The sequence below is a fragment of the Planotetraspora mira genome (assembly GCF_016863275.1).
Classification (GTDB): domain Bacteria; phylum Actinomycetota; class Actinomycetes; order Streptosporangiales; family Streptosporangiaceae; genus Planotetraspora; species Planotetraspora mira.
Window position 1 is genome coordinate 1 of sequence record NZ_BOOO01000020.1, and the last position, 222,014, is coordinate 222,014.

Annotated in this window: 232 protein-coding genes, 2 tRNA genes, 4 pseudogenes and 1 riboswitch (1 of these 239 running past the window's edge); of the genes and pseudogenes, 96 read left to right on the forward strand and 142 right to left on the reverse strand. The window is 68.4% G+C overall.

Translation table 11 applies throughout. The features are described from left to right. Together Pmi06nite_RS19545 and Pmi06nite_RS19550 are read right to left on the reverse strand one after the other, a co-directional pair. The coding region (locus tag Pmi06nite_RS19545) for a hypothetical protein (protein ID WP_203954499.1) at positions 1–181 on the reverse strand (181 nt) is incomplete at its 3' end. Between the two features lie 247 nt (positions 182–428). Continuing rightward, positions 429–995: a GNAT family N-acetyltransferase gene (locus Pmi06nite_RS19550; RefSeq protein WP_203954500.1), complete on the reverse strand. Its 567-nt coding sequence runs from the start codon at positions 993–995 to the stop codon at positions 429–431. Between the two features lie 721 nt (positions 996–1,716). Between Pmi06nite_RS19550 and Pmi06nite_RS19555 the strand changes: the two genes are divergently transcribed. After that, on the forward strand, positions 1,717–2,118 hold the full coding sequence (locus tag Pmi06nite_RS19555) for a MerR family transcriptional regulator (RefSeq protein WP_308442511.1): 402 nt from the start codon (positions 1,717–1,719) through the stop codon (positions 2,116–2,118). Positions 2,119–2,122: 4 nt separating this feature from the next. Continuing rightward, positions 2,123–3,004, forward strand: a complete 882-nt coding sequence (locus Pmi06nite_RS19560; protein ID WP_203954501.1) for a TIGR03619 family F420-dependent LLM class oxidoreductase — start codon at positions 2,123–2,125, stop codon at positions 3,002–3,004. A gap of 528 nt (positions 3,005–3,532) precedes the next feature. Here the strand turns inward: Pmi06nite_RS19560 and Pmi06nite_RS19565 are convergent. The 11 genes and pseudogenes from Pmi06nite_RS19565 to Pmi06nite_RS19610 form a co-directional block, all read right to left on the reverse strand. Next, positions 3,533–3,850, reverse strand: coding sequence for an Ada metal-binding domain-containing protein (locus tag Pmi06nite_RS19565; RefSeq protein ID WP_308442512.1), 318 nt, complete (start codon positions 3,848–3,850; stop codon positions 3,533–3,535). A 12-nt stretch (positions 3,851–3,862) separates the two neighbouring features. Beyond that, positions 3,863–4,621: a 2OG-Fe(II) oxygenase gene (locus tag Pmi06nite_RS19570; RefSeq protein WP_203954502.1), complete on the reverse strand. Its 759-nt coding sequence runs from the start codon at positions 4,619–4,621 to the stop codon at positions 3,863–3,865. 205 nt (positions 4,622–4,826) lie between these two features. Continuing rightward, positions 4,827–5,573: a DNA-3-methyladenine glycosylase family protein gene (locus tag Pmi06nite_RS19575; protein ID WP_203954503.1), complete on the reverse strand. Its 747-nt coding sequence runs from the start codon at positions 5,571–5,573 to the stop codon at positions 4,827–4,829. Positions 5,574–5,648: 75 nt separating this feature from the next. Next, the gene (locus tag Pmi06nite_RS19580; protein WP_203954504.1) at positions 5,649–6,044 is read right to left on the reverse strand and encodes a RidA family protein; all 396 of its coding nucleotides are present in this window, start codon (positions 6,042–6,044) and stop codon (positions 5,649–5,651) included. Between the two features lie 31 nt (positions 6,045–6,075). Beyond that, positions 6,076–6,474: a putative quinol monooxygenase gene (locus Pmi06nite_RS43000; RefSeq protein WP_373317313.1), complete on the reverse strand. Its 399-nt coding sequence runs from the start codon at positions 6,472–6,474 to the stop codon at positions 6,076–6,078. Beyond that, a complete protein-coding gene (locus Pmi06nite_RS19590) occupies positions 6,462–7,199 on the reverse strand; it encodes a haloacid dehalogenase type II (RefSeq protein ID WP_203954506.1) in 738 nt (245 codons plus the stop codon). The genes Pmi06nite_RS43000 and Pmi06nite_RS19590 overlap by 13 nt, the downstream gene beginning before the upstream one ends. Before the next feature lie 53 nt (positions 7,200–7,252). After that, positions 7,253–7,882, reverse strand: coding sequence for a protoglobin domain-containing protein (locus Pmi06nite_RS19595; protein ID WP_203954507.1), 630 nt, complete (start codon positions 7,880–7,882; stop codon positions 7,253–7,255). A 346-nt stretch (positions 7,883–8,228) separates the two neighbouring features. Beyond that, entirely contained in the window at positions 8,229–8,327 is a 99-nt protein-coding gene (locus Pmi06nite_RS42860; protein WP_203954508.1) for an SDR family oxidoreductase, read from the reverse strand. Further along, positions 8,320–8,589 (reverse strand): SDR family oxidoreductase, encoded by a 270-nt coding sequence (locus Pmi06nite_RS42865; RefSeq protein WP_308442519.1) that lies wholly within the window; start codon positions 8,587–8,589, stop codon positions 8,320–8,322. Before Pmi06nite_RS42865 ends, Pmi06nite_RS42860 begins: the two co-directional genes overlap by 8 nt. 169 nt (positions 8,590–8,758) lie before the next feature. Next, positions 8,759–8,830, reverse strand: a pseudogene (locus Pmi06nite_RS43005) (hypothetical protein); the annotation flags it as partial. Positions 8,831–8,883: 53 nt separating this feature from the next. Beyond that, positions 8,884–9,654, reverse strand: a complete 771-nt coding sequence (locus Pmi06nite_RS19610) for an SDR family NAD(P)-dependent oxidoreductase (RefSeq protein ID WP_203954510.1) — start codon at positions 9,652–9,654, stop codon at positions 8,884–8,886. Positions 9,655–9,845: 191 nt separating this feature from the next. On the opposite strand from Pmi06nite_RS19610, the gene Pmi06nite_RS19615 reads away from it, so the two are divergent. Further along, complete coding sequence (locus Pmi06nite_RS19615) at positions 9,846–10,487, forward strand: TetR/AcrR family transcriptional regulator (RefSeq protein WP_203954511.1); 642 nt, start codon at positions 9,846–9,848, stop codon at positions 10,485–10,487. A gap of 762 nt (positions 10,488–11,249) precedes the next feature. On the opposite strand, the gene Pmi06nite_RS19620 is transcribed toward Pmi06nite_RS19615, so the two are convergent. Next, positions 11,250–12,206: a hypothetical protein gene (locus tag Pmi06nite_RS19620; RefSeq protein ID WP_203954512.1), complete on the reverse strand. Its 957-nt coding sequence runs from the start codon at positions 12,204–12,206 to the stop codon at positions 11,250–11,252. A gap of 442 nt (positions 12,207–12,648) precedes the next feature. Here Pmi06nite_RS19620 and Pmi06nite_RS19625 point away from each other — a divergent pair, with 442 nt between their 5' ends. Together Pmi06nite_RS19625 and Pmi06nite_RS19630 are read left to right on the forward strand one after the other, a co-directional pair. Next, positions 12,649–13,569 carry a tyrosine-type recombinase/integrase gene (locus Pmi06nite_RS19625; protein ID WP_239114038.1) on the forward strand — a complete coding sequence of 307 codons (921 nt, stop codon included), beginning with the start codon at positions 12,649–12,651 and terminating at the stop codon, positions 13,567–13,569. 2,071 nt (positions 13,570–15,640) lie between these two features. Beyond that, entirely contained in the window at positions 15,641–16,264 is a 624-nt protein-coding gene (locus tag Pmi06nite_RS19630; RefSeq protein ID WP_203954514.1) for a hypothetical protein, read from the forward strand. Between the two features lie 716 nt (positions 16,265–16,980). On the opposite strand, the gene Pmi06nite_RS19635 is transcribed toward Pmi06nite_RS19630, so the two are convergent. Next, positions 16,981–17,481, reverse strand: a complete 501-nt coding sequence (locus tag Pmi06nite_RS19635; RefSeq protein ID WP_203954515.1) for a protein-tyrosine phosphatase family protein — start codon at positions 17,479–17,481, stop codon at positions 16,981–16,983. 1,200 nt (positions 17,482–18,681) lie between these two features. On the opposite strand from Pmi06nite_RS19635, the gene Pmi06nite_RS19640 reads away from it, so the two are divergent. Next, entirely contained in the window at positions 18,682–19,194 is a 513-nt protein-coding gene (locus Pmi06nite_RS19640) for a YcxB family protein (RefSeq protein ID WP_203954516.1), read from the forward strand. 54 nt (positions 19,195–19,248) lie between these two features. Here the strand turns inward: Pmi06nite_RS19640 and Pmi06nite_RS19645 are convergent, their stop codons facing one another. Next, positions 19,249–19,692 (reverse strand): hypothetical protein, encoded by a 444-nt coding sequence (locus tag Pmi06nite_RS19645; protein WP_203954517.1) that lies wholly within the window; start codon positions 19,690–19,692, stop codon positions 19,249–19,251. 412 nt (positions 19,693–20,104) lie between these two features. Between Pmi06nite_RS19645 and Pmi06nite_RS41980 the strand changes: the two are divergent. Beyond that, positions 20,105–20,293: pseudogene (locus Pmi06nite_RS41980) on the forward strand (tyrosine-type recombinase/integrase); the annotation flags it as partial. A 121-nt stretch (positions 20,294–20,414) separates the two neighbouring features. On the opposite strand, the gene Pmi06nite_RS19650 reads toward Pmi06nite_RS41980, so the two are convergent. Continuing rightward, a tRNA-Tyr gene (locus Pmi06nite_RS19650) sits at positions 20,415–20,496 on the reverse strand. Between the two features lie 138 nt (positions 20,497–20,634). Between Pmi06nite_RS19650 and Pmi06nite_RS19655 the strand changes: the two genes are divergently transcribed. Beyond that, positions 20,635–21,114, forward strand: coding sequence for a GNAT family N-acetyltransferase (locus Pmi06nite_RS19655; protein WP_239114039.1), 480 nt, complete (start codon positions 20,635–20,637; stop codon positions 21,112–21,114). A 53-nt stretch (positions 21,115–21,167) separates the two neighbouring features. After that, entirely contained in the window at positions 21,168–21,656 is a 489-nt protein-coding gene (locus tag Pmi06nite_RS19660) for a YajQ family cyclic di-GMP-binding protein (protein ID WP_203954518.1), read from the forward strand. A gap of 26 nt (positions 21,657–21,682) precedes the next feature. Here Pmi06nite_RS19660 and Pmi06nite_RS19665 read toward each other — a convergent pair whose 3' ends face one another. The 4 genes from Pmi06nite_RS19665 to Pmi06nite_RS19680 form a co-directional block, all read right to left on the reverse strand. Then, positions 21,683–21,913 (reverse strand): tyrosine-type recombinase/integrase, encoded by a 231-nt coding sequence (locus Pmi06nite_RS19665; protein ID WP_203954768.1) that lies wholly within the window; start codon positions 21,911–21,913, stop codon positions 21,683–21,685. Positions 21,914–21,950: 37 nt separating this feature from the next. Next, the gene (locus tag Pmi06nite_RS19670) at positions 21,951–22,796 is read right to left on the reverse strand and encodes a helix-turn-helix transcriptional regulator (RefSeq protein WP_203954519.1); all 846 of its coding nucleotides are present in this window, start codon (positions 22,794–22,796) and stop codon (positions 21,951–21,953) included. Between the two features lie 401 nt (positions 22,797–23,197). Continuing rightward, a complete protein-coding gene (locus tag Pmi06nite_RS19675) occupies positions 23,198–24,400 on the reverse strand; it encodes a CU044_5270 family protein (RefSeq protein ID WP_203954520.1) in 1,203 nt (400 codons plus the stop codon). Positions 24,401–24,402: 2 nt separating this feature from the next. Continuing rightward, positions 24,403–24,960, reverse strand: a complete 558-nt coding sequence (locus Pmi06nite_RS19680) for an RNA polymerase sigma factor (protein ID WP_239114040.1) — start codon at positions 24,958–24,960, stop codon at positions 24,403–24,405. A 287-nt stretch (positions 24,961–25,247) separates the two neighbouring features. Here Pmi06nite_RS19680 and Pmi06nite_RS19685 point away from each other — a divergent pair, with 287 nt between their 5' ends. From Pmi06nite_RS19685 to Pmi06nite_RS19700, 4 genes are all read left to right on the forward strand, one after another. After that, positions 25,248–26,081 carry a helix-turn-helix domain-containing protein gene (locus tag Pmi06nite_RS19685; RefSeq protein ID WP_203954522.1) on the forward strand — a complete coding sequence of 278 codons (834 nt, stop codon included), beginning with the start codon at positions 25,248–25,250 and terminating at the stop codon, positions 26,079–26,081. Positions 26,082–26,371: 290 nt separating this feature from the next. After that, positions 26,372–27,220: a transporter substrate-binding domain-containing protein gene (locus tag Pmi06nite_RS19690; RefSeq protein ID WP_203954523.1), complete on the forward strand. Its 849-nt coding sequence runs from the start codon at positions 26,372–26,374 to the stop codon at positions 27,218–27,220. A 4-nt stretch (positions 27,221–27,224) separates the two neighbouring features. Next, on the forward strand, positions 27,225–28,049 hold the full coding sequence (locus Pmi06nite_RS19695; RefSeq protein WP_203954524.1) for an amino acid ABC transporter permease: 825 nt from the start codon (positions 27,225–27,227) through the stop codon (positions 28,047–28,049). Next, complete coding sequence (locus Pmi06nite_RS19700; protein WP_203954525.1) at positions 28,046–28,786, forward strand: amino acid ABC transporter ATP-binding protein; 741 nt, start codon at positions 28,046–28,048, stop codon at positions 28,784–28,786. Before Pmi06nite_RS19695 ends, Pmi06nite_RS19700 begins: the two co-directional genes overlap by 4 nt. Here the strand turns inward: Pmi06nite_RS19700 and Pmi06nite_RS19705 are convergent. Next, positions 28,783–30,156 (reverse strand): FUSC family protein, encoded by a 1,374-nt coding sequence (locus tag Pmi06nite_RS19705; protein WP_203954526.1) that lies wholly within the window; start codon positions 30,154–30,156, stop codon positions 28,783–28,785. The two genes, Pmi06nite_RS19700 and Pmi06nite_RS19705, sit on opposite strands and share 4 nt — an antisense overlap. 61 nt (positions 30,157–30,217) lie before the next feature. Here Pmi06nite_RS19705 and Pmi06nite_RS19710 point away from each other — a divergent pair, with 61 nt between their 5' ends. Together Pmi06nite_RS19710 and Pmi06nite_RS19715 are read left to right on the forward strand one after the other, a co-directional pair. Further along, positions 30,218–30,649: a MarR family winged helix-turn-helix transcriptional regulator gene (locus tag Pmi06nite_RS19710; RefSeq protein ID WP_203954527.1), complete on the forward strand. Its 432-nt coding sequence runs from the start codon at positions 30,218–30,220 to the stop codon at positions 30,647–30,649. Between the two features lie 60 nt (positions 30,650–30,709). After that, the gene (locus tag Pmi06nite_RS19715; protein WP_203954528.1) at positions 30,710–31,285 is read left to right on the forward strand and encodes a pyridoxamine 5'-phosphate oxidase family protein; all 576 of its coding nucleotides are present in this window, start codon (positions 30,710–30,712) and stop codon (positions 31,283–31,285) included. Between the two features lie 5 nt (positions 31,286–31,290). On the opposite strand, the gene htpX is transcribed toward Pmi06nite_RS19715, so the two are convergent. From htpX to Pmi06nite_RS19780, 13 genes are all read right to left on the reverse strand, one after another. Beyond that, complete coding sequence (gene htpX / locus Pmi06nite_RS19720) at positions 31,291–32,139, reverse strand: zinc metalloprotease HtpX (protein WP_203954529.1); 849 nt, start codon at positions 32,137–32,139, stop codon at positions 31,291–31,293. Between the two features lie 85 nt (positions 32,140–32,224). Beyond that, on the reverse strand, positions 32,225–33,709 hold the full coding sequence (locus Pmi06nite_RS19725; RefSeq protein WP_203954530.1) for an NADH-quinone oxidoreductase subunit N: 1,485 nt from the start codon (positions 33,707–33,709) through the stop codon (positions 32,225–32,227). Continuing rightward, on the reverse strand, positions 33,706–35,358 hold the full coding sequence (locus Pmi06nite_RS19730; protein ID WP_203954531.1) for a complex I subunit 4 family protein: 1,653 nt from the start codon (positions 35,356–35,358) through the stop codon (positions 33,706–33,708). Before Pmi06nite_RS19730 ends, Pmi06nite_RS19725 begins: the two co-directional genes overlap by 4 nt. Beyond that, entirely contained in the window at positions 35,355–37,265 is a 1,911-nt protein-coding gene (locus Pmi06nite_RS19735) for an NADH-quinone oxidoreductase subunit 5 family protein (RefSeq protein WP_203954532.1), read from the reverse strand. The genes Pmi06nite_RS19730 and Pmi06nite_RS19735 overlap by 4 nt, the downstream gene beginning before the upstream one ends. Next, positions 37,262–37,645, reverse strand: coding sequence for an NADH-quinone oxidoreductase subunit NuoK (gene nuoK / locus Pmi06nite_RS19740; RefSeq protein WP_203954533.1), 384 nt, complete (start codon positions 37,643–37,645; stop codon positions 37,262–37,264). Before nuoK (Pmi06nite_RS19740) ends, Pmi06nite_RS19735 begins: the two co-directional genes overlap by 4 nt. Positions 37,646–37,678: 33 nt before the next feature. Further along, positions 37,679–38,218: an NADH-quinone oxidoreductase subunit J family protein gene (locus tag Pmi06nite_RS19745; RefSeq protein ID WP_203954534.1), complete on the reverse strand. Its 540-nt coding sequence runs from the start codon at positions 38,216–38,218 to the stop codon at positions 37,679–37,681. Then, positions 38,215–39,081 (reverse strand): NuoI/complex I 23 kDa subunit family protein, encoded by an 867-nt coding sequence (locus Pmi06nite_RS19750; RefSeq protein WP_203954535.1) that lies wholly within the window; start codon positions 39,079–39,081, stop codon positions 38,215–38,217. The genes Pmi06nite_RS19745 and Pmi06nite_RS19750 overlap by 4 nt, the downstream gene beginning before the upstream one ends. 213 nt (positions 39,082–39,294) lie before the next feature. After that, entirely contained in the window at positions 39,295–40,293 is a 999-nt protein-coding gene (locus Pmi06nite_RS19755) for a hypothetical protein (protein WP_203954536.1), read from the reverse strand. After that, on the reverse strand, positions 40,290–41,243 hold the full coding sequence (gene nuoH, locus Pmi06nite_RS19760; protein ID WP_203954537.1) for an NADH-quinone oxidoreductase subunit NuoH: 954 nt from the start codon (positions 41,241–41,243) through the stop codon (positions 40,290–40,292). The genes Pmi06nite_RS19755 and nuoH (Pmi06nite_RS19760) overlap by 4 nt, the downstream gene beginning before the upstream one ends. Next, positions 41,236–41,817: an NADH-quinone oxidoreductase subunit C gene (locus Pmi06nite_RS19765; protein ID WP_203954538.1), complete on the reverse strand. Its 582-nt coding sequence runs from the start codon at positions 41,815–41,817 to the stop codon at positions 41,236–41,238. The genes nuoH (Pmi06nite_RS19760) and Pmi06nite_RS19765 overlap by 8 nt, the downstream gene beginning before the upstream one ends. Next, the gene (locus Pmi06nite_RS19770; protein WP_203954539.1) at positions 41,814–42,332 is read right to left on the reverse strand and encodes an NADH-quinone oxidoreductase subunit B; all 519 of its coding nucleotides are present in this window, start codon (positions 42,330–42,332) and stop codon (positions 41,814–41,816) included. Before Pmi06nite_RS19770 ends, Pmi06nite_RS19765 begins: the two co-directional genes overlap by 4 nt. A gap of 25 nt (positions 42,333–42,357) precedes the next feature. Further along, a complete protein-coding gene (locus tag Pmi06nite_RS19775; RefSeq protein WP_203954540.1) occupies positions 42,358–42,729 on the reverse strand; it encodes an NADH-quinone oxidoreductase subunit A in 372 nt (123 codons plus the stop codon). Between the two features lie 27 nt (positions 42,730–42,756). Next, positions 42,757–44,100, reverse strand: a complete 1,344-nt coding sequence (locus Pmi06nite_RS19780) for a glutamate-1-semialdehyde 2,1-aminomutase (RefSeq protein WP_275409583.1) — start codon at positions 44,098–44,100, stop codon at positions 42,757–42,759. Positions 44,101–44,603: 503 nt separating this feature from the next. On the opposite strand from Pmi06nite_RS19780, the gene Pmi06nite_RS43010 reads away from it, so the two are divergent. The 3 genes from Pmi06nite_RS43010 (at position 44,604) to Pmi06nite_RS19790 (ending at position 47,791) form a co-directional block, all read left to right on the forward strand. Next, the gene (locus Pmi06nite_RS43010) at positions 44,604–44,693 is read left to right on the forward strand and encodes a putative leader peptide (RefSeq protein WP_373317314.1); all 90 of its coding nucleotides are present in this window, start codon (positions 44,604–44,606) and stop codon (positions 44,691–44,693) included. Between the two features lie 196 nt (positions 44,694–44,889). Further along, positions 44,890–46,734, forward strand: coding sequence for a 2-oxoacid:acceptor oxidoreductase subunit alpha (locus Pmi06nite_RS19785; RefSeq protein ID WP_203954542.1), 1,845 nt, complete (start codon positions 44,890–44,892; stop codon positions 46,732–46,734). Next, entirely contained in the window at positions 46,727–47,791 is a 1,065-nt protein-coding gene (locus tag Pmi06nite_RS19790) for a 2-oxoacid:ferredoxin oxidoreductase subunit beta (protein WP_239114041.1), read from the forward strand. Before Pmi06nite_RS19785 ends, Pmi06nite_RS19790 begins: the two co-directional genes overlap by 8 nt. 45 nt (positions 47,792–47,836) lie before the next feature. On the opposite strand, the gene Pmi06nite_RS19795 is transcribed toward Pmi06nite_RS19790, so the two are convergent. Further along, positions 47,837–48,724 (reverse strand): Gfo/Idh/MocA family protein, encoded by an 888-nt coding sequence (locus tag Pmi06nite_RS19795; protein WP_203954543.1) that lies wholly within the window; start codon positions 48,722–48,724, stop codon positions 47,837–47,839. Positions 48,725–49,065: 341 nt separating this feature from the next. On the opposite strand from Pmi06nite_RS19795, the gene Pmi06nite_RS19800 reads away from it, so the two are divergent. Further along, positions 49,066–49,977: a glycosyltransferase family 2 protein gene (locus tag Pmi06nite_RS19800; RefSeq protein ID WP_239114042.1), complete on the forward strand. Its 912-nt coding sequence runs from the start codon at positions 49,066–49,068 to the stop codon at positions 49,975–49,977. Here Pmi06nite_RS19800 and Pmi06nite_RS19805 read toward each other — a convergent pair. Beyond that, positions 49,948–51,138 carry an acyltransferase family protein gene (locus tag Pmi06nite_RS19805; RefSeq protein ID WP_308442514.1) on the reverse strand — a complete coding sequence of 397 codons (1,191 nt, stop codon included), beginning with the start codon at positions 51,136–51,138 and terminating at the stop codon, positions 49,948–49,950. The two genes, Pmi06nite_RS19800 and Pmi06nite_RS19805, sit on opposite strands and share 30 nt — an antisense overlap. An 83-nt stretch (positions 51,139–51,221) precedes the next feature. Between Pmi06nite_RS19805 and Pmi06nite_RS19810 the strand changes: the two genes are divergently transcribed. The 6 genes from Pmi06nite_RS19810 to Pmi06nite_RS19835 are packed head-to-tail and all read left to right on the forward strand — an operon-like array spanning position 51,222 to position 56,996. Next, a complete protein-coding gene (locus Pmi06nite_RS19810; protein WP_239114043.1) occupies positions 51,222–52,526 on the forward strand; it encodes a nucleotide sugar dehydrogenase in 1,305 nt (434 codons plus the stop codon). Next, on the forward strand, positions 52,510–53,694 hold the full coding sequence (locus Pmi06nite_RS19815; protein ID WP_239114044.1) for a glycosyltransferase family 4 protein: 1,185 nt from the start codon (positions 52,510–52,512) through the stop codon (positions 53,692–53,694). Before Pmi06nite_RS19810 ends, Pmi06nite_RS19815 begins: the two co-directional genes overlap by 17 nt. Then, positions 53,691–54,527 carry a glycosyltransferase gene (locus Pmi06nite_RS19820; protein ID WP_203954546.1) on the forward strand — a complete coding sequence of 279 codons (837 nt, stop codon included), beginning with the start codon at positions 53,691–53,693 and terminating at the stop codon, positions 54,525–54,527. The genes Pmi06nite_RS19815 and Pmi06nite_RS19820 overlap by 4 nt, the downstream gene beginning before the upstream one ends. Positions 54,528–54,541: 14 nt before the next feature. Then, positions 54,542–55,090 carry a dTDP-4-dehydrorhamnose 3,5-epimerase family protein gene (locus Pmi06nite_RS19825; RefSeq protein ID WP_203954547.1) on the forward strand — a complete coding sequence of 183 codons (549 nt, stop codon included), beginning with the start codon at positions 54,542–54,544 and terminating at the stop codon, positions 55,088–55,090. Continuing rightward, positions 55,087–56,001, forward strand: a complete 915-nt coding sequence (locus tag Pmi06nite_RS19830) for a hypothetical protein (RefSeq protein ID WP_203954548.1) — start codon at positions 55,087–55,089, stop codon at positions 55,999–56,001. Before Pmi06nite_RS19825 ends, Pmi06nite_RS19830 begins: the two co-directional genes overlap by 4 nt. Next, a complete protein-coding gene (locus tag Pmi06nite_RS19835) occupies positions 55,989–56,996 on the forward strand; it encodes a hypothetical protein (protein ID WP_203954549.1) in 1,008 nt (335 codons plus the stop codon). The genes Pmi06nite_RS19830 and Pmi06nite_RS19835 overlap by 13 nt, the downstream gene beginning before the upstream one ends. A gap of 74 nt (positions 56,997–57,070) precedes the next feature. Here Pmi06nite_RS19835 and Pmi06nite_RS19840 read toward each other — a convergent pair whose 3' ends face one another. Beyond that, complete coding sequence (locus tag Pmi06nite_RS19840) at positions 57,071–58,426, reverse strand: O-antigen ligase family protein (protein WP_203954550.1); 1,356 nt, start codon at positions 58,424–58,426, stop codon at positions 57,071–57,073. Positions 58,427–58,431: 5 nt separating this feature from the next. Beyond that, on the reverse strand, positions 58,432–59,172 hold the full coding sequence (locus Pmi06nite_RS19845) for a GumC domain-containing protein (RefSeq protein WP_203954551.1): 741 nt from the start codon (positions 59,170–59,172) through the stop codon (positions 58,432–58,434). A gap of 191 nt (positions 59,173–59,363) precedes the next feature. Here Pmi06nite_RS19845 and Pmi06nite_RS19850 point away from each other — a divergent pair, with 191 nt between their 5' ends. Then, positions 59,364–60,236, forward strand: a complete 873-nt coding sequence (locus Pmi06nite_RS19850; protein ID WP_203954552.1) for a DUF6492 family protein — start codon at positions 59,364–59,366, stop codon at positions 60,234–60,236. Positions 60,237–60,254: 18 nt separating this feature from the next. Here the strand turns inward: Pmi06nite_RS19850 and Pmi06nite_RS19855 are convergent, their stop codons facing one another. From Pmi06nite_RS19855 to Pmi06nite_RS19895, 9 genes are all read right to left on the reverse strand, one after another. Then, a complete protein-coding gene (locus Pmi06nite_RS19855; protein WP_203954553.1) occupies positions 60,255–61,148 on the reverse strand; it encodes a hypothetical protein in 894 nt (297 codons plus the stop codon). A 300-nt stretch (positions 61,149–61,448) separates the two neighbouring features. Beyond that, positions 61,449–62,339, reverse strand: a complete 891-nt coding sequence (locus tag Pmi06nite_RS19860) for a glycosyltransferase family 2 protein (protein WP_203954554.1) — start codon at positions 62,337–62,339, stop codon at positions 61,449–61,451. A gap of 27 nt (positions 62,340–62,366) precedes the next feature. Then, positions 62,367–63,899 (reverse strand): oligosaccharide flippase family protein, encoded by a 1,533-nt coding sequence (locus Pmi06nite_RS19865; protein WP_203954555.1) that lies wholly within the window; start codon positions 63,897–63,899, stop codon positions 62,367–62,369. A gap of 14 nt (positions 63,900–63,913) precedes the next feature. Then, positions 63,914–64,918 carry a hypothetical protein gene (locus tag Pmi06nite_RS19870; RefSeq protein ID WP_203954556.1) on the reverse strand — a complete coding sequence of 335 codons (1,005 nt, stop codon included), beginning with the start codon at positions 64,916–64,918 and terminating at the stop codon, positions 63,914–63,916. 5 nt (positions 64,919–64,923) lie between these two features. Continuing rightward, positions 64,924–66,180, reverse strand: a complete 1,257-nt coding sequence (locus tag Pmi06nite_RS19875) for a DUF4910 domain-containing protein (RefSeq protein ID WP_203954557.1) — start codon at positions 66,178–66,180, stop codon at positions 64,924–64,926. Beyond that, positions 66,177–67,196 carry an NAD-dependent epimerase/dehydratase family protein gene (locus Pmi06nite_RS19880; RefSeq protein ID WP_203954558.1) on the reverse strand — a complete coding sequence of 340 codons (1,020 nt, stop codon included), beginning with the start codon at positions 67,194–67,196 and terminating at the stop codon, positions 66,177–66,179. The genes Pmi06nite_RS19875 and Pmi06nite_RS19880 overlap by 4 nt, the downstream gene beginning before the upstream one ends. Continuing rightward, on the reverse strand, positions 67,197–67,847 hold the full coding sequence (locus Pmi06nite_RS19885; protein ID WP_203954559.1) for a PIG-L deacetylase family protein: 651 nt from the start codon (positions 67,845–67,847) through the stop codon (positions 67,197–67,199). Beyond that, entirely contained in the window at positions 67,844–68,668 is an 825-nt protein-coding gene (locus Pmi06nite_RS19890; protein WP_373317316.1) for a sugar phosphate nucleotidyltransferase, read from the reverse strand. The genes Pmi06nite_RS19885 and Pmi06nite_RS19890 overlap by 4 nt, the downstream gene beginning before the upstream one ends. Continuing rightward, positions 68,617–69,834, reverse strand: coding sequence for a class I SAM-dependent methyltransferase (locus Pmi06nite_RS19895; protein ID WP_203954561.1), 1,218 nt, complete (start codon positions 69,832–69,834; stop codon positions 68,617–68,619). Before Pmi06nite_RS19895 ends, Pmi06nite_RS19890 begins: the two co-directional genes overlap by 52 nt. Before the next feature lie 178 nt (positions 69,835–70,012). Here Pmi06nite_RS19895 and rfbC point away from each other — a divergent pair, with 178 nt between their 5' ends. Continuing rightward, positions 70,013–70,603, forward strand: a complete 591-nt coding sequence (rfbC, locus tag Pmi06nite_RS19900) for a dTDP-4-dehydrorhamnose 3,5-epimerase (protein WP_203954562.1) — start codon at positions 70,013–70,015, stop codon at positions 70,601–70,603. Positions 70,604–70,679: 76 nt separating this feature from the next. Here the strand turns inward: rfbC and rfbD are convergent, their stop codons facing one another. Beyond that, entirely contained in the window at positions 70,680–71,522 is an 843-nt protein-coding gene (rfbD, locus tag Pmi06nite_RS19905) for a dTDP-4-dehydrorhamnose reductase (protein ID WP_203954563.1), read from the reverse strand. A 41-nt stretch (positions 71,523–71,563) separates the two neighbouring features. Then, positions 71,564–72,535, reverse strand: a complete 972-nt coding sequence (gene rfbB, locus Pmi06nite_RS19910; RefSeq protein WP_203954564.1) for a dTDP-glucose 4,6-dehydratase — start codon at positions 72,533–72,535, stop codon at positions 71,564–71,566. A gap of 268 nt (positions 72,536–72,803) precedes the next feature. Here rfbB and Pmi06nite_RS19915 point away from each other — a divergent pair, with 268 nt between their 5' ends. Together Pmi06nite_RS19915 and Pmi06nite_RS19920 are read left to right on the forward strand one after the other, a co-directional pair. After that, a complete protein-coding gene (locus Pmi06nite_RS19915) occupies positions 72,804–74,375 on the forward strand; it encodes a DUF4082 domain-containing protein (protein ID WP_203954565.1) in 1,572 nt (523 codons plus the stop codon). Positions 74,376–74,471: 96 nt separating this feature from the next. Further along, entirely contained in the window at positions 74,472–75,371 is a 900-nt protein-coding gene (locus tag Pmi06nite_RS19920) for a phytanoyl-CoA dioxygenase family protein (protein WP_203954566.1), read from the forward strand. Between the two features lie 13 nt (positions 75,372–75,384). On the opposite strand, the gene Pmi06nite_RS19925 is transcribed toward Pmi06nite_RS19920, so the two are convergent. Both Pmi06nite_RS19925 and Pmi06nite_RS19930 read right to left on the reverse strand, forming a co-directional pair. Next, on the reverse strand, positions 75,385–76,449 hold the full coding sequence (locus Pmi06nite_RS19925; RefSeq protein WP_203954567.1) for a glucose-1-phosphate thymidylyltransferase: 1,065 nt from the start codon (positions 76,447–76,449) through the stop codon (positions 75,385–75,387). 1 nt (position 76,450) lies between these two features. Then, entirely contained in the window at positions 76,451–77,878 is a 1,428-nt protein-coding gene (locus tag Pmi06nite_RS19930; RefSeq protein ID WP_203954568.1) for a sugar transferase, read from the reverse strand. Positions 77,879–78,287: 409 nt separating this feature from the next. Here Pmi06nite_RS19930 and Pmi06nite_RS19935 point away from each other — a divergent pair, with 409 nt between their 5' ends. Continuing rightward, positions 78,288–79,052, forward strand: a complete 765-nt coding sequence (locus tag Pmi06nite_RS19935) for a crotonase/enoyl-CoA hydratase family protein (protein ID WP_203954569.1) — start codon at positions 78,288–78,290, stop codon at positions 79,050–79,052. A 33-nt stretch (positions 79,053–79,085) separates the two neighbouring features. Here Pmi06nite_RS19935 and Pmi06nite_RS19940 read toward each other — a convergent pair whose 3' ends face one another. Genes Pmi06nite_RS19940 through Pmi06nite_RS19950 form a run of 3 tightly spaced genes read right to left on the reverse strand, consistent with a single transcriptional unit; the run spans position 79,086 to position 81,044 of the window. Continuing rightward, on the reverse strand, positions 79,086–79,448 hold the full coding sequence (locus tag Pmi06nite_RS19940; protein WP_203954570.1) for a hypothetical protein: 363 nt from the start codon (positions 79,446–79,448) through the stop codon (positions 79,086–79,088). Positions 79,449–79,491: 43 nt separating this feature from the next. Continuing rightward, positions 79,492–80,106 carry a GntR family transcriptional regulator gene (locus Pmi06nite_RS19945; protein WP_203954571.1) on the reverse strand — a complete coding sequence of 205 codons (615 nt, stop codon included), beginning with the start codon at positions 80,104–80,106 and terminating at the stop codon, positions 79,492–79,494. Continuing rightward, entirely contained in the window at positions 80,103–81,044 is a 942-nt protein-coding gene (locus Pmi06nite_RS19950) for a DMT family transporter (RefSeq protein ID WP_203954572.1), read from the reverse strand. Before Pmi06nite_RS19950 ends, Pmi06nite_RS19945 begins: the two co-directional genes overlap by 4 nt. Positions 81,045–81,419: 375 nt before the next feature. Here Pmi06nite_RS19950 and Pmi06nite_RS19955 point away from each other — a divergent pair, with 375 nt between their 5' ends. Together Pmi06nite_RS19955 and Pmi06nite_RS19960 are read left to right on the forward strand one after the other, a co-directional pair. Continuing rightward, positions 81,420–83,474: a sensor histidine kinase gene (locus tag Pmi06nite_RS19955; RefSeq protein WP_203954573.1), complete on the forward strand. Its 2,055-nt coding sequence runs from the start codon at positions 81,420–81,422 to the stop codon at positions 83,472–83,474. Continuing rightward, complete coding sequence (locus tag Pmi06nite_RS19960; protein ID WP_203954574.1) at positions 83,471–83,824, forward strand: DUF742 domain-containing protein; 354 nt, start codon at positions 83,471–83,473, stop codon at positions 83,822–83,824. The genes Pmi06nite_RS19955 and Pmi06nite_RS19960 overlap by 4 nt, the downstream gene beginning before the upstream one ends. Positions 83,825–83,864: 40 nt before the next feature. Here the strand turns inward: Pmi06nite_RS19960 and Pmi06nite_RS19965 are convergent, their stop codons facing one another. Continuing rightward, on the reverse strand, positions 83,865–84,269 hold the full coding sequence (locus tag Pmi06nite_RS19965) for a hypothetical protein (RefSeq protein WP_203954575.1): 405 nt from the start codon (positions 84,267–84,269) through the stop codon (positions 83,865–83,867). Positions 84,270–84,345: 76 nt separating this feature from the next. Continuing rightward, a complete protein-coding gene (locus Pmi06nite_RS19970) occupies positions 84,346–84,720 on the reverse strand; it encodes a hypothetical protein (protein WP_239114046.1) in 375 nt (124 codons plus the stop codon). A 256-nt stretch (positions 84,721–84,976) separates the two neighbouring features. On the opposite strand from Pmi06nite_RS19970, the gene Pmi06nite_RS19975 reads away from it, so the two are divergent. From Pmi06nite_RS19975 to Pmi06nite_RS19985, 3 genes are all read left to right on the forward strand, one after another. Beyond that, positions 84,977–85,963, forward strand: coding sequence for a zinc-binding dehydrogenase (locus tag Pmi06nite_RS19975; protein ID WP_308442515.1), 987 nt, complete (start codon positions 84,977–84,979; stop codon positions 85,961–85,963). Between the two features lie 22 nt (positions 85,964–85,985). After that, entirely contained in the window at positions 85,986–86,747 is a 762-nt protein-coding gene (locus tag Pmi06nite_RS19980; protein WP_203954577.1) for a class I SAM-dependent methyltransferase, read from the forward strand. An 89-nt stretch (positions 86,748–86,836) separates the two neighbouring features. Next, positions 86,837–87,211: a hypothetical protein gene (locus tag Pmi06nite_RS19985; protein WP_203954578.1), complete on the forward strand. Its 375-nt coding sequence runs from the start codon at positions 86,837–86,839 to the stop codon at positions 87,209–87,211. A gap of 20 nt (positions 87,212–87,231) precedes the next feature. On the opposite strand, the gene Pmi06nite_RS19990 is transcribed toward Pmi06nite_RS19985, so the two are convergent. Then, the gene (locus Pmi06nite_RS19990; RefSeq protein WP_203954579.1) at positions 87,232–88,413 is read right to left on the reverse strand and encodes an FAD-dependent oxidoreductase; all 1,182 of its coding nucleotides are present in this window, start codon (positions 88,411–88,413) and stop codon (positions 87,232–87,234) included. A gap of 54 nt (positions 88,414–88,467) precedes the next feature. On the opposite strand from Pmi06nite_RS19990, the gene Pmi06nite_RS19995 reads away from it, so the two are divergent. Beyond that, the gene (locus tag Pmi06nite_RS19995) at positions 88,468–89,037 is read left to right on the forward strand and encodes a PadR family transcriptional regulator (protein ID WP_239114047.1); all 570 of its coding nucleotides are present in this window, start codon (positions 88,468–88,470) and stop codon (positions 89,035–89,037) included. Between the two features lie 9 nt (positions 89,038–89,046). On the opposite strand, the gene Pmi06nite_RS20000 is transcribed toward Pmi06nite_RS19995, so the two are convergent. From Pmi06nite_RS20000 to Pmi06nite_RS20040, 9 genes are all read right to left on the reverse strand, one after another. After that, a complete protein-coding gene (locus Pmi06nite_RS20000) occupies positions 89,047–89,646 on the reverse strand; it encodes a dihydrofolate reductase family protein (protein ID WP_239114048.1) in 600 nt (199 codons plus the stop codon). 28 nt (positions 89,647–89,674) lie between these two features. Then, entirely contained in the window at positions 89,675–90,424 is a 750-nt protein-coding gene (locus Pmi06nite_RS20005) for an SDR family NAD(P)-dependent oxidoreductase (protein ID WP_203954580.1), read from the reverse strand. A gap of 99 nt (positions 90,425–90,523) precedes the next feature. After that, the gene (locus Pmi06nite_RS20010; RefSeq protein WP_203954581.1) at positions 90,524–91,003 is read right to left on the reverse strand and encodes an SRPBCC family protein; all 480 of its coding nucleotides are present in this window, start codon (positions 91,001–91,003) and stop codon (positions 90,524–90,526) included. After that, positions 90,996–91,379, reverse strand: a complete 384-nt coding sequence (locus Pmi06nite_RS20015) for an ArsR/SmtB family transcription factor (protein ID WP_203954582.1) — start codon at positions 91,377–91,379, stop codon at positions 90,996–90,998. Before Pmi06nite_RS20015 ends, Pmi06nite_RS20010 begins: the two co-directional genes overlap by 8 nt. A gap of 209 nt (positions 91,380–91,588) precedes the next feature. After that, positions 91,589–92,005, reverse strand: a complete 417-nt coding sequence (locus Pmi06nite_RS20020) for a PIN domain-containing protein (RefSeq protein ID WP_203954583.1) — start codon at positions 92,003–92,005, stop codon at positions 91,589–91,591. After that, positions 91,981–92,292, reverse strand: coding sequence for a hypothetical protein (locus tag Pmi06nite_RS20025; protein WP_203954584.1), 312 nt, complete (start codon positions 92,290–92,292; stop codon positions 91,981–91,983). The genes Pmi06nite_RS20020 and Pmi06nite_RS20025 overlap by 25 nt, the downstream gene beginning before the upstream one ends. A 108-nt stretch (positions 92,293–92,400) precedes the next feature. Then, positions 92,401–93,864: an MFS transporter gene (locus Pmi06nite_RS20030; RefSeq protein ID WP_203954585.1), complete on the reverse strand. Its 1,464-nt coding sequence runs from the start codon at positions 93,862–93,864 to the stop codon at positions 92,401–92,403. A 75-nt stretch (positions 93,865–93,939) separates the two neighbouring features. Beyond that, complete coding sequence (locus Pmi06nite_RS20035; protein ID WP_203954586.1) at positions 93,940–94,428, reverse strand: MarR family winged helix-turn-helix transcriptional regulator; 489 nt, start codon at positions 94,426–94,428, stop codon at positions 93,940–93,942. 91 nt (positions 94,429–94,519) lie between these two features. Further along, entirely contained in the window at positions 94,520–96,028 is a 1,509-nt protein-coding gene (locus Pmi06nite_RS20040; RefSeq protein ID WP_203954587.1) for an alpha/beta hydrolase family protein, read from the reverse strand. Positions 96,029–96,106: 78 nt separating this feature from the next. Here Pmi06nite_RS20040 and Pmi06nite_RS20045 point away from each other — a divergent pair, with 78 nt between their 5' ends. Further along, positions 96,107–96,670, forward strand: coding sequence for an ArsR/SmtB family transcription factor (locus Pmi06nite_RS20045; protein WP_203954588.1), 564 nt, complete (start codon positions 96,107–96,109; stop codon positions 96,668–96,670). Positions 96,671–96,749: 79 nt separating this feature from the next. Here Pmi06nite_RS20045 and Pmi06nite_RS20050 read toward each other — a convergent pair whose 3' ends face one another. Next, positions 96,750–97,886 carry a TIGR03364 family FAD-dependent oxidoreductase gene (locus tag Pmi06nite_RS20050; RefSeq protein WP_203954589.1) on the reverse strand — a complete coding sequence of 379 codons (1,137 nt, stop codon included), beginning with the start codon at positions 97,884–97,886 and terminating at the stop codon, positions 96,750–96,752. A 154-nt stretch (positions 97,887–98,040) separates the two neighbouring features. Between Pmi06nite_RS20050 and Pmi06nite_RS20055 the strand changes: the two genes are divergently transcribed. After that, positions 98,041–98,823, forward strand: a complete 783-nt coding sequence (locus tag Pmi06nite_RS20055) for a GntR family transcriptional regulator (RefSeq protein WP_203954590.1) — start codon at positions 98,041–98,043, stop codon at positions 98,821–98,823. Positions 98,824–98,830: 7 nt separating this feature from the next. Further along, on the forward strand, positions 98,831–99,505 hold the full coding sequence (locus Pmi06nite_RS20060; protein WP_203954591.1) for a phosphonatase-like hydrolase: 675 nt from the start codon (positions 98,831–98,833) through the stop codon (positions 99,503–99,505). A 36-nt stretch (positions 99,506–99,541) separates the two neighbouring features. Here Pmi06nite_RS20060 and Pmi06nite_RS20065 read toward each other — a convergent pair whose 3' ends face one another. Continuing rightward, entirely contained in the window at positions 99,542–99,991 is a 450-nt protein-coding gene (locus tag Pmi06nite_RS20065) for a MarR family winged helix-turn-helix transcriptional regulator (protein ID WP_239114049.1), read from the reverse strand. Between the two features lie 76 nt (positions 99,992–100,067). Here Pmi06nite_RS20065 and Pmi06nite_RS20070 point away from each other — a divergent pair, with 76 nt between their 5' ends. Then, a complete protein-coding gene (locus tag Pmi06nite_RS20070) occupies positions 100,068–100,721 on the forward strand; it encodes a maleylpyruvate isomerase family mycothiol-dependent enzyme (protein WP_203954592.1) in 654 nt (217 codons plus the stop codon). Here the strand turns inward: Pmi06nite_RS20070 and Pmi06nite_RS20075 are convergent. After that, complete coding sequence (locus Pmi06nite_RS20075) at positions 100,711–101,325, reverse strand: TetR/AcrR family transcriptional regulator (RefSeq protein WP_203954593.1); 615 nt, start codon at positions 101,323–101,325, stop codon at positions 100,711–100,713. The genes Pmi06nite_RS20070 and Pmi06nite_RS20075 overlap by 11 nt on opposite strands. A gap of 201 nt (positions 101,326–101,526) precedes the next feature. On the opposite strand from Pmi06nite_RS20075, the gene Pmi06nite_RS20080 reads away from it, so the two are divergent. From Pmi06nite_RS20080 to Pmi06nite_RS20095, 4 genes are all read left to right on the forward strand, one after another. After that, positions 101,527–102,360, forward strand: coding sequence for an SDR family NAD(P)-dependent oxidoreductase (locus Pmi06nite_RS20080; protein ID WP_203954594.1), 834 nt, complete (start codon positions 101,527–101,529; stop codon positions 102,358–102,360). Positions 102,361–102,379: 19 nt separating this feature from the next. After that, positions 102,380–102,799, forward strand: a complete 420-nt coding sequence (locus tag Pmi06nite_RS20085; protein ID WP_203954595.1) for an ester cyclase — start codon at positions 102,380–102,382, stop codon at positions 102,797–102,799. 227 nt (positions 102,800–103,026) lie between these two features. Further along, positions 103,027–103,095: transfer RNA gene (locus tag Pmi06nite_RS20090), tRNA-Glu, on the forward strand. Between the two features lie 473 nt (positions 103,096–103,568). Then, positions 103,569–105,152, forward strand: coding sequence for a TROVE domain-containing protein (locus Pmi06nite_RS20095; protein WP_203954596.1), 1,584 nt, complete (start codon positions 103,569–103,571; stop codon positions 105,150–105,152). Positions 105,153–105,232: 80 nt separating this feature from the next. On the opposite strand, the gene Pmi06nite_RS20100 is transcribed toward Pmi06nite_RS20095, so the two are convergent. Further along, positions 105,233–105,943: an MBL fold metallo-hydrolase gene (locus tag Pmi06nite_RS20100; RefSeq protein WP_308442520.1), complete on the reverse strand. Its 711-nt coding sequence runs from the start codon at positions 105,941–105,943 to the stop codon at positions 105,233–105,235. Between the two features lie 202 nt (positions 105,944–106,145). Here Pmi06nite_RS20100 and Pmi06nite_RS20105 point away from each other — a divergent pair, with 202 nt between their 5' ends. The 3 genes from Pmi06nite_RS20105 (at position 106,146) to Pmi06nite_RS20115 (ending at position 107,567) form a co-directional block, all read left to right on the forward strand. Further along, positions 106,146–106,649, forward strand: coding sequence for a DinB family protein (locus Pmi06nite_RS20105; protein ID WP_203954598.1), 504 nt, complete (start codon positions 106,146–106,148; stop codon positions 106,647–106,649). A 61-nt stretch (positions 106,650–106,710) separates the two neighbouring features. Continuing rightward, positions 106,711–107,073 carry a metalloregulator ArsR/SmtB family transcription factor gene (locus Pmi06nite_RS20110; protein ID WP_203954599.1) on the forward strand — a complete coding sequence of 121 codons (363 nt, stop codon included), beginning with the start codon at positions 106,711–106,713 and terminating at the stop codon, positions 107,071–107,073. Further along, positions 107,070–107,567: an SRPBCC family protein gene (locus tag Pmi06nite_RS20115; RefSeq protein ID WP_203954600.1), complete on the forward strand. Its 498-nt coding sequence runs from the start codon at positions 107,070–107,072 to the stop codon at positions 107,565–107,567. Before Pmi06nite_RS20110 ends, Pmi06nite_RS20115 begins: the two co-directional genes overlap by 4 nt. On the opposite strand, the gene Pmi06nite_RS20120 is transcribed toward Pmi06nite_RS20115, so the two are convergent. Together Pmi06nite_RS20120 and Pmi06nite_RS20125 are read right to left on the reverse strand one after the other, a co-directional pair. After that, positions 107,540–108,355: an alpha/beta fold hydrolase gene (locus Pmi06nite_RS20120; protein ID WP_203954601.1), complete on the reverse strand. Its 816-nt coding sequence runs from the start codon at positions 108,353–108,355 to the stop codon at positions 107,540–107,542. The genes Pmi06nite_RS20115 and Pmi06nite_RS20120 overlap by 28 nt on opposite strands. A gap of 72 nt (positions 108,356–108,427) precedes the next feature. Further along, positions 108,428–110,791 (reverse strand): AAA family ATPase, encoded by a 2,364-nt coding sequence (locus Pmi06nite_RS20125; protein WP_203954602.1) that lies wholly within the window; start codon positions 110,789–110,791, stop codon positions 108,428–108,430. A gap of 264 nt (positions 110,792–111,055) precedes the next feature. Between Pmi06nite_RS20125 and Pmi06nite_RS20130 the strand changes: the two genes are divergently transcribed. Next, positions 111,056–111,910: a TIGR03619 family F420-dependent LLM class oxidoreductase gene (locus Pmi06nite_RS20130; RefSeq protein ID WP_203954603.1), complete on the forward strand. Its 855-nt coding sequence runs from the start codon at positions 111,056–111,058 to the stop codon at positions 111,908–111,910. A 64-nt stretch (positions 111,911–111,974) separates the two neighbouring features. Further along, positions 111,975–112,817 (forward strand): class I SAM-dependent methyltransferase, encoded by an 843-nt coding sequence (locus Pmi06nite_RS20135; RefSeq protein ID WP_203954604.1) that lies wholly within the window; start codon positions 111,975–111,977, stop codon positions 112,815–112,817. Positions 112,818–112,855: 38 nt separating this feature from the next. On the opposite strand, the gene Pmi06nite_RS20140 is transcribed toward Pmi06nite_RS20135, so the two are convergent. Then, positions 112,856–113,785, reverse strand: a complete 930-nt coding sequence (locus Pmi06nite_RS20140; RefSeq protein ID WP_203954605.1) for an NADP-dependent oxidoreductase — start codon at positions 113,783–113,785, stop codon at positions 112,856–112,858. A gap of 103 nt (positions 113,786–113,888) precedes the next feature. On the opposite strand from Pmi06nite_RS20140, the gene Pmi06nite_RS20145 reads away from it, so the two are divergent. Then, entirely contained in the window at positions 113,889–114,452 is a 564-nt protein-coding gene (locus Pmi06nite_RS20145; RefSeq protein WP_203954606.1) for a TetR/AcrR family transcriptional regulator, read from the forward strand. A gap of 221 nt (positions 114,453–114,673) precedes the next feature. Next, positions 114,674–115,393 (forward strand): hypothetical protein, encoded by a 720-nt coding sequence (locus Pmi06nite_RS20150; RefSeq protein WP_203954607.1) that lies wholly within the window; start codon positions 114,674–114,676, stop codon positions 115,391–115,393. Between the two features lie 58 nt (positions 115,394–115,451). Here Pmi06nite_RS20150 and Pmi06nite_RS20155 read toward each other — a convergent pair whose 3' ends face one another. Together Pmi06nite_RS20155 and Pmi06nite_RS20160 are read right to left on the reverse strand one after the other, a co-directional pair. Then, positions 115,452–116,123, reverse strand: coding sequence for a response regulator (locus Pmi06nite_RS20155; protein WP_203954608.1), 672 nt, complete (start codon positions 116,121–116,123; stop codon positions 115,452–115,454). Beyond that, entirely contained in the window at positions 116,120–117,595 is a 1,476-nt protein-coding gene (locus Pmi06nite_RS20160; protein WP_239114050.1) for a sensor histidine kinase, read from the reverse strand. The genes Pmi06nite_RS20155 and Pmi06nite_RS20160 overlap by 4 nt, the downstream gene beginning before the upstream one ends. Positions 117,596–117,864: 269 nt before the next feature. On the opposite strand from Pmi06nite_RS20160, the gene Pmi06nite_RS20165 reads away from it, so the two are divergent. The 6 genes from Pmi06nite_RS20165 (at position 117,865) to Pmi06nite_RS20190 (ending at position 124,390) form a co-directional block, all read left to right on the forward strand. Continuing rightward, a complete protein-coding gene (locus Pmi06nite_RS20165; RefSeq protein ID WP_203954609.1) occupies positions 117,865–118,752 on the forward strand; it encodes an ABC transporter ATP-binding protein in 888 nt (295 codons plus the stop codon). Beyond that, positions 118,749–119,804, forward strand: a complete 1,056-nt coding sequence (locus Pmi06nite_RS20170; protein ID WP_203954610.1) for an ABC-2 membrane transporter-related protein — start codon at positions 118,749–118,751, stop codon at positions 119,802–119,804. Before Pmi06nite_RS20165 ends, Pmi06nite_RS20170 begins: the two co-directional genes overlap by 4 nt. Then, on the forward strand, positions 119,801–121,222 hold the full coding sequence (locus Pmi06nite_RS20175; protein ID WP_203954611.1) for a S41 family peptidase: 1,422 nt from the start codon (positions 119,801–119,803) through the stop codon (positions 121,220–121,222). The genes Pmi06nite_RS20170 and Pmi06nite_RS20175 overlap by 4 nt, the downstream gene beginning before the upstream one ends. Positions 121,223–121,234: 12 nt before the next feature. After that, the gene (locus tag Pmi06nite_RS20180) at positions 121,235–122,383 is read left to right on the forward strand and encodes an alpha/beta hydrolase family protein (RefSeq protein ID WP_203954612.1); all 1,149 of its coding nucleotides are present in this window, start codon (positions 121,235–121,237) and stop codon (positions 122,381–122,383) included. Positions 122,384–123,332: 949 nt separating this feature from the next. After that, a complete protein-coding gene (locus tag Pmi06nite_RS43225) occupies positions 123,333–123,938 on the forward strand; it encodes a helix-turn-helix domain-containing protein (protein WP_505881814.1) in 606 nt (201 codons plus the stop codon). Further along, entirely contained in the window at positions 123,938–124,390 is a 453-nt protein-coding gene (locus Pmi06nite_RS20190; RefSeq protein WP_203954614.1) for a HEPN domain-containing protein, read from the forward strand. Before Pmi06nite_RS43225 ends, Pmi06nite_RS20190 begins: the two co-directional genes overlap by 1 nt. Before the next feature lie 72 nt (positions 124,391–124,462). Here Pmi06nite_RS20190 and Pmi06nite_RS20195 read toward each other — a convergent pair whose 3' ends face one another. Further along, positions 124,463–124,981 carry a type II toxin-antitoxin system RelE family toxin gene (locus Pmi06nite_RS20195; protein ID WP_203954615.1) on the reverse strand — a complete coding sequence of 173 codons (519 nt, stop codon included), beginning with the start codon at positions 124,979–124,981 and terminating at the stop codon, positions 124,463–124,465. Between the two features lie 2 nt (positions 124,982–124,983). After that, positions 124,984–125,295 carry a type II toxin-antitoxin system Phd/YefM family antitoxin gene (locus Pmi06nite_RS20200; RefSeq protein ID WP_203954616.1) on the reverse strand — a complete coding sequence of 104 codons (312 nt, stop codon included), beginning with the start codon at positions 125,293–125,295 and terminating at the stop codon, positions 124,984–124,986. Positions 125,296–125,691: 396 nt separating this feature from the next. Here Pmi06nite_RS20200 and lgt point away from each other — a divergent pair, with 396 nt between their 5' ends. Beyond that, positions 125,692–126,588, forward strand: coding sequence for a prolipoprotein diacylglyceryl transferase (gene lgt / locus Pmi06nite_RS20205; protein WP_203954617.1), 897 nt, complete (start codon positions 125,692–125,694; stop codon positions 126,586–126,588). Between the two features lie 400 nt (positions 126,589–126,988). Further along, a riboswitch (cyclic di-AMP (ydaO/yuaA leader) is annotated at positions 126,989–127,147 on the forward strand. A gap of 251 nt (positions 127,148–127,398) precedes the next feature. Beyond that, positions 127,399–127,788, forward strand: a complete 390-nt coding sequence (locus tag Pmi06nite_RS20210) for a C40 family peptidase (protein ID WP_239114051.1) — start codon at positions 127,399–127,401, stop codon at positions 127,786–127,788. Positions 127,789–127,953: 165 nt separating this feature from the next. On the opposite strand, the gene kilB is transcribed toward Pmi06nite_RS20210, so the two are convergent. Next, complete coding sequence (gene kilB / locus Pmi06nite_RS20215) at positions 127,954–128,415, reverse strand: plasmid transfer protein KilB (protein WP_203954618.1); 462 nt, start codon at positions 128,413–128,415, stop codon at positions 127,954–127,956. Positions 128,416–128,795: 380 nt separating this feature from the next. Next, the gene (locus Pmi06nite_RS20220) at positions 128,796–129,632 is read right to left on the reverse strand and encodes a helix-turn-helix transcriptional regulator (RefSeq protein WP_203954619.1); all 837 of its coding nucleotides are present in this window, start codon (positions 129,630–129,632) and stop codon (positions 128,796–128,798) included. Between the two features lie 113 nt (positions 129,633–129,745). On the opposite strand from Pmi06nite_RS20220, the gene Pmi06nite_RS20225 reads away from it, so the two are divergent. Both Pmi06nite_RS20225 and Pmi06nite_RS20230 read left to right on the forward strand, forming a co-directional pair. Continuing rightward, on the forward strand, positions 129,746–130,339 hold the full coding sequence (locus tag Pmi06nite_RS20225) for an NADPH-dependent FMN reductase (RefSeq protein ID WP_203954620.1): 594 nt from the start codon (positions 129,746–129,748) through the stop codon (positions 130,337–130,339). Beyond that, the gene (locus Pmi06nite_RS20230; RefSeq protein ID WP_308442516.1) at positions 130,336–131,319 is read left to right on the forward strand and encodes an aldo/keto reductase; all 984 of its coding nucleotides are present in this window, start codon (positions 130,336–130,338) and stop codon (positions 131,317–131,319) included. Before Pmi06nite_RS20225 ends, Pmi06nite_RS20230 begins: the two co-directional genes overlap by 4 nt. 230 nt (positions 131,320–131,549) lie before the next feature. Here Pmi06nite_RS20230 and Pmi06nite_RS20235 read toward each other — a convergent pair whose 3' ends face one another. Continuing rightward, positions 131,550–132,551, reverse strand: coding sequence for a helix-turn-helix transcriptional regulator (locus Pmi06nite_RS20235; protein ID WP_203954621.1), 1,002 nt, complete (start codon positions 132,549–132,551; stop codon positions 131,550–131,552). A 93-nt stretch (positions 132,552–132,644) separates the two neighbouring features. On the opposite strand from Pmi06nite_RS20235, the gene Pmi06nite_RS20240 reads away from it, so the two are divergent. Further along, positions 132,645–133,043 (forward strand): VOC family protein, encoded by a 399-nt coding sequence (locus Pmi06nite_RS20240; RefSeq protein ID WP_203954622.1) that lies wholly within the window; start codon positions 132,645–132,647, stop codon positions 133,041–133,043. Positions 133,044–133,268: 225 nt separating this feature from the next. Here Pmi06nite_RS20240 and Pmi06nite_RS20245 read toward each other — a convergent pair whose 3' ends face one another. From Pmi06nite_RS20245 to Pmi06nite_RS20255, 3 genes are all read right to left on the reverse strand, one after another. Continuing rightward, entirely contained in the window at positions 133,269–133,685 is a 417-nt protein-coding gene (locus Pmi06nite_RS20245; RefSeq protein ID WP_203954623.1) for a type II toxin-antitoxin system VapC family toxin, read from the reverse strand. Next, positions 133,682–133,888 carry a hypothetical protein gene (locus Pmi06nite_RS20250; RefSeq protein ID WP_203954624.1) on the reverse strand — a complete coding sequence of 69 codons (207 nt, stop codon included), beginning with the start codon at positions 133,886–133,888 and terminating at the stop codon, positions 133,682–133,684. The genes Pmi06nite_RS20245 and Pmi06nite_RS20250 overlap by 4 nt, the downstream gene beginning before the upstream one ends. A gap of 771 nt (positions 133,889–134,659) precedes the next feature. Next, positions 134,660–135,469, reverse strand: coding sequence for a helix-turn-helix transcriptional regulator (locus Pmi06nite_RS20255; protein WP_203954625.1), 810 nt, complete (start codon positions 135,467–135,469; stop codon positions 134,660–134,662). A gap of 77 nt (positions 135,470–135,546) precedes the next feature. Between Pmi06nite_RS20255 and Pmi06nite_RS20260 the strand changes: the two genes are divergently transcribed. Further along, positions 135,547–136,281 carry a dienelactone hydrolase family protein gene (locus Pmi06nite_RS20260; RefSeq protein WP_203954626.1) on the forward strand — a complete coding sequence of 245 codons (735 nt, stop codon included), beginning with the start codon at positions 135,547–135,549 and terminating at the stop codon, positions 136,279–136,281. A gap of 140 nt (positions 136,282–136,421) precedes the next feature. Here Pmi06nite_RS20260 and Pmi06nite_RS20265 read toward each other — a convergent pair. Further along, positions 136,422–136,520, reverse strand: a pseudogene (locus tag Pmi06nite_RS20265) (peptide-methionine (S)-S-oxide reductase MsrA); the annotation flags it as partial. An 85-nt stretch (positions 136,521–136,605) separates the two neighbouring features. Here Pmi06nite_RS20265 and Pmi06nite_RS20270 point away from each other — a divergent pair. Together Pmi06nite_RS20270 and Pmi06nite_RS20275 are read left to right on the forward strand one after the other, a co-directional pair. Beyond that, positions 136,606–136,782 (forward strand): hypothetical protein, encoded by a 177-nt coding sequence (locus Pmi06nite_RS20270; RefSeq protein WP_203954627.1) that lies wholly within the window; start codon positions 136,606–136,608, stop codon positions 136,780–136,782. Next, a complete protein-coding gene (locus Pmi06nite_RS20275) occupies positions 136,779–137,213 on the forward strand; it encodes a type II toxin-antitoxin system VapC family toxin (protein WP_203954628.1) in 435 nt (144 codons plus the stop codon). The genes Pmi06nite_RS20270 and Pmi06nite_RS20275 overlap by 4 nt, the downstream gene beginning before the upstream one ends. 82 nt (positions 137,214–137,295) lie before the next feature. Here the strand turns inward: Pmi06nite_RS20275 and msrA are convergent, their stop codons facing one another. Beyond that, entirely contained in the window at positions 137,296–137,958 is a 663-nt protein-coding gene (gene msrA / locus Pmi06nite_RS20280; RefSeq protein ID WP_203954629.1) for a peptide-methionine (S)-S-oxide reductase MsrA, read from the reverse strand. Between the two features lie 132 nt (positions 137,959–138,090). Here msrA and rarD point away from each other — a divergent pair, with 132 nt between their 5' ends. Together rarD and Pmi06nite_RS20290 are read left to right on the forward strand one after the other, a co-directional pair. Beyond that, the gene (gene rarD / locus Pmi06nite_RS20285; protein WP_203954630.1) at positions 138,091–139,002 is read left to right on the forward strand and encodes an EamA family transporter RarD; all 912 of its coding nucleotides are present in this window, start codon (positions 138,091–138,093) and stop codon (positions 139,000–139,002) included. Between the two features lie 81 nt (positions 139,003–139,083). Next, on the forward strand, positions 139,084–139,920 hold the full coding sequence (locus tag Pmi06nite_RS20290) for an LLM class flavin-dependent oxidoreductase (RefSeq protein WP_203954631.1): 837 nt from the start codon (positions 139,084–139,086) through the stop codon (positions 139,918–139,920). 23 nt (positions 139,921–139,943) lie between these two features. Here Pmi06nite_RS20290 and Pmi06nite_RS20295 read toward each other — a convergent pair whose 3' ends face one another. From Pmi06nite_RS20295 to Pmi06nite_RS20375, 17 genes are all read right to left on the reverse strand, one after another. After that, positions 139,944–140,939 carry a polyprenyl synthetase family protein gene (locus Pmi06nite_RS20295; protein WP_203954632.1) on the reverse strand — a complete coding sequence of 332 codons (996 nt, stop codon included), beginning with the start codon at positions 140,937–140,939 and terminating at the stop codon, positions 139,944–139,946. Positions 140,940–140,951: 12 nt separating this feature from the next. Beyond that, positions 140,952–142,505, reverse strand: coding sequence for an NADH-quinone oxidoreductase subunit NuoN (gene nuoN / locus Pmi06nite_RS20300; RefSeq protein ID WP_203954633.1), 1,554 nt, complete (start codon positions 142,503–142,505; stop codon positions 140,952–140,954). Next, the gene (locus tag Pmi06nite_RS20305) at positions 142,502–144,007 is read right to left on the reverse strand and encodes an NADH-quinone oxidoreductase subunit M (RefSeq protein WP_203954634.1); all 1,506 of its coding nucleotides are present in this window, start codon (positions 144,005–144,007) and stop codon (positions 142,502–142,504) included. Before Pmi06nite_RS20305 ends, nuoN begins: the two co-directional genes overlap by 4 nt. Further along, a complete protein-coding gene (gene nuoL / locus Pmi06nite_RS20310; protein ID WP_203954779.1) occupies positions 144,007–145,848 on the reverse strand; it encodes an NADH-quinone oxidoreductase subunit L in 1,842 nt (613 codons plus the stop codon). The genes Pmi06nite_RS20305 and nuoL overlap by 1 nt, the downstream gene beginning before the upstream one ends. Positions 145,849–145,914: 66 nt before the next feature. Further along, positions 145,915–146,211: an NADH-quinone oxidoreductase subunit NuoK gene (gene nuoK / locus Pmi06nite_RS20315; RefSeq protein ID WP_203954635.1), complete on the reverse strand. Its 297-nt coding sequence runs from the start codon at positions 146,209–146,211 to the stop codon at positions 145,915–145,917. Then, positions 146,208–147,014, reverse strand: a complete 807-nt coding sequence (locus tag Pmi06nite_RS20320; protein WP_203954636.1) for an NADH-quinone oxidoreductase subunit J — start codon at positions 147,012–147,014, stop codon at positions 146,208–146,210. Before Pmi06nite_RS20320 ends, nuoK (Pmi06nite_RS20315) begins: the two co-directional genes overlap by 4 nt. Then, the gene (gene nuoI, locus Pmi06nite_RS20325; RefSeq protein WP_203954637.1) at positions 147,007–147,522 is read right to left on the reverse strand and encodes an NADH-quinone oxidoreductase subunit NuoI; all 516 of its coding nucleotides are present in this window, start codon (positions 147,520–147,522) and stop codon (positions 147,007–147,009) included. Before nuoI ends, Pmi06nite_RS20320 begins: the two co-directional genes overlap by 8 nt. Continuing rightward, the gene (nuoH, locus tag Pmi06nite_RS20330) at positions 147,509–148,867 is read right to left on the reverse strand and encodes an NADH-quinone oxidoreductase subunit NuoH (protein WP_203954638.1); all 1,359 of its coding nucleotides are present in this window, start codon (positions 148,865–148,867) and stop codon (positions 147,509–147,511) included. Before nuoH (Pmi06nite_RS20330) ends, nuoI begins: the two co-directional genes overlap by 14 nt. Beyond that, on the reverse strand, positions 148,864–151,284 hold the full coding sequence (locus Pmi06nite_RS20335; protein ID WP_203954639.1) for an NADH-quinone oxidoreductase subunit G: 2,421 nt from the start codon (positions 151,282–151,284) through the stop codon (positions 148,864–148,866). Before Pmi06nite_RS20335 ends, nuoH (Pmi06nite_RS20330) begins: the two co-directional genes overlap by 4 nt. Beyond that, positions 151,281–152,567 carry an NADH-quinone oxidoreductase subunit NuoF gene (nuoF, locus tag Pmi06nite_RS20340; RefSeq protein ID WP_203954640.1) on the reverse strand — a complete coding sequence of 429 codons (1,287 nt, stop codon included), beginning with the start codon at positions 152,565–152,567 and terminating at the stop codon, positions 151,281–151,283. Before nuoF ends, Pmi06nite_RS20335 begins: the two co-directional genes overlap by 4 nt. Further along, a complete protein-coding gene (gene nuoE / locus Pmi06nite_RS20345) occupies positions 152,564–153,244 on the reverse strand; it encodes an NADH-quinone oxidoreductase subunit NuoE (RefSeq protein WP_203954641.1) in 681 nt (226 codons plus the stop codon). The genes nuoF and nuoE overlap by 4 nt, the downstream gene beginning before the upstream one ends. Further along, positions 153,241–154,560 (reverse strand): NADH-quinone oxidoreductase subunit D, encoded by a 1,320-nt coding sequence (locus Pmi06nite_RS20350; protein WP_203954642.1) that lies wholly within the window; start codon positions 154,558–154,560, stop codon positions 153,241–153,243. The genes nuoE and Pmi06nite_RS20350 overlap by 4 nt, the downstream gene beginning before the upstream one ends. Positions 154,561–154,615: 55 nt before the next feature. Then, positions 154,616–155,302: an NADH-quinone oxidoreductase subunit C gene (locus Pmi06nite_RS20355; RefSeq protein WP_203954643.1), complete on the reverse strand. Its 687-nt coding sequence runs from the start codon at positions 155,300–155,302 to the stop codon at positions 154,616–154,618. Further along, positions 155,299–155,850, reverse strand: a complete 552-nt coding sequence (locus tag Pmi06nite_RS20360; protein ID WP_203954644.1) for a NuoB/complex I 20 kDa subunit family protein — start codon at positions 155,848–155,850, stop codon at positions 155,299–155,301. The genes Pmi06nite_RS20355 and Pmi06nite_RS20360 overlap by 4 nt, the downstream gene beginning before the upstream one ends. Positions 155,851–155,852: 2 nt before the next feature. Continuing rightward, entirely contained in the window at positions 155,853–156,212 is a 360-nt protein-coding gene (locus Pmi06nite_RS20365) for an NADH-quinone oxidoreductase subunit A (protein WP_111699579.1), read from the reverse strand. Positions 156,213–156,357: 145 nt separating this feature from the next. Further along, positions 156,358–157,629, reverse strand: a complete 1,272-nt coding sequence (locus Pmi06nite_RS20370; RefSeq protein ID WP_203954645.1) for a geranylgeranyl reductase family protein — start codon at positions 157,627–157,629, stop codon at positions 156,358–156,360. A gap of 129 nt (positions 157,630–157,758) precedes the next feature. Further along, the gene (locus Pmi06nite_RS20375) at positions 157,759–158,496 is read right to left on the reverse strand and encodes a demethylmenaquinone methyltransferase (protein WP_203954646.1); all 738 of its coding nucleotides are present in this window, start codon (positions 158,494–158,496) and stop codon (positions 157,759–157,761) included. Positions 158,497–158,597: 101 nt separating this feature from the next. Between Pmi06nite_RS20375 and Pmi06nite_RS20380 the strand changes: the two genes are divergently transcribed. Continuing rightward, complete coding sequence (locus Pmi06nite_RS20380; protein WP_203954647.1) at positions 158,598–159,830, forward strand: NHL repeat-containing protein; 1,233 nt, start codon at positions 158,598–158,600, stop codon at positions 159,828–159,830. Here Pmi06nite_RS20380 and Pmi06nite_RS20385 read toward each other — a convergent pair. Next, positions 159,827–160,036 (reverse strand): DUF4229 domain-containing protein, encoded by a 210-nt coding sequence (locus Pmi06nite_RS20385; RefSeq protein WP_203954648.1) that lies wholly within the window; start codon positions 160,034–160,036, stop codon positions 159,827–159,829. The genes Pmi06nite_RS20380 and Pmi06nite_RS20385 overlap by 4 nt on opposite strands. A 242-nt stretch (positions 160,037–160,278) precedes the next feature. Here Pmi06nite_RS20385 and Pmi06nite_RS20390 point away from each other — a divergent pair, with 242 nt between their 5' ends. Further along, a complete protein-coding gene (locus tag Pmi06nite_RS20390) occupies positions 160,279–160,518 on the forward strand; it encodes a BldC family transcriptional regulator (RefSeq protein ID WP_203881816.1) in 240 nt (79 codons plus the stop codon). Between the two features lie 96 nt (positions 160,519–160,614). On the opposite strand, the gene Pmi06nite_RS20395 is transcribed toward Pmi06nite_RS20390, so the two are convergent. Beyond that, a complete protein-coding gene (locus tag Pmi06nite_RS20395) occupies positions 160,615–160,851 on the reverse strand; it encodes a hypothetical protein (protein ID WP_203954649.1) in 237 nt (78 codons plus the stop codon). A gap of 10 nt (positions 160,852–160,861) precedes the next feature. After that, complete coding sequence (locus Pmi06nite_RS20400; RefSeq protein ID WP_203954650.1) at positions 160,862–161,794, reverse strand: hypothetical protein; 933 nt, start codon at positions 161,792–161,794, stop codon at positions 160,862–160,864. A gap of 148 nt (positions 161,795–161,942) precedes the next feature. Here Pmi06nite_RS20400 and Pmi06nite_RS20405 point away from each other — a divergent pair, with 148 nt between their 5' ends. Beyond that, positions 161,943–162,272: a PLDc N-terminal domain-containing protein gene (locus Pmi06nite_RS20405; protein ID WP_203954651.1), complete on the forward strand. Its 330-nt coding sequence runs from the start codon at positions 161,943–161,945 to the stop codon at positions 162,270–162,272. Between the two features lie 564 nt (positions 162,273–162,836). Here the strand turns inward: Pmi06nite_RS20405 and ccsB are convergent. The 6 genes from ccsB to Pmi06nite_RS20435 form a co-directional block, all read right to left on the reverse strand. Further along, positions 162,837–163,799, reverse strand: coding sequence for a c-type cytochrome biogenesis protein CcsB (gene ccsB, locus Pmi06nite_RS20410; RefSeq protein ID WP_203954652.1), 963 nt, complete (start codon positions 163,797–163,799; stop codon positions 162,837–162,839). 2 nt (positions 163,800–163,801) lie between these two features. Further along, positions 163,802–165,466, reverse strand: a complete 1,665-nt coding sequence (gene resB, locus Pmi06nite_RS20415; protein ID WP_203954653.1) for a cytochrome c biogenesis protein ResB — start codon at positions 165,464–165,466, stop codon at positions 163,802–163,804. Beyond that, positions 165,466–166,197, reverse strand: a complete 732-nt coding sequence (locus tag Pmi06nite_RS20420) for a cytochrome c biogenesis CcdA family protein (RefSeq protein ID WP_203954654.1) — start codon at positions 166,195–166,197, stop codon at positions 165,466–165,468. The genes resB and Pmi06nite_RS20420 overlap by 1 nt, the downstream gene beginning before the upstream one ends. Beyond that, a complete protein-coding gene (locus Pmi06nite_RS20425; RefSeq protein ID WP_203954655.1) occupies positions 166,190–166,753 on the reverse strand; it encodes a TlpA family protein disulfide reductase in 564 nt (187 codons plus the stop codon). The genes Pmi06nite_RS20420 and Pmi06nite_RS20425 overlap by 8 nt, the downstream gene beginning before the upstream one ends. A gap of 75 nt (positions 166,754–166,828) precedes the next feature. Beyond that, on the reverse strand, positions 166,829–167,467 hold the full coding sequence (locus Pmi06nite_RS20430) for a histidine phosphatase family protein (RefSeq protein WP_203954656.1): 639 nt from the start codon (positions 167,465–167,467) through the stop codon (positions 166,829–166,831). Positions 167,468–167,479: 12 nt separating this feature from the next. Beyond that, positions 167,480–168,388 (reverse strand): LysR family transcriptional regulator, encoded by a 909-nt coding sequence (locus Pmi06nite_RS20435; RefSeq protein ID WP_203954657.1) that lies wholly within the window; start codon positions 168,386–168,388, stop codon positions 167,480–167,482. A 74-nt stretch (positions 168,389–168,462) separates the two neighbouring features. On the opposite strand from Pmi06nite_RS20435, the gene Pmi06nite_RS42605 reads away from it, so the two are divergent. The 3 genes from Pmi06nite_RS42605 (at position 168,463) to Pmi06nite_RS20445 (ending at position 170,277) form a co-directional block, all read left to right on the forward strand. Further along, a complete protein-coding gene (locus Pmi06nite_RS42605) occupies positions 168,463–168,588 on the forward strand; it encodes a hypothetical protein (RefSeq protein ID WP_275409584.1) in 126 nt (41 codons plus the stop codon). Between the two features lie 24 nt (positions 168,589–168,612). Next, positions 168,613–169,584 (forward strand): EamA family transporter, encoded by a 972-nt coding sequence (locus Pmi06nite_RS20440; RefSeq protein WP_203954658.1) that lies wholly within the window; start codon positions 168,613–168,615, stop codon positions 169,582–169,584. A 105-nt stretch (positions 169,585–169,689) separates the two neighbouring features. Next, complete coding sequence (locus Pmi06nite_RS20445) at positions 169,690–170,277, forward strand: Uma2 family endonuclease (protein ID WP_239114052.1); 588 nt, start codon at positions 169,690–169,692, stop codon at positions 170,275–170,277. A gap of 3 nt (positions 170,278–170,280) precedes the next feature. Here Pmi06nite_RS20445 and hemL read toward each other — a convergent pair whose 3' ends face one another. The 7 genes from hemL to Pmi06nite_RS20480 all read right to left on the reverse strand — a co-directional run bounded on the left by hemL (position 170,281) and on the right by Pmi06nite_RS20480 (position 178,032). Then, positions 170,281–171,567 carry a glutamate-1-semialdehyde 2,1-aminomutase gene (hemL, locus tag Pmi06nite_RS20450; protein WP_203954660.1) on the reverse strand — a complete coding sequence of 429 codons (1,287 nt, stop codon included), beginning with the start codon at positions 171,565–171,567 and terminating at the stop codon, positions 170,281–170,283. Between the two features lie 42 nt (positions 171,568–171,609). Continuing rightward, positions 171,610–172,254: a bifunctional DNA primase/polymerase gene (locus tag Pmi06nite_RS20455; protein ID WP_203954661.1), complete on the reverse strand. Its 645-nt coding sequence runs from the start codon at positions 172,252–172,254 to the stop codon at positions 171,610–171,612. An 83-nt stretch (positions 172,255–172,337) separates the two neighbouring features. Beyond that, on the reverse strand, positions 172,338–173,360 hold the full coding sequence (hemB, locus tag Pmi06nite_RS20460) for a porphobilinogen synthase (protein ID WP_239114053.1): 1,023 nt from the start codon (positions 173,358–173,360) through the stop codon (positions 172,338–172,340). Between the two features lie 94 nt (positions 173,361–173,454). Next, positions 173,455–175,044, reverse strand: coding sequence for a bifunctional uroporphyrinogen-III C-methyltransferase/uroporphyrinogen-III synthase (locus Pmi06nite_RS20465; protein WP_203954663.1), 1,590 nt, complete (start codon positions 175,042–175,044; stop codon positions 173,455–173,457). Next, on the reverse strand, positions 175,041–175,952 hold the full coding sequence (gene hemC, locus Pmi06nite_RS20470; protein WP_275409585.1) for a hydroxymethylbilane synthase: 912 nt from the start codon (positions 175,950–175,952) through the stop codon (positions 175,041–175,043). The genes Pmi06nite_RS20465 and hemC overlap by 4 nt, the downstream gene beginning before the upstream one ends. Next, a complete protein-coding gene (locus Pmi06nite_RS20475; protein ID WP_203954664.1) occupies positions 175,949–177,307 on the reverse strand; it encodes a glutamyl-tRNA reductase in 1,359 nt (452 codons plus the stop codon). Before Pmi06nite_RS20475 ends, hemC begins: the two co-directional genes overlap by 4 nt. Further along, on the reverse strand, positions 177,304–178,032 hold the full coding sequence (locus tag Pmi06nite_RS20480) for a redox-sensing transcriptional repressor Rex (protein ID WP_203954665.1): 729 nt from the start codon (positions 178,030–178,032) through the stop codon (positions 177,304–177,306). The genes Pmi06nite_RS20475 and Pmi06nite_RS20480 overlap by 4 nt, the downstream gene beginning before the upstream one ends. Before the next feature lie 180 nt (positions 178,033–178,212). Between Pmi06nite_RS20480 and Pmi06nite_RS20485 the strand changes: the two genes are divergently transcribed. Beyond that, positions 178,213–178,461, forward strand: a complete 249-nt coding sequence (locus tag Pmi06nite_RS20485) for a glutaredoxin family protein (RefSeq protein WP_203954666.1) — start codon at positions 178,213–178,215, stop codon at positions 178,459–178,461. A 383-nt stretch (positions 178,462–178,844) separates the two neighbouring features. Here the strand turns inward: Pmi06nite_RS20485 and Pmi06nite_RS20490 are convergent, their stop codons facing one another. Next, entirely contained in the window at positions 178,845–180,290 is a 1,446-nt protein-coding gene (locus tag Pmi06nite_RS20490; RefSeq protein ID WP_203954667.1) for a putative quinol monooxygenase, read from the reverse strand. A 201-nt stretch (positions 180,291–180,491) separates the two neighbouring features. On the opposite strand from Pmi06nite_RS20490, the gene Pmi06nite_RS20495 reads away from it, so the two are divergent. From Pmi06nite_RS20495 to Pmi06nite_RS20505, 3 genes are all read left to right on the forward strand, one after another. Next, positions 180,492–181,175 (forward strand): sigma-70 family RNA polymerase sigma factor, encoded by a 684-nt coding sequence (locus tag Pmi06nite_RS20495; protein WP_239114054.1) that lies wholly within the window; start codon positions 180,492–180,494, stop codon positions 181,173–181,175. Positions 181,176–181,259: 84 nt separating this feature from the next. Continuing rightward, positions 181,260–181,943: a DUF5667 domain-containing protein gene (locus tag Pmi06nite_RS20500; RefSeq protein WP_203954668.1), complete on the forward strand. Its 684-nt coding sequence runs from the start codon at positions 181,260–181,262 to the stop codon at positions 181,941–181,943. 65 nt (positions 181,944–182,008) lie between these two features. Then, positions 182,009–182,875, forward strand: coding sequence for an HAD family hydrolase (locus Pmi06nite_RS20505; protein WP_203954669.1), 867 nt, complete (start codon positions 182,009–182,011; stop codon positions 182,873–182,875). Positions 182,876–182,886: 11 nt separating this feature from the next. On the opposite strand, the gene Pmi06nite_RS20510 is transcribed toward Pmi06nite_RS20505, so the two are convergent. The 9 genes from Pmi06nite_RS20510 to Pmi06nite_RS20550 all read right to left on the reverse strand — a co-directional run bounded on the left by Pmi06nite_RS20510 (position 182,887) and on the right by Pmi06nite_RS20550 (position 191,138). Beyond that, positions 182,887–183,843, reverse strand: coding sequence for a lysophospholipid acyltransferase family protein (locus Pmi06nite_RS20510; protein WP_373317317.1), 957 nt, complete (start codon positions 183,841–183,843; stop codon positions 182,887–182,889). After that, on the reverse strand, positions 183,840–184,811 hold the full coding sequence (locus tag Pmi06nite_RS20515) for an NAD-dependent epimerase/dehydratase family protein (RefSeq protein ID WP_373317318.1): 972 nt from the start codon (positions 184,809–184,811) through the stop codon (positions 183,840–183,842). Before Pmi06nite_RS20515 ends, Pmi06nite_RS20510 begins: the two co-directional genes overlap by 4 nt. Positions 184,812–184,932: 121 nt before the next feature. Then, entirely contained in the window at positions 184,933–185,031 is a 99-nt protein-coding gene (locus Pmi06nite_RS20520; RefSeq protein ID WP_018654693.1) for a 30S ribosomal protein bS22, read from the reverse strand. A 159-nt stretch (positions 185,032–185,190) separates the two neighbouring features. Further along, a complete protein-coding gene (locus tag Pmi06nite_RS20525) occupies positions 185,191–185,394 on the reverse strand; it encodes a helix-turn-helix domain-containing protein (protein ID WP_030456159.1) in 204 nt (67 codons plus the stop codon). Positions 185,395–185,703: 309 nt separating this feature from the next. Then, positions 185,704–186,504 (reverse strand): phosphatase, encoded by an 801-nt coding sequence (locus Pmi06nite_RS20530; RefSeq protein ID WP_203954671.1) that lies wholly within the window; start codon positions 186,502–186,504, stop codon positions 185,704–185,706. 62 nt (positions 186,505–186,566) lie between these two features. Beyond that, positions 186,567–187,730 carry an acetoin utilization protein AcuC gene (locus tag Pmi06nite_RS20535; RefSeq protein WP_203954672.1) on the reverse strand — a complete coding sequence of 388 codons (1,164 nt, stop codon included), beginning with the start codon at positions 187,728–187,730 and terminating at the stop codon, positions 186,567–186,569. 44 nt (positions 187,731–187,774) lie between these two features. Beyond that, complete coding sequence (locus tag Pmi06nite_RS20540) at positions 187,775–188,959, reverse strand: ABC transporter permease (protein WP_203954673.1); 1,185 nt, start codon at positions 188,957–188,959, stop codon at positions 187,775–187,777. Then, on the reverse strand, positions 188,956–189,735 hold the full coding sequence (locus Pmi06nite_RS20545) for an ABC transporter ATP-binding protein (protein WP_203954674.1): 780 nt from the start codon (positions 189,733–189,735) through the stop codon (positions 188,956–188,958). The genes Pmi06nite_RS20540 and Pmi06nite_RS20545 overlap by 4 nt, the downstream gene beginning before the upstream one ends. A 14-nt stretch (positions 189,736–189,749) precedes the next feature. Then, entirely contained in the window at positions 189,750–191,138 is a 1,389-nt protein-coding gene (locus Pmi06nite_RS20550) for an efflux RND transporter periplasmic adaptor subunit (RefSeq protein WP_203954675.1), read from the reverse strand. Positions 191,139–191,569: 431 nt separating this feature from the next. On the opposite strand from Pmi06nite_RS20550, the gene Pmi06nite_RS20555 reads away from it, so the two are divergent. Both Pmi06nite_RS20555 and proC read left to right on the forward strand, forming a co-directional pair. Then, positions 191,570–192,772 (forward strand): MFS transporter, encoded by a 1,203-nt coding sequence (locus Pmi06nite_RS20555; protein WP_239114055.1) that lies wholly within the window; start codon positions 191,570–191,572, stop codon positions 192,770–192,772. A 45-nt stretch (positions 192,773–192,817) separates the two neighbouring features. Then, positions 192,818–193,612: a pyrroline-5-carboxylate reductase gene (gene proC, locus Pmi06nite_RS20560; RefSeq protein WP_203954677.1), complete on the forward strand. Its 795-nt coding sequence runs from the start codon at positions 192,818–192,820 to the stop codon at positions 193,610–193,612. 238 nt (positions 193,613–193,850) lie between these two features. Here the strand turns inward: proC and Pmi06nite_RS20565 are convergent, their stop codons facing one another. Both Pmi06nite_RS20565 and Pmi06nite_RS20570 read right to left on the reverse strand, forming a co-directional pair. After that, positions 193,851–194,585 carry an ABC transporter permease gene (locus Pmi06nite_RS20565; RefSeq protein ID WP_203954678.1) on the reverse strand — a complete coding sequence of 245 codons (735 nt, stop codon included), beginning with the start codon at positions 194,583–194,585 and terminating at the stop codon, positions 193,851–193,853. Next, positions 194,582–195,310 carry an ABC transporter ATP-binding protein gene (locus Pmi06nite_RS20570; RefSeq protein WP_239114056.1) on the reverse strand — a complete coding sequence of 243 codons (729 nt, stop codon included), beginning with the start codon at positions 195,308–195,310 and terminating at the stop codon, positions 194,582–194,584. Before Pmi06nite_RS20570 ends, Pmi06nite_RS20565 begins: the two co-directional genes overlap by 4 nt. A gap of 95 nt (positions 195,311–195,405) precedes the next feature. On the opposite strand from Pmi06nite_RS20570, the gene Pmi06nite_RS20575 reads away from it, so the two are divergent. The 7 genes and pseudogenes from Pmi06nite_RS20575 (at position 195,406) to Pmi06nite_RS20605 (ending at position 204,174) form a co-directional block, all read left to right on the forward strand. Further along, a complete protein-coding gene (locus Pmi06nite_RS20575; RefSeq protein ID WP_203954679.1) occupies positions 195,406–195,840 on the forward strand; it encodes a hypothetical protein in 435 nt (144 codons plus the stop codon). Positions 195,841–196,043: 203 nt separating this feature from the next. Beyond that, a complete protein-coding gene (dnaK, locus tag Pmi06nite_RS20580; RefSeq protein WP_203954680.1) occupies positions 196,044–197,909 on the forward strand; it encodes a molecular chaperone DnaK in 1,866 nt (621 codons plus the stop codon). Next, entirely contained in the window at positions 197,906–198,565 is a 660-nt protein-coding gene (gene grpE / locus Pmi06nite_RS20585) for a nucleotide exchange factor GrpE (protein WP_203954681.1), read from the forward strand. The genes dnaK and grpE overlap by 4 nt, the downstream gene beginning before the upstream one ends. 80 nt (positions 198,566–198,645) lie before the next feature. Further along, entirely contained in the window at positions 198,646–199,833 is a 1,188-nt protein-coding gene (dnaJ, locus tag Pmi06nite_RS20590) for a molecular chaperone DnaJ (RefSeq protein ID WP_203954682.1), read from the forward strand. A gap of 4 nt (positions 199,834–199,837) precedes the next feature. After that, positions 199,838–200,125: pseudogene (locus Pmi06nite_RS20595) on the forward strand (heat shock protein transcriptional repressor HspR); the annotation flags it as partial. An 88-nt stretch (positions 200,126–200,213) separates the two neighbouring features. Further along, complete coding sequence (clpB, locus tag Pmi06nite_RS20600) at positions 200,214–202,799, forward strand: ATP-dependent chaperone ClpB (RefSeq protein ID WP_203954684.1); 2,586 nt, start codon at positions 200,214–200,216, stop codon at positions 202,797–202,799. Positions 202,800–202,896: 97 nt separating this feature from the next. After that, positions 202,897–204,174: a hypothetical protein gene (locus Pmi06nite_RS20605; RefSeq protein WP_203954685.1), complete on the forward strand. Its 1,278-nt coding sequence runs from the start codon at positions 202,897–202,899 to the stop codon at positions 204,172–204,174. A gap of 112 nt (positions 204,175–204,286) precedes the next feature. Here the strand turns inward: Pmi06nite_RS20605 and Pmi06nite_RS20610 are convergent, their stop codons facing one another. Further along, positions 204,287–204,823, reverse strand: coding sequence for a YfgM family protein (locus Pmi06nite_RS20610; protein WP_203954686.1), 537 nt, complete (start codon positions 204,821–204,823; stop codon positions 204,287–204,289). A gap of 162 nt (positions 204,824–204,985) precedes the next feature. Here Pmi06nite_RS20610 and Pmi06nite_RS20615 point away from each other — a divergent pair, with 162 nt between their 5' ends. Beyond that, the gene (locus Pmi06nite_RS20615) at positions 204,986–205,444 is read left to right on the forward strand and encodes a hypothetical protein (RefSeq protein WP_203954687.1); all 459 of its coding nucleotides are present in this window, start codon (positions 204,986–204,988) and stop codon (positions 205,442–205,444) included. On the opposite strand, the gene Pmi06nite_RS20620 is transcribed toward Pmi06nite_RS20615, so the two are convergent. Continuing rightward, complete coding sequence (locus Pmi06nite_RS20620; RefSeq protein WP_203954688.1) at positions 205,405–205,968, reverse strand: TetR/AcrR family transcriptional regulator; 564 nt, start codon at positions 205,966–205,968, stop codon at positions 205,405–205,407. The two genes, Pmi06nite_RS20615 and Pmi06nite_RS20620, sit on opposite strands and share 40 nt — an antisense overlap. A 198-nt stretch (positions 205,969–206,166) precedes the next feature. After that, positions 206,167–207,237, reverse strand: a complete 1,071-nt coding sequence (locus tag Pmi06nite_RS20625; RefSeq protein WP_239114057.1) for a CapA family protein — start codon at positions 207,235–207,237, stop codon at positions 206,167–206,169. Between the two features lie 113 nt (positions 207,238–207,350). On the opposite strand from Pmi06nite_RS20625, the gene Pmi06nite_RS20630 reads away from it, so the two are divergent. Together Pmi06nite_RS20630 and Pmi06nite_RS20635 are read left to right on the forward strand one after the other, a co-directional pair. Beyond that, on the forward strand, positions 207,351–207,782 hold the full coding sequence (locus Pmi06nite_RS20630) for a Fur family transcriptional regulator (RefSeq protein ID WP_203954690.1): 432 nt from the start codon (positions 207,351–207,353) through the stop codon (positions 207,780–207,782). 59 nt (positions 207,783–207,841) lie between these two features. Then, entirely contained in the window at positions 207,842–209,290 is a 1,449-nt protein-coding gene (locus Pmi06nite_RS20635; protein ID WP_203954691.1) for a catalase, read from the forward strand. Between the two features lie 114 nt (positions 209,291–209,404). Here the strand turns inward: Pmi06nite_RS20635 and Pmi06nite_RS20640 are convergent, their stop codons facing one another. Both Pmi06nite_RS20640 and Pmi06nite_RS20645 read right to left on the reverse strand, forming a co-directional pair. Continuing rightward, complete coding sequence (locus tag Pmi06nite_RS20640) at positions 209,405–209,611, reverse strand: DUF397 domain-containing protein (protein WP_203954692.1); 207 nt, start codon at positions 209,609–209,611, stop codon at positions 209,405–209,407. 60 nt (positions 209,612–209,671) lie between these two features. Then, complete coding sequence (locus Pmi06nite_RS20645; protein WP_239114058.1) at positions 209,672–210,550, reverse strand: helix-turn-helix domain-containing protein; 879 nt, start codon at positions 210,548–210,550, stop codon at positions 209,672–209,674. Between the two features lie 452 nt (positions 210,551–211,002). Between Pmi06nite_RS20645 and Pmi06nite_RS20650 the strand changes: the two genes are divergently transcribed. From Pmi06nite_RS20650 to Pmi06nite_RS20665, 4 genes are all read left to right on the forward strand, one after another. After that, positions 211,003–211,209, forward strand: coding sequence for a hypothetical protein (locus Pmi06nite_RS20650; RefSeq protein WP_203954694.1), 207 nt, complete (start codon positions 211,003–211,005; stop codon positions 211,207–211,209). A gap of 162 nt (positions 211,210–211,371) precedes the next feature. Beyond that, entirely contained in the window at positions 211,372–213,534 is a 2,163-nt protein-coding gene (locus Pmi06nite_RS20655) for a molybdopterin-dependent oxidoreductase (protein ID WP_203954695.1), read from the forward strand. Between the two features lie 118 nt (positions 213,535–213,652). Then, positions 213,653–214,204 carry an HD domain-containing protein gene (locus tag Pmi06nite_RS20660; RefSeq protein ID WP_203954784.1) on the forward strand — a complete coding sequence of 184 codons (552 nt, stop codon included), beginning with the start codon at positions 213,653–213,655 and terminating at the stop codon, positions 214,202–214,204. 243 nt (positions 214,205–214,447) lie between these two features. Beyond that, positions 214,448–215,266, forward strand: a complete 819-nt coding sequence (locus Pmi06nite_RS20665; RefSeq protein WP_239114059.1) for a Rieske (2Fe-2S) protein — start codon at positions 214,448–214,450, stop codon at positions 215,264–215,266. 25 nt (positions 215,267–215,291) lie between these two features. Here the strand turns inward: Pmi06nite_RS20665 and Pmi06nite_RS20670 are convergent, their stop codons facing one another. From Pmi06nite_RS20670 to Pmi06nite_RS20685, 4 genes are all read right to left on the reverse strand, one after another. Then, positions 215,292–215,537, reverse strand: a complete 246-nt coding sequence (locus Pmi06nite_RS20670; protein WP_239094757.1) for a DUF8836 family protein — start codon at positions 215,535–215,537, stop codon at positions 215,292–215,294. Positions 215,538–215,543: 6 nt separating this feature from the next. Further along, complete coding sequence (locus Pmi06nite_RS20675) at positions 215,544–216,290, reverse strand: sulfite exporter TauE/SafE family protein (protein WP_203954697.1); 747 nt, start codon at positions 216,288–216,290, stop codon at positions 215,544–215,546. Between the two features lie 80 nt (positions 216,291–216,370). Beyond that, entirely contained in the window at positions 216,371–217,315 is a 945-nt protein-coding gene (locus Pmi06nite_RS20680) for an SPFH domain-containing protein (protein ID WP_203954698.1), read from the reverse strand. Between the two features lie 90 nt (positions 217,316–217,405). Continuing rightward, entirely contained in the window at positions 217,406–218,194 is a 789-nt protein-coding gene (locus Pmi06nite_RS20685; RefSeq protein ID WP_203954699.1) for an ABC transporter ATP-binding protein, read from the reverse strand. Between the two features lie 63 nt (positions 218,195–218,257). Here Pmi06nite_RS20685 and Pmi06nite_RS20690 point away from each other — a divergent pair, with 63 nt between their 5' ends. Further along, entirely contained in the window at positions 218,258–218,989 is a 732-nt protein-coding gene (locus tag Pmi06nite_RS20690) for an Rv1486c family protein (RefSeq protein WP_239114060.1), read from the forward strand. 4 nt (positions 218,990–218,993) lie between these two features. On the opposite strand, the gene Pmi06nite_RS20695 is transcribed toward Pmi06nite_RS20690, so the two are convergent. Next, on the reverse strand, positions 218,994–219,611 hold the full coding sequence (locus Pmi06nite_RS20695) for a response regulator (RefSeq protein WP_203954700.1): 618 nt from the start codon (positions 219,609–219,611) through the stop codon (positions 218,994–218,996). Beyond that, positions 219,608–220,744: a GAF domain-containing sensor histidine kinase gene (locus Pmi06nite_RS20700; RefSeq protein WP_203954701.1), complete on the reverse strand. Its 1,137-nt coding sequence runs from the start codon at positions 220,742–220,744 to the stop codon at positions 219,608–219,610. The genes Pmi06nite_RS20695 and Pmi06nite_RS20700 overlap by 4 nt, the downstream gene beginning before the upstream one ends. A gap of 123 nt (positions 220,745–220,867) precedes the next feature. On the opposite strand from Pmi06nite_RS20700, the gene Pmi06nite_RS20705 reads away from it, so the two are divergent. After that, entirely contained in the window at positions 220,868–221,551 is a 684-nt protein-coding gene (locus tag Pmi06nite_RS20705) for an SDR family NAD(P)-dependent oxidoreductase (RefSeq protein ID WP_203954702.1), read from the forward strand. Beyond that, on the forward strand, positions 221,548–222,014 hold the beginning of the coding sequence (locus tag Pmi06nite_RS20710; protein ID WP_203954703.1) for an S-adenosylmethionine:tRNA ribosyltransferase-isomerase. The gene runs 541 nt beyond the window's last position; only the first 467 of its 1,008 coding nucleotides appear in the window; it begins with the start codon at positions 221,548–221,550; its stop codon lies beyond the right edge, outside the window. Before Pmi06nite_RS20705 ends, Pmi06nite_RS20710 begins: the two co-directional genes overlap by 4 nt.

The window sequence follows — 222,014 nt, forward strand, 5'->3', positions numbered from 1 at the left end:
TTTCCTCCACTGACGCGCATGGCATCAACGGCACCGTCGTCTCGCTCGGCCGAACCGCAGGCTCACTCAAGTCATTCACCTTCCAGGTCGCCCGGCGATGCTTGCACCCTTCGGCGAAACTCGCATATAGATCAGCCTGCTGCAAACCGCTCGCCGCCGTTACACGCAGTTGTTCACGCACCCGACCCCCGACGAGCATTTCTGCTGGTCAGGGGCCATATTTCCTGCTGGTGGCAGGTGCAAGGTTCGAACTTGCGGTCGGCTGAGCCGACGGTTTTACAGGTGACCGAGGTTGTCCGCTGCTTGGTACCCACGAGCTGCGTATACGACTATGGAATGGGCCTCGACGGGAAAGATCATCCCGCGCATATCCCGCGACGACCCCTGCGGCGCCTTCTGTTAGTAAGTGCACTGACGGCCAGTAGATCTCACATGTCACTGTTCATGCGGACGTGTAGGTGCCCCTTGTGCGGGAAAGCCGGCGGTTGGGCAGGGAGCACGGAGCGAAGGACATATCGGCACTTCTCTGCCACACGGCACGAACCATGGTTATCGACAGCATGCAGCAGATCGAGGCGGGCCAGAGGCATTATGCGCTGCGCGCCGAGCGCCCAACGCGATACAACCTCAAGGGCCCGGCTGGCGATGCCTTGCCCTCGGACTTCGGCCGATGTCCAGTAACCGACTGTTGCCGCAGCCTCGTTCGGGTCGGTCGCCTTGACCACGATGTGCCCAACCGGACGACCAGGATCGCGCTCCTCGCCTCCGCACTCCAGGACGGCGAAGCTGAGCCGGACGCCGGCGGCCCACCCTTCGCTCTGATCATCGATCCATCGACGCGCCTCTGTATCGCTGACAAGTGAGGTGGTCAGCCAGCGGCGCAGAAGCGGATCGCGGTGAGCCGCCACAAGGGCTACCGCATCCTCTGCTCGCCAGGGACGCAGGCGCAACGCAGGTGCGGACGCAGTCGGCTCCACAGACAGGATTGCCGTCATAAACGCTCATTCTCCGACGCTTGGCCGGCCCTCGGAACTTTCCATGGCCCTCGCATCCTTGGGCAGGACGGGGTCGAACCCACGCTGTCAGCTAGGGAAGTGTATGGATCACGCCTCGTAGCGCCGCTGAGCGGGCTTCGGTCAATTCAAGGCAACGGGCTTAACGGGCTCGCCGGGGTAGCCATGGAATCCTGCAAACGCAATCTTGGATTACTTTCGCTCGATCACAGTGGTCCCGATCGTAAATGGACTGCCGTTTGGAGAACACCCTAGGTCCACGACTCGCGTTGTCTAGTCCCACGAGATGCTTGACGTTATCGATGCGACAAAATGGCTTCCGAAGAATTCGTCTGGCGGCCTCTCAAACTTGCGCCTCATCAGCATGCGGTGCAGGGCGCGCAACTCGTGGACAGAATCGATCTTGAACAGCGGTTCCTTATCCTTCACACGAACAGCATCCCAGCGGAGAGCGAGTCATCAGCTTGGGAAGTCTTTCATGATCTTGACGCCGGAGCTGAGAAAAGGGTGGCCTCGAGGTATGCGGGTCGAGTGACCGTGAGTCCCTGTGGTTCACCGCTGGTCGCTGATCGAACGGGCACGCAACGGGCACGCGGCGTACGCCGTGACGGTGTCGGCGTGCGGCCCCGCTGAGGGCCGTTATTGATAGTGGGGACAACGGTTCTTGACCTTGACACTAATGTCAGGGTCTTAGCGTCGGCGCGTGCGAAGGAGAACCGTCGAGATGCGCATCGGGGAGTTGTCCCGCAGGACCGGCGTCAGCGCGAGGTCGTTGCGGTACTACGAGCAGCAGGGTCTGATCCACGCCGGGCGTGGGGCCAACGGATACCGAGAATACGATGAGGCGGTCGCTGTCCGTGCGGCCAACATCCGGGATCTGCTGGATGCGGGCCTGACCGTGGAGGATATCCGCGACGCGTTGGACAAGGGGTGTCTGGAGCGGCCGCTCGGTACTCTGCCCCGGTGCGAGGGTGCGCTGCGGACGGCGACCGACCGTCTGGCAGTGCTGGACGGGCGGATAGCCACGCTGCTGGAAGTGCGCGAGCGGCTGGCTAAGCAGGTATTGCGGACGCGTGCCGCGCTCGGCCAGACCGTAGGGAGCTGACGCCATGCGGTTGGGAATCGCCCCGCATCGGCTCTGGCCTGACCGGGACGGTGATCTGGAAGGTGTCCTGGAGACCGCCCGCACAGCCGAGCGGCTGGGCTTCGATCACGTCATCGCGGGCAGCCACGTGCTGCGCACCGGCTTGGGCGCGACCCTGGACCCCATCGTGCTCCTGTCGGCCGTCGCCGGAGCCACCTCGCGGATCCGCATCGCGACCAGCGTCCTCATCGCGCCGCTGTACCAGCCCGTCATCCTTGCCCATCAGACCGCCTCGCTGGATTTCCTGTCCGGTGGGCGGTTCGTGCTCGGGGTCGGAACCGGCTGGGATGCCGCTGAGTTCTCCGCAGTCGGGGTGCCGTTCGGACAGCGGGGGAGACGTACCGACGAGAACCTGGCCACGATGAAGGCGCTGTGGCAGGAGGAGTTCACCGAGGCCCGCATCGGCGTTTCACCGCTCACTCCCGGAGGGCCGCCGGTCTGGGTGGGCGGAGACAGCGATGCGGCACTTCGACGGGCGCTGTGCTTCGGTGATGCTTGGCATGGGTCGGGAAACCCTGCTGCCATGGCCGGAGTCCGCAGGCGCATAGCTGACCTGGCCGAGAGCATCGGCCGCGATCCGGCGACGCTGGCACTGACCTCGGTAGCTTTCCTGGTCCCGCCGGGAGTCCGCCAGATCGGGCGAGTGCCGGTCTCTCCGCTGGGTGGAACGCGACCCTCAGCCGGGAGCGTGGTGGAGGAACTCGGTCAACTAAAGGCGGCGGGCGTGACCACGTGCTCGCTGTGGCTGCCAGTGTCCGCAGCGGCGCTGCCCGACGCGCTGGCCTGGATCGCCGAACAGGTCATGCCAAGCCTCGACGCTGGAAGTTCCCGTCCCTCCCCTTTGTAGTTTGCAACCCCGGCTCAACCAGGTCGCCCACATTCCGGTTCACTGATCCACGGGATGCATGCAAACGTTAGCTCCCCCGTTCCGTACGACACATCAATGATCAACCACGTGCCCCGATAAGCCAGGGTGAGGAACGAACCCTGGATCTTCGATCGCCCCCGACCACGACAGACCTCGGCCACCCCGTGGCGATCGTCGTGCTGCATGGGGCGGCGGCGCGACCAGAGGCCGGCCGATCGCGTGGGTACGGCGCGGCGGGCGGGCGGCGACGGCCCAGAGTCCTGCGCGCTGCCGGGGAGGCGTCTGAGCCTCTAGGGCGTCCAGCCTAGAACTCAGCGTGCGCATGTGCTGACGGATCTCTTTCAGCTGGTCAGAGATGACCCGGAACTCCTCGCTGTGACCGTCCGCCTGCGTCTGGCGCTCGATGTCACCGGCAGGCGAGGCGGTCACGAAGCTTCCCGACCCTTGGCGGGTCTCGATCAGGCCGTCATCGCGCAACACTGCCAACGCGTTCACGGCTGCGACCGGTTATCGAGATTCCTCTTCTGTCGGGCGTAGATCTGTTTCGCGTTTCCATGCCTGGTATCTGTCCGGGAGGCACCGTGCACAGGGCCGGTATCCGGCGGCCAAGGCAGTCTCCTCGTCGGCGAAGAACACCCGGTTGTTCACATAGCCGCCCCGGGCTATCGCGCGGAGAGCTGACCGGCAATCCAGCCGCCCGTAGATTCTTCTGGGCCTGTGGCCCCCGAGCGCACCAGGCACCGCACTTTCGTAGTGGTCGCGACCTGCGCCGAGAAGCCTGTAGATCTTTTCCTTCGGCATTGCGCCGCCGCTTCCCTGGTCCATTGTGAATCCGGGTCAGGTGGCGTCGTGGAAGACCAGGCCGAGGGTATGCCTCCGGCCTGTTCGGACGGTGGACACACCATGGCGTACGGGTGCCGCCGACCAGCCACGTGCAGACGGCACAGGTCTGTCACGGGTGGTGAAGATCAGACCGTGGCCTTGAGGAATGAGGACCGCCGTTCCGCGAGACTGCGCCCGAGGGCGTTGTTCGACCAGCAAGAACTCACCTCCGGTGTGCTCTTCGTTGGGGGTGTTCAAATTGATGACGACCTGGAGCGGGAAGACTTTCTCGCCGAAGATGTCTCGGTGGAGCGCGTTCCAGCCGCCCGCCTCGTAGCGCAGGAGGATCGGAGAGGGTTTGCCCTGGCCGGCGCTGTGGCAGATCTCCAGCCATTCAGCCAGGGTGTCGGGCCATTCCGCGTCGCGGCCGAGCTTGCCGTACCAGTCGCGGGCGATGGGCAGCAGCCGCGGATACAGTTCTTCGCGCAGCCGCTGCACGGCCTCGGGGAAGGGATGGTCGAAGTAGCGGTACTCCCCCTCGCCGAACCGGTGCCGTCGCATGTTGACAGTGGAGCGGAACAGTTCCGGCTGGTCGTACAGTCCGGCCAGGTCGGAGCATTCGGCGGGCGTGAGCAGTTGCGGCAGCAGCGCGCATCCGTATTCGTCGACCTCGCCGGTGACCGAGTCCCAGTCCGCGGCGGCGACCCGCTGGGCGAACGGGTTCCCAACGGCGGTGTTCCGTCCCGCGCGCGACGTGGCGGTGATGGCGTTCATGTCGCCTCCAACGTAAGAAGGGCGGCCATGCCTTTTGTCCTTCCACGGCGTGGGCCGCTGGTGCGGTCTTCCACGCGTGTAGACGCTCGGTGGCCGCGAAACGTGAGAACGCATCACCCGAAGTCGCATGAGCGACGTGGGCTACCCAGACGACTCCCTACGCCCGCGTTTTCGCCCAGACCGCCTGCACCGAAGGCCTCCATGCTTAAGTTACGAACCGATCGGCCTGGCCGGAATCATGCAGGTCCACGTTCCTTACGTGCCTGTTTCGCGACTCGATAGCGGCTTCCCGGCTCAAGGCGCGGGCCTTGGGGTCGGACAACTCGTCTGCGGGTCGCAGGGATCTCCATAGCAGCGTGGCCGCATACGTCCGGTGGGGCGCCCATGCGGTCGCCATCTTCTGCACGGCCTCCACAGTAGGCAGATCCTCGCGTTGCCACGCCTTGCGGATGGCGCGGCGGATGCCGACGTCGCCGGCGGGCAGGATGTCGCTGCGATGGAGTTGGTGGATCAGGAACGTCTGTGCCGACCACAGCCCGATACCTTTCACCGCGGTCAGCGCGGCTATCGCCGCGCTGTCGTCCAGGTCGGCCATGTCCTCAATATCGATGAGGCCACTCACCTGCCTGCGTGCAAGGTCGAGGACGTAAGCCGCCTTCGCTCGGGACAGCCCGCACTCGCGCAATCGTTCGGCACCCAACGCGATGACGCCGTCGGGCGTGGGGATACCGCCGACGGTGGCCGCGATCCGATCGAAGACGATGAACGCCACGACGGCGGAGATCTGCTGTCCGACGATATGCAGCGTCATCGCCGCGAAATTGCTCGATCCGGTACGGCCGCCGTCGTGCCACTCGAAAGGGTCCGGATGACCGTACGCCTCTACCAGGCGTGCGAGGACTGGATCACGATCGGCGAGAAACCGGTACTGGCGCTCATGATCGCTGTTCATGATGGTTTCCCTTCCAGGCGGCCGGCCTCTGATCCGTCTGACCCGACAGGCGCGGGCCGCGGCCTGCGGAAGAGGTCACACGGCTGCGACGCAGTCGATTTCGATGTCGAAGGGGCCGGGCCATGCGGGAACGCACACGAAGATCCGCGCGGGTGGATCGCTGGGGAAGTACCGGCTGTATACGGCGTTGACCGCGGCGAACTTGTCGACGGATGTGCAGTACACGTTGCATTTGAGGACGTTCTCCAGGGTCGAGCCCGCCGTCTCCAGACAGAGTTTCATCTGCTCCAGGACGAGCTCGGTCTGACGCTCGATCGAGGCGCCCTCCAGGACGTCACCGGTGTCAGGGTCGAAGGGCGGGAATCCCGAGACATAGATGGTGTCACCGCTTCGGGTGACGGCCGAGGTCGGCGCTTTCCACCGCTCCAGGTAGGTCGACAACGGCTCGACGCGGATGATCTGTCTGTTCATCGTCGACTCCCGTTAGTGAGTATGCGCGGGTCTATTTAGACCGGCGAGTCCTGCTCTCGCCGGTTTCGGCTTCCCGCAACTCCCGGCGTCGCGCCAGTCGTCTACGTCGTAGGTCTCGAGGGTGCGCTCGTCCAGCAGCGGAATGATCTGGCCGATGACGATGTCCTTGAAGTGCGGCGTCCTGCTGATGGGCTGCGAACGCGCGCTGCGATACAGAACGCTCCAGGACGATGACCTCGAGGTCGCCTTCGAGCTGCTGATAAGGAATGAAACAGATGTTGCCCGGCTCTGTGCGGGTCGCCTCGGTGATTTTCGAGAGCAGGGTGCGCACCCCCCTATGCCAGGTCGCTGACGGGTCGCCTCGCATGTGCCCGTCTCCGGCGGCGGGTGCGTGATCCCGGCGGCTCCGTGCGTGGCCTACGAGCGCCATCGCTGGATGAGCTGGTCGGCCAGGCCGGGCAGGTCCGGTGCGACGATGTTGGGCTGAGGCAGCGAGGTGACGGGCAGAGGCGCGTTGCCCGGCCGGGTGATCAGCCCAGCTGTGTAGCCGGCGCTTTGGGCGCCCACGGTGTCCCAGACATGGCAGGCGACCATGAAGCATGTGGACGGCGGCACCGCCAACCCCTGGGCGACCAGGTGGTAGACGTGTGTGTCGGGCTTGTAGGCGCGGACGGTCTCGACGGTGAACTGCCGCTCGAAGAACGGCGCGAGGCCGGCGTGCTCCAGCGGGCTCTGCCCGCCGGGGTTGGCCGGCGAGTTGGTCAGCGTGACCAGGCGGAAGCCCGCGTCTCTGAGCTTGGTCAGACCCGGCTCGACGTCGGGATGGGCGGGCATGGTCAGCATGGCCTGCCCGATCTCCTCCACGTCGTCGTCGGTGACCTGGACGCCGTGGACGTCGCCGACCATCTTCAGCAACCCCTGGCCCAGAGCGAAGTAGCCCTCCCAGAGGCCGGACAGAGTGATCGTCATCGAGTACATGATCAGCTGGCTGAGCCACTCGCGCATGACCCGAGCGTCGCCGAAGATCTTCTCGAAGAGCGGGTCCATCGACTCGAAGTCAATCAGCGTCTCGTTCACGTCGAAGACGAGAACGTGGGGCTCGCCACCGATCCACTCGCCGTCGGCGCCGGCGGGCGTGGCCAGGTTGTGGTTCATCGTTGTCATCCCCCATTCAGTTCCGCGGGTGGTTGGTCCGCCTCCCCCGGCGGTCACCAGTCGGCGGCGTCCACGTAGGGCCGGGTCCAGACCGTGACGTGCAGCATGACCGACTTGGTGAAGGCCGCGTGCATGCGGTCGACCTGCTCGGGCGAGGCGCCCTTGGCGGCCAGGTACTCCCGCGCCGTGGCGATCACGACGGCGGTGAAGGCCAGCAGGTAACGCATCGGAATGTGGTCGAGGGAGTCCGCATGATCGGTGGCGTTCTTCTTGGCCCGGGTGTGACGCAGCCCGATCTCCTGCTGGTAGTTCAACCAGTCCTGATCCAGCGGGCGGGTACAGGCGTCGATGATGAACCGGTCGAAACGTGGCTTGGACGCCGCGCCGTACTCGGGATTGGACCTGCCGTCGGGATGGCCGGAGTACGGGCGCATGAACGGCAACTCGCCGAGCCGTTGGCGGTAGGCGGTCACCATGTCGTCGGCCTGGTCGGCGAGGATGCGCGCGGCATCCGCGAGAGCTCGCTGATCCTCTTCGGTGAGCCCCACCACTTCCTTGAGCCGTTCCAGGTCCTGCATGGTCAACGGCGAGGTGGCGGCCTCGGCCGTGCCGTAGGTGTAGCCGGGTATGGCGTCGGCATGCTCGGTGACGAGTTTCGGTGTCGGAGTGTGCTCAGTTTTCACAGGAGCCCCCTTGGTACGACGTCACAATCGGGCCTTGAAGGATCACAGTGCTCCGGCCCCGGCATCCTGCGCCGCGCCTTTGATCAGCGGAGACGTGTCCATTTCATGGATAGAACCGAGATGTCTCTGACCTGGGCCGCGAGTCCCTTGAGATCCGGCTTCTCCCTGGCCTACCCATTCGGTAGGTGCTACACATCGACCGTAAGCGCGCGATGCTTCGACGGCGCTCGAATAGTGCTGGGCTTGACCTGGTCCGATTGTGGCGAGGAGCCGCGGTTCGGCAGACGCGGCCTCGTCCGCCGGGAACGGCGTCCGGTCAGGCGGCCCCTCGCGAGTGGCTGAGGCGTCACATATGGAACTGGTTGAGGCCGCCGTCCACAAAGATCTCAGCTCCGGTGGTGAACGTGCTCTGGTCGCCGGCCAAGAACAAGACCGCGTTAGCCACCTCCTCGGGACTCCAGTCTGTTCATGGGGACTGTGCCTGCCAGCGCCGCCTTGAAGCCGGCGACCTGTGCCTGGTCAGGGGCCAGGCCGTCGACTCCTGGTGTGTCGATGGGTCCGGGGCTGACGACGTTGACGCGAATGCCCTTGACTTGCAGTTCGTTGGCGAAGGAGCGGGCGAGTGTGCGGACGGCACCCTTCGTGGCTGCGTACACGCTCAGCCCGGGATGTGCCGCCGAGGCTTCGGTTGAGGACGTCAGAATGATCGAGGCGCTCTTCCAGAAGAGGGAGAGCCTTCTGCACGGTGAAGAAGATGCCTTTGACGTTGGTGGCGAACGTGGGGTCGTAGTACTCCTCCGTCACGGTTTCGAGAGGATGGATCGCGCCACCTCCGCGTCCGGTCACGTAGACGTGCGCGCCCTGTTCAGCCAGCCGACGGGCGGCCGCGAGTCCGATGCCCGTCGATCCTCCGGTGACGAGGGCTGTCTTGCCGTCAAGCTGTCCCATCCCAGGTCTCCCCTGTGTGTCGCGGTGGTCTCGGGTGTTGTCGCTGACGGATGTCAGGCGGCGGGAAAGAGCGGCCAGCCCGCCATGAGACCGCCGTCAAGGGTGATTGCCTGCCCGGTGACGTAGGCGGACTTCGCGGAACCGAGGTAAATGACGGCTTCCGCGATCTCCTCCGGGGTGCCGGGGCGGTGCATGGGCAGCACGGAGTTGACCGCGTTGCGGACGGCGTCGTTGCCTGTGACGCGTTCGTACATGGCCGTCTGGGTGAAGCCGGGCGCCACGACGTTGACCCGGATTCCGCTGGCGGCACCTTCGAGAGCAGCGGCCTTCGTAATGCCGATGATGGCGTGTTTGCTGCCGACATAGAGAGCGGCGTCGGGGAAGCCCATGAGTCCGTAGGTGGAGCTCACGTTGACGATGCTGCCGCCGCCCTCTTGGGCACGCATGGCGCGGAACTCATGCTTCATGCTCAGCAGCGTGCCGAGCACGTTGGTGTCGAACGTGGCCGCGTAGGTCTCCTTAGTGACCTCCGTGACAGGGCCAGGCTGTCCTTCGGTGCCGGCGTTGTTGAAAGCGACGTCGAGGCGGCCGAACCGTTCGAGGGTGCGGTCGACGAGGCTGGCGATGTCGTCATCGAGGCGGACGTCGGCGCGGACGAACTGCGCGTGCGCGCCGACGTCGCCGAGTTCCTTCGCCAGGGCGTTACCGACGTCCTGATGACGCCCCGACACGACGAGTTCGGCACCCAGCCGGGCGTAAGCGAAGGCGGTGGCACGGCCGATGCCAGTGAGCGCGCCAGTGATGAGAACGACAGGTGCAGCCATGAGGGAGTCCTCCGAGGTGAACGCGACAGGAAAGTCGCAGAGAGATCGATACGTCGCCATTTTGGGTTGGCAATCCCAGAAGCTACGCCGGGGCAGAATGGGATGTCAAACCCAATTTCCAAACCTGGCTGCACCCCTGAGATCCGCATCTAGTGGGATCTGCAACCCACTTTTGTTGGTAGGGTGGCGTCATGGTCGACGCGACGAAGGAACCTGCGCGCCTGACTCGCAAGGGGCAGGCCACTCGGAAGCGCATCCTCGGAGCGGCTGCGGACCTGATCCTCAAACAAGGCGTGGCCGCCACCCACATCACCGACGTTCGTGAGGCCGCAGGCGTAAGCGGCTCACAGATGAGCCACTACTTCCACGACAAGCAGGCTCTGATCAAGGACGTCATCGCCTGGCAGGCGGAGAGCGCATTGGACGCTCACCGCCACCCCGAGCTGGGCAAACTGGACAGTTTCGACGCCTGGCGCCTGTGGGCGAAGCTCATCACCGAAAAGCAGGCGGCACGCGGCTGCGCGGGTGGCTGCGAATTCGGATCGCTGGCCGGCCAACTCGTCGAGTCCGACCCCGAGACTCGCGCCGACATCGCCGTCGGTTATGAGCAATGGCTCGACCTGTTCCGTCAGGGCCTGCACATCATGCGGGATCGTGGGGACCTGCGCCGCGACGCCGATCCTGATGCTCTCGCCCACGCCTTGCTCGGCACCATGCAGGGTGGCATGCTCCTGGCCCAGACCCTCCGCCGCATCGATCCCCTGCGCGACGCACTCAACGCCGCCGTCTCCTACCTAGAGACTTTCGCCACCGAAAGAAGCCTTGACGACTGAGCCACACACCGGCTGACGCAATCGTCGTCGAGTTCGTCCCCAAATCTCGTTCAGGGCCCCGATCCACCCGCTTCGCACAAGACAAATACGGCATCCCTGCGCGCCTGCCGCCCACACCCAGAGCCTCATCCAGGCATGCAACACGGTCAGCGTCAGCAGAACGAGTTGCGGATAAGACGGCCGAGGAGCTTCGCGTCCGGCACTACACGCTCCGCGCTCACGGCCCGCAACGGTCCGCCGTCGTAGAACTGATCCAGCGCCTCGGGAAATGGCACAAGCATCTGGATGAGGCCTGAGGCCCGAGGGCTGGCACTCAGGCGGGGTACAAGCGCTGACCGCGGGAAAGGTCATCCCGTAGATATCCCGCGCTGGTCTGATCTCGTGCGGGCCCGCACGCTTCGCCCCCTCCGCGCATCCCGTCTGCCGTCGACCCATCGCGAAGCGACAGCGGGCCGGCAACGGAGGTGCAAGCCCGTCTTCGCGTGTACGTCAGCCGGTCGCCGTTCCACGGCCATTGGACGTCAAGGGACACAGACGGGCTTGCGCCGGAGGAGTTGGTCTGCTGGGCTCTGCCTGGGTCGGTGGCAGACGGGGATGCGCGGGCCTCTACCTCAGCCAGCTACGGCCCTGCGGTCGCGTGCCAGCGATCATCCCGGAGCCGAGTGCCCCCGCCGGAGGCATCGTCTTTGGGTTCGGCTCCCTCTGAGGGACTTGCGTTCCGATCTGTGATCTAGGAGCCGACCTGCTTCTAGATACGCCCTATCAGACGGAGGTCCCGGGAGGGGATTTGAGTAGCGGTGCTGCCTCGGCGGGATAGCCGGCGCGGCGCTGCCGCAACGCGTTTGCTGCTATGCGGATCAGGTCGATGGTCACCCCGGCGCCACCGCTGGGGTCGTGTACCTTGAGCTTCAGATCGAGGCTGACCGAGGTCCCGCCCCAGGCCTGCGCCTCGATGTTGATGTGCGCCACCTTGTGTGACTCCAGATGCGGCAGGTAACCGAGCGGAGCCAGCTCCACCCGGCCTGCTGCGGATTCATCTGCGGTCAGGGCATTGAGTTTGGACTGCATTTTGGTGTTGCTGTTCTCGACCAGGTTGCGGAAGTCCTCCGTGCCTCCCAAGTTGACCTGGTAGGAGCTGATCAGGGTGAGGCCCCGCTCCTCCAGCAGCCGCAGCAGGGCATGATGCACGACCGACGTGCCGAACTGGCTGGTCAGGTCGTCACCCAGCAGGGGCAGCCCAGCCGCGACAAACCGATCCAGCAACTGCGGATCGCGGGCCACCGCATCGGAGGTGATATTGATGAACGCCGCCCCTGCCCGCAGCGCCGCCTCGGCATAAGCCTGCGCCGTCTCCTGCCGACCACTGGGAGCCGCATAAAGCACTACCTCAGCTCCGGCAAGCTCCCCGGCCACGCGCTCCACCTCGGTGGCACCGGTGAGGCCGCGGCGCACCGTGACGCCCGATAGCGGCAGCTCGCTGGTGAGCCGCGGAAAGTTGTTGGGCGGCACGAAAATCGCCTCGGTGAGATCCTTCCCGACCTTCTCCGGGGACAAGGCGAACGCCGCCACGAAGTCGATGTCACCCACGCCCAATCCGTCGAGCACCGGCCGGCGGACCCCGACCAGCCGCCCCGTGGCACAGTGCAGAGCTATCCCTTGCACCAGTGCGGAAACATTGTTGCCGACCCCTATGACTGCGACTTTTACTCGCTCGATCATGGACGCCAGGGTACGGCGGCTGATGCTTCCACATCCGCATCGCTATCAGGGTCGCCCCGGGTAGTCTCGGGTGTTCAAGCCACGAAGTCGTATCCGTCCTGGTAGCGGACCTGGTGATGGTGGTCGAGGTGGAAACCAGCCAGAAGGCGTGATCAATTTCGTCTGCTATAGAGGGTGGGTCACCGGCGACGAACCGCAGCCATGGCCGTCGTCCGGGTCGTCATCGAGCCCAGCCGTTGCCAGACCTGGGTTCTCTGTCAGCAGTCGGCGCAAGAGTTCCTGATCGCCGCTGTGGATCGCGCCGACCACGGCGACGGCTAGCGGATCCTTGTGCCGATGACCAGCATGAGGCGTCCTCTCGAAGGGACGTTTTCTGCGACCGTACCGCTCCCCCTGGGGGATGCTTCTCCCCGAGAGCAAGCGGGGCGAGATACCTCCCGAAATGGCTCGGGCCGTCCACTGGCTGGAATCCGCCTCGCTCGCCCTGACCGACCTGAACGACGCGAAAGCCGTACGGCTGGCGCTCGACGCACTGGCGCTCCGCCTCGACGGACAAGCGGCGAGCGCGAACTCGGTCCGGCGCAAGAGGGCGGTCCTGCACCACGTCCTTGAGTACGCGGTGGAGCTTGAAGAGTTGCCCTCCAACCCACTACACAAGATCAAGTGGACGCCTCCCAAGACCACGGAGACCGTCGACCCTCGCATGGTCATCAATCCTCGGCAGGCCGAGGAGCTGCTCACCGCGGTTTCCTACGTAGGCAAGCGCGGCCGGGGCCGGCGACTCGTGGCTCTGTTCGCCTGCATGTACTACGCGGCTCTTCGTCCCGGCGAGGCTGTCGCCCTTCGAGAGCAGGACTGCAACCTTCCGGCAACCGGCTGGGGTCGGCTCCTCGTGGACGTCTCCCGGCCTGAGGTCAAAACCAAGTGGACAGACAGCGGCGACGCCCACGAGCAACGCGGCCTCAAGCACAGGGGCCGCGATGACGTACGGCCGGTGCCGATCCCGCCCGCCTTGGTCAAGATCCTTCGGCAACACATCAAAGAGTTCGGCATCGGGTCGGATGGCCGAATCTTCCACAGTGAGCGCGGCGGAGTGATCGCCTCGACGGCCTACACGGAGGTGTGGCAAGAAGCTCGAACGCTCGCCTTCACTCCTGCCCAGGTCGCCTCACCGCTGGCGCGCAGGCCGTACGACCTTCGACACGCGGCCGTATCCCTCTGGCTCAATGCAGGCGTGCCGGCTCCTGATGTGGCCGAGAGAGCCGGGCACGGCGTTGACGTCCTCCTCCGCGTGTACGCCAAGTGCGTCGACGGACAGCAGGAGATCGCCAACCGGCGGATTGATGACGCCTTGGCAGCGTGACGTGCGAAGCCTTAGGACAGGGTCCCGGAAGCCCTCCGGGGCTCTGCCGCGTTCCTACGTCCTGATCTGCGAAACAATCACCGACTCGTCAAGCGCTGACGCCACCATGCGGCCGCATGCCATGCGCTTATGGCCTCTGCTTTCGGATCGGGCAAGGTGCGGTTACGGAACTGCTCGTCCAATCGCGCCACAAACAGGCGTAGCTCGGAGTGAGCAGGCTCCGGGAGGGCTCGCAAGGCCTTTTCCAAGAGATCACGAGCCTCTACTGGATCACAGCAGGGGCATTCCGGGTTCACATAGAGGTACTGGCCCGGACGTCGCAGAAAGCTTGCGTACTGATCCAACGCATTGGCAACGGCATTCGGCCAGAGACGTTGATCTTCCAGTCGCTGTACGGCCCTATGGGCTTTGGCAGAGAGTCCACGGATGTGCTTATGTGGCGTGGCCTCGGGTGATCGCTTCCACCGAGACCGCAGAGTTCCGGGCGGCTTACGCGGCATGTCCCTTTCGGATCAGCATGCACCACATCCTGGCACGCCATCGCGGACAGCCGGAGGGTCATCTCCGCGCCACACGTGTTCGACGACGCGTTCCCGGCCTACGATGGCGGCGACGCGGTTTCATCCCGCAGTCATCCCGTACATGGCCGCTGAACTGGCGAAACGCGCCAAGATCCATCCCGCGTATATCCCGTGAGCACCTACAAACGGCCGCTCAGGGCGGCACATGGCTGCATGGCCCTGGAAAGCAAAAGAGGCCCCGGAGGGCCTCTGAGCTGGGAAAATCCCGTGTGGCAGGTGCAAGGTTCGAACTTGCGTAGGCTGAGCCGACGGTTTTACAGAGCGCTGCCAGCCGGAGTATCACCTACCACCTGACGTGCTAAAACACCGTGGAAACGATTAAGCGAGCCCAAGCAGCGACGCGCATACGACGCGAGCGTTCGGTCTACAGCGGTGTGCATGTAAAAGTGCCCCGCCTCAGCCGCCAAGGTTCTAGCGTCAGACTATGACGACGAGCATCAAGCAGATCCTCGATCCTCAGCCACCCAGTTGGTACAAGAAGCAAGATCGAACGGCTGCGCGAGGTGGCTGCAGCGCTCATGGCACACCACCCTGCCATGAGCCCATCGTTCATAGTCTCGTGCTAGCGGATGACGGCAGCGATGACATCCAGTGGGCTGTCTGCCAGCGAGGGTTTGACGAGCTTCTCAGGCGGGTTCGCGGCGGCGGTCCAGCGACTAGCCCCGCACCCTGAGCCGCCTGACACTCCCTCGCCTAGACCCCTTCGATGCGAACTATTGGCAAGTCCCCGGTGTCTGGCCTTATCCCGCGCTGAGGTGTGTGATCGTGTTCGGCCTTCGGCGGTGTCGTGCGCCCCCGTTGCTGTACCTCACTGCTGTACACAGCTGGACTCCGCCGGCCGCGTGGTGGGCCTGTGGCGTGGGACCTGCCGATGCGGCTATGGTCGACGTACTTCGTCGAACATGAGCATTCTGGAAGTCCACATGCCTCGCCGATCATCGGGCGAGATCAGGTCCCGTCTTCCACACAGGAAAACCAGGGCCGACAAGCGAACCGTGATCCGAGGTCTCTCCGCCTCGGCAAATCGTCAAATAGCACAGTTCGAGCGTGACCGCGGACTATACAGAGGAGACATCGCCCTAGCGTTCCGGCGATGGGCGTTACGCGCCGGACGTCCCCGCAATGCTGAGGAATGGCTCCACGGGTACTCCGACGTACCGACCGGCCACATCCGCACTCTGCTCGAAGTTACCCTTTGGAACCTGCGACCCCGCGCACAACGCGAACTGAGGGCCGCCATCGCCCCCATCGACGCACGGATCCTCAAGCGAACGGTCAACGACCCCTTTGCTCCGCAGTCCCTTCCATGGTGGCAACGACGCATCGAGATCTAGCCCTGCTGCTGCCGCCAGGGGGTGCAAAGCGGACCCACTCACACGCGGTCTCGCTCGACCCCTTCTATGCGAAGCCAACGCGCGGGTACCACGACGTGTGCTGTTGCCGCGGTTGACCTGCTCAAACGGACCATTACTGCTCGCTGAGGTTCGCGGATGTTCGCGACGGTTGTCACTCAGTTCGTCACGCACGAGGGAACAGTCAGTAATCTTTTTAAGATGGACTGGATACCATTACTAAGCACGGTACTTGGCGCCGTGATTGGCGTCGGCGCAACGCTTGTTGCTGACTGGACACGGGCAAGTCGCAGCGAACGAGAAGGCGACCGTGCTATCAAACGTCAGGTATATGGGGACTACCTCGCAGCACTGTCTCTGACGCGGCATAACCTTCGAGTCGCCGCTCGGCTTTCGGTGGCATCCGTTGACGACAGGGCTCGCCTGGCCTTTGATGCCTTCAAGGATGCCAGAGCATATGAGATGCGGTACCAAGTTGCACTGGTCGCACCAGACCAGGTGATCGAGGCATCCACCTCTGCATTCAATGCTCTGAGAAGCCTGCGCGATCTTGTGGAAGGCGGAGGAGGGACACACGATGACCCGGCCTACCGTGCCGCTCAGGATCAGTGGGCGAACCGATTTGCCGAGTTGCGCCATTGCATGCGGGGCGACCTAGATCGCAACAAACGTCGGGGGACAGTGATCATCCGTCAGCACCCAGCAAATAGCCAAGCCGTAGGAGGCGCCCATCACGACGCCGAGGGGTTGGGTCGTCGATAGCCGTGTCAACAGGGCGTGGCTGTAGACCTGCGCGAGTCGGCCTGTAGGCCGGGTTCTGATTCCGCATTCTCTCTACCTGCACGGATTCGCACTGAACCGCAGGCGACCAGGGAAAACGCTTCCGTTCGTTGTCATCGCTTGCCAGTGCTTTCCGGAGCCGTGTGCCCCCAAAGTGCCCCCGGCCCGGCATGCCTTCGTGAACAACCTGACCCGAGTGCTTCTTAGGTACCTGCCATCGAGGCATATCTCGTCGTTTCATCCCGATAGGGTCGGCCGGTGATCAATATGCAGGTGCGATCTGAGAACGGCGATGTCGTCGCCACGGCGGGTTGTGGCTTGCCGTGGTTCGAGACTGTGGGCGGCCTGGACCAGGCGGAGTTTCCGACGCTGGGCGGCCTCGACCCGTATGGCGACGCGATCTTCAATCAGCGCCAAGTCCCGGTCCTGCTGAAGGAGTTGGAGCGACTGCCAACCGAGAGTCACAGTGGGTCGACGAAGTCCGTGCCCTCGGCCGGACCGTGCTCAAGGCCCCGCACCGCTATCTGTGGTTTATCGGCGATTGACCGTCGTCGACTTCTTCCTTATCAGGGAAGCGGAACTGGCTTTCGAACTGCCCGAACACGGTTCTTCACCTGTAGGGATCGTCCGCAGCCGTACGCCAGTGTCCAAGGTTGTACGTCGGCGTTGTCACGCAGTTGAACACGCAGGGCGGCGCCTCAGCCGTCGAGTCCAACAAGCAGTCCAGCGACGCTAAGCCCTGTCGTCAGGTAGTCAACGAACAAGTGATTGTTCAGCGCCCACTTCGAACGCCGGTAACGGACAAGGAATATCGCGTCATCCACTGAGTATCCGAGGGTCAGGAGCGCCTGGACGATGACGAGGCCCGACCGGTTGTAGCCGGCGTGGCAACGAACCAGGACTTTGCGCTCAGCCTCCACGGCTGCCGCAGCAAACTCCCCGAGTTCTAAGACCTCAGCGAGTTGTTGAGATGTGAGCGGTCCGTCCGGCATCTCACAGCAGCGGTGGATGACTGCTTCAGCTGGGCCATGCCCGTCACGACGGTAGAGGCTGATGACAACATCGAACTCGTCGCGAACGACTACCGGAAGAAGTTCACCGGACGATTCGCGGTAGTGATGACCGCCCATGAACAGACCAGGAACAATCTCGCTCCAAGGCGAGTCGGCGTAGGGTGCGCCCCGGCCCTCGATGCGCATCTGCACCTCTCCATCACACGACCCGGCCGTGTATGGACGGGCGAATCAGCAAGTCACGAGATTCACCCTACATTCGAAGCCAGACCAACATCATTTGATCGATGCTCGGCAGGGCGATTTCGGGCAGTGCTGGGCGCAATCCCACCCCCGCCAGCAGGGCGTAGCGCGCAGGCATGAGAGGTGCCGCCAGTATCCGCCGCCGGTCCTGATCTCTCGTCTGCTGTCGACCCATCCGAAGGACAGCGGGCCGGCGACGGAGGGGCAGGCCCGGCGTCGCGTGTTCCATGTTCCCGGTGACCTTCCACGCGCACTGGTTGCCCTGCCTGCACGGCCGGGTTTGACCTGGAGGAGTCGGTCTGCTGGGCTCTGCCTGGGTCGATGGCAGGCGAGCGATCAGGACTTCCACCTCAACCAGCTACGGCCCGCCATGGTGCGGGCATCCTTCTCTCGGAGCTGGAGCGCCCCGGGGTTCGGGGCGGAGCCTCGAGGTCATCCCCGGCATTCCTCCGCCTCTCACTCCCACTTTCTCTTTCTCTCGCACAGCGTCGCCTCTGGTCTCCGGTCATGTTCGGCTGCTCTGCCTGCCCCGTGCTTATGACCGTTCACCCATTGGGGAGAGACCTTCATTGGCACAAGCCGCTATGCCGTCGATCCGATGGTCACCGCCGCTTGTCGGCGGTGGTGCGCGCCGCCGCCGGCGGGACCGGCCGAAGAGCCGCAGCCCGCCGGTGGGCGGGCGCGCGGCCAACCGGTAGACCATTGAGTCCGTGCACCTTGCGAGAGTGCGGGGCCATGATGACGACCTGGGCAGCGCTGTGCATCCCCCTCGATCGACCCCCTGCAGTGTCCCGGAAGCAGCTTCGGAAACGTCTCCTCCGCCGACCCAACTTCCCCAGCGTGCCCATCCCCGCGGGCCGCCTTCCTCCTTGGATCGTCGAGGTGCCTACCCGGCTTCCCTTCACCTCTCCCCGGCAACCGGCTGTCCGCCGAAGGCGGCTTGACCACGGGAGGAAATCTGTAACAGCTCAGCTGATCGGGATCTTGTCCTGCCCCAGAGACTTGCTTGACGCGACCGCCGCTTCGGCGGCACGTTCTGAAACGAGGAGCTGGTCCAGTTCGACAAGGCGTAGCCGGTCCCCGAGCTGTTGGTGGGTCCCGGTACGATCACGGCTCGGCAGCGCGACAACCCTGGGAGTGGCCGTGCAGGAACCGAGCTCAGTGGAGTTGGCTTACCTGCCAACGACCGCGGACGCGGTGGGGGCGATCCGCGCGCGGAGGCGAACCAGCCGCCTGTGGAACGGGGTGCTCCTGGCCAGCGCGATCGTTGTGCTGAGCGTTCTTATCCTGAACTTCATGGGTCCGAGGAAACCCGGCTCGACGGTGCTCTGCCTCGCGGCGTTGGCCCTGTTCATCGGTATGCATGTACTGGTTCCTACGCTCAAGGGGCGGCAGATACACAAGATGGTCGCCCCGCAAGGGGAATTCCAGGCCATCGTGGACGACAGCGGGGTGCGGGTGACCTCGCGGGATAGCGAGATGACGTTCCGGTGGCCGATGCTCACCCGGTACGCAGAGACGGATGAGCTGTTCGTCCTGATGACGCCCGACAAGTATCGCGTCGCATTCGTCGTCCTCCCCAAGCGCGGTGTCGCGGAACCGGCGGACGTCGACCGATTGCACGCCGTCCTCAACCGGAACGCCACCCGAGTCTGACCCCGGGGAACCCGGCAACACACTCCAGCAGACAGGCGAACAGGCAGGATGGTCTCAGTGCGCCCACCCGTCGTTTCCGGGTGGGAACTCTCCGCGGAGCAGGCTGATGAAGGCACGACCGCATGCCAGCAGTGGGCCGGTGGGCAGGTCCGCGTTGAATGACTCCTGCTCGCCGCCCGTGCCGAAGGAGTTCACGAGATCCTTCGGGATGGCCGGAGACCACGTGAGCAGTCGCCGCTGGACCCGCTCCGACAGGTCAAGGGCAAGCGCAACGCGATCTGGTTCCGTTCCGAGATGGTCGTCCATGTAGGACGACACGCATCCCATGAAGCCGGCCGTGGCCTGTGTCAGCCAGTCATCCCGGGCACCAGCGAGCCATGCGGGAGCCTCGGGGATCGTGTCGGCCCCCTCCTGCGCCAGGAGGTACAGCCACACTTCTGCCTGGTAGTCGCGGACCCAGAAACCAGATCCGCGGTAGTCCATGTACGAGCTGCCCACACGGGCAGTAGATCACGTAGCCGCGGAGAGGCTCCACGGGATTCAGGCCGTAGCCAGCATCCCTCTTGTCCGCTGGCAACAGGCTGGCGTCACAGGACGGTGATCTGCTGAGCAGATCGCATGACGAGGCGACCATGGACGGGTCCCGGCCCTTCGGAAGGGGCGGGCCCGGACACTCAGAGCAGGTTAGACAAGATGCACGCCGTCGTGCTGCCTGATGGCTGGTGCACCTTCGTGCAAGGCGTCGAGCACGCGGACCGCAAATGCCTCGGTAACCATCTGGGACACCTCGGTCGGCGTAGCCCAGTGGAAGCTCTGGACCTCCTTATTGAGGGAGAGGCTTCCTCTGGTGGCCTCGCAGCGAAAAACCAGGGCGACGATTCCCCGCGACATGTTCTTGTAGACGCCGGTTTACGATCTGCGGCACGCGTGTGTCTCGACATGGCTCAATGCCGGGGTTCCGGCTCCGCAGGTTGCCGAGTGGGCGGGGCATAGCGTCAACGTGCTGCTGCGGGTCTATGCCAAGTGCATCGTCGGCCAAGATGACCTTGCCCGGAAGCTGATCGCCGACGCTCTGAAACCATCCCAAGACACCGACTGATCGCCGACGCGTATACGACGCGAGCATCCGTAGATCGCCGTTGACGACCATGAACAGCCGGACACACAGCAAGAGGCCCGCCGCCGCGTTTCCGCTGGTGACGGGCCTCTTTTGGCTGGTGTGGCAGGTGCAAGGTTCGAACTTGCGTAGGCTGAGCCGACGGTTTTACAGACCGCTCCCTTTGGCCACTCGGGCAACCTGCCGTGTCAGCTGCTCACCGCAGCGACAGCAAGAAGGATAGCGGACTTCCAGGGTGCACGTGACGCCCGTTTTCCCGGGGAAGGACTCGGGCGAACCGGAGATTTCGCCACCCGGCCGCCGAGGCACGCCATAGTAGAAGCGTGATCAGATGGGCCGAGACCGGTGACCTTGAAACGCTGGTGACGGTGGAGCTCGCGGCCGACGGGATGTTCGCGCCCCTGGGCATCTTCTTCCCTCCCGGAACCACGATGATCGAGGAATGCGACGACCCGGAGAGCGTGATCGTCGCGGGCCGGCCGCCGGTGGGGTTCGCCATGCTCGGGACCGTCGACGGGCTCGCGCACCTCGAACAGCTCGCCGTACATCCTGATCACGGGAGACGCGGCATCGGCACGGACCTGCTCAGCGCCGCCTGCGACGCGGCGTCGGCAGCCGGTGCGGCGGCGATGACATTGACGACGTTCCGCGATGTCCCGTGGAACGCCCCCTGGTACGCCGTCCGCGGCTTCGCCGTGCTGCCTTCCGAGGAGTGGGGTCCCGAGCTGACCGCACTCGTACGGCAGGAGCACGCGCTGGGCATCGACTTGGCACCCCGTGTTGTCATGCGCAAAGACCTCTGATCACGCCTGGGCCACTAATCTCAGAAGGCAACGAGGAGAGGACACGGACACCGATGGCCGACAGCAGTTTCGACGTGGTCAGCAAGATCGACCGGCAGGAGGTCGACAACGCCCTGAATCAGACGGCCAAGGAGGTCGGGCACCGATTCGACTTCAAGGGCACCGGGGCGGAGATCTCCTGGTCGGGCGAGAGCATCGAGATCAAGGCGAACAGCGAGGAGCGCGCGAACGCCGTCCTCGATGTGTTCAAGGAGAAGCTCGTCAAGCGGGGCCTTTCGCTGAAGGTCCTCGACGCGGGCGAGCCGAGGCTCTCCGGCAAGGAATACCGGCTGACGGTCGCCCTCAAGGAGGGCATCGACCAGGAGAACGCGAAGAAGATCTCGAAGCTGATCCGCGACGAGGGCCCCAAGGGCATCAAGGCGCAGATCCAGGGCGATGAGCTCCGGGTCAGCAGCAAGAAGAAGGACGACCTCCAGGAGGTCATCTCCCTGCTCAAGGGCAAGGATCTCGACATCGCCCTGCAGTTCACGAACTACCGCTAGAACACGAGCTCTGACCTGGCATTTCATCAACGGCTGACCTTGTCAGGGCACATGCCGGGCACACGGCCCAAGGCATCGTCCACGATGCGGCGGGTCTTCTCATGAGGCTCAGGCCACTCCCCCACGTAGGTGTCAAGCGTGATCGTGGGAGTGGCATGGCCCGGCGCCATCTGTACCGTCTTCACGCTTGCGCCATTGTGAATCAGAAGCGTGGCGAACCAGTGACGGAAGGAGTGCAGGCCCGCCCCCTTGGGGATGCCTGCCGCGTCACGGTCTGGTGCCCGGCGGACGGGCTCACCGAGAAGTGTGCTGGGCGGCGAGCGGTCCCAGGGAACAGAGAAGTGTGAGACGCTCCGCCGTCGGTGTGCCCGCCGCCGGCGAGAACAGGGCGAGGATCTGTGTGCGCTCCTCGTCGACGAGCATCTGGCAGTCGAATTCCAGTAGACCCACCTCGGGATGCTGGATCCGCTTGCGTCTGCTGCGCATCACTCCCACCGAATGCAGACGCCACAGGGCCTCGAACTCGGGACTCGCCCGTAGCAGCCGTTTGACCAGGTCCTTCGCCTGCGCGTCGTCGCGGCGGACGGCTGCGGCCCGCAAGTCGGCGACGAGCGCCTGGGACTCCATCGCGTGATCCTGAACCGGATACCCGGCCCGGGTGCGGGGATCGGTAAACCACCGGTACACCATCGTGCCCGCGGCACCGCGCAGCCGGGTGAGGTCGCCGAAGACGGCCCGTGCCAGGTCGTTCTGGACCAGGGTGGCACCGAGGTCGGTCATCACCTGAGCCGGGACATCGGAAAGGCGGTCCAGCACACCGAGCAGGCTCGGCGCGACATGGTCGTCGGAGCGCCTGCGGTCCGGCGGTCGGTGCCCGGCCAGCCGGAAGAGATGGTCGCGCTCGTCCAAGGTCAGGCGCAGTGCCCTGGTGATCGCCCGCAGCACGCCCGGCGACGGCTGCGGCGCACGATCCTGCTCCAGACGGGTGTAGTAGTCCGTGGAGATGTCGGCCAGGCGCGCGACCTCCTCACGGCGCAGTCCGGGAGTACGCCGACGCCCCGTGCCCGGGAGGCCGACGTCCCCGGGGCCGAGCGCCTCCCTGCGCACCCGCAGGAAATCCGCCAACTGCTTGGTGTCCACCCTTCGAGTCTGCGTCACAGCCAGACCGGCAGCCAGAGACCGCCGATCCCTGGGTAAGGCGACTCCGCCTGACGGCTCCGATCGGCGAAACGCTGGTCACCGGCCCGGAAGCCGCCCGGCCGGATGACTCAGGCCGGCTCGCCGGGCTGGAGCAGTGGGACCACGTCGCGCGCCTCGCGCAGGGAAAGCCGAGCGGATCATGAGGCGCTCCGACCGGCACGCCGAGCGCACGCAAGCATGTCCCGGGACAGGACCCGACCGAGTGCTTGAACCCTTCCCATGAGGCTCAGGCCACTCCCACACGCGGGTATACGGCGTGATCGTGGGAGTGGCATGGCCTGTCGCCGTAGATGTCGTCTCTCTGCGCTTGCGTGGCGAGATGGGCGCGAGCCCCGGCTGCGTCAGTTCGGCGCCGTGTCGGTCCATTCCGCGACCGCGTACACCTCGTACTGGGACAACTCTCCGGGCTTGTGGAACCGGTCAGGCTGACTGGCGACCGTCAGGCGGCGGGGCTTGCCGTCGTCTCCCGGGGGGAGTTGCCGGGAGCCGTGCGGCGGCGTCGCCACGAGATCCCGTATGGCCAGGAGTGTCCCGTCGCCGGGGTCGATGATCCACTGCCGCCGGTAGGTGCCGAGTTGCTTGGGCGCCGTATAGATGCCGAGAGGGACCGTCGTCTCCACCGGCAGGGAGATCACCGTTCCCGGGCGGCCCAGGGGGTCGGTCGCCTTACCCTCGGCCTTGACGCCGGGCAGGGTGGCGAGCATCCGGAACGCCGCCGCTCGCACCGCCGGGGGGGTGGGCGCACCGGCCAGCAGGGTGCCGGCCGCATCACTCAGCGCCCGGACCCGCTTGTCGCCCTTCAGCGCCCGGATCGGCCGCTCCCCCGCCTTCGAGGTGTACGCCTCCCAGTCGCCCTTGAGGTTGAGCAGGACGCTCTCCAGGTTCTCGGGCTCGGTCGGCAAGGCGGCCAACTGTTTCGGCGTCATGCCGAGGAATCGCCGATCACCGAGCTTGCGGCACGGTGCCCCCGGTTGCATGTCTTTCAAGAACAAGGCGGCCGGCCCCTCCGCGGTCGGGACCTTCACCACCGTGGGGGCCCCCGCCTTCTGCCACTTCTGCTTGTCGACGGCGGTCCACGGGCGGGCCGGCAGCCCTTCGACGGTGACGCACTCCTTGCCTCGCGGGTCGGTCCACTCGTCGTACTGCGTTCTCGATTCGACCTTGTAGTGGTCCGCCGCGGTCTTGCCGACCGCGTAGATCTCTCCGCTGATGCGCGTGGTGTGCCAGTACTCGCGGGTCGGCCCCTTCTGCACGTTCGTGGCGGCCACCAGCAGCGCGTTGCCCGGCTCGTGAGCACCGCCGTTCTCGCCCAGACGAACCGGCGGGACCCCATCCGGTGCCGGAGAGGACGTCACAGAGATGACGACGACGGCCCCGGCGACCAGAGCGGCCGTCGAGATCACGCTCACGATCGGAACCTTGAAGCTACGGCGGCGGCGTGATGGAGTGCCGGACCGCCAGTTGGTACGCAGGGCGAGCCGGTCCGGGCTCTCCTCACGGGCCAGCGCCGTCCGCATCTGCCGCAGCGCGTCGAGTTCATCCATCGTCACTTCTCCTCGGGAAGGGCCTTGCGGAGCTTCGTCCGAGCCCGGTGGATCTTGGCTTTGACAGTGCCGAGGGGCAGATCCAACGTCGCTGCGATCTCGGCGTACGACAGTTCGCCCCAGGCGAGCAGCAGAACGGCGCTGCGGTCCTGTGCGCTCAGTGAGGCGAGGGCCCTGGCCAGATGAGGGCCGCGCGCCGCGGCGTCCACGCGATCGCCGGCCAAGTCGGCGACGCCGTCCTCGGCGGGGTCCACACCCGTCCGGGCGAACGCCCTGTACATGCGGGTCTCCTGCCGGTGGTGCCTGGCGATCAAATTGCCGGCGATGCCCCATAACCACGCGGCGAACTCCGCCCGCCCGTCGAATCTCCCCCGCTGCCGGAACGCGGTGGCGAACGTCTCCGCCACGACGTCATCGGCGAGAGCGCCCCCGAGGCGCCGCTTGATGTAGGCGTGGAGTCGTGGCGCGTGGCGGCGGAACAATTCACCGAACGCCTCGGGGTCCTCCAGAGAAGCGGCGACGATTCCCGAATCGTCGAGCTTCTCCGCAGGTTGACTCACCACTCTCGCCGTAGCCATGGGCCGGTGTGTCCCTTCATGGGTGCCTCCTCCGTGTCCAAGGTGCTGACAACGTCCTCTATCCCGAAGGCCGCTCCCCGGTTGCGCCCGCCGTACGACGGCGTGCGGATGCCGGGCCGTGAACACCCGGCGTGGCAGTGCGCCGTGGCGGTGAACACCCGGCGTGGCAGTGAGATCGCGCGGATCAGCGGCTGGGCCGGGGCGGAAGGCGCCGTACAGAGGAGTGAGACACCTACCCTGCCGCAAGCGTCGCGTCGTAACGTGACGGAATGGAAGGCAGGAGCGCGCTCGGGGACTTCCTTCGCGCTCGGCGCCAGGCCACGACCGTCGACCAGGTCGGGCTGCCGAGTTTCGGCCGCCGCCGCACCCCCGGGCTCCGTCGCGACGAGGTCGCGCTGCTGGCGGATGTCAGCGCCGACTATTACGTGCGGCTGGAACAGGGACGGGAACGCAACCCCTCGGCTCAGGTGCTGGAAGCCCTGGCACGGGTCTTCCAGCTCGACGCCGAGGCGACCGGACACCTTTACGATCTCGCGCGCCCCCGGGCCAGGCGCCCCCATGCCCCCGGAGCCGAGCAGGTGTGCCCGAACGCTTTGCGGTTCATCCTCGGCTGCGATCACGCCGTGATGCTGGTGATGAACATTCGGCTGGACATTCTCGCCAAGAACCCGCTGGCCACAGCTCTTTTCGCGGGGATGGACCACTGCGACAACCTGATACGGCTGACCTTCCTCAATCCCCTGGCGCGGGACTTCTACATGGACTGGACCGAGCAGGCCCGAGATTTGACGGCCCACCTCCGCGCCACAGTGGGGACGAATGTCGACGACCCGTCCGTACAGGAACTGGTCGAGGAGCTGTCACGCGACAGCGAAGACTTCCGGCGCCTGTGGAACCGCCACGACGTCCGATCCAGAACGCACAGGTCGATCCGCTATCGGCACGGCGAAGTCGGCGAGATGACCCTCCACTTCGAGGTGTTCCACATCGGCAGCGCCCCCCGCCAGCAGCTCGTCATCGGCCAGGCGGAGCCGTACGGGGCATCGCGAAACGCCTTCGCCAAGCTGGCCTCACTGGCGGCCGCGAAGACTGCCCGTAACTGATCGGTCACGATAGGTGGACCGATAGACTCGCCGGTCGGCGGTGGCCACGAGACACGGCGGCGAGGGGGACACGGTCGACGACGCGGGGCCTCCGACATGGGCTCCGATGGGTTCCAGCGAGGGCTCCACCCTTGTAACGCCACGGTCTCTAAACAACTGTCGTTTTTGTTGGGTCTGTTGTTATATATGGGGATTCGACCCTAAAGTTCAGCCCGAAGACGGCCTGTTGCAATGAGCCTCTAAACTGCGCATGCAGGAAGTTCGATTTGTACCAAAATGAGGAGGCCTGCGTGGCTCTCTGGTCCACCATCCCGCGAGCGGCCGCGATCGGCACGACTGCGCTGGCGATCACGCTTGCCGCTGCGGCCTGCGGCGGAGACTCCGGCGGGGACTCCACCGCCGCCCCGGCTCCGGGGGGAGTCAAGCTCGTCAACGCAGGAAAGATCACGACCTGCACGAACATCCCCTACGAGCCGTTCGAGTTCAACCAGGGCAGTGACGTCGTCGGGTTCGACGTGGACATCGTCAACCTGGCGGCCAAGAAGCTCGGGGTGACGCAGGACATCGTCGACATCGACTTCGCCGCCATCAAGAGCGGCGCGGCCATGAACTCCGGCAAGTGCGACGTCGCGGCGGCCGGCATGACGATCACCGACGAGCGCAAGCAGAACATCCTCTTCTCGGACCCGTACTTCGACGCCACCCAGTCACTCATGGCGAAGAAGGACAGCGGGGTCACCTCGCTCGACGACGTCAAGGCCAAGAACCTCAAGCTGGGTGCCCAGGCGTCCACGACGGGTCTCGACTACGTCAAGGGCAAGGGCTTCGACCCGGTCGAGTACGCCGACTCCCCCAAGGAACTGCTCGCTCTGCAGACCGGCCAGGTCGACGTGATCGTGCAGGACCTTCCCGTCGTGCAGACCTGGCTGAAGAAGCCGGAGATCGGCGCCAAGTTCGCGCAGGTCGCCAGCCTCGACACCGGCGAGCAGTACGGCATCGGCATGAAGAAGGGCAACACCGCCCTGGCCACGGTCGTCAACGACGCCATCAAGGCCGCCAAGGCCGACGGCACCTACGACGCGATCTACAAGAAGTGGTTCGGCACCGAGCCGAGCCCGGCCGCGACCCCGACTCCGTGACGTGATGGCCGACCAACAGGCAGCCGCCTCTCCCCAGAGGCGGCTCAGCCCCCGTCAGAAGCAGCGGATCAGCCGGGGCATCCAGTACGGCGTGCTGCTCGTCATCGTCGTCGTGCTCGCACTGCTGGCCGACTGGCCGGCCATCAAGGAGTCGTTCCTCAGCTCCAAGGTCGCGGGTGAGGGCCTGCCGGCGCTGTTCACGGTGGCGTTGAAGAACACGGTGATCTACACGATCAGCGGGTTCGTCATCGGGTTCGCGCTCGGGTTGGTGCTGGCGCTCATGCGGCAGTCCTCCGTGGCGCCGTACCGGTGGATCGCGGCGGGGTACGTCGAGGTCTTCCGCGGCCTGCCGGCGCTGCTGATCTTCCTTCTGATCGGCAGCCTGCCGCTCGCCTTCCCCGGTTTCCAGGTTCCCGGTGAGGTGTACGGCCAGGCGGCGCTCGGCCTCGGCGTCGTCTCGGCGGCCTACATGGCCGAGACGTTCCGGGCCGGTCTGCAGGCCGTCCCCAAGGGGCAGATGGAGGCGGCGCGCTCACTCGGCATGCCTCACATGCGGGCGATGGTCTCGATCGTGATCCCGCAGGCGATCCGCATCGTGATCCCCCCGCTCACCAACGAGCTGGTTCTGCTGTTCAAGGACTCCTCGCTGGTGCTGTTCCTCGGGGTGACGGCGAGCCAGGTCGAGCTGGCCAAGTTCGGCAACGACCAGGCCTCCACGTTCGCCAACCCGACGCCGATCCTGGTGTCCGGTCTGACCTATCTGCTGATCACGATCCCTCTGGGATACGCGGCACGCCGCCTGGAGGCACGCCAGGGAGCGAGCCGATGAGCACCGTAGAGATCAGGAAGCTGCACAAGTCCTTCGGGAAGCTCGAGGTCCTGAAGGGCATCGACTTCAGCGTCGAGAGCGGGCAGGTCGTCTGCGTCATCGGGCCGTCGGGCTCGGGCAAGTCGACGCTGCTGCGCTGCGTCAACCTGCTGGAGCAGCCGACCTCGGGCCAGGTGTTCGTCGACGGGATCGAGCTCACCCATCCCGACGTGGACATCGACGCCGCGAGGCGGCGACTCGGCATGGTGTTCCAGCAGTTCAATCTGTTCTCACACCTCACCGTGCTGCGCAACGTCGCCATCGCCCAGGAGCGCGTCCTGAAGCGCTCACGTGCGGAGGCCGTACGGGTCGCCAGGGAGAACCTGGAGAAGGTGGGGCTCAGCGAGAAGGCGGAGTCCTACCCCGCCCAGCTCTCCGGCGGCCAGCAGCAGCGCGTGGCGATCGCCAGGGCCCTCGCGATGAACCCGTCGTTGATGCTCTTCGACGAGCCGACCTCGGCGCTCGACCCCGAGCTCGTCGGCGACGTGCTGCAGGTCATGCGGAAGCTCGCTGAGGACGGCATGACCATGCTGGTGGTCACCCACGAGATGGGCTTCGCCCGCGAGGTGGCCGACAGGGTGGTCTTCATGGACCAGGGCGTCATCGTCGAGGACGGACCGCCCGAGCAGGTGATCTCCGCTCCGCAGCACGACAGGACCCGGGAGTTCCTCCACCGCGTCCTGCATCCCGGGGTCTAGGCGGGCCGCCCCGCGACGGTCGCGTGGACCTGCCTGAGGGTCCGGTCGAGCGTCGCGAGCGGCGACCCGGCGTCGGGCACGGCCACCGGCACCAGTTCGGGGACGGGCCGCCGGGCGAGGGCCAGCCGGGTGGCTCCGATGTTGCGCCGCAGCGCTCCACGGGCCACCCGTCCGGCCGGCCCACCGGCGGCGTCCGCCTCCTCGGCCAGGGCTCCGCAGGACGCCAGCGGTTCGACGCAGTCCGCCAGGCCCGGCCGCCGGATGATCCGCCGCCAGGCCAGGGCGGGTTCGGCGGCCACGCGGAGCGCCGCCACGTTCCTGTCGAACTCGCGCCGGCTGTCCTCGCCGGGCTTGTCGAGCAACGCCCCCAGCGCGGCCAGGGTTCGCGCCAGGTTCTTCCGCATGACCGCCTCGGTCCTGACCGGGACGAGGAGCCAGGCCGGCAGGACCCCGCACAGGCACCCGGCGACGACCGCGGCCAGCCTCTCCCCGAGGACCTCGATCCCCGAGACCCCCGCAGGAGCGGCGAGCCCGTACAGCAGCGCGAGGATGCTGGTGACGCAGAAGGACCAGTACGCGTAGTCGCGGTCGCGCAGGATGAGCCCGGCCAGAAGGTATCCGAAGATCATCGCGGCCACGAGCCATCCGTGGCCGAGGACGAGGACGCCGACGAGGGTGGAGGTGGCCGTTCCGAGGAGGGCGCCGCCGGTGCGCTGGACGCTCCGGTGCACGACGTGACCTCGGGACCGCGCCCCCACCGACACGGTGAACGCGCTGATCACCACCCAGGGCCAGTGGCCGGGGAAGAGCAGGTGACCGATGGAGAAGGCCAGGGCCAGCGCGGTCGCCGACTGCGCGGCGAATCTCGTGTGAACCGATCCGGCGGTTCCCTCCTGGATTCGCTCCGAGGTGCGGATCGAGGCCCCGCGGATCGAGGTGAGGGCGGTCCACCCGACCGCGACGGCGCTCGCCACGACCGCCCACACCAAGGCGCTCCACGGGTCGTGGCCCACGGGAACCGGTGCGATGAAGAGCCCGACCAGCGGAAACAACATCATGCGGCCGATCGCGGAGGCCCGGGAGCCGTACCGGCGCAGGTGGATCGACAGGAAGACCGCGGCCACGAAGACGGCCTCTCCCAGCAGCGGCGACCAGTGCATCAGGGCGCCGATCAGGCCGGTCACGGCGACCACAGGCACGACCAGCAGAGAGCGGCGGCCGGCTCCCGTGCGTTCCAGCGAGATCGCCAGGACGACGCCCAGGATGACGGCGCCCAGCGGTTGCCGCTCTCCCGCGACCGAGCAGAGCACGCCCAGCGTCGCGGCGGTGCCGACGGCCGCGATGAAGGACCGGGGAATTATCGTAAGCATATGCGTACGATTTTCGCCCTCACTGGGACCCACTAGCAAGCCTCAGCGTAGGATCTTGAGCATGGAGGAGCACGAAGGGACAGCCGCGGTACGGCGTGGCGCGATGCGGCTCGCCAGACGGCTGCGCGCGGAGAGGCCGGCGGAGAGCCTCAGCGGCGCCAAGCTGAGCGTGCTCGCCCACCTCTACCGGAACGGCGGCATGACGCCGAAGGAGATCGCCGCGGCGGACCACGTGCGAGCCCAGTCGATGACCCGCGTGCTGGCCGACCTGGAAACGCACGGGCTCGTGGCGCGCGAGCGCGATCCCTCCGACGGACGGCAGTCGCTGCTGACCCTCACGCCGGCCGGTGAGGCCGCGCTCATCGAGGACATGTCACACCGAGACGATTGGCTCGGGGCCGCGATCGCCCGGCACCTGTCGCCCGCCGAGCGCCACCTGCTCTACCTGGCCGGCGAACTCATGGACCGCCTCGCGGCGGCGCAGGACGTCTGACCGCGTTCGCGGAAGTCACCGGGGATTTCCCGGTATGTCCCCTCGGGATATGGTCGCGACATGGGGAAGATCTATGAGCGGCTCACCGACCGGTTGCGCGACTTCATCTCCGCCCAGCCGGTCTACTTCGTCGCGACGGCGCCGCAGAGCGGCGGCCACGTGAACGTGTCCCCCAAGGGATACGCCGACACCTTCGCGGTCATCGACGACATCACGGTCGCCTACCTGGATCTGGACGGGAGCGGCGTCGAGACGATCGCCCACCTGCGTGACAACGGCCGCATCACCGTGATGTTCTGCGCCTTCAGCGGTCCGCCCAACATCGTCCGCCTGTACGGCACGGGCCGCGTCGTCACGCCGCACGACCCGGACTTCGACGACCTGCTCAAGCTCTTCGGCCCACACCCGGGGGTCAGGTCGATCATCGTCGTCGACTGCGACCGGATCTCCGACTCGTGCGGGTACTCCGTCCCCTTCATGAGCCACGACCGGGACAGGACCCTGCTCGACGAGTGGGCCGGGCGCAAGGACGTCCAGCAGAAGCGGGACTACCGGGCCAGGAACAACCGCGAGAGCATCGACGGCCTGCCCGGACTGCGGGCCGAGGAGACCGACCCGGCGACCCTGCGCTCCTGACCGCCTCAGCGGCGGTAGCCGGCCATCCGCTCCAGGCGGGAGATCCGCTCGGCGATCGGCGGGTGTGTGGAGAACAGCCTGCCGATCCCGGCCTGGCGGAACGGGTTCGCGATCATCATGTGGCTCGCCGACGCCAGCCGTCCGTTCTCGGGGAGCGGCAACTGGCGGATGCCCATCTCGATCTTCCGCAGCGCCGAGGCCAGCGCGAGCGGGTCGCCCGTCAGCCGGGCCCCGGACTCGTCGGCCGCGAACTCCCGTGACCGGGAGATCGCCATCTGGATCATCGACGCGGCGACGGGCCCCAGGATCATGACGAGGAGGGCGCCCAGGATCCCCGGGCCCTCGTCGTCGTCCGAGCCGAAGAACAGGCCGATGTACCCGAAGTAGGTGATCATCGTGGCCAGCGCGCCGGCGATCGAGGAGATCAGGATGTCGCGGTTGTACACGTGCGACAACTCGTGCCCGATGACCCCCTTGAGTTCGCGCTCGTTGAGGATGCCGAGGATGCCGTGGGTCACGCAGACGGCCGCGTTGCGCGGATTGCGGCCCGTGGCGAACGCGTTGGGCTGCATGGTCGGGGACACGTACAGCCGGGGCATGGGCTGGCGGGCGTCGTAGGAGAGTTCCCGCACGATCCGGTACAGCACCGGCTGCTCGACCTCGGCGACCGGCCGGGCCCGCATCGCGGACAGTGCGATCTTGTCGGAGAAGAAGTACGAGAGACCGTTCGCGAAGAGCGCGACCACCAGCGCGAACCGCAGGCCCGCGCCACCCCCGACCCAGGCCCCCACCGCCAGGATCAACGCGGACAGCGCTCCCAGAAGGACCGCGGTCCGCAGGCTGTTGTGGTGCACGCCTCCTCCTCACGGTTCGGTGTGTTCAGCCTTACTAACGCCTACTGCCTGGCTGAACGTTCCCCGCTGAACAGGCGCTGTGATCTCAGCCCACCGCCGACAGCACCACCTGGGGAGCGACGGAGAAGACCAGCGTGACGATCACGGCCAGTCCCACGGCCACCGCGACGGGCGCGGACCCCGATCGGGTCGTGCCCGTGGACAGCGGGGTGAAGAGCCGGGCCGTCCAGGCGATGTAGTAATAGAGCCCGATGACCGTGTTGACGGCCATCACCACGGCGAGCCAGCCGAGCCCTCCGTCGACGATCGCGCGGAAGACGACCACCTTGGCGAACAGCCCCGCGAGCCCGGGGGGAAGCCCCGCCAGGCAGATGAGCGAGAAGGCGAGGGACAGCGCCGTGACCGGGCTGTGGAAGGCCAGGCCCTGGTAGTCGTCCAGGTCGTTCCGCTCCCGCGTCCGGGACACCAGCATGACGACGCCGAACGCCACGAGGTTCATCGCCGCGTAGAACGCCAGGTAGGCCACGGACGCGTCCACGGCGTCCCGCGGGACACCGGCGAAGGCGGCCAGCGGAGCGAGGATGTAACCGGACTGGGCGACCGACGACCAGGCGAGCAGCCGTACGGCATGGCGTTGGCGCATCGCCAGCACATTGCCGGCGGTCATGGTCAGCGCGGCGATGACGGCGACGACGGGCGCCCACACGGCGGCCTGGCTCGCCAGCGCGATCGTCAGGATCAGGACGAGCCCGGCGAACCCGGCGGCCTTGGAGATGACCGAGAGCAGCGCCGCCACCGGGATCGGCGCGCCCTGGTAGACGTCGGCCGCCCAGAAGTGGAACGGCACGGCGGCGACCTTGAATCCGAATCCGGCCAGCACCAGCACGATCGCGACGGTCGTGACCCCCTGGCCGACCCCGGCCGGCGCGGCGCTCTGCCCGGACGCGTAGAAGGCGGCGATGCGGTCCAGATGCACCGAGCCGGTCACGCCGTACAGGAGCGAGACGCCGAACAGCATGATCGCGGTGGAGACCACGGACACGAGGAACAGCTTGAGGGCCGCCTCGGAGGCACGGCCGTCGTAGCGCCGCATCGCCGTCAGCGCGAACACCGGCAGGGACACCAGTTCCAGCGAGACGACGAGCATGATCAGATCACGTGAGGCCGCCAGCAGCACCGCCCCGGTAAGCGTGCCGAGCAGCAGGAAGTACCACTCGCCGACCGGAACGCGCCCACCGGACGTCTCCGCCATGGACAACAGCACGACGACGACCCCGGCGGCGAGCACGAGCGCCGTGAAGACGAGCGTGAACCGGTCGAGGACGAACGAGCACGACTCGGCGAGCCCCAGCGAGGGGGGCACGCAGAAGGTGCGCCGCTCCCCTCCTCGTACGGCCTGCGCCACGAGGACGGCCAGCGACACGGCGACGCCGCCGAGCGCGACGACGCCCAGCAGACGCCCGCCGCCGGGCCGCGCGGGCAGGAAGGCGTCAAGCAACAGGACCAGCCCCGCCGTCAGCGCGAGGATCAGCGGGACGGCGATGGCGGAGTAGTCGATCGACTGGATCATCCGGCGCCACCCCCGAGACCGAAGATCGCCTGCACGGCGGGCCCCGTGAGGGCGAGCAGCGCCTTGGGCCAGACGCCGAACAGGATGGTCAGCGCCACGAGCGGCACCCAGGCGGCCAGTTCGCCGGCCGTCACATCCGCCAGGCGGCCGGCCCGCGGCGGACGGGCGCCGGAAGGCGCGGGCCCGGAGTCCTCCACGTCGGCGACGGCCGTCCCCGTGGCGTCGGGCTCGACCGGCTCACCGGGACCGAGCACCACACGGACCTCCTCCGACGAGGCGAGCGCCGGGCCGACGGGGACGGTCTCCCGCGCCCTGCCGTGGGTGACCCTCGACAACATCACCAGGAAGTAGGCCGCCGTGAGCACCGTGCCGATGCCGCCGACGGCCATGAACACGAGGAAGAGCGGCCGGGACAGCCCGGCGGCGGGCCGGAACGCCCCCAGCAGGGCAAGCATCTCGCCCCAGAACCCGGCCAGCCCCGGCAGGCCGAGCGAGGCGACGCAGGCGAAGGTGAGCAGCGAGCCGATGTACGGCAGGCGGCGCAACATGCCGCCGCCGAGCCTGACCATGTCCGCCGTGCCGTACCGTTCCTTGATCCCTCCGGCGACGAAGAACAACAGGCCGGTGATCAGACCGTGCGCGATGTTGCCGAAGAGCGCGGCGTTCATGCCCACCGGGGTGAGCGTCGCGAAGCCGAGCAGCACGAAGCCCATGTGGCCGACCGAGGAGTAGGCGATCATGCGCTTGAGATCGCGCTGGGCGAGACAGGCCAGCGATCCGTAGATGATCCCGACCACGGCGAGCGCCCCGAGCCAGGGAGCGAGGGCGGCGGCGCCCTCGGGCAGGATCGGGATCGCGATCCTGGCGAAGCCGTACGAGCCCATCTTGAGCAGCACACCCGCCAGCAGAACCGAGCCGACCGTCGGCGCCTCGGTGTGGGCGTCGGGCAGCCAGGTGTGGAGGGGCCACATCGGCGTCTTGACCGCGAGGCCGATGCCGACGGCCAGGAACGCCACGATCTGCACGGATCTCGCGATCCCCGCCCCGTGCCGCGCGGTCAGCTCGACCATGTCGAGGGTGCCCGTCTGGGTCCAGATCACCAGCAGGCCGAGCAGGAGGACGGCCGAGCCGAGCAGCGTGTAGAGGATGAACTTCACCGCGGCCGCTCGCCGGTCGCGGCCGCCCCAGATCGCGATCACGAAGTACATCGGGATCAGCACGACCTCGAAGAACACGAAGAACAGCAGCAGATCGAGGGCGAGGAAGGTGCCGATCATCCCGACCTCGAGCACGAGCAGCGTGAACACCAGCGCCCGGAGGCGCCCGCCGCCCGGTGGATGCCCGGCGAGGTGGACGAAGCACAACAGGCTCAGCAACGCGGTCAGCACGACCAGCGGCAGCGAGATGCCGTCGACCCCGAGGTGGAACCGCAGGTCGAGCCCCGGGATCCACGACCAGTCGGTCTGGAGCTGCATGCGGCCCGCGTCCCCGTAGTCGAAGACCGCGGCGACGACGACCGCGAGCACGAAGGTCGCCGCCGAGACGGCGATCCCGTACAGGCTCACCGCCCGTTCCCTGAACGTCGGCGCGGTCAGGCTCGCGGCACCGGCCAGAGGCACCGCGAGCAGCGCGAGGAGAAGCCAGCTCATCCCAGCACCACCGCCGCCACCGTGATCAGCAGGAGCCCCGCCAGCAGGCCCGTCACGTAGAGCTGGGCGTTGCCCTTCTGCGCCAGGCGCACGAACCCGGACAGGCTCATCGTCAGCCGGCCCGCCCCCCGGACGGCGCCGTCGACCACCTGCCCGTCCGTCCTGACGACCCCGCGAGCCAGGCGGAGGACCGGTCGCGCGAACACCGCGCGGTACGCCTCGTCCACGTAGAACGCCCGCTCGCACGCCGTGCGGAACGGGCCGAGCATCCGGGCCGGGTCCTGGTGCGGGGCGCCGCGCCAGAAGGCGTAGACGACGCCCGCGCCCAGCAGGGCGACGATCAGGCTCACCAGCGCGGACCCCCAGTCGACCTCGGTGACCCCGGCGAATCCCAGGAGCAGGGCGGGCACGGCGAGCACGCCGATCGGCCAGAGCATCGACCTCGGCGCCTCGCGGCCGTCGAACACGTGGGCCGTGCCCGGCGGCGGCTCCGGCAGCGCCTCGACCCTCGCGGGGCCGAAGAAGGTCCGCAGCCAGGCGCGCATCGCGTACGCACCGGTCACCCCGACGGTCAGCAGCGCCGCGCCGTACAGGAACGGCTGGGCCGGAGAGTGCGAGTGCTCGATGGCGGCGATCACCGCGTCCTTGCTGAAGAATCCGCTCGCCGGGGGCAGCCCCATCAGGGCGGCGAAGCCGACCGTCATCGCGGCGAACGTGATCGGAACGGAGGTGCGCAGCCCGCCCATGTGGGTCATCAGGTTGGATCCGACATGGTGGATCACCGCGCCCGCCCCCAGGAACAGCAGCGCCTTGAAAGCGCCGTGCGTCAGCAGGTGGAAGATCGCCGCCTTGTCCGATCCCGCGGCGAGCCCCGCGGCCATGTACGCGAGCTGGCTGATCGTCGAGTAGGCGAGGACACGTTTGAGGTCGTCCTGCGCGAGGGCGGCCAGCGCCGCACCCAGCATGCCGATGGCGGCGACGACGGCCAGCACGTCGAGCGTCGGCTGGGCACCGAGGAAGGCCGGGTAGAGCCGGGCGACGATGAAGATGCCCGCCGCGACCATCGTGGCCGCGTGGATGAGCGCGCTGATCGGGGTGGGGCCGGCCATGGCGTCCGGCAGCCAGGTCTGCAGCGGCACCTGGGCGCTCTTGCCTGCGACGCCGGCGAGCAGCAACATCGTCGCCGTGATCAGGGTTCCCCTGGGGATGTCGGCGCTCAGCACGTCGTCGATCCGGAAGCTGCCGGCCGCGAACCCCAGCGTGAAGATCCCGAACAGGAATCCGACGTCACCGAGCCGGGTGACGAGGAACGCCTTCACCGCGGCCCGGGAGTTCGCCCGGTCCTCCCACCAGTGCCCGATCAGGAGGTAGGAGCACAGGCCCATGATCTCCCAGCCGGCGTAGAGGACGATCAGGTCCCCCGCGTAGACCACCAGCAACATCGCGCTGGTGAACAGGCTGATGAAGGCGCTGTAGGACGGATGGCGCGGATCGTCGCGCATGTATCCGACCGAGTAGACCTGTACGGCGAGCGCCACGACGACCACCAGCACGCCGATGAGGATCGACAGCCCGTCGGCCCGCAGCGTGAACGAGATGGGAACCGACCCGGTCTCGACCATCGTGAGCGTGCCCTCGGTGCTTCCCGGGAGAAGCCCCGCCCAGAATTCCGCACCCGGATAGGACGCCGAACCGCGCGGCAGCGCGCGGGCCGACCACGACGCCAGCCAGAGCGTCAACAGCAGTGCCGCCGTGATGGGCGCGATCGCGAACCACGCCGCCCTGCGTGCGGCGGCGCGGTCGTTCTCCTTCGTACGGCTCCCGCCGCGCGGCCATCGGGAACCGAGCAGCCCCGCCACGGCGGCCGCGAACGGTAATAGGACGATCAGGACGACCACAGAGATCACGGCCGGGCCTCCCTGTCGGCGTCTTCGCCCACGCCCACCGGCTCCTCCGGCGGGCCGGCCTCCCCGGACGCCCCGGTCTCCGACAGGTCGCGGAGGCGGTCGACGTCGATGCTCTGCCGGTTGCGGTAGACGGCCAGCACGATGGCCAGCCCCAGGCCGATCTCGGCGGCCGCGATCACGATGACGAACAGGGTGAGCACCTGGCCGCCGTGCAGCCGGTCCCTCAGCCACACGTCGAAGGCGACGAGGTTGAGGTTGACCGCGTTGAGCATGAGCTCGACCGACATCAGCACGAGGATCGCGTTGCGCCGGGCCAGCACGCCGTACACGCCGATCGAGAAGAGCAGGGCGGAGACGACGACGGGATAGACGATGTGCACCTCAGCCCACCGCCCCGTCGCAGGTGTTCGGAGTCATTCCCGCCCCCTGATGTCGGTGCGGGAAAGGACGATGGCCCCGATCAGAGCGGCCAGCAGGAGCACCGACAGCGCCTCGAACGGCAACACCCAGGTCCTGAAGATGCTCGACCCGAGCGGCTTGGCCGCCCCCTGACCGGGCTCCAGCGGCGCGTAGGCCGTGCCGAACCCCGCGACGACGACGCTCACGAGCACCCCGGCCGTGGCGAGGGCGACCAGGACGGCGGCCCATCGGTTGCCGGAGTCGAGATCGGCCGAGCGTCCGATGGGCGCCCGGGTCAGCATGATCCCGAACAGCAGCAGCACGACGATCGCGCCCACGTAGATGAGCACCTGCACCCATGCGACGAACTCCGCCGTCAACACGAGATAACCTCCGGCCAGCGCGCCGAAGCACAGGACCAGCCACAGCGCCGCGTGGACGAGTTGCCTCGTCGTGACCACCAGCAGCGCGGATCCGACCGCGACGAGGCCGAGCAGCAGGAACACCACCTCGGGCCCGCTGGGTGGCCAGAACCCCGGCGCCTCGAATGTCACGCGTCCTCCCCAGGCCCGTCCTTCGCAGGGTTCCCAGGGCCTTCGGGATTCTCGGGGGTGCTCGGCTTCTTCGGCAGCGCGCCCGGCGGCCGGATGGAGCGGATGTCCCGCATGGGCCTCGGCGGCTCCCGGCGCGGCGCGCTCTCTTCCGACGTCACGCCCTTGTCTGAGGGAGTGCTCTTGTCTGACGGGGTGCTCTCGCCTGACGGAGTGCTCTCGCCGGAGGACGTTTCCGGCGTCCCCGCCGGTCCGCCGGCCGCCTTCTCGGCTGTTTTCTCGGCTGTCTTCTCGCCGGCGCGGCCGGCGACTCCACTGTCCGTACGGCCGGCCGCGGCGGGCCGTCGTGCCGTGTCGGATGTGCGTGCGGGACGCGAGCCGGCGGCGATCTCCTTCGGCGGCTCGGCCCCGGCCTCGTGGGGCGGCGGCGGGGGCACGGTCGCCGCCCACTCGCCCAGCCGGTCCTTCTCATGGAGAAGATCGCGGATGTCGTATTCCGTGTATTCGAACTCGGGCGTCCAGAACAACGCGTCGAACGGGCAGACCTCGATGCAGATGCCGCAGTACATGCACAGGGAGAAGTCGATCGCGAACCGGTCGAGCATGTTCCGCGCCCGGGGCCTGCCCCCCTCGGGGGCCGGGAGCGTCTCCTTGTGCGAATCGATGTAGATGCACCAGTCGGGGCACTCACGGGCGCACAACATGCACACCGTGCAGTTCTCCTCGACCAGCGCGATCACGCCCCGGCTGCGGGGCGGCAGGTCGGGTTTGACCTCGGGATACTGCTGCGTCTCTGATTTGCGCAGCATGTGCCTCAGAGTCACCGCCAGCCCCTTGGCCAGCCCTTCTCCTGGTATGCGCGCCATATTCAACATCATGACGCACAAGCGCCGACAGGTGAATCCAGTGGCGCGACCATATCGGTTATCCACAATTTCCACAGGCAACCGGCCGGCTTATCCACAGATGTGCACGAGGACCGGCCCGCGACCCACCGGGGAGCGGGCAGATCCTCAGAGCCTGATGACTTCAATGGCTGGCATCTGGTCGTAGTCGGCGTCCTGCGTGACGACCGCCACCTAGGGACAGCCGTCGCGGGCGGCCACGGCGAGGGTGGCGTACTCACCTCGGGGGAGGTCACGGATCTCGAAGGTGATGCCGTGCCGTACGGCGAAGCGGTTCGTGTCCTCCGGGTGCCACCTGCCGGGGAAGTGGTAGAGCGGGAACCCGGTCTCGTCGATGACGAACAGACCGTTCAGGCCTTCACAGCGGTAGATCAGCATCCTGAGCCGGTCCAGCGGGGACTTCCTGACCGTCCTCGTCCCCGGGGTCGGTCCCAGACCGGCGACCGCGAGCCGCCTTCCTCTGACACACATGCGCGGCGCCATAGGCCGGTCCATGGCGGCCAGGCCGCTGCCGCGCACGACCCTTCGCCGGAAGACGGCCCTGTCGAGCCGTCTGAACACCGGAGCGAGCAGCACGCCCAGCGGGCTGGCGGCCAGGGCCAGCCACTTGAGTTCCAGAACGTCGGCGAAGTTCAGCACCGTGAAGCGGAAGAAACGCCACATGTGCGGCGGCAGGAAGTAGAGCGTGCACACCATGCACACCAGTCCGGACAGCGCCACGGTCCACCAGGCGACGCGCCGCCGTCGTGAGGCGGGCGGGCGTACGGGCAACCCCCGAAGGACACCCCAGCCGGGTGCGCGGCACGACAGGAAGGTCCGCGCCTGGGCCGGAGTGAATCCCCATGTGTGGAACTCCAGACCGTGAACGGCCGCGAAGGCGGCCACGGCGTCCGCTGCCCACTGACCGGGGAGATCAAGGAGGACGAGCCTGTCGGCGTCGAGAACGGCGAGGCCGAAGAGCATCACGGGCTTGTCCTTCTTGCCCTTCTCGGCCGTTTCACGGGTGAACGAGTAGCAGGCCAGCGCCCGGGGCACCCCGGGCGGCAGCCGTACCGACCTGCCGGAGGCCTCGTCGGACGCGACCAGCCGGTCCTCGTCCCACGACAGATGCGTCGCGGGGCGGGGTCCGCCTCCGAGACCGGCCGGGCCCAGTGGCAGCAGATCGCCGGTCATGCCAGCAGGACTCTGACGACCCCCGTGAGCGCGAGTTGCAGCAGAGCGAGCGGCACGAGGCCGATCCAGGCGAGCTTCTGGAGTTGGTCCTCACGGAAGCGGGGGAAGCTCACGCGGACCCAGATCACCACGAACGCCAGGACGAAGATCTTGATGAGCGTCCACACGGGGCCGGGGAGGATCGGCCCCTGCCAGCCGCCCAGGAACAACACGGTCGTCAGCGCGGAGAGCACCACGATGCCGACGTACTCCGCCAGCATGAACAGCGCGAACCGGATCCCGGTGTACTCCGTCATCGGGCCCATGATGATCTCGGATTCGGCGATCGGCATGTCGAACGGCGGCCTGCGCAGCTCCGCCAGGCCGGCGACGAAGAACACCACGGCCCCGATCGCCTGCCACGGGAGCCACCACCACCGCCACTGCTCGGCGATGCCCTCCAGCGACAGGGTCCCGGCGGCCATCGCCACGCTGGAGGCGGCCAAAACCAGCGGCAGCTCGTAGGACATGAGCTGGGCCGCCGCCCGCATGCCGCCCAGCACGCTGTACTTGTTGGCCGACGCCCACCCGGCCATGATCGAGCCGAGCACGCCGATGCCCATCACGGCGAGAACGAAGAACAGCCCCGCGTCGAGGTCCGCGCCCACCAGGCCGGGCCCCACCGGGATCACGACCATCACCACGAGGTACGGCACGAGCGCGACGGCCGGGGCGATGGCGAAGACGCGACGGTCGGCGGCGGCCGGGATCACGTCCTCCTTCTGGGCGAACTTGACGCCGTCGGCGATGAGCTGCGCCCACCCGTGGAACCCGCCCGCGTACATGGGCCCCAGGCGCGACTGCATGTGCGCCATGGCCTTGTGCTCCATCTGCCCGACGATCAGGGGCAGCACCAGGAAGGCCACCACGATCACGATCAACCGGACCGCGATGTCGAGCACCTCAGCCATCGCCCTCCTCCCCCTCCGGTACGGCCGGCGTACCCGGGGGCCTCGCCCAGTCGGCGGGGACACCGGGCGGAAGCATCTTGCGGCGGCTCGGGGACCCGTGGTCGGACTCGCCCGGCTCCTTCGCGCCGGGCCACGCCTTGGCCACCCGGGCCGCGAGCACGAAGTCCTTGCGCAGGGGATGGCCCTCGAAACCTTCGGGCAGCAGCAACGACCGCAGCCCCGGGTGCCCGTCGAAGATCACACCGAACATCTCGAAGGTCTCGCGCTCGTGCCAGTCGGCCCCGCGGAACACGCCCGTCACACTCGGCAGCCGGGGATCGGCACGCGGCACCCGGGTCCTGACGAGCAGGTGCGCGACGGCGCCGGTGTCGACGACGTGGGCGACGACCGCGAACTCGTCCGGCGGCTCGTCGACCCCGGTCAGCCAGTCGAAGAACTCGAAGCCCTCCGACCGGGCGAAGGCCAGCGCGTCGAGCCAGTCCCCCGGCTCCACGTCGGCCACGACGTGCCCGAAAGAGTCGGAGACTCGGGCGCGCGAGCCGTACCGCGCCTCGATCGCGGCGCCGATGCTCATGGGCGCCCGCCGGGGAGGTAACGGTCGCTCAGCGTCTCACCGGCGATCTTCTCCTGAAGCTTCATGATGCCGTGGAGCAGCGCCTCGGGGCGCGGCGGGCAACCGGGGACGTAGACGTCGACGGGGATGATCTGGTCGACCCCCTTCGTCACGCAGTAGGAGTCCCAGTAAGGGCCGCCGGAGTTGGAGCAGGCCCCGAACGAGATGACGTACTTGGGGTCGGGCATCTGCTCATAAAGCCGCTTCACCGCGGGCGCCATCTTGTCGGTCACGGTGCCGCTGACGATCATCAGGTCGGCCTGCCGCGGCCCGTTCGCGAACGGGATCACCCCGAACCGGATGAAGTCGTGCCTGCTCATCGAGGTCGCGATGAACTCGATCGCGCAACAGGCCAGCCCGAAGTTGAACACCCAGAGCGAGTAGCGCCGGCCCCAGTTGAGGACGAACTTCATCGGTTTGGGCGCCAGGCGGGACGCCGGGCCCACCGTGGGCATCGGGAGATCGCTCACAGGCATAGGGCCATTCTCCTCTCCACGGCCCTCACGTCCAGGCGAGCACCCGCTTGCGCCAGGCGTAGAGGATGCCGAGGGCGATGAAGGCCAGGAAGACGAACATCTCGACCAGTGTGGTCATGCCGAATCCGGGAGCCGCGAAGACGGTCGCCCACGGGAAGAGGAAGACCGCGTCCACGGCGAAGACGACATAGAGATACGTGAAGACGTAGTAGCGGATCTGCGACTGCGCCCAGCCCTCGCCGACGGGGTCGACGCCACACTCGTAGGTCATCAACTTCTCGGGCGTCGGCCGGTCCGGCCGCAACATCCGGTTGACGAACAGGCCACCCGCGAAGATCCCGACACCGATGAGCAGAAGGACGACAACGACGACGTACGAGCCGAAATACCCGTCCATGGACGCCATCGTAATCCTGCCCTCCGATTAGTGAATGCGCCGCGGCGCCGCGTATCGCCGCAGAGCGGGTGCGACCGGACGGCCCTGGAGGAAGCCATCCACGCTGCCCGCCTCCAGCGCCTTGCGGTAGACCAGCATCGCCTCCCGCGCCGCTGTGATCGTCTGCTCGACGTCCTCGCGCGTGTGCGCCGCCGAGACCACGAAGTTCTGGCCGAGCACGCCTCGCTTCAGCAGTTCCTGCAGGAAGAGGGTGCGGAAGGGCTGGGACGGCGAGCCTGACCCGTCCTTCGTCCCGAACAGCAGGCAGGACGGCCTCCCGGTGACCGTCACGTGACGGTCCACGCCCACGTCTCTCGCGGCGGCGTTGACCCCGTCGGCGAGTTCACGGCCGCGCTCCTCCATCGTGCCGATCGGGTCGCCCTCGGCGTAGGCCCGCAGCACCGCGCGGAGCGCCGCCAGGGACACGCTCTCCGGACCGTGCGTGGTGGACATCAGGAAGACCCGCGGCTCATCGGTGCGCAGGCCGCCCAACTCCATGATCTCCCTGCGGCCGGCCAGCGCGGAGATCGGGAAGCCGTTCCCGAGTGCCTTGCCCCAGCACGACAGGTCCGGCCGGACGCCGTACACCGCCTGGGCCCCGCCTGCGGCCCAGCGCAACCCTGTGATCATCTCGTCGAAGACGAGCAACGTTCCGTGCCTGTCGCACAGGTCGCGGACGCCCTCCAGGAAGCCGGGAGCCGGTTCGGCGGCCGCGGTGGCCGCCTCCATGATCACGCATGCGATCTCGTTCTGCTCGAGCACCTCTCGCAGCGAGTCGAGGTCGTTGTAGCGGAAGCGGACGCTGAGTTCGCGCACCGCGGTGGGGATGCCGGCGTTCATCTTCAGGCCGCCGATGAACCAGTCGTGGACGGAGAAGAACGGCTGCTCGCACACCGCGACGACATTCCGGCCGGTCACCGCCCGCGACAGCCGTACGGCGGCCGAGGTGGCGTCCGATCCGCCCTTCCCGAACTTCACCATGTCCGCGCCCGGCACCAGCGCCAGGAATTCCTCCGCCGCTTGGAGTTCCAACTCGGTCGGACGGGTGAAACTCAGCCCGTCGTCCAGAACGGCGCGAACCGCGTCCAGGACCGGCCGGTAGGCATGGCCGAGCGTGACGGAGCGCAGTCCCATGTTGTATTCGACGAAACAGTTGCCGTCGGCGTCCCAGACACGGGCTCCCTCGCCGCGCACCAGCACGGGGGCCATGCCCTCGGGGTACTGGTCAGAGCCGCGGGCGTATGTGTGCGCCCCGCCGGGCACCAGTTCGTGGAGACGACGCTGCAACTGTTCGGATCGTGGGAAACGGGGCCAATTAGTCGGATCAACCACCTAACCCAGAATAGGGATTGAGCCCATGAAGCGCCATACAAGATATGTCACAAAAACGTTGAACAGCATTACCGCTTTAGAAAATGCCACGTCGCCCCATGTGCGGCATTCATTATGAAATGCGCGGCGACAGAATGGCTTCGCCTACGAGGCGGGACCGGGAGGGGAGAGGGAGACCCGCGGTCGTCGGCGTCGTCCAGCCCGGACCGGCCTCCAGAGGGCCTGACCCGGCTGTCCGAAGAGCCCGACCCAGACTGTCCGAGGGCCTGACCCGGACACCCTGTCGGGCCGTCACGCCGGAGTCAAGTCCGGCGCCGCCATGTGACGCATGCCACCCACCGGTCCGTCTCCCCGCCCGCGCACGGATTCCCGCGGGGAACCCGACGTCAGACCGATCGTGCCGGGCGCGCCCCGGTGCGGGCCCCGGGCGGGCGCGTTCATCGGCGCCCGGCCATGGCCCAGGTGCCCGCGCCGTCCCGGTTGTGGACGTATAGTTGGGCCTCGTGAGCATTACCTTCCTCTTCGCCCGCCTGCACGTGGACCTGTGTCGGCTCGCGGGGGGGCTGTGTCATTCAGACCGTTCACCACACTGACTACGCCGTAACCTCCCGCAGCCATCGACCCCTCGGTGGGACCCCGCCCCCTCCCTGGCGCACGCGACGAGGACGGGTAGTCCGCACGTCAATAATTCGCACCGCGAACACAACGCGGTCTCGATGGATCTAGCATGGACATAAGAACGCGCTTCGGGCAGACAAGCCCGGGGCCGTCGAGGAGGACTGAGCAGCTGTGACCAAGCAGGTGCAGCAACTCGATCGCGTGATCATCCGATTCGCCGGCGACTCCGGCGACGGTATGCAGCTCACCGGCGACCGGTTCACGGCGGAGACGGCGCAGTTCGGCAACGACCTGTCGACGCTCCCCAACTTCCCGGCGGAGATCCGCGCCCCCGCGGGAACGCTCCCCGGCGTCTCCAGTTTCCAGCTGCACTTCGCCGATCATGACATTCTCACGCCCGGCGACGCGCCCAACGTACTGGTCGCGATGAATCCGGCCGCGCTGAAGGCGAACCTGGTCGATCTGCCCCGCGGCGCCGACATCATCGCGAACACCGACGAGTTCACCAAGCGCAACCTGCAGAAGGTCGGATACGCCGCCAGCCCGCTCGAGGACGAGTCCCTCAGCGAGTGGCGCGTCCACGCCGTGCCGCTGACCTCGCTGACCCTCAAGGCCCTCGAAGAGTTCGAGATCTCCAAGAAGGACGCCGAGCGGGCCAAGAACATGTTCGCGCTCGGCCTCCTGTCCTGGCTTTACCACCGGCCCACAGAGGCGACCGTCAAGTTCCTCGAGACCAAGTTCGCCAAGAAGCCCGACATCGCCAAGGCGAACGTCGCGGCCTTCCGCGCGGGCTGGAACTACGGCGAGACCACCGAGTCGTTCTCGGTCTCCTACGAGATCCGGCCGGCCAAGCTCGCCGAGGGCGTCTACCGGAACATCTCGGGCAACCAGGCGCTGGCCTACGGCCTGATCGCGGCCTCGGTCCAGTCGGGCCTACCGCTGTTCCTGGGGTCCTATCCGATCACCCCTGCCTCGGACATCCTCCACGAGTTGTCCAAGCACAAGCGGTTCGGCATCCGGACGTTCCAGGCCGAGGACGAGATCGCGGGTGTCGGCGCCGCGCTGGGAGCCGCGTTCGGCGGCGCCCTCGGTGTGACCACCACCTCGGGCCCCGGCGTCACGCTCAAGGCCGAGACCGTCGGCCTCGCGGTGACGACCGAGCTTCCGCTGATCGTCGTGGACGTGCAGCGGGCCGGGCCCTCCACCGGCATGCCGACCAAGACCGAGCAGACCGACCTGCTCATGGCGCTCTACGGCCGTAACGGCGAGTCGCCGGTCCCGGTCATCGCGCCCTCGACGCCGTCGGACTGCTTCGACGCCGCCATCGAGGCCGCGCGGATCGCGCTGCGCTACCGCACGCCGGTCATCCTGCTGTCGGACGGCTACCTGGCCAACGGCTCCGAGCCGTGGCGGGTCCCCGAGACCGCCGACCTGCCGGACATCTCCGTCGAGTTCACGACCGAACCCAACGCGGAGGACGGTTCCTACCTGCCGTTCAAACGCGATACGGAGACCCTGGCCCGTCCCTGGGCCGTTCCCGGGACCCCCGGTCTGGAACACCGCATCGGCGGCATCGAGAAGGCCGACGGCACCGGCAACATCTCCTACGACCCCGACAACCACGACAAGATGGTCCGGCTGCGTCAGGCCAAGATCGACGGGATCGACGTCCCCGACCTGACCGTGGACGACCCCGACGGCGACGCGAGGGTCCTCGTGCTTGGCTGGGGCTCCACCTTCGGCCCCATCGCGGCAGCCGTACGTCGGGTCCGCAAGACCGGCGCCAAGGTCGCCCAGGCTCACCTGCGGCACCTCAACCCGCTTCCCGCCAACACCGGCGACGTGCTGCGGTCCTACGACAAGGTGCTGCTGCCCGAGATCAACCTCGGCCAGCTGGCTCTGCTGCTCCGGGCCCGCTTCCTAATCGACGTGATCAGCTACAACCGCGTACGAGGGCTCCCGTTCAAGGCCGAGGAACTGGCCGCCGTGATTCAGGACGTGATCGACAGTGAGTAGTGCGGAATCACTCAACGGCAAGGGTCTCGCCCTGATCCCCAGGGCCGAGGGCGCGCAGACCATGAAGGACTTCAAGTCCGACCAGGAGGTCCGCTGGTGCCCGGGCTGCGGCGACTACGCCATCCTGGCCGCGGTCCAGAGCTTCCTGCCCGAACTGGGCCTGCGCCGGGAGAACATCGTGTTCGTCTCGGGCATCGGCTGCTCGTCGCGATTCCCGTACTACCTGAACACCTACGGGTTCCACTCGATCCACGGCCGCGCCCCGGCCATCGCGACCGGGCTGGCCACCTCACGGCCCGACCTGTCGGTGTGGGTGATCACCGGTGACGGCGACGGGCTGTCGATCGGCGGCAACCACCTGATCCACGCGCTGCGCCGCAACGTCAACCTCAACATCCTGCTGTTCAACAACAGGATCTACGGCCTGACCAAGGGGCAGTACTCCCCCACCTCGGAGATCGGGAAGATCACCAAGTCGACGCCGATGGGCTCGCTCGACAAGCCGTTCAACCCGATCTCGCTCGCGCTCGGGGCGGAGGCCGGGTTCGTCGCCCGAACCATCGACTCCGACCGCAAGCACCTGCAGGGCGTGCTGCGGGAGGCCGCCGCGCACCGGGGCACCTCGCTGGTCGAGATCTACCAGAACTGCAACATCTTCAACGACAACGCCTTCGAGGCGCTGAAGGACCCGAGCACACGCGACGAGATCACGGTCAAGCTGGAGCACGGCCGGCCGATCGTCTTCGGCACCGGTGAGAACGAGAAGGCCGTCCGGCTCTCGCCGTACGGCGGCGTGGAGGTCGTGCGCCGCTCCGAGGTCGCCGACGACGAGATCCTCGTCCACGACATGCACAGCCCCGATCCGTCACTCGCCTTCGCGTTGTCACGGCTGGACGACCCGTCCTTCGAGCACGTGCCGATCGGCATCTTCCGCTCGGTCGACCGTCCGGCCTACGACCAGCTCATGGCCGAGCAGTTGGCCGCCGCCACCGCCGAGGACGGCAAGGGGTCGCTCGACGCGCTGCTCCACGGTGGAGACACCTGGCGTATCGGCTGAGCCGAAATCGGGTGGGGGGCCGTCTCGTGGCGAGGCGGCCCCTCCTCACGCTCCGATGAGCTGCGTGCTCACCTGGTCCATCAGGCGCTGCAGGTAGAGGCCGCGGTGGACGCCGATGGGGTGTGAGGATCCGCTCCGGACCGCCGCCGCGAACTCCGAGCGCACGTTGGACCGCGTCTGCGCCGAATCCTCGGCCAGTTCACGCACGTCCAGCGTCAAGCGGCCCTTCGGGCCGTACAGGTCCAGCGTCTTGTAATGCCCCTGAGGCGTGGGGATCGAGCCGGACAGGGCCAACTGGCTCACGGCCCCGCCCTCGTGCAGGCATGTCAGCGCCATGTAGCCGTGCAGGTCGCCGGCCGCGCTGACGTCCTTGATCCAGCCGACTGTCGCGTCGAGCAGATCCAGCGCGTGCGGAGCGAAATCGGTGAGCACTCCGTTGCGGCGCCGCCAGGCGGCCGGGTGGGCGCCCGCGAGCAGTTCGTCCGTGAGATGCCGGGCCTGCGCACCCGCCACCGGGAAGTCCTCAGCGCGCCGCAGGAAGTCCCGCACCTGTGGCCGGAAGCGCCGGGTGAGCAACAACTGGCTGGGAACGCCCGTGGCGTCGATGGTCTCGGCCAGCGCTTCGGCGTCGGCCAGCGTGAGCGCCAGCGGCTTCTCCAGCAGTACGGCACGCCCCGCCCTCGCGGCCTCCCCGGCGAGAGACGGCTGTGCGCCGGGGGCGACCGCGAAGGCGACCGCCTCACAGGCCCTCAGGAACTCCCTGTAGTCGACGAAGGCGGGCACGGAGAACTTCGCGGCCAGCGCCCGCGCCGCCTCCGGCCGACGAGCCCAGACGCCGGCCAGGCGGGTCTCCGGCCCGGCGGCGAGCATGGGTGCGTGAAAGCCGGCGGCCCACGCCCCCGAGCCGACCAGGCCGACTGCTACAGGTCTCATTCGCCCTTCTGCCGCTGGTCGGAGCAGTACGCCACCCCGATGGGGCGGCTCTGTTTCATGCCTGCGGCGGACGGCGAGGAACAGCCGGACACCGGAAGAGTCTCGTGCGTTGAGGTACTCATGTCCCGATCCAGGGACACCGGTGGTCACCCGTGCCCCTCTTCCCAGTCGATCTTCAGTTACCAGGGGGGCGTAGGCCGGGATCGAGCCCGAGTGCCGGATGAAATTCACGTGCACTCTGAGGAAACCGCTCGATGGCGAAGCGGAACGGTACCGGCGTTATCTGCTGACGACGCTAACATGCGCATGGACGGAACGTTTCAATCCCCTTGGAGCGGCTGATGTCCGGCACCCCCCGGATCGCGATCGTGATCGTGACGTACAACAGCGCGCGGGTGCTGGAGGGTTGCCTGAGTTCCCTCGCGCCGGGAGCACGAGGTGTGGATCTCGCCAAGGTCATCGTGGCGGACAACGCGTCGAAGGACGACTCGACCCTCATGGCGGACAAGGCCGGGGCCACGGTCGTGCAACTCGGCAGGAACGCGGGCTACGCCGCCGCGATCAATGCCGGGATCGACGCACTCGACCTCGACCACATCGACGCGGTCCTCGTGCTCAATCCCGACTGCCGCCTGGGCGAGGGAAGTCTCGCGCGCCTCGCGGAGCCTCTGAGCCGGTCCCGGACGGGCATCGCCGCGCCCCGGCTGATGGGCCCGGACGGGCACGTCCACCCCTCACTGCGCCGGGCGCCGACCGTGCGGGGCGCGTGGGCGGAGGCCGTGATCGGCGGACGGCTCGCCGGACGGCTGGGCTCACTCGGCGAGGTGATCACCGATCCCGAGCGGTACGACCGCCCGGGGCCCGCCACGTGGGCGACAGGTGCGGCCATGCTGATCTCCGTACCGGCCCTGCGCGAGATCGGCCCATGGGACGAGTCGTTCCTGCTTTACAGCGAGGAGACGGAGTACGCCCTGCGCGCCGCCGACCTCGGCTGGACCCTCTGGTACGAGCCCGCGGCCGTGGTCGAGCACATCGGCGGCGACGCCAAGGTCAACCCGATGCTGGCCGCGCTGCTCACGGTCAACAAGGTGCGGCTGTTCCGGCGCCGCCGGGGACCGCTCCCGTCGCTCCTCTACTACCTGGCCGTGCTCCTCGGAGAGGGCGTGCGCGCCGCGACGGGCCGGAGCACGGCCCGGGCCGCGGTGCTGTGGCTGGTCAGGCCCTCACGCCGCATCCGCGCGCTTCCGGGCTGACAGCCGCCGCGCCATGGGCCGTTCGACGAACCGGTAGAGAGCCCAGGCCACCCCGACCGCAAGCGCGAGAGCGCCAAGCATGGCGGCGACGGCGTGGGGCGTCGGCGCCTCATGCCCGGACACGCGTTCGACCAAGCCGATCAACGGCTGGTGGACCAGGTAGAAGGCGAACGACACCTCGCCCAGCCAGACCAGGGCGGGCGCCCTCAGGATGGACCGCGTGCCGCGCAGGTCGGAGGTGGCCGCTGCGGCCACCAGAAGCGCGAAGGGGCCCGCCATCCAGGCGACCCAGCCCCAGCGCTCCCAGACGAGGGGCACCGTCGCGTACGCCGCGAGCACGAGCACCGACGACATGAGCACACCCGGCCCGCGCCACCGGCCTTCCCGGATCAAAAGTGCCACCGTCATGCCCAGTGCGAACTCCAGGGCGCGGGTGACCGGGAACACCCAGACGAACCAGTAGGCGAGGTCCGGCGACAACACCTGGGACACGAGCGGAACCAGCCAGATGCCGCCGAGCAGGCCCAGCGCCACCAGCCAGAGTCTGTTCCCCGGGATCCGCCGCCCCAGGCGCAGCAGCAGGGGGAAGGCCGCGTAGAAGGCCATCTCGCAGGAGAGCGACCAGGCGGGGGTGTTGCCCCCGAAGTAGTACGCCTCGTCGGGAACCCAGGCCTGGAAGAGGAACAGCCCGGTGACCGAGGGGCCGGGCGCGGCCGCCCGCCCGACCACCGCGAGCATGACGAGCACCACGAGCCACGTGACGACGTGGTTGGGGACGACCCTGGCCACCCGCCGGCGCAGGAACGCCGAGGGGCGGTCGCCTTGGCGGGACGACCAGGTGAGGACCATTCCGGACAGGATGAAGAAGAACGGCACCCCCACCGAACCTGAAGCGAAGAGCACCTCGAGGACCCGCCGCAATCCCGGGTCGGCGGCCATGTCGCCGGTGTGGACATGAAAGCCAAATACCACAAAAGCGGCAAACCATCTTAAACCGGTCAGAGATGGCAGGCGCTGTGCAGAAGTCGGCACCTCCGACGAGGTCGGAAGAGTCCGGGATTCGGTCATGGATTCCCTGTCGTAGGCGATTCCGGGAGGCAGGCAGACGCCATCCAACCAAATGAGGAAGGAACGATCCACGTCAACTCCCATTACGCCCATACTCGTAACGATCGACGCGTATCCTCCGACTACTGATGAAATTCGTGCGGCGACAGAGGGGGCACATCCCAGTGAGAATCAGCGTGTTCGGGTTAGGCTACGTCGGTTGCGTCTCCGCAGCCTGCCTGGCGGCCCGCGGACACGAGGTCGTCGGTGTGGATGTGAATCCCGTGAAGGTCGATCTCATCGCGCGTGGACAGGCTCCCGTCGTCGAGGAGCGTATCGGGGAACTGACCGCGGACGTCGTCCGCAACGGCAGCCTACGCGCGACCACCGACGTGGCCGAGGCGATCCGCACGAGCGACGTCTCACTCATCTGCGTCGGTACCCCGTCGGCGCCGAACGGCAGTCTGTCCACCGAATACCTCGAGCGGGTCGCCGAGGAGATCGGCGCCGCGCTGGCCGAGCGGGACGACTGGCACACCGTCGTCTTCCGCAGCACCATGCTCCCCGGGACGTGCACCTCGCTGCTCATCCCGATCCTGGAGAAGTCCTCCGGCAAGACGGCCGGAGTCGACTTCGGGGTCGCGGTGAACCCGGAGTTCCTCCGCGAGGGCACGAGCGTGCGGGACTTCTTCGAGCCGCCGAAGACCGTCATCGGCCAACTCGACGAGACCAGCGGCGACATGGTGGCCAAGCTGTACGAGGGGCTGCCCGGTGAGGTGTTCCGGGTGCCCGTCGCGGTAGCCGAGATGACGAAATATGCCGACAACTCGTTTCACGGATTGAAGATCGCCTTCGCGAACGAGCTCGGCGCCGTCAGCGCCGCGCTCGGCCTCGACTCGCACGCGGTCATGGACGTCTTCCTCGCCGACACCAAGCTGAACATCAGCCCGGCCTATCTGCGCCCCGGCTTCGCCTTCGGCGGCTCGTGCCTGCCCAAGGACCTCCGCGGGCTCGTGTACGCCGCCAGGAGGGCCGACGTCTCGGTCCCGCTCCTGTCGCACGTGCTGCCCTCCAACGAGGAGCACCTGCGCCGCGCCTTCGACCTGGTCGCCGCGACGGGGAAGCGCCGCGTCGGGCTGTTCGGCCTGTCGTTCAAGCCCGGTACGGACGACCTGCGCGAGAGCCCGCTGGTCGAGCTCGCCGAGCGGCTTCTCGGTAAGGGATACGACCTCCGGATCTACGATGCGAACGTGTCGTTGTCGCGCCTCATCGGCGCCAACCGGGACTACATCGAGGGCAGGCTGCCGCACCTGGGCCAGTTGCTGACCAACTCGGTGGACGATGTGATGGCCCATGCCGATGTCTGCGTCATCGGCTGCAAGGACCCGGCCGTCATCACCGCCCTCGACAACGCCGAAGACCGCACCATCATCGACCTCATCCGCCTGCCCGACGCGCAGACGCGTCGTCTACACCCTGGATACGTTGGCCTTGCCTGGTAAAGCACTGATCCTCGTCGAGAACCTCTCCGTCCCGTTCGACCGGCGTGTCTGGCAGGAGAGCACAACACTGCGCGATGCCGGGTGGGAGGTGCACGTCATCTGCCCGCAGGGCACCAAGCGGGACACCGAGCGGGAAGTCGAGATCGACGGGGTGAAGATCCACCGCTACCCCCTGCGCGCCGCGACCGGGGGCCCGCTCGGCTACCTGTCGGAGTACGGCTCGGCCCTGTGGCACACCTACCGCCTCGCGAAGCGGATCGGGCCGGTCGACGTCGTGCACGCCTGCAACCCGCCGGACCTGTTCTACCTCATCGGCCGGAGGCTCAAGCGGCGCGGAGCGAGCTTCATCTTCGACCAGCACGACCTCGTGCCCGAGCTCTACCTGTCCCGGTTCGACCGCGGCCAGGACTTCCTCTACCGGCTCGTGTGCCGGCTCGAGCGGGCGACCTACCGGACCGCCGACGTGGTCATCGCGACCAACGAGAGCTACCGGGAGGTCGCGCAGTCGCGGGGCGGCAAGAAGCCGGATGAGGTGTTCGTCGTGCGCAGCGCGCCGGCGATCGAGCGGTTCCACTCGGTCCCGCCGGACGAGTCGCTCAAGCGCGGCAAGCCGTACATGTTGTGCTACCTCGGCGTGATGGGCCCGCAGGACGGCGTCGACTACGCCTTACGGTCGCTGGCCAGGCTCCGCGACGAGCAGGGCCGTACGGACTGGCACGCCGCCTTCGTCGGCGGCGGCGACACCTTCGACGCCATGGTCGCCCTCTCCAAGGAACTCGGTCTGGCCGACTTCGTCGACTTCACCGGGCGCATCCCGGACGAGGACCTGCTGCGGTACCTGTCCACCGCGGACGTGTGCCTGTCGCCGGACCCGCTCAACCCCCTCAACGACGTCTCCACGATGAACAAGGTCATGGAGTACATGGCCATGGGCCGTCCGATCGTCTCGTTCGACCTGCGTGAGGCCAAGGTCTCGGCCGGGGAGGCCGCGCTGTACGCCCCTCCCAACGACGAGTCCGAGTTCGCGAAGCTGATCGCGCTCCTGCTCGACGACCCGGAGGAGCGCCGGCGCATGGGCGAGCTCGGCCAGGCCCGCGTCCACGGCCCGCTGTCCTGGGAGAACTCCAGGAAGGCTCTGCTGGCCGCCTACGACGCCGCCCGTCCATGAGCCCGATCGCCAGTGTCGTGATCCCGGCGCACAACGAGGAGCGCGTGCTGTCGCGCAACCTCGGCCTGTTGTTCGCCGGGACCGCGCCGGGGGATCTGGACGTCGTCGTCGTCGCGAACGGGTGCACGGACGGGACCGCGCGCGTCGCCCGCGAGGCGGGTGCGCGCGTGGTTGAGACCTCCACGCCGGGCAAGGCCAACGCGCTGCGCCTCGGCGACGCCGAGTGCCTCGCCTTCCCCCGTGTGTATCTCGACGCGGATGTCGAGTTGTCCGCCGCGTCGGTCCGCGCTCTGGCGGCCGCCCTGGCCCGGCCCGGCATCCTCGCGAGCTCCCCCGTCCCGGATTGGGACCTCGACGGCGCGAGCCGTACGGCACGGCGGGTGCATCGTGTCCACGAGCGGCTCATCGGCCCGCGCAGGGCCCTGGCGGGTGTGGGGGTCTACGCCCTCAACGAGGCGGGGCACGCACGGGTGTTCCCGATCCCGGACGTGGTGGCCGACGACGAGTTGGTGAACCGCAGCTTCGCTCCTGACGAGCGCGCGGTGGTGCCCGAGGCCCGTTCGGTGGTGCGACCCGCCCGGACGATACGGGCGCATCTGCGCCGTCGTGTGCGCGTCCGGCTCGGAAACCGGCAACTCGAGGAGATGGGCCTACCGGCTCACGGGGGGCGGCTGGGGCTACGCTCGATCGTGGGGCTGGTGACCGCACGATCGGTGAGCCCGCTGGACGCGGCCTGTTACCTCGCCGTCCTCATCGCCGATCGCTCCATGTCCCGCAAAGCGACCACTCGCACGGCGCAGATCGTCTGGACGACGGACTCGAGCAGCAGGTAGAAGGGACTTTTCAGATGCGAGTTGAGCACACGGCGCTGGACGGAGTGCTCCTTTTCGTTCCGACGCCCCACCGCGACGACCGCGGCCTGTTCACCAGGACCTTCGACTCCGCCGTCGCGGCCGAGCACGGTCTGGACCCGAACGCGTTCATCCAGGACAGCCAGTCACGATCCCGGCAGGGAACGCTTCGCGGCATGCACGGCAGGTTCGGGCGCGGCGAGGCGAAGCTGGTGCGGTGCGCGCGGGGCGCCGTCCACGACGTCCTGATCGACGCGCGGCCGGACTCTCCCACCTTCGGCGAGCACATCTCCGTCCGTCTCGACGACGAGTCCTTCGTGACCCTGTACGTCCCTCCGGGCTTCCTGCACGGCTTCCAGGCACTGACCGAGCAGACGGACATCTGCTACCGCATCGACCGGGAGCACGACCCGGCTGAAGACGTCTCCGTGCGCTACGACGATCCCGACCTGAAAATCCCATGGCCGCTACCGGTGTCCGCGATCAGCGATCGCGACCGGTTCGCGCCTACTTGGGCGGAACTGCGGGAACGCCTGTCGACGTGAGACGACTCATCCTGCCCCTCGCCGGGGCGATGGCCGGCCTGGCAATGTGTACGCCCGCGTCCCCGAGCACGGTCTCGCCCAGCGCGGGGACGCCCAGCGCGGCGTCACCCGGTGCGAGTTCGCCGCGGCCGACCAGAACACCCGACGAACGCAGGTGCGCCGGCCATCCGACGCCCGAGTGCACCGGAGTCCCCGAAGGCACGGCGCTGAAGCCGTTGCAGCCGAACTTCTACGACGCCTACCGCGTCACCAAGGACGGCACCGTCCTCGACGGCGTCCACGTCCCCGGGGACCTGCTGATCACCGCCAACAACGTGACGATCCGCAACAGCATGATCGACGGTCAGGTGCAGGACCATTACGAGCGCCGGACGTACTCCTTCACCATCAGCGACTCGACGGTCGGCCCCGCCACGGGCTGCGACCCCAACCCCGGGCTGCAGGATGCCGGCTTCACGGCCAACCGTGTGCTCGTGCGCAACCACGTGGACGGTTTCAGCGTCTCCGGTGACAACGTCAAGATCACCAACTCGTTCGTGATCCTCTGCTCGCGTCCCGGCGACCACTCCGACGGGATCCAGACCGTCGGCTCCGGGAACGGGCTCATCTTCCACCACAACACCGTGGACCAGCGCAAGGCGGCGGACCACACCGCACCGGTCTTCCTCGTCGACCCGAACACGGGCGTGTCCGTGACCGACAACCTGCTCATGGGCGGCACGTACACGATCAGACTGCGGGCCGCCGCCGGCACGATCGCGAAGAACAACGCGGTCGTCGAAGGCACATGGGACTACGGCCCGACCGATGTGGACTGCGCGTCCACCCAGTGGTCGGGCAACACCATCGTCCGGATCAACGCGAAGTACAAGATCACCTCGACGATCGGACCACTGCCATGCGTCGGTTGATGTTCGCGGCGACCGCGTTCTTACTCGTCGGCTGCCAGACCTCCGAATCCGTTCAGGGGCAGGCCGCCGCAGCCGGGGCCGCCGCGGCGGCCGTCACGTCCACCGACCCGGCCGCTCCGAAGGCGAGTCCCACGCCGAAGGCCGTCCGCAAGGTGAAGCCCAAACCCAAGCCCAAGCCGAAGCCCACGCCGACGGTCACACGCATGGCCTCGCGTTCGGGCTTCCCCACCGAGGCCACCACCGGAGTGCCCAGCGGAACCCGCCTGACCGTCGTCACCGGCGACCAGGTGTTCTCCGCGGGGGGACAGACCATCGTGGGCAAGGACTTCCACGGGTTCGTGAAGGTGCGCGGAAAGAACATCACGTTCCGGAACTGCATCTTCAGAGGACGCGCCACCAGCGACAACGCCGGCCTGCTCGACACCGAGTCCGGCATCAACACGGTCGTCGAAGACTCCGAGTTCGTCCCCTCGCATCCGTCGGCGACCATCGACGGGATCTGGGCCAAGGAGACCCGCATCTCCCGGGTCAACGTGCACGGCAGCGTGGACGGGATCAAGGCCGACAGCGACACCCTGGTCGAGGACTCCTACATCCACGACATGCGCTGGTTCGCCCACGACCCCAACCAGGGCGGCGGCCCCACGCACAACGACGGCGTGCAGTCGTTCGGCGGCGAGGCCAGGGTGACCCTGCGGCACAACAGGATCGACATGTCGGGGCTGAAGGAGGCCAACGCGGCCTGGCAGAGCTCGGCCCGCGATTCGCTCGCAGAAGGCAATCTGTTCGACGGCGGGGGCTGCACCCTGAACTTCAGCCACCAGGTGCTCAACGGTTCGCTCACGGGGATCCGCCTGGTGGGCAACCGGTTCGGCCGCAACTCGTTCTTCGACTGCCCGATCCTGCTGAGCACCAAGTCGTTCCTGGCGGAGAACCGCGGCAACGTGTGGAACGACACCGGCGGGCCGATCCCGGCGCCGCAACGCCACGACTGAGGACAGCACGCGCAACGGCCCGGCGACATGAGAAGGCGCCCTGCCCCTCACGGGCCGGGCGCCTTTCCTCACAGTCAGGGCGTGGGGGTGAGCACCTGCTCCCGCGGAGCGGAGGCGTCCCCTGCCGCCTTCTGTTTCCGCTCGGCCTCCGCGATGCGCAACAAGGCGCCCGCGGCCCCGAGAAGCAGGAAGAACAAGCCGGTGACCTGCGGGAAGGCCATCATGTCGAACGTCAGCGATCCGACCAGGGGGACCAGCAGGCAGGCGGCCAGGACAAGTCCGAGGTCGCGGATGGCCGGATCGACGCTCAGGTAGCGAGCCCGTAGCGCCGCACCGACACCGACGAAGATGATCAACGCGAACGCCGCCAGTCCGACGATCCCGGCCTCCACCATCGTCAGGAGGTACTGGTTGTCGAAGATCTGATGCTTCGGCGCGTACCAGGTGCCGACTCCACGCCCGAACCACGGGCTGCTGAGAAACTCCTTCAGCGCGTTCGGATAGTCGTGGACGCGGAACTGGATGCTCTCGTCGTTACCGACCCCGGCGAACAGTTGGTAGAACGTGTAGAGCATCCCCGGGATGAAGATCTGGATCGCCACCCCGAAGACGCCCACGGCGGCGAGCGCCTGTAGCCGTCGCTTGCCCGGCCAGCCCAGAAACATGACCAACCCCACGACGGTGGCCGCGAGGACGCCCGAGCGCGACAGGGAGAAGATCAGGCCCGTCGCCACCAGCGCGGTGCACACCCACCAGCGTTTCGCCGGAAGGCCGCGATCGCGCGAGTGGAAGCCGTAGTGCGCCGCGATGGGCAGGATCATCGCGGTGATGACGGCGAACTCGATGGGATGTCCCGTGGTCGAGGCGACCCTCAGGAACGACGACCGGTCGATCACCGTCTCGACGCCCTCGACCGAGTTGGCGCGCAGGATGGGGAGTTCCAGGTAGTGGGTCAGGTCGAACTCGAACAGGAACTGCAGGCCGCCGATGAACGAGATGATCGCCCCGGCGACGCAGATCGACTTCAGGACGAAGTCCAGTCGTGCGCGGCTCCGGACGCCGTCACAGACGGCGAGCGCCAGCCCCAGGTTCCCGATGATCAGCACCAGGGCGTGGTCGGCGATGTTGAGCTCGTCGGAGGGCAGGTAGGAGTAGGCCCCGTGGCCGTACACCACCAACATCGCGATGGCGTAGGCGAAGATCGCGGTACGGACGATGTTGCGGCCTTTGGCCGCCCCCAGCGTCTTGGTGAAGTGGCTGAAGAACCAGACGACTCCGATGATCAGGCTCAGCACGTCGGACAGCGCGAGCGACATCGGGAGCCCGCGCAGAACCAACCGCGCGGGGATCACCAGCAGGGCCAGCGCGAAGAGGCTGACCAGTGTCGCGCCGTCGGCACGCTGCCGCAGCACGGTGGGGCTCGGGGACATCGTGCTCAGCCGTGCAGCACGGGGCTGACACCCGGCCTGTTGGGATCCGGCGCGGGCTTGACCGCGCCCCACTCGGCGACTGCGGCCTTGGCCTGCTTGGCCCGGCGGGCCTGCAGGAAGCTCTCCATTCCGAAGGCGGCGAAGAAGCTGAGGATGAGACCGACTCCGGCTGCTGCGGCGGCAGCACGGCTCTTGCTTCCCGTTTCAGCGATCGCAGTGGTGGGCGGCACCACCACGGTGGCGTTCAGGTAGGTCTGCTGCGGGGCGCCGACGGCGGCCTGTCTCTTGGCCATCTCCTCCTTGGCCCGCGCGACCAGCTTGGTGACGATGCTCTCCGCGCCCTCCGCGGTGTCGCTCTCCGCCTCGATGAAGACGAAGGGACCGCTCATCATCCACTCCGGGTTGGTGCTTCCGTTGCTGACCGTGAAGCCGGTCTTCCCCCCGGGGGTCACCCCGAGTTCCGTTCCGACCTCCGGCGCGCTGAGGGCCTGGATGAGGATCGAGGCGGACATGCTCAGACCGTCGTCGAAGTTCAGCAGCGGGTTGGTGACCGGATTCGGCTGCTTCGTGTTCTGCGGAAGGCTGCTCCCCGTCTTGGGGATGGTGAGCACGATCCCGGCCGAGGACACGTAGGTCAACGGGACCGACGCGTACATGCCTATCGCCGCGCCGATGCAGATCAGGAAGGTCGGCACCACCACATACCACCTGCGGAGCACGATCAGGACCGCCCCCCAGAAGTCCATGCGCATTCCCTCCCAAGTAGACGGAGGCGACCCGAACCGCATGTCACCTATTTGGAGCATCGGGACAACCAATGCACCACGTTACGTTCCCTTTAGGGTCATGTTAGAGGAATTGGCATGACCATGTCCCCGATGATGCGGAACCGCTAGCCTGTCCGGCATCGACGTCCCGGAAGTGGAGACCTTCACCCATGCCCGAGCTCGCTGTCATCACCCCGACGTGGCGGCCCGATGCCGAGTTCTTCGCCGACCTGCACCAGTCAGTCCTGAAGTACACGTCCGAGGACACGGTCCACCACGTGATCGTGCCGGCCGCGCACCGATCCGACTTCACCCGGTTCGAGGGCCCGCGCTGCCGCATCTGGACGCACCCCGAGTTGCTGCCCCGCCGATACGTGCGACTCCCGGGCGGCGTGTGGGGCAACATGGCGGCGCCCTGGCCCCCCGTCCGGGGGTGGGTCATGCAGCAGGCGGCGAAGATAGCCGCCGCGGCGGTCGTCGACGCCGACGCCGTCCTCATGACCGACTCCGACGTGGTCCTCGTGCGCCCCACCACTGCGGCCAAGTACGTCGTCGACGGCAGGCTCAGCCTCTTCCGGGAGAAGGACGCGATCAGCCCGGAGATGGAGCGGCACGTGCTCTGGCACCAGGTCGCCAGGAACCTCCTCGGTCTGCCGCCGGGACCGCCGCCCCCCTTGACGGACTACGTCGGGGCGATGATCTTCTGGGACCCCGTCGTCGTGCGGGCCCTGCAGGAGCGCATCAGCAAGGTGACCGGGCGGCACTGGGTGGACGCCTTCACCTCGCAGCTGCACATCTCGGAGTTCATCGTCTACGGGGTGTTCGCCGACGAGGCCCTCGGGGAGGAGGGACGGCCGCCGGAGAGCCCGCCGGCCTGCCTCAACTACTACGACAGGACGCCGTTGACCCCTGAGTCGATGGCCGACTTCGCCGATCGACTGAGGCCCGACCAGACGGGCATCATGATCTCCTCGCACTCCGGGACTCCGAGTGACGTCCGTCTTGCCACCGCGCGGATGTGCGAGCAGGTCGGCCAGGGATAGTCGTCCTTGGGGCGAGGCTCAGTCGCGAGCCTCGCCTCGCCTGTCACGGGCCTTTCCGTTGATGGACGAGCGGGCCCCGATGCCCGCGTCCCCGCCCGACATGTCGGACAGCACGATCACGACCTGGGTGTCGTCGTCGTTGAGCTCGGCCGACCCGCGAGCCGGCTCGTAGTCCCCCTGCTGCTGCTCGATGGTGCCGGGGCCGGCCTGGAGGAGCGGCCGGTAGGAATCCGCCGTCCGGCTCTCCCCCGGCGGCAGGCTCAGGCGCTCGGTGTCCCCCGCCGCCCAGTAGAACCCCTGGTCGGAATCCGCCGAGGGCTCGGCGGGACTCTTGGCGAGCTTCGAGCGGACCCGGGCGTAGGCCACGCCGAAGCCGACGGCCGCGCAGAGCAGGAACGCCGCGAGGGCGGCCTGGAGCTTGCCGGTCAGCACCTGCTCCGGCACCGTCGCCGGCGACACGTCCGCGGCCGTGATGAAGGTGCCCTTCGGAGCGCCGAGCTCCTTCTGCCGGGCGTCCAGCTCGGCCCGGACGCGCTGCTGGGCGCGCCCGACGATCGTCGAAGCCTCGGCGGCGGTCCTGGCGTCCACCGCGATGTAGACGAACGGACCGGTGGTGTCCAACAGGCTCGGGTTGGTCCTGCCGTCGTCGACGGTGATCTGGGTGGCGCTGTTCTCCGGCGCGCCGAGCTCCGCCTTCACGTCCGGGTCGTTCATCGCCTGGATCAGGATCGCCGAGGTGGTCTTCAGCCCGTCGCCGAAGGTGAGCAGCGGATTGCTCAGCCCGTCCGGACGTGCGGGGTCGAGGGACAGCGTCGGTCCCTTGGTCGACGTGGTCAGCACCATCAACACGCCGGAGGTGTAGTGGACCGGCATCAGGAAGAACGCGACCGAGGCCGCGGAAACGGCCAGCAAGATGATGGGTGGCCCAACGAATTTCCGTTTGATCAGGCCAAAAACGATCTTCCAGAAATCCACTGCTACCCCCGCCCTTCCCAAGTGCACGGAGTGCCTCGGGCGGCCCCGACCATACACGGAAGCATCGTATGAGCCATACTGATCGTTACTCCCTCGTTTGGACATGTCCATTACACCTCAGAAGAGATCGCCTGGTACAGCACGGATCCTTTGCCCGGCGCATCGAAATGAACTCGATCCGTTTCGCCAGCCGGCCGTACGGCGGGCAAGCAGTTCGGATCCGCCGTGTCGACACCACTAACGTCGGCCACCACCTGTAGCCAGGCGGACGACCTTACGACTGCGGCGACTCAGCGTCTGCCCTTGGCGGCGAAGGTAGGTCTTGGCCACCTCCGCGCGCGCCCGGCGGATCTGTTCCGGCGTGAGGTCGAGGGTGTTCAGATGCTGGAGGACGGCACGGAACTGCAGTGTGTTCGCGAAGTGCGCCGTCCATCCGGGGACTCCAAGGGTATGGGCCACGTCCGGTAGCCGTCGGCGGCGCAGGTTCCGACTCGACAACACCTCGGGAACGTGGCCCCAGGGAGCCGCCAGCGCGAGGATCATCGCGAATACCTCGTCCTCACGGATCATGACGGGACGGGGAAGAGCCGCGACCCGTTCCCGGCGCAGCAGCGCGTACAGGGGATCGAGCAGCAGGTGCTCCGCCGTGAGCACACGCAGTATCTCGGCGAGGCGGTCGACGGGGTCGTCGGACAGCAGGCCGGTCGCCCGGTATGTCGGAGGCGTCATGACGGAACCGTCGGGCTCGTTGTAGCTCATCCCCGACGTCACCAGGATGAGGCGCTCGTCGTCCGCGAAGACCTCCAGGGACTTGGAGATGCAACTGGGCTCGAGCACGTCGTCGTCGCCCATGCAGCGCAGGAAGTCCCCCTTGGCGAGGGTCTGGACATGCCTGAAGTTGGCGATGATGCCCACGTCCTGCGGATGACGGTGGTAGACGACACGGCTGTCCGAGCGCGCGAGGTCCCGGCAGTACTCCTCGGTGTGGTCCGTGGAGGCGTTGTCGGAGATCACCAGTTCCAGGCGCTCGTGGTCCTGCGCGAGCACCGACGTGACGGCATCCCTCATCGTGTCCGCGCCGTTGCGGACCGGAAGGCCGATGGACACCAACATGTCGGTCGTCCGCATCACGTTCTCCCCTAGTGGCAGCTTGAATCAGACGAAGCGGGCGACCCGCGAGCCGACGTGCCTGAGCGACCCGAGCGGGACGACGATCAGTCCGTAGACCACCAGGCCCGCACCGCCCGCGACGCCGAGCTCGAGTAGGTAGTGGCCGTCCAGCGCCGCGGACAGCAGCGCCGTCACCGCGCAGGAGACGATCCCGCCCAGCGCCGGACGGATGAGCGTGGGCGGGATCGGCGCCAGCTTCACACCCGCCCGGTGCACCCCCAGGATCGCGAGGGGAAGGGCGACCAACAGGGCCGCGGAGGCCTGCCCGAGCGCGGCGCCCCGGATCCCGTCCAGATGCGTGCCGACGATCACCGCGGGAACCATCGCGGCGCCGTAGCCGATGTTCATCCAGACGGTGGCCTTGGTCGCCCCCTGCCCGTTGAGGATGTCCAGAGCCAGTGAGGTCAGCATCCGCACCACCATCAGGACGGCGAGGAAGCGCAGGACACCGGCAGCCTGGTCCCATTTGGCGCCGTAAAGGAACATGATGAGCGGGTGCGCGAGCACGCCCATGACGATGGCGAGCGGGAGTACCCCGGCGAACAGCAGCGGGACCGACCGCTGCACGCCCTTCGACAGCGACTCCGGCTTGTCCTCGGCGAGGCGCGAGAAGCCGGCGATCGAGACCGTGCGGATGGCGGTGCCGATCAGGCCGGGAACCCAGCTCGACACGTTGAACGCCAGCAGGTAGAAACCGAGCCAGACCGGACCGAGGATGTAGCCGACGATGATGTAGCCGACGTTCAGCAACACCGCCTCGAGGCCGATGCCGACCGCCGACGGGATGCCGAAGCGCAGCAGCTTCTTGGCGATCTCCCGGTCCAGGCCGAACCGGAACGGAAGCTTGGCCAGCCGGAGCACGATCACGCCGGTGACCACCGCCGCCGCGACCTGTCCCCACGCGAAGCTGTACGGCCCCGCGCCGTTGGCGGCGAGCGTGATGGCGACCGCCGCGTTCACCACGAACCCGGCGAGGATGGCGATGCTGCTCTTGTCCTGCTGGAACCTGCGCAACAACGCGGCGCTGCGCACCGCGGTCACGGCCTCGACGAGGATGACGGCGGTGAGCAGCCGCACCACCGGTGCGGCCTCCGCGCTGCCGGCCGCGGCCGCGAAGTACGGCGCACCCACCCAGAAGACCCCGTAAAGGGTGGTGGCGGACACGAGGTTGAGCACGGTGGCGGTGGGAGCCATCTCATCGAGCGAACCGCGCCACTGGATGGTCGCCGCCATGATGCCGAGGTCCTTGACCACCATCACGAACGCCGTCGCGGCGAGCGCGACGGCGTAGATGCCGAAGTCGGAGGGCGAGAGCAGGCGCGCCAGGATCAACCCCATGACGAAGGAGCCTGCCTTCATCACCAGGTTCCCCAGCAGGCTCCAACCGAAGCCCCGACCGGCCTGCCGGCCGATGGCCCGGGCCCCGGTCTTGGGAGGGCTCACGTTCTCGGCGGGATTCCCATTCTCGGCGACCTCAGAAGGTCGCACGAGATTCCCGACGCCCTGCTCCTGTTCCATTCGTGCCTTCCCGATTACTTAGGCTCGGTGACCCGTTCGAGCCAAATCTCCCGCCAGAATGGGACGAACTGGCGCGGGCAGTTCGATTTGTACACGCCGGAGCAGACGATGTCATCCAGAACGATACAAGGGTTCTTCATCTGCAACATCCGCCCGGTCTTCTCGTCCAGGAGGCGTTCGACACGTGTACGGACCCGCGCGGTACGGCCGCAGTAGCGGGCCATCTCCTCCTCGAAACCCATGCCCCGGTTCAACCGGTCGGCGTCGAGTGTGGCGATGATCTCTTCCTTGGACTTGATCCGGACCAGCTCGCCCGGCTGCAGGTCGAGGGACCCGGTCGGGGTCTTCGTGTTCGGCCCGGGGGCGACGAAACCCCACGTCATCCCGTTCCGGATCCAGAGCGCCTTCGGAAGCACGCGCTTGCTGAACTTCTGGAAGCGGGCGAACAGGCCGAAGAAGATGGTGCGGAACGTCAGGGACGGGCCCGCGTTGCCGACGCGTATGTCCGTGACGTACTGCCCGAGGTCCCGGAACGGCAGGCGCACCGGAGCGGCCCGGAGCAACTCGGTCGCCTGGCAGGAGTAGCGCTCCTCGCCGTCGTCCGCGGGCTCCTTGCGGGAGTTCACCTCGAGGAGGGGGAGCAGCCGGCCCGACGGGACACCGGAGGCGGGAGCGGGGGTCGCGTCGTCGACGCGCTTGATCCATTCCTCTTTCCAGTACATCAGGCAGGAGGTCTGGCATCCGCCGTGCGCGGCGCCGTCGCAGCGGGCGGTCAGGTGGACCGCGTTGTCCATCCGCCGCATGCCGGTGCCGGAGATCGTGTCACAGAGTTTGAAGGCGACCTTGTGGACCGTCAGCCTCTGGCCGCAGAACCTGGCCATCTCCGGCATGAACGGCAGGCCGTCCAGTTCGCCCTTCTCGTCGAGCGTGGCGAGGATCTCGTCCTCGCTGAGCACCTCGACCGTGTCGCCGACGCGTAAGCCTAATCGCGGCCGCGTGACTGTTTCGGACTGCGTCATCTCACCTATTCCTTCACCAAGCCGGCGCTGTGTAGAGCCTGAGCCGCGTCCGCCACCACAGTGAAGGGGAGTGTGGATCGTTCTGCGATGTCCAACAGGCTGTGTGACCCGTCTGAAAGGTTCAACACCCAGAGCATGGCCATTTGGATTTGTTGTGTGTCACTCCGCCCGCCCAAGGAGCCGTACAAGCCACGCTTGCCCAGCTGGGGCTCTCCGTAAGGGCTGGTGTTGTGGTACTTGCGGTTGCGCTCGAGGATCCCGACCGCGTCCCACAAGGTCTCAAGGGTGTCGGCCATCGCCTCCGGGGAGACGAAGTCCGGGTTGTCGGCCGAGGTGTGGTACTCGGGGTAGCCCGCGTACGGAGTCCTCGTCAACGAGCCCACGCCGAGGTTGAACCCCGGCGAGCCGTACTGACGCTCGTCGTAGCCGTACGGCGTGAAGTCCACGATGGTGTGCTCACGCCCGGAGAGCACGTACTGGAAGACGCGGTCGATCTCGGCGTCCCCCCGCCTGCTCCGCTTGTAGGTGAGCGCGCCGCGGTCACCCGCGCAGGCCAGCACGACGCCGTGCTTGACGCGGCCGACCCGCTCCCGGTTGAGCGCGAGCCAGGTGACCGCGCCGATCGTGCCGGGCGCGAACAAGAACCGGTAGGTGTACCAGGGGTTCTCGATGCGCTGGGCGAGTGCGGTCGCCACCGCGATCCCGGCGAGGTTGTCGTTGGCCAGCGAGGGGTGGCACACGTGACAGGAGATCAGCACCTCGTCCGTGACCTGCCCGGGGATCACGTGCTCGCCGTACGTGAGGTGGCCGGGGGCCAGGGTCGAGTCGATCCTCACCTCGTACTGCCCCTCGGGCAGTGCCCTCAGCGTGTTCTCCGGCAGGCAGAAGCCCCACGTCTCGGAGTAGTAGCTGGTCCGGTAAGGAGTCAGGTCGGGCTGGTCGGGCAGCGTGTGCAGATGCGGCCGCAGCTCCGCCAACGACATCGTGGCCGAGATCGGGGTGCTGTAGCCGAGCACATGGAGGTTGGACTCCGCGAAGTCGACGACCCGCCTGCCCGTGGCGTCCTTGATGTAGGCGTCACGGATGTTCCACTCCCGGGGAATGGTCCAGTCGAGCACTTCGGTCCCGGTGGGGACCTCCGTCACCTCAAGCGGGATCGACTCGCCGACGATGTCGAGCGTGCCCCGTACGCCGTCGCCGGTGATGCTCCGGCACAGCGGATAGAGACGCTCGACCAAGGCGTGCATCTCGTCCGGAGTCATGGGCGCAGCGTGGTGTCGATGGAGCCGGCCTCCCGGCGGTGGGACAGCCACGCGAGCCGGGTGAAACGGTCGCGGAACGCGTCCGCCGTCAGCTCGAACCGGCGGTAGGCGTCGATCAGTTCGACCGCGCCCGCCTTGACCGTCCAGCGGGCCTCGTAGGCCGGCATCGCCGCCCTGATCCTGCTGAAGTCCACCCGGTACGACCGGGGGTCGGCCCCCGCCTCACCGGTGATCACCAGCTCCGAGCCCGGGACCGCCTCGATCACCTCGGCCGCGATCTCGGCGACCGTGAGGTTGTTCTGCTCGGTGCCGACGTTGAACGCCCGTGCGTGGACGACCTCCCGCGGAGCGGCCAGGGCCTCGACGAAGGCGGTCGCGATGTCCTCGGCGTGCACCAGGGGCCGCCACGGCGTGCCGTCGGACAGCACCCGCACCTCGCCGGTCAGGAACGCGTGACCCACGAGGTTGTTCAGCACGATGTCGGCGCGCAGCCGCGGCGAGAACCCGAAGGCGGTCGCGTTGCGCAGGAAGACCGGTGTGAAGTCCTCATCGGCCAGGGCGACCAGGTCGTCCTCGACCCGCACCTTGGACTCGGCGTACGGCGTGACCGGCCGGAGCGGGGCGTCCTCGGTCAGCAGGTCGTCCCCGCCGGAGGCGCCGTACACCGAGCAGGTCGACGCGTACAGGAACCGCTTGACCCCGGCGTCCTTCGCGAGACGCGCGAGACGCGTGGAGGCGTGGTGGTTGATGTCGTAGGTCAGCTCCGGAGCCAGAGCCCCGAGCGGGTCGTTGGACAGCGCCGCGAGGTGCACGACGGCGTCGAACCCGGCGAGATGCTCCGGACCCACGTCGCGCAGGTCCACGGCGATCGTCTCGGGATCCGCGGGGGCGGGCCCCAGCAGGCAGGTGGCGAACATGCCCGAGTCGAGACCGACCAGGTCGTGGCCCGCCGCCGCGAGCACAGGGGCCATGACGCTGCCCAGGTAGCCCTGGTGCCCGGTCAGCAATACCCGCATTCAGTTCTCCAGATCCAGAGTGAGCTTGTTCACGTGGAACGCCTCGGCGTAACGCTCATGACATTCGATTCCCCGGATGCGCGCCAGCCCGAGAAAGGCTTCGCGGTCGTACCAGGGGCGGTGCCGCTGCGAAGAGTAGTGCTGCTGCAGCAGCGAAACCTTGGCCTCGGCGATCTCGGGGGTGAGCGGCTGGTAGACCGAAGGCGCCGCGAGGTCGCCGTCCCATTTGACGATCTCGTACCCCAGAGCGAGATGGTCGCGGAACGCCGTCGGCACCATCTTCGCGAGCCCGCGGTGGTCCTGGTGGGCGTCGCCGCGGAAGGGGGCGAACAGCAGGTCGGGCTCCGTCCGCGCGCGCAACTCCTCGACCGCCGCCTTCGCCTCGTCCCAGTACGCGGGCAAGCGTCCGTCAGGCATCTTGAGCACGGTGACGCGCAGGTCGGCACCGGGGCAGAAGGCCGCGAGCGCCGCGCGCTCCTCGTCCTCACGCTCGGTGCCGCCCCCGGAGAGCACCAGGGCGTCCACCTGGACGCCGGGGCGCGCGGAGCAGACGGTCAGCAGACTGCCGCCCGCTCCGATCGCCAGATCGTCGCAGTGCGCGGCGAGGGCCGCGATCCGCGTGACACCGGCCGCGGGGCGCAGACCTATCACGCCTGCTCCCACAACACCCAGGGGCGTTCGCCGCGCGAGTAGGCCTCGTCCAGCGCCACGCGCTCCTTGACCGTGTCGGTCGGACGCCAGTAGCCCCGGTACGGGTAGGCCAGCATCCGGCCGCGCTTGGCCAGCTCACCGCAGCCGTCGACGACGAGGTCGCCGTTCTCCGGGATGTGGTCGAAGACTTCCTGCCTGAGCACGAAGTAACCGCCGTTGACCCATAACGGCATGTCGCTGACCGGCGTGATCCCGTCGACCATGCCGGCCTCGCCGAGCTCGACGCAGTGGAAGCTCTCGGTGGGCGGCACGACCATCATGGAGGCGCCGGCGTCGCTCTTCTCGAAACGCTCGATGATCTCCGGCAGCGGAGCGTCGGTGAGGACGTCGGCGTAGTTGGCCAGGAACATCTCGTCACCGTCGAGGTGGTCGCGCACGCGGCGCAGCCGTTCTCCGATGGGCGAGTTGATGCCGGTGTTCACGAACGAGATGGACCACTCGGAGATGTCGGTCGACAGCAGCTCGACCTCGCCGTTGCGCAGCACGAAGTCGTTGGACGTCGTCTCCTCGTAGTTCAGGAAGAAGTCCTTGATGTGGTGTGCGCCGTACCCGAGGCAGAGGATGAAGTCGGTGTGCCCGAAGTGGGCGTAGTACCTCATCACGTGCCAGATCAGCGGCCGGGGGCCGACCAGGGCCATGGGCTTGGGGACGTCACCTGGAGTGCCCTCCCGCATCCGCATGCCATAGCCCCCGCAAAAGAGGACAACTTTCACGAGACAATCTCCAGGGTGGGGATCGGAAAGACCAACCGGCCTCCCCATTCACGGATGTAGGACAGTTGGTCCACGAGCTCGTCGCGCAGGTTCCACGGGAGAACGAGGACGTAGTCGGGCCGGTCCGCGCCGATCTGTTCCGGCGGCAGGATCGGGATGCGCATCCCGGGGGTGAACCTGCCGTGCTTGTAGGGGTTGCGATCCACGGTGTAGGCGAGCAGGTCGGGCCGTACGCCGCAGTGGTTGAGCAGCGTGTTGCCCTTCCCCGGAGCGCCGTACCCGACCACGGTCTTGCCTTCGGCGGCCGCGTCGACCAGGAACCTGAGCAGGTCGCGCCGGACGCCCGCCACCCGCTCGGCGAACTCGGTGTAACCCGACAGCTCGTGGAGACCCGCGGCCTTCTCGCGGTCGAGCACGTCGATGACACGCGGGCCGGGCTCCCCCGCGACCTCGGCGGGCTGGGCCCAGAGCCGGATCGAGCCGCCGTGCGTGGGCACCAGTTCGACGTCCACCAGGGCCAGTCCCCCGCTCGCCAGCGCGCGCTGCGCCGAGGCGACGGTGTAGTACTGGAAGTGCTCGTGGTAGATCGTGTCGTACTGGTTCAGCTCGATGAGCGTGAGCAGGTGCTGGACCTCGATCGACACCCAGCCGTCGTCGGCGACCAGGTTCCGCAGGCCCTGGGTGAACCCGATGACGTCGGGGATGTGCGCGTAGACGTTGTTGGCCACCACCAGGTCCGCGGGCCCGTGCTCGGCCCTCACGGAGGCGCCCGTCTCGGGGGAGAGGAAGTCGGTGCGGGTCGGCACGCCCTTGTCCACGGCGGCCTGGCCGACGTTGGCCGAGGGCTCGATGCCCAGGCAGCGGATTCCCCGCTCGACCACGTGCTGCAGGAGGTACCCGTCGTTGCTCGCGACCTCCACGACGAACGAGGGCCGCAGCCGCTCGACCGCGTCGGCCACGAACGTCCTCGCGTGCTCCACCCACGACGTCGAGTACGACGAGAAGTAGGCGTACTCCGTGAACGTGTCCTCAGGAGTGATCAGCGGCGGGATCTGCGCGAGCCAGCAACTCGTGCAGACCTGTAAGTGCAGAGGGTAGGTGATCTCTGGCTCTTCGAGCTGGTCAGCGGTGAGGAAGCGCTCACAAGGTGGCGTGGCTCCGAGATCGACGACACCGGCGAGGTCCGTCGAACCGCACAGTCGGCACTGCGTCATCAAGCTCCCCGATTCGGAGGTCCAAGTTACTTGCCGCATTCCAAGACGCGGCTGGGGCTGGATTGGTTGACGCGGACGATGCGACATTCCCCCCGCCCAGAATTGAACACCACCAACCGCATTTCTGGACCATCCTCGCAAGCGTAACAAGTTGCTGATCACGTGGCATGCTTCCCGCATGGACCCTCTGAGCATCGACGGACTGTGGGCGTACACGCCGCGAATCCACGGCGACACCCGTGGCGCCTTCCTCGAATCGTTCCGTGCGGCGGACCTCCACGACGCGGTGGGGCACCGGCTGGAGTTGGCCCAGGTCAACTGCTCGGTCTCGAAGCGGGGCGTCCTGCGCGGCATCCACTTCGCCGATGTGCCACCCGGCCAGGCCAAGTACGTGACGTGCGTCTCCGGCGCCATCCTCGACGTCGCGGTGGACCTGCGGGTCGGCTCGCCCACCTTCCTGCAGTGGGAGGCGGTGCGTCTGGACGACGAGTCACGGCGTGGGCTCTACCTGGCCGAGGGGCTCGGGCACGCGTTCCTCGCGCTCAGCGAGGAGGCGACCGTCGTGTACCTGTGCTCGACGCCGTACGCGCCGGGGCGCGAGCACGGAGTGCATCCGCTCGACCCGACGATCGCCGTCGAATGGCCGCTCGACGTCGAGCCCCTGCTGTCGGACAAGGACGCCGCCGCGCCGTCGGTCAAGGAGGCGCAGGACGCCGGGTTGCTCCCGGACTACGCCGCCTGCCAGGCGTACTACGCGTCGCTCACCTAGGCCTCGGGCGAGGCTCGGGACAGAGCCTCGGACGCGGCTCGGACAGACGCCTCGGCCGGAAGCGGCCGGATGGGGCTCAGCCGGCGCTCAGATGGGGCCACGCGGCGCGCAGGGCCTCTCTCCAGTCACGGAGGGGGGCCACCCCCGCGGCGGCCCACCGATCGTGGCCCAGGACGCTGTTGGCGGGCCGCGCGGCCGGACGCGGGAACCCCGCCGCCGAGAGGGGCAGCACCCTGTCGGGGTCCGCGCCGAGCAACGTGAAGACCTCGCGCGCGAAGCCGTGCCAACTCGTCCGGCCCGCGCTGGTGCCGTGGTACACACCCGGCGGGGCATCGGCCCGGGCGAGCCGCACGATCTGCGCCGACAGGTCGGCGGTCCACGTCGGCTGCCCGACCTGGTCGTCCACCACGGACACGGTGTCCCGTTCCGTCGCCAGACGCATCATCGTCTTGACGAAGTTGGGCCCGTGCGCGCCGTACAGCCACGCCGTGCGGACCACCTGACCGCCGTGCGCCAGCGCGGCCTGCTCCCCCGCCAGCTTGGTCCGCCCGTAGGCGTTGATCGGGCTCGTCGGGGCGTCCTCCGTGTACGGCTCCGGCGAGGAGCCGTCGAACACGTAATCCGTCGAGATCTGGATGAGCCGTTCACCGCATGCCTCGGCGAGCGTCCGCACGGCGTGGCCGTTGAGCGCGAGAGCCTCGCCCTCGCGCGCCTCGGCGTCGTCCACCGCCGTCCAGGCCGCGCAGTTGACCACGACGTCCGGTTTCACCTCCCGCACCGTCGTCACGACCGCGTCCGCGTCGAGCAGGTCGAGGTCGTGACGGGTCAGCGCGACCGTTTCCTCGCCCTCACGTGTGAGAAGGGCGACGAGGTCCGTGCCGAGCATCCCGCCCGCTCCCGTCACCAGCCATCTGGTCATGACGCCTCCGTGGTCGCTCGATGTCGGTCAGTGGACGCCGGTCACTGGGCGTCCGACCGCAGCGGCTTCCACCACGACGGGTTGTCGACGTACCACTGGACGGTCTCCGAGATGCCCTCGTCGAAGCTCATCCGGGGCGCGTAACCGAGGGCGCGCAACTTGCCGTCGTCCAGCGAGTACCGCCGGTCGTGCCCCTTGCGGTCGGCGACGCGCTCGACCTGGTCGAAGGAGGCGTCGAGTTCGTCGAGCAGGCGCTGGGTGAGCTCCAGGTTGGTCAGCTCGGCCGTGCCCGCGATGTGGTAGACCTCACCGGGCTCGCCCACCTCGGCCACGAGTTGGATGCCGCGGCAGTGGTCGTCCACGTGCACCCAGTCCCGGATGTTGCCGCCGTCGCCGTAGAGCGGGACGGACTTCCCGGTGAGCAGGTTGGTGATGAACAGCGGGATGACCTTCTCGGGGAACTGGTAGGGCCCGTAGTTGTTGCCGCACCGGGTGATCGAGACGGGCAGGCCGTGGGTCACCGCGTACGCGCGGGCGATGAGGTCGGCGCCCGCCTTGGACGCCGAATACGGCGAACGCGGCGCCAGCGGCGCGCTCTCGTCCCAGGACCCGGTCTCGATCGAGCCGTAGACCTCGTCGGTCGAGACTTGGACGACCCGGCTCACCTTGGCCGCCAGACAGGCCTCCATGAGCGTCTGCGTCCCCAGGACGTTCGTACGGACGAAGTCCGCCGCGCCGTCGATCGAGCGGTCCACGTGGGATTCGGCGGCGAAGTGCACGACCACGTCGTGGCCGGGGACGATCTCGGCGAGCAGGCCGGCGTCGCACACGTCGCCGTGGACGAACTCGTACCCGCCCTCGACGGAGGCGAGGTTGCTCAGATTGCCCGCGTAGGTCAACCGGTCGAGAACCGTCACCGACGCCCCGGCGAAGGCCGGGTAGCCGCCGGTGAGAACCGTACGGACGTAGTGCGAGCCGATGAATCCGGCACCACCGGTGACGAGAAGCTTCACAAGGGATCCAACCTGTCGACTTAGACCTCGGATTTGATTGTGCCGCATGTCCCCCCCGGACATGCCCAACGGATATAGCGACTCCTCATTCGTGGAATCGGTTGGCGTCACGGCAGGCCAAAAGTGGACAGGACAGGAAATGTCGGCAAGATTGATGCGCGACTGTTACCACAGCCGTCACAATGGCCAATGGCACCAACGGGTCGGGTTGGGAAACGGTCCGACAGAGCGACAACGAACCGGGCGCGCACGCGCGGAGGTCCCAGACATGGCCCACTCGCACTTCCCCCGTCACGATTTCGGGGAGGACCGCTCACCGCGCCGCCGCGCCCGAGTGATCACGGCATGTGTGCTCGCCGCCGTGCTCGCCGGGGCCGCGTCGTACGCGGTGTGGCTCACCGCGACGGGCTCCGGGGAGCCCGCGACGGCGAAGAAGGGGCCCACCGTCGCGAACGGATCCGTGGTGGCGGCGCCGGTGGTGACGCCCAAGATGAAGGAGGTCAGCTTCTGGAAGCCGGCCACCAAGGTGAAGGTGCAGCGCCACTCCGACAACGTCCCCCTGGAACTGGGCACCCGTTTCACCGTCTCACGCAACGGCTGGGTGGCGGGGATCCGCTTCTACAAGGCGTCAGGTGAGACGGGGCGGCACACCGGCAGCCTCTGGGACTCGGACGGCAACCAACTGGCGAAGGTCACCTTCGCGGAGGAGACGGCCACGGGCTGGCAGGAGGCCCACTTCGACGAGCCGGCCATGGTGGCGGCGGACCATGTGTACACCGTCTCCTACCACAGCGAGAACGGCGTCTACGTGGGCAAGCCGCGTGCCACCTCGCTGCGGTCCGGCCCGCTGATGTCGGAGGCCGCCAAGACCGGCGTCTACCGCTACGGCAAGGGCGGCGGCTTCCCGACGAAGTGGAACCCGAAGAACTACAACTACTACGTCGACGTCATCTACCGATGGCTCGACGGCGGCCCCGAGCCCACTCCGACACCCGCCAAGCCGACGCCCACGCCCAGCAAGACGCCCTCCAAGTCTCCGACGCCGAAGCCGAAGCCGCCCGTCGTGGCGAGGACCGGAAACTGCCCGGCCTTCCCGACGCCCAGTTGCACGGGCGTGCCCGCCGGCAAGAAGTTGCGAGCCCTCGCGTCGAACATGTCCGGCGACACCTACCGCGTCACCAAGGCCGGGACCGTCCTCGACGGCGTCCACGTCTCCGGGACCCTGCTCATCACGGCCGCGAACGTCACGGTCAGGAACAGCCTGATCGACGGCGACGTGAAGAACGAGTACGACCGGAAGATCTACCCGTTCACCATCTCGGACTCCACGATCGGCCCGGAGAGCGGCTGCGACAGCACACCGGGACTCTGGAACGCCGAGTTCACGGCCACTGGCGTGCACATCCGCAACCACGTCGACGGCGTCAGCGTCTCGGGCGACAACGTCAAGGTCAGGGACTCCTTCATCATCCTGTGCTCCCACTCGGGCGACCACTCCGACGGCATCCAGACGGTCGGGCGCGGTGACGGCCTGATCTTCGATCACAACACCGTCGACCAGAGCGACGCCCCCGACCACACGGCGCCGGTCTTCCTGGTGGACCCCAGCACGGGCGTGTCCGTCACCAACAACCTGCTGATCGGCGGCACCTACACGATCCGGTTGCGGGCCTCGGAGGGCACCGTCGCCAAGAACAACCTGGTGGCCAACAAGTCCTGGGACTACGGACCGAGCGACTCCGACTGCGGGACCACCGACTGGTCCGGTAACAAACTGGTCACCGTCAACAGCCAATACCGGGTCACCTCCACAGTCGGCTCACTGGCCTGCGAAGGCTGACCCGGGCGCGTAATCCGGTGATCCCGCGGGCGCGTCCTATCGGCTGTCGGTGACTAGCATGCAACGCGGCATGCGAGACGAGGGAGAACTTTCACCATGACCACAGTCCTTTCGAACAGTGGCGTTGACGACGAGACACGGCGGGGCCTCATCTACAAGGGCGACGTGTTCGTCTATCCGGCTTCGGCCTCCTCGACGGAGCTGATCGGTTTCGCCCGCGAGCTGATCGAGGAGGCGTTCGGCGGCCGGGACCCGGAGACGGCCCAGTTCGAAATGCCCGTGGAGGAGTTCGCAGCCCTGCTCTCGCAGCTCAAGCCCCGCTTCATCCACCACCCGCAGTGCAAGAAGCTGCTCCCCCTGGTCATGGAGGAGCTCGGCTGCGAACTGGACCGCACCTACTTCGACGTGCCCCGGCTGCGGACCTCCACCTCCAACGACTACCTCACCTCGGGGATCTCCTACGCCTTCCATCCGCACCGCGACTGCTGGTACTCCGCCCCGTTCAACCAGATCAACTGGTGGATCCCGATCTACCCGGTCGTCGCGGACAACGTGATGGCCTTCCACCCGAAGTACTTCGACCGTCCCGTCGCCAACGGCAGCGCGCGCTACGACTACGCCGAGTGGAACCGCTCCTCGAGGGCCACGGCCGCACAGCACATCCACAACGACACCCGGGACCAGCCGAAGCCGGAGGAAGAGGTCGAGCTCGACCCGCAGGTTCGCGTGGTGCCGGAGGCCGGCGGCATGATGTTGTTCTCCGGCGCCCAGCTCCACTCGACGGTGCCGAACACCTCGGGACGCACCCGCTTCAGCATCGACTTCCGCACCGTCAACATCGACGACGTGCGGGCACGTCGCGCGGCGGCCAACGTGGACGCCAGGTGCACGGGCACGACCCTGCGTGACTTCAAGCGCTCGACCGACCTGGCCGAGATGCCCGAGGACCTGGCGCTCGAGTACGAGGCCGAGGCGGCGGAGGCGGCCTCCCGCTGAGGCGCGTCAGCCCTCAGGAACTGATCTGCACCTTGCTGTGGTCCCCCAGCACCAGACGATGCGCCTTGGGCGTTCTGGGCGCTGGGGTGACCTCCACGTCATGGCCGATCAGCGAGGCCTCGATCCTGTGGACCCCGTCGATCGACGAGCGGGCGAGCAGGATCGAGTACTCGATCTCGCTGCGACTGATGCGGCAGTCCCGCGCCACTGACGTGAACGGCCCGATGTAGGAGTCCGTGACGACGGCTCCCGCACCGATGACCACCGGGCCGACGATCCGGGAACCGTGCACGGACGCGCCCGCCTCGACGACCACCCGGCCGATGAGCTCGGAGTCCTGGACGTCTCCGTCCAGGCGCGGCTCCAGCGACTCCAGCACGAGCCGGTTGACCTCGAGCATGTCGGCGACGTTGCCCGTGTCCTTCCAGTAACCGGAGATCAGCGCCGGCTGCACGTCGTGCCCCGCGTCGATCAGCGCCTGGATCGCGTCGGTGATCTCGAGTTCTCCCCGCCACGACGGCTTCAGCGCGGCGACGGCCTCGTGGACGGCGCGGGTGAACAGGTAGACGCCCACCAGGGCCAGGTCGCTCTTGGGCTCGCGCGGCTTCTCCTCCAGGCCCACGACGCGGCCGCCGTCGTCGAGTTCCGCCACGCCGAACTGCCGCGGGTCCGCGACCCTCGTCAGCATGATCTGCGCGCTCGGGCGTTCCGCGCGGAAGCGCTCGACCAGTCCGTCGATCCCCCCGACGATGAAGTTGTCCCCGAGGTACATCACGAAGTCGTCCTCGCCCAGGTATTCGCGGGCGATGAGCACGGCGTGCGCCAGCCCGAGCGGCGCCGTCTGCCGGAGGTAGGTCACCTGGAGGCCGAACGCGGAGCCGTCACCGACGGCGGCCTCGATCTCGGCCTGCGTGTCCCCCACCACGATGCCGACGTCCTTGATCCCGGCCGAGGCGATGGCCTCGAGGCCGTAGAACAGGACCGGCTTGTTGGCGACCGGTACCAATTGCTTCGCCTGGGTGTGGGTGATGGGCCTGAGCCGGGTGCCTGATCCACCGGCCAGGACGAGCGCCTTCAACTCAGTAAGCCCCTTCTCCACGCGTGACCGCCGACCAGGTCTTCCATAAGACCTGGAGATCCAACATAAGGGACCAATTCTCTACATAACGCAGGTCGAGCCGGACCGACTCCTCCCACGACAGGTCGGACCTGCCGCTCACCTGCCACAACCCCGTCATCCCGGGCTTCACCACCAGGCGGCGGCGGACGTCGGCGCCGTACTTGGCGACCTCGACGGGAAGCGGCGGGCGGGGGCCGACGAGCGACATCTCCCCGCGCACCACGTTGAGAAGCTGCGGAAGCTCGTCGAGGGAGTAGCGCCGGAGGAGGCCGCCCACCTTGGTGATCCGTGGATCGTTCCTCATCTTGAAGAGCACGCCGTTCGAGTCGTTCTCGTGAAGAAGAACGCCCTTGAGACGTTCCGCGTCGGCGACCATCGTCCGGAACTTCAGGACCTGGAACTCACGGCCGTGGCGTCCCACCCTGGTCTGCCGGAACAACGCCTTCCCGGGGCTCGTCGTCCGGATGACGACGGCGATGACCAGCATGGGAACGGCCAGGATCAGCAGCGCCACCGAGGCCACGAACTTGTCGAACGCACTCTTGACGGCTTGCCGGATGCCGTTGATGTCGGGATGTTCCACGTGCAGCAGCGGCATGCCCGCGACGGGCCGCACGCTGATCCGGGGGCCGGCGACGTCCATGAGCGCGGGAGCGACGAACAGGTCGGCGCCCCGGGACTCGATTCCCCAGGCGAGACGGCGCAGGGAGGTGCCGTCCAGTTCCGGGCACGCGAGCACCGCGACCGTGTCGGCCGCGACCATGTCGACGATCGCGGGCACGTCGCCGAAGTCGCCGAGCACCGGCACACCGTCGACGTCGAGCACCTGCTCGCCGTCCGCCCCGTACGGCAGGCACGCGGCCACCACCCGCATGCCGTGGTACGGCTGCCGCCTGAACTGCATCACGAGGTCGATGACGGACGCCCGATGGCCGACGGCCACCACGCGCCGCATGTACTCGCCGTTGGTCCGGGCGCGGTGCAACCGCTTGCGCATGTGATGCCGGAACAACAGCGTGAAGAAGATGGCGAGCGGCAACATCGCCATGACATAGCTTCTGGCGATCATCGTCTGCGTCGCGTACGCGCCGATGGCGACCGCGGCGATCAGTCCCACACCGCCCTCGGTGACGGCGCGGAACTCCGCGGTGCCCTCCCCATGGGCACGCTTGCGGTATCCGCCGGCCATCGCCATGATCAAGGGCCAGATCGCCGTGAGGGCCAGCCCGAAGTAGAGATCGTAGAGAGGGATGAAGGCCCCGACCTTCAACCGGGTCAGCTCGACCACGGAGAAGGCGATGACTGCCGAAAGCAGGTCGCCTGCTACCAGGACCTTCCGGTATGAAGTGGTCCACACGCTGGGCGAAGACCGCACAACGACGTCCATGGGAACCACCGGCGGTTCGGGTAGCCCCGCACGAGCTTCCATCTCACCACGCCCTTAGTCGCTGGAGTGTGCAGGAGATTGACGCATAAAGCATCCCAACGGTTCACAAGGAACTCAGGCGTTCCAGGGCCGGGTACCCAGATCGATACTAAAGAGCGACCGGACGGGATGGAACGATGATCACTGTCCACAATCGGCCGCGGTGAAGCAGCCGATATGGCTTGACGGAACGGTCCAACAGTGCCCCATTAGCCAGAAATACCGTCGTAGTTCACGCGTCCGGAAATGCCATCGAAGATGCATCGATCAGGAGGAGTGACCGGAAGTGGTCCGTGGACGCCCGCCTCAGCACGGAGGATCGCCCGCCGAGAGCCTTCGAACCGAAGGCGAACAGAACTAGATTCTCGATATGTCCGTACGCATCGACCGGCGCGGTCCGGTGACGACCGTGATCCTGAACAGGCCAGACGTCCGCAACGCGGTCGACCGGGCCACGGCGACCGCCCTCGCCGACGCGTTCCGCGCGTTCGAGGCCGACGAGAGCGCGTCCGTCGCCGTGTTGTGGGGCGACGGAGGCACGTTCTGTTCGGGCGCCGACCTCCACGCGGTGGGCACCGAGCGCGGCAACCGGGTCGAGACGGCCGGGGACGGCCCCATGGGCCCCACCCGGATGCGCCTGTCCAAGCCCGTCATCGCCGCGGTGGAGGGCTTCGCCGTCGCGGGAGGTCTGGAACTGGCCCTGTGGTGCGACCTCCGCGTGGCGGCCGACGACGCGACGTTCGGCGTCTTCTGCCGCAGATGGGGCGTCCCGCTGATCGACGGCGGCACGGTACGGCTGCCGCGCCTCATCGGATCGGGACGGGCGCTCGACCTGATCCTCACGGGCCGTGCCGTACCGGCCGGGGAGGCGCTGGACATCGGCCTGGTCAACCGCCTGGTCCCGGCGGGCACCGCACGCGAGGCCGCGGAGGCGCTGGCCGCGCAACTCGCCGCGCTTCCCCAGGCGTGCCTGCGCGAGGACCGCCTCGCGGCGCTGGAGCAGGAGGGGTTGCCGGAGGATGAGGCCATGGCCGTCGAGTTCCGGCACGGACTCGTGTCGTTGGACGCCATGCGGGCGGAAGGTCTGGCGGGGGTGGAGCGGTTCCGCACCGGAGCGGGCCGGCACGGCGCCTGACGGAGAAGCGGGCGCCTGACAGAGAAGGCGGTCTCAGTCGTATTCGAGATCGGGTAACGGCGAAGGCGGATCGGGACTACGCCATACGACGACATATCCGTCGTCGGCCGTCTCCACGGCCATGTTCAGCCGTTCGAGGTCGAAGTCGGGCAGGTATCTCAGCCGCGCAAGGAAGCCGGCGTCAGTCGCCGACCGGGGGACGACACAGCCTTCTCCGTCGCGGTCGAGAAGGACGATGAGCACGTCGGGCCGCCCCTCGCCCGCTGCCAGCCCGCCGACCCGGACCTCCACGACGTCCTCCCATGCGAGGGCCTCGACGCTGCCGTCGGAATAGTGACGGGTGACGCCCTCTTCGGTGACGTAGACATAGGAATCCGGCACTGCGTTGCCGTGCATGGGCGCGATTGTGACGACTGGGGGGCGCTCCGTGCAAGAGACGTCAGAATTCGCGCCACCGCAGATGGTCCCTGACCGCCCGCCGGGCGGCGTCTACGGGACCTCGCGCGATCATCTGCAACAACTCGCGGTGCTCGGCCACCAATTCGAGACGGTCCCCGTACACGTCACGCAACCGCACGAGACCGAGACGCGTCTCCGCCGCGAGCGAGCCGTAGAGACGGTCCAGGCGCGGGCTGCCGACGGCCGCGATCAGCGCCTCGTGCAGTGCCATGTGCTCGGCCACCACCGCGGCCCACGGAGCGCCGGTGGGCAGGTCGCTGAGCCGGTCCAGCGCGGTCTCCGCCCCGGGAGTGCGGCGGCCCGCGAGCGCCTGCGCCATCAGTTCCTCGAGCGGGAGCCGGACGTACATCAGGTCGGCGAGGTCGTCGGCCGTGACCTCGGGGACGTACGCGCTGCGGTTGCGCTCGCGCCGCAGCAGCCCTTCGTGGACGAGGACGGCGAGCGCCTCCCGCACCGTCGGCCGGGCGACGCCGTACCGGGCGGACAACTCCTGCTCGGGCAGCGCCTCCCCCGGCCCGATGTCCCCGGAGAGCACGCGCTCCCGCAGGGCCGCGGCGAGCGCCTCTACGGTGGAGACGGGCCTGAGCGTGGTCACGGCACCGAGCCTAGATGTGCGGGCACCCGCTCCGCGGGGCCGGAGACGGCTCCGCCGGGAAGGGCGACGACGGCGAGGCTCAGGCCGAGCAGCGCGAGGCCGCCCCAGGAGAGCGGGGACAGGTGCTCGTGCAGCACCACCAGTCCGAGCAGCGCGGCCACCGCGGGCTCCGCGAGGGCGAGGGTCGCCGCGGTCGCCACCGGGGTCGTCCGCAGGCCCCTGCCGTAGAGGAGATAGGCGAGGGCCGTCGTCGCGCAGCCGAGATAAAGCGTGGCGAGCAGGCCGCGCGGGTGCGCCAGCCAGCCGGCGCCGGTCACGAGCAGGACGGGCAGCATGATGACGGCTGCTCCGCCGAACATGACGCCCATGACGATCGCGGACTCCGTGCCGCGTCCGATCGCCTGGGAGGCGACGACCGCGTAGAAGGCGTAGAGCAGGCCGCCGAGCAGGGCGAGGGCGATCCCCCAGGGGTCGGCCCCGCCCGTCACACCGCCGGAGACGCCTCCCCAGACCAGGACGGCGCAGCCGGCGATGGCCGCGGCGGTGGCGAAGATCCAGCGGCGGCTCGGCGGCTCACGGCCGATGAGCCAGGACAGGAGCCCTGTGAACACCGGCCCGCTGCCGATGGCCACCACCGTGCCGATGGCCACACCGGTGCGCTGGACGGCGGCGAAGAAGCACAACTGGTAGCCCGCGACCGCCCCGGCCGCCAGGACCTGCCCCCAGGGCACCCGACCCTTCCCTCGTGCTGTGACCTGGTGATTCGCGCGTCGCGACCGCATGAGGGCGGCGACCGAGGCGAGCACCGCTCCTCCGAGGACCAGCCGTGCCGCCGCTAGGGGCACAGGGTCGGCGGCGGCCACGGCGCCCGCCGTGCCCGCCGTGCCCCACAGGACCGCCGCGGCCACGACGACGAGAGGACCCGATCGCAGTGCCATGCAGAGATTGTCTGACAACTAGACAGATGCTGGCAAGGGTCCGGGGCCACCCAGAAACTCAATCGGAGAAATAGGGAAATAACCCCCGAGAAGGGACGGGAAGTGCCGCGATAAAACCGGGAAACGTATTACACCGGACCGCCCGCATGGGAAGACCGCGCCACACTTCCTCCACAGGCTCCCCGACCATGATCACAGAGGCCAATGCGCCCTTGTGAAATGTCAGAACTTGTTAGGACAAATACTTGGTTTCCCTGCTCACCCATTGCTAGGGTTTCGCCACTATTGACACATGTGTCTTCGGAACGGGCGGGGCTCATGGCTGGACGGAAACGTTCCATTCGTTTCAAGATTTTCGCAATCCTGCTGGTTCCGTTGACCGCCCTCGCGGTGATCTGGGGGTTCGCCGCCACTCTCACCGTCCAGAGCGGACTCGAGCTGCTCAAGATCCAGACGGTGTACGACAACGTCGTGGTGCCCACACGCGCGCTCCTGGGCGAGATACAGCAGGAACGCCTGCTGTCCGCCGCCTATCTCGGCAGGAAGTCGTCCACGCACGACGACCTCGAGGCGCAGCGCAAGCGCACGGACGCCTCGCTCGAGGAACTGGTCCGCGTCTCGCAGAAGGCTCGGGACGAGACGCCGCCGGCCATGGGGGAGCGCATCCAGGAGCTCATCGACCAGACCCGCAAGCTCGACGGCCTCCGCGGGCGCGTCGACGGCCACGGCCTGTCGCGCCTGGAGGCCATCGAGGACTACAGCGCCGTCGCGGAGGTCGGCTTCCAGGCCTACGACCGCCTGATGATCTCCCCTGACATGGACCTCATCGAGCAGACCAAGGCCATCATCCTGATCGGCCGCAGCCGCGAGGTCATGAGCCAGGAGTCCGCGCTGATCACGGGCGTGCTCGCCATCGGCAGGATCTCGCCCGACGAGCGCGACGCCTTTTCCAAGATGGTCGGCCAGCGCCGTCTCCTCTACCAGCTCGGCACCAGCCAGCTCGACTCCGAGCTGATCAAGGGGTTCGCGGCGGTGAACGCCTCGCCCGCCTACGCCTCGTTCATGTCCATGGAGAACGAGATCATGGTCGGCGTGCAGACCAACACGCGGCTGCCCCGTGATGCGAGCACCTGGCACACCACCGCGGAAGGACTGGTCGGCACCTTCTCGCAGATCAGCGGCGACGGCAGCAAGGCGATCGCGGACCGCGCCCTCCCCCTGGCCAAGGGCGTGCTCTACCGCATCGGCGTCGCCGGAGCCCTCGGCCTGATCGCGGTGATCGCCACTCTGTTCATCTCCGTCAGGTTCGCCCGCGGCCTCGCCACCGAGCTCATCGCTCTTCAGCGGGCCGCGCTCGAACTGGCCGACCGGCGCCTGCCCGCCATCGTCCAGCGCCTGCGCCGCGGCGAGGACGTCGACGTGGCCGCGGAGACGCCTCCGCTGGTCACCCCGGGGGACACGGCCGAGGTCGTCAAGGTGGGGGCCGCCTTCACCTCGGTGCAGCACACCGCCGTGGAGGCCGCGGTCGGTCAGGCGGAGCTCCGCAAGGGCGTCGGCAACGTGTTCCTCAACCTGGCCCGTCGCAGCCAGTCGCTCCTGCAGCGCCAGCTGGCCCTGCTCGACGGGCTCGAACAGCAGGTCGCCGACCCCGACATGATGGAGAAGCTCTTCGCGGTCGACCACCTGACCACCCGCATGCGCCGCCATGCGGAAGGCCTGATCATCTTGTCCGGCGCACACCCCGGCCGCGGGTGGCGCAACCCCGTCAGCCTCTTCGACGTGGCCCGCGCCGCCGTGGAGGAGGTCGAGGACTACCTGCGGGTGAGCGTGGTCGTGCCCCAGGGCCCTGCGGTCATCGGCGGCAGCGTCACCGACCTGGTCCACCTCCTGGCCGAACTGGTGGAGAACGCCACGATCTTCTCGCCGCCGCACACCCAGGTCATCGTCCGGGGCGAGGTGGTGGCCCGCGGATTCGCGGTGGAGATCGAGGACCGCGGTCTCGGCATCAGCCCGGAGGAGTTGGCGCAGCTCAACGAGCGGCTGGCCGACCCACCGGAGTTCGACCTGGCCGACAGCGACAGGCTGGGCCTGTTCGTGGTGGGACTGCTCGCCCGGCGCCACGGCGTCCGCGTTTCCCTCCGGACCTCGCCGTACGGCGGGACCAGCGCGGTCGTGCTCCTGCCCAAGGAGATCGTGGTGGAGAACGCCGGCGACGACCACTCCGTCGAGCGGCTGATCCCGCCGCGGCCGCCGGTCCCGCCGGTGCTCGCGCTCACGCCGCCGGCCCCCGACACCGCCGCGGACCATGACGAGGACTCCCTGCCCAAGCGCGTACGGCAGGCCAATCTGGCACCCCAGCTCCGCGAGGAACCTCGCGACGTCTTCAGCTCCTTCCAAGCCGGCTGGCAGCGCGCCCAGGAGGAGTCATGACAGAGCAGGAGTTCGGCCCCCTCCTACGGCCCTACACGCTGACGCGGGGCCGGACCCGGCCCAGCGGCCCGGACCTCGACCTGATGACCATGATCAGAACGGCTCCGTCCGCCCACACACGGGCGGCGGGGCTGCCTCCCGAGCACCTGCGGATCCTCCAGATGTGCCTGGCACCCGCCTCGGTCGCCGACATCGCGTCGGACATGGGCATGTCGCTCAACGTCATGCGCATCCTCCTCGGCGACCTGCGCGAACAGGGCCTCATCACGGCCCGGCCGCAGGCGACCGTCGCTCAGCTTCCCGAGGAGCGCCTCCTGCGTGAGGTCATCCAGGGGCTCCAGGCGCTCTGACCCTCCGTCACGCTCTGACCGTCACGATCGTGAGCCTTCGTCACGACCCCCGGGCGAAGGACTCGATCAGCATGCCGACGTGTGCCCTGGCCGGGGCCGTCAGCTCCTCGGCATATCGATCGAGCACGACGACGAACCGCTCCACGTCGGAGGTCGCCGCCGGGGGAAGCGCCAGTTGGACCGCCTCGCCGTCCAGCACCATGTCACCCTCGATCGTGAACCGGTCCTCCTCCATCCCGGCGCGGATCTCGAAGACGAGTTCGTGACCGGGCAACGCCAGTTCAAGGCCGAGCCGTACGGTGTGGCCGCCCAGATCCGAGACGGGCGTCCAGCGGACGTGGGGGAAGTGGTCCTGGAAGACGGCGCGGCCCGTCTCCGTGAATAGCGCCGCCGTACGCAGCAGAGCTCGCAGAAGTCCGGCGGCGCCCTGACTGTTGGCGTCCACTCCGGCAGGTTAGATCACTTGGAGGCGGTGGTCGGACGAATCATCGATGTGACGGGGCTTCCTCCCTCGTCGTGCGTCATCCGAAGGCGTAACACTCCACCTCGGCGCGGCGGAAGGTGAGGCCTCCCCCCACGGATTCGCTCACGCAGGCCTGCTCTCGCGGGCTGAGGGTCAGCTCGCCGCAGACCGACACGCTGGAGTAGGTGCGGCAGTCGAGATCGGGGTTACGTGCGCCGATGCGATAGTTCCGCTTGACGTCCGTCCGGCATTGGGCCCGTGCGCCGGCCGTGTCCCCGAAGCGGCACTGTCCGAGCAGGATGTGGTACTGCGCGCTGCTGACCTCTTCTTGTTGGCGGCCGTCCGCCCGGTGCCGGCCATCCGCGTATGCGGCGGCGACCGCTCCGAGCATGGTCATCGCAGCGAGCACGGCGACAGCGACGATCTTCTTCATGGCGTCCCCCCCACGAGGAGACGTACCCGCCACATAGAAATCCCGACCCTTTGTCACTTTCCGGATATATCCGGCTTTAGTCCATCGGGACGGGTCGAGGCTCACGAGCGGCACGGACGTCGTAGGCGTCGCGGGAGGAACGTCGTACGCGTCGCGGGAGGAGTCGTCCCGCGAGCACGACTTGACTTCAACTTAAGTTGAAGTTGCAGACTGCGATCCCGACACCCGATCGGCCGGAGGGGATCACGTGCGTGCGGTGTGGTTGAAGGAATTCGGGGGACCCGAGGTTCTGGTCGCGTCCGACACGCCCGACCCCGTGGCAGGTCCGGGACAGGCACTCGTCGAGGTGGCGTTCGCCAACATCACCTTCGTCGAGACCCAGTTCCGCGCGGGCGGTTTCGGGCCGTTCAAGGCGGACCTCCCGATGATCCCGGGCAACGGCGTCGGCGGCGTGGTCGTCTCCGTGGGCGACGGCGCCGACGACCGCCTGGTCGGCAGGAGGGTGGTCAGCGGCACCGGCGGCTCGGGGGGCTATGCCGAGCTCGCCGCGGTGGACGCCGCCGGGCTGATCGAGGTGCCGGACGGCGTGGGCCTCGACAGCGCGGTAGCGCTGCTGGCCGACGGCCGTACGGCGATGTGGCTCCTCCGGACGGCGGCGTTGCGCCCCGGGGAACGTGTGCTGGTCGAGGCGGCGGCAGGTGGCGTGGGCAGCCTGCTGGTGCAGCTCGCACGTGCCGCCGAGGCGACCGTCGTCGCGGCGGCCGGCGGCGCCCACAAGGCCGGTGTGGCCCGTGACCTGGGCGCCGACACGGCCGTGGACTACCTGCTGCCGGACTGGACGGACCGGGTGCGCTCAGCCGGGGGCGGGGTCGGCGTCGTCTTCGACGGGGTCGGGGGCGCGATCGGGCGGTCGGCGTTCGACCTGCTCGACCGCGGCGGCCGGATGCTGAGTTTCGGCATGGCGAGCGGCCAATGGGCCGGCGTCTCGGAGGAGGAAGCGGCTGATCGCGACGCGACCCTCCTCCGAGGCGCCCAACTCACGCCCGAGGCGTCGCGGGCGTTCACCGCGGACGCGCTGGCGGAGGCGGCGGCGGGGCGGTTGCGGCCGCTGATCGGGCAGCGCTTCCCCCTGGAGCGGGCGGCCGACGCCCATGCCGCCATCCAGTCCCGGGCGACCGTGGGCAAGACCCTGCTGGTGACGGGGCGATCCCCGGCGGCCGGAAATCCCTTGGACGTTTCATGAGGCCCACTGTCAGCCTGGGGACGTGACGAATACATGGACATTTGACGAACTCGTGGCCGACGCCGAGTCCGTCCCGGTCGAGGGCTGGGACTTCTCCTGGCTGAACGGCCGTGCGACGGAGGAGCGCCCGTCGTGGCGTTACTCGCGGCTCATCGCGGAGCGGATGCCCCATGCCTCGGCCGCGCTTGACATCCAGACAGGGGGTGGTGAGGTGCTCGCGGGCGTGCCGTGGCTCCCCGCCCTGACGGTGGCGACCGAGTCGTGGCCGCCGAACATCGTGCGCGCCAGCCAGCGGCTGCGCCCGCGCGGCGTCGCCGTCATCGCCGACGACGACGAGCCTCGCCTCCCGTTCGGCGACGGCGTCTTCGACCTGGTGATCAGCCGACATCCGGTGGTCACCTGGTGGAACGAGATCGCCCGCGTCCTGCGACCCGGCGGAACCTATCTGTCGCAACAGGTGGGGCCGCGGAGTGTCGTGGAGCTCACGGAGGTCTTCCTCGGCCCCCAGCGGCCGAACTCGCATCGCGACCCCGAGGTGGCCAGGCAGGAGGCCGAGGCGGCCGGCCTCGAGGTCGTCGACCTCCGCATGGAGAGCCTGCGCACCGTGTTCCACGACGTCGGCGCGGTGATCTACTTCCTGCGGAAGGTCATCTGGATCGTCCCCGGCTTCACCGTCGACCGTTACCGCGCGGAGCTGAAGGTCCTGCACGACCGGATCCAGGCCGAGGGGCCGTTCGTCGCCCACGCGACGCGCTTCCTCATCGAGGCCCGCAAGCCGGCCTGACACGCTCGAGACAAGAGGGCGGCCGCGAGGAATTCAGCCGCCCTCGGTGCAGTGGGTTCTTGTCGTGGCCGGTCGGTAGCCTGCCCGGCATGAACCACGAGATCGTGATCGAGACCTGGCGCCGGCTGCTGGATCCCGCCAAGTCGTGGGTGCTGTTCACACATGGAACCTGCGTGATCCTCATGGAGCCCACCGGCGACCTGGCCCAGCAGGCGACCACCATCCTCCGGGAGTACGGCCCCGTCCACGTGGGCAGTCCGGCCGGGGACTTCAACGTCATCACACTCGACGACGTCCCCGGCTGGGCGGTGACCGGCCATCATCCCGACGTCCTCACCTACGTCGCGCCCGACGAGCTGGAGGAGCACGGGAATCTGCACGTCGGCCTGTTCGGCCGGGCCAAGCGCGATCGCGACGGGTGTGAGCCCGCCGTCGTCCATGTGGAGGACATGCGCCCGGGTTGACCGTCTGCTTGTGGGACGGTTCAGCCGAGCGGCGCGGACACCTGGTCGTCCCAGGAGATCCGGTAGTCGCGGATCCACGCCATCAGGTCTCTCTTCTCGATCTGCCGCATGATCAGCGGCATGCCCAGGTCCCGGACGAACGCGCCGAAGGCGCCCGGGGCCTTGCCGCTCCCGTTGCGCCTGCCCTGCTTCACGACGCGTTCCACCCGCCCTCGCCGTAACCGTTCGTAGGCGGCGAAGGCGTCGCGAGTGCCGGGGACGTCGCGCAGACACGTTGCCAGCACGACCGCGTCCTCGATCGCCATGGACGCCCCCTGGCCGGCCGAGGGCGAGGTCGCGTGCGCGGCGTCTCCCACGATCACCATGTGCTCGTTGAACCACTTCGGGACGCTCGGGAAGTCGTAGGTGTTCCATCCGGGGATGATGTGGTCGGTCGCACGGATTATGTCGATCATGGGCCCGGCGTCGTCCCGGAACAGCTCCAGCAACTCGGCCCGCCACCGGCCGGGGGTGATGGCCGCGAGTTCCTCCGGGGTCGGCTCCTTGGGGCTCGGCGGATTGGCGAACCACCAGACCTCGCCGTTCGGGTGGATCAGGTAGCCGAAGAAGCACCTCTTCCCGAAGATGAAGTAGCTCGTGCCGGGCTCGCCGGGCACCGTGACTCCGCGCGCGAACCCGCCCGTGTTGAGCAGGCCGACGTGACGGGCGCGCGGCGCCCCGGGGTCGATGATCGTGCGCGTGCGGGAGCGCAGCCCGTCGGCCCCGACCAGCAGGTCGCCCTCCGCCGAGGTGCCGTCGGCGAAGTCCGCCCGCATCCGTCCCCCGCTGATCGAGGCATCGGCGAGGCGCCTGCCGTAATGGATGTGTGCGCCGCGCCGGACGGCCTCGTCGCGCAGCACCCGGTAGAGGTCGGCGCGCTTCAGGGTCCTGCTGGGCTGGTTCAGCGTCGCCAGTTGCCTGCCCCGCCCGTTGCTCATGCGCATCAGCGACGAGTCCATGCCCAGGTCGCACACGAGGTCGTGCAGGTCGAGGACGCGCAGGGCCTCCAGACCGTTGACCGCGAGCGTGAGGAAGGCGCCCACGCCCTCCGATCCGCGGTCGTAGGCCTCGAAGACCTCGCTGTCGATTCCGGCGCGTTGGAGCGCGATGGCGGTGATCGGCCCGGCGATGCCCCCGCCGATGATCAGAGCTTGCTTAGTCATGTATTGACTATACATATTATGACTAAGATCCGACAACCCCTTATGCTGGACGGCATGTCGACGCGGCGATCTCCCCTGGCCATGGCCTTGCTCTCCCTGGCCGGCGAGGCGCCGATGCACGCGTATCGGATGCAGCAGCTGATCAAGGAACGGCACAAGGACGACGTGGTCAACGTCGCGCAGCGCAACAGCGTGTACCAGACCATCGAACGGCTGCTGCGCGACGGGCTCATCGCGGTGCTGGAGACCTCCCGCGAGGAGAACCGGCCGGAGCGGACCGTCTACGAACTCACGGACGAGGGCCGCGAGACGTTGCGGCAGTGGATGCGGACGATGCTGTCCACTCCGTCTCGCGAGTTCCCCGAGTTCCCCGCGGCGCTGGCCTTCCTCCCCGTGCTGGAGCCGGAAGACGCCAGGGCGGCGCTGGAGACGAGGGTCGCCGCGCTGGAGACTCGAGGGGCCGCCCTGCAGACCGAACTGGCCGACGGGACGAAGTTCCTGCCCCGCATCTTCCTCGTCGAGTCCGAATACCAACTGGCCGCGGTCACGGCCGAACTCGAGTACGTCCGGGGACTCGTGGAGGATCTCCACACCGACGCGATCACGTGGGACTACCGCTTGTAGCGGCCGGAATCAGCGAACGACCCTGTAGTAGAGGTGCGTGACGCGGTCGCCTTCGATGATCCGCGGATTGTCGAGCTTCACGGGGGCGCCGGTGAGGTTGTCGAAGAAGCGGATCCCCTCGCCGAGGAGCACGGGCACCAGGTCCACCCTGATCTCGTCGACCAGGCCGGCATTGATCGCCTGTTGCGCGATGTTCGGCCCGGCCACGCCGACGGCCTTGTCGCCCGCCACGGCCGAGGCCTGCGCGATGGCGCTTTCGACTCCGTCGGTGACGAAGGTGAAGGGCGCGTCCTCGCGGGGCCAGCCCTCGGGGACGGAGTGGGTGACCACGAAGACCGGCGCGTCCAACGGGTGGCCGCCACCCCAGCCGCCGGTGTGGTCGAACAGCCTCCGTCCGACGACCAGGGCGGCCGTGCCGTCGATCATTTCCCGGACATGGTCCGCGCTCGCCTCCGAGACCAGAAACGCGGCCGGGCCTCCGGTACCGGGCGTCTCGACGCGCACCGGGCCGTTGGAATACCAGTCGAACAGGTGCTCCACGCCGTCGGTGGGACTCGCGACGAAGCCGTCCAGGGACATGGAGAGCTGCGTGATGACCTTTCCCATCATTACCTCACTGTTCAATCGGAGCGGGCCGCTAACCCACGACGGACCCACAGGTGATGTTGATCGCGGACGCCGTGACGGCCCTCGCGCGGTCGGAGGCGGCGAAGGCGGCCACGTTCCCGACGTCCTCCAGGGAGGCCGCACGCCCGAGCATGGTCCGCCCGACGATGTCGTCGGTGATCGCCTGGGCGGCGGGGAAGCCCTCAGGAAGCGTCTCGGGTATCCCGCCCGTCTGCAGTGTGATCGCGCGGACGCCGTACGGCCCGAGCTCGCACGCCAGGCTCCGCCGCAGGGACTCGAGCGCGCCGAACGCGACCTGCAGCCCGCCGAGGCGGGGCACCGGATCCCCGTAGCCGCCGAAAAGGAGGATGACGCCTGACCGCTGCCTGATCATGTGGCGGGCGGCCGCCCTGGACGTCAGGAACATCGTCCTGACGGCGGTGAGGACCGGCCGCTCGAAGTCCTCGAGTGACATCTCGGCGAGCGGAACCCCCTGAACGTCGCCGTGCGAGATCAGGTTGAAGGAGATGTCGAGACTGCCCGCCTCCGCGGCGACCGCGTCGGCGTGCTCGTCGACCGCGCTCTCGTCCAGCGCGTCGACGCACGCCGTCTCGGCCAGCCCGCCCGCGGCGCGGATGTCCTTCGCGACCGCGTCCAGAGTCTCCGGTGTGCGCCCTGCGAGATGGACCCGCGCCCCCTCACGGGCGAACGCGCGAGCCACACTCGCTCCGACCGCGCCACCCGCTCCGTAGACGACCGCGTTCTTTCCCTCGAGCAACACGTCGAGTCTCCTGTCCGCGCGGCCGTACCGCGCCGTGGGGGTGGGTCTCCTCGCAGGGGCGGCGGACCGGCTCCGGCCCGCCGCCCCGCACGGAGCGCTTCAGTCGTTCTGCAGCCTCGCCAGCAACTCCTCCAGACGCTCGTCGGAGTCGCGGACGCCCCGCTCCATCCCGGAGGCGACCATCCCGTCACGGTCCTCGACCGACTGGAAGCTGGACACCGTACGCACCAGCGTCCTCCCGTCCTGCTCCTCAAGGGTGAGCTTCTCCAGGGCGACGTGGCCGGGGACACCCTCGAACTCGAAGGTCTGCACGGTGGCGTCCGGCGACGGGGTCCCATGGAAGACCCCGTGGAAGCCGTAGTCGTTGCCGTCGGCGTCCGTGCTGATGTAGCGCCACTTCCCACCGTCGCGCACGTCGAACTCCTCGATCTTCATGGTCAGGTCGCGCGGGCCCATCCACTGCACGAGCAGCTCCGGATCGGTGTAGGCGCGGAAGACCAGGTCGCGGGGCGCGTCGAACTCCCGCTCGATGATGATCTGCGAGGTGCCGGGCTCGGCGGTGATCTGCGTCTTAACCATCTTCGTTTCCCTTCGTGGGGACCGCCTCAGCGCGGTCGGTGCCGTTCTGCCGGTTGTTCTGCAGCGCTGCCAGCAGCTCGTCGAGCCGCTCGTGACTCTCGTCCCAGAACCGCTGGTAGCGAGCCAGCCAGGTGGTCACGTCGCGGAGCGGCTCGGCCTCCAGATGGCTGAGCCGAGCGGTCGCGCGCCGGCTGCGCGAGATCAGCCCCGCGGCCTCCAGCACCTTGAGGTGCCGCGAGATCGCGGGCTGTGTGACGTTGAACGGCTCCGCGAGCTCGGCCACGGTCGCGTCACCGTTCGTCAGCCGCGTCAAGATCGCGCGGCGGATGGGGTCCGCGAGCGCCTGAAAAACGAGACTGAGCTGGTCGGCCGCCATTCATAACCACCTTGTTTCAAAACGAGTAGGTTAAATATGCGACCGAGCGCCTCCCCCTGTCAAGGCCCTTACGGGGAAATGCCCACGGGAGGTGGCGAACCGGGGAGATGCCGAGATCACGCTCGGAATTGTGCGACACCGCTCACGCCCGGAGAGCGGTCATGCAGACGCCTGAAGAACTCGGTGATGCCGTCCTGACGCGCGGGCCGTCAGACCCTGACGAGGCGAACCGTCTTTCCGCAGAGTTTCCTCATGTCGTCCTCGTCGGACGTCAACACGACCACCGGCCTCACGGAGTGAAGAGCCGTGGCCGCCACGACCGCGTCGATGGCGTACTTATGGCCGTGGAGGCCACTGGCGCGGAGCAGTTCGAGCGCACGAAGAGAGACCTCTTCGGTCACCGGCTCGACCCGGAGCCTGGACAGATGCCATCGCAGCCGATCGCTCTTCACCCGACCATCGAATGCCTCGATGGGCGTCACGGCGCTGACGACGACCCGGAAATCATTGCTTTGAGCCTCCCGCATGATCGCCGTGACTCGCTGGTCGGCGGCACACCACCGGGAAAGGCCTTCGGAGTCGAGGACGACGGTGCCCGCACTCAGCTTGCTTCGTGCGCGTGCCATCCGCCGTCTCCCTGCAACTCGGGTGCGGACTTCACCTGGCGGAACAACTCCGCCGCCTCATCACGGAAGACCTGCGGGACCGGACCGTTCTCCGCCTCATTGGCCTGCAACGCCTCCTCCAGCAGATCGCGCTCGATCTGACGCTCAACGGCGGCATCCACGTAGGCGGAGAACCCGCGAGCTCCGACGCGCTCCTTGATGGCACGGATGTTGCCGGCCCGCAAAGAGACGCTGACCTTGGCGGCCGGGCCCTCCCCCGGAGCGAAGTCCTCTTCAGGCTCACCCATGCGGCGAGTTTACTACTTGAAGTAGCAATAAGGCCAGCGCCTACGCCGGACACGGCCGGGCGGCCTCGGACGTCCGAGGCCGCCCGGTCTCGCCGGTCTCGCCGGGATTCAGACGATCGTCGCCGTCGCGGGTGGGGCCGCCGTCACCTTCCCGGGCTTCCCGGGTGCCGGCTTCTTGAGCACCAGGGCGGTGAGGGCGATCCCGGCGGCCAGCAGTCCGGCCCCGATGACGAACGCCAGGTGGTAGCCGCCGGTGAGCGCCGACGCCGCCTGGGCGCCTTCGGCCGCCAGATGCTCCGTGCGAGACGCGGCCAGGGTGGACAGGGCCGCCACACCGAGCGCGGCGCCGATCTGCTGGGTGGTGTTGAACAGACCCGAGGTCACCCCGGCGTCCTCGGGCCTGGCTCCCGACATGCCCAGCGCGGTCAGCGCCGGCAACACCAGGCCGCCGCCACCGGTCAGCAACATCACGGGGAGCAGGTCCACGACGTACGTGCCGTCCACCGGCAGGCGGAGGAGCAGCAGGCGCGCCGCCAGCAACAACACCAGACCGCACAGCAGGATCGCGCGCTCGCCGAACCGGGAGATGAGGCGGGCCGAGACTCCGAGCGAGACCGCTCCGATGGCGAGAGCCGCCGGGAGCATCGCCAGGCCGGTGGCGGTCGCACCGTACTCGAGGACGCCCTGCATGTAGAGGGCGATGTGGATCTGGAAACTGAACAGGGCTCCCAGCACCAACATCTGGATCAGATTGGACCCCCAGACGTTGCGTGCGCGGAACACGCGAAGCGGCAGCAGTGGACGCGCCGCGGTGGCCTGGCGTGCGACGAATCCCGCGATCAGGGCCAGGGCGAGAGCGACCAGGCCGAGGGTCCGCCCCGACGCCCAGCCGTACTGCTCCGCCTGGACGATGGCGTAGACGCCGAGCATCACACCACTGGTGACCAGGGCCGCGCCGAGCGCGTCGGCGCCGTTGCCGAGGCCGAGCCCGCGATCGTCGTCCAGGAGGGGTACGGCCAGCAGCGCCGCGGCGACACCGATCGGCAGGTTGATGAGGAACACCCAGTGCCAGCCGAGCGCGTCGGTGAGCACTCCACCGAGGACCTGGCCGATCGAGGCGCCGACGGCTCCGGTGAAGGCGAACGCGCCGATCGCCCTGGCTCGCTCGCTCGGCTCGGTGAACAGCGTCACGATCATGCCGAGGCTCACCGCCGAGAACATCGCTCCCCCGACTCCCTGCAGGAACCGGGTCGCGATCAGCATCTCGGCGCTGCCTGCCAGCCCGCACAGCAGCGAGGCGACGACGAAGACCGCGAGGCCGGCGAGCAGCATGCGCTTGCGGCCGATCAGGTCGCCGAGCCGTCCGGCGAGGAGCAGCAGACCCCCGAAGGCGATCATGTACGCGTTGACGGTCCAGGTCAGGCTGGATGGGGAGAAGTGCAGGTCCTGCTGGATGGCCGGCAGCGCGACGGTGACGATGCTGCCGTCCAGGACGACCATGAGCATCCCGGCGCAGAGCACGATGAGGGCGAGCCAGCGAGACCGGGGTCCGGTGGCGAAAGCAGGGGGCATGTCGGTGACTCCTGTCGAATTGGCGACAAGAGAGACCGTAGCAGATAGGTTTGTAGTAGACGATCCTCTACAGACCTATTTCGCCCGCTGCCGCGCCCGGCGGATCGGCTGCGGATTGGCGTCAGGAACGGCCAGATGCCCTGCGACCAGCCGGTTCATGGCCCGGAGGAGGACCTCGCGTTCGTCTTCGGGAAGCGACGCCAGCGCCTCATGATGTACGCCGTCCACGATCTTCTGGCTCTGCTCGGCGACACGGGCGCCTTCATCGGTGACGGCGATGATCCGGGCCCGCCGGTCCGTGGTGGAGGGGCGGCGCTCGGCGAGACCGGCCTCCTCCAGCGCGTCGACCGTCACCACCATGGTGGTCTTGTCCATGTCGCCCAGCTCGGCGAGCTGGATCTGGGTCCGCTCCTCTTCCAGCGCGTGAACCAGCACGCAGTGCATACGCGCCGTGAGCCCGATCTCGGCGAGCGCCGCCGACATCCTGGTCCTCAGGACATGGCCGGTGTGGTCGAGCAGGAATGACAGGTCCGGTTGGGTCCGGCCAGGTGCCATGGCGGTCATGCCGGCAAGTCTAACAATTCGATCCGTGGCAGATTATCTGCCGATGAACATCTGAGATCGACGCCTGCCCGCACTCCCGTTCGGCGGACTGTCAGGGGAGGAGCAGGCCCCAGTAGACGGCCCAGGGGATGAACGCCAGGCCACCCGCGAGCAGCAGGCCGAGCCGTACCCGCTCTCCTCGCGGAACAGAACCGCGGGCACGCCGCCACGCCAGCGCGGTGCGGACCGTGGCGACCGCCGACACCGCCGCGAGCGCCTGCAGGACAAGCCAGATGACCGGACGCCCCGCCAGAACGGGACCGGTGGTGGCCAGCTTGCCGCCGCTCATCACCAGATAGAAGACGTAGGAGAACGATCCGAGCACCGCCGCGAACCCTCCGGCGCTGACGAGCCTGGCGGCCCTCGTCACCGGCGCCCGCGATCCACCGCGGAGGCGCCGCACCAGCGCGGTCAGCGGATAGGCGGCGAACGCCACCACGAACAGGATCAACATCGCGAGCTGGACCGGCGCCGACTCCCACCAGGCCGGGGGGATCACCGGGACGGTGAACGAGTCCTGCACGGGCTCACGCCCCGCCGGCCCGGCCGTGGGAGGCCTGCCGTTCGTGACGTCGGCCACCCAGGAGCCGACCATGTCGGCGTAGCCGGGAGCGAGTGCGGGCAGGCGGGTGACGCCGCCGTCCGGGGTCTGGTGGGCGGCGTGGTCGGCGTCGGGGATGAAGCGGAACGTGTAGTTCCCGTTGCCACCCTTCTGGAGTGCCCGGGCGAACACGGGTGGACTCTCCAGGGGCGGGGTCAGCAGGTCGTGAGTACCCCAGATGGCGAGCACCGGCTGGCGCACCGCCGCGATGGTCGGCTCCGGGTCGTAGTAGGGCTCGGGGAACATGCCGCCATCGGCGATGGCCCGGTACAGGTTGAGCTCCGTCCGGTCGACGAGCGACCCCGACACCCCGGCTTTACGCAGCCCCGCCGCCACGGCCCAGGTCTGCTGCCGGAGCGGAGGCAGGCCGTTGGCGCCCACGAGGACGACGAAGGCGACGTCCTTCGACCGCGACGCCGCGATCGGGGCCACCCAGCCGCCCTCGCTGAGCCCCCATATGCCGACCTTCGCCGGGTCCACGCCCGGCTGGGAGCGCAGCGCCGCCACCGCCCCGAGCGCGTCGTCGGCGAGTTGCGAGTACGACCGATGGAAGAGCGAGTAACCCACGGACCGCTTGTCGTAGATCAGCACGGACATGCCTCGGCGGGCGAACTCGACGGCCTCACCCATCAGTTTCGTCCGGGGCGTGCCCGTACCGGCTCCATGGATCAGGACGATGCCCGGCCTCGCGGGCTCCGCCGTGGCGGGCGAGAGGACCGAACCGTGGAAGGTGAGCCCTCCTTCTCCGCGGAAGGTCACCTCCACCGACCTCAGGTCAGGCGGTACGGCAGGCACCGGTTCTGCCGCGTCAGATCTTGCGGCCGCGTTCGCGGGGGCGGGGGCGACTGTCGCGTTCGCGGTGGCGGGGGCGGGGGCGACTGTCGCGTTCGCGGTGGCGGGGATGGCGGCCAGGCCCAGCGCGAGGGCCGCTGCCGGGAGAGAACGTCTGATGAGGTCCATATGCCGAAACTATTCTGCAGAGAGTTCTCGGCATAGATTTATCTGCAGATATCGTTCTGCAGGATTAGGGTGTTCATCATGAAGGATGACGAGTCGTTCATGCTCGACGATCCGGCGCGGCTCAAAGCGCTGGCGCACCCCATGCGGCGGCTCATGTTGCGCCACCTCAGCGTGCACGGCCCCGCGACGTCGACGACGCTCGGCGACCTGCTCGGCGCCAAGACGGGCACGACCAGCTACCACCTGCGGCAACTCGAGAAGTCCGGCTTCATCGAGGAGATCGCCGAACGTTCCCGCGGCCGGGAACGCTGGTGGCGCAGGACCGAGATGCCCAGAGACATGCGTCTGCCCACCCCGGACCGGCTCGCCCCCGAGGACCGTCCGCTGCTCACCGAGTTCCACCGGATCGGCATGGAGGAGGACCTCAAGCTTTTCGATCGCCTCCCCGAGATCTACGAGCGCGATCCCCGCTGGGTCAAGGCGTCTCGCGGTCTCGGCCGGATGACCATGCCTGAGTTCGAGGAGTTCTTCGAGGCCTACATGGCCCTGCTCATGAAGTACAGCCCCCGGACGGAGGACGCGACACCGGATGCCCGTCCCCTGTACGTCCGCCTCTTCGCCTTCCCCGCCGACGAGGACTGATCAGCGGCCCGCGGGACGATCGTCGCTGGGGATCTGGAGCGGGAGCCCTGGCTCCGCGCCGCCTGCCGTACGGGACCGATCAGTTGAGCAGCCCGCCGAGGACGTCCTGTGCGAGCCCCAGCGCGGTGGTCATGCCGACGCCGGAGGTGACCGAGACGACCCGGACACCGGGCCCGGCGGCCTCGATGAGGAAGTCGCGATCCGGCGACGAGGCGTAGACGCCCTGCCACCGCTCGCGGACGGTCAGCGGCCCGCAACCGAGCAGGGACGCGATCTGCCCCAGGATGGCCTGGTCGAGGGACTCGTAGGTGAAGGGATCGACCGTACGACCGTAGGTGTGGGTGTCCCCGATGGTCAGGTCGCCGTCGGGGCGCTGGGTGAACATGAGGTTCAGCCCGGCGGCCACCAGATCGGGGTGGCCGGCCGCGAGGCGTTCCTTGACCGCCGGCAGCGACGGGCACTCCTCGAAGCCCCCGTATCGCAGCAAGGAGAAGCCGCTGAGCACGGCAGGGTCGATGATCCGATCCCCGGGAGCCGCCACACGCAACATCTGCAGGGCGCACCGGACGACACCGGCCTCGTCGGCGAGACCGGGGAAATGGCGGTCCACGTCGTGCCCGACGGCCACGATGATGTGATCCGCCGAGACGTCGCCGCGGCTGGTCCGGACGAGACCCGGCTCGATCGCCAGGGCGGTCGTGGCCCACCGGAACCGGACGCCCTGGGTGCGCAGCCAGGCCGCGATCATGTGAACGGCCTCGCGGGGATCGACCCGGATGTCCAGCGGGAGCCACGCACCTCCGATGACGTCCGCACCGATCGGCAGGCGGGCCGCGACATCGTCCCGGTCGAGCATCTCCACCTGATCGCCGCGGGACTCGTGAAGCTCCTCCAGCACGGCCCGCTCGTCCTCGGCGCGGGCGACGACGACGGTCCCGCTCTCACGCAGCCAGAAGCCCGCCTCCTTCGCCAGCCGGATCCACGCGGAACGGGCCGCCATGGCGTACTCCAGAGCCTGGCCGCCCTGCGCGGTGAAACACCCGTGCCCGAAGTTCCGCACCGACGCTCCGACGGCCCGATCGTCGCGTTCGACCACCACCACCGAGAGACCGCGGCGTACGGCCTCCACGGCGTGCGCGAGGCCGACGATCCCGGCTCCGACGATGACCACGTCGGCGCTGTCGGAGGAACTGGCGAGCAGGGGTCCACTTGTCATGACAAGTAGCCTCGCTCAGGATCGAACAGGAGTCAACGCGCGGGTGACATCCGTTGAATCATGTTCTCTCAGGATTCATATTCGCTGATCACGTGAGGTGAAGTGCTTCTAGCGCCCACTTGTGCCGACGGGGACTGTCTGTATAGTCAAGTTCGTGGACGAGCCCCTCTACCAGCGCATCGCCGACGATCTGCGCCGCCGCATCGCCCGCGGCGACCTGCCCGTCGGATCCGCGCTGCCGTCCGAGTCGCAACTCTGCGAGCAGTGGGCGGCCTCGCGCGGGCCGGTGCGCCAGGCACTCAGCGCGCTGCGTGCCGAGGGGCTCATCGGCGGCGGCCGCGGCCGTTCGCCGGTCGTGCGGACGAGCCAGGTCCCGCAGCCGTTCGAGACCCTGTTGTCCTTCTCCCACTGGGCCCGCAGCCTGGGCCGCACACCCGGTCAGCGCACGCTGGAGATCGCGCGCAGGCCGGCACGCCAGGAGGTGGCCGACGCACTGGAGATCGACGAGGGCGATCCCATCGTCGACCTGGTACGGCTACGCCTGCTGGACGGGCGGCCCACGATGATCGAGCGGACGACCTTCGTGGAATCCGTGGGGCGTCTGCTCTTCGACTTCGCCTTCGATCCGGACTCCCGCTCGATCTACGCGTACCTGGCGGACCAGGGAGTCGATCTCAGCGTCGCCCGGCACGTGTTCGACGCGGTCGCCGCCGACCCGACGGACGCCTCGCTTCTCGAGGTCCCCGAGGGCGCACCCCTGCTGCGGGAACGGCGGCGTGCCGGCAGCGCGTCCGGAGAGCCGTTCGAGTACTCCGACGACCGCTACCGACCGGACATCGTCACCTTCACCATCGAGAACGCCGAGCAGGCGCATCCCTCCGTCGGACGCGCCTGGCGGCCGACCCCCGCCGACAGCACTCAGACACACCCCAAGTGAGGAACTCATGCCCATCGAACTGATGGTCCTGGACATGGCCGGTACGACGATCGAGGAATATGGCGCCGTCTACGAGGCACTGGCCGAATCCGTGACCGCGGCGGGCGGGAAGCCGTCGGAGGCGGACATCCAGCGCTGGATGGGCGCAGGCAAGCGCGAGGCGATCCAGCATCTGCTCGAAGAACACCTCGGCCACGAAGTCGAGGAGGCGACGGTCGACGCCGCGTTCGCCGACTTCCGCGCCCGTCTCGACAAGGCCTACCGTGACCGGCCGGCCGTGCCGCTGCCCGGCGTTCCCGAGGCGCTCGCCCGCATCCGCGCGGCCGGCGTGAAGGTGGCGCTGACGACCGGGTTCGACCGCGAGGTCACCGAATCTCTGCTGAACACCCTCGGCTGGGACGACGAGGTGGTCGACGCGGTGGTGTGCGTGGACGACGTCCCGGCCGGCCGGCCGGCTCCCTACATGATCTTCCGCGCGATGGAGGCCACCGGCGTTCACGACGTCGCACGAGTCCTCGTCGCAGGAGACACCATCCGCGACCTGCAGGCCGGGACCAACGCCGGCGCCGGATTCGTCGTCGGCGTCCTCACGGGAAAGCTGGACGCCACCGGTCTGGGCGCCGAGCGGCACACTCACCTGCTGCCCGGTGTAGCGGACCTGCCCACCCTGCTGACGTCCTGACCCGATCGGCGGCCCTGCCGGCCGGAAGACCGGCCGTCATCGGTAGGGGTCGGCTATCTCACGGAGACGGGTGAGAGCGCGGCGAAGATGGGCGGCGTCCCGCCTGCCGAGGTGTCGTGTCCACTCGGCTTCGACTTCGGCCTCGGCCATCCTCGCGACGGCGACGCCGGCCTCGCCGCGGGCGGCGATCCGCACCAGCCGGGCGCGGGCGTCGGTGGGGTCGGGCACCCGTTCCACGTATCCGGCCCGCTCAAGCTGGTCCACGAGGAAGGTGGCCGTCTGCTTGCTGATCCGGGCCTGCTCGGCCAGGTCGGTCACTCGTGTGCCGTTCGGGCCGATCCGCTGGAACACCCGGCTCTGCGCGAGGGTGATGTCGTCGAAGCCCGCCTCGGCCAGGGCGTCCATGACCCTGCCCTCCATCGCGCGGTAGGGGAAGAAGCAGAGCAGGCCGAGGTTCGGCTGGTCCTCCGGCGCGTCCTCGTCCACCCGTCCTCCTTGACAATAGACAGATTATCGAACCAATATGGTTCCATCATCGTACCAGTCTGCGCTGGGAGCCGGGATGGACCGCGACGAGGTGTGGCAGGCGATCGACCACGAGCGGGCAAGCCTCGCGGACCTTTTCGACGACCTGTCCGAGCAGGAGTGGGCGACGGCGTCCCTGTGCGCCGGCTGGCGGGTGCGCGACGTCGCGGCCCACCTGACACTCGCCCAGACGGGTGTGCTGACGGCGGCCTGTTGGCTGCTGATGGCCCGGGGGAACCTGAACCGCATGATTCATGACAGCGCCGTACGGCAGGCCGAGTCGCCGGTCCGGCACTACGGCGCCCGGCTGCGCGGCATGGCGGGCTCACGGAGGAAGGCCCCCGGGATCACCGACTTCGAGCCGCTCATCGACGTCCTCGTTCACGGCCAGGACATCGCGGTCCCGCTCGGACGGGATCGGCCCATGCCGGTGCGGGCCGGGGCGGCGGCCGCGACCCGCGTCTGGACGATGGGACGGCCCTTCCACGCGCAGCGGAGGCTGACCGGGTTCGAGTTCGTGGCCACCGACTGCTCCTGGTCCGCGGGCCAGGGCCATCGAGTCGAAGGCACGATCTCCACGATCCTGCTGTTGCTGACCTGCCGAGACGTCGCGCTGTCCCAACTGTCCGGCCGTGGAATCGCCGAACTACGGGCCCGCCTCAGCCCTCCGCCCACAGGAGTCAGGGCGTAGTCGGCAGGCCCTCGTCCCCCTGCCGCTCAGGCGAGACCAACGCGTCGATCAGCGAACGGGCCGTGACCCTGAGGCGCTGAGCGTCCTGGTAGACGCGTTCCATGACGACGGTCCCCCGGGTCATGGTGATCAGGACCCGCGCCGCCTCCGCCGGAGGGATGGTGAGCCGTGAGCGCGCCTCGTCCGTGGACAGTCTCTGCTCCAGCAGACGCTCCATGTCGTCGAGCAGGCCGCGGAGCGCGGCGCGGATGCGCTCACCGTCAGCCTTCGTGTCGATCGCCGTCTTCGTCGTCAGGCATCCGCGGGTGGGGGCTCCCGTGATCATGGATGTGATCGTGAAGTCGAAGAAGTCGCGGAGAGCCTGATCGACGCTCGGATGGGCGAGCGCTCCGGCGGCCTCGGCCAGGAACTCATCGGCGTAGTCCGCGAAGACACGCAGGAACAGCGCCTCCTTGTCGCCGTAGGCGTTGTAGAGCGACCCGCGCAGGACGCCGGAAGCAGTCGCGAGATCCTGCATCGAGGTCGCGCCGTAGCCCTTGAGCCAGAACACGTCCCGGGCGCTCTGCAGAGCGCGCCTCTCATCAAACTGACGTTGTCCGACCATGTGGCGACCCTAAGCATGTTTGACAGCCCTGTCAATCTATGCAAGCCTGTCAAACATGACAAGGGTGTCAAACATGATGTTTCGACACCCTTCGCCCGAATGGCGGTGCCGAGTGAGCCCATGGGCCACCGGCCTCGCCCGGCGGAGACGGCCAATGGCAGAGCGATCTTGGCGCCTCCTCGATCGCGAAAGGTTCTTCCGATGAACAGCCCTCACCTTGATCTACATGCACGCCGCACCCTCATCACCGGTGCGGGCAGCGGGATCGGCCGGGCACTCGCTCTGGAACTGGCGTCCCGCCACGGCGTGCTCGCCTTGGCCGGCCGACGCCCCGGACCTCTGGCCGAGACCGCGGCGCTGGTCGCCGAGCGTGGCGGCACCGCCCACACGATCACCGTCGACCTCACCGCCGACGGGGAGCCCGAACGTGTGATCGCGGAGACCGTCACCGCCCTCGGCGGCCTCGACATCCTCGTCAACAACGCGGGAAACGTACGGGCCGGCGCGCTCGACGACATCGACGCGTCCGACATACACGCCATGATCAAGCTCAATCTGGTCGCCCCCATACTCGCGGCCAAGGCGGCGCTGCCGCACCTGCGCGCCGCGGGCACCCGGCACGGACACGCCGCCCTGGTCGGCATCGCCTCGGCCTCCGCCCTGGTCGGCCTTCCCTACTACGCCACCTACGCGGCGACCAAGGCCGGTCTCACCCGATTCGACGAAGCACTGCGCCGCGAACTGATCGGCAGCGGCGTCCACGTCGCCACGGTCTACCCCGGCCCGGTCGACACGCCGATGATGGCCTCGTCCCAGGCCGGCCCGGACCTGGGGTACGGACTCCGTCCCGTCGACGAGGTGGTCGCCGAAATCGTGGCCGGCCTGGAGTCCCGTCACATCGACATCGACACGCAACTGCCCGAACGCCGCGCGTTGCAGGAGCTCAACACTCGGGATCCGCTCGCCGTCGACGCCGCCATCGCGCCGAGGCTCGCCGAACGCCGGGCCGCCGTCAGCACCCACCGCAGCATCTGACTTCACGGGAGCCGGCGAAATGACGAAACGCTCGAGCGTCGACCTGGTGCACGAGTTCTGGGAGCAGGTCTGGCAGCCGCCGCACAATTACGATGCCATCGACGATCTCACCGTCGAGGACTTCGTCCTCATCTCCGGCGGCACGCGGATCGAGTCCCGTGAGGCCTTCAAGCAGTGGGCGCGGGAGTTCGGTTCCAAGATCGACGATATGCGCTTCGACGTCGTCGAGTCCTTCGAGAACCACGACGGCTCGCGCGTGGCCTCGATGTGGCGGATCACCGGCCGGAACAACGGCGTTTTCGGTACGGACCCCGGCGGCGAACCCATCGAGATGACCGGCACGGCGATCTGGGCCGTCCGCGAGGACGGCAAACTCCTGTCCAACCGGGTCGAGCGCAACGCGTACGAGGTCTTCCTGAGCCTCACCGGGGGCCGGTGAGGCTGGATCACGACGTCGTGCGGGCGAACCCTCCTGCCCGCCCGTCGCCTGGCCCGCCGTGACCTCGGCGAGCCCTTCCAGGAGGCCGTCGAGCACCTTGGAGAAGAACGCGCCGACTTCCAGCGCGCCCATCACCTTTATGCGTCAATCGCCGCTATGTGTCCATCGACCCGAAAAATAGAATGCGCGCCGAATATCGCACCGGATACCGTCTGATCTTGTACCTCCCGGTGCGCAGGCAACGGTTACTTCGCTCTCTCAAAGCGGCAACGCGGGTTCGAATCCCGTCGCCGGCTTCGGGCCGGTGTCGTCCAGTGGCCTAGGACTCCTTCGACCGCCGCCGCTCTGACCTCGGGTGGGACACAACTTAACAGCACCTCCCCGGTGCGAAGGTCCCGGCTACTTCTCTCCAAAAGAACCCGTCCGGTACCACCTCTGATCTCGGGGAGACACAACTTCATATGCACCTCCCGGTGCGATTGGCAGCAGTTACTTCATTGGTCGAACACCTTCGGGTGGCGGGTTTCGATACCCGCACACTGCCGCCGACCTTTGATCTCGGGAGGAGAAACAAATTCAGAATGTGCCCGGTGCGCAGGTGACGGTTACTTCGATAGGGGATCGAGCGGTCGCAGGTTCGAGTCCTGCCCGGCCGACGTATTCGGCCGGTAGCTCAGCTGGACAGAGCACTTGGCATCCGTCGCCGATCTCGATCTCGGGCACGACCTCTGAACGCGGGCTCCTCCCACACAGGAAGGGGCCCGTTCCCATGTCGAAGTTCAACACGACCGCCGCACGCCCGGCCACCACGAGCCCGGTCACGACCGAGGCCACCCCCGGCATCCGCACTCACGAGGGCGCGCCCGGGTACATCCGCGACGCGAAGGGCGAGCTCTTCCTCCTCGCGGTCTCCAACATGGTCGGCGAGAACACCTTCTACGAGAAGGCCGGTGACCGCGACGTGCGCTTCCGCGCGCTCGTCCACCAGGTCGCCGTCGAGGACCTCGACTGGATGGCCCGCTTCCTCCCGTGGTTGCGCGGCGAGGCCGACATGCGGTCCGCGCCCCTCGTCGCCGCGCTCGAGGCGGTCAGGGCCCGTCTCGCGGCCGGCCTGCACGGCGGAAACCGTGACCTGGTCGCGTCCGTCTTACAGCGCGCCGACGAGCCTGGCGAGGCTCTCGCCTACTGGACGTCCCGGTACGGCCGGGCGATCCCGAAGCCGGTCAAGCGCGGCGTGGCCGACGCCGTCCAGCGTCTGTACACCGAGCGGTCGCTGGCCAAATACGACAGCGGGACCAGCGGTTTCCGCTTCGGCGACGTGATCGACCTCGTCCACCCCACGCCGGCCCACGACAAGCCCACGCAGGGCGACCTGTTCACGCACGCGCTCGACCGGCGCCACGGCCGGGACAAGCCGATTCCGGAGTCGCTGGGGATGTTGCGCCGGCGCGCCGAGTTGCTGGCGCTGCCCGTGTCGGAGCGGCGCACGGTCATGGCCGCCGACCCCGGGCGGCTGCGTTCCGCGGGCATGACATGGGAGGCGCTCGCCGGATGGTCGCAGGGCCCGATGGACGCGCAGGCCTGGTCGACGGTGATCCCGTCGATGGGCTACATGGCGCTGCTGCGGAACCTGCGGAACTTCGACGAGGCGGGCATCGGCGACGAGGTCGCCGGGCAGATCCTGGCCAAGCTCGCCGACCCGGAGGAGGTCGCCCGGTCCCGGCAGCTGCCGTTCCGGTTCTACTCGGCGTACCGCAACGCGCCGTCGCTGCGGTGGGGCCACGCGCTGGACAAGGCGCTGACGCTCGCCACCGGGAACGTGCCGTCCTTCGAGGGCCGGACTCTGGTCCTGGTGGACACCTCGGCGTCGATGTCGGCCGGGGCCGTCTCGGCGCGGTCGACGGTCACGCCGGTCCAGGCGGCCGCGCTGTTCGGCGTGACGCTCGCGGCACGCGGCGACCAGGTCGACCTCGTCGGCTTCGCCGACGGGACGTTCCGACACGAGATCCGGTCCGGGGCCTCGGTGCTGCGCGAGGTCGAGCGGTTCTGCGGCCGCATCGGCGAGGTCGGCCACGGCACACGGATCGCCGACTCGCTGCGCCGCTCGTGGAAGGGCCATGACCGGGTGGTGATCCTGTCGGACATGCAGACCGTGACCGGCCACTACGCGGGCGGCGTCACCGACGCGGTGCCGGCGACCGTGCCTCTGTACGGCTTCAACCTGCAGGGGTACCGTGCGGCGGCGATGCCGACGGGTCAGGGGAACCGTCACGAGTTCGGCGGGTTCTCCGACGCGTCGTTCAGGCTGATCCCGCTGCTCGAGGCGGGCAGGTCGGCCGACTGGCCGTACTGACCGGGAACGCCTCGCGCCTCCTCTCTCAAGAGGCGGCGCGGGGCGTTCGCGCGGCGGGGGCTCAACGGCCCCGCCCGGGGTCAGGCTCCGTACGACCGTGCCTGCTCCAGGGTCCAGGGCTCACTGTGACTGTCGACGTACCAGTCGTACTCGTCGCTGACGAGGCCGGCCACCATCGTCAGATCGGGGGCGTCATCGGGGGCGCGCAGATGTGCCGGTGGCGGGTAGTAGCAGTCGCCCAGCAGCGCGACGGCCGAATCGGGCACGAGCACGATGGTCGAGTCGGGCGCGTGTGCGCCTCCGACGTGGCGCAGGCGCACACCGGTGGGAAGGACCAGCTCATCGGTGAAGGTGCACTGTGGCGGCAGGATGGTGAAACCGTCCCAGGTCTCCATGGCCAGCGCGCGGGCGCGGAAGCTCGGCCCCAGGAGCGGATTCGCACGGACCTCGTCGCGCAGATAGCGGTGGCTCCACGGCCGGGCCGCCTCGCGCTGGAGGATCTCCTGTCCGGCGATATGGCCGATGATCTCCACGTCGGGCCAGGCGCACGCACCCCAGACGTGGTCCCAATGGTGATGCGTGTAGACCAGCCACCGGGCGGCCGGCAACCCCGCCGCATCCATGGCGGACTGGATCTCACGGGCGTGTGCGGGGCTGTGGCCCGCATCGACGATCACGCTGCCCGCATCGTCGGCGACGATGGCGACACTGCCTCGAATGTTGTCTGAATCGGGGTCGCCGGGAACGAGCCAGACCCGTCCCGCGAGTGGCCGTACGCTGATGGTGTCGATGACCGTGGAACCTTCGGCTCGAGGTCGGAGGGACCGTGCTGAGCCTGAATCCTATGTCGGCGCCGCCTGACGCGGATCGCCCTGACACGACGCGGCCATCGGCCTCGATGTCAGCCGAGGCGCCGAGGAATCCCCTTGCGCGGCGGCGCGGTCGGCGGTTAACCGTTCGACAGGGACTTGGCGACCGGACACCATCTACACGGTGACACGAACCGATACACCGCCGACCTGGGACGAGCGCGCCTCGCTCACCACCTTCCTCTCCTACGTCCGGGACACCGCACGCATGAAATGCGACGGCGTCTCGCCGGAGGACGCGCGCAGGGCTCCGCTGCCGGGCTCACCCTTGATGACCTTGTGCGGACTCGTCAACCACCTCCGCTGGGTCGAGTACTACTGGTTCGAGGTGATGTTCCTCGGCGCGGAGGACGAAGGACCGTGGACGGAGGAAGATCCCGACCGGGAGATGCGCATCGCGGTCGACATCCCTCTCGCGGATCTGCTCGCGGAGTACGAGGCCCAGAGCGCCCGCTATCGGCAACTTGTGATCGAACACGACCTCGATGCACCGGCCAAGCGTCCGATCGGGGACGGCCGGCATCCGAATCTGCGCTGGATCCTCCTCCATCTGATCGAAGAGATCGCACGGCACAACGGACATCTCGACGTCGTACGGGAACTGGTCGACGGCACCACCGGCGTCTAGCCGCGGCCGCGTCTCCCGCCGAAACCTCGCGGACGCGTAACCGACAGGTTACGCTTCAGGGGTGGATGAGGTGGCGGCGGCGATCGCCGACCCGGTACGGCGAGAGATCCTGCTGATGCTCCGGGAGGGGCGACTCTCCGCAGGAGAGATCGCCGGGCGCTTCGCGGTCAGCAGGCCCGCCGTGAGCAGGCATCTGCGCGTGCTCAGGGAGAGCGGGCTGGTTCACGACGAGCTCGTTGGCCGGCGACGGTTCTACGTGCTCGACACCGGGCGGCTCACCGAGCTCGCCGAGTGGCTCGCGCTGTTCACCCGTACCTCCGGTTGGGAACACCACCTCGACGCACTCGAGACAGAGGTCTATCGAACCCGCCGCGAACGCCGGGAGCGCGGCGTCGCGGACGGAGGAAGGGAGAACACCGCATGAGTCTCACGCCCGCTGGTCGGCTGCTTCGCACCGCCGCCGGAAACGATCTGATCCTGAGCCGCACGTTCCGCGCGCCCGCCGAGGATGTGTGGGCCAGTCTCACCGAACCCGACCGCACCGCCCGCTGGTTCGGCCCCTGGGAGGGCGAGGCCGCGCCAGGCCGGACGATCAAGGTGCAGATGACGTATGAGGAGCAGGCGCCGTGGTGTGAGATGCGGATCGACGCCTGCGAACCACCGCGGCGGCTGGCCCTGTCGGCGACCGACGAGTTCGGGGCCTGGAAAGTGGAGTTGTCGTTGTCCGAGGCGGACGGTGTGACCGAACTGCGGTTCGTGCACCACCTCGTCGGGGAGGACGGCATCGGCGAGATCGGCCCCGGCTGGGAGTACTACCTCGACATGCTCGTGGCCGCGCGCGAAGGCTCGCCCCAGCCCGACTTCACGGACTACTACCCCTCGATGAAGGACTACTTCGAGGCGTTGTCCGCAGGCTGACCTCCGGCCAGGATCTCGGCGAATTCGACCGGATGGGCCAGGTGCGGGAAATGGCCGCTGTCCGGGAGGACGGTGATGGCGACCTCGGGCAGGACCGACTCCAGCCAACGCCGGTACGCCGGAGCCGGTTCGTCCCCGGTCACGTGGTGGTACGCGATGCCGCGTGAACGGATGGTCTCCAGATCACGCGTCCGGCGTTCGCCGAGGTCTTCTGCGGGCGTGACCATGACCTCGTGCCAGTAGCCGAGGAGGAGGTCCTGCCGCGGGGTCGTCGCCGTACGGACGAGTTCCTGCGCGGCCGGTGGCAGCAGTTCGATGTGCATCCTTGAGAGCATGGAGTCCCAGACCTCCTCATAGGCCGGGCTCCGCAGCACCGGCTCAGCTCGGCGCAACACCTCCCCGAAGCCGCCCACCAGCAACGGCTGATCCACATTGACGACGCCCCTGGCCGGGTACGTCGCGGCGTAGATCGTCGCCAGCACCCCGCCGAGTGAGTGTCCTACGACGATCGGCGCGTCGAGTCCGGCGTCGGTCACCGCCTGATGCAGGACCGCGACGACCTCGTCGAGAGGGTAGGAGTCGCGCCGCGCCGAGTCCCCGTGCCCGGGCAGGTCGAAGGCCAGCACCCGCCGGTCCGGGTCGACGGTCGCCAACGCGTCCAGGGCCGGCCCCCACTGACGCCGGTCATAGGAGAGACCGTGCAGGAAGACCAGTGGCGGCCGATCGTCGGCTGTGCCGCGGCTGTCGGCGGCAAGATCACCGAAGTAGAGCCGATGCGTGTCACGCATGTCCGTCTCCCGTCCCCGAGGTTTCACCGGGGAGGCGTAACTCCGGCGTGCACAACCTGTACGTGGTGCGGGTCACACGTTCCAGCGGGACGGGCCGCCCGGGGCCGGTTGATACCGGAAGAGCCTGCCGGTGTGCAGCGATGCCCGCAGGTGAGCCCCCGCCAGCGGCGCGGCCGACTCCACTCGTTTGACGGTCGCCCACAACGCACGGGTCGCGTTGACACGGGCCCGTTCGGCTTCGCCGGCCTGTGCCCGCGGCCGGCCGCCGAGACCACTGGCCCGCCGCAGTTCGGCCAGCAGGGCGGTCCGCTCCTCCTGGACGGCAGCCGCCCGTTCGGCGTCACCGGTCCGGTCGGCCGCGTCGAACTGCTCGTCGAGCACCGCCAGTCGGCGCCGGTAGGACGTGCGGGCGACCTCGTCGAGAACCGGGTCGCCGTCGGGCACCCGCAGGCCCGCGCCTCCCGCCACGAGATCCAGCGCGGCGATCTCCTGCCCGGGCGCGGCCAGCAGCGCCCGCAGGTACCACAACCCCCGCATGTCGCGTAGCCGGGCCGTTTCCCCGCCGGCGTCGAGACGCCAGTCGTCGCCGTCGCGTCTGAGCCGCCACTCGTCGGCAGGCGGGGCGAACGCGGCGAGAACCCCCGCCATGCCGAGGCGCTCCATGATCGAACGGGCCCGGCTGAGATCGTCGTCGGCGCGGGACCTGTCTCCCGCACCGTCACGTGCGGACAGGGCGCGGGCTCGGGCGGCCAGGGTGTACGCGAGCCAGGGCAGGGCTCCGATCCGTTGCTCCAGGGCCGCCGCGCCGTCCAGGTGGCACACCGCCTGGTCGAGCTGGCCCAGCCGGGCGACCAACCGGCCCAGGTAGTCGTCCACCGGTCCGGTGATCGTGTTGGCGCCGCCCCAGACGACCAGACGCCCCTGGTAGGGAAGCAGTGCGTCGTACAGGGCCTGCGCGTCCGCCGGTTCCCCGACCCGCGACGCCACGATCGCCAGGTCGGCCACGACTCCCAGCCAGCGTGGCCCGGACCCGGCGAGCACGGCCGGCAGCAGCCGTTCGAGCTCGAGACCCGCCTCGACGTCGCGACCGGACTCGGCCAGGGCCCTCGCGGCGGTCGCCTCGAAGAAGTGACCGGGCAGCCGCCGGGCGAGGTCCTGCCAGGGGTCCACGAGCGACGCGTACTCGCCCCGCATCGCGGCAAGTGATCCGCGCAGCGACCCGGCCAGGCGGTCGGTGTCGGTGATCCCCGCCCGCCGGCCACGCACGGCGACCTCGGCCGCGAGCGACGCCGCCACGTCGAACCGTCCGCGAACCGTTGCCAGCATCGCCTGGCGCGCCAGCACCACCACCGCCGTTTCGGCGTCGCCGGCCAGCTCACCGGTCCGGGCGTAAGCCGTGAGCGCCGCCTCGGCGTCCCCCAGCTCACCCAGCTCCGTCAGGGCGATGAAACGCCAGAACAGTCCGCGCCGCTCGGCCACGGCGTCGCCGGCCCGTCGAGCCTGCTCGACGATCTCCGATGCGGTGGTCAGGCGTTCATCGGCGGCGGCCGGATCCCACAGCGCGTGCAGCCGGCAGTCGAGGACTTCGGCGATCGTGCCGGGATCGCCTGCCGTCCGGGCCAAGGTGACCGCCTCGTCGATCAGCTCGCGCCGGCGTACCCCGGCCGACGGGTCGCCCAGCAATTCGCGGGCCAGCCTGGCCAGCACCCGCGCCCGGGTCGGGGACGGCAGCGGACGCCCTGCCGCGGCCTCCAGCAGGCGGATCAGACCGACATCGAGATCGAGGAACTCGGCCCGCGACGGCGTCGTCAGCGCCAGGTGGATCACCGCATCGGCGGAGGCGTCGAGACCGGCCAGCTCACCGGCGAGAGCGATGGCGGCTCCCGGCAGTCCGCCCGATGCCAGCCACACCGCGTGGACCGCCTCGGTGGGCAGATCCGCCGTCAGCATGGCGAGTTCCGGCTCCGTCAGGCCGCCCAGGCGAATCTCCGGCGTCAGCCCGAGGGGATCCTCCGCCATCGCGAGCAACACGGTCGCGCCGGCCCCGAGGCGGGAGGCGAGCAGGGCCAGGAACTCCACGGCAGCCGTACCGGCCCGGTCGACGTCGTCGAGCAGGAGTAGGCGCGGTCCGCCGCGGGCGACCGCCCGGACGACGCGCTCGAGGTCTCGGGACCCGTCGCCGAGCGGAGGTCCGCCCGCTCCGAGATCGCCCAGCAGTCGATCCCAGATCAGCAGACCGGAGTCGTCGCCCCTCCCAGCCGCGTGAACGACCGGTATCCCGCGGGCGTGGGCCAGTTCCGCGGCGGCGTGGGTCAGCGCCGTCTTACCGGCCCCGGGCGGTCCCGTGACGATGAGGTGTCCGCCGGTCCCGGCGGCGGCCCGGTCGAGCAGCTGTTCCACCGCAGCTAGAGCGCCGCGACGGCCGATCAGGGTCACGTGCGCAGCGTATCGACCACCCTCAGCTGCGGTGACACCCGTACTCGTCGCCTGGCCCCGCCCCGGACCCGGGCCTTCCGTGCGATCAAGGGCCGGCGCTGATCGTTTGCCTGTGTTGCCTTGACGCCGGTGACAAGGTTCTAAGGTCGCTGCGACAGACGGGGCGATGGTTTCGACGCGTGGCACGGTCGGCATTGCGACCGGCCTCGGGAGCCACGGCCCGTGACTGCGCAGGCATCGCATCGGCTCACCGAAGGAACGACGATGAAGTTCGCGATCAGCTACAACACGGCCTTCTACGGCGTGGACCCCGACAGGATCACGGCCTTCGCGCGGCACGCCGAGGATTGCGGCTTCGAGTCCCTATACCTGCCGGAGCACATCGTGCTGTACCCCGGCGCGATGTTCGGGGCCCATGAGATCCCGCCGTCACTCCCGTACGCCGATCCGCTCGACTGCTTGAGCTTCGTCGCCGCGGCCACACGGCGGATTCTGCTCGGAACGGGCGTGCTGCTGCTGCCGTACCACCACCCGGTGATCCTCGCCAAGCGCCTGGCCACCATCGACGTGCTGTCGAAGGGGCGGATGCGACTGCTGACCGTGGGACTGGGCGCCCTGCCAGGTCAGGCCCGCGCGGTGGGGGTCGACTTCAGCACCCGCGGCCGCCGCGCCGACGAGGCCATCGACGTGATGCGACTGCTCTGGGCCGGCGGCGAGGACGGCGTCAGCTTCGACGGGGAATTCTTCGCCTTCGACAGACTGTCCAGCTTCCCCAAGCCCTACGGGGTGGATCACCTGCCGATCCACATCGGCGGATCGAGCCGGGCGGCCGCACGCCGAGTCGGGCGACGCGGTGACGGTTACTTTCCCGGCGGTGCGCTCGACCAGAACGAGCGCGCCGTCCAGATGGAACTCGCCCGATCGACCGCCATCGAGGCCGGCCGCGACCCGGAGACGATCGAGTACACACGGTGGGGGGCTGTCAACATGACCGTCGAGCAGGTCGAGGCCTTCGCCGCGCAGGGCGTGACCCGCGTCGTCGTCAGTCCCACCACCGCCGAACCGGGCGGGCAACGCGACGAGATTTCCGCGTTCGCCGAGCGGTTCTCCCTCCGGTGACCCCGCTCAACCGGCCGAGCCCGACGGCACCCCGGAAACGCGGGCTGTATGCGATCGTTGGCCCATGCCGGAAACCCAGCCGAGCGACGAAGACGGGCTCGCGCTGAATCGTGCGCTTTGGGACGTACGTGCCCGCATTCATGGGTCGACGGCCACTGACCGGTTCTACGATGTCGAGTCGTTCCTCAACGGGCGGCAGACGCTTTATACGCTCGAACGCGAGCTGGCGGGCGACGTGGCCGGGAAGGATCTGCTTCACCTGCAGTGCCATTTCGGAATGGACACACTGAACTGGGCTCGCATGGGAGCACGGGTCACCGGCGTCGACTTCTCCCCCGTGGCGCTCGAGCGAGCCCGTCTGCTGGCCGCGCAGGCCGGTCTCGCGGCCGCTTTCGTCGAGGCCGACACCCAGCGACTGCCCTCGAACCTGGCGAACGGCTTCGACCTGGTGGTCGCCACCTACGGAGTCCTCTGCTGGATCGCCGACGTCGACGCATGGATGCGCGGTGCGGCGATGGCGTTGAAGCCAGGTGGAAGCCTTGTCCTGGTGGACATGCATCCGGCCTTTCAGACGGTGGCCGCCGTCGATCCGCTGGTCGCCGACTGGCCGTACGGCGGTGGGGCGTCTCAGCGCGAGATGGCCACCGGGACGTACGCCGAGCCCGGACTTACGATGCCGGCGCAGGAGACGATCCAGTATCCGCACTCGCTCGGTGAGATCGTGACCGCTGCCGCCGACGCGGGTCTCACGATCAAGCACCTGGGCGAACACATCGCGACAGACCTCGACCCCCGCAGCATCCTTCCGCAGGGCGAGGACGGCCTGTATCGCCTCCCGTTCGGCGACTCACACCTGCCTATCCTGTACTCGCTGCGCGCGGTCGCGCCCGGCTCACACCTGCCCTGAGCGGCGACCGATCCTGAGCTGCACCAGTGGGTGAGGATCTAGGGAGCGGTCAGGACGATCTTGCCCTGCCGTGGTCCTCGTTCGGCGAACGCGTGAGCTCGGGCGGCCTGTTCCATGGGGAACACCTCCTGCACGGGAATGCGGAAGCGGCCTTCTTCGAAGAGCGCGACCGCTGCGGCGAGCCCGTGGCGTCCATGGGGCTCGCCGCCGAAATCGCCGAGTGAGAGCCGGACCCCGAGTTGCGGGCCGGCGAAGTCCGCGATCGTGACGACCGACGCCGCCGTACCGGTGATGGCGATGAGTTCGGGAAGCGACCCGGCGCCGGCGACGTGGAGCGCGAGGTCGACCCTCCCGTCATGAATCGCGCGGACCCGCTCAGGCAGCCCCGGGCCGTAGGTGGTGGGGATCGCGGCGAGTCGAGCGATGAAGCTCTGGTTCTCCGGGCTGCCCGTCCCGATCACGCGGGCGCCCCGCGTGATCGCCAGTTGCACGGCGACGCTGCCGACGCCGCCTGCCGCGCCGTCGATCAACAGCGTCGTGCCTTCGCGCACGTCGAGCAGGTCGAGCACCCGGGTCGCCGTCTCGATGCCGGTACCGCCTGCGCCGGCCTCCTCCCACGACATCGACGCCGGTTTCGCGGCCCAGAACTGCAGAACGGCGAACTCGGCGCTCGCTCCCCCGAGCCGCGAGACGTCGACGGCGCCGAACACCTCGTCGCCGACTGCGACGCCGGTGACATCCGCACCCAGTTCATCGACCACTCCTGCGGCGTCGACACCCGGAATGTGCGGCAGAGCGAGTCGATCCCCGGACGGGGACCGTCCCGCGCGGAGCGCGACATCGACCGGCGAGACCCCGGCGGCTCTGACTCTGACGCGCACTTCTCCCCGGCCGGCATGCGGCTCGGGAAACGGGCCCACGGAGAGCACCTCGGGAGGACCGAACCGGTCGAACTGGACTGCGAACACGATCAACCTCTCTGACCTGGACGACAACGCCGCGCACTACGGTAAGAGCAGAAGAGGAACAGCTGTTCCGGATAGTGGGGAAGTGAGAAGTGTGCCGGGCACATTGACTCGGAAACGTCGGACGGACGCCGAGGACAACCGCAGGCGCATCGTGGAGGTCGCGCGGGCCGCGTTCGCCGCGGACGGACTGGACCTGCCGGTGCGTGAGATCGCCCGGCGCGCGGGCATGGGTGTCGCCACGATCTACCGGCACTTCCCGTCGCGCCAGGACCTCATCTCCGCCGTGCTCGCCGAGCAGGTCGCCCGTTGCGGCGAGGAGATGCGGGCCGCTCTCGCCGATCCGGATTCCCGGCGTGCGCTGCGCGGCACCATCGTCCGCTTCGGCGAACGGCAGGTGCATGATCGAGGCCTCAACGAAGCACTGCTCGGTTCGCACGCGTCGGGAGCGGCGTTCGCAGAACAGCGCCGTACGCATGCTGAGGCGTTCGCGCAGTTGGTGGAGCGTGCTCGAGGTGACGGCGCACTCCGCGGTCACGTGTCGGTCGACGACGCGCGAATCGCCCTGATGGCGATCGCCTCCTTCCGGGCTCTGCCTGCCGAAAGGGCGTCCTCAGCCATCCGGACACTGACAGATCTGCTGCTCACCGCTGTGCTGAACGAGGAATAGCCCTGTATGTCGGAAGGGCTGCGTCTGGTCGAGAGCAGGGCGGCGCCCAAAAGGCGGGGCATGCGCACCATGCCGGTGAACACACCCCGCTCTCAAGATTGACTCAGCCCTTGCTGGGCACGAGCCGCGCGGTGGAAGCGTGTACGGCGCCGTCGCCGGCGAACGACACCGACGAACCACGCCAGTTCACGCCTGGCACGGTCACGCAGCCCTCATCACCGGTGGTCAGATTGACCCTGCACATCGCCGCCCCGCTCGCCGCGCTGCTGCACACCGCGGCGGGCCGCACCGGGCCGGCGGAAGCGGCGACGTGGTTCGCCACGGTCACCGGCCACGACGGGTTCACCGTCACCGACGAGGCGGTCGCCGACGTCCTGGCGTCCCAGCCGTCCCTCGCCACCGTGCTCACCGACAACGACCAGCAGCGCTACGCCGGCGTGCTGACCGCCCCGCCGACCGAGGTGCGGCTGCTGGTCCCGGCGCAACGGGTGAACCACAGCGTCGGCGCCGGATACGGAGCGGTCCTCGGCGAGCTGCAGTTCCAGACCGCCATGGGCACGGACCCGTCCCACGAACGGCTCTGCGGCCTCGAGGCGCACGCCCTGTTCGCCTGGGCGTCGCACCGCGGTGACATCAACATGCGCCACCAGTTCGCGCACTTCGGCGTCCAGTGGCTGTCGGTGCTGCTCAACTTCGGGCAGCGGCGCGGCGAGCAGGGCGAATGGACCGCCGCCGTCGACGCCGCCAACTGGCTCACCGGCGTCGTCGGGCAACTCCTGCCGTACGCGATGATCGACCGGAAGGTCCGCGACAACGTGACCGCCGCCCTGGACTGGCAGCGCTCGGTCTACGCCGCCGTGGGCGACACCGCCGCCGTGCGCGGCGTCGAGGAGGCCGCCGCCGTGGTCGCCTCCTTCGACCACGGCCCTCCTGGGAGATGAGTCGGGAAGGTGTGGATGGAGGGCGACCACTCGCCATGTGTCGTCCAGTGGATTCAGGTCAACCGGTGCCGCCGGGGGAGATCAGGCCGGTCTCGTAGGCGACCACCACGGCTTGGACACGGTCACGCAGGCCGAGCTTGGACAGGATGCGCGCGACGTGGGTCTTCACCGTGGCCACGCTGAGGGTCAGCTGGTCGGCGAGCTCGGCGTTGCTCAGGCCGGTGGCGAGCAGGCGCAGCACGTCCAGTTCCCGTGGCGTCAGCTGGGACAGATCGCGGTGGAGGGCGGGCTTCACGTTGTCGCGGCGGGCGAAACGTTCGACTAGGCGGCGGGTGATGGTGGGCGCGAGCAGGGCGTCGCCGGAGCGCACCATGCGTACCGCGGCCACCAGGTGTTCGGGTGTGACGTCCTTGAGCAGGAACCCGCTTGCCCCCGCTGCGAGCGCGGCGTACACGTAGTGGTCGAGGTCGTAGGTGGTCAGGATCAGCACGCGGGTGTCCTCGGCACCGCCCGCGAGGATCCGCCGGGTGGCTTCAAGGCCGTCCATCTGCGGCATCCGGATGTCCATGAGCACGACGTCGGGCCTGGTGCGGCGTACCGCGGCGACGGCTTCGTCCCCGTTGGCGGCCTCGGCCGCCACTTCGATGCCGTCGGCGGCGAGGATCATGCGGAATCCCGTGCGTACCAATGCCTGGTCGTCGGCGATGACGGCGCGCAACCGCTCGGTCATGTCGTCCTCCACGGGACACGGGCCTTGATCCGGAATCCGCCCTCAGCCGTCCGTCCGGCGTCCAGAGTCCCGCCGTAGACGGCGAGCCGCTCACGCAATCCGATCAGTCCCCTGCCGTCGCCGGTCCGCGTCCCGGCGCTCCGTGCGCCACCGGTGTCAGTCACCTCGATCTCCAGCCAGTGGCCGTCATGACCGATCGTCACGAACGCGGCGGCCCCGGCTGCGTGCTTGATCGTGTTGGTGAGGGCCTCCTGCACGACGCGATACGCGGCGAGGTCGACGCCCGGAGGCAGCGGCTCTGGCGGCGACACCTCGACGGTCACCGGCACACCGGCGGCGCGGACCCGTTCCACCAGGGCGTCGAGCTGGTCGAGCCCGGGTTGGGGTTCGAGCCCGTCGGATGGCCCGTCGAGACGCTCACCGCCCGGGCCGGCGAGCAGGCCCATGACATGGCGCAGTTCGGCCATGGCGGCCCGGCCGCCGGACTCGATCGCGAGCAGAGCCTGCTTCGACTGCTCCGGCTCCACGTCCATGACCTTCCGGGCCGCGCCGGCCTGGATCACCATCACGCTGACATTGTGGGTCACCACATCGTGGAGCTCCGCCGCGATCCGGGAGCGCTCCTCCGCGACAGCCCTGCGCATGGCGTCCGCCTGCGCCTGCTGCAACTCGGCGAGCCGATGCCGGCTGGCTCCCAGTTGCCGCCGCCAGAAACGGACGAAGCTCCCGAAGACGCCGACGCTCAGCAGGACGACGAACGGCCCCATCCAGTTCGGCAGCCCAGGCGCCACATCCCGGAAGGCGCCGCCGGCGAGCGCGGCCGCGAGCACGAGGCCCCCCACGGCCAGGAACCGGTTGCGGCTGTAGGCGACGGCACCGTACGCGGCGACGGCGCAGGTCAGCACGGTGATCCAGGTGGCAGCCGCGTGGGTGGCCAGCGCCGCGGCCAGCACCACCCAGAAGGTGATGAGCGGGTACCGGCGCCGCGCCGCCAGCGGTAACGCCGTCAGCGCCACAAGGAACGCGGGCGGATCGTAGGGCAGAGGCTTGGCAGGCCCGTCGCCGAACGGGTTGCCAGTAGGTGGGAGTGGACCGTTGGACAGGACGCCAGGAGGAAGTGGGTAGCCGGTCTGGAAATCAGGACGCGGCGGTAGATCAGGAACCGGTGGGAGATCGGGAACCGGTGGTGAGGGCGGAGCGGCAGGCCGGAGTTGCAAGTACTCCCTCACTTCCGACTGATCCGTGATGGGGCCGATCGCCGGATGTTTCGCCGATACGGCCACTGCGATGGCCGTCAGGACGATCGCGACCACCACGTCGACTGCGAGTGCTCTGCGAGACGGCCTCGGGGGTCCGTCGCCGCGCGGCCCCTGCGTGTCCCGGACGCCCCACCGGTCCAGGTAGTCCTCGTCCAGCCGGCTGCCCAGATCGAGCACATGCCGCCACCACGGTGGTCGTTCGCCGGTCTCCACCGGCACATTGTCACGCGTGCCTGTCCGCCCCGCATCGGCCGTTGTGACGGGGCTCACGGTCTTCGGGAGTACATCGCAGGGATGACCTGGCGGCCCTTCGTCCTCAGGAGGTACGCGATCTCGGTATGGCGGCCGACGCGCGCAGACAAGGGCGGCGCCTAGTTTCGTTCCCGCTACCACGCCGCTCGGGAGTCGCACCCTCGACCTCGACGAAAGCATCGCGGCGCTGTTCAGACCACCTTTCGGACCACCTCTCAGGAGGACGCGGCGTGACTTCTGTCCTGCAGGCCCAGGCACTGGGCAAGAGGTACGGCAAACGCTGGGCGCTGAGCGACTGCACCATCGACATCCCGGCCGGCCACGTCGTCGGGCTGGTGGGCCCCAACGGCGCCGGCAAGACCACACTGCTGAAGCTGGCCGGCGGTCAGCTCCAACCGACGACGGGCGGCATCACGGTGCTCGGCGAGCGGCCCGGGAGCACACCCGCGCAACTGGCCAGGGTCGGGTTCGTCGCCCAGGACACCCCGCTCTACGCGGCACTGACCGTCGCCGAACACCTGCGATTGGGCACCCGGCTCAACCCCCGCTGGGACGCCGCGCTCGCACGGGAGCGCATCACGCAGCTCGGCCTCGACCCCGCGCACCGCGCGGGCAAGCTGTCGGGCGGCCAGCGCGCCCAGCTCGCCCTCACCCTGGGCCTGGCCAAGCGGCCCGAACTGCTGATCGCGGACGAGCCGGTGGCCTCACTCGACCCTCTGGCCCGCCGGGATTTCCTGCAGGGGCTGACGGAGGCCGTCATCACGCACGAGCTCAGCGTGGTGCTCTCCTCCCACCTGGTCTCCGACCTGGAAAAGGTCAGCGACTACCTGATCGTCCTCGTCGACTCCCGCGTCCGGATGGCCGGGAAGGTCGACAGACTGCTGGCCACCCATCACCGCCTCACCGGTCCGCGCCGCGATCCCGATCGGCTCCCCGCCGACCAGCATGTGGTCTCCGCGTCGCACACCGATCGGCAGAGCACGTTCGTGGTCCGTACCGAGGCCCCGATCCACGATCCCGCCTGGACGGTCAGCCGGCTCAGTCTGGAAGACCTCGTCCTCGCCTACATGGAAAAGCCCGCGGAGAACCGGCGGGCCGCCGTGGAGGTACAGCGATGATCTGGCTCACCTGGCGGCAGTTCCGCGGCTCGGCCGTGATGACGGCCGCCGTACTCGTCATCCTCACCGTCGTCCTCGCCCTCACCGGCCCGGACCTGGCCTCCCAATACGCCGCCGGGATCGCCGACTGCACCCCGGACAACACCTGCGACCAGTTCTTCGACCGCTTCTTCGACGGAAATCAGCTCCCCTTCCTGGCCGTCAGCCTTGTCGTGCTGGCCCTGCCCGCTCTGGTCGGGCTCTTCTGGGGAGCCCCGTTGATCACCCGTGAGCTGGAGGCGGGCACGCACCTGCTGGTGTGGAACCAGAGCGTCACCCGCGGCCGCTGGCTGGCGGTCAAGCTCGGGCTCACCGGCCTGGCGGCCGTCGCCGCCGCCTGCGTGTGCGGCCTCGCGGTGACCTGGTGGTCCGACCCCCTGGACAAGTCGGCCTTTCCAGACTTGGCCCAGATGGCTCCCCTGGTGTTCGGCGCGCGTGGCATCGTCCCGATGGGATATGCGGCCTTCGCCTTCGCCCTGGGCGTCGCCGTGGGCATGCTGGTGCGCCGCACGCTGCCCGCCATGGCCCTCACCCTGGCCGCGTTCGCCGCGATCCAGATCGCGATGCCGATGCTGGTCCGGCCCCACCTGATGCCCCCGGTCACGTCGACCTTCGAGATCGGCTACGTGAACGGGGGCGGCATCCACGTAGAGGGTCAGGGGGGCGGACCTGTGTACCTATCCTTGCGGGCGGCCGTTCCCGGCAACGCGGGCGCCTGGGTCCTGTCCGGCGACCTCCTCGATCCGTCCGGACGTACGATCGCCGGCACCGGCGAAGAAGCGCCCGTCCCCGTCTCCGTGACGTCGGGACCCTGCGCGCCGCAGGAGGCGGGACCACACGGCCTGGACGCGTGCTGGGCCGAGATCAACCGGCTCGGCTACCGGCAGCAGGCGACCTACCAGCCCCTCGACCGCTTCTGGCCCTTCCAGTGGATCGAGACCGGGATCTACGCCCTGCTCACCCTCGGGCTCACGTGGTTGTCCTTCTGGTGGGTCCGGAGACGCCTGTCATGACCATCAACAGAACCGCGGCCGCCGTACTCGCGCTCCTCCTGGCGGCGGCCTGCGCGGCGCCGACGCCGCCGCGCGGCCAGGCAGGCACAACAGCCGGTACGGTCTGCGCGCCACCCTCGGGAGTCCCCGAGGCGGAGACGGCCACCACGATCGACGTCATCGAGCAGGCGTACTTCTGCATTCTCGGCAACTACTACAGCGGCGCCACGCTGGACGCCCGCGCGCTGCTGGCCGCCGGATTCCTCGCCCTGACGCAGGAGCTCAACCGCGACGGGCGCGACGTGCCCGAGGCGACCATGCCGGCGCTGACGGGCGACCGGAAAGCCGATTGGGCCGCCTTCGAGGCCGCCTACCGGAGGATCGCCGATCAGGCCCCAGATCTGCGCGACACGCTGGCCGCCGTCACCCTCGAGGCCATGGTGGCCGCCCTCGGCGACAACCACGCCCGCTGGACGCACGACGTCAAGCCTCCGCCCGACTACTACGACGGTGACGGCTACGGCCTGGGTCTCCAGGCGAACGTCAGCGGCTGGCAGGTGGACGGCAGCAGTCCCCGCGTCGCCCTCGCGCCGCTGTTCGTCACCACCGTGGGGGGCGGCGCGGCGCAGGCCGCCGGGCTACGGCCCGGCGACGTCATCGAAGCGATCAACGGGCAGGCGCCCTTCATCCGCGGCGACGCCACCCCTGCGATCGCCGCCCTCTATCCCGACTACCCTGACGCGCGCCCGGTCCGGTTGCGGCTGCTGCGGCAGACCACCGGCCGCCGCTGGAACGTGACGCTCAAGCCCGGCCTCTACCCGCGCGATCCGGCCACCCTGCGGGTCGTGCAGTCGAAGCTGCTGGACGACGACATCGCCTACGTACGGATGACCGGATTCGCTCCCGACTCCGCGAACCGGGTCCTACGGGCGATCTCCAGGATGCGTACCGGCCGGACGCTGGCCGGCGTCATGCTGGACCTGCGCGGCAACGGCGGCGGCAGCCCCGTCGAGGTGGCCCGGCTGGTGAGCGCGTTCGTCCACGGCAAGGTCACCGCCTACCAATGCACCGTGGACGGCAGGTGTGCGAAGTCGTCGACCGACGACACCGTCGAGCTGCTCAACCTGCCGCTGGTCGTGCTCGTCGACCACGGCTGCGCCTCGGCGTGCGAGCACTTCAGCTCCGCGGTCAAGGACCTGCGCATCGGCCGGCTGGTCGGCACCAGAACCGCCGGCATCATCTCCGGCCCCGCGCAGTCGTACCTGCTGAGCAACAACACCCTCCTGAGCTTCCCCGACAGACACCACCTGGGGCCCGATCACGAGGTCATCGACCGGATCGGCGTGCCACCCGACCAGTACGTGCCCCTCACCCCCGAAGACGCGGCCGCAGAACACGACCCCGCATTGGCCAAGGCCCTGACCCTGCTGCACAAGTGAACGGACCTCCCTATGAGACAGATCCTGGCCGTCGCCGCGGGACTGGTCGTCCTGGTGTCCGCCTGCTCCGCCCCCGCACCGCCCCGATCCGACGCGTCCGTCCCACCGGCCGGTCCCGCCGTCCTGCCCGTCCCCACCGGCCCCCATCCGGTCGGCACCACCGTCCTGTACCTGAAGGACACCTCCCGCCCCGATCCCTGGGACCCCGACGTCCAAGCCAGGGAGCTCAAGGTCACCCTGTGGTACCCGACCGAGCAGCGGGACGGACAGCGGGCGCGGTACATGACGCCGAAGGAGTCGGAGCTCTTCCTGAAAGGCACCGGGATCGCGAGCGCGCCGTACGACACGCTGAGCAAGACCCGCACGAACGCCATCCAAGACGCCGCCCCCTCGGGACGAAAGCTTCCACTGGTGGCGCTCTCACCCGGCTTCACCAAGCCGATGAGCACCCTCACGTCCCTTGCCGAGGACCTGGCCAGCCGGGGGTACGTCGTGGCCGGGATCGACCACACCTACGAGAACTACGCCACCACCCTCTCCGACGGGCGGGTGGCCGAATGCCTCGCCTGCGACAGCGACTCCGACCCGGGCTTCGGCGCGGGGGCGGTCCAGAACCGGGCGGCCGACGTCTCCTTCGTGCTCGACGAGCTGCCGTCGGCGTGGGACGGTTCCGGCCTGATCGACCAGTCCAGGATCGCCATGGCGGGCCAGTCGCTCGGCGGGGCCGCCGCCCTGGCGACCATGGTGCGGGACCCCCGGGTGCGCGCCGCCATCGACCTGGACGGCACCACCTACGCCCGCATCCCCAAGAACGGGTTCACCAAGCCGTTCCTGTTCCTGGGGACGGAACAGCACGTTCCCGGCGGGCTCGACAACTCCTGGGACCGCGACTGGAAACTGCTGACCGGCTGGAAGCGCTGGATCGTCCTGACGGGCGCGGATCACGAGTCCTTCACCGACAGCCCGCTGGTATCGGGCGCCCTCGCCATCAAGCCCCTGCCCGGCGCTCTGGCCGCGGCGCGCTCCGCCGAACTCACCCGCACCTACGTGGCCGCCTTCCTCGATCAGCACCTGAAGTCGCAGCGGCAGCCCCTGCTGGAGGGGCCGTCATCCCGCTACCCCGAGGTCGAGTTCTGCCCCGCGACCTGCGGTCACTCCTGAGACGGCTAGCCGCGACCCTTTCGACCTCACCACGGGCAAGCATGCCCTCAACGACGGCGCGCCCCTGTTCCCACCTCACCGACCATGCCCCCTATCAATCTTGAGCTGCACCCAGTGGCCGGGACCTGACCGTGGCCAGGAAGGGATCGCCGGCCGATGCCTCCCAGGCCACACGTCTCACCCGACGCATGTTGACCTCCCTGCCGAGTTGCCGCTCCGCGGCTCTAGCCACGTCATAGAGATCATCTTCATCAACGTCGCCGACGACCAGGACGTCACGTCCCGTGGCACTCGGCCCGGCTCGCCTGAGTAGCGCGCAGCCCAGGAGCCGTAGATGTAGGCCTGCTCGACAGCGGCAGCGTCGGACAGTCGCTCGCCGAGAACGGCCGAGGGCCCATACGTCAGAGCGAGCAACTCAGTGAGTGGCCGAGCCACGACCACATCGGTGTCAGCGCCGACCATCCGCAAGTTGCCCACTCTTCGTTCGACGATCAGGCCCGCCGCCGAGAGACGATCGACCTCGCGGTGACGGTCGAAGCCGAAACATCGAACCTCTTCGCCAGCTCAATCTGGGCGTACTCCTCGCCAGGATGCAGAAAGAGCCATGCCAGGAGCTCTCCCTGAAAGGGAGAACGCAGCAGGGCCAGCAAGACAGAAGGCGGCTGTTTCATAAACTGAAACAAAGCTTGCAGCTTACGCAAGTTGCACGTCTACGTGCGGGAACTCGCGTTCTTGGGTCGAGCCGCTCGTACGCGTCCCCAGACGAGCCCGTCGCCCCCGTCCGGCACTATGCCGAAGGGTCACTTAGCTTGACGCTGGCGCCAAGGATGCTGCTATGGCCGGGCATGTTGTCCTTCAACACCCGCCGATCTACAGACTCCAATACCCTTTGCGCTCGTCTGGATACACAAGGTTGACGATTCGATATGTGCGAAGATATATTCGGAATATGCGAAGCGTCAGGCCTCGGGGCGCACCCGTCTTCCGCACGGAGACACAAGCAAGACTCCTGGCAGCGCTATGTCTTCGCTCAGATCAGACCTGGACGTTGGCGTCCCTTGCTCGATCACTGGGAGTGAGTCCGTCGAGCCTGCATCCTGAGATTCACCGTCTGGAAGAGGCCGGACTCCTGACCGCCACAGCCGTAGGCCGATCGCGCGTGCTGAGTATTGATCAGACTCACCCCGTCGTGAGACCTCTGACGGAGATTCTGGAGTACCTCTACGGCCCAGGCGTCGTCATCTCCGAAGAGTTCGGCTCCATACCGGATATCGAACATCTACTCATCTTCGGCTCCTGGGCCGCCCGCCGCAGCGGCGAGCCAGGACCTCCGCCACACGACATCGACGTTCTCGTGGTCGGCACCGCAGAGCGCGGCGAAATCTACGCCGCAGCCGACCGCGCCCAGGTACGCATCGGACTCCCCGTCAACCCGGTCCTCGCATCCAGGCGACGCTGGCAATCGGCGTCCGATGCTCTGATCCGCCAGATCAAGGCGAGCCCGACAATCGACCTCACCCCAACCGACGCAGGGCGGACGGAGGATGGTCTTTGATGCGGTGGACGCGCGGCGAAGCCGACATCGAGCGCATGCTTTCATCCAAGGAACTCCAGCGCGTCCAAGGCGATGCCACCGATGGAGCGGGCTGGCTGGAGAAGGCCAAGGTCGTCCTGTCAAGCGCACAAGAACTGGTTGAGTCTGACCCGAACTCGGCTTATACCCTGGCCTACGACGCGGCCAGATTCGCCTGTGTGGGACTACTGGCTCAGCAGGGGCTGCGCGCCACTACCGTCGGCGGCCACTACGCCGTCCAACAGGCCGTGGTCCGCCAGTTCGGTGCCGTTTTCGAGCCGTTCGGAGTCATGCGACGGCGTAGGAACGAACTCGAGTACCCCATATTTCCCGACGAGTCTGTCGAACGCGAAGAAGCAGAGCAGGCACTGACCGGTGCCGCCCTCATCATCGAGGCGGCTCACAAGATGATTGATCATCTTGGGTTGTTCTGAATCTCTATACGCAGCACTTGCACCCGGCACATCTTCGGGACGCCGCGTTTCGGCCGTGAACTCCGACGAGGGCTAGCGGAACTTGGAGCGGAACTCTGCCCAAAGGTCGACGGCTTCTTCCAGGTCGAGTGCCGCCACATCTTCCCGAGCCATGCCGACCGTGTAGATCAATCGATCGGCAAGCCAGTCGGGTACCGGCTCGCGCACCGGCATCTCATCGATGCGGATGTGATCGGTGAAGGCACCCAAACGGTCGATGACTTCGCCGAGGCGGACAACGTCGGGCCGTGAACCTCCGGCCGCGCGGACTCGTGCCTGGGCTTCGGCGTAGACCTCGGCGTCAGCCCTCTCTCCGACCGCCCAAATCTCACAGATCTCAACCGTCTTGTCGTCGGTGATCCGGTAGACGATCCTCCACGTGTTCCGCCCCACGACAAGCTTGCGGAACCCGGTCAGCTCACCGCCCAGCGGGTAGCCCGCTTCCGAGTTCTCCAACAGAAGGAGGATCTTCTTGAGGACCTTGGGTACGGCATCCGGGCCGATCCTACGGAGATCATCAATGGCCGGGTCGGTGAATACGACGTCGGACACTGCTACTCGTCGTCATCTGGAAGCGCAGCCAGCGACTCACGGGTATGCCCGAAGGCGGATAGGACCTCGTCCATCGACGTCCGCCGCCCCGTGTCCGTGGCGGCCCTGACGAGAACCAAGGCCAGATCCCGCAGATCCGCTGCGGCTTCTTCCAACTCGTTGAGACGTCGCATGCTCACGACGGCTGCGATCGGCTGGTGCCGGCGGGTTACCACCAGATCCGCGCCCTGCTCCGCGTCAGCCACCAGGCGTGCCACCCCGCGCTGCGCGGCCTCGGTGACCGTGAGCTCGGTCGCGTCATGGAGAACAGCCATACAAGAACTGTATAGATAGATATACAGAAGAACAAGTGACTGCTCGCACGCAGCGGCCTGAAGGCTTGACGCTGGTGCCACCGATGCCGCACGCACCTTGAACAGATATTGCCGGCGTTAGCCGTTGTCAGGAAGCCGACTGTCGGGCGCTGGTCGCCGCACCGAGGCTGGCAGGTCGCTGACGTCTACTCGCGGCGCGGACCCCAGGTGCGAGGCCATGGCCGTCGCCGGTTCCGGGACGGCGTTTCTGGTAGCAAGCTCAGCACGGCCGAGGACCGTATCAAGGCCGCCGTCGAATGCTGCACCGGTTCCGTCTATGCCGCGTCACGTCATAGAGGGTTTGCGATCAGGTCACGAAGGCGGCCTAGTGGCCTCACGTTGACTAGCCTCACCGGCATGCCCCTTGCCTCGATTCCGAGCCCTTCCGTAGGGGTCTGGCATCTCGGATTCATCCCGATCCGGGCCTACGCATTGTGCTTCGTCATCGCGATCGCCTTCGGCATCTGGCTGAGCGAGCGCCGCTGGCGCGCCCGCGGCGGCGAGAAGGGCGCGATCAGCGACATCGCGTTCCCCGCAGTGATCTTCGGTCTGATCGGCGCTCGCCTCTACCACGTCATCACCGACTGGCAGACCTACTTCGGCTCTCGCGCGATCAAGGAGCCCTACCGGGCGCTGTTCATCTGGGAAGGCGGGCTCAGCATCTGGGGCGCGGTCGCCCTGGGAGGCGTGGGCGTGTGGCTGGCCTGCCGCCGCCGGGGACTGTCTCTGGGCGCCGTGGCCGACACGATCGCGCCCAGCATCGCGTTCGGGCAGGCGATCGCCCGCTGGGGCAACTGGTTCAACCAGGAGCTTTACGGCAGTCCGACCACGTTGCCGTGGGGGCTGGAGATCGACCAGGCGCACGGCGGCGAGCCGGGCGTGCTCTACCACCCGACTTTCCTGTATGAGTCGCTGTGGGACGCGGCGCTCGGTTTCGGACTGATCCTGGCCGGCAGGCGGTTCACACTGCGCCACGGCCGCCTGTTCGCCCTCTACGTCGCCGGCTACACGCTCGGGCGGTTCTGGATCGAGGGGCTGCGGATCGACCCGGTGGGTGGAGTGGACCACGCGGTGACGCTCCTGGGGCTGCGGATCAACCAGTGGACCTCGATCGTGCTGTTCGTCGGCGCGCTGGTCTATCTCTGGATGACGCGCAACAAGGACACCGAAGAGATCGTGGCACCGGCCTCACAACACAAGGCCTCGCACGAGGAGAACGGCGGGCAGGATTCCGACGCGACCAACATGCCGTAAGCCTCCCGAACACTGTTGTGATCCCCGCTCCCCCTCGAACGCCTCGCCCACGGGCCGCCCAACATGCCGCCGCAGGCGGGTCGGCTCTATGCCGAAAACGGCTCTGGCCCTCGACCGAGCTGGGCAAGCCGGGCGATCAAGGCGATGCCCTCTGAGTACGTGTGACGAGCATCACATTTCCATCCAGCAGGCCCTCTGATCTGCGGTTTCTCGCGTTTTGATCCATTTTAGGTGCTCTTTACCGTTTCATGCCTCTTTACGGCGGTATGTGTGAATTGGTACGTTCCTTGCCTTACAGCGGCACCCCCCGTGGCGCCGCCGTCACGGACACGGACGGCCGGCCGTGTTCGGAACGAACATCCACCGTCACCGCCGCCATGTCCTCTCCGCCCCCCTGGGCGCCGGTGATCTGCCGAATCCGTGCAGCAAGGAGGTACGGAGCCGGGGAACCAGTCGACCTTCGATGAAGGTCTGGGGTGAATCGGCGCGCCAAGCGCCGTAGGGCGTCTTCCCTGCCCGAATCCGTCAGCTAACCCGGTAGGCGCAAGCGGAAGACCCTAGGAGCCCCCCTTGTCTGCCAACCCCACCACTCTTTTCCGCATTGCCTGCGTCACGCTCAGCAGCGCCGCACTCACTGCCTCAATGGGAGCCTTCAGCGCAGTGCCTGCGGCCGCCGATTCGGGGACAGTGACAGTCACGCCCCCGGCATCGGGGGTCATCCCACCTGAGCCCGCCACACCACCCGTTGCGAGAGCCACCCCGTACACCGATGAGATTCTCGTGGCGTTAAAGGCGGAAGCCTCCGCGAGCATGAAGGTCACCAAGTCCGCTCTCCAGCAGGCGAAGGCCAAGCGCGCCATTGAGATGGCGACAAATCACCTCGGCGATCCCTACGTGTGGGGCGCCACAGGCCCAAGGGCGTTCGACTGCTCGGGGCTGGTCCAGTTCGCCTGGCGCAAGGCCGGCGTCACGCTCCCGCGCACGACGTGGTCGATGCTCAGCGCCGTCAAGAAGAAGGTCGCCCTGGCGCATCTCAAACCTGGCGACCTCATCTTCACCGACGGCGGCGGCCACGTGGGCATGTACATAGGACACGACAAGGTGATCGCCGCCCCCCATACCGGCGCGGTGGTCAGGATCGACAGTCTCAGCGGTTACTGGAGCAGCAGCTTCGTCTCCGCCGTCCGCCCCGACGCCTGACCCTGGGGCACCATGGGCCGCCCTCTCAGCGGAGATGTCCTGACCGTGCCGACGGGACGTCTCCGCCGAGGGAGGACCACGTCCGGCGTGGACGGTCATGGGCTGACGGGCTGAGGCTGGAAGTCGTGATTGCTCGCCATCACCCACGCAGGCCCGGCAGCGTGTCTACCCTGCGCCCAGGAGTCGCGCCGAAGCATCGGTGACGAACTCTGACACGGCGGACTCGAATTCATTCTCACGGATCTTGAGTTCATCCCGATCGGAAGCGTGACGCAGCGCGTCTATATGTGTGAACGCGGTATCGGCGAGCGGTTCCGGCCCGCCCGACAGCAGCCGCAACCGAAACCGTGCCGTCTCGGCGAGAGCACCCAGGCGATCAGCGTCATCGAGAAGTTGCATGTGTGCGGCCGCATCCGACTGGCTCAGCCATACGGCGACGATGGCGCGCTTGAGTTCGGTCAACGCGGCAGCGAATTCGCTGTAGGCGGCTACGCGCTCCCGGCGTAGCCATTCCTGCCGGGCGCCTGCCTCGGCTCGCCTGACAGTGCGCTGCTGGAACAGGTACGTGCTGAAGGATCCGAATAGCGTCCCGAACACAGCGATCAAGCTTCCGAGAACAGCGCTCACCCACAGGAGTGGATCACACCCGCCGCAAGAGGCCAAGAGGCGCCGATCCATGATGGCGAGGAACCGGCGCCATCTCTAACGCCGGTTCCTCCATGGAGCAAGGAGCCCCTACGCCTCGCCGGTGGTCAGGCCGACCGGGCAGGCGACGCCCGTTCCGCCGATCCCGCAATCCCCGTTGGGGACCTTGTACAGGTAGCGGTTCGCCTCAGGCAGCAGGTGTTGATCCCGCTACGCGTGTATGCCGGACTCTGCGGGCCGGTCCCGAACCGAACCGGTCGGCCGATCGCAAGCCGCCGAACTGTTGCGGGGCATGACGGTCGACAGCGGCCTTCATAGCCCCAGATGCCACGACTCGAGCGTCGGATGACGGTCGGGGTGTGTTACGAGATCGCGCGGAGTCGGCCGGAGGGTCGGCGGCGGAGTTGATCGATGCCCTGGGCCGTCTTTTCGTCTGCAGGGAGGAAAACGATCAGTTGTTGTGCATCCGAGGAGAGTTCGAGCGTCTCACGGAGCAGCCGAAGTTCGTGCCCAGAGGGGTGGTTGAGTCGGAGAATTTCACGTCGCGGAACCAGGTGACGGTTCATGCGCCGCGTGAAGTCTGGGCCGGCGATGGGTGCGAGTTCCGCGGTGAGCCACTCGGAGTTTTCTACGGACGGTGCGAGCCACAGGTCGAAGGCTTGCTCGTCCGCGACGTCGTCCCAGTCGGCGAAGAACGTCCGGGCGGCGGGGTCGGTGAAGACGTAGCGGGTGAGGTTCGGTGTGTCGGTGTCGAGCAACCCGATTTCACCCATCACCAGCTCGTAGCCGCTGGTGTAGGCCAGGACGTCGCCCAGCCGGTTCGTCACCACTGCGATCCCCGGTTCAAGGAGGCGGAGTGTCTCCAGGACAGACGGCCGAACGTCGCGGCGCGGTGGTGCGGGCCAGGTACGGGCGGAACATTCACCGCCGGCGATCTTGGCCAGGTAGCGCAGGTGGTTGCGCTCCGAGCGGTCGAGGCTGAGCGCATCGGCGAGCGCGTTCACCACCGCCGCTGAGGGGTTGCGGTCACGACCCTGCTCGATACGGGTCAGGTATTCGACGCTGACGCCGGCCCGAGCAGCCAGATCCGAGCGTCGCAGACCAGGCGAACGGCGGTGGCCTCGCTCCGGCAGCCCGAACGTCTCCGGCTGGATGCTGTCGCGCTTGGCCCGGATGAAATCCCCCATCGGCGTACCCATGGCAGAAGCATATGGTGCTGCACTTCGACCGCTGGGTGCTCAGCGTGGCCCTCTGGGGGCCAGCCTGAGCGCGGTCTGGTTGTCGCCACCACGACTGCGTGATCGTGGTGGACATGGATGACAAGCACAACTTGGCAATCATCGTCGGGAGCGTCCGGGAGGGACGGTTCGGTCCAGTGGTGGCCTCGTGGGTCGCCGATCAGGCCCGCGCTCATGGTGGGTTCGATGTGAACGTCGTCGATCTGGCACAGGTCGAGATCCCGCTGGCGCTGCCCGCGGCGCCGCCGAAGTTCGCCGGCGACAACTACCCCCGGCCGGAAGGAATGGCGGCACTGACCTCGGCGCTGGAAGCCGCTGACGCGTTCATCGTGGTCACGCCGGAGTACAACCACAGTTATCCCGCGTCGCTCAAGGCGGCCATCGACTGGCACTTCACCCAATGGACGGCCAAGCCCGTCGCCTTCGTCAGCTACGGCGGCGCAGCAGGTGGCCGGCATGCCGTACTGCATCTGGAGAACGTGCTGACCGAGTTGCACGCGGTGACGATCCGCGACGGCCTGGCCTTCCCGAACTACTTCACCGCTTGGCAGGACGGTCGACCGCTCGACCCTGAGGCCTCCGGGTACGCCAAGACGTTGCTCGACCAGCTGGCCTGGTGGGCAGGCGCACTTCGGTTGGCACGCGAGACCGCTGCGTACCCGGCATGAGCGCGGCAACGATGGAGTACGTCCCGCTCGGGCGCACCGATCTGCTGGTCAGCCGGATCGCGCTCGGTTGCATGGGGTTCGCGAACTCTGCGCAAGGCGTCAACCCCTGGGCCTTGGACGAGCAAACTGCGGCACCGATTTTCCGGCGAGCCGTCGAGCTGGGCATCACCCTGTGGGACACCGCGAACGTCTATGGCGGCGGCACGTCGGAGGAGATCGTCGGCCGCGCCGTCAAGAAGTACACCCGGCGGGAGGATGTCGTCATCGCCACCAAGGTGGGGCTCCCGATGCACGACGGCCCTGGTGGCTCGGGACTGTCACGTACGGCGATCCTCCGTCAGGTCGACGCATCTCTTGCGCGCCTTGGCACCGACTACATCGATCTCTACCAGATCCACCGGTTCGATCCGGGTACCCCGGTCGAGGAGACGATGGAAGCCCTCCACGAGGTGGTGGCGGCTGGGAAGGTTCGGTACATCGGCGCCTCGTCCATGTGGGCATGGCAGTTCTCCAAGATGCAGCACACCGCGACGCATCACGGTCACACGAGGTTCGTGTCGATGCAGAACCAATACAGCCTGGTGCAACGCGAGGACGAGCGGGAGACGTTTCCACTGCTCGCCGACCAAGGCGTCTCCAGCCTGCCGTGGTGCCCACTTGCCAAGGGTCGCTTGGCCCGGCCCTACGGGCAGGTGACCGGCCGCTCGGCGAAAGATCCCATCGGACAACGCTTCTTCGGTGACGTCGATCGTCCAATCGTCGATGCCGTTCACCGGGTCGCGACGACGCGTGAGATCTCCATGGCTCAAGTTGCTCTCGCATGGGCCCTTGGCAATCCCACCGTCGCCGCACCCATCATCGGAGCGACCAAGCCGGCCCACCTTGACGACGCCGTGGCCGCCCTGGCTGTGCGACTCGACGAGACTGAGATCGATGCCTTGGAAAGCCGATATACACCCCGCCCACCAACCGGGTTCTGAAGGACGGTCGCCACTGGACGGTGATGTACCGGCGCGCACTTTCACATGCGCGATGAACGCCAGGCCGCGTCGCCTACTCACCGGATATGGGGCTGGCCCAAGATCAGAGCCGGGTTCGCCGGAGGATCTTGGGCCAGGATGTTGGTGAAACCCATGGTCTACGCCTCGCCGGTGGTCAGGCCGACCGGGCAGGCGACGCCCGTTTCTCGAACGTCAAGGGGAGGCTGCGGTCATGCGTGGGGCGGGACCCTGCGGGCGGACGCCGCGAGCCGGTCCGCGAGCGCGATGACAAGGCTGCGGAGGTCATCCGGTCGCTCGATGACGAACGGCCGGTCGAGCGACGCGAGCACCGGAGGCAACCAGTCGAGCCGCTCCGCGCGCAACTCGACGCGGAGCCAGCCCTCGGTCTCCGGATCTGCGCCTCCCGCGGATGGGGACTCCTCCACAGTCGCGACGCTGGCCGGAAGCCGGGCGCGGATCTGCTCGACCGTCCCCTGGATCCGCAGGACCACTTCATGCCGGTACCCAGCCTTGGCGAGCCCTGACAGGACGCGCTGCGCCGGATCGAGTCCGGCGGGCGGCTCGAACGAGCCGGGCAGGGTCCTCGTGTCTGCGATGCGATCCAGCCGGAATGTCCGGTCCTCGCCGATCTCGGCATCCGCACCCGTGACGTACCACCGGCCCGAATGGGCGACGAGTCCGTACGGATGCAGCGTGCGTTCGCTGCTCCGGCCGTCGGCGGCGGTGTACCTGATCGAGATCGGCCGGCGATGGCGCACCGCATCGGCGATGGAGAGCAGGACTGCGGCCTCCGGGGCGGCGAACTCGCCGGGCGGAGCCGTGAAGGCGAGGGATTCGAGCACGGTGGCGAGCCTGCGGGCGAGCCGCTCGGGCAGTACCCGCCGGATCTTGGCCGCCGCTGTCTCACTCGCCGTGCCCGTCGTCGTCATCAACCCTGCCCGGCGACCGGCGACCAGGCCGAGCAGCACGGCGAGCGCTTCGTCATCGCTCAACATAAGCGGAGGCATGCGGTATCCGGGGGCGAGCCGGTACCCGCCGTAGCGGCCGCGTACTGACTCGACAGGCACATCGAGGTCGATCAGGTGGTCCACGTACCGTCGCACGGTGCGCTCGTCGACGCGGAGCCGGTCGGCGAGTTCGGACATCGTCCGGATGCCGCCCGACTGCAGGAGCTCCAACAGCGTGAGCACGCGCTGAGTAGGTCGAGCCATGTCACACAACTTAGTGAGAATACTGGGCGGTTTCTGTCCGGTATTCGTCCTAGTGTGCCGCGGGAGAACGGCCCATAGACCAGGGAGATCACCATGGACTTCGTATCGATCCGCATCATCACGGGCGACGTCGCGCGCCTCGTCGACTTCTACGAGCGAGCCACGGGAGTGCGGGCCAGTTGGTCCACCGAGGACTTCGCCGAGCTCAGGACCACCTCCGCCACCCTCGCAATCGGCAGCACCCGCACCGTCCCGCTGTTCGCGCCTGGCGCCGCCCGGCCGACCGACAACCGCACCGTGATCATCGAATTCCTCGTCGACGACGTGGACAGCGTGCATCAGAACCTGGTCGGCTTCGTCGAGGAGTTCGTCAACGAGCCCACCACGATGCCCTGGGGCAACCGGTCGCTCCTGTTGCGTGACCCCGACGGCAACCTCATCAACTTCTTCACCCCTGTCAGCCCAGCCGCCATCGAGAAGTTCGCTCGCTGACGACAAGGCGACCTCCCGGCCGGCACCTCTGGGTGGGGACTCCGGGATCCCGGCGATCTGGGCGCTCCCGTTGAATGCGACTACCTCATCGTTGCCCCGTCATCTTTCCAAGAGGCAACGACTCACGATCCGGCCCGGCGACTGATCACGCCGGTCATGAGGTCCAGGGGCAGGAGACGCCGGTGCCCACCAGTACGCAATGCCCCCATCGAACGACTCGATCTTTCAGAGCTGTCCAGGAAGCAGGGTGAGCCCGTCGAGGTGGCGGGGGCGAACGACGGTGAAATGGCGGCGATCAAGGGTTGCCACCTCAGACAGCCCTAGACGCTCGGCAATGGAGATCACAGACGCATCGACCGCACCCAACGGAAGGCTGGCGTACATAGCCACGAGATCACCCATGCGGGATAGATCCTCGTCGGTCAGGTCGACCAGTACCAAACCGTTCCCGAACGAATTCAAGAAGGCGGCTTCCGCCTTGCTCCCTTGTCGCTTCTCGACCAGTTGGCAAACCTCGGTGACGACCGTCGCGGGAACCAACAGCGGGCCGGGATGGGAGCGAAGCAGGTGCGCGCAGGTGGCGTGGTGGTCATCCCGGACGTTGATCGCTGCTACCAATGGCCCCGAGTCAATGACGATCACGAAGAGTGATTGTCCTCCGAGCGGAGGATCTCCTCTGACCGTTCCGCGAAATCGGGTTCTGCTTCCAGCATGCCGATGAAGGGCAGATCGCGAATCGCCGGCTCCTCGTTGAGCTGATCACGAACGAGGCGCAGGAGAGGAGCGACCTTCTCGTCGGGCAACTGATCCACCAGATGGTGGAGTTCCTCGCGCATCACGCTCATGCATCGAGTCTAGCCAGATGGCCACTGCTGACAGGAGAACCCACGACCCGGGACTTCCAGCGCAATGAGCCACTCAGCTCCTGCGAAAGATCACTCCTTCCGGGCGTCATGCCGAAGGGTCACATAGCTTGACGCTGGTGCCGCCGATCCCGCAGTAGCCGTTGGGGACCTTAAAAGATATTGCTGGTGGTAGTCCTGTCAGCCGAGGCACAATTTCTCACCACGACCACACAGCCTGTGGATAATCCAGCCTCCCGACTGGGCGGTTCCTCGTGAAGGCGGATCAACCACGAGCCATGTCGTGGAGCTTGAGGAAAGAGCGACCGGATGAGTGGGTGGGGGCGCCTCGCCGGAACGCGACGCGAGTACGTCTGAGGGTGTCCTGACGAAAGTCAGGGGTGGGTAGGTGTCGTTCGGGCCCGCGTCCTGTGGATCTTTGATGATGATTTGGTGTAGATCAGTCCGGTTGATCATCGCCTGGAATCATCAGGACTTGTCCGAGGATGAGCGGCAACGGCTACTGCCGCCGTTGCCGGTCAATCCCGCCCTGGGAGGTGGGTGGGTCGATCACATGCCGATTGGACGGGACCGTGGAATCCACCGTGGTACGGACCCATCGGGACGCGGCCCGAACCTGCCATGTACCGCCCCGTCACATCCCGGTTGGGTGTAGCTCGTTCCGATGGAGTGGCTGAGCTGGGGATTCATGGTTCGGGGCCGTGCCAAATGGGCAGCACTGCCCGGGACGGCCATGTGCCACGCCAGTTCCCCTCAGCCGACCGCGCCTGCCGCCGAGTAGGTGACCAGGGTCTGGTCGGGGTTGTCTGCGAGTTGCAGCACGACGTGGCTGTAGTTGAGCGCACCGAGCCTCGGATGGCGAAGCTTCTTCGATCCGCTGCCCACCGCCATGACGTCATGCCGCGGCCACCACTGCCGGACCTCCTCGCTGTCCCCCTTCAACCCCTCGATCAGGGCCTCGAAGCCGGGATCGTCCGGGTGCCCGGCCGCAGCGAGCCGGAACCGGCCGAGCATGGCCCGGGCCTCCGGTTCCCATTCGAGATACACCGTTCGGGCGCGCGGCGCGGTGAACATCCAGCGGACGAGGTTGCGCTCGCCGTCTGGCAGCGCGTCCCAATCGGCGAACAGCTCACGCGCAGAGGGGTTGGAGGCCAGTACATCCCAGCGGCGTCCCTTGACGATCGTCGGGAACGGCTCGAGCCGCTGCACTAGGGCGACCGCTTCGGGATCGATCCACTCCGCCGCTGCCGCAGCGGTACCAGCGCCGGGCCCGTCCTCGCCGCCACGGGCGAGCACCCGCAGGTACTGCCGTTCTGCGCCGGACATCCGCAGTGCGTCGGCCAGGGCGTCCAGCACCTGGCCCGAGGGCCGCACGGGTCGGCCCTGCTCGAGGAACGTGTAGTACGTAACGGACATGTTGGCCAGCAGCGCGACCTCCTCGCGGCGCAGTCCCGCCGTGCGCCGGCGGCTTCCGGCGGGCAGGCCGACATCGCTGGGACGCAGGCGCTCGCGCCGGGACCGGAGCAACTGCCCCAGGGCCTGCAGATCACCGGTTGCTGCCATACAGCGCAGCCTAGTCATGCCAATACCAGTAACAAGCTGCTCTGGTTACCAGTTTCAGTCTCGCCCAAGCTGGACCCATGACGATCACCCCGGAAACCATCACCATCCCCGTGGCCGACGGCACCACCTTGCCCGCCTACCTGGCCCGCCCGGCCGGCCGCGCCGCCCCGGTCGCGGTGATCGTGGCGCACGAGCTATTCGCGGTGAACCCCGATATCCGAGGCGTGGCCGATGCCTTGGCGCAGGCCGGATATCTGGCTCTCGTGCCGGAGTTCTACCACCGGCACGCCGAACCCGGGCGCTGGCTCGAACGCACCGACGCCGGGCGCCGAGAGGGATTCGCCCTCCTGCACCAGTTGCGCCGCAACGAGGCCCTGGCCGATGTGGACACCTGCCTGAGCTGGCTGGGCGCGCAGCCAGACATTCAGCAGACCGCGATGATCGGCTTCAGCGCCGGCGGCCACCTGGCCTACCTCGCAGCCTGCCAGCTGCCGATCAGCCACACCGCCGTGCTGTACGGCGGCTGGCTGCCCACCACCGATATCCCGATGAGTCAACCCACGCCCACGCTGGGCCTGACCCCTGGGATCGGCGGCCGATTGCTCTACCTGGTCGGCAAGGACGACACACTGATCGACAGGGGCCAGCGCGGCCAGATCCGCGCCGCACTGGAGCAGGCCGACGTCGAGCACGAAATGGTCACCTACCCCGACGTCGCTCACGCATTCTTCTGGCCCGGCACGCCGGCCTTCAACCAGAAGGCCCGAGACGACGCCTGGACCCGGATCCTGGGCCTACTCGCCGACGCCTGAGACTTCCCTCAGAACGAGCTACGCCCATCCCGGTTAAGGGAGCCCATAGATCACAAACCGGAGTCGAAGGGCCGGGAGGCTGGTCCTCGATCAGTGACCGGCAAGCCGGGCGATCAAGGACCAGTACTGGATCAGAGGGTCTACGCCTCGCCGGTGGTCAGGCCGACCGGGCAGGCGACGCCCGTCCCGCCGATGCCGCAGTATCCGTTGGGGACCTTGTACAGGTACTGCTGGTGGTAGCCGTTCACTCCAGGCCATAATTCCTGCTCACCCGAGCGGTTGAAGAGCCGGGCCTCCTGACTGACCGGCCCTTACACTTGGAGCATGGCATTCGACGACGAGGCCCCGAGCGAGTCAGAGGCACTTGACGAGGTGCAGCTTCCTCGGCACCTCGCCGCACTGGTCGGCGCGCTCCACGGGCCGCCGGACCTCGGTGCCCGCCACGACCACTACCTCACCTATCCTCACCACGAGGAGCCCGGCGAAGCGGTCACGGCGTGATCTTGTGCGACACGGGACCCCTCGTTGCGGCATTCAACAGGGCGGATAAAGATCACGGGCGCTGTGTGCGGTTCCTGGCGCGAAACTGGACCCGGCTCGTTGTCCCCTCGCTTGCCGTGACAGAAATATGCCACCTGCTATCTGACCCGGTTCGGCGTGGCAGTTCTGCTCTTGCCGCCGAGTTCTGCGCGGCGATCGCCGACGACGAGCTCCGGGTTATTGAGGTGACACCTCACGACTACCGTCGAATCTCCGAGTTACTCGCGGCATATGCGTCTCTGCGGCTCCAAGCCGTGGACGCATGCGTGATCGCCCTCGCCGAGCGCCTCGATCTTCGCGAAGTCGCAACTCTCGATCAGCGGGACTACCTGGTCGTTGCCCCTCGCCACCTACCCAAGGGGCAACGACTCACGATCTTGCCTGGCGACTGATCAGTCGTCCCCAAAAAGGCTCTGGCCCTCGATCGGAGACCGGCAAGCCGGGCGATCAAGGACCAGTACTGGATCAGAGGGTCTACGCCTCGCCGGTGGTCAGGCCGACCGGGCAGGCGACGCCCGTCCCGCCGATCCCGCAGTATCCGTTGGGGACCTTGTACAGGTACTGCTGGTGGTAGTCCTCGGCGAAGTAGTACTCGCCGGCAGGAGTGATCTCGGTGGTGATCTGGCCGTAGCCGGCCTTGGTCAGGACGTCCTGGTACGCGTCCTTGGACGCCTGGGCCGCCTTCGCCTGCTGAGCACCGTGGGTGTAGATCGCCGACCGATACTGCGTGCCGACGTCGTTGCCCTGACGCATCCCCTGGGTCGGGTCGTGCTCCTCCCAGAAGACCTTGAGAAGCTCCTCGTAGGACACCTTGCTCGGATCGAACACCACCCGGACGACCTCGGCGTGCCCGGTCATGCCGGTACAGACCTCCTCGTAGGTCGGATTCGTGGTGTATCCACCCTCGTATCCGACGGACGTGGAGACGACGCCCGGCGTCTGCCAGAACTTACGCTCCGCTCCCCAGAAGCAGCCCAGTCCGAACTCCGCGATCTCCGTGCCGTCCGGGTACGGCGCCGCCAGCGGCGTGTCCAGCACCACGTGACGACCGGCCACCGCCATCGCCGCGGAACGGCCCGGCAGCGCCTCCGAGGGGTCCACCATCGATGTCTTGTTCCGGCCGAAGAGCCAGCCCATGTCGAACCTCCATCCGCTCTGACTGTCCCAACCAGACGGGGGCTTGGGTTGTTCCTGACGTAAGCGATCCTTAATATCCGGACATAGCAATCCTTATTTGTATTAAATCCTAGAATCAGCAAAAATTTGGACATGCCTGAAACGCGCCGAGGGATCTTGTATGGGATCGCCGCCTACGTCATGTGGGGCCTGTTCCCACTCTACTGGCCGCTGCTCAAGCCGTCCGGCGCCGTGGAGATCCTCGCCCACCGGATGGTCTGGTCCCTCGTCGCGGTGGTCGCGGTGCTGGCCGTACGGCGGCACTGGTCGTGGTTTCGCACGCTGACGCGCCGACAGTTCGTCCTGCTCACCGTCGCCGCCGTCACGATCTCGATCAACTGGGGCACCTACATCTACGCCGTCAACAGCGGCCACGTGGTGGAAGGCGCGCTCGGCTACTTCATCAACCCCCTCGTCAGCGTCCTCTTCGGGGTCGTCATCTTCCGTGAGCGCCTGCGTCCGTGGCAGTGGGTCGCCGTGGGGCTCGGGGCGGCGTCCGTGCTCATCCTCGCCTTCGACTACGGCCGCCTGCCCTGGATCGCCGTCATCCTCGCGATGAGCTTCGGCACGTACGGCATGGTCAAGAAGTCGGCACAGGTCGGCAGCGCCGAGAGCCTCACCGTCGAGACGCTCGTGCTACTCGTCCCCGCGCTCGTCTACCTCACCGTTCTCGAGGTGAACGGCACCGCCACGTTCGGCCACCACGGCCTGGGGCACTCGGCGCTCCTCGTGGGCGCGGGCATCGTCACCGCGGTCCCGCTGCTGGCCTTCACCGCCTCGGCGATCCGCGTCCCGCTCACCGTCATCGGCGTCCTGCAGTACATCGCACCCGTCCTGCAGTTCCTCTGCGGCGTGCTGATCGTCCACGAGACGATGCCCGCGAGCAGGTGGATCGGATTCGCCGTCGTGTGGCTCGCGCTCGCCGTCTTCACCTGGGACGGCTTCCGCTCCGCCCGTGCCACCCGCAGGCAGGCGCGTACGGCTCCCGCACTCGAAGCCGTCTGACGCGCGTACGCCCCGGGGAGTAGGGATTCCGTCTCCCCCGGACCGACGACGCCACAGCCGCGTCCCGCGAGGATCGGCCCTATGACCAAGCATTTCCGTTTCGGCGTCGTGGCGGGCTTCGCGCCGGACGCCGGGAGTTGGACGGCTCTCGCACGCCAGGCCGAGGACCGGGGGTATTCAACCCTCCTCGTGCCCGACACGCTCGGCACCCTGCCGCCTCTCCTCGCCCTCACCGCGGCGGCGACCGCGACCACGACGCTGCGGCTGAGCACGTTCGTGCTGAGCGTGCCCTACCGCCGCCCGCGGCAACTGGCGTTGGAACTGGCCGGGCTCGACTTCCTCTCCGGGGGCAGGCTCGATCTCGGGATCGGCACCGGACGCGCCGACGCCCGGCCTGAGGCCGAGTTCCTCGGCATGCCGTACGGCACGGCAGGCGAACGCATCTCCCAGGTGGAGGAGCTGATCGCCGAGGTCCGCACGGTGTTCGGCGGCTCCGGGCGGTTCACCGGGGCCACGCAGAAGGAGGGGCCGCCGATCCTGCTCGCGGCGTCCGGGGAACGCATGCTCACCGTCGCCGCCGAGCAGGCCGACATCGTCACCTTCGCCGTCCATCCGGCGAGCACGCCCCACTCTCTCCACCGGCCGCTTGCCGTCCTCGAGGAGAAGGCGGGCGCCAGATTCGGCCAGATCGAGCTGAGCAGCAACCTCCACCTGATCGGCTCCGATCCGCCGCCGTGGCTGGAACGGCTGCTCCACGGCGCGGGGCCCGGATCCCTGTCCGTGCTCGACGGGTCGCCCCGCGAGATGGCCGACACGCTCCTGCGCCGCCGGGACGAGCTGGGGATCTCCTACATCACCGTCAACGGCGTGTTCGCCGAGGCGTTCGCCCCGGTAGTCGAGATCCTCGCCGGCCGCTGACGACCTGATCCGAGGCGATCAGATCAGCCGGAACGCTCGACCACGTAGTCGCACAGGGCCAGAAGGGCCGCCCGCGCCGGGATGTCAGGCAAGCCGGCCAGGGCGGCCTTGGCCCGATCGGTCCACCTGATGAGCTCCTTGCGGGCCTGCTCCATGGCGGGGTTGGCGCGGAGCAGCGTCAGCGTCTCCTCGACGTCCTCTTCCCGCACCGGACCGGACAGCAGCGTGCGCAACCGGGTGTCCGCCGGGTCCTCGGACGCCAGCGCGTAGAGGACGGGGAGCGTGTGGACGCCCTCGCGCAGGTCGGTGCCCGGGGTCTTCCCCGAGTCGGAGGTCGGCGCAGCGACGTCGATGAGGTCGTCCCCGAGTTGCCAGGCCACACCGATGGCCTCACAGGCGTCGGTCACCCGCTCGACCACCTCCGGCGGCGCGCCGGACAACAGGGCGCCGAACTGGCCGGAGGTCGCGATCAGCGACCCCGTCTTGTCGGTCAGCACCTGGATGTAGTGCGCGACGGCGTCGGCCCCTTCCGCGGGGCCCATGGTCTCCCTGATCTGCCCGCGGACCAGCCGCGAGAAGGTGCGGGCCTGGATCCGGATGAGCTCGGTCCCCAGGTCGGCGAGGATCTCCGACGCCTGGGCGAAGAGATAGTCACCAGTCAAGATCGCGATGGTGTTGTCCCACCGGGCGTTGGCCGAGGGTGTGCCGCGCCGTACGGGCGCCTCGTCCATCACGTCATCGTGGTAAAGAGTCGCCAAGTGCGTCAGCTCGATCACGACGGCCCCCGCGACCACACCGGGGGCGTCAGGATTGCCGAACTGCGCGGCCAGAAGCATCAACGTGGCGCGGAAACGCTTGCCGCCCGCCTCGAGGAGATGCTTGGACGCCTCCGTGACGAAGGCGTCCTCGCTCTCAACGGACGACCGGAGCATCTTCTCCACCGCCGCCAGCCCGTTAGCAAGGTCCACGGCCAGCTGCTCGTCGATCTGAGGGATGTCCACAACGGGCGGCGCGGCCATAGAACAAGGCTCCTAACGGATGAACAACGACTGAGCAGCGTTCTGCGCCAAGTGGAGCACAGGCTGCGGGAAGACCCCCAGGAATACGGTAGCCAATACCGCCACGCCGACCACAGCCGCGGTCCCCCGCGACGGCAGCACGACCGACGGGCCGTCAGCGGCCGGGTCGCTGAAGAACATCAGCACGATGACACGGACGTAGAAGAACGCCGCCACCGCGGACGCCACCACGCCGACGATCACCAGGGGTGTCGCGCCTCCCGCCACGGCCGCCTGGAAGACGGCGTACTTCCCGAAGAAACCGCTGGTCAGCGGAATCCCGGCGAAGGCGAGCAGGAAGAAGGCGAAGATGCCTGCGAGCAACGGCGACCGCTTGCCGAGCCCCGCCCAGCGGGACAGGTGCCAGGCCTCGCCACCGGCGTCACGGACCATCGTGACCACCGCGAAGGCGCCGACGGTCGTGAAACCGTACGCCACGAGGTAGAAGAGGATCGCCGACAGGGCCTTGGAGTTCTGCCCGGCCGCCGCACCGGTCGCGACGACGCCGACCAGCAGGAATCCACCGTGAGCGATCGACGAGTAGGCCAGCATCCGCTTGATGTCGGTCTGCGTGATCGCGAGGATGGCGCCCACGACCATTGTGAGAATCGCCACAGCCCACAGGACCGGGCTCCAGTTCCAGTCGAGGCCGCCCAGGGCGACCCAGAACACCCGCAGCAGCGCGCCGAACGCGGCGACCAGGGTGCCCGACGCCATCAGCGCCGTGATGGGAGTCGGCGCGCCCTGGTAGACGTCCGGCTTCCAGGCCTGGAACGGCGCAGCCCCGATCTTGAAGAGCAGGCCGACGCCCAGCATGGCGACGCCGATGTAGAGCAGCGTCTCCTGCCCGCCGACCACGCCCAGAGCCGAGCTGATCTTCGCGAGGTCGATCGACCCGGCGTAGCCGTACAGCAGGGCCGTGCCGTACAGGAAGAAGGCGGACGAGAACGCGCCGAGCAGGAAGTACTTGACCGCGGCCTCCTGCGAGAGCAGCCGGCGACGGCGCGCCAGCCCGCACAGCAGGTACAGCGGCAGGGACATGACCTCCAGGGCCACGAACATGACCAGCAGGTCGTTGGACGCGGGGAAGAGCAACATCCCGCCGACCGCGAAGAGCACCAGCGGGTAGACCTCGGTGTGCCCGGCCCCCTCGTGCAGGGCCTGCTCCTCCTCCGCCGATCCCGGCACAGCCGCGGCCGCGGCGACGAAGTGGTCCTCGTCGTTGATCAGCAGAACGCTCACGAAGGCGAGCACCAAGATGGTGCCCCAGATGAACAACGACGGCCCGTCCACGGCGACCGCGCCCATGGCCGCGGGCTTGGTCGGGACGCCCTTGACCACCTGCCAGATGGTCAGCGCGAACGCGCCGGCCAGCGACAGCAGGGTGATCGGCACGTGGATCGCCGAGCGCAGGTAACGCGGAGCGAACGCCTCCACGAGCACGCCCACGATCGCCGCGCCGAAGACGACCAGCATCGGTGCGAGCTGGGCGTACTCAAGAGTCGGCGCTTGGATGGTGCCGTTCACTGAGCCTCCTTGGCAACTTGTACGGCAGGAGCCGGATCGGTCGCCGGAACACTCGACAGGGTGTTCTTGACCGCAGGATGGATCACGTCGAGCAGGGGCTTGGGATAGAACCCGAACACCAGGAGCAACGCGATGAGAGGCGCGACGACCCACTTCTCGCGCGCGTTGAGGTCAGGCAGATGCTTGACGGACTCGGCGGTCGGGCCGTTCATCGTCCGCTGGTACATCCACAGGATGTAGATCGCGGCCAGGATGACGCCGGTCGTCGCGATGGCGGCGGGCACGAGGTACTTCTCGTACGTGCCGACCAGCACCATGAACTCGCTCACGAAGGTGCTGAGGCCGGGCAGCGACAGGCTGGACAGCCCCGCCACGAGGAACGTCCCCGCGAGCACCGGCGCGACCTTCTGCACGCCTCCGTAGTCGGCGATGAACTGGGAGCCCCGGCGCTGGATCAGGAAGCCGGCGATCAGGAAGAGCGCGCCGGTCGAGAAGCCGTGGTTGACCATGTAGAGGGTCGCCCCCGCGCCCGCGTTCGTCGTCATGGCGAACACGCCCAGCGCGATGAAGCCGAAGTGCGAGACCGACGTGTAGGCGATGAGCCGCTTCATGTCGGTCTGGCCGATCGCCACGATCGCGCCGTAGACGATGCCGATCACCGACAGTGTGATCACCATCGGCGTGAAGAACTTCGACGCGTCCGGGAACAGCTCCAGGCAGAAGCGCAACATGCCGTACGTGCCGACCTTGTCCAGCACGCCGACCAGCAGCACCGCGGCGCCGGCCGGCGCCTGGGCCGCCGCGTCGGGCAGCCAGGTGTGGAACGGCCAGAGCGGCGCCTTGATCGCGAAGGCGATGAAGAACCCGAGGAACAGCCACTTCTGCGTGTTCACGTCCTGGATGGTCCCGACGAGGTCGGGGAACATGAACGTGCCCTTCCCGGCGATCGTGTAGAGCGCGATCACCGCGACCAGCATCAGGAGCCCGCCGAACAGCGAGTACAGCAGGAACTTCACGGCCGCGTAGGACCGCTGGGCGCCGCCGTACGACCCGATCATGAAGTACATCGGGATCAGCATGGCTTCGAAGAAGACGTAGAAGAGGAAGACGTCGGTCGACGCGAAGACGCCGATCATCATGGCCTCGAGCACGAGCATCAACGAGAAGTACGTCCGGACCGACCGCTTGCCGGCCTCGGCGTCATGCCAGGAGGCCAGCACCACGATCGGCACCAGCACGACCGAGAGCAGGATCAGCACCAGGGCGATGCCGTCGACCCCCACCGCGTAGTGCACCCCGAGAGCGGGGATCCAGTCGTACTTCTCGGTGAACTGGAACTTGTCGCCGTTCGGGCTGAACTGGACGGCCATCGCGATGGCGAGAGCCAGCACGATGAGCGACACCCCGAGCGTGAACTGCTTGGCGAGCTTGTCGTTGCGGACAAGAGTCACGCCCAGCGCGCCCAGCACGGACACGCCCATCAGGATTGAGAGCCAGGGCATCACAGGTTCCCTACGACGAACCAGGCGCCGACCAGGACGGCGGCACCAACGAATATCGACAACGCGTACGACCGGACGTAACCGGTCTGGATCCTGCGCAACCGGCCGGACGAGCCGCCGATGAGGGCGGCCAGGCTGTTGACCAGACCGTCGACCCCACGGTTGTCGAAGTAGACCGCCAGGCGGGTGAGCCACTGACCCGGCCGCATGAGCAGCGCCTCGTTGAGCGCGTCGCCGTACAGGTCACGACGGGCGAACGCGGTGAGGAACGAGCCGCGAGGGGCCACTCCGGGCACCTCGGCGGAGCCGTACCTGTACCAGGCGAACACCACGCCGACGGCGACCAGCGCGAGCGTGGCCAGCCCGGTCGTGCTGAACGGGTGGAACGAGGGCAGTTCCTCCGGCCGCCCGACCGCGGGCGACAGGAAGAGCATGAACCGGTTGCCCAGGATCAGGAACGCGCCCAGGACGACCGCGCCGATCGACAGGATGATCAGCGGCCACGTCATGACGGCCGGCGACTCGTGCGGGTGGGCGTCGGCCTCCCAGCGCTTCTTGCCGAAGAAGGTCATGAAGACCAGGCGCGACATGTAGAAGCCGGTGATGCCCGCACCCAGGACGGCGAGCCAGCCCAAGATCGCGTTGTGCTCCATCGCGGTCTCGATGATGCCGTCCTTGGTGAAGTAGCCGGACAGCAGCGGGAACCCGATGATCGCCAGGTAGCCGATGAGGAACGTCACGAAGGTGATCGGCATGACCTTTCTCAGGCCGCCGTACTTCCTCATGTTCACCTCGTCGTTCATGCCGTGCATGACCGATCCGGCGCCGAGGAACATGTCGGCCTTGAAGAAGCCGTGCGTGATCAGGTGGGCGATCGCGAAGGCGTAGCCCGCCGGGCCGATGCCCGCGGCGAGCATCATGTAGCCGATCTGCGACATCGTCGAGCCGGCGAGGGCCTTCTTGATGTCGTCCTTGGCGGTACCGATGATCGCACCGGCGAGGAGCGTGGCCACGCCGACGATCGTGACGACGAGTTGCGCGGTGTCGGTGGCCTGGAAGATCGGGCCGGACCGGACCACCAGGTAGACGCCGGCGGTGACCATCGTGGCCGCGTGGATGAGGGCCGAGACCGGGGTCGGGCCCTCCATCGCGTCCAGAAGCCAGGACTGCAGCGGGAGCTGGGCCGACTTGCCGCAGGCGCCGAGCAGGAGCAGGAGTCCGATGGCCGTGGCCGGGATCGACCCGCCCTTCGCCATTCCCTCGGCCACTCCCTGGTACGACAGGGAGTGGAAGGTCGCGAAGATCGTGAAGATGCCGATCGACAGGCCGAAGTCGCCGACGCGGTTGACGATGAAGGCCTTCTTGGCCGCCGTCGCCGCCGTGGGCTTGTGCTGCCAGAACCCGATGAGCAGGTACGACGCGAGGCCCACGCCCTCCCACCCGACGTACAGGCCGAGGTAGTTGTCGGCCAGCACGAGCACGAGCATCGCCGCCACGAACAGGTTCAGGTAGGCGAAGAACCTCCGCCGCGCCGGATCGTGGGCCATGTAGCCGATCGAGTAGATGTGGATCAACGATCCGACGAACGTGATCAGCAGGCAGAACGAGATCGACAGAGGGTCGACCAGCAGTCCCACCTTGGCGATGCCGGGGATGAGGTCGTAGAGCTCGACTCCCCTGCGGCGCTCGCCGGGCGCGAAGCCCAGCAGCTGGATGAAGGCCAGTGCCGCCACGACGAACGACGCGACGGCCATGGCTACGCCGAGCAGATGACCGAACTTGTCGGTCCTCCGCCCGCCCAGCAGGAGAACGGCCGCTCCCAACAGGGGCAGAGCGATCATCAGCCAGGAGGCCCCGATCACTCCACCGGAGTGCTGGATGATCTCAGCGGGTTCCACGGCCACCTCTTAGTACTTCAGCAGGCTGGCGTCGTCGACGGACGCGGACCTGCGGGTTCGGAAGATCGTCACAATGATGGCCAGGCCGATCACGACCTCCGCGGCGGCGACGATCATCACGAAGAACGCGATGATCTGGCCGTCGAGGTTGCCGTTCTGCCGGGCGAAGGTGACGAACGCCAGGTTGCAGGCGTTGAGCATGAGCTCGACGCACATGAACACGACGATGGCGTTGCGCCGTACGAGCACGCCGACGCCGCCGATCGCGAACAGCAGCGCGGAGAGCACCAGGTAATGGGTTGTCACTTGCCGTCCTCCTCGCCGAGCGGCCGGGCCACGTGCCCGTTGGCCCGCTCGCTCAGGGCCTCCTCCTGGAGGATCCGCTCGACCTCGGGAGGCAGCGTGCCCTCCGCGGCCTCGTACCGGGCGACGACGCGGTTGACCGACAGCGGCGACACCGAGCCGTCAGGCAGCAGCGCCGGCATGTCGATGGCGTTGTGCCGGGCGTAGGTGCCGGGCCCGGGCAGCGGGCCGGGGTTCCTGCCCAGCTGGCCGAAGCGGACGAAGCGGGCCCGCGAGAGGTCCTTCTGCGTCTGCTTGGGCTCCGCGCGCTCCCGGTGCGCCAGCACCATCGCGCCGAGCGCGGCGGTGATCAGCAGCGCCGAGGTCACCTCGAACGCGAACACGTGCCGCGTGAAGATCAGCTCGGCCAGGGACGGCACGTTGCCCGCCCGGTTGGCGGCGGCCAGGCCCTTGGGAGGCGACAGGACCGCGTTCCCGATGCCGAGCCCGAGCAGGGCGGCGAAGGCCAGCCCGGCCAGGACGGCCCAGAACCGCTGCCCCCTGATCGTCTCGACCAGCGAGTCCGACGAGTCCACACCCACGAGCATGAGCACGAACAGGAACAACATCATGACGGCGCCGGTGTAGACGATGATCTGCACCGCGGCCAGGAACGGAGCGTCCTGCACGGCGTACAGCACCGCGAGCGAGAACATGACGACGCCGAGCATCAGAGCCGAGTAGACGGCCCTTCGGCTGAAGACGAGCCCGAGCGCGGCGATCACCGAGACGACCGCCAGCACCCAGAACGTGATGGATTCACCCATTGCTACGACCCAACCGGTAGTAGTCCTCCTCGGTCTCACCGAGGCGCATCGGGTGGGGCGGCTGCTCCATTCCCGGCCCCAGCGGAGCGAGGAGCATCTCCTTGGTGAAGATCAGCGATTCGCGGCTCGAGTCGGCGAGTTCGTACTCGTTGGTCATCGTGAGCGCCCGGGTGGGGCACGCCTCGATGCAGAGGCCGCACAAGATGCATCGCAGATAGTTGATCTGGTAGGTGCGGCCGTACCGCTCGCCGGGCGAGAACCGCTCAGCGTCGGTGTTGTCCGCGCCCTCGACGAAGATGGCGTCCGCGGGACAGGCCCACGCGCACAACTCGCAGCCGACGCACTTCTCCAGACCGTCCGGCCACCGGTTCAGCTGGTGCCGCCCGTGGAAACGCGGCGCGGTGGGCCGCTTCTCCTCCGGATAGTTGACGGTCACCGGCTTCTTGAACATGTGGTGGAAGGTGACGCCGAATCCCTTGATCGGGTTCAGCCAATCAGTTGCTCCCACTGGTCACCTCCTTGGCCTCGTGGTGAAGGCGCGCCGCCGGCACGACTCCGTGGTAGTGCGGCAGGTCGAGTGGCGGCACGGGGAATCCTCCGGCCGTCGGCTCCTCGCGAAGCTGCTCGAACTCCTCCTCGACCTCAGCGGCCTTGCTCTCTCTGCGCCGCTGGTTCGTCGTGTCGAAGCGTAGCCATATGGCGAACGCCCCGATGACGATCACCGCGCCCAGAGCCAGGATGCCTCCGCGGTCGACCTCGGGAAGACGCAGCGCCCTGAAGGTGGCGGCGAGCAGGATCCAGGCGAGGTTGAGCGGGATGAGCACCTTCCAGCCGAAGGCCATCAGCTGGTCGTACCGGACGCGGGGCAGTGAGGCGCGCACCCAGACGAAGAAGCAGAAGGCCAGCACGAGCTTGCCGAAGAACCAGAGCATCGGCCACCAGCCGGTGTTGGCCCCGTCCCAGATCGAGATGGGCCACGGCGCGTGCCAGCCGCCGAGGAACAGCGTGATCGCAATCGCGGAGACCGTGAACACGTTCACGTACTCGGCGAGCATGAACATCGCGAACTTCAGCGACGAGGAGTACTCGGTGTGGAAGCCGCCGACCAGTTCGCCCTCACCCTCGGGGAGGTCGAACGGCACGCGGTTGGTCTCGCCCAGCATCGTGATCGCGTAGATCAGGAACGACGGGAGCAGCGAGAAGACGTACCAGGACGGCGTCGGGATGTGCATCCCGAGGATGTCCCAGGTCCCGCCGCCCGCCTGCTTCGCGACGATCTCCGAGGTGGACAGCGTGCCCGCCTGCAGGAACACCGCGACGAACGACAGGCCCATCGCGATCTCGTAGGAGACCACCTGGGCGCTGGAGCGCAGACCGCCCAGGATGGCGTACGGCGAGCGCGACCCCCATCCGGCGAGGACGATGCCGTAGACGCCGATCGAGGCCGTGGCCAGCACCAGGAGCACCGCGACCGGCAGGTCGGTGAGCTGCAGCGGGGTCCGGACGCCGAAGATCGAGACCATCGGCCCGAACGGCACGACCGAGAAGGCCAGGAACGCCGGGACGGCGATGATGACCGGGGCCAGGAAGTAGATGACCTTGTCCACGGTGCGTGGCATGAGGTCTTCCTTCAGGCCCATCTTCAGGCCGTCGGCCACCGACTGGAGCAGGCCGAACTTGCCCGCCCTGTTGGGGCCGTAGCGGTGCTGCATGCGCGAGATGAGCTTGCGCTCGGTCCACACGCCGAGCAGCACGCCCACCATCAGGAACACGAAGATGAAGAGGGCCTTGATGATCGACAGCCACAGTGGATCGTGGCCGAAGTCGCTCAAGTTGGGCGCGGGGTTGTTCACGAGACGCTCCCGATGGTTACGACGTCGCCCGCCACGGCACGCAGGTCGCGTGTCACGGACAGGCCGGCCGAGTTCGACGGCACCCACACGACGCGATCGGGCAGGTCCGCGATGCGCACCGGCAGGATCGCCCCGTCACCGATGACGATCTTTCCGCCGTCGACCGCCCCGATCTCCGCGGCCGTGGACTCGGAGATCAGCGCCTCCGCCGTTCGCGCGGTCCCGGCCAGGTACGGCTCGCCGTCCTGGAGCCGGCCCTCGTCGAGCAGCAGGTGCCAGGTGGCCAGTACGGCCTGGCCGGTCTCGGGCTCAGCGGCCGTGCGCCCGACCGGGCCGCCGGTCACGCTCGGGGCGGCCGGGCGGGAGCCCCGCCACGAGCCGAGCGCGGCGAGCTCGCGCCGGGCGGCCTCGGCGTCCGGCAGGCCCAGGTGGACGTCCATCTGGTCGGCGATCGAGACGATGGCCCGCAGGTCGCTCATGACGCCGGTGACGGGCGTGGCCACACCGAACGAGCGGCCCCTGCCCTCCCAGTCGACGAACGTCCCGGCCTTCTCGGCCACGGCGGCGACCGGCAGGACCACGTCGGCCCTGTCGGTGACGGCGCTGGCCCGGATCTCCAGGCTGACGATGAACGGCGTGTTCTCCAGCGCGGCCAGCGCCTTGGCGGGATCGGGCAGGTCGTACGGGTCGACGCCCGCGACCACCAGTGCGTCGATCTCGTTGTTCAGCGCAGCCTCGACGATCCCGGCGGTGTCCCTGCCGGGGGTGCCTGGCAGGGCCGCGACGTCCCACGCCCTGGCGACCTCGCCGCGGGCGGTCTCGTCGTCGACCGGGCGGCCGATCGGCAGCAGGCCCGGCAGCGCGCCCGCCTCGAGGGCGCCGCGCTCGCCCGCCCGCCTCGGCACCCACGCGATCCTCGCGCCGGTCGCCTGCGACAGCCGTACGAGAGCGGAGAAGGCGCCTCGGGAGGTGGCCAGCCGCTCACCGGCGAGGATGATCGAACCGGCGGGCAGCAGCTCACCTTCGGAGGAGACCAGGTCGCCGAGCGCCTCGGCCTCGGCGCCGGGAGCCGTGCGGATGAGCGTCCCCTTCATCTTGGCCAGCCCCGGCGACGCGAACGGCGCGAGCGCGTGGACCTTGAGGCCGCTCTTGCGCGCTGCCTTGCGCAGGCGCAGGAAGACGATGGGCGACTCCTCCTCGGGCTCGAACCCCGCGAGGAGCACGGCCGGGGCCTTCTCCAGGTCGGCGTAGGAGACCTCGATGCCCTTGCCCGCGATGGCGTGGGCCAGGAACCTCGCCTCCTCCTCGGAGTGCGGGCGAGCCCGGAAGTCGATGTCGTTGGTGTCCAGGGCGACCCTGGCGAACTTGCTGTAGGCGTAGGCGTCCTCGACCGTCAGGCGGCCGCCCACCAGCACACCGGCCTTGCCGCGGGCCCTGGCCAGGCCGTCCGCCGCGACGCTCAGCGCCTCCGGCCAGGAGGCCGGGACCAGCTTGCCGGACTCGTCGCGGATCAGCGGCGTCCTGAGCCGGTCGGGCTGGGTGGCGTACTGGAAGGCCCAGCGACCCTTGTCGCAGTTCCACTCCTCGTTCACCTGCGGGTCGTCCCCGGCCAGGCGGCGGGTGACCTTGCCGCGCCGGTGGTCGGTGCGCTGGGCGCAACCGGAGGCGCAGTGCTCGCAGGCGCTCGGCGTCGACACCAGGTCGAACGGCCGGGACTGGAACCGGTAGGCGGCGCCGGTCAGCGCGCCGACCGGGCAGATCTGCACGGTGTTGCCGGAGAAGTAGGACTCGAACGGCTCGCCGTTGGCAACGCCCACCTGCTCCTTGGCCCCGCGGTCGAAGAAGTCGATCAGCGGGTCGCCGGCGATCTGGTCGGAGAACCGGATGCACCGTGCGCACTGGATGCAGCGCTCACGGTCGAGCAGGACCTCGGTCGACAGCGCGATCGGCTTTTCGAAGGTGCGCTTCTCCTCGACGAAGCGGCTCTCGCCCTGACCGCTCGACATCGCCTGGTTCTGCAGGGGGCACTCGCCGCCCTTGTCGCAGACCGGGCAGTCGAGCGGGTGGTTGAGCAGCAGCATCTCCATCACGCCCCGCTGCGCCTTCTCCGCGACCGGAGAGGTGAGCTGGGTCTGGATGACCATGCCCTGGGCGACCTCGATGGCACAGGACGGCTGGGGCTTGGGGAAGCCGCGGCCGTTGCCCGCGTCGGGGATGTCCACCAGGCACTGGCGGCAGTTGGCCGCCGGCTCGAGCAGCGGGTGGTCGCAGAACCGCGGGATCTGGATGCCCAGCAGTTCGGCCGCCCGGATGATCAGGGTCCCCTTCGGGACGCTGATCTGGAAACCGTCGATGGTGAGCGTCACCAGATCGACCGGCTGCTCGACCGCCCCCGCCGAGGTTGTCTGTACTGTCATGCCTTACCCCACACAGTTGACGCGGCGGGATCGAACGGGCAGCCGCCGATCTCGAAGTGCTTGAGGTATTCCTCGCGGAAGTGCTTCACCGACGAGTGGATCGGGCTCGTCGCGCCGTCGCCCAGGGCGCAGAACGAGCGTCCCAGGATGTTGTCGGCGATGTCGGTGATCGTGGTCAGGTCGTCCTCGGTGCCCTGCCCCTTCTCCAGCCGCTTGAGCACCTGCTTGAGCCAGAAGGTGCCCTCACGGCACGGAGTGCACTTGCCGCACGACTCGTGCGCGTAGAACTCGGTCCAGCGCAGCACGGCCCTGACCACGCACGTGGTGTCGTCGAAGATCTGCAACGCCCGGGTGCCGAGCATCGAGCCCTTCGCCCCGACCGACTCGAAGTCCAGGGGCACGTCGAGGTGCTCCGCCGTGAAGATCGGCGTCGAGGACCCGCCCGGCGTCCAGAACTTCAGCTCGTGGCCCTCGCGGATGCCTCCGGCGAGGTCGAGCAGTTCGCGCAGGGTGATGCCGAGCGGCGCCTCGTACTGGCCGGGCCTGGTCACGTGGCCGGACAGCGAGAAGATGCCGAAGCCCTTGGACTTCTCCGTGCCCATCCCGGCGAACCAGTCGGCGCCGTTGGTCACGATGCTCGGGACGCTGGCGATCGACTCGACGTTGTTGACCACGGTCGGGGAGGCGTACAGGCCGGCGACCGCGGGGAACGGCGGCTTGAGCCTCGGCTGGCCGCGGTATCCCTCCAGCGAGTCGAGCAGCGCCGTCTCCTCGCCGCAGATGTACGCGCCCGCGCCGCTGTGGACCACCACTTCGAGGTCGTATCCCGAGCCGAAGATGTCGCTGCCGAGATAGCCCTTCTCGTACGCCTCGCGGACCGCGGCCTGGACGCGGCGGATCACGTGGAGGACCTCGCCGCGGACGTAGATGAACGCGTAGTTGGCCCTGATGGCGTAGGCGGTGATGATGACGCCCTCGACCAGCGAGTGCGGGTTGGCCATCATCAGCGGGATGTCCTTGCAGGTCCCGGGCTCCGACTCGTCCGCGTTCACCACGAGGTAGTGCGGCTTGCCGTCGTTCTGCGGGATGAATCCCCACTTCATGCCGGTCGGGAAGCCCGCTCCACCTCGGCCGCGGAGCCCGGAGTCCTTGACCATCTGGATGATGGCGTCCGGGTCGGTGCTCAGCGCCTTCTTGGCCGCCGCGTACTCGCCGTAGCCGTCCACCGTGAAGGCGTTCGGCAGGTCCCAGTTCTTCGTCAGAACCGGCGTCAGCTGTGTCATCGGTCGTTCACCGAACCCTCGTCGCCGGCGGGCGCCTCCCAGCCGTTGGCCTTGGCTATCTTCAGGCCCTCCAGCGAGGGGCCCGACGCCGCCGGACCGTCACCGGCCAGACCGTCGGGGAACCCCGCGAGGACCCGCGACGCCTCCTTGAACGAGCACAGCCGTCCCGGCCCTCGGGTGGGGACGACCTCCTTGCCCGCTCGCAGGTCGTCGACGAGTTGCTTGGCCGAGTCCGGCGTCTGGTTGTCGAAGAACTCCCAGTTGACCATCATCACGGGCGCGAAGTCGCAGGCGGCGTTGCACTCCAGCCGCTCCAGCGTGATCTTGCCGTCCTCGGTGGTCTCGTCGTGGCCGACGCCGGCGTGCTCGCTGAGCTCGGACCAGATCTGGTCCCCGCCCATGACGGCGCACAGGGCGTTGATGCAGACGCCGACGTTGTACTCGCCGGACGGCTTGCGCTTGTACATCGTGTAGAAGGTCGCCACGCCGACGACCTCGGCCTTGGACAGGCCCAGCATCTCCGCGCAGAACTCCTGACCGTCGTCGGAGACGTAGCCGTCCTCGCTCTGGACCAGGTGCAGCAGCGGCAGCAGCGCCGACCGCGGCTTGGGGTAGCGGCCGATGATCTCCTTGGCGTCCGTCTCCAGACGCTCGCGGACCTCAGGTGCGTAAGTCACCGGTCCACACCTCCCATGACTGGGTCGATCGAGGCGACAGCCGAGATGACGTCGGCGATCATGCCGCCCTCGCAGGTCGCGGGCACCGCCTGCAGGTTCGTGAATGACGGGTCGCGGAAGTGCACCCGGAAGGGGCGCGTGCCGCCGTCGCTCACCACATGCGCGCCGAGCTCGCCCCGGGGCGACTCGACCGATGCGTACACCTGCCCGGCCGGGACCCGGAAACCTTCGGTCACCAGCTTGAAGTGGTGGATCAGGGCCTCCATCGAGCTGCCCATGATGTGCGCGATGTGGTCGGGCGAGTTGCCGAAGCCGTCCGGGCCGAGCGCGAGCTGCGCGGGCCAGCCGATCTTCTTGTCCTCGATCATCACCGGGCCGTTCTTCAGCGGGCCCTGCAGCCGGTCGAGCGCCTGCTCGATGATCTTCAGGGACTCCTCCATCTCGGCCACACGGACGAGATAGCGGCCGTACACGTCGCAGCTGTTCTCCGTCGGCACGTCGAACTCGTAGGTCTCGTAGCCCGAGTACGGCTGGGACTTGCGCAGGTCCCAGGGCAGGCCCGCCGCCCGCAGCATGGGCCCGGTGATCCCGAGCGCCATGCAGCCGGTCAGGTCGAGGTAGGCCACGTCCTTGGTCCTGCGGGTGTAGACCGGGTTGGCGTCGAGGAGCTTGCGCATCTCCTTGATCCGCGACGGCATCACCTTGAGGAACTCGCCGATCTTGTCCACCGCGCCCGCGGGCAGGTCGACGCTCACGCCGCCCGGCCGTACGTAGGCCATGTTCATGCGGAGGCCGGTGATGTACTCGAACAGGTCGAGGACCATCTCACGCTCGCGGAAGCCGAAGAGCATCGGCGTGGTCGCGCCCAGCTCCAGGCCGAACGTGGCGATGGCCACGAGGTGCGAGGAGATCCGGTTGAGCTCCATCATCATGACCCGGATGGCCTGCGCCCGGTCCGGGATCCTGTCGGTGATCCCGAGGAGCTTCTCCACACCCATGCAGTACGCCGTCTCGTTGAAGATCGGCGACAGGTAGTCCATGCGAGTGACGAACGTGACCCCCTGGGTCCACGTGCGGAACTCCATGTTCTTCTCGATGCCGGTGTGCAGGTAACCGATCACCGTACGGGCCTCGGTCACCGTCTCGCCGTCGAGCGTGAGCACGAGGCGGAGCACGCCGTGGGTCGAGGGGTGCTGCGGCCCCATGTTGATGACCAGGCGCTCCTCGGCCGAGTCCGTGACGGTCTCGACCAGCTCGTCCCAGTCCTGACCGGCGACGTCGTAGATCCGGCCTTCGGTCTCAGTGGTGCTCGTCACGACGCTCTCCTCGCTGCGATCGCCGGCTCCTGACAGGCGGCAGTGATGTGCTCCCTCACGAGTACGACCTCCTCTGGTCCGGCGCGGGGATCTCGGCGCCGCGGTATTCGACCGGAATTCCACCGAGGGGGTAGTCCTTGCGCTGGGGGTGCCCCTCCCAGTCGTCCGGCATCTCGATCCTGGTCAGCCCCGGGTGGCCGTCGAAGATGATTCCGAAGAAGTCGTACGTCTCGCGCTCGTGCCAGTCGTGCGTCGGGTAGACCGGAACGGTGGAAGGAATGTGCCGGTCGTCGTCGGGGCAGGCGGCCTCGACCCTGACCCGCCGGTTGTGCGTGATGGAGCAGAGGTGGTAGACCGCGTGCAACTCGCTGCCGGTCTCCTCCGGGTAGTGAACACCGGAGACGCCGAGGGACAGCTCGAACCGCAGCGCGGGGTCGTCGCGGAGATGCCGCAGCACCTCCACCAGGCGCTCGCGGGCCACGTGGAAGGTGACCTCGTCACGATCCACGACCACGCGCTCGATCGCGTCGCCGAAGTCGGGCTCCAGCGCGTCGGCCACCTCGTCGAAGTACGACCCGTACGGCCGGGACGAGAAGACCTTCGGGGGACGCCGGACGACCAGGCGGCCGTATCCGGAGGTGTCGCCGCTGCCGCTGGCGCCGAACATGCCCGTGCGGGCGACCGGGCGAGGCTCTTCCCCCGCCCCGCCCGCCGGCACGCCAGGGAGATTGTCGGTGCTCACTTGTTCGCCCCCTGGTCGATCAGCGGCAGCGTCCGCAGCGCCTGGAGTTCGAGCTCGTCGATCTGCTTGGCCCGGTGCGCGCCGAACTTCATGTTCTGGATCTTGTCGTGCAGCTTCACGATGGCGTCCATCAGCATCTCCGGCCGCGGCGGGCAGCCGGGCAGGTAGATGTCGACGGGCACGACGTGGTCCACGCCCTGCACGATGGCGTAGTTGTTGAACATGCCGCCACTGGACGCGCAGACGCCCATCGCGATGACCCACTTGGGCTCGGCCATCTGGTCATAGATCTGGCGGAGAACGGGCGCCATCTTCTGCGACAGGCGGCCGGCCACGATCATCAGGTCGGCCTGGCGGGGCGACGCCGAGGCGCGCTCCATGCCGAACCGCGCCAGGTCGTGCGTGGGTCCACCCGTCGCCATCAACTCGATCGCGCAGCACGCGAGGCCGAAGGTCGCCGGCCAGACGGAGTTCTTCCGGGCCCAGCCCGCCACCTGTTCGACGGTGGTCAGGACGAACCCGCTCGGAAGTTTCTCTTCAAGACCCATGGCTAATCCCAATCGAGGCCGCGACGGCGCCACACGTAGGCGTACGCCACGAGGACGGTGACGATGAACAGCACCATCTCGACCAGCCCGAACACGCCGAGCCTGTCGAAGGCCACCGCCCACGGATAAAGGAAGATGATCTCGATGTCGAACACGATGAACAGCATCGCCGTGATCATGTACTTCAGGGGGAAACGCCCACCGCCGACCGGCTGAGGAGTGGGCTCGATGCCGCACTCATAGGCGTCCAGCTTGGCGCGGTTCCAGCGTTTCGGCCCGGTGAAGGGCGCGATACCCACGGAGAACACGGCGAATCCCGCCGCGAGGACCGCGAGCACCAGAATCGGCACATACAGCTCCATGGCTACATGTCCTCGCTTGGTCGGTGGAATGGGACTGTCACGACGAGCCCAGGCACAGGCCCCTGGCCCGGCATGAGAACACCGGATGTGGCAGCGGTCTCACGAATCGGCACGAGATCGCCGGAGATTGCTGCTGTGACGGAGTTCATGCGGGCGGAGCCACCTTGGACAGGGCGTTGATGATGCGGTCGGAGGCATCGCCCCGACGATCTGTGAGATTACCGAGGAGTTTCAGCGCGAATCTCATCAGGGTCGGGTGTGGAAGCCCGTGCCGCGTGACGAACTTCATCACCCCGGGCTTGCCGATCGCCTCAACGAAGAGCCGCCCAAGAGTGAAGTATCCGCCATAGACGTCTTTGAGGATACGCGGGTATTCCCGCAGCACACGCTCACGCTGGGCCGCAGTGGTGCGGGACAGCGCCTGGACGATCACATCGGCCGCCGTGCGACCGGTCTCCATGGCGTACGCGATGCCCTCGCCGTTGAAGGGGTTGATCGAACCGCCGGCGTCGCCGACGAGCACGAGACCGCGGGTGTAGTGGGGCTGCCGGTTGAAGGCCATCGGCAGGGCCGCGCCCCTGATCTGCCCGACCATGTTCTCTTCGGCGTAGCCCCAGTCGGCGGGCATGCCCTTCACCCAGCGCTTGAGCAGGTCGCGGTAGTCGATGTTCTTGAAGGCCGCACTGGTGTTCAGCAGGCCGAGCCCCACGTTGGACGTGCCGTCGCCGACGGGGAAGATCCAGCCGTAGCCCGGCAGCAGACGGTCGCCGTCCCAGAGTTCCAGCCACGTCTCGAGGTAGTCGTCGTCGTGCCGGGGGCTCGTGTAGTAGGTCCGCACGGCCACGCCCATCGGGCGGTCCTCACGCTTGTGCAGGCCCATGGCCAGCGACAGCCGCGAGGAGTTGCCGTCGGCGGCGACCACCAGCCGGGCCCCGTAGGTCACGTCCTCGCCGTCCTTGCGGGCGGTCACGCCGACGATGTGGCCGCTGCGCTCGTCGATCACCGGCCCGGTGACGTTGACCTCCTGAATGAGGGTGACGCCGTTCCTCTGCGCGTGTTCCGCCAGAATCTGGTCGAAGTCCATCCGGGTGCGGACGAGCCCGAAGTCGGGATAACTGTGCAGGTCCGGCCAGTCGAGCTCCAGGCGCATGCCGCCGCCGACGACCCGCAGGCCCTTGTTCCTGATCCAGCCGGGGGCGTCGATGTCGACGCCCATCCCGATGAGTTCCTTTACGGCCCGGGGCGTCAGCCCGTCGCCGCACACCTTCTCGCGGGGGAACCGGGTCTTCTCCAGAAGCAGGACGTCCAACCCGGCCTTGGCGAGGTAGAAGGCGGCCGTCGCCCCTGAAGGGCCGGCACCGACGACGATGACGTCGGCTTCCGCTGTTCTCCGCTGTGCGCGGACCTGCTCGCTCACGGGGACCTGTCCTGTCAGAGGAAGGAAGGTCCGAGGGTTTGGGACCTTCGTGCCTTTGTGAACCACTTCACAAACTTGTCGCGCCGAAGTCTAACCCTTATCCCCCGGACAATGTCAGAGGGGGTGTGGCTAAGGATTGACGGCATCCGGCTTGACCGCGCGATGGAGCGCGACGATGCCGAAGGAAAGGTTGCGCCAGGCGACTTTCTCCCACCCCGCCTTCTGGATGATGGCCGCCAGCGTCGCCTGATCGGGCCACGCCCGGATCGACTCCGCCAGGTACTCATAGGAGTCCGGGTTCGAGCTGACCGCCCGGGCCACGGGCGGCAGGAGCTTCATCAGGTACTGCGAGTACACGAGGTCGAACGACTTGATCGGCGGCCGGGAGAACTCACAGATCACCAGGCGCCCACCGGGCCTGACGACCCTGAGCATCTCGCGCAGCGCCTGCGTCGCGTCGGCCACGTTCCGCAGCCCGAAGGAGATCGTCGCGGCGTCGAACACGTCGTTCGCGAAGGGCAGGTGCAGGGCGTCGCCGGCGACGAAGCTGACCCCCCTCACCCCTCCGCCGTACATGCCGGAGCCGCCGCGCCTGGCGACGCCGGTCTTCAGCATGCCGAGCGAGAAGTCGCAGGCGATCGCCCGCGCGCCCAGCGTCGTGAAGGCGTCCGTCGACGTGCCCGTCCCCGCAGCCAGGTCGAGCACCAGCTCACCGGGCCCGGCGTCGATCGCGTCGGCGGTCGCCTTACGCCACAGGCGGTCCTGGCCCAGGGAGAGGACGTCGTTGACCAGGTCGTACCGCCGGGCCGTGCGATCGAACATCGCGGCGACCTCGTGCGGCTGCTTGTCCAGCGATGCGCGCGTCATGCACGCAAGCCTAGGCGGCGAGCCGGGAGGCCCCTCACCACCATTGCGCGATGAGCGGAACGTAGTTCATTGATTACGCTGCGTCTGCTAGAACTTTGGAAATGTTCGCCAGAACCACACTGCTCGCGGCGGCGGCGCTGGTCGTCCTGTCCGCGGTCCCCGCCCAGGCCGGCATGCGACAGCCCCATGTGGTGTCGGCGAACCCCGTCGACACGACCCCGCACGTGCTCGACGGCATCGTCAACGCCTTCGCCGTCGTCGGGAACACGGTGGTCGTCGGAGGCGACTTCAGCGCCGTTCAGGAGGCCCGCGGCACGGAGGAGATCCCCCGGGCCAACATCTTCGCCTTCGACCTCGACTCCGGCCGGGTCTCGCGCGACTTCGCCCCCGATCTCGACGGGCCCGTGACCTCCCTGGCCGGCGGCCCCGACGGCAGCGTCTTCGTCGGCGGCTCGTTCAGCGACCCCCAGTCCGCACTCGTCCGGCTGCGGGTGGACGACGGCTCACCGGTGGAGACCTTCTACGCACCCGTCTACGGCGGCGCCGTCTCCAGCCTCGTACGGCAGGGCACGAACCTCTACGTCGGCGGGGCCTTCATCAAGATCGGGTGGAGTCTCCGTACGGCCCTGGCCCGGGTAGACGTGGAGACCGGAGCCGTCGACCCCTCCTTCACCGTCACTCCGGAGGGCGGTCCCGGCGGCCCGAGGATCTACGCCATGGCGGCCACCCGCGACCGGCTCGTGGTCGACGGGTCCTTCGCGGCCCTCGACGGCCTGCGCCGGCCCCAACTCGGCGTGATCGACCTCACGACCGGAAAGGTCGCCAACTGGCACACCGAGGTCTACGCCCAAGCGTGCAAGCCGAACTTCCCCTCTTACGTCCGCGGACTGGACGTCTCACCCGACGGGCAATATTTCGTGGTCGTCACGACCGGTGGCCCCTTCCCCGGCTCCACGAAGCTGTGCGACTCGGCCGCCCGGTTCGAGACGTACGCCAAAGGCGATCAGGTGCGCCCGACCTGGGTGAACCTGACCGGAGGCGACTCCCTCTATGCGGTGGCGGTCAGCGGCTCGGCCGTGTACGTCGGCGGCCACCAGCGCTGGCTCGACAACCCCCGGGGCGCCGACACCGCCGGGCCCGGCTCGGTCAGCCGGGAGGGCATCGGAGCGATCAACCCGGTGACCGGCAAGGCGCAAAGTTGGAACCCCACGCGAGAAAGGGGAATCGGGGTAAAGGCGTTCCTGACAGTAAAGAAGGGTCTTTTGGTGGGAAGCGACACGACCACCCTTGGACATGAGTACCATGCCCGGATCGGCATGTTCCCGACGACCTAGTTCTCCTCGGTCCCTCCGCGTTTCCTGGTGATCCGCTCACTGAGGGCATCACGCTGTTTCGACAGCAGCACGTAGCTGATGACGCCGCTGACCAGAAAAGCCACGGCGAGCAGCAGGTACGTGCGGAGCCCGACGAGATACAGGACGGCGAGGGCGGCGGCGAACAAGCCGATGCGCGAAAGGGTGTAAACGACTACCGGATGCACAGCGTCGAGGTTACGTCACCTTCCCGAGATGTAGGTCTCTCTTCGCATCGGGCGCGAGCACTGCTAGTGTTCACAACAAGGCGCTTTTGTAAAGAAACACCCATGAGCGTCCCAAAGAGGCTCTATCATATAACAATCGGGCACTGAGCCGGTAACAACCCGTGATCTTCTACGAAAACCACGGATAAATCAGGCTTCGCTCGGCACACTGGTTACCTGTCCGCCCCGCTGCAGGACGCGGGATGCGAGGGGGAGAGATTGTGGAGAGTAGCAGCGAGCGACTGCTGACCCCTGGAGAGGTTGCCGCCCTCTTCCGGGTCGACCCGAAGACCGTGACACGCTGGGCCGCGGCGGGACGAATCAGCAGTATCCGTACGCCCGGTGGGCACAGGCGGTTCCGCGAGTCGGAAGTGCACGCCCTCCTTCGCGGGGAGGACGTCCTCACGGCCGATCGGCCGAATGGCGAATCACCGCGGATCTGACGCAAGTACCAGCACCGGGTGATCCTGCGCGCTACCCGGATAGCGCAGGATCACCGAGTCAGCCCGGCCTGTCCTGCCCCCGGGCGCACATCGGACTCAGTCCTGCTCGGCCTTGAAGGCCAGGAACTCCTGTTCCAACTGATCGTTCTCCTCCTGCCAGCGGCGGCGCCGTTCGGCCTCCTCCGCCTCGGTGATCGACTCGGCCACCCATCGGTCGTAGTCGGGCTCCCCCGGAGCGATCTCGACGTACGCGTTGCCGATCAGGCGCCCGTCATCGCTTGTCAGTGATTGGGGCACACGCAGTGTCCCGTCACCGAGCCGGATCACGTACATCCCGTTTCACCTAGATTCCGTAGCGCCTGTTGAAGAACAGCATGACGTTGAGCGCGGTCCGTGTGTCGCCGCCGAGCATGTCCACCAGAGCCGGACGCTGCCGCGACGCGATCGCCGCGAACGCGTCGGCGAAGAACTCCTTGCGGCCGAGACCGCCGGGCTGCCGGTGGAACGCCGAGGCGAACATCGGCATGCAGTCGTCGTAGAGCGCGGCGAACTCCGGAGAGTCCGAGACCCACTGTCCCGGACTCGCGTCGACGTCGTCCAGTGCATGCCCGACTTCGTGCATCATCACGTCAGGCGTCGGCGACGGCCGATCACCAACGACGATCTTGCGGTCGCCGTACGCGCCGGCGCAGATGTCCCAGGTGGCCCGTCCGGACGGAAGCGGCGCCCCGCGCAGGTACCCCATGTCGTCGAGATCCGGGACGCCCCCACGGCCGATGTAGATGCCGTCGAGCCCGATGGCCAGCTTCGCCTTGAGGCCGTCAGGAAGACGTGCGAGGCCGTCCACCGCCCTGACGGCATCGGCGGACGGCGGCCCGTCCATGGCGTCCCACTGACGGAACAGGACGCGCTCCAGAGGGCCGCAGTGGCGCCGGCCGTCCCTCAGGTCGGGCGCGTCCGGACGGTGCGGCTCGGCACGCGCGGGCTGGTCGTCCAGTTCGAAGTCGCGCCAGGTGTACTGCGGCCTGTCGTCCACGACGGGAGCGGTCACCGCGTGGACCTTCTCGATGGAACGCTCGATGAATCGCCCCGGCACGTCGACGTCATGGGATTCCCGCGCTTCACGAGTCTCCCGAGTCTCACGGGTCTCACGGGTTTCCCGGACCTCGCGGGTCTCGCGGGCCTCCCGGGTCTCCCGGTGCGACGACACGTACGGCCCGCGCTGCCACCACCGCGGCCCCCGCCGGTGGCGTCCCCTGTCGCCCGGCTCCGACATCGCACCTCTCATGTGTCACGTCGCTGTCGCGCGCTCGCCTTTCTACCGGTCCACCGTACGTTGCCGTCCTGGCCACGTCACCCGGAATGATGTACGGCTATCGGCCCGCAAAACACGATCACATGGCGATATGGCTTAACGTGTGGACATGCCTAGCGTGATTATCGGTCTAGCGCTGCTGGCCTTCTGGCTCTACTGCCTGTTCGACGTGATCACGCGTCCCGAGCAGGATGTCCGGAGACTGCCGAAGATCCTCTGGGTCATCATCGTGGTGCTGCTCGCCGCGCTGGGCGGCCTGCTCTGGTTGCTGCTCGGGCGGCCCAGGGTCGGCGACACGGTCCCGGGAGTGGGTGGCCTCTATGGGGGGCCGCCCTCCACGATGCCTCCGCCGGCCCCTCGTGCCGAGGCCCCGAGGGGTCCCGACGACGACCCCGAGTTCCTCCGCCACCTAGAACGCCGCCTCCGCGACGAAGACTGACCCCGGCCCTTCTCCCCCACGCCCTCTTACCCGTGACCTCGTGCTCGTGACTCTCGCCCGTGATTCTTGCCGTGATTCTCGCCGTGATCATGCACAGGTTCGCGATCTTGCCCTCTGACATGCACAGACATCACGCGTGATCATGCACGGATTCGGTGACACCTCCGCCGACCAGCCCGCCCACCGTTCGTGATCATGCTCACATTCGGTAATACCCCTGCCGACCTCGTCTTTCACCGAGCGTGATCATGCGCACTTTCTGCGATTACACCACTGACCTGCGGAAACATCGTGCGTGATCATGCATTTCCCGCCGGCCTGCCGTACGGCGCAGCGGCGTGAACGGGCAAGCAAAGCCCACAGGACGACCCCGCGCATGATCACGACGACCCTTGACGCACGTCAGCGGGCATGTCCGCGAACTTGCGCATGATCACGATATGCGTTTGCCCACCTCAGGCATCCCGCGACCGAACCTGTGCATGATCACGCGCAATGAAGGCGCACGTCGGAGGTCATGATCACGAACTTGTGCATGATCACGGCGGGGAGGGTGGGAGGGGGTTAGCTGGGGACGTCGGCGTAGGAGTGGAGGCCGCTGAAGAAGATGTTCACGCCGATCAGGTTGAAGAGCAGGCAGGCGAAGGCCACCAGCGACACGATGATCGCGGCCTTGCCCCGCCACCCGGCCGTCGCGCGGGCGTGCAGGTAGGCGGCGTACGCCACCCAGGTGATGAACGCCCAGACCTCCTTGGGGTCCCAGCCCCAGTAACGGCCCCAGGCCCGGTCGGCCCACATCGCTCCGGCGATGACGGCGAACGTCCAGATCGGGAAGGAGATCACGATCGCGCGATGCGTGATGCGCTCCAGGTCCTTCCGGCTCGGCAGGACCGACGCACGGTCGTCGTTCCGGATCAGGTAGAGGACGGCGCAGACGCCGGCCAGGATGAACAGGCCGCTGGCGACGATGGCGGCCGTGACGTGGATGGCGATCCAGTAGGAGTGCAGCGCCGGCATCACCGGGCCCGCCTGAACGTGCAGGAAGAGCACGGCGAACCCGAGCCCGAGCGCGGCCGTCACGGTGACGAAGGCGCCGAGGAACCGGATCGGCTGGCGGGTCATGAGCACCAGGAAGGCCGTCACCGCGGCGAAGCAGATGGCCACCACGAACTCGTACATGTTGGCCCAGGGCCAGCGGTCCACGGCGATGCCGCGGGTGAGGATGCCGGCGAGGTTGCCCGCCCATGCGATCCACGTGAGGACGACCGCGATGCCGCCCGCTCTGACCGCCCATGCCTCGGGCTCCGGCTCGCGAGGAGTCTCTGGCAGGACGTCGGCCGAGGGCAAGACGTCGGCCGAGGACGCGCCCACGGCCACCGGTTGGCGCTTCGCGGCGGCGACCGTGCGCACCCGGCCGAAGGCGAGTTCCAGGGCATAGCCGATCATGGCGGCGAGATAGAGGAGGACGGTCGCCAGGATGAGCTGATCGCTCAGGGTGGCGAGTCCCGTGTTGACCTGGGACGACATCTCTACTCCTCGTCGGGGCCTGTGCTCGGCTCAACTGGTGCGGCGGCGGGCCGGTCCCCGGCCTGAGGAGCCTGAGAGTCCGGAGAATCCTGAGAGTCACGGAGGAGGGAGACGAGTTCGGCGAACTCCTCGGAGAAAGCGCCGCTATCGCCTTCCGTGCGGGTCAATCCTCCCACTGTGACTTTGCGGTCCGTCATCCGGACCCAGACCCGGCGCCGGCGGATCATGAGGGAGAGCACGAGGCCGAGCACCGCGGCCGCGGCAGCCCCCAATGCGGGGAGACGGCCGGGGTCGCGAGTGGTCTGAAGGGTGATCCATTCCTTGACGCCGGTGAACTGGATCTTCCCGGCGCCGTCGGGCAGGTCACGCGTCTCACCGAGGGCGAGCGGCGCCGCAGGCTGCGCGGACATCTTGCCGAGGGGCTTCAGCTTGTCGGAGTCGAGCACGTAGACCGACTGCGGCTGGCCCGAGTCGAGGCCGAGGTCACCCTTGAAGGAGCCGATGATCTGCACCGTCGGGTTGACCGCGGCGGGGAAGATCGACACCCAGGCGTTCCCGTTCGGCACCGTGCTCGGCAGGAAGCGCGCCACGAACCCGAGCTGGGTCGGCTGCGCGTCGGGCACCTTGATGGTGCATTCGGAGGTGTAGGTCGCCTGGTCGTCGACGAGGCACGGCACGGGCCCGTCGAAGGCCACCTGGCCCTTCCCGTCGGTCACCTTGAACGTGGGGGCGTAGCCGTGCCCGATGAGATAGGTCAGCGTGCCGTTGACGTCGAGCGGGTCGTTGACCTTCAGATCGACGTCACGGGGGGCGGACGACGGCGTGTCCTGCACGGAGAGCTTCGCGCTGTAGTCCAGCGGCTGGCCCATCTTCTCCCCGGACCCGACGTAGGAGGCCTGGAAGTCCTTGAGCGTGAAGGAGAACGGCGTCAGCGACTCGGCCGAGACCCGCTGCCCCGGCATGAACCGGTCATAGGCCGCGACCGTGTTGGCGAAGCCGTCGCCCTCGACCACCAGCACGTTGCCGCGATAGCCGTACAGGCCTCCGGCGCCGACCGCGAAAAGCAGCGCGAGCAGCGCGACGTGGAACAGGAGGTTGCCGGTCTCGCGCAGGTAGCCCTTCTCCGCCGCGACCCAGTCCGGGCCCGTGACGACGCGGAAGCGTTTCCTGCGCAGTTTCGCCGCGGCCTCCTCGACGGTCAGCCCGCCCTCGAAGGCCTCGCCGTACGGCAGGCGCAGGAGGTTGCGCGGCGCGGCCGGCGGCTTGCGGCGGATCTCCTTGACGTGGGACAGCGCGCGGGGAAGCACGCACCCGGCGAGTGAGACGAACAGCAGCAGGTAGACGGCGGCGTACCACGGCGCGGTGAACACGTCGAAGAGCTGGAACCGGTCCAGCCACTTCGCCTCGGTGGGCGAGTTCGCGAAGTACTGCGCCACCTTGTCCGGGTCGACGCCGCGCTGGGGGAAGATCGAGCCGGGCACGGAGCCGAGCGCGAACAGGAACAGCAGGATCAGCGCCGTGCGCATCGAGGTGAGCGTCCGCCAGCCCCAGCGGAGCCAGCCGATCACTCCCAGGCCCACGGGCCGCGCGGGCTCCTTGGGGGCGGACTCGATCGCGACGGACGCCTCGGGCGTTCCGGTCGTCTCGGTGTCGGGCGGCACAGTCATCAGATCACCGGTTCGAATCCGCCGACCCAGCCCTGCAGGCCGGCGATGAGGTCGCCCCAGAGTCCGGTCACGAGGAGCAGACCCACGCAGACCAGCATGGCCCCGCCCACCCTCGTGATGACCACGGTGTGGCGGCGCACGGCCGCGAACGCGTGCAGGGCCTTGCGGTAGGCGAGACCGGCCAGCACGAAGGGCAGTCCGAGTCCCAGGGCGTAGACGAAGGCGAGGGCGGCGCCTCTGGCGGCGCTGCCCTGGTCGACGGAGAGGGTGAGGACCACGGCCAGCGTGGGCCCGATGCACGGCGTCCAGCCGAGCCCGAACACCACACCGAGCAGCGGAGCCCCGGCGAGGCCCGCCGCGGGGAAGCGGCGGATCCGCACCTCGCGCTCCAGACCCGGGATGAGGCCGATGAAGGCGAGGCCGAGGACGATGGTCAGCACGCCCAGCACGCGGGTGATCACTTGGGAGTTCCCGAGCAGGACGCCGCCGACGCCGCCGAACAGAGCCCCGCCGAGCACGAACACGGCCGCGAAGCCGAGCACGAACAGGGCACTGCCGAGCACCATCCTGCCGCGCTTCGGGTCGCCGCTCATGCCCGTCACGTACGACAGGTAGCCGGGAACCAGTGGGAGCACGCACGGGGACACGAACGACACCAGGCCGGCCAGCAGTGCGATCGGGAGGGCGAGCACCAGCGAACCCGTCGCGACGGTGCTACCGAGATCACTCATCGCTCACCTTGGTGATCGCGCTGAGCAGTTCGTTGTACTTGACCGCGCCGAGCGCGCGACCGGCGATGCGGCCCTGGCTGTCGATGATCAGCGTGGAGGGGATGGCCGCCGGCGGCACGGTGCCCTGGAACGACAGCAGCACCTTGCCCGTCTTGTCGAAGATGCTGGGATAGCCGGGCTGGACCCTGCGGTCGTAGGCCTGGGCGGACGCCTGCAGGTCCTTGAAGTTGATCCCGACGAACTGCACGCCCGCGGCCTTCGTCTTGGCCGCGATGTCCTTGAGCACCGGCGCCTCGGCCCGGCAGGGGGCGCACCACGACGCCCAGAAGTTCAGGACGTAGACCTTGCCGGTGGCGAGCTTCTCCGTCGCGCCGTCGATCGTCGCGCCCTCGATCGCGGGGGCCTTGTGCCGTTCGGCGGCGGAGAACACCTGGACCTTGCCGTCGCCCGCGACGAAACGCGTGCCACCGGGGTCGGAGGACGACTGACCGCCCGCGCAGCCTGCGAGGGCTGTCACGGCCAGAGCGGCGATCACGGGCAGGCTCTTGGCGGTCACGGGAGGCGATCTCCTTGCACTACAGCCGGTAGAGCAGTAACTCTACCGACCACACCGGTCGCTGGGACCGTCGGGTCAGGCTCCCGGAACGGGATTGCCCTTGAGCAGCGAACCCGCGGGCTCGCTGTAGCCGACACTGATGAGACGGCCGTTCTCGAAGGTGAAACTCGTGAGGCTGGCCAGCGCGCACTGACGGCGGCGCGGGTCGTGCCACAGCCGCCGGCCCTCGGCCGCGAGGCGTGTCACCCAGATGGGCAACTGGTGGCTGACGAGCAGCGCCTCGTGGCCCCTCGCCTGCTCGCGCACGTCGTCGATGACCGCCTTCATGCGGGCGACGACCTCGCCGTACGGCTCGCCCCATGAGGGCTTGAACGGGTTTCTGAAGTGGCGGTAGTAGCGCGGGTCGCGGAAGACGCCGTCGCCACCGGCCACCCGCCTGCCCTCGAAGACGTTGGACGCCTCGATCAGGCGATCATCGAGCTTGACCTCGAGGCCCAGCGCCTCGGCCGACGGGGCCGCGGTCTCCTGGGCCCGCTCCATCGGCGAGCTGCGGATCTCCACGATGTCTCTGCCGCCGACCGCCTTGGCGACCAATTCGGCCATCTGCCTGCCGTTGGCCGACAGCGGATAGCCCGGCAGTCTGCCGTACAGGACGCCCTCGGGATTGTGGACTTCACCGTGGCGCAGGAGGTGAACGATCGTGCTCTCAGTCATGGCGAAGACAGACTACCCGGCATCGAGATCGGCGCACGATGCGCGCAGGGCCTCGACCGCGGCGCGGATGGCGGGACGCCGGGCCGCGTCGGTGCGCCATACGGCGTAGAGCCGCCGGACCGGCCGGGGCTGGATCGCCACCACGCTGACGTTCTCGGGCAGCGGGCCGCGCCCGAGGCGCGGGATCAGCGCGCATCCGTGCCCCTCGGCCACCAGGGCGATCTGGGTCGGGTACTCGTCGGCCATGCAGACGATCTCCGGCTCTCTCTCGACCGAGCGGAGCAGGAAACTCAGGAAGTCGTGACACACCGTGCCCGGGGAGGAGCTGATCCAGCTGTCACCGGGGAGGTCGGCGAGTTGCGCCTCACGCCTGCCGGCCAGCGGGTGATCGGCCGGTACGACGACGTCGGCGATGTCGTCCATCAGCGCGGCACGGGACAGGCCGTCGGGCATCGCCATCGGCCGGTTGAGCCAGTCCTGGACCACGGCGAGATCGATCTCTCCGCGCGAGACGTCCCGGAGTTGCCGCTCGGGCTCCCGCTCGTGGACCAGCAGAGCGAGGTCGGGGTGGTCCTTCTTCAGCCGGGTGAGGGCACGGGGAAGGATGCCGCGGGCCGCCGTGGGGAAGGCCGCCATCGTCAGTTTGCCCACCACGGAGCCGCGCAGGGCCTCGAAGTCGGCCTCCGCGGTCTCGACCAGAGCGAGGATCCTCTCGGCGTGGTCCGCCAGCAGCCCCGCCGCGTCCGTCAGCTTCACGCCTCGCCCGTTGCGCTCCACGAGCACCGTGCCGGTCTCCCGCTCCAGCTTGGCGAGCTGCTGGGAGATGGCCGAGGGCGTCACCATCAGAGCGTCGGCGGCGGCACCCACGGAACCGTAGACGGCCACCGCGTGCAGGGCCTTCAGCCGGTTGAGATCCAACATGTAAGCCAGTCTAAAGCATTCGCCTTAGAAAATCTTTCTTGTGCTCAACTATTAAGCGATGCGAAGATATGGACATGAGAATCTTCAACAAGCTCTTCACTAAGCCGTCCCGTCCCTCCCTGTCCGAGGTGTCGTATCTGGAGGCGCTCGCCACCAACGCGCGGCACAGCCGGACCGGTCGCCCCACCGCCGCCCGCTGACGCCCCGCATCCCCCCACCAGCGCATGCGCGCTCGTCACGTGGCCCTGGCGGTCGGTCTCGCGGCCGTCTGGGGCTTCAACTTCGTCGTCATGGACGCGGGGCTGAAGCACTATCCGCCGCTCATGTACGCGGCGCTCCGCTTCCTTCTGGCCGCCTTCCCCGCGGTGCTGTTCGTCGGGAGACCGCGGACTCCCTGGCGCTGGGTGCTCGCGACAGGAGCCACCCTCGGGGTCGCCCAGTACGGCCTGCTCCTCCTGGGCATGCGCGCCGGCATGCCTCCGGGGTTGGCGTCCCTGGTGATCCAGGTTCAGGCGGTCTTCACCGCGGCATTCGCGGTGCCGCTGCTCGGTGAGCGGCCCGGGGTCCGCCGCGTGTACGGCACGGCGATCGCCTTCGGCGGCCTCGCCCTGCTCACGATGGACCTGACAGGCACCGTCCCCCTCGGCGCGTTCCTGCTCTGCGTGGGCGCCGCTGCGGCGTGGGGCCTCGGCAACGTGTTCATGCGGAAAGCCTCGCCTCCCGACTCGCTCCGGTTCATGATCTGGGTGAGCGCCGTCTCCTCGGTGCCCCTGCTCGTGCTGGCCGTGCTGGTCGAGGGGCCCTCCTCGCTCGGCGTCCTCAGCGTCGAGGGCGTGGCCGCCGTGCTGTACACCGCTCTCATCTCGACCCTGGGCGGGTTCGGCGTGTGGGGCCTGCTCCTCGCCCGGTACAACGCCTCGGTGGTCGCGCCGTACGCACTGCTCGTCCCGATCTTCGGCGTGTCGTCGGCCGCGTTGTTCACCGGCGAGCCGATCTCCCCCCTTACCGTCGCGGCGGGCGTGCTGATCATGGCCGGCCTGCTCTACGCCGGCAGGCGCCCGGCGCCGGCCATCGCACCCGGCACCGGTTACCTGCGCACACTCGTCGTCCGCGCCAGGGCCCGCCGCGCCGCCTCCCGGCCCGACACGGTGCTGCTGCAACCCTCCGCCGAGCCGAGCGACCGCCCCACCCCGTGACTCAGCCGCCCTTATCTCTCTCAACTAAGGAGAGAATGGACGAAGAACACGGAGTCGAGCGGAATGGCGACGTTCGGTAACGACGACGATGCTGCGATCGGTGACATGAGCAGTGCACTCGAGTACCCGCCTCCATGGGGCTGGACCGCTGACGATCTCGATCACCTGCCGTCTGAAGGCCCGAACGGCGAGCCTGACGTCTTCAAGCACGTCGAGCTGATCGATGGAGCCCTCGTCTTCCTGTCACCCCGGCGACGGTTCCACCAACGCCTGATCCGCAGGCTCACGGAGCGACTCGACGCCCAGGCCCCCGACCGGCTCTCCGCCGTCGACCAGATGGATGTGAAGCTCGGGCCTCGGATGCGCCCGTGCCCCGACGTTCTCGTGGTCACCACGGAGGCGGCGGCCGACGATGAACGGACGTTCTACGTCCCCTCGGAAGTCCGTCTGGTCGTGGAGGTCGTCTCTCCGGATTCAGTCGACCGTGATCGCAAGACCAAGCCCCAGCGGTACGGCGAGGCGGGCATCCCGCACTTCTGGCGGGTCGAGGAGGACGACGGCCGGCCGGTCGTGTACGTCTACGAGATCGATCCGGCCACCGGCGACTACGGCCTGACCGGCATCCATCACGAACGGCTGGCCGTGTCCGTGCCCTTCCCCGTCGACATCGATCTCGCCGCGCTGGTCGAATGACGCTCAGGCCTGCGCGGCCGCCTTGGCGGCGATCGGAAGGGCCTCCGCGACGCGGGTGAGCGCCTCGTCGTCATGGGCGGCCGACAGGAACCACGCCTCGTAGGCCGACGGAGGCAGGTAGACCCCCTGGTCGAGCATGCTGTGGAAGAAGGCCCGGTAGGCGTCGGTGTTCTGCTCCCTGGCCGAGTCGAAGTCCGTGACGGGCCGGTCGGTGAAGAAGATCGAGAACAGGTTGCCCGCCCGCTGGAGCCGGTGGGGGACTCCCGCGGCGGCCAGCGCGTCGGACGCGGCCCGGCCGATCACCAGGGCGGAGGCGTCCACCCGGTCGTACACGTCCTCGTCACAGGCCTGCAGCGTGGCCAGCCCGGCGGCGCAGGCGAGCGGATTGCCCGACAACGTCCCGGCCTGGTAGACGGGCCCTTCGGGCGCGAGCGCGGCCATCACGTCGGCCCGTCCGCCGAAGGCCGCCGCGGGCAGACCGCCGCCCATCACCTTCCCGAAGGTCATCAGGTCGGCCTCGACGGGGTCGATGCCGTACCAGCCCTCCGCGGAGACCCGGAATCCCGTCAGGACCTCGTCCATGATGAGCAGGGCGCCGTTCTCCGTGCACAACTCGCGCAGGCGCCGGTTGAAGCCCTCCGCCGGCGGCACCACACCCATGTTCGCCGGGCAGGCCTCGGTGATCACACAGGCGATCTCGAACGACCGGAACGCCTCCTCCACGGCCTCCACCGAGTTGTACGGCAGGACGATCGTGTCGGCCGCCGACGCGCCGGTGACTCCCGGGGTGTCGGGCAGGCCGAAGGTGACCACTCCGGAGCCCGCCGAGGCGAGCAGCGCGTCCACGTGCCCGTGGTAGCAGCCGGCGAACTTGATGATCTTCGATCGCCCGGTGAAGCCGCGCGCGAGCCGTACGGCCGACATCGTCGCCTCGGTGCCCGAGCTGACCAGGCGGACCTTCTCCACCGGCTCGACCCTGGAGACGATCTCCTCGGCCAGCAGGACCTCGCCCTCGGTGGCGGTGCCGTAGGAGAACCCCCGCGACAACGCCTCCTCGACGGCCTCCACGACGGCGGGATGCCGGTGTCCGAGGATCATCGGGCCCCAGGAGCAGACGAGGTCGACGTAGCGGTTGCCGTCCACGTCGGTGATGTACGGTCCCTGACCTGCGGCCATGAACCGGGGGGTGCCGCCGACGGCGCCGAAGGCGCGCACCGGCGAGTTCACGCCGCCCGGGACGACCTCACGCGCGCGGGCGAACAGGGCCTCGGAGGATTGCGTTCGAGTCACGTCCCCAGATTAGGGGCCGGGTCCGCCGGCGGCCGTACCGGATCACTCGAGAGCGTCGGCCAGCAGGTCGAGAACGCGGAGTGGATCGGGCAGCGGCCGCCCGTCAGGAGGCCTGATCCAGGTCACCGCCCCTCCGGTGGACAAGGTCGACGACGGTGCGAGGACGTAGCTGTCACGACAGTGCCAGCGCAGGCCAGGCGTGTTGTCGATGGTCTCAGGATCGGCGTCGAGGTGGCAGGACCACCACTCGTCCTCGTCGTCGGGAGCGCCACGGGTGGCGACGAAAAAAAGAACCCGGTCGCCGTTGGCGGCGACCGGGCCGGTCTCGAAGCCTGCTGCGTCCATCGCGGCGAGGGCGGGCAGGCCTGCCGTCGCCGGTACGTCGAAGACGTCGAAAACCCTGCCTGTGGGAAGAATCACGTTGGTTTGGGGTTCCAGCTCCCACCACCGGGTCAGGAGCGCGGAGTCCGTCGTGGCCTGCATCTGCCAGGCAGGCGACAGAGGGTGCATGCCTGGCTCGGGACACCCGATGCGGTCACAGGAACAGGCACGGCCGCCCTCGTCGAGCGGATAGGCGCCCATGCACACGGGCCAGCCGAGTTGGGCGTATTCGAGCACCGATGTGATCTTCCGCGGCGCTCGGTGCGCACGCCGTTTCGTGCGACGAGCCAGCGGTACCCCCACCATGGTGCCCCTCCCCACAAGGAACGTGCTCCCGATAATGCCCTGTCGCCCCACACCGGTGTAGGGCGACCCCCCGTGATGGACGGTCAGGATAGTGTGCGGGCGACTTCTGTGGCCCAGTAGGTCAAGATCAGGTCGGCCCCGGCCCGCCGGATGGCGATGAGCGACTCCATGATGATCCGTTCCCGGTCGATCCAGCCGTTGGCGGCCGCCGCCTCGACCATCGCGTACTCGCCGCTCACCTGGTAGGCCGCGACCGGCACCTCCACCATCGCGCGCACCTGGCTCAGGATGTCCAGGTAGGCCAGGGCCGGCTTGACCATCACGGCGTCCGCGCCCTCGGCGAGGTCGAGCCGCACCTCTCGCAGCGCCTCGCCGACCGGCCCGGCCGGGTCCTGCTGGTAGGCGTTGCGGTCGCCGAACTGCGGCGCACACTCGGCGGCGTCGCGGAAGGGCCCGTAGAAGCCGGAGGCGTACTTCGCGGAGTAGGCGAGGATCGGGATCTCGGCGAAGCCCTCGGCGTCCAGCGCCGCGCGGATGGCTCCGACCTGCCCGTCCATCATGCCGCTCGGCGCGATCACCTGCGATCCGGCGGCCGCCTGCGCGACCGCGGCCGAGGCGTACCGCTCCAGGGTGGCGTCGTTGTCCACCTCGCCGGTGGCGGTCAGCAGGCCGCAGTGGCCGTGGTCGGTGTACTCGTCCAGGCATGTGTCGGTCATCAGGACCAATTGGTCGCCCATGTCCGCCGCGAGATCGCGCAGCGCCACCTGGACGATGCCCTCGGGATCGTCCGCGGCCGAGCCCCTGGCGTCCTTGTGGACCGGCACGCCGAACAGGATGACGCCGCCCACCCCCGCCTCCGCCGCCTCGTGGACGGCCTTGCGGAGCGAGTCGCGGGTGTGCTGGAACACACCGGGCATCGACCGCACGGGCTGCGGCTCGTCGATGCCCTCCTTGACGAACAGCGGCAGGATCAGCTCGGCCGGATGCAGCCGCGTCCCCGCGACCATTCGGCGGAGCGGTGCCGTACGGCGCAACCGGCGTGGCCGGGCCACCGGGAACTGAGCCAGGTCAGTCGCCGGCGGGAGATTGCGGGAACGCGCGTTCACTGTGGACTCTCCGCTCGGGTTCGAAAGGCCCCACATCGACGTCGAGGCCTCATGCGGTTCAACGCATCCGATCCGGGCGCGTCATCCCGCTCGCTCACTTCACGCGACGCCGGGCGCCCCTGCGAGTCTGGGAGGGCCGGCGAGGCACCTCGCCCGCGGAGATCGCCGCGTGCCGCTGCTTGGCACCATAGTCCGCGAGAGCCGCCGCCAGAGCGGAAGCCGATGGTTTGTCCGCCATCACGTCCACGCGCAGGCCGAACTCCTCGGCCGTCTTGGCGGTCTGCGGGCCGATCACGGCGATGACCGTGACGTTGTGCGGCTTGCCCGCGATGCCCACCAGGTTCCGCACCGTCGAGGACGAGGTGAACAGCACCGCGTCGAAACCGCCGCCCTTGATCGCCTCACGGATGGGCGCGGGCGGGGGCGCGGCGCGGACCGTCCGGTACGCCGTGACGTCGTCGCACTCCCAGCCGAGTTCGGTGAGCCCGGCGACCAGCGTCTCGGTCGCGATGTCGGCCCTGGGCAGCAGGACGCGGTTGATCGGGTCCAGCATCGAGTCGTACGGAGGCCACTCCGCCAGCAGCCCCTCCGACGACTGCTCGCCCGTGGGCATGAGGTCGGGCTTCACGCCGAACTCCACGAGGGCCTGGGCGGTGGGGTCGCCCACGGCGGCGACCTTGAGCCCGGCGAAGGCCCGGGCGTCCAGGCCGTACTCCTCGAACTTCTCCCGGACGGCCTTGACCGCGTTCGCGCTGGTGAAGGCGACCCACTCGTAGCGGCCCGTGACCAGGCCCTTGATCGCCCGGTCCATCTGCTGCGGGGTGCGCGGCGGCTCCACCGAGATGGTCGGGACCTCCTCCGGCACCGCGCCGTAGGACCGCAGTTGCTCCGAGAGGCCCTCCGCCTGCTCCTTGGTACGCGGGACGAGCACCCGCCAGCCGAAGAGCGCCTTGGTCTCGAACCACGACAGCCGGTCGCGCGCGGCGACGACGTCACCCACGACGATCACCGCCGGCTCGGTCATGCCCGCGTGCTTGAGATCAGGAGCGAGGCGGCCGAGCGACGACACGACCGTGTACTGCTCGGTCGTCGTTCCGTCGCTGGTGACCGCCACCGGGGTCGAGTCCGGCTTTCCCCCCGCGATCAGGGCCTTGCCGATCGGCACGGCGTCCGCGACGCCGTTGTAGATGACCAGGGTGCCCGTACAGGCGGCGTGCGGCGCCCAGTCGTCGACCTGCGCCGCGTCCACGACGCGGAACTCGGGAACACCCGGCGCCGGCGGGATGCCCGCGTAGGTCAGCACCGCGGTGGCGGGCGGCACGCCTGGAACGATCTCGAACTCGACGTCCGCCTTGGCGCACGCCGCGACCTCGTCGCCGACCGAGGAGAAGAACGACGGGTCTCCCGGGCACAGCCGGACCACGGTCCGCCCCGCCTTCGCGTGCTGGATCGTCCTCAGCGAGACCGAGTTCTCCGCGGCGTCCGGGGAGATGTCCATGACCTCCACGCCCGCGCGGCAATGGCGCAGCAGCGAGCCGTACGCCCCCTGGTCGAGAACGACGACGTCGGCCCTGCCCAGCAGGTCGGCGCCACGCAATGTGAGCAGGTTCTCGTCACCCGGCCCGGCGCCCACGAAGGCGACGAACCCGGAACGGGCCTGCGGACTGCGGTTCGCGGAGCTCAATGGGTCTGCTCCCCCATCAACGTATCGGCCCCTTCTGCGATCATGGCGGCCGCGAGATCACGGCCGAGGTCCATGGCCGCCGGAGGAGGTCCGGAGGCGGACTTGCGCACTGACCGCGCGCCGTCGGCGGAGACGACGACAGCGGTCAGATTGAGAATGTGCCCGTCACCGGACGCGAAAGCACCTACTGGTGCCGCGCAACCGGCCTCGAGGGCTGCGAGGACCGAGCGCTCGGCCGTCACGGCGGCCCGCGTACGCGGGTCGTCGAGCACGCCGAGCAGCTCGATCAGGTCTGTGCGGGAGGCCAGGCATTCGACGGCGAGAGCGCCCTGCCCGGGGGCCGGGACCATGGCGTCGACATCGAAGATCTCCGAGATCTCCCCGTCGCGCCCGATCCTTTCCAGGCCCGCGGCGGCGAGCACGACGCCGTCGAACTCACCAGAGGCTATCTTCCCGATGCGCGTGTCCGCGTTGCCGCGAATGGGCTGGTAGTCGAGGTCCGGCCGGAGCGAGCGGAGCTGGGCCACGCGACGCGGCGAACCAGTGCCGATCCGCGCCCCCGGCGGCAGGTCCGCCAGCTTGGCATTGCTGACCAGCGCGTCGCGCGGGTCGTCCCGGGGGAGGATGGCCGCGATCACGATCTGCTCGTCGGGCGTCGTGGGGAGATCCTTCAGCGAATGGACCGCGAAGTCGATCGCACCCTCGACCAGTTTGCCGCGCAACTCGCTGACGAAGACGCCGGTGCCCCCGAGCTGGGTCAGGTGGGCCTTGGTGACGTCGCCGAAGGTGGTGACGCCGACCAGTTCCACCTCCCGGCCCGTCAGGCCGGTCAGCCGGTCGGCGACGAACTGCGACTGCGTGGTCGCCATCAGGCTCTTGCGCGTCCCGAGACGCAGGGCGGCGCTCACTGCTCGGCTCCCATGTCATCGGACTTGCGGCGGTCGGCCTCGAGAGTGGCGAGCTCTATGCCCGAAACGGCGCCGGGCGCCTTCGGATCGAGATCGAACAGCTCGCGGAGCGCCTCGGCGTAGTGATCGCCCCCAGGCGAGGTGGCCAGCTGCTTCACCCGCACCGTGGGCTCGTGGAGCAGCTTGTCGACGACTCTCCTGACGGTCTGGGTGACCTCGTCGCGCATCCGCGCGTCCAAGGTCGGCAGCCGTGACATCAGCCGGCCGATCTCCGCCTCGACCACCTGCGCGGCCTTGCTCCGCAGCGCGACCACCGTCGGGGTCACCTTGGCGGCCCGCTCGGAGTCGAGGTAGGCGGTGACCTCCTCGGCGATGATCCGCTTGACGGCGGTGATCGCCTCGGCGTGCCCGCCGTCACCGGTGCCCGCTCCCAGACCGGCCTGCTGCATCGACTCCAGGTCGACGAGCGTCACGCCGGGGATGGCGCGCACTCCCGGGTCGATGTCGTGCGGGAGCGCGAGGTCGAGGAGGAAGAGCCCGCCGGGCTCGCGTGTCTCCATGGCGGCCATGACCATCTCCGCCGTGACCGCGCGGGAGCCGGCCCCCACACAGGAGATCACCAGATCGGCCTGGGCGAGCTCCGCGGGAAGATCCGCCAGGTAGGCGGCCCTCCCGCCGACCGTTTCGGCCAGCCGTACGGCACGGGCGTGCGTGCGGTTGGCGATGACGATGTCCGTGACGCCGGCGCGGGACAACGTCGCGGCGGACAGGGCGCTCATCGAACCGGCGCCGACGACCAGGGCCCGCCTGCCGGCGATCGGGCCGATCACCCGCTCGGCCAGGGTCAGGCCGACTCCCACCAGCGACGCGCCGGCACGGTCGATGTCGGTGTCGGTGTGCGCGCGCTTGCCGACGCGAAGAGCGTGCTGCGCGAGCTCGTTGAGCGAGGACCCCGCAGTGCCCTGGTTCTGCGCGAGCCGCAGGGCGGAGCGGAACTGCCCGAGGATCTGCCCCTCGCCGACCACCATCGAGTCGAGCCCGCAGGTCACGTTGAACAGATGCTGGACCGCCCGGTCCTCGTAGTGCACGTAGAGGTGCCTGCCGAGCTGCTCCTGGGGCATGCCGGAGTGCGCGCTCAGCAGATCGCTGATGGCGGTCACACCGCCATGGAACCGATCGACGTCGGCGTAGACCTCGACCCGGTTGCAGGTGGAGACCACCAGGGCCTCGGCCACGTGCTCGCTCTGGCTGACGTCGTGCAGGAGCTTTTCGAGCGCATCGCCGCTGACCGTGACGCGCTCAAGAAGCGCCACGGGAGCGGACCGATGGCTCAGCCCGACGACGAGGAGGCTCATGAGCTCGCTCCGATCGATCGCTCATTCACTTGTTCAACCCCGCCTGGCCACTCCTCGGCCATGATGGGCCCTCCATTGGCCTTGCGCTGCTCGTGGAACGCAAGGATCTGCAGCTCGATAGATAAATCGACTTTACGGACATCTACGCCCTCAGGCACATTCAGCACGACAGGCGCGAAGTTCAAAATACTCGTGACACCCGCCTCCGTGACCCGATCGCAGACATGTTGGGCCGCGGTCGCCGGCGTGGCGATCACCACGATCGACACCGCGCGACCGGCGATGACGGACTCCAACTCGTCGGTGTGCTCCACGACGAGACCGGCGATTCGGTCGCCGACCACTGCGGGATCGGCGTCCAGGAGGCCCGCGATGCGAAATCCCCTGGATGCGAACCCGCCGTAATTGGCGAGGGCCCGACCGAGGTTACCGACTCCGACGATGGCGACGGCCCAATCCTGGGTGAGACCAAGCTCACGTGAGATCTGGTAGATCAAGTATTGGACGTCGTAACCGACGCCACGCGTGCCGTACGAGCCGAGGTGGGACAGGTCCTTGCGGAGCTTCGCGGAGTTCACCCCCGCGGCCATCGCCAGGTCCTCCGAACTCACCGTGGGAGTTCCGCGCTCGGACAGCCCGTTGAGGGCACGCAGATAGAGCGGCAGTCTCGCGACGGTCGCGTCGGGAATGCCACGATCGCGTGCTTGCGGAATACGGCGTGTCACGTGCCGGTGCTCCAGGGGGACGGACGGCCGGTGCGTCCCCGGCCGCACGAGCGGATGCGACGGATGAACATCACATTAGTGCCTTTGTGAAGCTACGCACAAAGTGAGCGTCCGTTAACTGTCCCAGGACAACGGCCCGGTAGCGAATCCGACCCGCGTACACCGGCATATCCTGGGGCCATGTCCCCTCAGGATCACCGGATCACCCTGCTCGGCAAACCCGGCTGCCACCTGTGCGACGACGCCCGCGCGGTCGTGGAACGAGTGACGCGGGATCTCGGTGTGGAGTGGGAGGAGAGGGACATCACCGTCTCCCCCGAGGACCTGGCGGAATACGGGGAGATGATCCCGGTCGTCCTCGTCGACGGCGTCCAGCATGATTACTGGCGTGTGAACGAGACCCGCCTCCGCGCCGCCTTGCAGGTTTGATCTGCGCTCGCTCCGCTCGCGCGGGCTCAGCGTTTGATCGCCTCGCCTCCGGCAAGGCGGGCTCGGAGCGCCCTTGAGGCGATGCCTTCCCTCGTCGCTCGGGGTCGCTCGTTCCTCGCTTCCCCCTTACTCCTCAGTCCAGGCACCGCCGCGCCCCTCGCGTTCCACCTTGCTCCCCGACGTCAAGAGAGTCCTATGCCACTCTTGGGCGGCACTCGCACGGTGAGGGGCGCGGCCGTGTCTGGACTGAGGAACGCCCGCAGCGAGGCACGAGCGAGGACGTGACGAGGGAAGACGTGGCCTCTAAGGCGCACCGAGCCCGCCGAGCCGAAGGCGAGGCAATTGAACGCGGCGTCCCGAGCCCCGCGAGCGGAGCGAGTGCGTCAAACACGGTAGGCGGCGGGGAGGGGCACCACCTTGGCGGCGTTCACCGTGAGCTCGATGACATTGGTCGCCAGGACGAGCGGCTGCCGCTCGGTGGCGAAACGCTCCATGTGCGGCTGGCGCTGGTGCTCGGAGAAGCCCACCTCGTCGCGGTAGAGCTCGTAGACGATGCGCTGGAGCGGCGCCGACTTGACGGCGTGGCAGATGAAGATCAGCGTGTCGGGCTCGTTCCGCAGGACGGCCTCGACGGTCTCCTCCGCCAGCTTGTCGAAGGCCTCACCTGAGCCGTCCATCAGGGTGAACACGGTGAGGATGCCGTAGATGCCGGCCGCGGGCTTGACCGAGCCGTCCTGGCGCGACGCGGAGACGCCCTGACCGGCCGCCGCACCGAAGGCCGAGCCGAAGGCCGCGGCCGCGGCTGCGGGGAACGCCGGGCTGTCCACCACGGGCAACATGATGCCGGTGGCGGGCATGTCATGGGGATCGACCGGCGGGGCGCCGGGAGCAGGGACGCCGAAGTCGGCCTGGCGGGGCTGGCCGTACGGGTCGGGCATGATCAGCTGCCCTGTCGCCGGTCCCGCGAAGTCGTCCGGCCGAGCGCGGGGCCCGAAGCCGTCCGCCGATTGCATGCGGTTCGCGAAGTCGAGCTCGGCCTCCTCCTTCGCCTGGTACTCGGCAACGAGATCGCCCAGACCCGATCGCCGGGGCGCCGGGGGAAGAGGCGGGATGGGCGACGGGGCGGCGACCTGGGGCTCGTGACGGTCGGCGGCGCGCCGGGAGCGCGACATCCACTCGTCGGGCTCGTCGTCCTCTTCCTCGTCATCGTCCTCGTACGGCGCGAGCGGCCTGGCCACGGCGTACCAGATGCCTCCGGCAGTGACCGCCATGAGGACCACCACGAGGATCGCCGGGAGGCCCAGCTCCAGTGCCGCCGACAGCAGCATGCCCGCGGGGGCCAGCACGACCGTGGCCTGCATGTTGTCGATGTCGAAGTCGTCACCGTCACGCCAGCTCAGCAGGGAGACGGCCAGGGAGATCACCAACATGACGATCACGAGGCCGTGGACTCCGTGGAGCAGATACTCCGGCCAGATGTCCCAGTGCGCTCCGGCGTCGGGAAGCTCCTTGGAGAAGGCTCCCGAGATCGGGTCGAGCAGCAGGATGACCGCGCCGATGACCGTCAGCGCCGAGCCGATCAACCACCCGCCGAAGCGGGAGGAGCCCTTGTCCGCCAAAAGCTGAAGAACGCCGACCGCCAGCCAGAGCGGAGCCAGCAAAGACCCCGTGATCTGCGATATCCGGAAGATCCCGGCCCCGAAACCCGCGAGATGGCCGATCCCGATGGTCCCGAGTGACAGGGTCAGCGCGCCCGCGGCGACGCTCCAGGCGATCAGCCAACCCGTCGGCTCCTCTCGGAGGCGCCCGATCAGGACAGCTGTGGTCATCCCGGCGGTGAGGGCGCCGGCGAGGGCTAAGAAAGCGACAAGGACTCCCATGGTGGAACCCATGCTGCCGGACATTGCCGCCTGACGGGTAGCCGGATCCCCACAAACACCCCCGGACCACCCCGATCAGGGAACAAGTTCTGTCACGTATGGTGACTGCGGCGCTCAGACGGATTGTGTTATTTGCCGATGATTTCTAGAGTGTTCGAGCACGCGGACTCCCCTTCCCCCAAGGGACACCGGATGCCGAACACGTGGCCGTTGGCCGGACTGGCCCCTCCAGTCGCCCGCGGAGCATCGCCTCCTGCGCGCCCCATCGACCCCGCCGCAGGCGAGGACGAGGAGATGCGAGAGCTGGTCCTGCGCGCCAAAACCGGGGACACTGAGGCGTTCGGCGTGCTCTACGACCGTTACCTGGAGTTGGTGTACCGCTACATCTACTTCCGGGTCGGCACGCACGCGCAGACGGAGGATCTCACCAGCGAGACGTTCCTGCGCGCCCTGCGGAGCATCTCGGACTTCACCTGGCAGGGCAGGGACTTCGGTGCGTGGCTGGTCACCATCGCCCGCAACCTCGTGGCCGACCATTTCAAGTCGGGCCGCAACCGCCTCGAGGTCACCACCGCCGAGGTCTTCGACCGGCCGCTGGACGGGCCGCACATCCCGGAGAACGCCGTCGTCACGAACATGGTGAACGAGCGGGTGATGCAAGCGATCAAGCAACTCGGGCCCGAGCAGCAGGCCTGCGTGATCTTTCGCTTCCTCCATGGGATGTCACTGGCCGAGACGGCCGTGGCGATGGGCAAGAAGAGCGGTGCGATCAAGGCCCTGCAATTTCGGGCGATCAAGGCACTCGCCCGGTCACTACCGAAGGATCTCGGTTAGCGCACCTGCCGTAACCTGCGCCCCGTCCCGTCGTTGGGCATGTGGCAGGGGTGGATCAAACGGGGGATGGCGGGAGCATTACTCATGAGCTGCTGGCGGGCCTCGCGCCGGCTGCGCGGACGGACGACACGCGGCGGCCAGGTCGTCGCGCGCCTCTCGGAGCTCAGCGGCTTCCTCAGCGGCCCGAGCCCCGAGTTCCGCGCCGGCCTGCGCGAAGAGCTCCTGCGGACCCACGCAGCGGAACGGGTGCCCGCATCGGAGCCACCCGCGCAGCGGCCGCAGGTGCGCCGCCGATCGCTGTTCGCGCGGTTCCGCCCGGCCCTCGTGTTCGGGGTGCTGCTGATCGGCATGTACGGCACGGGCATCCGGACCTACCACTCCGTCCCCGGCGAGCCGCTCTACCCGCTCAAGCGGGCCGCGGAGTCGACGCTGCTGTCCATGGCGTCCGGCGAGGAGCGGGCTCAGCGGGAGATGGGCGCCGCGCGCCTCAGGGCGGCCGAGACCGCGTCCCTGGCGGCCTACTCGACACCGGACCCGAGCCGGGACGAGCTCATCGAACGGACCCTCGAAGACATGGAGTCCAAGACGAGGGCCGCACTGGGCCGGGTCGAACGGCACGGACAGGACGCGAGCACCGAGGCACGGCGCTTCGCGAGAGAGCAGCGCGACGCCGTCGAGTCACTGCTTCCGAAGCTCGATGCCGCAAATCGCAAGAAAGCGAATAAGTATCTGAAATATATTGACATGTTCATGGTTCCCGGCCGTTGACACGTCATGTGCCGTCCGCGGCTGTTCCCATTCGGGGCAACCCGGGACGGTTAAGCTGATGTGCCATGAGGCGGCTATTGCGACGGCGGGAAGCGGCAGAGATCGCGGGTGAAGTGGCGGCGGCCGCGGCGGTCTCGGCGCCGGCGGTGATCCCGGATCCCACCGCGGCGGCTTTCTTCGACGTCGACAACACGATGATGCGCGGCGCCTCGATCTACCACTTCGCGCGGGGCCTGGCCTCGCGCGGTCTGTTCACCACGAGCGACCTCATGAAGTTCGCCGCCGGCCAGGCCTGGTTCCGCGTCAGAGGAAACGAGAACCCCGAGCACATCGCCCGGGCCAAGGAGATGGCCCTGGCCTTCGTGGCCGGCCTCAAAGTCGACGACGTCGTACGGCTCGGCGAGGAGATCTACGACGAGGTCATGGCCGACCGCGTGTGGGCGGGCACCCGCGCACTGGCCCAGGCCCATCTGGACGCGGGCCAGCGGGTGTGGCTGGTCACCGCGACGCCGGTCGAGCTGGCCCGGGTGATCGCGCAGCGTCTGGGGTTGACCGGAGCACTCGGAACGGTCGCGGAGACGACGGAGGGCGCCTACACCGGCAGGCTCGTCGGCGATCTCCTCCATGGGCCCGCCAAGGCCGAGGCCGTCCGGGCGCTGGCCCGGCGTGAGGGGCTCGACCTGTCACGCTGCTCGGCCTACAGCGACTCGGCCAACGACCTGCCCATGTTGTCGCTCGTCGGCCACGCGTACGCGATCAACCCCGACAGCGAGTTGCGCGAGTACGCCAGGGACCAGGATTGGCAGATCCGCGATTTCCGCACCGGGCGGAAGGCCACGATGATCGGCCTGCCGATCGCGGCGACGGCGGGCGCCATCGCCGGCGGCGTCGCCGCGGGCATCGCACTGCGCCGGCACTACCGCTCGAGCTAGCGGGGACCCGGTCAGAAGAACGGCGGGAAGGCGGGCCCGCGCCGCAGGCGCAGCGCGTCGAGTTGCTGCTGGATCGCCTCGCGGACCTGGTCGGTCAGGTTGAAGACCAGCATGGGGTCGTCGGCGTCCTCAGGGTCGAACTGGTCGGTGCGGATGGGCTCACCGAACTCGATCAGCCACTTGGACGGCAGCGGGATCAGCCCCAGCGGGCCCAGCCAGGGGAAGAACGGCGTGATCGGCAGGTACGGCAGGCCGAGCAACCTGGCCAGCGTGGAGAAGTCACCGATCTTGGGGTAGATCTCCTCGGCGCCGACGATGGCGCAGGGAACGATCGGCGTGCCGGCGCGGACGGCCGAGGTCACGAAGCCGCCACGGCCGAACCGCTGAAGCTTGTAGCGCTCCGAGAAGGGTTTGCCCACGCCCTTGAAGCCCTCGGGGAAGACCCCGACGAGCTCGCCCTTGCGCAGCAGCCTGTCGGCGTCCTCACGGGAGGCCAGGGTGTGCCCCGTCTTGCGGGACAGATGGCCGAGGACCGGCAGCTGGTAGACCAGGTCGGCGCCGAGCAGCCGGACCGCCCGGTGCGCCTCGTCGTGCAGTGCCACCTGCATCATCAGCGCGTCCACGGGAAGCGTGCCCGAATGGTTGGCCACCACCAGGGCGCCGGTCTCGGCGGGGACGTTGTCCACGCCGAGCGTCTCCACCCGGAACCAGTGCCGGTAGAGCGGCCGGATCAGCTCGAGCAGGACCTTGTCGTTGAGCTCGGGATCGAAGCCGAATTCGTCGACCTCGTAGTCTCCGGCGATCCTGCGCCGGAGGAGGGCGAGCAGTTCGGCGAGCCGTTCGTCCACCGATCCCGCAGGGCCTGTGGCGTCCGACGGGCCGGGCGGAGGCGTCCCACGGGCCGCGGAAATGGGGATGATCCGTGCGCCCTCCTCGGAGGGCGTCTCGGAAGCAGAGATCTCGCTCACCGCCTCGTCGCCAGGCCGGACAGCCAGTCGACCAGGGCGGCCGTCCTGTCCGCGCCCATGCCGCGCGACTGTAAGAAGTCGTCGAACGCGGCAGCCGTAGTGAACTTGGGTTTCCAGGCGAGCGTGGCGGCCAGCCGGGTGGTGTCGACGACCCGGCCGTGGCTCATCAGCGCGAGTTGCTCGGGAGAGAAGTCGACCAGGCCGGTGGTCCGCGCCAGCATCCCGAGGACGCCGAAGGCGGGGGACGGGACCGGCAGCGCCGTCCGGCCGGCCCGCCGGACGCACTGCGACAGCAGCAGGACCCCGTCACCGGACACGTTGAAGACGCCGGGACGGTCCTCGACCGCCATCCGGCACATCACCTCGACCACGTCGTCCTCGTGCACGAACTGCAGCCGGGGATCGAAGCCGAAGACGGTCGGCAACGCCGGCTGCGAGAAGTACCGGGTGAGGGGCGAGTCGACGCGCGGTCCCATGAGATTGGCGAACCTCAAGGTCGAGGTCAACACGTCGGACCGCCGTCTGGCGAACCCGCGGACGTAGCCTTCGATCTCTATGGCGTCCTTGGCGTAGCCGCTGTGCGGCACGTCGACGGGCTCGGTGTCCTCGGTGAACACGGCCGGGGCATGCGGCGAGGAGCCGTACACCGCCGTGGTCGAACGGACCACCACCCGGCGCACCATCGCGGATCGCTGACAGGCGGCCAGCAACTGCATGGTGCCGATGACGTTGTGCTCCATCATGGCCGAGCGGCTCTTGGCGGGCTCGCTGACCAGGCTCATGTGCACGACGGTGTCGACGTCCTCGGCCGAGATGACCTGGGCGATGTCGGGGGTCCGCAGGTCGATCCGGACGAATTCGGTACGGCCGAGCAGGGCTCCGCCGTCACGTGTCAGCGAGGACGGCGGCACCGTGTCCACACCGATGACCCGTCCGATCCCCGGATCCGCCGCGAGAGCACTGGCCACTCGGGCGCCGATATGGCGAGAGACCCCGGTGACGAGCACGGTATGGGTCAACGTCGCCTCGCAATATGGGGCATTTCAACGGTGGCCCGGTCCCTCGGGACCGGTGCGCGCTCCGTCTCGACTACTTCTTGTTACGCCGCTGAATGCGAGTCTTCTTGAGCAGCTTGCGGTGCTTCTTCTTGGCCATGCGCTTACGGCGCTTCTTGATCACAGAGCCCACGGGACCCCCAGGTGAAGGTGGTGTCAGAACCGGCGCGCGAACGCACACCGGCTCAACAGCCTACCGGCGATCCATGGTAGATCGCCCCTCAAGGGGGTCCCGCGTGGCCTGCGTCGGACCGTGCGCTCCTTGGAGCGACGGTCTCGGCCGCCGGGCGCCTCATCCAGCCTCGATGAACGCGTCCCTCAAGTAGTCGTGGACGGCCTGCTCAGGCACTCGGAAAGATCGGCCGACCCTGATGGCCGGCAACTCGCCCGAGTGCACGAGCCGATACACCGTCATCTTGGACACCCGCATGACGGTGGCAACTTCTGCGACCGTCAGAAACTTCACCTCGCTGAGAGGTCTTTCGCCTGCACCCATCGGACGCCTCTTCCGCACGTGTTTCCGGGTTATCCCCACTGGTGCCTTCGCTCACGCACGTGTACTGCTGTCAGCGTAAGTCCGGACTCCATGTAGGCAAACCCCCCATTTCATCAGCCACCGGAGTCTTATGCCGTCAAAACCGAGAAATCGCTGGCAGCAGCCGGGTCGTGCCCTTCGCCTCAATCTTGGAACGGACCAACTTCCCTCACATTAGAGTCGCCCAGGATCACAAAAAAGTTGGCAAACGGTGGACACTCTGGTGGAAAAGCGGGCGCGAAATGCCCGAATGGGATGTCCGGATTGGGGTCACAACCCCTGAGTGATCCGTTCCAGAAGGTAGGCCGTGAGCGGACTGTAATAGCGCGGCAACACGTTGTCGTCGAGCGGCACGGCCACCGCGATCTTGTCCTCGGCCTCTCCGACGAAGAGGGCGGGGTCGTTGCAGTCGGCGAATCCGACCGTCTCGACGCCGGCCTCTCCCGCCGCGCCCGCCCAGCCGTGGTCGGCGATCACGAAGTCGGGGCGCTCCTCCGCCAGCATCGCGCGCATGGGATGCGGATCGTGCGTGTGGACCAGGTTGCCCCGATCGTCGAGCATGGCCACGCCGTCGAGATAACGGATCCTCCTGCGCCTGCCGAGCCCGCCGTAGGTGTAGCTCCATCCCTCGGCGGGAAGCAGCAGCGTCGCTCCGTGGGCGACGACGAACCGGGCCAGGGCCAGATGGACGGTCAGCAGGCCGGTCGGGTGCCCGGTGGCGACGATGACCCGGGCTCCGCCGCGGCGGAGCACCCCCGCGATGCGATCGCCCATCTCCTCCACGGCGTCGATCGTCCGCTCCGGATCGATGGTGTCCTGGCCCTCGCGATGACGGGGATCGGCGACCACACCCGTCTTCTTGGCCATGAGCTCGAGGATGTCGGCGAACGTCCATTCGGCGGACAGCGTGAGCCCGAACATGTAGTGCGGGTCACGCAGCGCCAGCGAGCGGTAATGATCGAGGTTGTTCTCGCGGCTGGTCGCGACCTCGCCCGCGATGCGCGTCCGGACCAGATGATCGCTGAGCTCGGCGCGGGTGGGAGGAGGAGGGGAGGCGGGCTGACGGGTCACAATCGGTACAGCACTCCTGGTGTCGTCATGATTCCGGCGGGGTCTCGGATCCGGCCGTCGAGCTACGGCATCGGATCGAGTCCGTGGAGGGGGAACACCGCGTTCCTGCACGCGAGGATCGCCCGGTCGATGGCATCAGCTGGATCGTATCCCTGCGCGATGTCCTGGTATCCGGGGTGGCGGCCGTCCGTCATGGTCAGCGGGGCCGTCTCGCCGGTCCGCTCCTTGACCATGTCCCGCCAGCCCTGCGGTGTGAGGGTCTCGGGATCGACGGGTGAACCCGCCGCCTCGGCGATGAGGTGGGTCCAGGCCCGGGGCACCACCTGCACCAGCTCATACCCTCCGCCCCCGGTGGCGATCCAGCGCCCTCCGGCGGTCTCGTGCGCCAGCCGGTGCAGCTCCGCGTAGGCCGTGCGCTGCCCGTCGAGGCTGAGCATGAGGTGGGCGAGAGGGTCGAGCGCGTGGCTGTCGCAGCCCTGCTGGGTCACGAGGACCTCGGGAGCGAACTCGCGCAGGAGCGGCGGGACGACGGCGTGGAAGGCGCGCAGCCAGCCCGCGTCGCCGCACCCGGCGGGCAGGGCGACGTTGACCGAGGTGCCGTCCGCGCCCGTCTCCCGGGGGAAGCCCGTCCCCGGGAAGAGCGTGGTGGGACTCTCGTGGAGGCTGATCGTCAACACGCGCGGATCGGCGTAGAAGGCCGTCTGGACGCCGTCGCCGTGATGGACGTCCACGTCGACGTAGGCGACCCTCGTGGCGCCCTGGGAGAGCAGCCACGCGATGGCGATCGCCGGGTCGTTGTAGACGCAGAAGCCGCTCGCGGTGAAGGGCATCGCGTGGTGGAGCCCTCCCGCCACGTTGAGGGCGTGCTCGGTCTCGCCGGTCCAGACGGCTCTCGCGGCCTCCAGGGTGGCTCCGGCGACCAGGGCTGAGGCCTCGTGCACCCCGGCGAACGCCGGGTTGTCCGGGGTTCCCAGGCCCCAGCGAAGGTTCGGGCGACCGGTGCCGGAGACCTCTTTGACCCCGTCGATGTAGTCGCGATGGTGAACCAGCGCGAGCTCGTCGTCGGTCGCGGGGGCGCAGCCGGTGATCTCGACGCCGTCGAGCACTCCGAGGCTGCGGGCGAGCGCCATGGTCAGCTCGACCCGTACGGGCGCAAGCGGATGACCTGGCCCGAAGTCATAGGAAATCAGAGCGTCGTCCCAGACGACCCGCACCGCCTGACTCATGCCCGCGACGCTACCGCACGAACGTCCACCGGACCTCATGCGGATCACTCGGAGCGGAGGGCGACCACGGGGTCCAGCCTTCCTGCCCGCCGGGCGGGGGCGACCCCGAAGAAGACCCCGACACCGACGGAGACGCCGAAGGCGAGGGCGATCGACCACCAGGTGATCGCGGCGGGAACCGGTGAGAGCGCCTGGATCAGCAGGGCGCCGCCGACGCCGAGAAGGATGCCGATCAGCCCGCCGATCGTCGTGAGCAGCACGGCCTCGATCAGGAACTGCCACAGGACGTCACGCTGGCGGGCGCCGAGAGCCTTGCGCAGGCCGATCTCCTTGGTGCGCTCCCGCACGCTGACGAGCATGATGTTGGAGACTCCCACCCCTCCGACCAGCAGCGAGATGCCGGCGATGGCGGCCAGGACCCCCGTCAGCATGCTGAGGACCGTGCCGATGGTCCCCAGAAGCTGCGTCTGGGTCACGGCGGAGAACTGCTCGTCCGGATAGCGGGCGTCCAGTGCCGCCACGACCTTGTGCTGGAGCGACTCGATCTCGTCGGGACCGGACGCGCCGACCGCGATGCCGTTGATCCGCGGCAGTCCGATGAGCCGCTGGGCGGTGGTGACCGGGACGTGCACCTCCTGGTCCCGCGCGACGCCGAAGGTCGAGCCGACGGACTCGTAGATCCCGATCACCCGGAACCGGACGCCCGCGATCGTCACCTGGCGCCCGATGGGGTCGACGTCGCCGAACAGCTTCCCCGCGACCTCCGAGCCCAGAACGGTCACCCGGCGGCGGGTGTCGACGTCGGTCGCGGTCATGTAGCGGCCGCGGCGCAGGGGCCGGTCGAAGATGTTCTGCATGTTCTCGTCGGTCCCGGTGAGCGTGGCGAACACCTCGTTACGCCCCACCCGTACCGACTCGCCCGAGTTGACGGCCACCGTGACCTTCGACGGGTCTCCGACGACGCGCCGGACGTAGGCCACGTCCGTCAGGTCGAGGCGGCTCTGCGTCGGGGCGGCTCCCAGGCCGACCTGTCCGGGGACGACGAGAATGATGTTGCTGCCGAGCCCGGCGATCTCCTTCTCGACCGCGTTCTTGGCTCCGGTGCCGATGGCGACGAGGATCACGACCGCCAGGACACCGATGATCACGCCGAGCATGGTCAGCGTGCTGCGCAGCCGGTTGACCCGCAGGGCCTCCAGCGCCATCCGCAGCGCCTCCGCCGTCCTCATCCCGCGTCCCCCTCGGTCACGTCGCCGGCCGGTGCCGTACGGGATCGCGAGTCCAACTCGGTCGCGTCGCCGGCCGGTGCCGTACGGGATCGCGAGTCCAACTCGATGAGACCGTCACGGACATGGATCTGCCGGCGGGCGCGGGCCGCGACGTCCGGCTCGTGCGTGACCAGGACGACGGCCACTCCGCTGTCGGCGTTGAGGCGTTCGAGGAGGTTCATCACCTCTTCGCCGTTGCGCGTGTCGAGATTGCCGGTCGGCTCGTCGGCCAGGACGACCTGAGGATCGCCCACCAGGGCACGGGCGATGGCGACCCTTTGCTGCTCGCCGCCGGACATCTGGGAGGGCCGATGGCCCAGCCGGTGCCCGAGCCCCACGGCCTTCAGCGCCGCCTCGGCCCGGGCGCGCCGTTCCGATCTCGTGACGCCCCGGTAGACGAGGGGCAGCGCCACGTTGTCGAGCGCCGGAGTCCGGGCGAGCAGGTGGAAGGACTGGAAGACGAAGCCGATGGTCTGGTTGCGCAACTCGGCCAGGCGGGTGTCGTCGAGGGTCGCGACGTCGACCCCGCCCACCCGCAGGATGCCCGACGTCGGCCGGTCGAGACAGCCCAGCAGGTGCATGAGCGTGGACTTTCCGGAGCCGGACGGCCCGAGGATGGCCACGAACTCGCCCTGGTCGATGCGCAGGTCCACGCCGCGCAGGGCGTCCACAGACACGCCTTCGAGGTCGTACGACCTGGTCAGCCCGATCGCCTCGAACGCCGCGGGCGACGTCATGGGGGGTTCCGTCGTCATGGCAGGGTTTGCGCCTGCCGGACGGTGTCCGCGCCTTTGATGACCACCCGCTCGCCGGGCGACACCCCGCTGACGACCTGGACGGTGGCGTCGCCCTGGGCTCCCAGCTTGACGACCCGGCGCTCGGCCTTGCCGCCGCGCACCGCCCAGACGATCGACTCCCTGCCGCTCGTCACGATCGCCGAAGCCGGTACGGCTATCGCGTCGGGGGCCTGCCGTACGGTCAGGCGCACCACCGCGCTCATCCCGGGCTTGGGCGCCGGAGCGGGGCTCTGGTCGTCGTAGACGCCGTCGCCGAGCCGCAGGCGCACGGGATAGCTGACCCCGCCGGTGGTCCCCTCCTTCGGGGTGACCCCGACACCCGTCACCGTGGCGGTGTAAGTGGCGCCGGTGACCGCGTCGAACTCGGCCTCCGCGGGCGTCCCCTTCTGGACCAGCAGGACGTCGGTCTCGTCCACGTCGGCGGACAGGATGAGCGCCGAGACGTCGGTGACCGTCACGATCGTGTCCCCCGCCGCCACCGGGACGCCGGTCGCGACGACCCCGCCTGAGCGTCCTGTCGAGGCGGGGGCGGCCGCGCCCGCCTGGCCGGCCAGACCGGCGGGAAGTTGCCCCAGAAGACCGCTCAGGTCCCCCGCGCCGCCTCCCGAGGAGGCGCCGCCCAGCGTGATCACCCCGCCGAACGGGGCCTTGATGACCAGCCCGTCGACGGTTCGCTTGGCCGCCTTCACCGCCGCCTTGGTCTGCGACCGCGAGGCCGCCTGAAGGGACGACATGGACGCCGTGAGGCCGCTGAGCCCCGCGCCGAGCTGGCCGCTCACCTGCGCGACCACCTGGCCGACCGACCGGTTGAGGCCGCTGACCACCTGGTCGAGCTCCCGCCGCTGGGCCTTGTGCTGGGTCTGCGCCGCGTCGATGGCGGCCAGGAGTTGCGCTCTGATCGCCCGGTCCTCGACCTTCGCCGCCGCCTTCCTGGCTCGAGCGAAGTCGCGCGCGACCCTGGCGTCGAGGCTTCCCGGCACCTTCAGCGGCGGAAGCCGTACCGACGTGGACACGCCTCGCGTCGAGACGGGCCGGGAGGCCTGCTTGTCGGCCTTTCGGGCCTGGTCGAGCTGGTCCTTTGCCTGCGGAGAGCTGATCCTCGCGAGGATCTGACCCTTCTTGACGGTGTCGCCGTCCTGCACGTAGAGCTTGGAGATCGTGCCGGACGCGGGGGTGGTCAGCGCCGCCGTGGCGCGCGCGCCGACCGTCGCGGGGGCCTCGACGACCTCGCTGACCGGCGTGCGGGTGACCTGTGCGACCTGAACCGCGGGGGTGTCCGGGGACGAGCACCCGGCCATCAGGAGAACGGCGAGAAGCGGAGGAATTCCGCGACGTGGCGTCACTCGATCAATCGTAAACGGATGGTCAACAACCCCCCTTTAACTACCCACTTCACCACCCGCTTCCCCACCGGCCGTCACCACCGGCCGTCACCACCGGCCTTCACCACCGGCCTTCACCACCGGCGTGATCATGCACAGGTTCGTGATCACGTTGCCTGACCGGCGCAAACCCCGCCCGTGATCATGCACACTTTCGAAATCTTGCCGTCCTGCCAGGGAAAATACCGATCGTGATCATGCGCGAATTCTGTTTTCATCTACCGCGACCAGCGCGAACACCTCGCGCGATCATGCAATCCGCTCGCCATGCGGACGGCCACCACGTGGTCGCCACTCAGGAAAACCCCTTTGATTAGGAAACTTTCCAATCTGGCATGATGTCCGCGGCGGATCGGACATCAGGGGGCGAAGTGGCGCAGGCCGTACAGGCTGTGGGAAAAGAGCAGCGGCTCCCCCTGTGGACGAGGGACTTCGCGCTCTACTTCGTCGGCCGGGCCATCTCCATCCTCGGCGACGCGATGTTGCCCGTCGCCGTCTCGCTGGGCGTTCTGGGAGCCGGATACGGGTCCACCGGTGTCGGATTCGTCCTCGCCGCGTGGATGGCCCCCATGGGCACCCTCATCCTGTTCGGCGGAGTCTTCGCCGACCGGTTCACCGCTCGGCGCATGATGATCGGCGCCGACCTGGTGCGAGTCGTCACGCAGTCCGTCATCGCGATCAGCTTCCTTACCGGCAGGCCCTCACTCGTTCTGCTCATCGTGCTCTCGGCGCTGAGCGGCGCCGCCGCCGCGATGTTCCAGCCGGGCGTGGCGAGCATGGTGCCGCAGATCTCCCGAGACGTGCAGCGGGCCAACGCCACCCTGCGGGTCGCCGACGCCATCGCCCAACTGTTCGGACCCGCGCTTTCCGGAATCCTGGTGGTCTTCGGCGGCGCGGGCGTCGTCTACGGCGTCAACGCCGGCACCTTCGCGGTGAGCGCCGTCTGCATCCTGTCGCTGAGCGTCCGTCCGGTAGCGTCGATCACCGCGGGATCGTCGATGCTCAGAAACCTGCGTGAGGGCTGGGACGAGTTCCGGTCCCGGACATGGATGTGGGCGGTCATCCTCGTCTGGGCCGTCTACGGCGTGGTGGTCTTCGGCCCCCTCGTGCCCCTCGGAGCCGCGCTGGTCACCGAAGAACTGGGCAGGTCGGCCTACGGCTGGATGATGTCGGCCGTCGGCGCGGGGACCATTCTTGGCGGCATGATCGCGATGTACGTCAGGCCTGCCCGGCCGCTTGCCACCGGAGCGATCGTGATGATCGCGTTCTTCCTGGAGCCATTGGTCATCGCCACCCGGATGCCCGCCGGTGTGATGGCGGCCGGGTTCGCCCTCAGCGGGGCGGCGTGGGCCTTCTGGTCGGTGATGTGGGCCACCAGCATCCAGACCAAGGTCGCTCCGGACGTCCTCAACCGGGTGACGGCCTACGAGGTCGGGGGCTCGGTCCTCAGCATGCCGATCGGCCAGGCGCTCTCCGGGCCCGTCTCCGAACGGGTCGGAGCCGATCACGTGCTCCTGTTCGGTTTCGGCGTGGGACTGGCCGGCATCGTCGTCCTGCTGAGCGTGCCCGCGATCCGGAACCTCCGCAGGGCATGAGCGTCGGTAGGCTGCCAACCGGGTTCTAGCGGTGAGGACGATGCCATGATCGCGATTCTCGGAACAGGCAAGATGGGCGAGGCCCTCCTGTCCGGACTGGTGCGGGCCGGCCTCCGGCCGCACGAGATCACGGCGACCGTCCGGCGCCCGGAACGCGCCGAGGCCCTGCGCGAGCGGTACGGCGTGCGGGTGACCGACAACGCCGAGGCGGTCAAGAGCGCCGAGACCATCATCCTCGCGGTCAAACCGCAGGACATGGCGAGCCTGCTCGCCGAGATCGCCCCCCACCTCACTGCGGGCAGCCTGATCATCTCGGTGGCGGCGGGCATCACGACCGGCTTCGTCGAGGCGAGGCTCGGCGGCGAGGTGCCCGTCGTCAGGGTCATGTCCAACACCCCCGTGCTGGTCGACGAGGCCATGAGCGTCATCTCCGCAGGTGAGCACGCGTCGGAGGCCCACCTCAAGCGAGCCGAGGACCTGCTCTCCCCCGTCGGCAAGGTGCTGCGGATCCCCGAGTCGCAGCAGGACGCCGCAACCGCGCTCTCCGGCAGCGGCCCGGCGTATTTCTTCTACCTGGTGGAGGCCATGGTCGACGCCGGCATCCTGCTGGGCATGCCCCGCGCGGCCGCGCTCGACATGGTCACCCAGTCGATCGTCGGCGCCGCGATCATGCTTCGCGACTCCGGCGAGCACCCGGTGATCCTCCGCGAGGCCGTGACCTCTCCCGGAGGCACGACGATCGCCGCCATCGCCGAACTGGAGCGTCACAAGGTGCGCGCCGCGTTCCTCGACGCCATCGAGGCGGCTCGCGACCGCAGTCGCCAGCTCGCCTCCGGCTGACATCTCGTACGGCTCTCGCGCCCGACTGGGCCTCCTGACCCCTCGTGCATGATCACGACAAGAGAATGCCCTGGTCGTACGGCACGGGCGCGAATCTGTGCATGATCACGCCGGGTATCCGCGCAGGTCATACGACACGATCACGAATCCCTGCATGATCACGCCGAGAGAATGTGCAGGTCATGTGGCATGAACACGAACCTGTGCATGATCACGGCCCAGGGGGGAGGGGGGAAAGTCAGGGGGTTCGGCGGCGGAGGGTGGCGGCGCCAAGGATGAGGGCGAGCAGGGCCGAGCCCGCCACGACCGTCACGTCACGCCAGAACTCGCCCCCCAGCTCACCGCCGATGACGACGTCCTTCATCCCCTCGATGGCGTACGACATCGGCAGGACGTTGGAGATCCACTCCAGAACGGTGGCCATCTGGTCGCGCGGGACCAGGATCCCGCCGAGCAGGAGTTGGGGGATCATGACCACCGGCATGAACTGCACGGCCTGGAACTCACTGCGCGCGAAGGCGCTGCAGAACAGCCCGAGCGCCGTGCCCAGCAGGGCGTTGAGCAGCGCGATCACGACCAGCGACCACAACGGCCCGGCCAGGTCGAACCCGAGCCACGTCAGCGAGACGGTCAGCGCGATGGCCACCTGGACGCAGGCCATCAGGCCGAACGCGATGCCGTATCCGAGGAGCAGATCGAGCTTGCCCAGCGGCGTGGCCATCAGCCGCTCCAGCGTGCCCGACGTCCGTTCCCGCAGAGTGGCGATGGAGGTGACCAGGAACATCACGAGGAAGGGGAAGACGCACAGCAGGATCGGCGCCCACGCGCCGAACGAGCGCTGATCGTCGATCACGTAGTAGAGCAGGATGATCACAAGGGTGGGCACCAGCGCCATCAGCGCGACCGTGCGGTGGTCGTGGCGCAGCTGGGTCAGGATCCGCCGCGCCGTCGCAAGGGTGATCGCGGGGTTCATGCCGCCGTCCTCTCCTCCATGAGGCGCAGGAACGCCTCTTCCAGATCCGTCGTGCGCGTGTGCTCGCGCAGCTCATGCGGGGTGTCGTCGGCGAGGATCTCCCCTTCGCGCATCACGATGAGCCGCTGGCACCGGGCGGCCTCGTCCATCACGTGGCTGGAGACGATGAGCGTCACGCCGCGGTCGGCCAGGCTCTGGAACAGCCGCCACAGCTCCTGGCGCAGGACGGGGTCGAGCCCGACGGTCGGCTCGTCGAGCACGACGAGTTCGGGGCTGCCCAGCAGGGCCACGGCGAGGCTGGCCCGGTTGAGCTGGCCGCCGGAGAGCGTCCCACCGAGCTGGCCGGCGACGCTGGAGAGGCCGACCTCCTCGATCACCCGGTCCACGTCCGATTTCGGCGCCTTCAGCACGGCCGCGAAGTAGCGGAGGTTCTCCACCACCGACAGATCCCGGTAGACGGCCGGGTTCTGGGTGGAGTAACCGATCATGCGCCTGAGGGAGGGGTCGCCGGCGGGCCTGCCGAGCACGGTGACCTGTCCCCCGGTCACGATCTGCACGCCGACGATCGCGCGCATCAGCGTGGTCTTCCCGCAACCGCTGGGGCCGAGCAGCCCCGTCACCTGGCCGCGCGGCACCTCGAAGGTGAGCCCGTGCAGCACCTCGACCCCACCACGGACGACCCTCAGGTCCCGTACGGCGATCGCGGGTTCCGATAAATTCATCATGTGTTGAAATTAAGGCTTCACCCGTCGACCGTCAACAGCCGGGAAGGTCTGCCCTCCAGGTGAACTCGGGCCGCCGCTCATCCGTTGTCGGGGGTATGGGAAAGCTCTGGCTCGCGGCACTCCTGTTCCTGGCGGTGGCCTGCGGAGAGACGCCGTCGACGTCGGCGTCGGCCTCGCCGGAACAGCCCGTCGGCGTTCCCGTGAGCTCCGGCGGCGCGGCGCCGTCACCGTCCGCGGTCACTCCCGTGGGCAACACGATCAACCCGCGCAAGGTCCCCTGGATCAGCGCGACGCCCACGGACGACGGCAAGGCTCTGGACGTCGTCTGGTGGTCGGGCGTCGAGCCGTGCAACATGCTCGACCGGGTCGAGGTGGCGGAGACCGCCGACACGGTCGCGGTCACGCTCTGGGAAGGCCACGACCGGCGCCAGCCTGACGCGGTGTGCATCGACATCGCGATCCAGAAGCAGACGCGGGTCCGGCTCCCCGCCCCTCTCGGAGACCGCAAGGTGGTCGACGGCGCCCGCTGACGCCGTTCCCGAAACCTCCTCCGACCTGCCTGTACGGCCCCGCCGTCCAGGCCGTTGCGACCTTGATGAATCCTTGCCGAGATCGGGAAGAATTCCGCGCGTGGCGGGGTTGAGCCTCCTAGACTCAAGACGTTTGACAAAGCCTCAACGGCTGGCTCACTATTGAGTCCAACAAACTCAACTTTGACTACAAGGACGTACTCATGGCACGTGCGGTAGGTATCGACCTGGGGACGACCAACTCCGTCGTCTCGATCCTCGAGGGCGGTGAGCCCACCGTCATCGCCAATGCACAGGGCTCGCGGACCACGCCGTCCGTGGTCGCCTTCGCCAAGAACGGTGAGGTCCTCGTCGGCGAGGTCGCCAAGCGGCAGGCCGTGACCAACGTCGACCGGACCATCCGCTCGGTCAAGCGCGAGATGGGCACCGACTGGACCGTCGAGATCGACGGCAAGAAGTTCACCCCGCAGCAGATCAGCGCCTTCATCCTCCAGAAGCTCAAGCAGGACGCCGAGGCCTACCTGGGTGAGAAGATCGCGGACGCGGTCATCACCGTCCCGGCGTACTTCAACGACGCTCAGCGGCAGGCCACCAAGGAGGCCGGCCAGATCGCGGGCCTCAACGTGCTCCGCATCATCAACGAGCCCACCTCCGCGGCGCTGGCCTACGGCCTCGACAAGGAGAAGGACCAGACGATCCTGGTCTTCGACCTCGGCGGCGGCACGTTCGACGTGTCCCTGCTCGACGTCGGCCAGGAGGACGGCCACGGCTTCGTCGAGGTCAAGGCGACCAGCGGTGACAACCACCTGGGCGGCGACGACTGGGACCAGCGCGTCGTCGACGAGCTGGCGACGCGGTTCAAGAACGCGCACGGCGTCGACCTGTCCAAGGACAAGATGGCCCTCCAGCGCCTGCGTGAGGCGGCGGAGAAGGCCAAGATCGAGCTCTCCAGCCAGACCGAGACCTCGATCAACCTGCCCTACATCACGGCGTCCGCCGAGGGTCCGCTCCACCTCGAGGAGAAGCTGACCCGCTCGGAGTTCCAGCGGATCACCTCTGACCTGCTCGAGCGCTGCAAGGGCCCGTTCCACCAGGTCATCAAGGACGCCGGGGTCAAGGTCGCGGACATCGCCCACGTGGTGCTCGTCGGCGGCTCGACCCGTATGCCGGCCGTGTCCGAGCTGGTCAAGGAGCTGACCGGCGGCAAGGAGCCGAACAAGGGCGTCAACCCGGACGAGGTCGTGGCGATCGGCGCCGCGCTCCAGGCCGGCGTGCTCAAGGGCGAGGTCAAGGACGTCCTGCTGCTCGACGTGACCCCGCTCAGCCTCGGCATCGAGACCAAGGGCGGCATCTTCACCAAGATCATCGAGCGCAACACCACGATCCCGACCAAGCGGTCGGAGGTCTTCACCACGGCCGAGGACAACCAGCCGTCGGTGCAGATCCAGGTCTACCAGGGTGAGCGTGAGATCGCGGCCTACAACAAGCGGCTGGCCACGTTCGAGCTGACCGGCATCGCTCCGGCGCCGCGCGGCGTCCCGCAGATCGAGGTCACCTTCGACATCGACGCGAACGGCATCGTCAACGTCGGCGCCAAGGACCTCGGCACCGGCAAGGAGCAGTCGATGACCATCACCGGCGGCTCCGCGCTGGCGAAGGACGACATCGAGCGCATGATGCGCGAGGCGGACTCCTACGCCGAGGAGGACAAGCAGCGCCGTGAGGAGGCCGAGGTCCGCAACAACGCCGACTCGCTGGCCTACCAGACCGAGAAGTTCCTCAGGGAGAACGAGGACAAGGTCCCGGCCGAGGTCAAGACCGAGGTCGAAGAGGCGCTCACCGAGCTGAAGAAGGCTCTCGAGGGCACCGACACGGCGGTCATCCGCGACTCCGCGGAGAAGCTGGCCACGGTCAGCCAGAAGATGGGCTCGGCGATCTACGCCCAGTCGCAGGGTGACGCCGCCGGCGCGGCGGCCCCGGGAGCCGAGCAGCAGGCCAAGGCCGATGACGACGTCGTCGAGGCCGAGATCGTCGACGACGAGCCGAAGCAGGAGGGCGGCAACAAGTGACCCCGCGCGAGAACGGTTCCGAGGAGGAGCCGGTGATCCGCGACAATCGCAAGATCGACCCTGACACCGGGACGGTCCGTCAGAACGCCGGCGGCGAGCCGGCGGACGGCCCCGTTCCCGGCGGCACGGGGACGTCACAGGCCCCAGCCGAGGGCTCCGCGGCCGGCCTGCTCGCGGAGCGCACGGCCGACCTGCAACGTCTCCAGGCCGAGTACAGCAACTACCGCAAGCGGGTCGAGCGCGACCGGATCGCCGTCAAGGAGCACGCGGTGGCCAGCGTGCTTTCAGAGTTCCTGCCCGTGCTCGACGACATCGGCCGGGCGCGTGACCACGGTGAGCTGACCGGCGGTTTCGCCAAGGTGAGCGAGTCGCTCGAGGCGGCCGTCGGCAAGCTGGGCCTGAGCACCTACGGCGCGAAGGGCGACGCGTTCGACCCGACCGTGCACGAGGCCCTCATGCACAGCTATTCAGCCGATGTGACCGAGCCCACCTGCATCGAGATCCTCCAGCCCGGCTACCGGATCGGCGAGCGCGTCCTGCGTCCCGCCCGGGTGGCGGTCGCCGAGCCCGCGGAGGACGAGGAGCGGGTGGAGTTCACCGGCGGGGACGATCGGATCGACGCCGACGGCGGGTCCGACGAATCCGGCGACAACTGAACAACCGGAAGCCTCTCCCGATCGGGCAAGATCGGGAGAGGCGACCAGTGATTCCCCTTTTCGTACGAAGGAAGCGATAGATGAGCACCAAGGACTACTTGGAGAAGGACTACTACGCCGTCCTTGGTGTGCCCAAGAGCGCGACCGGCGAGGACATCAAGAAGGCCTACCGGAAGCTCGCCCGCAAGTACCACCCCGACGCCAACCAGGGCGACACCCAGACCGAGGAGAAGTTCAAGGAGGTCTCCGAGGCCTACGACGTCCTGTCCGACACCAAGCGGCGCAAGGAGTACGACGAGGCCCGCACCCTGTTCGGCTCGGGCGTCGGCGGTTACACGGGCGCGGGCGGCCAGCGGGGAGGCTTCAACTTCGACTTCGGCGACCTGTTCTCCGGAAGCGGCACCGGTCAGGGCCAGCAGCCGGGCGCGGGCGACCGCCTGGGCGACCTGTTCGGCGGTCTGTTCAACCGCGGCGGCGGCGCCACACGTACGACCACGCAGCGGCCCCGCCGCGGCCAGGACATCGAGTCGGAGGTCACCCTCTCCTTCAGCGAGGCGGTCGACGGCACGACGGTGTCCCTCAGGCTGACCAGTTCGTCGGCCTGCACGGCGTGCGGCGGAACCGGAGCCAAGGCGGGCACCACCCCCCGGGTGTGCCCCACGTGTGAGGGCACCGGGGCGGCCAGCCGCAACCTCGGCAACTTCGCCTTCTCCGAGCCCTGCCGCGACTGCCGCGGCCGAGGGCTTCTGGTCGACGACCCCTGCCCGGTCTGCGAGGGAAGCGGACGCGGCAAGAGCACCCGCACCATCCAGGCCCGCATCCCCGCGGGCGTCGGGGACGCCCAGCGGATCCGGCTCAAGGGAAAGGGCGCGCCGGGCGAGAACGGCGGCCCCGCGGGCGACCTCTACGTGCAGGTCCATGTGAAGCCGCACGCCGTCTTCGGGCGCAGCGGGGAGAACCTCACGATCAATGTGCCCGTCACCTTCCCGGAGGCCGCGCTCGGAGCCGAGATCAAGGTTCCGACCCTCAGCGGCATGCCGGTCACTCTCCGTATCCCGGAGGGCACGCCCAACGGCCGCACGTTCCGCGTCCGCGGTCGCGGAGCCGCCCGCAAGGACGGCACCAAGGGTGACCTGCTGGTCACCGTCCAGGTGGCGGTGCCGCACGACCTTGACGACAAGGCCCGCGCGGCGCTCGAGGAGTTCCGGAACGCGACGGAGGGCGCCGACCTCCGTGACGAGTTGATCAAGCAGTCCAGAAGCGAGTGAGCCGATGGATGCGAATTTCTTCAATCTGTCCGACGACACTCCGGTCTATGTGATCTCAGTGGCCGCCCAGCTGTCGGGGCTGCACCCGCAGACCCTGCGCCAGTACGACCGGCTCGGGCTCGTGAGCCCGGGCCGCTCGGCGGGGCGCGGGCGGCTCTACTCCACGAGGGACATCGTGCTGCTGCGCGAGGTCCAGAGGCTCTCCCAGGAAGACGGCATCAACCTGGCCGGCATCAAGCGCATCCTCGAACTCGAGACCGAGACCATGCGCCTGCGCGACGAGGTGTCCCGGCTCCGGGGAGAGCTGGCCATGATGCGGGCTCTGATCCGCTACGAACTGCCTCCTGCCTGATCTTCCGAAGCGAGGGCATCGAACACATATGGACTACAAGCTGACTCAGAAGAGCCAGGAAGCCCTGTCCGGGGCGGTCCGGCGGGCGGCCACCGAGGGGAACCCCGAGGTCTCGCCCGCCCACCTCTTCACCACTCTGCTGGCCCAGACGGGGGGCACCGCCGTACCGCTCCTGGAGGCGGTCGGCGCGGACTGGAAGCGGCTGCGGACGCAGGCCGAGGAACTGCTCGACCGGCTCCCCAAGGCACAGGGCTCCACGGTGAGCGCGCCGTCCACCTCCCGGCAGTTGCTCACCGTGCTGAACACCGCCGCGCAGCGGGCCAAGCGGCTCGAGGACGACTACGTCTCGACCGAGCACCTGCTCGTCGGTCTCGCGGCGGACGGCGGCCAGGTGGCCGACCTGCTCAAGGCGGAGGGCGCCACCCCCAACGCACTGCTCGACGTCTTCGAGAAGGTCCGCGGGCACGCCAGGGTGACGAGTGAGACGCCTGAGGACACCTTCCAGGCGCTCGAGAAGTACGGCGTCGACCTCACGGAGCGGGCGCGCGCGGGCAAGCTCGACCCCGTCATCGGGAGGGACACCGAGATCCGGCGAGTGGTCCAGGTGCTCTCCCGCCGCACCAAGAACAACCCCGTGCTGATCGGCGAGCCCGGAGTCGGCAAGACCGCCGTCGTCGAGGGACTGGCCCAGCGGATCATCGCCGGCGACGTGCCGGAGAGCCTCAAGAACAAGCGCCTGGTCGCCCTCGACCTCGGCGCGATGGTCGCGGGCGCGAAATACCGCGGCGAGTTCGAGGAGCGCCTCAAGGCCGTGCTCAACGAGATCAAGGAGAGCAACGGCCAGATCGTCACGTTCATCGACGAACTGCACACCATGGTCGGCGCTGGGGCCGCCGAGGGCGCGATGGACGCGGGCAACATGCTCAAGCCCATGCTGGCCCGCGGCGAGCTGCGGATGATCGGGGCCACCACCCTCGACGAGTATCGCGAGCGCATCGAGAAGGACCCGGCGCTGGAGCGCCGCTTCCAGCAGGTCTACGTCGGCGAGCCGACGGTCGAGGACACGATCGCGATCCTGCGCGGGCTCAAGGGCCGCTACGAGGCCCACCACAAGGTGCAGATCTCCGACAGCGCGCTCGTCGCCGCCGCGACCCTGTCCGACCGGTACATCACGGCCCGTTTCCTCCCGGACAAGGCCATCGACCTGGTCGACGAGTCGATGTCCCGCCTCCGCATGGAGATCGACTCCAGGCCCGTGGAGATCGACGAGCTCCAGCGCATCGTCGACCGCCTGAAGATGGAGGAGCTCGCGCTCGCCAAGGAGACCGACGAGGCGAGCCGCCAGCGCCTGGACAAGCTCCGCGAGGAGCTGGCCAACCGCCAGGAGGAGCTCAGCGCCCTGGTCGGACGCTGGGAGCGAGAGAAGGCCGGGCTCAACAGGGTCGGCGAGCTGAAGAAGCAGCTCGACGAGGCACGCGGCGCCGCGGAGCGGGCCCAGCGTGACGGAGACTTCGAGGCCGCCTCCCGCGTGATGTACGGCGACGTGCCCCGGCTGGAGAAGGATCTCGCCGAGGCCACCCGGGCCGCGGAGGAGGCTGAGGTCGAGCCGATGGTCAAGGAAGAGGTCGGCCCCGACGACATCGCCGAGGTCATCTCCTCCTGGACCGGCATCCCCGCCGGGCGGCTGCTGGAAGGCGAGACGGCCAAGCTCCTCCGGATGGAGGACGAACTGGGCAGGCGCCTCATCGGCCAGCGCCAGGCGGTCCAGGCCGTCTCCGACGCGGTACGGCGGGCCCGTGCCGGCATCGCCGACCCCGACCGGCCCACCGGCTCGTTCCTGTTCCTCGGCCCGACGGGGGTCGGCAAGACCGAGCTGGCCAAGGCCCTCGCGGAGTTCCTGTTCGACGACGAGCGCGCCATGACCCGCATCGACATGAGCGAGTACAGCGAGAAGCACAGCGTGGCCCGGCTGGTGGGAGCGCCTCCCGGTTACGTCGGCTACGAGGAGGGCGGCCAGCTCACCGAGGCCGTGCGGCGCCGGCCGTACACCGTGGTGCTCCTCGACGAGGTGGAGAAGGCGCATCCGGAGGTCTTCGACATCCTGCTGCAGGTGCTCGACGACGGCCGGCTCACCGACGGCCAGGGCCGTACGGTCGACTTCCGCAACGCGATCCTGATCCTCACCTCCAACATCGGCTCGCAGTTCCTGGTCGATCCGAAGCTGGAGAGCGACGCCAAGAGGGAGGCCGTGCTGAACGCGGTGCGAGCTGCGTTCAAGCCGGAGTTCCTCAACCGGCTCGACGACGTCATCGTCTTCGACGCCCTCGGCACAGAGGAGCTCTCGCAGATCGTCGACCTGCAGGTCTCTCGGCTCGCCAGAAGGCTGGCCGACCGCCGACTGACGCTCACGGTGACTCCCGCGGCACGCGACTGGCTGGCGCTCACCGGCTACGACCCGCTGTACGGCGCCCGTCCGCTCCGGCGGCTGGTGCAGTCGGCGATCGGTGACAAGCTCGCCAAGGCGCTGCTGTCCGGCGAGATCCGCGACGGGGAAGAGGTAATCGTCGACCTTGACGAAGCCGGTGACACGCTAAGCATTCGGTCTGCTCGGTAAGGTCTTCGCCACCATTGAGGCAAGCCGACCCCCGTGTTTTCCCTCGCTGCTACGTTCGGCGTTCGTCGGAATACCGTAAGCAACCAGGGGGACGTGGATGTCCAGGACATCACGAAGTATGCGGGGGCGGTGCGTCGTTCTGGCGGCGGTCACCGCTGGGGTGAGCTGGCTCGCGACCGGTCACGCGATGGCGGACGGCACGACCATGACCGATGCCTGCAAGCCGCATAACCAGAGCTCGCCGGCGAACCTGAACACTCTCACTCCGCCAAGCGGAGTGCTCAGCATCGCCGACACCGCAGGGGCCGCAGCCGCACACGGGTTGCCCTCCATGCCCGGCCGGCCGGCCACCACACCCGACGGCGACACGCCCAAGGGCGGCACCCCCAAGGGGGGCACTGCCAAGGGCGGCGCAGCGCAGGGCGGGGCTGCCAAGGGCGGCGCAGCGCAGGGCGGCACTGCCAAGGGCGGGGCAGCGCAGGGCGGGACCGCCAAGGACGGCGCGGCGCAGGGCGGCACTGGCAAGGGCGGCGCGGCGAAGGGTGTTCAGGGTGCCCCGGGCAAGTCCGCCGCAGGCCGCCCGAGGACGCTTCCGGCCCCCGCGCCCGACGCGTCGACGGTGCTGCCGGCGATGCCGAACAGCAAGAAGGCGGCTCCCGCGGGAGCGCAGACGGCGCCTCAGGCCGTGTCCAAGGCAGTGCCCGGCGAGATGCCGAACCCGGCTCCGGCGGTGGACGCGGCGCAGTCCGTGGCCAAGCAGGCCGCGACAGGGGCCTCCGCCGCGACCGAGGCGGCCCAGCCGTCGACGACGGTTCCCATGGTTCCCCTCATGGCCATCGCTCCGGCACGCCCGGGCGTGATGCACCAGGCGTGCACTCCGGTGAAGGCAGCGAACGAGCACAACCCCAAGGGCCGTGACTCGGCCGCGGACGGGCGTGGAAAGAACGACAAGTCGTCATCCCGTTCGGGCGCCGAGTTCCTCCCGGCTCATCCCCACGGCCGTCCCCACCACAAGGCGCCGTCGGCCGTCATCCAGCCGGGGGACAAGCAGCACGGCGGACAGAACGCGATGACACCCGCCGGCCCGGGCCGTCCGGCTCACCCGAACTCCGGCGCCCAGGAGGCCGCCGGAGCCAAGGGCAAGCAGGCCGATCAGGGACGCGCACAGGGCCACCGGCGCCACGACGCGGACGCCAAGACCCGGTCCACGGAGGGCTCCAACACACGGACCGGCGTGGTGCACCCGAAGGCGCCGGCACACCCGAACGGCGCCGTACCGAACGATCTCACCGCCCCCGCTCTGGCCAAGGCCGCGGACACGCGCTCGGTGACCAGGCTCGCGAACAACGCGACCGACAGCACGATCCTGCCCTGAGCAGAAGGACTGAGGACGATCCCGGCCGTACGACTTCGTACCGGCCGGGACGGAAGGGGGCCGTATGCCGCGCGGCCCCTTTTTCATCGCCGCCCCTCAGCCCGCACCGGACTCAGCGGGTGACGTCGAGCAACGCGTCGAGATCGTCCTCAGGCAGTCCCAGGTCGACCCGGATGCGGTAGCGGGTGCGCAGCAGCACCTCCCGCATCGTGGAGCCCGCCGCGCAGGCGCGGACCCCTTCGGTCGCCCACTCGTGGGCGCCCTGCAGATCTCCGTACGCGACCAGCGTCTCGGCGACGGTGAGCGCCGTCGCGGGATTCCATTGCCCGGTCTTGATGTCCGCGATGACGGCCCGGGCCTCGTCGGAACGTTCTAGCTCGAAGAGCGTGTCGGCGATGCCCGACCGGGGATCGATCAGCACCTCGCCACCGTCGTCGACCGCGCTCTGGAACCGCTCGAGAGCGGTCACGGGCTGACCCGCCTGCCGCCACTCCTCCGCGGCCAGCACGAGAATCGCCGCCCTCGACACCTCGCCGGACTCGTAGCCCTGGGCCAGCGCATCGAGTTGCGATGCGAGGGCACCGTGGTCATCGAGCAGGAGCGCCTGTTCGAGCAGTCGATCCAGCTGCTCATGCGTCACATGTGCCACAGAGCCGAGGCTACCGACCTCGGCCGGTCTTTGCAGGGACAACGGCAGGCATTCACGAAGCAACGATTAGTACACGTTCGCACACGAATCGTGTCTCAGTGCAGCTGACCGGGCATATTGCCCGCGCTGTGCTAATCGGAGCTGGCGGAGGGCTGACAGGTCATGTCCAAGCGGGTGATGGTGACTCTTGCTTCCGCCGCAGTGCTGTCCGCAGTCGTTCCCGGTATCGCCGGCTATGTGACCGCGCAGTTCGAGGCGCTCGACCAGGCACGCAAGGACCTCGCGCGGCTCCAGTCCCAGCTCCGCATGGTCGAGTTGAACGTCGAGCCCGCCGCGGCCGTGCCATGCGGTCCCGGGACGTCCTCGGACGACAACATGCGGGAACTGCAGGTCCCCCGGCACACGCATGTCAGGCCCTGGCACAACTCGGCCTACATGCAGGCGATGCCGCCCTCGATATGGAGTTCGCTGGAGGTGCCGAACATCGCACGCCCGGCGGTCTCCCCCTGGCCTCGCGAGCTGGCCCACCAGCCGTTCCGCTTCGAGCGGAGCGTCAGGGCGCCCCGCGACTGGCCTCACGATCATTCCGGCTGGGACGATCGCAGCTGGCGCGAGAGGTAACCGCGGACGAGTTGTCGCGCCTCGGCGACGATCTCCGGCGCCCCCGAGGAGTCGTGCCGGAAGGCGAGTTTGAGGACGGCGTCACCCGCCTCGGCGGCCACGAGGATGGCACGGTCCACGTCTTCGCTGTCGAGCAGGCCGAACTCTTCCAGCAGCAGCGCACGCAGGCGCCCGGCTATCACGGTGTTGTTGTCCGCCACCGAGTCGGGCACGTCGAGCCCCTCGACGTCGCCGAAGTTGAGCGAGCGGAACCCGGGGACCGTTCTGTGGAGGTCGACGTACTCGTCGATGATCGCATCCACCGCCTCCCACCAACCGCCGTAGTCGTCGGTGATGAAGCGGCGGCCGACCCTGGTCACGAACAGCTCGAGATTCCTCCGGGTCAGCGCCTGGCTCAGGGCCCGTTTGTCCGGGAAGAACTGGTAGACGGATCCGATCGCGACACCGGCGCGCTCGGCGACGCGGGTGGTCGAGAGCGCCTCGTAGCCGCCCTCGTCCAGCAACTCGGCGCAGGCGTCGAGCATCCGCTCGACTCTGCGGGCGCTCCTGCGTTGCGAAGGGCGCCGGCGCAGGGGTCCGGCGGGAACCGACGGCTCCTGCCCACCGACAGAAGAACGTTCCACATCCTGTACGCGCTGGCTGGACACATACCCATCTTGCACGCGGATGCCGCCGAGGTCAGGCCTTACTCATGAGTCGCATGGAAATGCCGTGGCGTTCCCTCAGGGCGTGGCGTCGAGACCCGCGCAGCCGCGCAGGTTCCGGTAGTTCGCGATGCCTCGCTGCTTGGCCGCACCGGTCTCCACAATGGGGATTCCGCCGCTGATCCGCGCGGGGGTCCACTGGTCCTTGAGGACCTTTCTGCCATTGATCGTCAACGTCAGCACGCCCGTCCTGCCGGTCTCGGGACCGGAGTTGTAGAACGCGAAATTGCCCAGGCCGTAATGCACGTAGGCGCCGTCGTGATATCCGCCGCCGAGCAGGACGTGCGCGTGGCTGCCGACGATGACGTCGGCGCCCGCCGCCTCGAGCGCGTCCGCCAGGGACCGCTGGACGGATGTGGGGCAGGCGGCCAGTTCTGTGCCCCAGTGCAGGAAAACGATCACCGTGTCGGAGTTCTTCCGGGCCTGCCGTACAGCCTGGATCAGGCGCGGTTCGTTCTTCGCCGAGGCGAGGCCGCCCTTGGCCGCGGTGGCCGTCCACGCCTGGACGAACTCGTCGTCGAGGACCTGCGTCGCGCCGATCAGGGACACCCGGTTTCCCTTGACCGTGACCCGGTACGGGCGGTAGGCCGCCGCCTCGTCCTTGCCGATGCCGACCACGGGGAACTTGCTCTGCTTGATCGCGCCGAGAGTGTCCCGCAGGCCGCTCTCCATGTAGTCCATGCCGTGGTTGTTGGCCATCGTGACCACGTCGACCCCGGCCGCCTTCAGCGCCGTGAAGGCCGTGGCCGGCGCCCGGAAGGTGTACTGCTTGCCCGGGGCGGGCGTCCCACCGGTGGTGATGGCCGTCTCCAGGTTGAGCGCGGTGAGGTCGGCCTTGCGCAGCACGCTGGCGATCGGGCCGAGAGCCGTACTCGGGTTGCTGTCGAGGCGGCCGCGGAGCACGCCCTCGAAATGGACGTCTCCGGCGAAGGAGATCGTAAACGGCCGGCGCGCCGGCTTGGGGGGAGGCGGCTTGGAGGGGGTCACGGTCGCCTCCTGCTCCACCGGACTGGGCGCAGGCTGACCTTGCGCGGCCGAACAGCCGGCGAGGAACAGGACGAGAGCGGGGAGGAGGGCTCGGGGTCTCACGTCTGCGAGCATGCCATCCCAGGTCGACGCGGGCGACTCGAAGGGATTTGTCACAGAAAACTGGGAGAGTTCCTTTACTTGAGTCATTCAGGTTTGATGCTAGCGTGGTTCATGTGGGAGATACCGTCCGACTTCGCCAAGCGGGACTGCGGGTGACCGCCGCCCGGCTGGCCATCTTGCAGACCGTGAGAAACGGCGACCACCTCGACGTGGAAACCATCCACCGGGGTGTCTGCGATCGCGTCGGCCAGGTCTCCCTGCAAGCCGTCTACGACTCGCTGAACGCGCTCCAGCGCGGCGGACTGCTCCGCCGCATCGAGCCCGCGGGAAGCCCCACTCGCTACGAGGCCAGGGTGGGCGACAACCACCACCACCTCGTCTGCCGCGAGTGCGGAAGGGTCACAGACGTCGACTGTGCCGTCGGGCACGCCCCTTGCCTGGAACCCGTGTCCAACGCCGGCTTCCTGGTCGACGAGGCGGACGTCATCTACTGGGGGATCTGTCCCGGCTGCCGCAGCGTCACCACCGAAGTCGCGGGCCCTTGATCAAGGGCCGCTCGCGTATGGATCCGCATCTTTTGAAAGCACATCTCGGAGGGAACCCCATGACCGACAGGCCGATAACCACCACAGACGCAGGGATCCCCGCTCCCAGCGACGAGTTCTCGCTGTCCGTCGGCCCCAACGGGCCCCTGCTGATGCAGGACCACTACGTCATTCAGAAGATGGCCCAGTTCAACCGCGAGCGCGTGCCCGAGCGGGTCGTGCACGCCAAGGGCGGCGGCGCCCACGGCATCCTGCAGATCACCGAGGACGTCAGCCAGTTCACCAAGGCCGACCTCTTCCAGAAGGGCAAGGAGACCGACCTCTTCCTGCGCTTCTCCACGGTGGCGGGCGAGCTCGGCAGTGCGGACACCGCCCGTGACCCGCGCGGATTCGCGATCAAGTTCTACACCGAAGAGGGCAACTACGACATCGTCGGCAACAACACGCCGATCTTCTTCATCCGCGACCCCTCGAAGTTCTCCGACTTCATCCACAGCCAGAAGCGCCGCGCGGACACCCACCTGCGTGACAACAACATGCAGTGGGACTTCTGGACGCTTTCGCCGGAGTCGGCGCACCAGGTCACCTTCCTGATGACCGACCGCGGCACGCCGAAGAGCTGGCGGCACATGCACGGCTTCGGCTCGCACACGTTCCTCTGGTACAACGCGGCCGGCGAGAAGTTCTGGGTGAAGTACCACTTCAAGACCGACCAGGGCATCGAGAACTTCACCGCCGCCGAGGCGGGCGCACTGGTCGCGCAGGACGCCGACCACCACATCCGTGACCTGCACACCGCGATCGAGAACGGCGACCACCCGTCCTGGACGGTGAACGTGCAGATCATGCCGTTCGAGGCCGCGGCGGACTACCGCTTCAACCCGTTCGACCTGACCAAGGTGTGGCCGCACAGCGACTACCCCGAGATCACGATCGGCAGGTTCACGCTCAACCGGAACCCGGAGAACTACTTCGCCGAGGTCGAGCAGGCAGGCTTCGAGCCGGCCAACCTCGTCCCCGGCATCGGGCCCTCCCCGGACAAGATGCTCCAGGGCCGGCTGTTCTCCTACCCGGACGCCCACCGCTACCGCATCGGGACCAACTACCTGCAGTTGCCCGTCAACGCGCCGAAGTCGCCCGTCCACAGCTACAACAAGGACGGCTCGATGCGTTTCAGCAACTCGAGCGACCCGGTCTACGCGCCGAACTCCGTCGGTGGCCCGGCCGCCGATCCGTCGATCTTCGCGGGCGAGAGCCACCAGGTCGCCGGCGAGATCATCCGCAGCGCGTACGTGAAGCACGCCGAGGACGACGACTTCGTTCAGCCGCGCGCCCTGTGGGAGAACGTCCTGTCGGACACCGACCGGGCCCACCTGGTGAGCAACATCGTCGGCCACGCCTCGGCTCCCGAGGTCACCGGCGACATGAGGAAGCGCGTGGTCGACTACTGGACCAACGTGCACAAGGACCTCGGCCAGGGCGTCGCCCAGGGCCTGGGTCTCGCCTGACCCCCGTCCCCTCACAGCGTGCGGCTTGTGCCTGTCTCCTTGGGCGCAAGCCGCACGCGCGTGTCGCACGCGTGGTGATCCGCCGCATTCTCAGGACGTCGAGCGGCGGCTCGCCTAGATGTCGAACTCGCCGTCCTTGACTCCACCGATGAAGGCGTCCCATTCCACCGGGGTGAAAACGAGGACGGGCCCCTCCTGGTTCTTACTGTCACGAACGCCGACCTGGCCGTCCGACAAAACGGCTATTTCAACACAGGCACAGTTGTTGGCACTGCGCGTGCTCTTCCACCAGACAGCGCCCGGCAGATCCGTAGAGTTCATTTATTGGTCTCTCCCCCCGGGGTGATCCCTGTCGGGGCTTCCGAGGCGGCTCAGGATGGCTCATCGCCAGTGGCTAAGACGTTTTTCTACGCATTTCCGAGAAGCCTCGACGTCCAATGCCTTGCTTTCCAGGTAATCGAAAGCGACCTCGTAGCGGTACACGATGGCCTCGTCCTCGACCAGGCGTCCGCCGAGGAGCGCCTCCAGATACACCACGTCATGGAATTCGGGCACCTTGAGATGACTGAAGGCTCCCGTGTTGATCGGATGCTCGGCATCCAGAGGGAGGATCCTCAACTGGACGTTGGGGAGTTCCGAGACCTCGATCAGCCGTCCGAGTTGCTCGCTCATCACTTCGTCGTCCCCGAAACGACGCAGCAGCACCGACTCCTCGAGCACGACGGAGAGGTTCAGCGGACTCTGGGTGCCGAGGACGGACTCTTGCCGGGCCATCCGGACCTCGATCCGGCTCCGGACCCCACCTGGCGCTTCGAGAGTGCTCCGCTGTCCGCTTTCCATCATGGCTCGGACGTATGTCTCCGTCTGGAACAGGCCCGGCACCACCTGGGGTTCCCAGTCTCGTGCCGCCGTGGCTTCGGCCTCCAGCCCCAGGAAAGTGGTGTATTCCTTCGGCAGAGAGTCCCGATACTCCTCCCACCAGCCCTTTCGGGTCGCATCCCGGTGCAGGGCAAGCAGCTCATGGCGCTGGCGCGAATCTACCATGTAGATCACGAGCATGGCCTCGATGTCGGCCTCGCGCGGCGAGGTTCTGGCCGTCTCGATCCGGCTCACCTTCGCCGCCGACCAGCCCAGCTGCGCGGCGACCTGGTCGCCGGTGAACTCGGCGCGCTCTCTCAGCCGGCGAAGCTCCTGACCGAGCCTTCGCCGGCGAACGGTGGGACTGCCATGATCCGGCACCCCGCCGACCTCCTTGGTCACGCCAAGCGGGCGCGCGCCTTCGTCTGGGCCGCTTCGCGGAGCATAGTGCAAATTGCACCGACACATGCACCGCACGCCTAAAAGATCCTTGCAAGTTTCCTTTCGCCAAGTATTGCAGCGATATCCCTCCTGGGTCACGATCGATGCGGGAGGGGTTCCCGGAATTTCGGGGAGGCGCCGATGAAAATGCGGCGAACGGCTCGGCGGACCGCTTCTTTCACATGGGCAACATCCGTACCCGACGACGGTGTCGCCCTTCGCGGATATCGCGACGACGGGGAGGCGTCCGGCCACCGGGAATCATCACGTGCCTAGCGACGGCGACCTGGTCGCTCGCATCACGACAGCCCCGTTCGCGGGCTTTGTTAAAGCCGGGCCGAAAGGCTGCCACCTGCCGACCCGGCGAGCAGAAACGAGAACTCCATCTCGAAGCCACCCGAAAAGGAGTCTCCATGCATCCCCACGGTACCAATTGGTTATTACTAATCAAGACCCACATGAACATGGCGGATCGAGCGCTCTGCGCCGACCAGGACGGCTGGGCGTACGAACTCCGCTGGACGGTGAACCGGACCGGCTTCGGCGCCCGGCACTACCGCGATCCGCGGTTCGATCTCGTACGCGAACTCGAGGAAGTCGGCCGCGCCTTCACCGCGTGACGGGGCATGCCCGCCGTCCGCGGGCCCCACGGACGCGCCCAGACGCACCGCGGGGGCGTCAGGGCGCGGGGAGGCCCTAGAACTTCATTCGGTTCTAGGGCTTCCCTCAGCAGGGATCACCGGTCAAGGATGGGTTCGACTCCCGGACCCTGGAGGCCGCGAATGGAGACCGTCCACCGGACCTGCCCGCTGTGCGAGGCCGTCTGCGGCCTGAAGATCACCCTTGACGACTCGGGGCATGTGACCGAGGTGCGCGGCGACAGGGACGATCCCTTCAGCAAGGGGTTCATCTGCCCCAAGGGCGCCTCGCTCGGCCGTCTCGACGAGGACCCCGACCGTCTTCATACGCCCCTGGTCCGCACGGACGGCGGATGGCGGGAGGTCTCCTGGGATGAGGCCTTCGCGGCCGTCGAGCGGGGCCTCTCCCGGATCCCCGGCCCCAGCCGGGCGATCTACCTCGGCAACCCGAACGCCCACACGATGGCGGGCGCCCTGTACGGCACGCCTCTCGTCCGGGCGCTCGGAACCAGGAACGTCTTCTCCGCCAGCACCGCCGACCAGATGCCCAAGCACGTGTCGTGCGGCCTGATGTTCGGCCACCCGCTGTCGATCCCGGTGCCCGACCTCGACCGCACCGACTACCTGCTCATGCTGGGCGCCAACCCGCTGGAGTCCAACGGCTCGCTGTGCACGGCGCCCGACTTCCCCGGCCGGCTGAAGGCGCTGCGCGGGCGCGGAGGCAGGCTCGTCGTGGTCGATCCGAGGCGGACCCGGACGGCCTCCCTGGCCGACGAACATGTCTTCATCCGCCCGGGCACCGACGCCTACCTGCTCGCGGGCATCGCCCACACGCTCATCGCGGAGGACCTCGTCACGGTGACGGTTCCCGCGGCCGGCCTGGCCGAGGTGGACCGCGCCCTCGCCGACTTCCCTCCGGCCGCCTGCGCGCAGGCCTGCGGCGTCGACGCCGAGGTGATCGTACGGCTCGCGCGGGAACTCGCCTCCGCCCCCACCGCGGCCGTCTACGGCCGCATCGGCACGTGCACGGCGGAGTTCGGGACGCTGGCCCAGTGGCTGGTCGACGTGATCAACGTGCTGACCGGCAACCTCGACCGTCCCGGCGGCGCGATGTTCCCCCGGCCCGCCACAGAGGGGCCCGCGCGGCGCCGGCCGTACCGGACCGGTCGGTGGCACAGCCGGGTGCGCGGGCTGCCGGAGGCGAACGGCGAACTGCCGGTCGCGACCCTCGCCGACGAGATCGAGACCCCCGGCGAAGGCCAGGTCAGAGCTCTGATCACGGTGGCGGGCAACCCCGTGTTGTCCGCACCGAACGGCACGCGGCTGGACCGGGCGCTGCCCGGTCTGGAGTTCATGGTCAGCGTGGACCCCTACCTCAACGAGACCACCCGCCACGCCGATGTGATCCTTCCGCCGCCGAGGGTTCTGCAGTCGGGCCACTACGACTTCGCGCTGCTCGGCTTCGCTGTGCGGAACTACGCGCGTTACTCGCCGCCCGCGCTGCCCCTCGACGGGCGGCCGTCGGAGGCGGAGATCCTCGCCCGCCTGGCGATGATCGCGTCCGGGCAGGGCGTGGACGCCGATCCGGCACTGCTCGACGAGCTGATCCTCGACCAGATGGTGCGGGCGGCGGCCGACACGGGCCCTCTCGCCGGCCGTGACCCCGCCGAACTCCGCGCGGAGTTGGGCGGGACGAACGGAGCCGAGTCGCGGCTCGACGCGATGTTGCGGCTGGGCCCCTACGGCGAGTGGAACGGCGGCGACCTGTCGCTCGCCGAGCTTCGCCGGCACCCGAACGGGCTCGACCTGGGCCCCTTGGAGCCGCGCCTTCCCGGCCTTCTGAGCACCGCGTCCGGCCTCGTCGAGCTCGCACCGGCTCCCCTGCTCGACGATCTCGTACGGCTCCGCGCCGGGCTCGGCCGCACGGCACCCGAGTTCGTGTTGATCGGCCGGCGCCACCTGCGGTCGAACAACAGCTGGCTGCACAACATCGGACCGCTGGTCGGCGGCAGCAACCGCTGCACGCTCCAGATCAACCCCGCCGACGTGACCCGGCTCGGGCTGGGCGACAAGGCGCTGGTCCGCTCGGCCGCGGGCGAGTTGGCCGTGCCCCTCGAACCGACGGACTCGATCATGCCGGGCGTGGTGAGCCTGCCGCACGGCTGGGGCCACGACGGAAGCACCCAGGCCGTCGCGGCCGAGAATGCCGGGTTCAGTGCCAACACCCTCACCGACGAGACGGTCGTGGATCCCCTTTCCGGGAACGCCGTCTTCAACGGGGTTCCGGTCGTGATCGTCGTGCCCTGAGCCGTCCCCGATACGAGCAATCGCCGGAGAAGCGGGCGAGCGGTGATCACAGGGCGTTAGGCTTTCGAGAGTGACGATCGCTCTCCAGGAACGGCTGGACGCCCAGATCACCTTCGCCATGGAGATCGACAAGCTCAAGCGCATCATCCGCCGGAACACGCTGATCGACGGCTCACGGCGGGAGAACGACGCCGAGCATTCCTGGCATCTCGGCATGATGGCCATGGTCATGGCCGAGCACGCCCCGCCGGGAACCGATCTCGACAAGGTCGTCGCCATGTTGCTGGTGCACGACATCGTGGAGATCGACGCGGGGGACACCTACATCTACGACACCGTGGCGGTCGAAGGCCAGGCCGCGCTGGAGCAGGCGGCGGCCGACCGGATCTTCGGAATGCTCCCCGAGGACCAGTGCAGGCGGCTGCGGGCGCTCTGGGACGAGTTCGAGGAGCGCCGCACGCGTGAGGCGCGCTTCGCCAAGGCGCTCGACCGGCTCGCGCCCATCCTGGCCAACCACCACAACGAGGGCGGGTCCTGGGCCCTGAACAAGGTGACCGCCCGCCAGGTGCTGGAGAAGGTGCAGATCATCACGGAGGGTTCGCCGGCTCTGGGCGAGTTCGCGGCCCGGCTGATCGAGTCGTCGGTGGCCAACGGCCACCTCGCCCCCTGAGACCCCCTGAGACTCCGCCACCCTCACGAATACCCCACGACGATCCCATTGGGGCCCTGCGGAGGCCCTGCTGAGGGTCCGTTCCGGCGTGCCGCCCCATGTTCGTGGCCGTGGCGGGCGGGTACGTGGTCCGTGTTAAGGGGGCGAATGATGGAGAAGACGACAAGGCCGCGACGGACGGGCCGGCTGCCACGAATTGTCCCATCGCCGAACCTCCTCGACGGGCTGGAACGGACGACCGCCATGGATCGGCCGGTCAACGCGCTGTCCAAGACCATACGCCGCAGACTGGGCCCGAGCAGGCTCAGGGACGTCCTTCACGGGGTTCCTCTGGGACACCCGCTGCATCCCGCGATGGCGATGGTGAGCGCGGGCTGCTGGATCGCGTCGGCGGTCCTCGACGTCACCCGGTCGGATCCGCGGGCGTCGCGGACCCTGATCGCGACCGGCGTCGGCATGGCCCTGCCCACGGCGACCGCCGGCCTGGCCGACTGGTCGACGTTGCACCGGGAGCAGCAACGGGTGGGCTTCGTCCACGCGATCACGAATCTCACCGCCACCGGTCTCTACACCGGCTCGCTGCTGATGCGGATGGCGGGTCGCGAGCGGACCGGCCGGGCCCTGGCGTTCACCGGCCTCGGCGCCGTCTCCGTGGGCGCCTATCTCGGCGGTCACATGGCCTACCGTCAGGCCGCGGGGGCGAACCACGCCGAGTCGGTCAGCCACCTGGTGCCGCTCGGCTGGCACGATCTCTGCTCGCTCAAGGACCTGCCCAACGGGCGTCCGGTCAGAAGGCGCCTCGGCTACATCGAGTTGTTCGTGCTCCGCCTGGGCGACGGCGTGAGCGTGCTCGCGGACGGCTGCTCCCACCTCGCCGGGCCGCTCCACCAGGGCCGCGTCACCGTCGAGGACGGTGACCCCTGCATCGTGTGCCCCTGGCACGGCAGCGTCTTCCGCATCTCCGACGGCTCGGTCGTGCACGGCCCGGCGACCGCGAAGCAGCCCGCGTTCAGGACGCGGTTACGGCAGGACGGCGTCGTTCAGGTCCGTCCCGCCGACTGAACGCACCCACGCCGCGACCCGGTGCTCAGAGTTCGTCGGGTTTCGGACCGTCCGCGGGGTGCTCCACCAGGGCGAGGATCCTCGAGGACATGAACCGGGCTGTGCGGACCTGCGTGCCCGTCCTGGTCACCTCGCTGACCTCGACGATGCCCCTGCCCGTGCTGATCTCGACGCGGCGGCCCGCCCTCGTCGCGATCACCTCGTAGGTACGCGGAGTTCCCCCCGCATCAATGACGATCTCCACCCAGTCGCCCTTCATAAGGGCGTACATACCCTTTTACGACATCAGCTTCACTATTGCCGCGACTCCGACGCAGACGATGAAACCGCGGAGGAGCGCCGGGGGAAGCCTGCGGCCCACGCGGGCGCCGAAGAACCCGCCCACGGCCGAGCCGACCGCCACCAGCAGCACGACGATCCAGTCCACGTCCGCCACCAGAATGAACAGCACGGCGGCCGTGGTGTTGACCAGCAGGGACAACAGATTCTTGGCGGCGTTGATCCGTTGCAGGTGCTCGTCGAGGAACACCCCGAGCAGGCCGATCAGCACGATCCCCTGGGCGGCGCCGAAATAGCCCCCGTAGACGCCCGCCAGCAGGACGCCCAGCCACAACCAGGGCCCGCCGTGGGGGTGGACCCGCCGGCCGGTCAGCCACCGGCTCAGCTTCGGCTGGAGGAGCACCAGGACGCAGGCCACCGCGATGAGCACGGTCACGATCACCGGGAAGGCGCCCTCCGGCAGCGTGAGGAGCAGGATCCCGCCGGCCAGCGAGCCCAGCACGGAGGCGATCGCGAGCCGGAGCAGGCGGCTCCGCTGGCCGCTCAACTCGGCGCGGTAGCCCAGCACGCCGGTGATGCCGCCGGGTACCAGCCCGATGTTGTTGGACACGTTGGCCACGATGGGCGGGACGCCCACGGCCAGCAGGGTCGGGAAGGTGATGAGTGACCCCGACCCCACCACTGCGTTGATCGCACCGGCTCCAATGCCGGCCGCGAACACGGCGGCGGCGTCCAACGGCGTCAAAAGTGCTACTCCCTCGTACGGCTAACGCCTGATCGTAGGCGGCGGGCCGTACAGGAGCGCGAGCGCCCCCTGATCACCGGTCAGGGGGTGGCGGTCGAACCGTTCTGGTCGGTGTGCGACTGCTCCTTCGGCGCGGAGAACAGGCCGCCGAGATTCTCGAGGACCTTGTTCATCTCCGAGGGGACGATCCAGACCTTGTTGGCATCGCCCTTGGCGATCTCGGGGAGCGTCTGGAGGTACTGGTAGGCCAGCAGCCGCTGATCGGGCTTGCCCTCGTGGATGGCGCGGAAGACCATCGAGATGGCGTCGGCCTGGCCCTTGGCCCGCATGGCCTGGGCCTCCGCGTCGGCCTGAGCGCGGAGCACGACGGCCTCCGCCTCGCCCTTGGCCTTGAGCACGGCCGACTCCCGCTGGCCCTGCGCGGTGAGGATGGCGGACTGTTTCTGCCCCTCGGCGGCGAGGATCGCTGCCCGCTTGTCGCGGTCGGCCCGCATCTGCTTCTCCATCGAGTCCTGGATCGAGGCAGGCGGGTCGATGGCCTTGAGCTCCACGCGATTGACGCGGATGCCCCACTTGCCGGTGGCGTCGTCCAGCACTCCCCGCAACTCGGTGTTGATCTCCTCGCGTGAGGTCAGCGTGCGCTCCAGGTCCATGCCGCCGACCACGTTGCGCAGAGTCGTCACGGTCAGCTGCTCGACGGCGACGATGAAGCTGGCGATCTCGTAGGTCGCCGCCTTCGGGTCGGTGACCTGGAAGTAGATGACCGTGTCGATCGAGACGACCAGGTTGTCCGAGGTGATCACCGGCTGGGGCGGGAACGTGACGACCTGCTCACGCAGATCGACCTCGACCTTGATCCGGTCGATGAACGGCACCACGATGTTGAGACCGGCATGCAGAGTGCGGTGATAACGACCGAAACGTTCCACGATGCAGGCAGTGGCCTGGGGAACGATCCGGATCGTCCGGGCCAGGGCGAATCCCACGACGGCCACCACGACTACGGCGGCGATGAGCTGACCCATCCGACACTCCAGTCTGTGAACCCTGACTGGAGGATATGCCGTTTCGGCTTTACGCGCGGATTAAGCGTTGATGTCGGAGAGTTGGGGATCTCAGTACGGCCGGGCGTACCAGCGGCCCGTCGTGCTCCGGTCGAGCGCCAGGGGCACGCCGAACGTGTGGGAGAGGTTGTCGGAGGTCATCACCGACTCGATCGGTCCCTGGGCGACCGCGGAGCCGTGGCGGAGCAACATCGCGTGGGTGAACCCGGCGGGAATCTCCTCGACATGGTGGGTGACCAGGACCATCGTCGGGGCCTTGGAGTCCTGGGCCAGCGTGCCGAGGCGGCGTACCAGGTCCTCCCTGCCGGCCACGTCGAGCCCGGCGGCGGGCTCGTCCAGGAGCAGTAACTCGGGGTCGGGCATCAGGGCCCTGGCGATCTGGACACGCTTGCGTTCCCCCTCGGAGAGGGTGGAGAAGCGCCGACGGATGAGGTGGGCGCAACCGAGTTGGTCGATGAGCTCGACCGCGCGGGTCACGTCGTGGGAGTCGTACTCCTCCGTCCACCGCCCGAGGATGGCGTAGGAGGCCGTGAGCACGAGGTCGATGACCTTCTCGTCCGGCGGCACCCGCTCGGCGAGCGCGGAGCTGGCCAGGCCGATCCTCGTCCGCAGCTCGAAGACGTCCACCTGGCCGAGCCGTTCGCCGAGAACGTCCACCGCACCCTCGGTGGGATACATCAGCGCACCCGCCACCTGGAGCAGCGTGGTCTTGCCCGCGCCGTTGGGACCGATGATCACCCAGCGCTCGTCCTCGCGCACGGTCCAGTCGATGCCGCGCAGCAGCGCCGCGCCGTCCCTGCGGACGGCCACGTCCTGAAACCGAAGCACCTGACCGCCCATGTGGTCCCCCTCCCGTGAATGCTCCACCAACTATGACAGGCCCGAACACTTATCGTGGATCGGGTGCGCATCGATTCACCGATCTCCGCCACCCTCGTCTCGTGGGGCAACGCCTGGCTGGCCGGGCACGTCGGCCTCGACGAGGCCGTCGACCGCGTCGAGCGGGCGGCGGGCCCCCAAGTGGTGGCAACCGAAGCGGGCGAGACAACGCTCCGCGCCTTTCTCGTGGACCAGCGGATCGAAGGGCTCAGCTCGTTCCGGCTGGCCCTCCCGATCCCCGGCGATCCCCTCGGACTGACAGGACCCCCCGCCTTCAACGGCGCCGCCATCGACGCCGGCCAGGCCGCGGTGGCCGTCCTGCCGGGCCGCTGCCTCGGTCTCGTGCCCGCCGACGACAGAAGGGGATCGTCCTACCAGGGCATCCTCTGGACCGCGTGCGACGCCTCGACCGCCGTGCCGAGCCTCCCCTCACTCGCCGAGGCCGAGCAGGTGTTGTCGGCGGCGATGCGGGCGGCCACCGAGGCGCTGCTCGGCGTCGAGGGGCCGGCACAGGGATTCCCCGCGCTCGACACGGTCGACGACGCCCTCGCCCCCGGGTATCCGGGCCGGGCGCACCGCGTCGGCACCCTCGCCGCACGGCTCGCCCTCGCCCTGCGCCTGGCCGACGAGCGCGGCCTCACGTCGGGGCAGCTCGCGACGCGCGGTGAGGCCCTCCGCGACCTCGACAGGGCGGTACGGCGGGCCCGTGTGGCCGCCCATCACGCCATCGTCGAGTCCGGCCAGCCGCAGATCTAGCCGGTCACGCGAGGCCGTGCCTGACGGCGTAGAGGGCGGCCTGGGTCCTGTCCTGGACACCGAGCTTCATCAGGACGTTGGACACGTGGGTCTTCACGGTCTTCTCGGCCACGAGGAGCTCACGGGCGATCTCCCGGTTGGAACAGCCGGTCGCGATCAGCCGCAGCACCTCGAGTTCCCGCTCCGTCAGGACGGCCATGGCGTCCGGCGCGGGGCCCGGGCCGGACAGCATGGCCACGGCGGCGTCCGGCGCCAGCAGGACCTGGCCACCGTGGACGGCCCTGATGGCCTGGACCAATGCGGCCGGGTCGACGTCCTTGTAGAGGAAGCCCGCCGCGCCCGCCCGCATCGCCGGGGCCACGTCGACGGGGTCGCTCACCGACGTCAGGACGATCACCCGCACGCCGAGACCCTCCAGCCGGCCGAGCGCCCCCAGCCCGTCGAGGACGGGCATCCTGAGGTCGAGCAGCAGCACGTCGGGCGTGAGGGACTCGGCCATCGCCACGGCCTCCTCGCCGTCGGCGGCCTCGCCGATCACGGTCAGATCGTCCTGGACGTCCAGGAACGTGCGCAGGCCCTGCCGTACGACGGGATGGTCGTCGGCGATCAGCACCCGGATCACGCGGGCACCTCCAGACGGATCATCGTGCCGTGACCCGGTCGGGAGACCACCGTGAGCGACCCGCCCGCGGCCTCGGCTCGGTCGTTCATCGAGGCGAGGCCCAGCCCGCGCCCGCCGGCCTCGTCGAACCCCATCCCGTCGTCGCTCACCTCGAGCACCAGCCTCGGCGGGTCGTGCGAGACCCGTACGGCGACGCTCGTGGCGCAGGCGTGCCGCAGGGCGTTGTGCAGCGCCTCCTGCGCGACCCGGAAGACGGCGATCTCGGCCAGCGCCGGCAGATCGCCGGGCGGGTCACCGTCGAAGGTGAACGTGACCGAGGTGGGATGCAGGCGATCGAGCAGGTCGGCGTGCTTGCGGAGGGTTTCGACGAGCCCGTGCCGGTCCAGCTCGGCCGGGCGGAGCTCGACGATCACCGCTCGCAACTCGGCCAGCGCCTCCCCGGCCATCCGCTCCACCTGATCGATCTCCCTCGCGGCACGCTCGGGATCGGACCGCATCAGCGACGCGGCGGCCCTCGCAGTGAGCCGGAGCGAGAACAGCTTCTGGCTGACGGAGTCGTGGAGGTCGCGGGCCATCCGCGTCCGCTCCTCGACGACCGTCAGTTCCCTGCCGCGTTCGTACAGGCGGGCGTTCGTGAGGGCGATCGCGGCGTGGGCGGCGAACATCGTGAGCAGGTCCTCGTCCGCCTCGGTGAACCCTCCCGGCGTCTTCTTGTTGGACAGGAAGATGATCCCCAGCACCTCCTCGCCGTCCTGGATGGGCACGCCGAGGAAGTCCTTGAGAACGGGGTGGGCCCGCGGCCACCACTCGAACCGGGGGTCCCTGCGGATGTCGGCGAGCCGGACGGGCGTGCCCTCGCGGAGCATCGCCCCGAGCATGCCGTGTTGCCGCGGCGTCGGGCCGATGGCCTCCCACTGCTCGTCCGTGATGCCCTCGGCGACGAACTCGGCGAACGCGCCCTGATCGTCCGGCACGCCCAGCGCCGCATAGCGGGCGTCGAGAAGTCGCGCCGCCGACCGCACGATGACCTGGAGCACCTCACGGACGGACAGATGCCGGGTGACGGCCAGCACGGCCGAGCTGACGGCGTGCAGCACGGCGTCACGACCGGGCTCGCTCGTTTCCTCCGACACGCACCTCACCCTAGGCGGTGGAACGGCGACGGGCCTCGGTCGTCGGCCCTAGGCCGAACTGCCGACCCGAAGCCCGGTCCACGGCCCGATGTACGGTCCGCGCCCTCTTCTTAGCGTGAGGTCATGAAGAAGGCACTCATCACCGGGGCCTCCCGAGGGCTGGGACTGGCCCTCGCCAAGGCCCTCGCCGACGACGGCTGGTCCCTGCTCCTCACCGCGAGAGGTGAGGAGGACCTGTTCTCCGCGGCCTTCGACCTCAACGCCGAGGCGATCGCCGGGGACATCACCGATCCCGCGCACGTCGCCAGGCTCGCGGAAGCCGCGCCGGAGCTGGACCTGCTGGTCAACAATGCCAGCGACCTCGGACCCGTCCCCCTGCCTCCACTCGCGGACCTCCCGCTCGCCGGGCTCCGCCGGCTCGTGGAGACCAATGTGATCGCGCCCCTCGCGCTGGTGCAGGCGACGCTGCCCGCCCTGCGCAAGCGGAAGGGGGCGGTGCTCGGCATCTCCTCGGACGCCGCCGTCGAGGCCTACGAGGGCTGGGGCGGCTACGGCGCCACGAAGGCGGCCCTCGACCAGTTGTCCCACGTGCTCGCCGCCGAGGAGCGGGACCTCGCGGTCTGGTGGGTCGATCCGGGCGAGATGAACACCCGCATGCTCGCCGACGCCGTCGGGCCTGGGGAGGCCGCCTCGGCTCCCTCCCCCGACACGGTCGCCTCCGCGCTGACCCGGCTCGTCACGATCCGCCCCGAGAGCGGCCGCTTCACGCGCGAGGCGCTCGCCATCGCGACAGGAGCACTCGAATGAATCCAGGAAGCGTCGATTTCGCCCTTCCGCCCGTCCGGGAGGCGCACGAGCCGCCGGAGGCACGCGGCCTGCGGCGGGACGAGGTGCGGCTGCTCGTCTCCCGCCGCGACACCGGGGAGATCACCCATCACACCTTCGCGGACCTTCCGGGGATCCTCTCCCCCGGTGATCTGCTCGTGGTCAACAACTCCGCGACCCTGCCCGCGGCCGTGCGACTCGACCGGCTCGCCGTCCACTTCTCCGGCACGTCGCCGTCCGGCGATCGGCTGGTCGAACTCCGGCGCCTGACGGCCACTTCCACCGAGCCCTACTCCGGCGGGGCTCCCGGGGAGTGGCTGCCGCTTCCCGGCGGCGCCACCCTGCGGCTGATCGCGCGGCAGACGCCGCGACTGTGGCGGGCCACTCTCGATCGCGACGTCCCGGCGTACCTGCGCGAGCACGGCGTGCCCATCCGCTACTCCTA

What these genes read in the sequence shown, in the direction of transcription:
- Pmi06nite_RS20250 (WP_203954624.1), bottom strand. Translation starts at nt 133,888, where the DNA reads ATGAGCGTGATGCGCGAGGAACTCCACCATCTGGTGGATCAGTTGCCC.
- Pmi06nite_RS19625 (WP_239114038.1), top strand. Translation starts at nt 12,649, where the DNA reads ATGGCTCGGGCCGTCCACTGGCTGGAATCCGCCTCGCTCGCCCTGACC.
- Pmi06nite_RS20575 (WP_203954679.1), top strand. Translation starts at nt 195,406, where the DNA reads ATGGGAAAGCTCTGGCTCGCGGCACTCCTGTTCCTGGCGGTGGCCTGC.
- Pmi06nite_RS19935 (WP_203954569.1), top strand. Translation starts at nt 78,288, where the DNA reads ATGTCCGTACGCATCGACCGGCGCGGTCCGGTGACGACCGTGATCCTG.
- Pmi06nite_RS20000 (WP_239114048.1), bottom strand. Translation starts at nt 89,646, where the DNA reads ATGATGGGAAAGGTCATCACGCAGCTCTCCATGTCCCTGGACGGCTTC.
- Pmi06nite_RS20475 (WP_203954664.1), bottom strand. Translation starts at nt 177,307, where the DNA reads ATGAGCCTCCTCGTCGTCGGGCTGAGCCATCGGTCCGCTCCCGTGGCG.
- Pmi06nite_RS19800 (WP_239114042.1), top strand. Translation starts at nt 49,066, where the DNA reads ATGTCCGGCACCCCCCGGATCGCGATCGTGATCGTGACGTACAACAGC.
- dnaJ (WP_203954682.1), top strand. Translation starts at nt 198,646, where the DNA reads ATGAGCACCAAGGACTACTTGGAGAAGGACTACTACGCCGTCCTTGGT.
- Pmi06nite_RS20255 (WP_203954625.1), bottom strand. Translation starts at nt 135,469, where the DNA reads ATGGCAGCAACCGGTGATCTGCAGGCCCTGGGGCAGTTGCTCCGGTCC.
- Pmi06nite_RS19870 (WP_203954556.1), bottom strand. Translation starts at nt 64,918, where the DNA reads ATGACGCAGTCCGAAACAGTCACGCGGCCGCGATTAGGCTTACGCGTC.
- Pmi06nite_RS19960 (WP_203954574.1), top strand. Translation starts at nt 83,471, where the DNA reads ATGACAGAGCAGGAGTTCGGCCCCCTCCTACGGCCCTACACGCTGACG.
- Pmi06nite_RS19825 (WP_203954547.1), top strand. Translation starts at nt 54,542, where the DNA reads ATGCGAGTTGAGCACACGGCGCTGGACGGAGTGCTCCTTTTCGTTCCG.
- Pmi06nite_RS20295 (WP_203954632.1), bottom strand. Translation starts at nt 140,939, where the DNA reads ATGGCCGCGCCGCCCGTTGTGGACATCCCTCAGATCGACGAGCAGCTG.
- Pmi06nite_RS19730 (WP_203954531.1), bottom strand. Translation starts at nt 35,358, where the DNA reads ATGAGCTGGCTTCTCCTCGCGCTGCTCGCGGTGCCTCTGGCCGGTGCC.
- Pmi06nite_RS20455 (WP_203954661.1), bottom strand. Translation starts at nt 172,254, where the DNA reads ATGGTGGGGGTACCGCTGGCTCGTCGCACGAAACGGCGTGCGCACCGA.
- Pmi06nite_RS20270 (WP_203954627.1), top strand. Translation starts at nt 136,606, where the DNA reads ATGGCATTCGACGACGAGGCCCCGAGCGAGTCAGAGGCACTTGACGAG.
- Pmi06nite_RS20535 (WP_203954672.1), bottom strand. Translation starts at nt 187,730, where the DNA reads ATGAGTCAGGCGGTGCGGGTCGTCTGGGACGACGCTCTGATTTCCTAT.
- Pmi06nite_RS19805 (WP_308442514.1), bottom strand. Translation starts at nt 51,138, where the DNA reads ATGGGCGTAATGGGAGTTGACGTGGATCGTTCCTTCCTCATTTGGTTG.
- Pmi06nite_RS20190 (WP_203954614.1), top strand. Translation starts at nt 123,938, where the DNA reads ATGCGGTGGACGCGCGGCGAAGCCGACATCGAGCGCATGCTTTCATCC.
- lgt (WP_203954617.1), top strand. Translation starts at nt 125,692, where the DNA reads ATGCCCCTTGCCTCGATTCCGAGCCCTTCCGTAGGGGTCTGGCATCTC.
- Pmi06nite_RS20420 (WP_203954654.1), bottom strand. Translation starts at nt 166,197, where the DNA reads ATGAGTGATCTCGGTAGCACCGTCGCGACGGGTTCGCTGGTGCTCGCC.
- Pmi06nite_RS20305 (WP_203954634.1), bottom strand. Translation starts at nt 144,007, where the DNA reads ATGCCCTGGCTCTCAATCCTGATGGGCGTGTCCGTGCTGGGCGCGCTG.
- Pmi06nite_RS19950 (WP_203954572.1), bottom strand. Translation starts at nt 81,044, where the DNA reads ATGGCACTGCGATCGGGTCCTCTCGTCGTCGTGGCCGCGGCGGTCCTG.
- Pmi06nite_RS20565 (WP_203954678.1), bottom strand. Translation starts at nt 194,585, where the DNA reads ATGAACCCCGCGATCACCCTTGCGACGGCGCGGCGGATCCTGACCCAG.
- Pmi06nite_RS20170 (WP_203954610.1), top strand. Translation starts at nt 118,749, where the DNA reads ATGATCTGGCTCACCTGGCGGCAGTTCCGCGGCTCGGCCGTGATGACG.
- Pmi06nite_RS20070 (WP_203954592.1), top strand. Translation starts at nt 100,068, where the DNA reads ATGGACCGCGACGAGGTGTGGCAGGCGATCGACCACGAGCGGGCAAGC.
- Pmi06nite_RS19700 (WP_203954525.1), top strand. Translation starts at nt 28,046, where the DNA reads ATGAGCACCGTAGAGATCAGGAAGCTGCACAAGTCCTTCGGGAAGCTC.
- Pmi06nite_RS20540 (WP_203954673.1), bottom strand. Translation starts at nt 188,959, where the DNA reads ATGAGGACGGCGGAGGCGCTGCGGATGGCGCTGGAGGCCCTGCGGGTC.
- Pmi06nite_RS19570 (WP_203954502.1), bottom strand. Translation starts at nt 4,621, where the DNA reads ATGAACGCCATCACCGCCACGTCGCGCGCGGGACGGAACACCGCCGTT.
- Pmi06nite_RS20180 (WP_203954612.1), top strand. Translation starts at nt 121,235, where the DNA reads ATGAGACAGATCCTGGCCGTCGCCGCGGGACTGGTCGTCCTGGTGTCC.
- Pmi06nite_RS20225 (WP_203954620.1), top strand. Translation starts at nt 129,746, where the DNA reads ATGGATGACAAGCACAACTTGGCAATCATCGTCGGGAGCGTCCGGGAG.
- Pmi06nite_RS19565 (WP_308442512.1), bottom strand. Translation starts at nt 3,850, where the DNA reads ATGGACCAGGGAAGCGGCGGCGCAATGCCGAAGGAAAAGATCTACAGG.
- Pmi06nite_RS20435 (WP_203954657.1), bottom strand. Translation starts at nt 168,388, where the DNA reads ATGTTGGATCTCAACCGGCTGAAGGCCCTGCACGCGGTGGCCGTCTAC.
- Pmi06nite_RS20680 (WP_203954698.1), bottom strand. Translation starts at nt 217,315, where the DNA reads ATGGGTCAGCTCATCGCCGCCGTAGTCGTGGTGGCCGTCGTGGGATTC.
- Pmi06nite_RS20220 (WP_203954619.1), bottom strand. Translation starts at nt 129,632, where the DNA reads ATGGGTACGCCGATGGGGGATTTCATCCGGGCCAAGCGCGACAGCATC.
- Pmi06nite_RS43225 (WP_505881814.1), top strand. Translation starts at nt 123,333, where the DNA reads ATGCGAAGCGTCAGGCCTCGGGGCGCACCCGTCTTCCGCACGGAGACA.
- nuoH (WP_203954537.1), bottom strand. Translation starts at nt 41,243, where the DNA reads ATGGCTGAGGTGCTCGACATCGCGGTCCGGTTGATCGTGATCGTGGTG.
- Pmi06nite_RS20670 (WP_239094757.1), bottom strand. Translation starts at nt 215,537, where the DNA reads ATGTACGCCCTTATGAAGGGCGACTGGGTGGAGATCGTCATTGATGCG.
- Pmi06nite_RS19695 (WP_203954524.1), top strand. Translation starts at nt 27,225, where the DNA reads ATGGCCGACCAACAGGCAGCCGCCTCTCCCCAGAGGCGGCTCAGCCCC.
- rarD (WP_203954630.1), top strand. Translation starts at nt 138,091, where the DNA reads ATGCCTGAAACGCGCCGAGGGATCTTGTATGGGATCGCCGCCTACGTC.
- Pmi06nite_RS19995 (WP_239114047.1), top strand. Translation starts at nt 88,468, where the DNA reads ATGTCGACGCGGCGATCTCCCCTGGCCATGGCCTTGCTCTCCCTGGCC.
- Pmi06nite_RS20500 (WP_203954668.1), top strand. Translation starts at nt 181,260, where the DNA reads ATGAGCTGCTGGCGGGCCTCGCGCCGGCTGCGCGGACGGACGACACGC.
- Pmi06nite_RS20400 (WP_203954650.1), bottom strand. Translation starts at nt 161,794, where the DNA reads ATGTCGGAGCCGGGCGACAGGGGACGCCACCGGCGGGGGCCGCGGTGG.
- Pmi06nite_RS19685 (WP_203954522.1), top strand. Translation starts at nt 25,248, where the DNA reads ATGGAAGGCAGGAGCGCGCTCGGGGACTTCCTTCGCGCTCGGCGCCAG.
- Pmi06nite_RS20485 (WP_203954666.1), top strand. Translation starts at nt 178,213, where the DNA reads ATGTCCCCTCAGGATCACCGGATCACCCTGCTCGGCAAACCCGGCTGC.
- Pmi06nite_RS20010 (WP_203954581.1), bottom strand. Translation starts at nt 91,003, where the DNA reads ATGGTTAAGACGCAGATCACCGCCGAGCCCGGCACCTCGCAGATCATC.
- resB (WP_203954653.1), bottom strand. Translation starts at nt 165,466, where the DNA reads ATGACTGTGCCGCCCGACACCGAGACGACCGGAACGCCCGAGGCGTCC.
- Pmi06nite_RS20030 (WP_203954585.1), bottom strand. Translation starts at nt 93,864, where the DNA reads ATGCCCCCTGCTTTCGCCACCGGACCCCGGTCTCGCTGGCTCGCCCTC.
- Pmi06nite_RS20635 (WP_203954691.1), top strand. Translation starts at nt 207,842, where the DNA reads ATGACCGACAGGCCGATAACCACCACAGACGCAGGGATCCCCGCTCCC.
- clpB (WP_203954684.1), top strand. Translation starts at nt 200,214, where the DNA reads ATGGACTACAAGCTGACTCAGAAGAGCCAGGAAGCCCTGTCCGGGGCG.
- Pmi06nite_RS19580 (WP_203954504.1), bottom strand. Translation starts at nt 6,044, where the DNA reads ATGAACAGACAGATCATCCGCGTCGAGCCGTTGTCGACCTACCTGGAG.
- Pmi06nite_RS20035 (WP_203954586.1), bottom strand. Translation starts at nt 94,428, where the DNA reads ATGACCGCCATGGCACCTGGCCGGACCCAACCGGACCTGTCATTCCTG.
- Pmi06nite_RS19850 (WP_203954552.1), top strand. Translation starts at nt 59,364, where the DNA reads ATGCCCGAGCTCGCTGTCATCACCCCGACGTGGCGGCCCGATGCCGAG.
- Pmi06nite_RS20175 (WP_203954611.1), top strand. Translation starts at nt 119,801, where the DNA reads ATGACCATCAACAGAACCGCGGCCGCCGTACTCGCGCTCCTCCTGGCG.
- Pmi06nite_RS19630 (WP_203954514.1), top strand. Translation starts at nt 15,641, where the DNA reads ATGTTCGCGACGGTTGTCACTCAGTTCGTCACGCACGAGGGAACAGTC.
- Pmi06nite_RS20375 (WP_203954646.1), bottom strand. Translation starts at nt 158,496, where the DNA reads ATGACGCGCGCATCGCTGGACAAGCAGCCGCACGAGGTCGCCGCGATG.
- Pmi06nite_RS19755 (WP_203954536.1), bottom strand. Translation starts at nt 40,293, where the DNA reads ATGACCGGCGATCTGCTGCCACTGGGCCCGGCCGGTCTCGGAGGCGGA.
- Pmi06nite_RS20320 (WP_203954636.1), bottom strand. Translation starts at nt 147,014, where the DNA reads ATGGGTGAATCCATCACGTTCTGGGTGCTGGCGGTCGTCTCGGTGATC.
- Pmi06nite_RS19890 (WP_373317316.1), bottom strand. Translation starts at nt 68,668, where the DNA reads ATGGGGAGGCCGGTTGGTCTTTCCGATCCCCACCCTGGAGATTGTCTC.
- Pmi06nite_RS19865 (WP_203954555.1), bottom strand. Translation starts at nt 63,899, where the DNA reads ATGGAACAGGAGCAGGGCGTCGGGAATCTCGTGCGACCTTCTGAGGTC.
- Pmi06nite_RS19575 (WP_203954503.1), bottom strand. Translation starts at nt 5,573, where the DNA reads ATGAACAGCGATCATGAGCGCCAGTACCGGTTTCTCGCCGATCGTGAT.
- Pmi06nite_RS20290 (WP_203954631.1), top strand. Translation starts at nt 139,084, where the DNA reads ATGACCAAGCATTTCCGTTTCGGCGTCGTGGCGGGCTTCGCGCCGGAC.
- Pmi06nite_RS20235 (WP_203954621.1), bottom strand. Translation starts at nt 132,551, where the DNA reads ATGGCTCGACCTACTCAGCGCGTGCTCACGCTGTTGGAGCTCCTGCAG.
- Pmi06nite_RS20685 (WP_203954699.1), bottom strand. Translation starts at nt 218,194, where the DNA reads ATGGGCGGTCAGGTGCTTCGGTTTCAGGACGTGGCCGTCCGCAGGGAC.
- Pmi06nite_RS20025 (WP_203954584.1), bottom strand. Translation starts at nt 92,292, where the DNA reads ATGGGTGAGCCTGAAGAGGACTTCGCTCCGGGGGAGGGCCCGGCCGCC.
- Pmi06nite_RS19610 (WP_203954510.1), bottom strand. Translation starts at nt 9,654, where the DNA reads ATGGCTGCACCTGTCGTTCTCATCACTGGCGCGCTCACTGGCATCGGC.
- Pmi06nite_RS19940 (WP_203954570.1), bottom strand. Translation starts at nt 79,448, where the DNA reads ATGCACGGCAACGCAGTGCCGGATTCCTATGTCTACGTCACCGAAGAG.
- Pmi06nite_RS20155 (WP_203954608.1), bottom strand. Translation starts at nt 116,123, where the DNA reads ATGACCGAGCGGTTGCGCGCCGTCATCGCCGACGACCAGGCATTGGTA.
- Pmi06nite_RS20120 (WP_203954601.1), bottom strand. Translation starts at nt 108,355, where the DNA reads ATGCGTGACACGCATCGGCTCTACTTCGGTGATCTTGCCGCCGACAGC.
- Pmi06nite_RS19970 (WP_239114046.1), bottom strand. Translation starts at nt 84,720, where the DNA reads ATGAAGAAGATCGTCGCTGTCGCCGTGCTCGCTGCGATGACCATGCTC.
- Pmi06nite_RS20660 (WP_203954784.1), top strand. Translation starts at nt 213,653, where the DNA reads ATGGAGATCGACAAGCTCAAGCGCATCATCCGCCGGAACACGCTGATC.
- Pmi06nite_RS20405 (WP_203954651.1), top strand. Translation starts at nt 161,943, where the DNA reads ATGCCTAGCGTGATTATCGGTCTAGCGCTGCTGGCCTTCTGGCTCTAC.
- Pmi06nite_RS20570 (WP_239114056.1), bottom strand. Translation starts at nt 195,310, where the DNA reads ATGATGAATTTATCGGAACCCGCGATCGCCGTACGGGACCTGAGGGTC.
- Pmi06nite_RS20490 (WP_203954667.1), bottom strand. Translation starts at nt 180,290, where the DNA reads ATGACCACAGCTGTCCTGATCGGGCGCCTCCGAGAGGAGCCGACGGGT.
- Pmi06nite_RS19560 (WP_203954501.1), top strand. Translation starts at nt 2,123, where the DNA reads ATGCGGTTGGGAATCGCCCCGCATCGGCTCTGGCCTGACCGGGACGGT.
- Pmi06nite_RS20505 (WP_203954669.1), top strand. Translation starts at nt 182,009, where the DNA reads ATGAGGCGGCTATTGCGACGGCGGGAAGCGGCAGAGATCGCGGGTGAA.
- Pmi06nite_RS19615 (WP_203954511.1), top strand. Translation starts at nt 9,846, where the DNA reads ATGGTCGACGCGACGAAGGAACCTGCGCGCCTGACTCGCAAGGGGCAG.
- Pmi06nite_RS20050 (WP_203954589.1), bottom strand. Translation starts at nt 97,886, where the DNA reads ATGACAAGTGGACCCCTGCTCGCCAGTTCCTCCGACAGCGCCGACGTG.
- Pmi06nite_RS20075 (WP_203954593.1), bottom strand. Translation starts at nt 101,325, where the DNA reads ATGGTCGGACAACGTCAGTTTGATGAGAGGCGCGCTCTGCAGAGCGCC.
- msrA (WP_203954629.1), bottom strand. Translation starts at nt 137,958, where the DNA reads ATGGGCTGGCTCTTCGGCCGGAACAAGACATCGATGGTGGACCCCTCG.
- Pmi06nite_RS19715 (WP_203954528.1), top strand. Translation starts at nt 30,710, where the DNA reads ATGGGGAAGATCTATGAGCGGCTCACCGACCGGTTGCGCGACTTCATC.
- Pmi06nite_RS20445 (WP_239114052.1), top strand. Translation starts at nt 169,690, where the DNA reads ATGAGCAGTGCACTCGAGTACCCGCCTCCATGGGGCTGGACCGCTGAC.
- ccsB (WP_203954652.1), bottom strand. Translation starts at nt 163,799, where the DNA reads ATGTCGTCCCAGGTCAACACGGGACTCGCCACCCTGAGCGATCAGCTC.
- nuoF (WP_203954640.1), bottom strand. Translation starts at nt 152,567, where the DNA reads ATGACACAGCTGACGCCGGTTCTGACGAAGAACTGGGACCTGCCGAAC.
- Pmi06nite_RS19710 (WP_203954527.1), top strand. Translation starts at nt 30,218, where the DNA reads ATGGAGGAGCACGAAGGGACAGCCGCGGTACGGCGTGGCGCGATGCGG.
- Pmi06nite_RS20525 (WP_030456159.1), bottom strand. Translation starts at nt 185,394, where the DNA reads ATGGGTGCAGGCGAAAGACCTCTCAGCGAGGTGAAGTTTCTGACGGTC.
- Pmi06nite_RS19725 (WP_203954530.1), bottom strand. Translation starts at nt 33,709, where the DNA reads ATGATCCAGTCGATCGACTACTCCGCCATCGCCGTCCCGCTGATCCTC.
- Pmi06nite_RS19770 (WP_203954539.1), bottom strand. Translation starts at nt 42,332, where the DNA reads ATGCCTGTGAGCGATCTCCCGATGCCCACGGTGGGCCCGGCGTCCCGC.
- Pmi06nite_RS20080 (WP_203954594.1), top strand. Translation starts at nt 101,527, where the DNA reads ATGAACAGCCCTCACCTTGATCTACATGCACGCCGCACCCTCATCACC.
- rfbC (WP_203954562.1), top strand. Translation starts at nt 70,013, where the DNA reads ATGGACCCTCTGAGCATCGACGGACTGTGGGCGTACACGCCGCGAATC.
- Pmi06nite_RS20045 (WP_203954588.1), top strand. Translation starts at nt 96,107, where the DNA reads ATGAAGGATGACGAGTCGTTCATGCTCGACGATCCGGCGCGGCTCAAA.
- Pmi06nite_RS19620 (WP_203954512.1), bottom strand. Translation starts at nt 12,206, where the DNA reads ATGATCGAGCGAGTAAAAGTCGCAGTCATAGGGGTCGGCAACAATGTT.
- Pmi06nite_RS19635 (WP_203954515.1), bottom strand. Translation starts at nt 17,481, where the DNA reads ATGCGCATCGAGGGCCGGGGCGCACCCTACGCCGACTCGCCTTGGAGC.
- Pmi06nite_RS19795 (WP_203954543.1), bottom strand. Translation starts at nt 48,724, where the DNA reads ATGAGACCTGTAGCAGTCGGCCTGGTCGGCTCGGGGGCGTGGGCCGCC.
- Pmi06nite_RS19590 (WP_203954506.1), bottom strand. Translation starts at nt 7,199, where the DNA reads ATGAACCACAACCTGGCCACGCCCGCCGGCGCCGACGGCGAGTGGATC.
- Pmi06nite_RS19820 (WP_203954546.1), top strand. Translation starts at nt 53,691, where the DNA reads ATGAGCCCGATCGCCAGTGTCGTGATCCCGGCGCACAACGAGGAGCGC.
- nuoL (WP_203954779.1), bottom strand. Translation starts at nt 145,848, where the DNA reads ATGATCGCTCTGCCCCTGTTGGGAGCGGCCGTTCTCCTGCTGGGCGGG.
- Pmi06nite_RS20605 (WP_203954685.1), top strand. Translation starts at nt 202,897, where the DNA reads ATGTCCAGGACATCACGAAGTATGCGGGGGCGGTGCGTCGTTCTGGCG.
- Pmi06nite_RS20060 (WP_203954591.1), top strand. Translation starts at nt 98,831, where the DNA reads ATGCCCATCGAACTGATGGTCCTGGACATGGCCGGTACGACGATCGAG.
- Pmi06nite_RS20360 (WP_203954644.1), bottom strand. Translation starts at nt 155,850, where the DNA reads ATGGGTCTTGAAGAGAAACTTCCGAGCGGGTTCGTCCTGACCACCGTC.
- Pmi06nite_RS20640 (WP_203954692.1), bottom strand. Translation starts at nt 209,611, where the DNA reads ATGAACTCTACGGATCTGCCGGGCGCTGTCTGGTGGAAGAGCACGCGC.
- Pmi06nite_RS19915 (WP_203954565.1), top strand. Translation starts at nt 72,804, where the DNA reads ATGGCCCACTCGCACTTCCCCCGTCACGATTTCGGGGAGGACCGCTCA.
- Pmi06nite_RS20210 (WP_239114051.1), top strand. Translation starts at nt 127,399, where the DNA reads ATGAAGGTCACCAAGTCCGCTCTCCAGCAGGCGAAGGCCAAGCGCGCC.
- Pmi06nite_RS19990 (WP_203954579.1), bottom strand. Translation starts at nt 88,413, where the DNA reads ATGACTAAGCAAGCTCTGATCATCGGCGGGGGCATCGCCGGGCCGATC.
- Pmi06nite_RS19705 (WP_203954526.1), bottom strand. Translation starts at nt 30,156, where the DNA reads ATGCTTACGATAATTCCCCGGTCCTTCATCGCGGCCGTCGGCACCGCC.
- Pmi06nite_RS20095 (WP_203954596.1), top strand. Translation starts at nt 103,569, where the DNA reads ATGTCGAAGTTCAACACGACCGCCGCACGCCCGGCCACCACGAGCCCG.
- Pmi06nite_RS20365 (WP_111699579.1), bottom strand. Translation starts at nt 156,212, where the DNA reads ATGGAGCTGTATGTGCCGATTCTGGTGCTCGCGGTCCTCGCGGCGGGA.
- Pmi06nite_RS19675 (WP_203954520.1), bottom strand. Translation starts at nt 24,400, where the DNA reads ATGGATGAACTCGACGCGCTGCGGCAGATGCGGACGGCGCTGGCCCGT.
- Pmi06nite_RS19660 (WP_203954518.1), top strand. Translation starts at nt 21,168, where the DNA reads ATGGCCGACAGCAGTTTCGACGTGGTCAGCAAGATCGACCGGCAGGAG.
- Pmi06nite_RS19765 (WP_203954538.1), bottom strand. Translation starts at nt 41,817, where the DNA reads ATGAGCATCGGCGCCGCGATCGAGGCGCGGTACGGCTCGCGCGCCCGA.
- Pmi06nite_RS20440 (WP_203954658.1), top strand. Translation starts at nt 168,613, where the DNA reads ATGCGCGCTCGTCACGTGGCCCTGGCGGTCGGTCTCGCGGCCGTCTGG.
- Pmi06nite_RS20260 (WP_203954626.1), top strand. Translation starts at nt 135,547, where the DNA reads ATGACGATCACCCCGGAAACCATCACCATCCCCGTGGCCGACGGCACC.
- Pmi06nite_RS20230 (WP_308442516.1), top strand. Translation starts at nt 130,336, where the DNA reads ATGAGCGCGGCAACGATGGAGTACGTCCCGCTCGGGCGCACCGATCTG.
- proC (WP_203954677.1), top strand. Translation starts at nt 192,818, where the DNA reads ATGATCGCGATTCTCGGAACAGGCAAGATGGGCGAGGCCCTCCTGTCC.
- Pmi06nite_RS20240 (WP_203954622.1), top strand. Translation starts at nt 132,645, where the DNA reads ATGGACTTCGTATCGATCCGCATCATCACGGGCGACGTCGCGCGCCTC.
- dnaK (WP_203954680.1), top strand. Translation starts at nt 196,044, where the DNA reads ATGGCACGTGCGGTAGGTATCGACCTGGGGACGACCAACTCCGTCGTC.
- Pmi06nite_RS19875 (WP_203954557.1), bottom strand. Translation starts at nt 66,180, where the DNA reads ATGACTCCGGACGAGATGCACGCCTTGGTCGAGCGTCTCTATCCGCTG.
- Pmi06nite_RS20135 (WP_203954604.1), top strand. Translation starts at nt 111,975, where the DNA reads ATGCCGGAAACCCAGCCGAGCGACGAAGACGGGCTCGCGCTGAATCGT.
- Pmi06nite_RS19775 (WP_203954540.1), bottom strand. Translation starts at nt 42,729, where the DNA reads ATGGACGGGTATTTCGGCTCGTACGTCGTCGTTGTCGTCCTTCTGCTC.
- Pmi06nite_RS19985 (WP_203954578.1), top strand. Translation starts at nt 86,837, where the DNA reads ATGAACCACGAGATCGTGATCGAGACCTGGCGCCGGCTGCTGGATCCC.
- Pmi06nite_RS20620 (WP_203954688.1), bottom strand. Translation starts at nt 205,968, where the DNA reads ATGCTCGACGCCTGCGCCGAGTTGCTGGACGAGGGCGGCTACGAGGCG.
- Pmi06nite_RS19750 (WP_203954535.1), bottom strand. Translation starts at nt 39,081, where the DNA reads ATGGCGCGCATACCAGGAGAAGGGCTGGCCAAGGGGCTGGCGGTGACT.
- Pmi06nite_RS20395 (WP_203954649.1), bottom strand. Translation starts at nt 160,851, where the DNA reads ATGTACGTGATCCGGCTCGGTGACGGGACACTGCGTGTGCCCCAATCA.
- Pmi06nite_RS20200 (WP_203954616.1), bottom strand. Translation starts at nt 125,295, where the DNA reads ATGGCTGTTCTCCATGACGCGACCGAGCTCACGGTCACCGAGGCCGCG.
- Pmi06nite_RS20665 (WP_239114059.1), top strand. Translation starts at nt 214,448, where the DNA reads ATGGATCGGCCGGTCAACGCGCTGTCCAAGACCATACGCCGCAGACTG.
- Pmi06nite_RS19920 (WP_203954566.1), top strand. Translation starts at nt 74,472, where the DNA reads ATGACCACAGTCCTTTCGAACAGTGGCGTTGACGACGAGACACGGCGG.
- Pmi06nite_RS20430 (WP_203954656.1), bottom strand. Translation starts at nt 167,467, where the DNA reads ATGACTGAGAGCACGATCGTTCACCTCCTGCGCCACGGTGAAGTCCAC.
- Pmi06nite_RS20130 (WP_203954603.1), top strand. Translation starts at nt 111,056, where the DNA reads ATGAAGTTCGCGATCAGCTACAACACGGCCTTCTACGGCGTGGACCCC.
- Pmi06nite_RS19860 (WP_203954554.1), bottom strand. Translation starts at nt 62,339, where the DNA reads ATGCGGACGACCGACATGTTGGTGTCCATCGGCCTTCCGGTCCGCAAC.
- Pmi06nite_RS20655 (WP_203954695.1), top strand. Translation starts at nt 211,372, where the DNA reads ATGGAGACCGTCCACCGGACCTGCCCGCTGTGCGAGGCCGTCTGCGGC.
- Pmi06nite_RS43000 (WP_373317313.1), bottom strand. Translation starts at nt 6,474, where the DNA reads ATGGCGCTCGTAGGCCACGCACGGAGCCGCCGGGATCACGCACCCGCC.
- Pmi06nite_RS20650 (WP_203954694.1), top strand. Translation starts at nt 211,003, where the DNA reads ATGCATCCCCACGGTACCAATTGGTTATTACTAATCAAGACCCACATG.
- Pmi06nite_RS42605 (WP_275409584.1), top strand. Translation starts at nt 168,463, where the DNA reads ATGAGAATCTTCAACAAGCTCTTCACTAAGCCGTCCCGTCCCTCCCTG.
- Pmi06nite_RS19930 (WP_203954568.1), bottom strand. Translation starts at nt 77,878, where the DNA reads ATGGACGTCGTTGTGCGGTCTTCGCCCAGCGTGTGGACCACTTCATAC.
- Pmi06nite_RS19550 (WP_203954500.1), bottom strand. Translation starts at nt 995, where the DNA reads ATGACGGCAATCCTGTCTGTGGAGCCGACTGCGTCCGCACCTGCGTTG.
- Pmi06nite_RS19835 (WP_203954549.1), top strand. Translation starts at nt 55,989, where the DNA reads ATGCGTCGGTTGATGTTCGCGGCGACCGCGTTCTTACTCGTCGGCTGC.
- Pmi06nite_RS20020 (WP_203954583.1), bottom strand. Translation starts at nt 92,005, where the DNA reads ATGGCACGCGCACGAAGCAAGCTGAGTGCGGGCACCGTCGTCCTCGAC.
- Pmi06nite_RS20040 (WP_203954587.1), bottom strand. Translation starts at nt 96,028, where the DNA reads ATGGACCTCATCAGACGTTCTCTCCCGGCAGCGGCCCTCGCGCTGGGC.
- rfbD (WP_203954563.1), bottom strand. Translation starts at nt 71,522, where the DNA reads ATGACCAGATGGCTGGTGACGGGAGCGGGCGGGATGCTCGGCACGGAC.
- Pmi06nite_RS20390 (WP_203881816.1), top strand. Translation starts at nt 160,279, where the DNA reads ATGCGAGGGGGAGAGATTGTGGAGAGTAGCAGCGAGCGACTGCTGACC.
- Pmi06nite_RS20335 (WP_203954639.1), bottom strand. Translation starts at nt 151,284, where the DNA reads ATGACAGTACAGACAACCTCGGCGGGGGCGGTCGAGCAGCCGGTCGAT.
- Pmi06nite_RS20705 (WP_203954702.1), top strand. Translation starts at nt 220,868, where the DNA reads ATGAAGAAGGCACTCATCACCGGGGCCTCCCGAGGGCTGGGACTGGCC.
- Pmi06nite_RS20380 (WP_203954647.1), top strand. Translation starts at nt 158,598, where the DNA reads ATGTTCGCCAGAACCACACTGCTCGCGGCGGCGGCGCTGGTCGTCCTG.
- Pmi06nite_RS20545 (WP_203954674.1), bottom strand. Translation starts at nt 189,735, where the DNA reads ATGACGTCGCCCGCGGCGTTCGAGGCGATCGGGCTGACCAGGTCGTAC.
- Pmi06nite_RS20615 (WP_203954687.1), top strand. Translation starts at nt 204,986, where the DNA reads ATGTCCAAGCGGGTGATGGTGACTCTTGCTTCCGCCGCAGTGCTGTCC.
- Pmi06nite_RS20015 (WP_203954582.1), bottom strand. Translation starts at nt 91,379, where the DNA reads ATGGCGGCCGACCAGCTCAGTCTCGTTTTTCAGGCGCTCGCGGACCCC.
- Pmi06nite_RS20085 (WP_203954595.1), top strand. Translation starts at nt 102,380, where the DNA reads ATGACGAAACGCTCGAGCGTCGACCTGGTGCACGAGTTCTGGGAGCAG.
- Pmi06nite_RS19840 (WP_203954550.1), bottom strand. Translation starts at nt 58,426, where the DNA reads ATGTCCCCGAGCCCCACCGTGCTGCGGCAGCGTGCCGACGGCGCGACA.
- Pmi06nite_RS20115 (WP_203954600.1), top strand. Translation starts at nt 107,070, where the DNA reads ATGAGTCTCACGCCCGCTGGTCGGCTGCTTCGCACCGCCGCCGGAAAC.
- Pmi06nite_RS19895 (WP_203954561.1), bottom strand. Translation starts at nt 69,834, where the DNA reads ATGACGCAGTGCCGACTGTGCGGTTCGACGGACCTCGCCGGTGTCGTC.
- Pmi06nite_RS19880 (WP_203954558.1), bottom strand. Translation starts at nt 67,196, where the DNA reads ATGCGGGTATTGCTGACCGGGCACCAGGGCTACCTGGGCAGCGTCATG.
- Pmi06nite_RS19845 (WP_203954551.1), bottom strand. Translation starts at nt 59,172, where the DNA reads ATGGACTTCTGGGGGGCGGTCCTGATCGTGCTCCGCAGGTGGTATGTG.